Below are 170,167 nucleotides of genomic sequence, written 5' to 3' on the forward strand. Positions count from 1 at the left end.
CCTTAATTCCGCAACATAATTGATAATTATTTTTATAAGTTCCTGAGCAACATTTTGTTGCCCAGGTTTTTGCCATGTCAGCGTTTTCACTTACCTTAGTGTTGCGAATCCAAAGACAAAGAAAACCGTAACAAGCATGGCAAATGTAGCAATAAAATCCGAAAGACTCACTCCTTTTGGAGGCATATTTCCAATCATGGAGCAATTTACCTCCCTTCTCTCCTCTACAATTGACTCAACACTTGGGTTGAGATGCAAACTCTATGGTTATCAATACAGCGAAATCATCCGCTCCCTCCTATGCGTTTACTTCTGCGGCGGTTCTTGCGTTGAGGATGTCACCGCCCACTTAATGAGTCATCTTTCCCTTCACCCCACACTCCGCACCTGTAGCGCCGACACCATCCTCAGGGCAATAAACGAACTGGCCCGGGAAAACATCTCATACACATCTGATGCCGGAAAGTCCTATGACTTCAATACGGCAGACACACTCAACACATTGCTCCTGAATTGCCTGTTGGCCACAGGGCAGTTGAAAGAGGGCGGGGAGTATGACGTTGACTTTGACCACCAGTTCATTGAGACGGAGAAGTACGATGCAAAGCCCACGTACAAGAAATTTCTTGGTTACAGGCCCGGTGTGGCCGTTATCGGCGACATGATTGTCGGCATAGAGAACAGCGACGGCAACACCAATGTACGCTTTCACCAGGGTGACACGCTAAAGAGGATTTTGGGGAGACTTGAAGAAAAGAAAATGGCAGTCAACCGCTTCAGGGCCGACTGCGGCTCATGCTCTGAAGACATTGTGGATGAGGTCAGGAAGCATTGCAGGACATTCTACATACGTGCCAACCGCTGCTGCTCGCTCTATGATGACATCTTCGCGCTCAGGGGGTGGAAGAGGGAAGAAATAAACGGCATTGTGTTTGAGTTGAACTCCATTCTCGTTGAGAAGTGGAAAGGCAAACCGTATCGCCTGATAATCCAGAGACAGAGACGCATGGGCAGTGGACTTGACCTGTGGGAGGGGGAATATACATACCGCTGCATCCTGACCAACGATTACGAATCATCCATGAGCGACATCGTGGAGTTCTATAACATGCGTGGAGGCAAGGAACGCATCTTTGATGACATGAACAATGGGTTTGGATGGGGCAGACTGCCTAAATCCTTCATGGCGGAAAATACCGTGTTCCTGCTCCTGACGGCACTGATACGCAATTTTTACAAGGCCATCATGCAAAGGATTGAAGTGAAGAAGTTCGGGCTCAAGGAAACCAGCCGTATCAAGACGTTTGTCTTCAAATTCATTTCAGTACCTGCCAAGTGGATTAAGACCGCAAGGCAATGTGTGCTGAACATCTACACCGACAACCATGCATATGCAGAAGCCTTCAAAACTTCTTCCGGATGATTTACGTCACTTGATGGCCACTGATTGCGTATTGCCTCAAGTCGCTTTATGGGGTAAGGGGATAGTATGCGCATTGAAACGGACGCGAGGACTTAATGGCTGTCTTACGAATCAAAAGTCCATTTCTCTTGTAGGTAGCACTTCGGGAATGGAGTTGCGGATTTAAGGTTAGTTATATCTAATTGCAAATTAGGGCATAATGGCTTAATCCAATTATCATATAGTTTCTTATGCCATCCTTTTTCTCTTCGTTTCTCTTTTTGAAGTAAATCATCCCAATCAAAAGGTGTAAATTTATCGCATTGCCCATAAAGTTCAATTTCCCAAGATTTACGTAAGTTCGATTTCTCATTTCTAATATTATTGTATAAAAGCTGTATATCTAGATTATCCCAAATATCTATGGTTTTGTTATCTGGATCTTTCATAACTTGCAAGTTTACGATGGAGTTTTTCTTTTTCTCCAGAAAATGTCTGACTTGATTTTCCCATTTTTCAAACCAAAGTTCTTTCCATTCAGCATCATTTTGTGATTGGGAATTTTTAATATCTTCTTTTATTATTTTCTGAAAGAAGCATAAGAGAAGACACTTTTGGTTAAGTGGCATTTTGGGGTTGGGAAAGATAGGCTTCATAGTTTAATCTCTTATTACTACAAGCCTCCGAGTAGTAATTTTTATATTCAAAAGAAAGCGTGAGGCTTGTCTATGTTCATCAAAACTGAGGTATCGCCAAACACCCTACCATAAAATGAACGAAGAAACAATACTCCTCACGCTGAATGATATGTAAGGAGTATAGCATAAAACTACACGCATACATATACAAACAGAAATGAGCGTCAATATTGCCTTCTATCCCTTATGGTAAAAATTTGGCGAATTTTCAGTTTTGGGATGAAGCAAAAAACGCTTTCCATATAAATCCAACCATTTCTCCGATTGGACTTTGCAAATATACGTTTTTGTTTTAATATTGACGCTCTTATTATGAGTATTATTTCTTCAAATATAAGGAAAACAATGTTTTCGGGACGGTAAAATTAGGAAAATATCATTGAACGGCGGGCTTTGAAATGAAATCAAATGTAATATTCCGTTCTTTTTTACATCATAATCATCTATGGGTTAACCGAAGGCTGGTTTTATAAGAACTATACCAAGGTTATTAATCCACTCAAGCGGCGTGAGCCTACAACTAACGAAAGAATACAATGAAACTTTTCTTATGCAACTTTTTTTGTCAGAATCGGTATTATTACTTAAAAAGAATAGATTGCATAAGGAAAAATATTGTTGCGTTCCGTTTACTCACATACCCTCCTAATGAACAAATAGAAATATTGCAGAAAAAGAAAAATAAGAGAAGCCAAGCATTACCTTAGCCTCTCTTTTTCTTTATTTGTCTATTCCACTACCGTAAACTCGTGAAAAGAGTACCAAACATCATCATCTTCTTGTTCGTCCATATATTCTTCCAATGCAGTTTCAATTACATTCTTATCCGGCTCTACCATCTTGCCTACTATCTCAGAAACACATTGAGCCGCTTCTTCGATAGTTGTAAAATACTCCGAATCATCATTGCCCGAATCCAAGTAGTAACGTTCCGGGAAATATTCGCCACCTGCATCATTCGTGGAATATACACAACATCCCGATTCTTCCTCTTGAAAATATACTTTAATGGATGGGAATTTTTCTTCGATAATATTTCGTACTCCTTCCTGCTCACACCAAGCTGTGGATTGACAGATAGTGAGAATATTATTATTCAGTTCATAATAAGTGATTTCGCCACGACATCTATACTTTTCCCAGTTACTTCCTAGTTTTGTGACTAAATTTCCCAGCCACCACTTGCCAAAGCCATTTTTCTCAATGCTGGTCTTACGTCTATCAATATACTTCAAGATCTTATACAACGACTTTACTTCCTTCAAGTCACCGACACATTTATAAGTACAATCGCACCAGTTAGGCATAATCCTCTACCTCCCTTCCGTTTTCGTATCTGCAAATATTCAATTCCTCAGTTGTCATCCATTGGCAGTTACTGAGCCTGAATCCGTACTTTTCTTCGATAGTTGAAAGGAAAGATTCAAAGTCCTCATATTCCTCCGATTCTCTTAATTCTTCATCCGTCAGCTTTATGATATTCAAACAGCCCACACAAAAGTCTAAAATTAAAACATATCTTGGTTCCATAATTTCAATCTTATTTTAAGTTATACCTTTTGATTAATTTATATACAGTCGATTTTGAGAAGTTACATCCCTGAGAAGTAACGAAACCTTCCCTGTTCAAAGTGTCCGCCATGCTTTTCAGGGTGTATTCTTCCTTGATTAATGTCCGAAGCATCGCAACGGCTCTTTTGTTATTAGGGTTGTTGTCAGCTTTCTCCTTACAACTTCTGATACTGTTCCGGATGGCTTGTTTATGCTTATCCATCAAGTGCTCAGGATTACCCAATTTAAAACCTCTTGCTTTCTTGGCTTGTAATGCAGATTTGGTTCTTACCGCTATCAGTTCCGCTTCGTATTGGGATATTGCGGATAAGATATGAAGTACCATTTTATTTGCTTGTGGGAAATCACAGAAAACAATCTCCACATCACTCTCTAAAAGGTTTGACAGGAAGGAAACATTTCTCGCCAGCCTGTCCAGCTTGGCTACGATAAGTGTCGCGCCTTCTTTTCTGCAAAGGCTCAACGCTTCTTTCAGTTTGGGTCTCTCTTTTTTACGGCCGGATTCTATTTCTATATATTCAGCAACTGGAACTTTGTCTTGAAGGTGTTTATGTATTATCTCCCTCTGTGCCTCAAGTCCCAGTCCTGAATATCCTTGTTTTTGTGTACTTACCCGTAGATAAGCCACATATTGGGTTTCATTCTTCATTGTTATTCGTTTTTTAACAATAGTTCCACTGCTTAGATGGACGTCTAATCTTTGGAACCATGTCGGTTGGGCATAAAAAAGGGGGAATACATGAGTTTCTATAATCTGAATTCTCACATATTCCCCGATAACATAAATTATCGTCTGCCTTATACGGCTACCTTATATATAACTCCGTATTTGGAGCAGATAAAATCATAGGAGGCTAAACCATAACTGACGGTATCATTTATTACAGCCACTATCTTATCAAGCGGCACACAATCATAGGTGATTTCTGTTTCCTCATTTTCTGGTTTAACTGTTATCTGATAAAGGTTCAGTTCTGCTAAGTAACGAACCTCAATCCAACACTCGGTTTTGAAAAGGTAAAACTCAGTACCTTTATCTGTCACCTTTATGTCATTAAAGTCCAATCCCCAACCAAAGGGGAGAAAGGATTTTTGCAAAGCATCATGCCAGATTACTTTTGCTATTTTCTCGTTTTCGTTCATAAGTCAAAGTCCTAAGATGTAGTTCATAACTTTGGCATTGTAGTCCTCAACCAAATAGTTCTCCACATTTTGGTCAATCACTTCAGCCAGATTATCTAAATACACATCATCAATTCGTTTCACCTCATTCCCTTCTTCATCATAGAGAGAAACTTGAAATAGATCCACTCCTTCAATATATGTAACTCTGACATTCCCTATATGAAGGAAACCCTGTATATGGAACTCTAAAGCATCGTCACTACAAACAAAGCTGTCCGTATCGACTCCCCAGCTCATAGAAAGGGAAGGGTTAGCGGCAATGATACTCCAAATGTATCTCGCCATTTCTGTTGTTATCTTCATTTTTTTGCTGTTTTATTATCAATCCATCTTTTTGCTGCATCCAAAGACTGAAAATGTTTGGTTTCTACTTCGTCATCGTCATTGAGTGCAAAGGCTTGAAAATCTGCTGTAGAAAACTGAATAATCAAGTTTTCATTATAAACCAGTTCTTCAGCCATAGTATTCTTTCATATAACAGGTTTCACACAAAGAACCATAGTCGTTTACATCACTACGGCTCATAGGTTTACCACAATAATCGCAATGTCTTACCACTTCTTCGTGCATATATCTTGCGACTTCCATTAACGGTGTTCCGGAATAGGAAACCGTTATCTTACTTTTCTTAGTTATCTTCTTCTTTGCCATTGTCATTCAGTTTATCGTTATACTTGTTTTTTATGTAGGCGGTCAGAATAGCTTTGATAACCTTAGCTCTGTCTGCCCGGTCGTAATTGGCTGGAACATCATGCTCATAACTATTTCTAAAAGACTCGTGTAGCTTTCCCAGACATTGATTTTCAGATCTGTTATCCAAGAAATACTTTAGCTTATAATCCGTATAGGTGTCTGTATCGTCTCCTTGGATGTAAACTGAGAGATATATTTCATCCTTTTCGCTATTCCAGATTGAAGTTACATTGCTGTTCCAGTTGTTGCCGGTATCAGAAAGGAATAGCGTTTTGAACTTATTTCTCGCTTTTCCTGAATCTCCTTTTCCAGCCTCCTTGATTATTCTGAGGATGGTAGTGTAGGAGATTGAGAGTAATTCGCTTTCACTGAGAGAGTTTATAATCTCCAGTTTCTTCTTGGGAGCGTATCTTTTGAATAGCTCCACGTTGATATTTGTTGCCATATTGCTTATTGCTTTTGTTCGTTAATGACTGTGAATTTCTGACGCAACCCTTCAATTACGTCTGCAAACTCTGTAAACTCTTCGTAATTCATTTTGGCTCCGTAAGATTTGATTTCGATAGAGCCACCATTAGCTGTGTTAAGTGTAAGAGTAATATCATTTTCTCCCTTAACTATTTGACTGATTGCTATTTCGTATTTCATCGTTTTAAGTTTTATATAAAAAGAAAGCGGGGAGAACTTCATTATTTCAGAAATCCTCCCCGCTGTTGAAAGTGGGTCTGTCGCTTTTATACCGCTATCATAAGACTTCCTGCGACATTGGAAGTCTTTTCGTAAAGAGAGTAATCAATCTCAGGGTGTTCAGCTTTCAGTTTGCTGGTATTGAGAGAGATTCGTGTACTTGGCATTTTTCTGGTAAGACGCATCGTTTCGGTAGTCCAGGTCTTTACTCCTGAACTTTCCATATCGGAGAGAATCTTGGCTTTGATTTCTGCCAGTCTTTCCTCCGCATCATTCTTGGTTTGGATGAGGGATCTGATTTCATCTTCCATAAACTTATACTCTTCTGGAATGCTAAAAGGGTTATTGAAATTTTCTTCTTTAAGATCTGCTTCTAACAATTCCTTGCAGATTTCGGAAGGTATTCTGTTTACGAAGATAACTTCATTGATATGGTCAACAGTTCCATCCTTCTTAATCTTGTTACGAAGATGGATGATGAAAAGCTTGTCAATCTTAGCCTTCTTGTTCTGTAATTCAAAGAAGTAAGCATAAAGACTGAGTTGCCATCTTGCTTTTTCGAGTTTCTCTGAGGTCATTACGCCATAGGTCTTAATATCGCCTATACTGAAAGTGTCATCAGAAACTCTATATACCTTATCAATCATGGAAGCCCAGTTCTTGTTGTCTGAAACAATATATTCAGAGGCTTCATGAACCAGTCCGTGTTCTTTACAGATTTCAATATAATCCGCTACTTCCACGGTTCCATCATTGTTCCAGTTCTTGTCGAAATCTTCAATGGAAGCGTGTACGTTTGTTCCGTAGGTAGCTGCTGCATTGAGAACAGCTTCGTCCACGTTATCATACTCGTCAGGAAATAATTGTCTTTGAATCATTCCTGTTATACCGCTCAGCTGTTTGTCACCAAGCCAGTATTCGTGAGGTTCTTCTAAAAAGATTACCTCACTGTTTTTCAGTTCAATTCTTTTTGTTGCCATAATCATGCTACTTGGTTAAGTTGTAACTTACGCTCCGTAAAGAGAGCCTTGATTTCACTGTTAGAATCCACTTCGTTCTTATGTTGCTGATACAATCCCATAAGTGCCTGCTGATTAATACAAGCGTTTAGGGCTGCTTTTATCCCAGCGTACTTCTCCAATGGTTGCTGTGTCGTTTTGGTTTTACGGGTTGTTGTTTTCTTTGATGCTGTTTCTGCATTTTGGCCGGCATCCGAACTTTCATTCTCCGGCACATCTTCTCCGGCATAGATATACAATCCCAGCCCGAACATGGCGAGGTTCTTTACAAGGCATCGCATCAGGGTCTTGTTGATGTCGAACATAGTGGCAGCTTCTACTTTCTTTTCGACATACTGCTTCTTGAACTTGTCATATACATTATAAGTATAGGGTTCAAACTTCATGGCTTTATTGGCACCATTCATTACAGGTAGCCACATTTCATGGGCGATTCCATCTACGGTTACTTCTGTATATACGACAATCCCCACAAACGGATCCGCAAAATAAGGAAGTCCTGTTGATGGATGTTTGACAATCTTATACGTTGCACTAGGGTAGCATCGCTTAAACTCTGCCCAAGCGTTTGCCCAGCTTAAATAAGTCAGGTCGTTGTACTTCTCAACTTTGTCGCTGAGGTCTAATGAATAAAGCGCATCAAACATGACGGCTCTTCTTTCGTCATCCGTAGCATTTGCCGGGATGACAGGTTTTTGGAATTTACACATAATGATAAAAAATTAGTGGTTGATAATCCGATAAAATAAAAAAAGGGAGATACACAGAATCTTGGTTTGATGAATAAACTTTGATAATGTGTACCTCCCCTTTTAAAAAGTAGGGTTAGTTGTCAGTTGAGAAACCATGAATAGCCTTCGGTATCGTTACCTTCTATGGCTCTTTGGATTCCCAAAGCAAAATCGGTGCAGTTTTGGTTGCGTTCAAGCCAACGGTCAATGTAAGCTGATTTGGCCGCTTCGTTGGCGAGTTGTAACAGGTTCCAACAGGTTATGTTCTCGTTTTCCTTCTTCCCGAAATTAGGATTGGAAACATATCCTTTCACCATCGCATTTACGGCTTGGTCACCCATTTCCAGCGATGGCAGGTTTCGTTGTTCGTTTACAGGTAGAAACTGATATAATCTTAATCTGCCTATGATTTTACAGAACAATTCTTCGGAGATTGCTGTTGATTGCAAATTCTCCAGAAGATTGAGTGTTTCTTCTTTATGAGGATTGAAACCGCTGAACAGTTCCAGAGCCTTCTGCGTGATGTCCGCTTCAGTCATACATTCTATCGTTCCTGAAAATCCATCGCACGTCAGGCAGAGATTTGAACACACTTTTACTTTCCAACCAACAAAGATTTTAAACTTCATTGCGGTCTGCCCTCTGTATAGCTTGTCTTCACTGTAACTTCTGACACCTCCGACAGTCAGATTAACATTCTGTCCGTTGATGGTCTGAACCAGTCCTTTTATATGTGTCACCCATGCAAGACGCTGATAGAATATGGTTTTCTCATCTTCTCTTAGTTCGCTTGCTTTCTTGTGCTGAGCTGATGGAACCCTCCCGATAATGGGGTGTGATACCCTGCATTCAACAGGTGTCATTTCTCCGAATATCTGTCCTGCCGCTTCTGTTACAGCACCGATGAAATTCTGGTGCGATATGGTCAGGCTGTTGTCGCAGAACGTTGGAATTACGTTCTTCTCTGTAAGTTCTTCCAATGTGATACCGGAAGTGTTGCTCTCGATGAAGTTAGGATGAAACTTCTGATTTTCTTCTGATACTGTTGCTGTATCTTCAATACCTGTAATCACTGCTGCCTGTTCTTTGATAGAATCGGCTGCTTGTCTTTTTGTTGTTCTCATTTTACTGTTATTTTTTAGTTGGTTGATAAAATCTGATAAAAACAAAAAGCCAAGAGGTCATTTCTTTGCTTTTACAAATATTCCTCTTAGCTTCTTTATGCCTTTAAGTATCGAAGTTGCTACCTCCAATACCGTTATTATTATGTCCTGTGTCTTGTCATAATCCATTCACGGACATTTTATCAGTTTTCAGTAACTGCATTATCTACAGCCACTTTACTTGCAGCGGATTTTTTCTTGGATCTGCTGCCATACTTCTCAACAAGTTCAATTACTACCGAACCTGCAACAATAATCTCAGCTACATACGCTGCGATTTTAATTCCTTTCATTAAATTTCCCATTTCTCTTAAATTTTAGTTTGTTAATAATATTGTTTTCTATTCTCTTATATACATTTTTCATATATAAGGCTTTGAGGGGAAATCAAGGAAATGGGGAGAAAAAATAAACCAATCTTTCGACTGGTTGTGATAGTTGAACCGTTGTAAATAGCTCCTCGCATTTACTTGGCCTATCATGCGGCATACATTCTTTCGTGGGGAACTATGTCTTGTCCATATACTAAAATTGCTACGCATCATCGAATCTCCATCTTATCCATCGTCTGAAAATAAGTGTGACCCGGTAAATTATTTTTTATATATGCTTGAAGCTACGCACCTTATCTTAATGGTGCATGAATAATGCTTCAAGTTATTTTCTCATATATAAGAGTTTGAGGTGATTTAAAGAGGAAATAAAAGCAATAATCCCTATTACTCAATAAAATTAGAGCATAGGGATTATTATGTTATAAAGGGATATACTTTAGTAATCAGAATCTCCTGTAAACGTATCCATAAGTTTATCCATCTGCTCGCCTATGCACTTGTCTATTAGCTTTGCATAGTGGGCAGTCATTCGTGTATTGGTATGTCCTAACATCTTAGAAACAACTTCCAGCGATATGTTATTGGCTAAAGTAATTGTACTTGCAAAGGTGTGCCTACTTGTGTGGAAGCAAATTCGTTTATTAATTCCACAAAGTATAGCTATATCCTTTAGATATTTGTTGATGTCCGCAGGGTCTTGAATAGGGAGTAATTTCTCTCCACCTTTGTACTTATCCAATATCAGTTTGGCGATGGGGAGTAGGGGAATGCGTGATAGAACCCCTGTCTTAACCCTACGTTTCTTAATCCATATTCTGCCAGTGTTATCTTTCTCAAAGTGTTCTGGTGTCAAGGTCTTAATGTCAATGTAGCTAAGCCCTGTGAAGCACCCAAAGAGGAACATATCTTTAGCTCTCTCCAATCGTGGCAGGGGAGTATCAAAGTTGATTATCTTCCTCAATTCTTCTTCGTCCAAGAAATCAACTTCCACAGGTTCACGTTCTACTTTATAAGTAGTGAATGGGTTGAAACTAATGTAAGCATTGGCTACGGATAGGTTGATAATTTTCTTCAATAGTTTTAAATGCTTGGTGCATGAGTTTTGTGCCATACCTTTATCAATTTTTAAGAACGAATGAAACGACTGAATGAAATTAATGTTCAGTTCACGTAAATATAAATCGTCACGTTTGTATTTCTGTTGAACAAACTCCCTTAATAATCTGATGGTATAGACAGATACCCAAAGAGTGGCTTTAGAAACTCCATTGCCAACAAGTTTTTCTTGTTCTTTGTTGTGTTCTTCAAAGACTTCAAATAGGCTTTTCTCTTTTAGAGATTCTACTTTATCAAAATAAGCGTCACGTAATAGTTCCGCTGTGATTACAAAACCTCTATCTAACAATTCTGCTTCTTTTTGATAGAGTTTGGCTCTGATAGCCTTTAGATAGTTGTTTAGACTTTGGGCTTCTTTATCCTTGCCTTTTACTTGTTGTTTGGTTTTATCCCAATTACAGGATTTTACTTTTTTACCTGTAGAAAAAGCACATCTTTCTCCATTAACTGTGAGTACTACCTCTATTGAAGCTGTACCATCTTTCCTAACTCTGCTATCTCTTATGAAGAATAAGATAGCAAATGAACTTCTTACCATAGTTTAATCATTTAAAATTAGACATTGGGAAGTCCTTTAAAATGTGATATATCTTTCTGTATATTAGATAGATGAATTGATTTTTGTGTGCAGTTTTGAAAAAACATCAAATTGCACACAGATTGCACACAAAATAGCCTCAATTTAGCTCCAAATTAAGGATAATCAGCCACGTTTACCCTTAGAGATTCAAGCTCCATTTAAGCTATAATTTGCTTCAATTCCATCATTCAATCACAGCCAATTATAAGAAAAACAGCAAGAGGAAATGAGTGTCAGAATAGGGGATAAGCATTACAGTATAACTAAAACAAAAATCCCCATAACCATTACAGTTACAGGGATTTATATGTTAGCAATGTATTATATTACTTGCTCAAAGCTTGAGCCACGTCAACCGCACAAGCCACTGTACATCCTACCATCGGGTTGTTACCGATACCCAGGAAGCCCATCATTTCCACGTGAGCGGGAACGGATGAAGAACCGGCGAACTGAGCGTCAGAGTGCATACGACCCATTGTGTCTGTCATACCGTAAGAAGCAGGACCGGCAGCCATGTTGTCCGGGTGAAGAGTACGACCTGTACCACCACCTGATGCAACTGAGAAATAAGGCTTACCTGCAAGAACACGTTCTTTCTTGTAAGTACCTGCAACCGGATGTTGGAAACGAGTCGGGTTAGTAGAGTTACCGGTGATAGATACGTCTACACCTTCTTTCCACATGATAGCTACACCTTCGCGAACATCATCGGCTCCGTAGCATTTTACTTTTGCACGAGGACCGTCAGAATAAGCGATTTCACGAACTACTTTCAGTTCACCTGTGAAATAATCGAATTCAGTCTGAACGTATGTAAATCCGTTGATACGAGAGATGATTTGTGCAGCGTCTTTGCCCAAACCGTTCAAGATACAACGCAGAGGTTCTTTACGTACTTTGTCTGCTTTTGCAGCGATTTTGATAGCACCTTCGGCAGCAGCGAATGATTCGTGACCTGCCAGGAATGCGAAACATTTAGTTTCTTCGCGCAGCAACATAGCAGCCAGGTTACCGTGACCGATACCTACTTTACGGTCGTCGGCTACAGAACCCGGAATACAGAATGCCTGCAGACCGATACCGATAGCTTCGGCAGCTTCGGCAGCGTTTTTGCAACCTTTCTTCAATGCAATGGCAGAACCTACTACGTAAGCCCACTTAGCATTTTCGAAACAGATAGGCTGAGTTTCTTCACAAGTTTTATAAGGATCAAGTCCGGCAGCTTCGCAGATTGCGTTAGCTTCTTCGATGTCTTTGATGCCGTTTTCGTTCAAAGCAGCAATGATCTGTTTGATACGACGGTCTTGGCTTTCGAATTTTACTTCTCTAATCATATTCTTTCCTCCTTATAATTATTCGTGACGTGGATCAATTTTCTTAACAGCTCCCTGCTCTTCAGTTACACGTCCGTAAGTACCTGTAACTTTCTTCAACGCTTCGTTAGCATCAGTACCCTTCTTGATTTCGTCCATGAACTTACCCATGTGAACGAATTCGTAACCGCAGATTTCATCGTTCTTATCCAAGAATACGTTCTTGATGTAACCTTCAGCCATTTCAAGGTAACGGGGACCTTTAGCCAAAGTACCATACAAAGTACCTACCTGGCTGCGAAGACCTTTACCCAAGTCTTCCAGACCGGCACCGATAATCAGACCACCTTCCGAGAAAGCCGACTGAGTACGTCCGTAAACGATTTGAAGGAAAAGTTCGCGCATTGCTGTGTTGATAGCGTCACAAACCAAGTCGGTGTTCAATGCTTCCAATACAGTCTTGCCCGGAAGGATTTCGGCAGCCATGGCAGCCGAGTGAGTCATACCTGAGCAACCGATAGTTTCTACCAATGCTTCCTGGATGATACCTTCTTTTACGTTAAGGGTTAGTTTACAAGCACCCTGCTGAGGAGCACACCAGCCAATACCGTGTGTCAAACCAGAGATGTCTTTGATTTCTTTTGATTTTACCCACTTTCCTTCTTCAGGAATAGGAGCCGGTCCGTGATTAGGACCTTTCTTCACAACACACATGTGTTCTACTTCGTGTGAATAAGTCATATTCTTTACGTTTTTTGGTAATAAAATAAATATTCGTAACCACGTGAAAAAGGTTAGTTACCTTTTTCGCCTACAAAGTTAGTCCTTTTATTCTTTTCTGCAACCTGTTGCGTGCCACTTTTTGATATTAAATTAAATAAATTTATTGTGAGACAATATTTTGCAAACTAGAGTTGCCAAAATCTTTTTTCTTTCCACCGAATCACTTATCTTTGTACCTATATATATTATATAAAGATGGAAACGAGTAAAATAGAAATTAAGGACGAAGTGCTTCGACAGGGTGCTGAGGAAGGTATGGACGAATTTATTAAAGTTTTTACCGATAAGTATTTGGAAGTGACGGGCGGTGTGATTAATGCTGAAACAATGCCCTTGCTCAATGGTTACCAACATTCTTTGCTAGGCTATCATTTTTTTCGTGAAGAGATTAATGAAGGGGGCTTTATTCAGTTGATTCAAAATGGCTATGGGCCGTATCTTTTTGATAATCCTTTTGCTAAATCAATGCGTCTTTTTGGGGCGAAGGAATTCTCAAAGTTGATTTATACTGCCAAGAAAATTTATGATGAAAACCGTGCAGACTTGGAAAAAGACTGCGATGATGAAGAATTTATGGCTATGTATGAGCAATACGAGGTATTTGATGAACTGGAAGAGCAGTTTATGGATATGGAGGAACTTGTCACAGCACAGATTGCCGAGTATGTGGATAATAATATAGAACAGTTTGCTGAAATAGTGGAGTGAGTTTGTTTATGTATTAATAAAGGTTAATATGGAAGAATGTTGTGCAGTATTTGGGTTTGGAGCTCATTTAATCATTAAAACAACAAAAAAGAGTTGAAGTTTCCCTTTACGACTCGAATCTTTTAATTAATTTTGCAAACCCTAATAATAAAGAGAAGAAAATGAAAAAAATGAAGTTGGCAGTGTTCTTTGCTGCATTGGTATCTGTATTATCCTTTAGTTCTTGTTTGGACACTAACAGTGAAAGTGCTTATGACGGTATAGTGCTTGTAACTGTTACAGGTGATGAGTTTCTTGGCTATAAATTATACGCAGATGGAGGTGGAATCTTGGTTCCTACAGCTGCTAATATGAAACAGTTTGGTGATTGGAGTAAGGTGAAGCGTGCTCAAGTGGCATTTAAACATTTGGATGAAGTGTTGCCTGAGCCGTCAGAAAATACACAGTATAAGGTTGAAATTGTTTCTGCTGCTCCATTACATGGAGGTGCCAATATGATTAATACTACGAGAGATGTAGAAGCAGCTGATACTTTGTATAAGAATCAAGATCCTGTTATCGATTTTTATGGGGGAGTTATTATTTACAAGGGATATATAACATTTAGTCCTCAACTTAATTATAACTCATCTTCACCTTTTTATTTTAATATGAGTTATAGAGAAGAAGATATTGTTGATAATGAAAAACTGACGTTGACATTCCATTATGACAATGGGGAAAGCGATTCTTATAATTCTACTCGTGCATTATGCAGTTTTCCTTTCTCGTCAGAACTTTATAGCCATTTCTCTGAAACAGATTCTATAGATGTAGTTCTTAGAGCTATGCAGGATAGAGGTGGTGAAAATTATGTAAAAAAAGAAGTAAGAATGGCTACTAAAGATTTTAGAGCTCCTTACGGATACTGATAAATCATTATATTGCAAGTAGAAAAGTCCTCTTTTCCCTTTGGGAAAAGGGGATTTTTTATACCTTTGCAACTCATTGAAGTATAACAAAGGTAAATAGATTAAGCATTGAACTACAAAGATTTATTTAATAGAGTGGTGTTGCTGATTTCCTCTCCGGCTAAGGCTTGGGCAGAAATCAATACAGAAGAGGATAGGCGGAAAGTGCTTGGCACATTTGTTTATCCCATGATAGGATTGTGCGGCTTGTCCGTTTTTATAGGTACTTTTATTGGAAATACAGCAGGTGTATCTGCTTTTCAGATAGCAATGACCCGTTGTTGCGCCATTTTTGTTTCTCTCTTTGGAGGATATTTCTTGGCTGCTTATGCTGTAAATCAATTGGGAAAGAAATTGCTGAACCGAGGCGAACAGTATGAACTAAACCAACAGTTTGTGGGTTATGCCATGGTGGTGACATTTGTGCTTGATATTATCAGCGGTTTGTTTTCAATCTCCATTTTGCATTGGATACTCCAGTTCTATACCGTGTTTGTGGTATATGAAGGGGCACGCACACTGATGAAAGTGGAAGAAGCCAAACTGACCCGATACACATTGATTGCTTCGGTGATTGTAATTGTTTGTCCGGCGCTTATTGCGGCGGTATTTAATGAGTTATCTGTTATTTTGAATTGATGAAACCGACTCCTGTAAATATAAAAAATAAACGTGCGTCGTTCGATTATGAATTTATCGATACGTACACAGCAGGTATTGTGCTTACCGGAACTGAGATAAAATCCATCCGTATGGGTAAAGCCAGCCTGGTAGATACCTATTGCTACTTTGTGCATGGTGAGTTGTGGGTAAAGAATATGCATATTGCAGAATATTTCTATGGTTCGTATAATAACCATACAGCCCGCCGTGAACGTAAGCTGTTGTTAAGCAAGAAAGAGTTGCGTAAATTGGAAGAGGCAGGAAAGAATCCCGGCTTTACTATTGTTCCTGTCCGTTTGTTCCTGAATGAAAAAGGACTGGCAAAATTAGTTATCGCTTTGGCAAAAGGTAAAAAACAATATGATAAGCGCGAATCTTTGAGAGAAAAGGATGACAGGCGTGAAATGGATAGAATGTTTAAGAGATAGTATATATTGTGAATGGCTACATTGAAGCAAATTATTGACGAACGAATTCTCATCCTCGACGGAGCGATGGGGACAATGATACAAAAATACAACTTATCGGAACAGGATTTTAGAGGGGAACGGTTTGCACAAGTTGCCGGTCAGATGAAAGGCAACAATGACTTGCTGTGCCTTACCCGTCCTGATGTGATAAAAGATATTCATCGCAAGTATCTGGAAGCAGGTGCAGATATCATCGAGACAAACACGTTTAATGCTCAGCGGGTGTCGATGGCAGATTATCATATGCAGGATATGTGCCGTGAGATAAATTTGTCGGCTGCCGGAATCGCTCGTGAAATGGCGGACGAATATTCCCGAAAGACTCCCCATAAACCGCGCTTTGTGGCCGGGTCTGTCGGTCCCACCAATAAAACTTGCTCAATGAGTCCCGATGTGAATAATCCTGCAATGCGTGCACTTACTTATGATGAGTTGGTCGGTGCCTACAGGGAGCAAATGGAAGCATTGCTGGAAGGGGGAGTGGATGCTCTCCTGATAGAGACTATATTTGATACACTGAATGCCAAGGCTGCTGTTTTTGCGGCTGAGTCGGCAATGCAGGCGGTGGGACGAGAAGTGCCTTTGATGCTCTCGGTGACGGTATCGGATATTGCCGGCCGCACGCTTTCCGGTCAGACTCTGGATGCCTTTCTTGCGTCTGTTCAGCATGCTCCTGTTTTTTCTATCGGCTTGAATTGCTCTTTCGGAGCCAAACAGTTGAAACCTTTTTTGGAAGGGCTGGCTGCGCGTGCTCCTTATTATATCAGTGCGTATCCCAATGCAGGACTCCCGAATAGCTTGGGGCAGTATGACCAGACTCCCGGAGATATGGCTTCGGAAGTGAAGGAATACATAGACGAGGGTTTGGTGAATATTATCGGCGGATGTTGTGGCACGACTGAAGAATATATTGCCGAATATGTTCCATTGGTGCAGAAGGCACGCCCTCACATTCCGGCAGGTAAGCCTGAGCGGATGTGGCTTTCGGGATTGGAGCTGCTTGAACAGACACCCGAAATTAATTTTATCAATGTGGGCGAACGTTGCAATGTGGCGGGTTCGCGTAAGTTTCTTCGTTTGATAAACGAAAAGAAATACGAAGAGGCATTGAGCATTGCACGTAAGCAGGTAGAAGACGGTGCATTGATTATTGATGTTAATATGGATGATGGGCTGCTGGATGCCAAGGAAGAAATGACTGTTTTTCTGAATCTGGTGATGTCCGAACCCGATATTGCACGTGTTCCTGTGATGATTGATTCTTCTAAGTGGGAGGTGATAGAAGCCGGGCTGAAGTGTTTGCAAGGTAAATCTATCGTAAATTCCATATCGCTGAAAGAGGGAGAGGAGAAATTTATCGAGCATGCCTGTCTGATTAAAAAACTGGGAGCTGCAACGGTCGTGATGGCTTTTGACGAGAAAGGACAGGCCGACACCTTCGAACGGAAGATTGAAGTTTGTTCGCGTGCCTATCGTATCTTGACAGAGCAGGTCGGCTTTAATCCGCATGACATTATTTTCGACCCTAATGTGCTGGCTGTGGCTACGGGAATTGAGGAACACAATAATTATGCTGTTGATTTTATCAAAGCAACCGGTTGGATAAAGCAGAATCTTCCCGGAGCACATGTCAGTGGCGGGGTAAGTAACTTGTCATTCTCTTTCCGTGGTAATAATTATATCCGTGAAGCAATGCATGCCGTATTTCTTTATCATGCCATTCGGCAGGGCATGGATATGGGTATTGTGAATCCGGCCACTTCGGTGCTTTATACCGATATTCCTGCCGATGTGCTGGAACGGATAGAGGATGTGGTGTTGAATCGTCGTCCCGATGCTGCCGAAAGGCTGATTGAAACAGCGGAAGCTTTAAAGAATACCGAAACCGGCGGCAAACCGGCGGAACAGGAGTTATGGCGTGAGGAAACGGTGGAGATGCGTCTGCAATATGCGTTGATAAAAGGCATCGGTGATTATTTGGAAGAAGATTTGGCGGAGGCGTTGCCGCTATACGGAAAAGCGGTGGATATCATTGAAGGGCCGTTGATGGATGGAATGAACAAAGTGGGTGAGCTTTTTGGGGCCGGAAAAATGTTTCTGCCTCAAGTGGTGAAGACTGCCCGCACCATGAAAAAAGCTGTGAGTATTTTGCAACCGCTTATTGAAGCCGATAAGCAGGAAGGAGTGCGCAGTGCCGGAAAGGTGTTGATGGCAACTGTGAAAGGTGATGTGCACGATATCGGGAAAAATATCGTATCGGTGGTGATGGCTTGTAATAATTATGAAATTATAGACTTGGGGGTGATGGTTCCTGCCGAAACGATTGTGCAAAAAGCCATAGAAGAGAAAGTGGATATCATCGGCTTGAGTGGATTGATTACTCCGTCTCTTGAGGAGATGGCACATGTGGCTGTCGAATTGCAACGTGCAGGACTGGATATTCCGATTATGGTTGGTGGTGCTACGACTTCCAAACTTCATACTGCTCTGAAGATTGCTCCTGTTTATGGAGGGCCGGTTATTCACATGAAAGATGCTTCACAGAATGCATTGGTGGCAGCCCGTTTGCTGAATGCTGAGTCTCGCCAAGAATTTGTGGAGGGAATAAACAGAGAGTATGAAGAACTTCGCAGCAAGAATAGTGCAAAACAGGTGAAGACTGTTTCTTTGGAAGAGGCACAAAAGAATAAGTTAAACCTTTGGTAAGAAGATTTATCTTTCAAAGTATTTAGGGAATAATTGAAAAACTTCAAGGTCTTTTTTTAGAAGAACTTGAAGTTTTTTTAAAAGACGGAAGAGTTTTTTGAAAAGAACAAGGTCTTTTGGGAGGGTTGCTGTCACGAAAAACTTCCGCCTTTTAATTTATTTGATGTTTCACCGCAAATCGTTGAACATGAGTGGAATAATGCCCTGTTATGCGTGAAACGTGCTTTTTATTAAAGTCCTTTTATAGTTGATTTAGAAATTCTTCTGCTTTGATGAGCGTCTCCGGCTTTCCGATATCTATCAATTGTAGGTTGTCGACGGGATAGCCCTGAATCCTGATGTTTTTGCAAACTTGCAGGTAAAAATCGATAATAGAATATTTCCCCGGTTTCATGCCTTTGTTCAGCAATAGCGGGTTGATTGCTTGTATACCGCTATAGGCGTATTCCCGGTACTTTCCTTCTTCGTATTTTAATCCGGCAGGTTTCACTTCGCCTGTGGTTTTATTTATCCAGCCGCACAAAAGATTGTTGCCATCAAATAGCAAGTAGCGGGAGGTGATTCGTCTGCTTACCAGCATGGTGGCGTATACATCAGGGGTTTGTTGGTGGAAGCGGATTAAATCTTGTAAATTGCAGTTGGATAAAATATCTACATTATGCAGCAGGATACCGTTTTTATCTTCATGGCAGGGGGATATGAAATACTTGCCGGCTTTTTCCAGTCCTCCTCCGGTGTCCAGTAATTCTTCTGTCTCGTCAGAAATATGGATGTCGACACCGAAATTATGATTAGCCTGCAGAAAATCTAGAATCTGATCGGCAAAATGGTGTACGTTAATCACTATTTCATTAAAGCCCGAAGCTTTCAGTTTTAATATGACATGTTCCAGCATGGGCTTTCCGGCTACTTCTATCAGCGCTTTGGGTTTGGTATCTGTCAGGGGTTTGAGCCGGCTTCCCAAGCCGGCTGCAAAAATCATAGCTTTCATAAAGTCGATTCGAATATTTGTTCTATGTTTTGTTCGCGGTGAATCAAGACAACCTTTACACCGAATTTCCGGTTTAAATGCTCAGCTGTATGTTGGGCCGAATAGACCGACCGGTGTTGTCCGCCGGTACAGCCGAAGCATACAGACAGGTTGCTGAACCCTCGCTCCATATATCGTTTGACCGACGCGTCCACCAGTGCGTATGCATGTTCCAGAAAAGGAAAGATTTCTCCGTCTTCTTCCAAAAAGCGGATAACAGGTTCATCCAGTCCGGTAAAGGGTTTGTAGCGTTCGTATTTACCGGGATTATTTACGGCACGGCAATCGAATACATAACCGCCTCCGTTACCTGTAGGGTCGTCGGGTATGCCTTTTTTATATGCAAAACTCATCACTTTAACCGTCAGTTGGCGTTTTTTCAGCTCGTCCTTGAATTGTTTCAATTCAGTCAGCTCGCGCAAGACGGAGCATAAGTAAGGATATTCGGGATACTCATCGCGCAATAACTGCCGCAGGTTTTCTATGGCATAAGGTACGCTTTGTATGAAATGAGGCTTTTTCTCAAAATATCCGCGAAACCCGTAGGCTCCCAATACTTGCAAGGTGCGGAAAAGTACAAAATGATGCAGTTGGCTGAAAAAATATTCTCTGTCTACCGGTTTGTATTTGCAAAGCGCGTCAATGTATTCTTCCAAGAGTTCTTTTTTTAAAGTGTCAGGGTATTGGGCTTTGGCCTGCCATAAGAAAGAGGCGACATCATAGAAGAACGGGCCTTTGCGTCCACCCTGAAAATCGATGAACCATGGTTTGTCATCTTTAATCATTACATTCCGGCTTTGGAAATCGCGATACATGAAAGTGGCTGAAGAGCTGCGGAGCAGTACATCGCTCATCTTCTGGAAATCGTCTTCCAGTTTGTCTTCTTGAAATTCAAGTCCGGTAGCTTTCAGAAAACAGTATTTAAAGTAGTTCAAATCCCAAAGAATAGAACGTTGGTTGAATTCCGGTTGCGGGTAACAATGGGAAAAATCAAATCCGTCGGCCCCTGCAAATTGGATGGCCGGCAGTAGGCGGATAGTTTTGCGGAGAAGTTCCTTCTCCTCTTCCGAGAATACACTGGTGGTGCGCCCTTTTTCGATGGCATTGAATAATAATGTGTCACCTAAGTCTTCTTGTAGATAGCATGTCTTATCTGCGGAAACACAATAGACTTCGGGAACAGGAAGACCTTTTTTGCGAAAATGTGCGGCCATATAGAGAAAAGCGTTGTTCTCTTCGATGGAAGTACCATAAACGCCGATTAAATTCTGTGTTCCGGTGAGTCTGAAATAACGTCTGTTGGAACCGGAAGAAGGCAATTCGGTAATTGTCTCGGCAGCTACACCTGTGTATGTTTGATATAAATGCTGTAAATCTTCTATAATCATGACTTTAGTATTTGTAAGCAAAGATACCAATTAATATTGGGAATAAAAAAACGGGGAGCGACTTCATTTATTCGCTCCCCGTTTTTTATTTGATTTCGATTTCCTCTTTCATGTCTATTTCTTCTCCATGCATATCGGTAAACTTATATTGCAGGAATGCCAGACTTTGATCGGGGATAATCTTTATTCCGAATCCGTATTTCATTTGCCATTTACGCTTTAGCGACACAAGGCCTTGATTAACGTAAGCAGCAATATACGGGTGGATGTACAGTGTAAATCTCTTAATCTTCAGTTTATTGACCAGGTAATCAATTTTACTCTCCAATGTATCTGTAAAAAGAATGGATGGTTTGATGCTACCTTTCCCGAAGCAGGTGGGACAGGTTTCATCTGTAGTGACATCCATGGCCGGACGCACGCGTTGGCGGGTAATCTGCATCAGTCCGAACTTGCTGAGAGGGAGAATATTGTGTTTGGCTCTGTCTTTCTGCATATTTTGGCACATGCGTTCATACAGCTTTTGTCTGTTCTCAGCCAGGTTCATGTCTATAAAGTCAACGACAATAATACCACCCATATCACGCAACCTCAACTGGCGCGCCAATTCATCGGCAGCTCCCAGATTGACATCCAGTGCGTTAGCCTCTTGTCCGTTACCGGATTTGGAACGGTTACCGCTATTGACATCCACCACATGAAGCGCTTCAGTGTGTTCAATAATCAGGTAAGCTCCACTCTTATACGAAATCGTTTTACCGAATGAGGACTTGATTTGTTTGGTTATTCCAAAATTGTCGAAGATAGGAAGCTGTCCTTTGTACAATTTCACGATTTCTGCCCGTTCAGGGGCAATGAGAGATACATAATCCTTGATTTCGTGGAACACTGTTTCGTCATTTACGTAAATGTTCTCGTATGAAGGGTTAAATAAATCGCGCAACATGGCTACCGTGCGGCTGGTCTCTTCATAAACCAGTGCAGGAAGTTTGGCTGCTTTTTGTACTTTTGTAATGGTCTCTTCCCAATGTTTCAGCAAGACTTTAAGCTCGGCATCAAGTTCGGCCACCCTTTTTCCCTCTGCCACAGTGCGAACTATCACCCCGAAGTTTTTCGGTTTGATACTTTGCAACAGTTGCTTGAGGCGGGCGCGTTCTTCGCTCGATTTAATTTTTTGAGATACGGAAACCTTGTCATTGAAGGGGATAAGAACCAAATAACGCCCGGCGAAAGATAATTCGCAGGTCAGTCTGGGGCCCTTGGTTGAAATAGGTTCCTTTACGATTTGCACAATTACTTCCTGACCTTGTTGGAGGGTGGTTGAAACAGTTCCCTCTTTATCAATGTCAGGCAGCATAGTAGCTTTTGAAATTGGATAAAGTTTTTTGCGGTCGCTTAAAACTTGCTTCAGATACTTCTGATAAGAATGAAATTGAGGTCCTAAGTCTAAATAGTGAAGAAAAGCGTCTTTTTCGAAACCGACATCCACGAAGCAGGCATTGAGTCCGGGCATTAGTTTTCTTACCCGTCCCAAATACATATTTCCCACATTGAAAGAAGCACTTCTTCCTTCTTTTTGGAATTCCACCAACGCCTTATCTTCCAGGAGCGCAATGGAAATTTCTTTGGGTTGTACGTCTACTACTAGTTCGCTTGTCACTTTTGTATTCTTAAATTATTCACTTTTCTCATTAAACAAAGAACAAACCTGAAAGACATTTTGTTGCTTTGCAAGGTTTGTTCTTTATTTGTCGTCAGACAGACTACAAATTATTTTTTGCTTTTATGTCTGTTCTTTCTTAGTCTTTTTTTACGCTTGTGCGTTGACATTTTATGTCTTTTTTTCTTCTTTCCGCTTGGCATAGCTTCAAATTTTATGGGTTAATACTCTAGTTGTTTATTTTTTTACTGATAATGTAAATGTCTTTGCTGGCTTAAAAGCCGGAATATTATGTTCCGGAATGATAATCGTAGTGTTCTTTGAAATATTACGAGCTGTTTTCTGAGCTCTCTTCTTCACAATAAAACTTCCAAAACCACGCAAGTATACATTTTCCTCTCTTGACAAAGATTCCTTAACTGTATCCATGAAAGCTTCGAGTGTATTCAACACTGCTTGTTTATCAGCACCGGTTTTCTTCGTAATTTCGTTTACGATATCTGCTTTAGTCATTTCGCTAATAATTATTGTTATACTTATATCTTAATTTTTTGGACTGCAAATATATAGCTTTTCTAGCTCTTTAAGAAATATATTCAGAATAAATTTCCTAAAAAAAATGTCAGCTTTGGTTTTCTTGCCTTATTTTTGCAGAATTAACGCACATTTTGTGCTGATTTGTAACGTTAGACATGGATAATTTTGGAGAAATACTAATAAAATGGTATCAAGATAACAAGCGTGATTTGCCTTGGCGCAGGACGAAGAATCCTTATTTAATATGGATTTCGGAAATTATATTGCAACAGACGCGCGTCGCTCAAGGTTATGATTACTATCAACGTTTTGTAAAACGTTTCCCTGACGTGTTTTCATTAGCGGCTGCCGATGAAGACGAGGTCATGAAATATTGGCAAGGATTGGGCTATTATTCTCGTGCCCGTAATTTACATGCTGCTGCGCGTAGTATGGCCGGTGCCGGAGGTTTTCCTAAAACATATAAAGAGGTGCTGGCTTTGAAAGGAGTGGGAGAGTATACTGCGGCTGCCATTTGTTCTTTTGCTTATGGAATGCCTTATGCTGTGGTGGATGGGAATGTTTATCGGGTGCTTTCGCGCTGGTTGGGGATTGAAACGCCCATAGACTCTGCAGAAGGGAAGAGGATTTTTGCGGAAGTGGCGGCGGAGTTATTGGATAAAGCGCAACCGGGGATTTATAATCAGGCGATAATGGATTTTGGCGCGTTGCAGTGCACTCCTGCTTCGCCCAACTGTATGTTCTGCCCTTTTGTTGATACTTGTGTCGCCCGGCAAAAGGGGGTGGTGGATACGCTGCCTGTGAAACAGCATAAGACAAAGGTGGCAAATCGTTACTTTAATTATATCTATGTACGCATGGGCGCGCATACATTAATCAATAAACGGACAGGGAATGATATCTGGAAGAATCTGTATGAGCTTCCTTTGATAGAAACGGAGAATGAAGTGCCCGAAGAAAAGTTCTATGCTTTATCCCGGTGGCGGGAAATGTTGGCTGAAGGCGAGACTCCCTTGGTCCGGCTGGTACAAAAAGGAGTGAAACATGTCTTATCCCATCGGGTGATTTATGCAAATTTTTATGAGGTTATTCTGCCCGAAGATTCTGCCTCTTTTGCACAGTATCAGAGAATTAGGATAGAAGATTTGCATAAATTTGCTGTTTCTCGCTTGGTAAATCAGTTTTTTTCGCTAATTTTGAAGCCTGATAATTAAAATGGAAGAAGAGAATGTCATTAAATAAAGTGCAATTGATAGGGAACGTAGGTAAAGACCCTGATGTGAGATATTTGGATAATGGTGTTGCTGTAGCTACTTTTTCTTTGGCTACCACAGACCGTGCATATACCTTGGCAAATGGGACTCAGGTTCCTGAACGTACCGAATGGCATAATATTGTTTTGTGGAGAGGATTGGCGCAAACGGCTGAAAAGTATGTTCGCAAAGGAGATAAGCTTTATATCGAAGGTAAAATCCGCAGCCGTTTTTACGATGATCAGAATGGTATCAAACGTACTATCGTTGAAATCTTTGCTGATAACATGGAAATGCTGACTCCCCGTACTGCTTCTCAGCAGCAAGGAGGATATATGCCGCAAGCTACTTCACAGCCGGCATCGCAACAGCCTGCCGCCAATAGCAGCGTGACAGATGATTTACCGTTTTAATTTTAAAGAACCGGATGTTTAACTAAAACCAGATTCCTTGGACCCTGACTCGTATTTATGCCGCTTGGCGGATTTGTTTGACGGTGTGACCGTGACTACTCCTACTATAGGAGCAATTATAGCTATTGTATTAGCTGTTATATTATTGTATGCATCAGGCTTTGTGTCTGCTTCGGAAATTGCTTTCTTCTCTCTGTCTCCCGGTGACTTGAGTGAAATAGAGGAAGGGCAGACTTCTTCCGACAGGCGTATCAGTGCTCTGCTGGACGATTCTGAACACTTGTTAGCCACTATTCTGATTTCTAATAATTTTGTGAATGTGACGATAATCATGCTGTGCAATTATTTCTTTGCCAGCACCATCCATTGGGGAAATTCTGTCATACTTGAATTTCTGGTTATAACGGTCATTCTTACTTTCTTATTACTTCTGTTTGGAGAAATAATGCCCAAAATTTATTCGGCACAGCATACTTTGAAGTTTTGCCGTAAGGCTGCTCCTGTCATTTCTTTCTTGAAAACATTATTTTCTCCTTTGTCTGCCCTGTTGGTTCGCTCTTCATTCTTAATTAATAAATGTGTGGCGAAGAAGAACTATAATATTTCAGTCGACGAATTGTCGCAGGCGTTGGAGTTGACCGATAAGAATGAAATATCGGAGGAGAGCAACATTCTGGAGGGAATTATCCGTTTTGGTGGAGAGACTGCCAAGGAGGTGATGACACCGCGTCTTGATATGGTGGATTTGGAAATCAATACTCCTTATGCCGAGGTGCTGAAGTGTATTGTAGATAATGCATATTCACGTATTCCTGTATATGCCGAGTCACGTGATAATATCAAAGGTATTCTTTATATCAAGGACTTGTTGCCTCATCTTAACAAGATGGATAATTTCCGTTGGCAAACACTGATCCGTCCTGCTTATTTTGTTCCTGAAACAAAAATGATTGATGATTTGCTGCGTGACTTTCAGGCAAATAAAATTCATATTGCCATTGTTGTTGACGAGTTTGGAGGAACATCGGGCATTGTAACCATGGAAGATATCATTGAGGAAATTGTAGGAGAAATCAATGATGAATATGATGATGAAGAACGCACGTATGTGAAACTGAATGACCGCACTTATATTTTTGAGGCTAAAACTCTTCTGTCTGATTTCTATAAGATAATGAAGATAGACTCGAATATATTTGAGAGAGTGGAAGGAGATGCCGATACCTTAGCCGGTCTTTTACTTGAGATAAAGGGAGAGTTCCCGGTGTTGCATGAACATTTGGATTATGAAAACTATCATTTTGAAGTGTTGGAAATGAACACCCGTCGAATCTTGAAAGTAAAAGTGATTGTTGACGAACCCCAAGTGGCGGAAGAAACGAAGTAATCATTATGCCGTTATATCGGAAAATTCAAGAAAACGGACTGCTGGTCGGGGTTTGGAAAACAGAGGAAACGGTGGAGCAGTTATTGGCTTTGCTTGGCAATATTTCTATGTACGAGAAAGACTTGGAGCATTTTACCTCTGATATGCGGAAATATGAATGGCTGGCTGTACGTGTATTACTGAAAACATTGTGCGGAGAAGAAAAGAAGGTGGTTTATCTTCCTTCCGGGAAGCCATATCTGGCAGATGGAAGTGCACATATCAGCATATCTCATACGAATGGTTATGTGGCTGTTGCCCTGCATCCGACCGAAGAAGTAGGAATCGATATTGAGAGATATGGGGTAAGGGTTCGTAGGGTTGTTTCTCGTTTTGTGCGGCCGGACGAAGAAAAAACGATGAATCAAGGTGATGAAGTATATGTATTGCTTCTTCACTGGTCTGCCAAAGAAACATTGTTCAAGGTGATGGGGGTGGAAGGTGTAGACTTTATCCGGCATTTGCATATTTTTCCTTTTGTCATGGAAGAGGAGGGGTGTTTGGAAGCGCAGGAATATCGGACAGAGGAACAGTGGCATTATCGGGTGCGTTATCTGACTCATCCCGATTTCGTGCTTACTTGGACTATAAAAAAAATGCCAACGTGATTCCCATCAGGCTGGCACTCAAATAAACTTGGCAGAGTTTATTCTTATAAAAAATCTCTTTTACCTGATCATCTCTTTTGGGATAGCGAAACGGAGAAGATAGCGGATGCTAATCATCCTTTATGTTCAATGTTCCAAGCTCTTTCCTCGAAAGCTTCAGGATGTGAAAGTGTATAGGCAGGTCTTCTGACTTGTTTCCGCTATAAGCACCTTCCCGGAAATGCTTTCCAGTGGTTAATGGAGTTTGCTTATGCGTTTTGTGAAACATACAGCAGCGGGACTGTTCAGGATTCTCACCTGATTCCCTTTTAATCATTTATCTTTGACTAAAGATAAACAAACCAATACATTGCAAATATACTGCTTATCTTTAGAAAAACAATTAATTCTTTTGGTTTTTGTAAAGGGAGGAATAGAAATTTTGCCTTATCTTTGTGACATAATTTAGAGTAACTATGATTATAGCAGTAGACTTTGACGGAACAATCGTGGAACATAAGTATCCCGCAATAGGTAAAGAAATTCCTTTTGCCATAGAAACATTGAAAAAATTGCAGCAAGAACGTCATTTCCTTATATTATGGAGCGTTCGTGAAGGTCGTTTATTGGAAGAAGCGGTGGAGTTTTGCCGTCAGCGGGGACTGGAATTTTATGCAGTCAATAGCAATTATGCCGAAGAGAAAGATAAAAGCCGGTATTATTCGCGTAAACTGAAGGCGGATTTATTTATTGATGACCGTAATTTGGGCGGGTTGCCTGATTGGGGGGTGATTTATGAAATGGTGCACAATCGCTTAAGTTATGAGCAGGTATATCAAAATCTGCATAATGAAAAACGCCCTGCTCCTAAAGGTTTTTGGGCAAGGCTTTTCAAATAATAGGAAAGGCGTCCTTTTATTCTTTACACAACGTAAAGATAAATTCCAACCCCCCACCGGGATTATTCTTGGCAAAGATAGTCCCGCCATGCAGAATGACTGCGTTTTTTACAATGGCAAGTCCGAGTCCTGTGCCGCCTAATTTGCGTGAGCGTCCTTTATCAACTCGGTAGAAGCGTTCGAACAGGCGGCTTAAATGCTCGGGAGCTACTCCTATACCGGTGTCCGAGAAACTGAAATAGTAGAAACGTTCGTCTTCACGGAAGCAACGGACTGTAATTGATATTCCTGTACCGGCATAAGCGATGGCATTGTCTGTCAGGTTTCTGAAAATGGAATAGAGCAAGGAAGCATTGCCGGATACAGTCAGTCCATGGGGTAGAAAATTGGATGCTGTTATCTGTTTTTCTTCCAATTCCAAGGCAACTTCATTCAGTATGTTTTGCATCATAACTGTCAGGTTGACTTGTTCAGTCTCTATCATATTGGGGGCTTCCTCCATGCGTGTCAAGACAGAAATATCACGTAACAAATGTGCCAGGCGATTACTTTGAGCATAACTGCGTTCGAGGAACGTATTTATTTTTTCTCGTGGCAGTCCCGGGTTATTGACTATTGTCTCAAGATATCCTTGTATGCTGCTGACCGGGGTCTTTAATTCATGGGCAATATTCTGAGTTAATTGTTTTTTTAACCGTGCCTGTTCTTCTTCCTGAGTGACATCGTTGATAGAAATTTCAAAGCTGTCGTCTTGAAAAATAATACAGTCTACCGAGAAAATACGACCGTTTTTGTCTATAACAATCGACATTCGTTTCTCTTCTTTGCTGATTGTGCGCTCTTTATTTTTGGCAATGAAATCAGTAATCGGCTGAAGTTCCGGAATAGAGAAGATTTCCTCTGTCGAACTCAGGTTTTTGTCCGAAATGAGGTTGGCGTACTGGGTAAAGAGATTATTAACCAGTATTTCTTGTTTCTTATGGGTAAAAACTCCTAATCCTTCACGGGATATTTGCAGGTGGGTTATCAGTTTCTCTCTTTCGATATATAAATCTTCTTTTGCCTGATGCAGTCGTCTGTATATCTGAATGATATGTTGGGAAATCTCACCCAATTCGTTTTTCGGAAATGCTCCTTGCAAGTCGGTGTCTATCGGTTCGTTACGATCAGCTTTCAAAGCAAATTGTTGCAACTGTGTGATTGACATCCCCAATTTATGTGTAAAACGGTAAAAGATAAAAATCAGCACGAGACTTACTATAAGCGTAAACCATACAAAATGGGAATCTGCTTTTAAATGACGCACCAAGCTGACACTATAGGGCAATGCGGAACGGATTATATAATTAGTGTTCGGATAATATTGGGCTGAATAGAAAAACTCTCCTCCTAAACTTTCGGATTGGCGATTAATGGAATAGCCGCTTCCTTGGCTGATAGCTTCCTTTATTTCTTCCCGGTTGAGATGGTTGCTGAAGTACAGCGGATTCTGTTCGATATTATCATACAACACTTTCCCTTCTTTATCAATAAGGGTGACGCGCAATTCATCCAACGTATGTTCGTGTACATATTTATCTAAAAGTCTCAAATTCAATGTGTCTTTTCCACGGAGAAAGTCATTCAGACGGTCATTATAATTCTGTAATTGAGTGTTGAGCAGTTCTATTTTGTATTCCTTTTCCCTGCGATATTGAAATGCCATAAAGCAAATGGCAAAGACAAGAAACAATACAATGACAGAAAGAAAAAGCTTCTTGCTGAACGATAATACATGGCTGGATAGTTCAAGTGTCATGATAAAGCAGACTTTATTTATTGATATTCAAAGCAATATCCGTATCCCAGACGTGTTACGATACATTTTCCATATTCTCCGACTTTTTTGCGTAGCCGGGTGATATTCACATCAATGGTGCGGTCGAGTACGTATACTTCTTCTTGCCAGACTTTTGCTAAAATATCTTCGCGGGAAAACACACGTCCCTGATTTTGCAATAGGAGCAGCAGAATCTCAAATTCTTTTTTGGTAAGAGAGACTTCAATACCGTCAATACTTACTTTCTTTTTGGTCATATCAAGTATCAATCCTTTATAAACCAGTTGTTGCGGAGCTTCTTTTTCGTTACCCGATGCTGTGCGACGCAACACCGCCTTGACACGTACCATTACTTCGCGCAGGGAAAAAGGTTTTGAAATGTAGTCATCAGCTCCCAAATTGAAGCCGGTCACGGTATCGTTTTCTGTATCTTTGGCAGTAATGAAAATGATAGGAATAGTGGCGGTGGCTTTATTTTTTTTGAGCATACTTGCCATCTTGAAACCTGAGATCTCACCCATCATGACATCCAATAAAAGGAGATCGTATTTAGTGAGATCCGTTTTTAAGGCTTCTTCGGCAGAGTTGGCAGTATCTACCAAATATCCTTCGTTTTCCAAGTTGAATTTAAGAATCTCACAGAGATCCTCTTCGTCATCAACTACTAAAATGCGGTAATCATTCATGTCGTTCCTCTTTTTATTTACTACAAAACTAATCTTTTCTTGTTTCGCATTGCAAAGATGGAGCGTTTTTATTACTATTTAATGAAACAAATATTACAAATGTGTTACATTGTAGGTATGGTAAACTCACCGGCAACCGGAATACTCATTTGATGCCGTATCTCACTTTCATTTTTGCCATGACCCAAAAGAAACATTAGTTTTGTAAGAACGGACTCTACTGTACTGTCATATCCACTGATAACTCCGGCATCGAGCAAATGAAGTCCGGTTTCATATCTTCCCATCTCTACACTTCCTGTAGAACATTGGGAAATATTGATAATGACGATACCACGGTCGGTAGCTTCTTTCAGTAAGTCGATGAACCAAGGTTTTTGTGGAGCATTACCCGAACCGTATGTTTTAAGCACCACTGCCCGCAATCCGGGGGTATGAAGTATGTTTCGTATCATATTTTCCTGAATACCGGGAAAGAGTGTCAGGATGACGACATTGGTGTCGTACAGATAGTGGGGCTTTAGAGCCACATTGGGATTTGCTTTATGAATACGGTCATATTCATACTTGATATGAATACCGGCTGTAGCAAGTGATGGATAATTATATGAACGGAAAGCATTAAAGTTTTCTGCATTAATTTTTGTCGTTCTGTTGCCGCGAAGCAAGTGGTTTTCAAAGAAGATACACACTTCGGGAACGATGGCTGTACCATCGGGGTGTTTGGCAGCGGCAATTTCAATGGAAGTGATAAGATTTTCTTTGCCGTCGGTACGCAACATGCCAATGGGAAGCTGGCTACCTGTCAAGATGACCGGCTTACTTAAATTTTCCAACATGAAACTAAGGGCAGAAGCGGTATATGCCATGGTGTCTGTTCCGTGAAGAATGACAAAACCGTCAAAATTATCATAATTGTAAGCGATGATTTTTACCAGTTTTGCCCATAAAGAAGGTTCCATGTCGGAAGAATCGATGGGAGGATTAAACTGATAGGAAGAAATGCGGTAATTGAAACGTTTTAACTCCGGAACATTCTCTTGAAGTTGATCAAAATTGAAGGCTTCTAAAGCACCTGTTTCGGGATTCTCAATCATACCGATTGTACCACCTGTATATATTAGCAAAACGGAAGGATATTCACTCTTTATCATAAGTATATCTGATTGGATTATGGCACAAAGATACGGAATATGTGGAAATATGGCAAAATTAAGATGGAGAAATAACAAAATGTTTTTGCTGTTTCTCCATGCATTTGTTTAAATAGTGCTTCTCCTACTCGTTGTTTAATGCTTTGAGCAACTTGTCGGTTGCTGCTTCAGCATCTCCTTTTTCATCACCAAGTAGCGTAACGAACTTGCTTCCGATTATTGCTCCTGCTGCATTGGCAGAGGCTGTTTCGAATGTCTGTTTATTTGATATTCCGAAACCTATCATTCGAGGGTTACGCAACTTCATAGCTGCAATGCGTTGGAAATATGCCTGCTTCTGTGTACCGAAATCTTTCTGTACACCGGTAATGGCTGCCGAAGATACCATATAGATAAATCCATCTGTATGTTCGTCAATCAGCCGGATGCGTTCTTCACTTGTTTCAGGTGTAATCAGCATAATCACTTTTATATCATATTTTTCTGCAATGGGGCGATACTCATTCATGTAATCTTTGAAAGGAAGGTCGGGAATGATAACTCCGTCGATACCAACCTCTTTGCAGGTACGGCAGAAGTTTTCGAAGCCGAATTGCATGATAGGGTTTAAATATCCCATTAAAATAAGAGGAATCTGTACTTTGTGGCGAATATCCTTCAGTTGCGTAAAAAGGAGTTGTAGTGTCATGCCGTTTTTCAATGCCTGTGTTGCTGCATGTTGGATAACGGGGCCGTCTGCCATCGGGTCACTGAAAGGAATACCTATTTCAATCATATCGATTCCTTTACTTGCCAGTGTGTTGATAACGTTTGCAGTACCGTCTGAGGTAGGATAGCCGGCACAAAAATAAATGGATAAAATATCTTTTTGTTTTGTGCTGAATAAATTATTAATTCTGTTCATTCTATGTTAGATTTGATTTGTTTGATAAATGTGTTTAATAGCGTTGTATCCTTTTTGCCCGGAGAGATTTCGAATCCGCTATTGAGATCGATGCCTGCCCATGCAGGATGGTGGAATTCTTTCAGAGAATGCAGACTGTCGGGCTTTAGTCCGCCGCTTAGCAGAAAAGGAGTGGAACCATGATACGCCGTAAGCACTTGCCAATCGAATGTTTTTCCCGAACCGCCATAACCGGTACAGGCTGTGTCGAACAGGAAGTAGTCGCAGACATTTTCATAGCAGGCAGTAGATTTCAAATCACTCATTGAGGCAATAGGGAATACTTTGATAACCCCCAGTCCGGCACGTTTCAGGTTGAGACATTGTTCGGAAGTTTCTGTTCCGTGCAGTTGGATATAATGAAGGTCGAATTCTTCCGCTTTTTGTAGGATGGCGGGTGTTACTTCATTGACAAATACGCCTACACGCTTGCATCGCTCCGGCAGGTAAGCCGGACGGAGAGAGACATGACGGCAGGAATGGGGGAAAAAGATAAATCCCATCCAGTCCGGACCGATCTGTTCTACGGCGCGAATGTTGTCGGGATCGCGCATGCCACATACTTTTACAATCATTTTGTCAATATGATTTTTATAACTTACTGATAAACTCTTTCAAAGCATTTCCCGGTTGAGGTGTCTTCATGAAATTCTCTCCAATCAAGAAACCCCGAAAGCCGGCTGCACGTAATTGTCGGACAGTCTGTGGGCTGGAAATGCCACTTTCGGAAACAAGTAACATTTCTTTAGGTAACTTCTCTGCCAGTCGGAAGGAGTTTTCCACGTCTGTATGGAAAGTTCCCAGATTGCGGTTGTTCACTCCCACCATATCAATGTTGTCTTCTATGTATTCCAATTCTTGTTCACTATGAATTTCGAGAAGTACTTCCAATTTCAGTTCGTGCGCTTTGGCCGCTAACATACTGCATTGCTCTTTTCTGAGTGCTGCAGCAATCAGAAGAACTGCATCTGCCCCTACGATGCAGGCTTGGTAAAGTTGATATTCGTCAATGATGAAGTCTTTACGTAGAATGGGAAGGCTCACTTGGGGACGTGCGGCACGGATGTCTTTTAGGTTGCCGCCAAAAAAATTCTCGTCTGTCAGGATGGAGAGAACGGAAGCTCCTGCCATTTCATAGGCAGGAGGAATGATATCAGCCTGTGCGTTTTCTTTTATCCATCCTTTGGATGGTGAACGGCGTTTAAACTCGGCAATGATGCCGGAAGGTGATGCCGAAAGGCTGGCGCGCATGCTCCTTCTCGGCATAGGCTCATTGCAGTTGTTTATCAGCAACTCTTGGCTGATAGCGGCTTTTTGTTGTTCGATTTCTAACCGTTTGTGGGCGATGATTTCATCTAATATATCTGTCATAGCTTTACTTTTATACCGGGTTGTCAACTGTTTAATTCGATAAAACGTTTTAATGTTTTCAGAGCCTTGCCGCTTTCCAATGATTCACGGGCTATGGCGACACATTCTTCTATTGGTTTGGCCGGTTCCATAGCTTGGATGGCAAAAGAGGCATTAATCAACACACAGTCGGTCTGTGCTTTGGTTGCACGGTTCTGCAATACGTTGTCGAAGATGCAGGCAGCCTCCTGAGGGGTTGTTCCGCCATAGAGCTCTTCTTGGCGGGCGAGAGAAAAGCCGAGTTCTGATGGCTTGTAAATAGTTTCGTAACGGTTGGTCATTACTTTAAACTCATCCGTAAGGGAGATTTCATCGTATCCGTCCAGATTATTGACTACGGCAAAACCGATGCCAAGCTTTTGGAATACATTGGTGTAAAGGCGCATTTGAGGAAGATCTGCCACACCCAATAATTGGTAGGAAGGTAGGCAAGGGTTGACCAATGGTCCGAGAAGATTGAAGATAGTCCGCACTTGTAGGGCTTTGCGTACCGGACCGACGCTTTTCATGGCGGGATTGAACAGCTGGGCGTGCATATAAACCATGCCACACTCTTCCATACTGCGAGTAAGTATCGATGGGTCATTGGTAAATTTCACTCCGTGTTGCTCCATTACGTTGCTTGCTCCGCTTATTGAGGTTGCACCGTAATTTCCATGTTTTGCCACATGATATCCGGCACCGGCAACAATAAGGCAAGCACAAGTAGATATATTGAATGTATTCTTTCCGTCTCCCCCCGTACCTACAATGTCAATAGGTTTGTAGGCAGAAAAGTCTATGGGTACTCGTGTTGTAAGCAGTGCTTCACGAAAACCGATAAGTTCTTCTACTTTGACGCCACGCATCTGGAATACTGTGAGCAGAGCAGCTATTTGTGAGTCATTATACCTGCCTTTGGTGATATTGAGTAACAAGTTTTTTGCTTCTTCACGATTCAGTTCTTCATGGTTGAAGAGGCGTGATAATATAGCTTTCATATCGTTTGAATTGTTGTTTTATGCGTTTAGGAAATTAGCAATTATTGTTTTTCCATTCGGTGTCAGCACAGATTCGGGATGGAATTGGATTCCATGTACATCATATTTTTTATGTTTGAGTGCCATGATATATCCTTCCCGGCTCATAGCTGTTACTTCCAAACAGTCGGGGAATTCGTCTGTATCTACCACCCACGAGTGATATCTTCCGACGGGTATTTCCTGTGGCAACCCTCTAAATATATAATCGTCTTTTTCTATGGTTATCGGTGTTTGTACTCCGTGAAAAACTTCACTCAGGTTGATCAGTTTGGCTCCGAATACCTCTCCGATGGCCTGCTCTCCCAGACATACACCGAGAATAGGTTTTTTCCCTGTATAAGTCCGGATAACATCCGGCAGTAGTCCGGCTTCAGAGGGGATTCCCGGTCCCGGTGAAAGAATTATTTTATCGAATACTTTTAATTCTTCCAGTTTAAAGGAATCATTGCGCATGACGGTGACTTCTGCACCGAGTTCTTTTACCAAATGACTCAGGTTGTAAGTGAATGAGTCGTAGTTGTCTATAATTACTATTTTCATAATAGAGTGTTTTTTTACATTTGTTCTGCCAGGAGAATTGCTTTTTTAAGTGCTCCCAGCTTATTGTTTACTTCTTGTAGTTCGTATTCTTCATTACTTTTTGCTACAATACCACCTCCGGCTTGAAACCAAAGTTCGTTGTTGCGACTGACGAAGGTGCGGATGGTGATTGCCTGGTTGAGTGTGCCGTTTAGTCCGATGAAACCGATACAGCCACCGTAGGCTCCACGGCTGTGAGGTTCGTATTGGCTGATGAGTTGCATTGCCTTTACTTTAGGAGCCCCGCTCAGGGTACCGGCCGGGAAAGTGTCGATGAATGTTTTGATAGAGTTAGCATTTGGGTTTAATTCACCACTGACTCGGCTTACTAAATGGATGACGTGACTATAATATTGAGGTTCTTTATAGAATTCTACTTGCACATCTTTACAGTTACGGCTCAGGTCGTTGCGTGCCAGATCTACCAGCATCACGTGTTCGGCATTTTCTTTCGGGTCAGCAAGTAAGGCAGTTGTGAGTTCGTCATCTGTTTGTTTATTTCCGCTGCGGCGGGTTGTTCCTGCAATGGGATCGATGGTAGCACGCCCCCCTTCTATTTTGCAATGTGTTTCGGGGGATGAACCGAAGATACGAAATCCGCCAAAGTCGAAGTAAAATAAATAAGGTGAAGGATTGATGCTCCGCAGCGCACGATAGAGTTTGAAGTCATCACCTTCATAACGTTGGATGAATCGGCGTGAGAGAACGATTTGGAATACATCCCCGCGCATACAGTGGATTATACCTTTTCGGATATTGGCTTTATGCTCCTCATCGGTCAGCGTGCTCGTTGTTTCGCCTACAGCATGAAAATCATAGGTAGTGTAGTTGCGGTTATGGATAGCTTTTTCTACATAGTCGAGATGGCTTTCTTCATTATCCTGAAGCATTTCGAGCAGAAGCATTTCATTGCGGAAGTCATTGAAGACAATCAGATACTTATATAAGATATAGAGCATTTCGGGAGCGTCATTTTTGGGGTCGCAACTGTCTTTTACATTAATGTGCTCAAAGTAACGTACTGCATTGAAAGTGGTGTATCCATACAGACCGCAATAATGATTATATTCTCCGCGTACTTTAAAATGGTTCAGGAAATCGGTTATGGCATGATCTACTTTGTAATCGGCAGTAATGGTATGCTCTTCTGTGCTGCCGTCAGGGTAAGTGGCTGTGGCGACTCCGTGGTTAATGCCGATGCTGGCAACAGGGTTTAGTCCGATAAAGGAACGGTTGTTTTCACTTCCGTGGTAATCAGAGCTCTCCATCAGTGCACTTTGAGGGAAGATGTCCCGTACTTTCAGATAAGTACTTACCGGAGTATGAAGGTCTCCCAACATAGTTTTGTGCTTAGTTGTATAGATAAATGTTTTCATAATTTCGTTTCTTCTGGTTTGTTATTCAAATAAGTTTCTGTATCCTTATCTCCTCGTCCTGAGACAGTAAGTACCACTATATCTTCGGGACGGAACTGCATTTTATTGAGTGCACCCAATGCATGAGCCGATTCCAATGCCGGAATAATACCTTCCAAACGGGTTAGCTCGAATGCAGCGCGTATAGCTTCATCATCATTGATGGACAGAACAATGGCCCGCTTTTGTCGGGCAAGATTGGCATGCATGGGGCCAATACCCGGATAATCCAGTCCGGCAGAGATAGAATAAGGTTCCTCTATCTGTCCGTCCTCGTTTTGGATGACCAATGTTTTTGCTCCGTGGATGATTCCCATCTTTCCCAGTTGGATAGTGGCTGCCGACATTCCTGTTTCTATACCTTTTCCACCGGCTTCGGCCAATACGATTTGTACACGTTCGTCATCGATATAGTGGAAAATAGTACCGGCAGCATTACTTCCCCCACCCACACAAGCCATTAGATAATCGGGATACTCACGTCCTTCATGCTCTTTCAGTTGTTTTCTGATTTCTTCACTGATGACAGATTGCAGTCTTGCCACCATGTCGGGATAAGGATGAGGCCCTACCGTAGAGCCGATTACATAATACGTATCGGCTGGATGACAGCACCAGTCTCGAATCGCTTCATTGGTGGCGTCTTTCAGTGTCATGTTTCCCGATGTGACAGGGCGGACTTCAGCCCCTAGCATCTTCATTTTCTCTACATTGACATGTTGGCGTTCTACATCAGTTTTACCCATATAAATAATGCATTGCATATTCATCAGTGCACAAACGGTTGCGGTTGCCACTCCATGCTGACCGGCTCCGGTCTCGGCAATGATACGACTTTTTCCCATACGTTTGGCAAGCAATACTTGCCCGATGGCATTGTTTATTTTGTGTGCTCCTGTATGATTCAGGTCTTCGCGTTTCAGATAGATTTTACAGCCGTACTTTGCGCTTAACCGACGGGCAAGATAGAGTGGAGAAGGACGTCCTACATAGTCATGCAACAAGTCATTAAATTCTTGTTTGAAGTCTTCGCTATCCAATACATTTAAATAAGCGTTTTTTAGTTCATCTACACAGCGATGAAGAATTTCTGGGATATATGCTCCTCCGAACTCGCCGTAATAACCTTCATTGTTTACTTGATAAGTTTTCATTGTGATTGAGTATCTATTTTTTGTATATTGCATAAACGAAAAAAGGCCTGTCGTAAGTACGACAGACCTTTTCTGAATATCCTTTTAGAATGTTAAGTATATACACATGGACTGGTTCTCTTACGACTTATTCAGTTGCAAGAGACGCCACCAACATGTATTTACTAATATTCTTTTCATCTTTTTCTGTTTCTATTTCGGTGCAAATGTAATCGTTTTGATTTTATCTCCAAAGAAAAACTTACTTTTTTTTCTATTTATTGGTAACTTCGTTCAATTTGCCTTTCACAGCTTCGGCCTGTTGACTCATCTTTTCCACCACTTCTCCGCTTACTTTCTCTGCTTTATGCTTAGCGCGATGTGCAAAGTCATACGCATCTTCTTCCAAGTCCTGAATGGTGTCATAAATGTCTCTTCTCAGTTTGCGTCCTCTGTTGCTGTGGGCGAAACAACTCAATGCACTGCCGACCAACGCACCTAGTGCCAGTCCTGCGAAAAATTTTCCATTATTCATAATCTTATTCATTTAATTGGGTTTTATCTATGAACATTTCGGCTGTGTGGATGGTTCTTAATGCATCAGTTAATAAATCATTAAAAAGGAAATAAGATGAAACGTAAACTTTGGATAAGAATAGGAGCGGTGGTATTGGCTGCATTATTGTTGTGGTGGCTCTTTTGGGCTATATTGATTGACGAAGACGAGAATGATCAGGGCTTACCGGAAACAGAACAAATAGAGGCAGTGGATTAATTCCCTGCCTTTTCTTATTCTTTTTCAGAAATATTCTGTATATTCGCTTATTGATTATTGAAAAAGTGTAATAGTATAAATAATATGTAACAATGAAAACAATGAATTATTCTATAATCCGATGCATCTGTGCATTAGTATTGGGCGTATTATTGGTAGCATGGCCCGAAGCTGCTATCCTGTATTTGGTGATTACTATCGGAGCTTTGTTTTTGGTACCAGGTCTGTTCTCTGTCTTTGGTTATCTTACTCGTGGAAAGCAGAATGGAATGTCTTTTCCTATAGCCGGATTGGGTAGTCTGCTGTTTGGTCTTTGGCTGATGATTATGCCGGCATTTTTTGTCGGTATTCTGATGTATGTGTTGGGAGCTGTTCTTGTGTTGGCAGGTATCAGTCAGATTGTAAACCTGTCTGCTGCCCGTAGTTGGACGGTTGTGCCGGGAGGTTTCTTTGTCGTTCCCGTGCTGGTGCTTATTGCTGGTGTTGTTGTTTTGTTCAATCCGTTTACGGCTGCTACTGTGCCTTTTATTATATTGGGGGTCAGCAGTATCGTTTATGGACTTTCGGATTTGGTGAACATTATTCGTTTCCGCCAAAAGAAAGATATTCAGACTCCTATTATAGAGGATGTGACTCCTATTGAAGAGATTAAAGATTAATATACTTATGAAAAAACGACTGAACTATTTATTGCTGGTATTGTGTTTATTGGTAGCCTCTGCATGTAAAAACGGAGTTTCTACCACAGCCTCCGGCAAAGATGAAGGCGCCGGAGGTTGTGAGGGCGAAAAGGCAAAAGCTATTTTGTGGGTAGACTATAAAAAAGGGCGTTCTATCCCTGCCGGAGTTGCTATCAGGACAGTGAAAGTGCGTGCCAATGTGTTTGCCGATGGTAGTGTGAAGGTTCTTTCTTTCTGTAAGAAACAATCTTTCAGAGTGGAAGACTATTTATTGAAGAGATTGAAAGTTTACCGAATTCGGGATTGGGCATTTGAGGGGAATTATATACAGACCGGCGAGCAATATTTACAGTTGCGGTATATTCCTGCCTGGATAAAGTAAAAGTGTTGCCATATTAGTATCTGTCTGCTGATGAAAGCAATGTACTCACTTTATGAAGGCTGCATTTTACCGAACTGAAATTAAGGTATCATACTGTGGGAGGTGCCGACAGGTATAGTTATTATGTATTGACCGGTCTTCGTTTCTCTTTCTTTTAGGGGGTAGCATTTCCCCCCCCTTCCTCGGACATGTCTTTTTTGTGAATACAATTAGGCAGACAAATTCATTCTACATTTTCCCTATACTGTTTGGGTGACATTCCTGTATATCTTTTAAAGTATTTCCCGAAGAATGAAATATCGGGGAAGTTCAGTGAATACGCTATTTCCTGAATAGTGAGGTCGGTGGACTTCAGTTTTGCTTCCGCATCGGTTATCACTAGTTTGGCGATAATGTCAGTAACCGTTTTCCCGGTTATCTTGTTTACGGTGGTGCTGAGGTGTTGTGGTGATATATGGAGCAAATCGGCATAAAAGGCTACACTTCGCTCTTGCGTATAATGTTTGATAATATATTGAACCAGACGTTTTACAATCTCTTCTCCGCGATTGAAAGCGCGGGTGGTCACATTGGTATTTTGATGAATATTGCCTACGCCATGCAGTATGGTGAGCAGCATGGAGCTGAGCAAGTCCTTATTGGGCTTTGCTTCTATGTGTTTCATTTTTATCAATAACATAAAGTAGTCTTGGAACAATTCGGATGTTTCGGGACGCAGAGGGGTGACAGGTGTATCAATCAGGGCCGAAAGATAATTCTTGGTGGAATTGAAAAAGTTTATTCCATTCAGCAATTCTTTGTTGAATCCGGCTAAGTATAAACGGCAGTCGGGACTTTGCCGGTGAACATGGACGAATGTTTCGGGCAGTATGGTAACAATGTCGTTTTTTTGTATCTTGTGTTCAGACAGGTGGATAGTTATGTCACACTCACCACGCAGGCAAAGAATAAATAGACAACCATTCATGCGCTGAGGGTAGTGGTAGATATGTCCGAAAGTACCGGTTATGTCAATTTCAGCTGTGAAATCTTTGTTCAGTTTAAAGATGTTAATGTCGTCAGTGTACTTCATAAAAATAAAGAAGACTTTGGTTATACACCACAAATATAGGACAGTTTAAGCAGATTACAAAGAAAATGCTTAAAAATAGACTAATATATCTTACTGTTAGCACTTGTGCACATTTAATAAATGTGAGAACTTTGCATTCGAAAACTAATGTGAAGATTAACAGTATGAAATGTAGAAAATTGTCTATTGTGGCAGTGAGTGTGGTATTGTTCTGTTCATGCGGACAGCAACCTGCTCAGGAACGAGGCCCCCGTCCGGTGAAATTGGCGGAAGTTGCGTCGTTAAATAAAATTGAAAAATCCTATTCAGGCGTAGTGTCGCCCGATCAATTCAGTGATCTTGCGTTTAAAATGTCCGGTCCGTTGGTGGCAATGAATGTACTCGAAGGACAGAGAGTGAAAAAAGGGGAGGTGGTAGCTGAAATTGACCCGACAGATTATAAGTTGGATTATGACGCAAAGAGAGCTTCCTTCCAGAAAGCGTCATCGCAAATGCAACGTGCAGAGAAGCTATTGATGAAAAATGCCATATCTATGCAGGAGTTTGAAACGACTCAGGCATCTTATACCAATGCTAAATCTGCTTTTGAAAATGCACAAAACACATTGAATGATACAAAGTTGCGTGCACCGTTTGATGGATTTATCCAAAAGAAATATGTGGAAAATTATCAGCGTGTACAACCGGGACAAGGTGTGGTATGTCTGATTAACCCGGCAAAGTTGCAAGTGGAATTTACCATTCCCGAAACAAATATTGCCTATGTGACTTCTCACGGAAGTATTTTTGTAGAATTTGATGCTTATAAAGGCAAGTTATTTCAGGCAAAGGTAAAAGAGTATGTGGAAGCATCGCAAGACGGTGCCGGAGTTCCTGTATTCCTTTATATTGATGACCCCGAATTTGACTTGAAGAAATATAAGGTATCGGTGGGCTTTTCTTGCCGTGTGGTAGTTAATATTGAAAATGAAACGGTAAAAGGAGGAATTACCGTTCCGTTATCTGCTGTAGTATTTGATAACAATCTGAATAATAAGGTTGTATTCATTTATAATCCTTCTACCCAAAAAGTAGAGAAGCGTAAGATTTATGACGAAGGAACCATTGTGGGACGTAATGATTTAATTGTGACCGGAGAGGTGAAGGCCGGTGAACAAGTAGTAGCTGCGGGAGCTTCTTATCTAGTGGACGGTCAGCAAGTCAAAATATTAACCGAATAAAAGAGGAGAGTACAAATCATGAATATTCCAAAATATTCTTTAGAGAACCAGAAGGTTGTCTACTTTTTTTTGGCTATTTTGTTGATAGGTGGAGTTATCTCCTTTTTTAAATTGCCAAAGAAAGAAGACGCTCCTTTCGTGATAAAGACGGCGGTTCTTGTTACCCAATATCCGGGTGCGAATCCGCATGAAGTGGAGAAATTGATAACCGAACCGATTGAACGTGAGATTCAGTCAATGACTGATGTATATCAGATTAAATCGGAATCTTATTTTGGGCTGTCTAAGATTTCTATTGAGTTACAGCCTACTATCGACCCTGATTATATGCCGGTAAAATGGGATGAACTGCGTCGTAAGGTGGCAAATATCCAGCCGAAGCTGCCTAGCGGTGCATCTACTATCACGGTGAACGATGATTTTGGTGATGTATATGGTATTTATTATGCATTGACAGCCGATGAAGGTTTTTCATACAAAGACTTGCGTGACTGGGCACAGCATATACGTACGCAGCTTACTCCGATTGAGGGTGTGCAGAAAGTGATGCTTTATGGTGAGCAGACAGAAGTAATCAATGTGAAGATATCTACTTCCAAACTATCATCTTTGGGTATTGACCCGACTTCTATCATGGGGATTTTGCAAAAACAGAATGTACAAGTCAATACGGGAGATATCGCTACCGATATTTATCAGTTACGCTTGCGCACAGAAGGTACTTATACTAGTCTTGAAGATATCGAGAACCAGCTGATTGTTAGCAAAGATGGACGTGAAGTACGTTTAGGGGATATTGCAACAGTGGAACGCGGTTATTATGATCCACCTTCAACATTGATGCGTGTCAATGGCAAACGTGCTATCGGCATTGGTGTAGCCAGTGGTGCAAAGGATAATGTGGTTGCTGTTGGTGAAGCCGTGGATAAGAGCTTGGCAGAGATAGAACAATTGTTGCCTATCGGTATAGAATTGTCTTCTCTCTATCCCGAAGACAAGATTGCGGATGAAGCTAATAATGGATTTATTCTCAATCTGATAGAGTCATTGGTCATCGTGATTTTGATTATCTTTGTAGTGATGGGATCGCGTGCCGGTATGCTGATTGGTAGTTCGCTATTGTTTTCTGTAGGAGGTACCTTGCTTATCATGTTAATGTGGGGAGTGGGTTTGAACCGTACTTCTTTGGCTGCATTTATCATTGCCATGGGTATGTTGGTGGATAATGCCATTGTGGTGACAGACAATGCCCAAATCGGAATCAAGCGCGGAAAATCCCGTTATCTTTCTTTGATAGAAGGTGCTATCAAGCCTCAATGGGCATTGCTGGGAGCGACCTTTATTGCTATTTGTTCATTCTTGCCGTTGTATTTGGCTCCTGCATCGGTTGCTGAAATTGTAAAACCGTTGTTTATCGTGTTGGCCGTGTCATTGGGATTAAGTTGGATCTTGGCTTTATGCCAGACTACAACTTTCGGTAACTTTATTTTGCAAGAGGCTACTCCCGGTAGTGAAGGTAAGGATCCATACGATACCAAAATTTATCATAAGTTTGAGAAGCTCTTGACTTTATTGATTAAGCGCCGTTTTATAACACTGACTACTGTTGTTGTTACTTTGGTGCTTTCTCTGGTCATTATGGCAGTTATGCCTCAGAGTTTCTTTCCGAAGATGAATAAACCTTATTTCCGTGCCGATTTGGTATTCCCGGAAGGTTTCAGTATTCATGCGGTAGACGAAGACGTGATGAAGGTGGAAGAGTATTTGGAGAAGAATGAAAAAGTAAAATCTTATTCTGTGACTTTAGGTGGTACTCCCTTGCGTTACTATCTGGCAAGTTCTTCTTTCGGTCCGAAGTCTAACTATGCCAATGTGATGGTGGAAACAAAAGACCCTGAAGATGCTGCCGAAGTAGAACAACAGTTCTATGAACACATGACTCAGAATTTTCCGAATATCATTACCCGTTCGGCATTGTTTGCGTTGTCACCGGTGCCCGAAGCTGCCATTGAAATCGGATTTATCGGTGAAAATCCGGATACGCTGACCGCCTTGGTGGAGCGTGCGAAGAAGATTGCGCATGAATGTGATATGGTGACGGATATACGTTCTAACTGGGGTGATAAAGTGCCGGTATGGAAACCGATGTTCTCACAACAGAAAGGTTTGCGCCTTGGTATTACCCGTCAACAGGTTGCCAATTCGTTCCGTACTGCTACCAATGGCTTGCCGTTGGGCGAGTATCGTGAGGGGGATATTTCACTTCCTATCTTATTGAAGGATGAAGATGCAGAAAATATGAACCTGAATGATGTGAAGAGTGTTCCGGTATTCAGCACTAAAGGAAATTCAGTTAAGGTGGAGCAGGTGATTGATAATTTTTCTTTGGGTTATGATTATAACGTAGTGCGTCGTTTCAACCGTGAACGTTGCATGATGATGCAGTGTGAACCGAAGCGTGGTGCCAATACGATGGCTGCCTTTAAGCAGGTGTTGACCGCCGTACAGGAACAGATGCAACTGCCCGAAGGTTATAAGATGAAATACTTTGGTGAACAGGAGACACAAGATGTAAGTAATGCTGCTTTGGCAAAGAATATTCCGTTGACATTCTTGTTGATTTATGTCGTTTTATTATTCCTTTTCCCGAGCAATTACCGCAAACCGGTATTGATTATGCTGATGTTGCCATTGGTGTTCATCGGTGTGGTATGGGGATTGTTGTTGTTCGGTAAATCTCTTGATTTCTTTGCCATTTTGGGCTTGTTGGGCTTGATTGGTATGAATATCAAGAATGCGATTGTACTGGTAGACGAAATCGGACTTCAACTGAAAGATGGCAAAGGGGCAGTACCTGCCGTGGTTGAGGCTACCAAAACACGTATTGTTCCCGTAACTATGGCGTCGGGAACCACTATTTTGGGTATGCTTCCTTTGTTGGGTGATGCGATGTTTGCAGGTATGGCAGCTACCATTATGGGTGGTTTGTTCGTATCAACCATTCTTACCATCTTCGTGCTTCCGGTGACTTATTGTATATTCTTTAAAATCAGAGCAGACAGATAATGAAAACGAATCTTATATATATACTTGGAATGATGTGCTTGTCCGGCACGGTTTCAGCTCAGACTACCGTAAATTATACGGAGTTCGAACAGAAAGTGTTGGATTATAGTCAGACTTTGAAGCAGAGTGTGTCACAACGTACAGCCATGCAGAAAGCAATGAAAGCTGCGAAAACTGCTTTCTTCCCCGCAGTGGATGCCACGGGTAGTTATCAATATCGTATAAATAAATATGATATGGATTTTGGCGGAATGGCTGTTCCTATGGAGCATGATTCTTACAGTGCCGAAGTGGGAGTTGTCCAACCTATTTATGCAGGAGGAAGTATTTATCATACTTATAAGGCATCACAAATTCAGTCTCAGATAGCTGACAAGTCGGTAGATTTGACCACAGATAATCTTATTTATGCTGCAGAAGCCAGTTATTGGGGTACTGCGGCTCAGAAAGAGATGTATAAAACGATGTGTCAGTATGTGGAAATTATCAGTCAGTTGACCAAAGTGTTACAAGATAAGTATGATGACGGTTATATCAGTAAAACAGATTTGATACAAATGCAGACTCGCCTGAAAGAGGCAGAGTTACAACGTTCCAGCAGTTATCAGTCTTATCAGATAGCTTTGCAGAACATGAATGTGTTGATGGGATTGGAACCGGATAAAGAAGTAGGTTTGGTTGATTCTATTTTCGTTGAGTTACCATTACCAGCTTATGTCGGTGCTGATGCTGCACTGAATGTTCGTCCTGATTATGCTATTTCTCAGTTGGATGTGGATTATCAAAAAAGACAGGTTAAACTGGCTGCTGCAAAATATAATCCATCCTTGTCTATCGGCTTTAAGGAGACTTGGGGGACACAAATGTTGAACATTTCGGGCGAAACAATGTTTAATAGTAATGTGTATGCTTCTGTCAAGCTGCCGTTGTTCCACTGGGGAGCGCGATTTAAGTCGACGGCTGCACAAAAAGCGATTTTACTTGGTAAGCAGTATGCTTTGCAAGATAAACAAGACCAAATCACGAAAGAGGTAGCCAAAGCATGGACTAGTCTGACAGAAAATACTCGTCAGATAGATATTGCTAAGGAAAACTGCAAGTTAGCAGAAGAGAATTTGGATTTGAATACATTTAGTTATACGGAAGGTAGGCTGACTATTTTGGATGTACTTTCTGCACAGTTGACTTGGGTACAGGCATATACAAATCTTATCCAATCATATTATGAGCAGAAAATAGCATTGGCAGATTATAGGAAAGCAACCGGTATAAGGTATTTAGGACAGAAATAAGTAATTTCAGACCAAAATCTTATAATTTAAAATGCCACTTTAAAGCAGGTTTGGATTATCTTTGCATCCAAATCTGCTTTTTTCTTATATATGAATACATTATGAAGAGATTGTTACTTTTAACATGGATATTCGTATGTATGGCGGGCATATCTTTTGCAACTCCCAGACACAGTGAGTTGTTTGAGTTTCCAACAGATACGATACAACACAAAGACAGCACTGTACGGAAAAGAAGCTTTTTCAATAAGTTTCTTGACTACTTTAATGATGCGAACAAGAATAAGAAGCACAAGAAGTTTGACTTCAGTATCATCGGTGGACCTCATTATAGTACAGATACCAAGTTGGGACTTGGATTGGTAGCTGCCGGGCTTTACCGTTCGGATAAGAATGATACTATTCTTCCTCCCTCCAATGTTTCCCTGTTTGGCGATGTATCTACGGTAGGTTTTTATTTGCTGGGAATTCGTGGTACCCATATTTTTCCACAAGATAAATACCGTTTGGATTATACCTTATACTTTTATTCTTTCCCTTCCAAATTTTGGGGAATGGGATATGATATGGGAAATGTAGATGCCAACGAAACGGATATGGACCGTTGGCAGGCACAGATAAAAGCTAGTTTTTTATTTAAACTGACAGACAATTTGTATTTGGGACCGATGGTAGCTTATGATTATGTGCATGGAAAGAACTTGGAACGTCCCGAATTGTTGGAAGGAATGGATTTGACTACAACTAATTATGGTGCCGGATTCTCCTTGGTGTATGATTCACGTGATGTATTGACTAATCCTCATAAAGGATATTATCTGAATATATCGCAATGTTTTCGTCCCAAGTTTATGGGAAATGATTACGCTTTCAGCACCACCGACTTGCGTACCAGCTATTATCATCCTGTTTGGAAAGGAGGTTTGCTTGCCGGAGAGTTTAGGGGGATGTTTAATTTTGGCAACCCGTCTTGGTCAATGATGGCTTTGTTGGGCAATTCTTACTCGATGCGTGGTTATTACGAGGGCCGCTATCGTGATAAACATAAAATGGAAGGGCAGATAGAATTACGCCAACATATTTGGAAACGTAATGGTATAGTGGCTTGGATTGGTGCAGGAACGGTGTTTAATAAGTTCAGTGCGTTGCGTGTCAATCGCGTTTTGCCTAATTATGGTATCGGATACCGTTGGGAATTTAAAAAGAATGTGAATGTTCGCCTCGATTATGGGTTTGGAAAGAACGGACAATCGGGGTTCTTATTTAATATAAATGAAGCGTTTTAAAGAGATCTATCAATGGTGTTGTGAGCCGAGACAATTATTTTTTCTGTTTATAATTGTATTAGCTATTCCTAATGTGGCATTGTTCTTCACAGAGCAAATGCCTTTATTGGTACGTATATGTAATATTATTTTGCCGGTATCGGTATATTGGATGGTGATGACGCTGAGCCGGAAACCCGGAAAGATAATATGGATATTGTTTCCCTTTGTTTTCTTTGCTGCTTTTCAATTGGTTTTGCTTTATCTTTTCGGACAGTCCATTATAGCAGTCGATATGTTTTTGAATTTGCTGACAACCAATTCCGGTGAGGCTATGGAGCTTCTGGATAACTTGTTGCCTGCTGTGATTGGCGTATTTGTGGTATATTTGCCCACTTTGGCTTTGGGTATTGTTTCGATAACAGGGAATAAGAAACTGGATCAATACTTTATATATCGCCAGCGGAGATATGCCCGGATGACAATGGGAGTAGGAGTCATCCTGACCGCATTGTGCTATGCAGACCATGAGGATTATGCATTGAAACTCGATATGTATCCGGTCAACGTATGCTATAATCTGACTTTGGCAATAGAGCGTGCCGGTGAAACAGCCGGTTATCAAGAGAGTTCAAAGGACTTTACTTTTGGTGCACAAGCCACACACGATAAAGATGAGGCAGAGATATATGTGTTGGTAGTGGGAGAAACTGCAAGGGCTTGTAACTTTGGGCTGTATGGGTATGAACGGAATACCACTCCGCTGTTGGATAAAACAGAAGGCTTGGTCGCATTTACAGATGTACTTACCCAATCAAATACAACGCATAAAAGTGTGCCAATGCTCCTTTCGGGAGCTTCTGCTGAAAATTACAATCGTATTTATCGGGAAAAGGGTATCATTACTGCTTTTAAAGAAGCAGGGTTTCATACAGCTTTTTTTTCCAATCAGCGGCCTAATCATTCTTTTATTGATTTCTTCGGAATGGAGGCGGATGAATGGAAATTTATAAAAGAAGATGCACCTGAGGAAACGAATATATCAGATGATGAATTATTGAAGTTAGTGGATAAACAACTAAATGACGGACATCGGAAATTGTTTATCGTGCTGCACATGTATGGTTCCCATTTTAATTATAAAGAACGTTATCCTTCGGATATGGCAGTGTTCAGGCCGGATAGCCTGACCGATGCGAAATATGAGAACCGTGAATATTTATTGAATGCGTACGATAACACAATCTGTTATACAGACGGCTTCTTGGCGTCACTGATTGAAATGTTGCAACGCACGAATGCTTCATCGGCTATGCTTTATACTTCCGATCATGGAGAGGATATTTTTGATGATGACCGGAAACTGTTTTTGCATGCGTCTCCGGTACCTTCATACTATCAGTTGCATGTTCCGTTCCTGATTTGGATGTCTGAGGCGTATCGTAAAGGATATCCTGTTCAATATGAGGCTGTGTGTATGAATCGTGAAAAGCCGGTGGCAGGGAATGCATCTGTTTTTCATTCAATGTTGTCGTTGGGTGGCATACAAACCGATTATAAAGAAGATAGTTTGTCTGTCGCCAGTAAGCGGTATGTCACTCGCCCCCGTTATTACTTAAATGACCATAATCTTCCTAAACTTTTAGATAAAATAGGATTGAAGGAGAAAGATATTAAACAACTTGAACAAAGAAAAATGATGTATCCATGATAGATGGAGGTGTGTCAAAATCATAAAGTTATCCTTCTATTGTTATTGACGCAAAACGATAAATCTTTTCATTTTGACACATCCTCATACAAAGTCTGCTTTCGTGCTTTTAAATTTTATCAAGTGCCTGTTCCAAATCGGCCAGCAGGTCATCAATATGTTCTGTTCCGATGGATAACCGTACTGTTCCCGGATAAATCTCCTGTTCTTTAAGTTCTTGCTCATTTAGCTGTGAATGAGTTGTGCTTGCCGGATGGATAACAAGTGATTTTACATCGGCCACATTAGCCAGTAAAGAGAATATTTCGAGGCTGTCTATAAACTTATGGGCCTCTGTTTGCCCTCCTTGCACTTCAATTGTAAAGATAGAGCTGCCTCCATGAGGGAAGTAGCGGTTGTATAAAGCATGGTCGGGATGTTCAGGCAGTGACGGATGATTTACTTTTTTTACTTTAGGATGTCTATTTAGGAATTCCACCACTTTCAGTGCATTTTCTACATGACGCTCTACACGTAGAGAAAGAGTTTCCAGGCCTTGCAGTAGGATAAAGGCATTGAATGGGCTGATGGCTGCTCCTGTATCTCGTAATAAAATGGCACGGATACGAGTGGCATAAGCCGCTGCTCCTGCCGCATCGATAAAACGGATTCCATGATAACTGGCATCGGGTTCGGTCAGTTGTGGAAATTTTCCTGAAGTTACCCAGTCAAATTTACCGGAATCTACAATGACTCCTCCTAAAGAAGTACCGTGTCCGCCAATAAACTTAGTTGCCGAATGTACCACAATGTCTGCTCCATGTTCTATGGGTCGGATGAGGTAAGGAGTTCCGAAAGTATTGTCTACAATCAAAGGAATCTGATGACGGTGTGCAATATCTGCTACAGCTTCTATATCGATAATATTAGAATGGGGATTGCCCAAACTCTCGATGAACAGTGCTTTCGTGTTTTCCTGAATTGCATTTTCAAAATTGGATAAGTCATTCGGGTCGACAAAGGTGGTGGTTATACCATAGTCGGGTAGGGTATGCGCCAGCAAATTATAACTTCCTCCATAAATTGTTTTGGCGGCAACGATATGGTCACCGGCACGAGTGATGTTCTGAAATGCGTAGGTAATAGCAGCTGCACCCGAAGCTACCGCAAGTCCGGCTACTCCTCCTTCTAACGCTGCTACACGTTGTTCAAAGACTCCTTGAGTGGAATTGGTCAGACGTCCATAGATATTCCCCGGATCCTGTAAGCCGAATCGTGCTGCTGCATGAGCTGAGTTGTGAAATACATAAGAAGTGGTTTGGTAGATGGGGACTGCACGCGCATCTGTTGCTACATCGGGCTGTTCTTGTCCTACATGGAGTTGTAATGTTTCAAAATGTAATCTCTTAGTTGCCATAGTTGTATTCTTTTTAGTTAAACTGATGATTGATTTATTGGCTGCAAAGTTATAATTGATGGTAATATCGAACAATATATTGTGGAAAAATGGAAAATATATCTATATTTGTTGTGATATATAGAATAAAATTATTGTTTTACTGTTGGATGTCATACTTTAAAAGAATATTGCACTATGGATACATTGGATAAAACAGATTTGCAGATACTTCGTACATTGCAAGAAAACGCACGACTTACCACTAAAGAACTGGCTGCACGCGTCAGTCTGTCTTCTACTCCGGTATTTGAACGACTCAAGCGTCTTGAAAGTGGGGGATACATTAAAAAGTATATAGCAGTGCTTGATGCAGAAAAACTGAATCAAGGTTTTGTGGTATTTTGTAGTGTGAAACTCAGGAGGCTTAATCGGGATATTGCAGCTGAGTTTACCCGTATGATACAAGGTATTCCTGAAGTGACGGAATGCTATAATATTTCGGGAAGTTATGATTATCTGCTCAAGATACATGCCCCCAATATGAAATATTATCAGGAGTTTATATTAAATGTCTTGGGAACCATAGATAGTCTGGGTTCGCTGGAGAGTACATTTGTGATGGATGAAGTGAAGCATGAGTATGGAATACATATATAAAAAAGAAAAACACGTTCGTATGTGTGGGGTTACACGTTAGTATGTATAAGTTAATACGTTAGTACGTGTGAGGCTATACATACGTATGTATAAGGTCACACGTACTAACGTGTAGAAAGTTGCTTTTATTTCTTTTCACCTACGGTCTTCAACATTTCCTGTACGGCTGCTTCCAACTGTTGGTCTTCTCCTGTGAGTGCCTTTTCGGGAGCATTATACACTTCAATGTGAGGTGTAAGCAATTGGTTTTCGGCATATTGTCCGCGCATATCCATACAGCCTACCTGCGGAATACCGAATACAATAGTTGGATCAATCTGTGTTTCCCACCATACGGCAGTCATGGTTCCCGGAACGGGCGCACCAATCAGTTTACCGATTTTCAGTTCTTTATATACCCATGGGAAACCGTGTGCATTGCTGTAATTATCCTCGCAAATCAATACACAGGAAGGTTTGAGCCATTTATTGAATGGATCACTACCGATATATTGTCCGCGTGGAACAAAGCGCTGATATTCTTTACCACTCAATAAGGTAGCCAAATCATCGTGTAGCCAACCGCCTCCGTTGTGGCGTGTGTCTACAATTACGGCTTCTTTATTGCGGCAACGTCCGAGCAATTCGCTGTATACTTCACGGAAACTTTGGCTGTCCATACCTCTGACGTGTACGTAGCCTATACGACCGTTCGACAGCTTATCCACATTCTTACGGCAGCGTTCTACCCAGCGTTTGTAAAGCAGATTGCTCTGTTCGCCACTACTGATGGCTTTGATGGTCACGTCAAATCGTTTTCCATTGGCAGGATTATACATGGCAAGCAATACCTTTCGACCGGCTTTACCTTCCAGTAGCGGGAAATAATCCCGGCCTTTTAAAATCGGTTTGCCATCTATCTTTTCAATGATACATCCCGGAGTAACGTCAGTTTTCTTGATGGCAAAGGGCCCTTTGGCCAATATCTCTTTTATCTTCAAGCCGTCTCCATTGTAAGTCTCGTCATAGAATACGCCTAAAGCGGCTGTGGAAAGAGAGGCCCCTGAACCATAATAACGGGCACCGGTATGAGAACCGTTCAGCTCGCCTAACAATTCACTTAACATCTCTTGGAAATCATAGTTGTTATTGATGTAAGGCAAGAAGCGTGAATAGGCTTCACGATAACCCTTCCAATCTACCCCGTGCAGGTCTTTTACATAGAATTTATCTTCTACTTGTTGCCATACGTGGTTGAAGATATATTCGCGTTCGCCGTATGGTTGATAATCGAAGAAAGCTTCAAATTCAACTGTTTTAGGCTCTCCGGTACTTACGCTGACTTTTTTGATGCCTCCGCCTGTGCATAGGAATACATTTTCACCTTTTTTGTCGGGATACATGGCACCGCCACCGACAGATTTCATCACAATCTTCGTCTTATTCTCTTTTAAGTCATGTTCCCATAAATCATATCCGCCTTCAAAAGCAGCTTGATAATATAGTTTATCTCCTTTCGGTGTGAGAACAGCATCTCCCAAATGAGAAGAGTTGACAGTCAGGCGGACAATTCGGTCTCGACAGTTTTCGAGGTCGAAAACCAAAGGTTTGACTTCTTCTTTCTTTTCATCTTTCTTTGTGTCTTTTTTATCGTCTTTCTTCTTGCCGGTCTTCTCGTCTTTTTTCTCTTTATCATCCTCTTTTTTCTTGCTTTCGTCGATAAGGGCAAGCTCTTCTTTATTCATACGGAAACGTTCGTATGCGTCAAGGTCGAAGAACATGATGTAAACATCCGCTTCAGCTCCCCAACTGCCGTGGCTGCGGTATCCGGCACGGTCGCTATACCACATCATTGCTTTTCCGTCGAGCACCCATTTGGCATTCGTGTCTGTATAGCCGCTTTCGGTCAGGTTATGGATTTCTCCGTTGCCTGATGCGTTAACCAAAGCCACATCTTGGTTGTTCCATCCACCTATGCCAATATAGTTGGTGAGAATCCATTTGCTATCCGGACTCCATTGATACCATTGATCACCATCACTGTATGAATATTCAAACTTACCGTCCATTACAGTGCGGACATCTTTACTTTTCAAGTTAAGCACACGAATCGTGGTACGGTCTTCCAAAAACGCTATTTCTTTACCATCAGGACTGAATTGGGGCTGGAAAGAAGCAATGGCTGAACCGGTCAGTTTCTCCTCTTTAATATCTGTAGAATAAGTGAATTGTTTCTCTTCTTTTTTGTTCAGGCTTGCCTGATAAATTTGCCACAAACCGTTTCTTTCCGAAGCATACACGATACTTCTTCCATCGGGAGCGAAGTTGATGTCGCGTTCTTGTTCCGGAGTATTGGTGATTTGTTTTGTTGTCTTATATTCCACTGAAGTGACGTAAACATCGCCGCGCAGAATGAATGCTACTTCTTTAGCATCGGGAGACAGAGCTATTTCTGTTGCACCGTTTCGTCTGATTTGGCGAATCAGGTCTTTGTCATTTTTGTCCGTTAAGATGGATATTTGTACTTTCCGAGGTTCGGTTCCTTCTTTCATTGTATAGATTTCTCCATCATATCCGTAGCAGAGTGTGCCGTTGTCGGCAGCAGTAAGGAAACGGACCGGGTGCTTGGTATGGTGGGTGAGCTGAGTGGAACTTGTTCCATCCAGTGCACGTTTGAATACATTGAATGAACCTTTTTCTTCACTCAGATAATAGAATGACTTTCCGTCCGAAGCCCATACAGGAGTACGGTCTTCACCATTAAAAGAGGTTAGCTTGCGATAGCTGCGTTTTCCGTCCAATGAACACAGCCAGATGTCGCGTGTGATAGAAGAAGTGTGATGCTTGCGCCAGGGATCTTCGTAACCTTTCTTATCATGGTAGAGTAAAGCATTGCCGGTTTTGTTGATGCTGATATCTTCCATAGGCATGGAGGAGAACATGACCGGACGGTCGCCTGTAGTGCTAACTTCATATACCTGTTGGAATTGTCCTGATGGAAATTGGGCATCTTCGGCTGACGGCATTACATTTGCCAGAAACAGGATATGGTCTGCATCCTTGAATGCTACGGGTGTTTCGTTGCCGGAGTGAGTGGTTAATCTTTTTGGGATGCCTCCCTCTCTGTCTACCACGAATATATCCATACTGCCCATGCGGTCGGAAGCAAATGCGATTTGTTTTCCATCGGGGCTCCATACCGGATGAGTGTCGTGTGCTGCATTGGTTGTAATCTGTGCAGCTTTGCCTCCGTTGACCGGTACTGTGTAAATGTCTCCTTTGTAAGTAAATGCGATGGAAGTTCCATCAGGTGAAATGGCACAATAACGCATCCACAACGGATTGTCTTGTGCATGTGCAGATAATGCCAGCATAAAAGCTGCCACTCCCAGTAGTTGTCTTTTCATTTGATTTGTTTAATAGGTATGTTAATTTATAGATTTTCTATTTCTTCTTTTTGGTGAAGTAACTTCTTACTTTCCGCATTATTTTGATGCCGGTCATTACTCCGTCATAAACGGCTATTCCGGTATTTACATGTTGCATAATCCCTTCTATACCACCCTTATTTTCTTCAGGTACAAATAATTCGCGCAAAGTTTCGGTTATTTGTGTCTTCGCTTTGAGCACTTCCTCCCGTTTTTCGGCTTTTCGCCGGGCTATCTCTTCCAGGGTGATAATCGGTGTATGTTTAGAATCGTTGTTGTTCATAATCAGTCATCGTTTAAAAGCAGATTGGCGAGAAAGTTAACCATAGGTTGCATAATCAAACGTTTACGGAAGAATATGATTAATATAATCAGTAGGATGATACATCCGGTGATGATGCCGTAACTAACCATCAATCCGCCTACATGAGGAGCCAATACATAAGCTAATGTAAAAGAAAGGTAGAAGAGGGCAATGATACCTAGAATAACCAATACCAATACCAGAATCAGAGAGGATACCAATATGGTCAGCTTTTCTACTAAATGCAGTTTTACATAATCTTTTTGCAGCTCTGCATATTTTTTCAGTTCTACAAAGAGTTGTTGCAGGTTGTCTATATTCTTATCGTTTGCAAACATTCGCTGTTGTTTTTTACATTAAATATTGCCATTTATGTGTGTATGATGGCTGTGTGTCAATCGGTAAAGAGGTAAAATGAAGAATCCATAGACATATAATATATGTATATAGATTCTTCAATTTTGTTTAGAATGACAAGGCAAGTTGTATGATACCTTATTATTCTTTTACTTCTGCAGCAATTTCATCTACCAAGTCTTCCATTTCGGTACGGCTCAGTTTGATACCTCTTTTACGCAAAGCGTCAACAATTTTATTACGAGTATCTTCTCCTCTTTCGGGAGCAAATAAAACTCCGGCTGCTGCACCTACAACGGCTCCGCCCAGAAATGCAGCTAAAATACTTAAACTTTTCATAGTCTTATTAATTTTTGAACATTACAAAACTAACAAATAAAATTGAAAGTTGTTGCTATTTGGGGATGTTTCTTAGTAAGAAATTGACGATTATAGGCTGATTAACTTAATTTAACTGCGTATTAGATGTGAATGCTGTTGATATATTGCTACTTTTGCAACAATTATTATAGGATTAAACTAGAGTATTAATTTATAAAGATGGAATAATCATGAAAAAATTAGTTGTGTTGGGTATGGGATTGTGCGTAGCTTTGGCATTCTCCTCTTGTAAATCAAGCGAAAGCGCTTACAAAAAAGCATACGAAAAGGCAAAACAACAGGAATTGGCTGAGGCTCCTGCTGCAGCCGAAGAGGTAGAGGCTGCTCCTGTAGTAGCTGCTCCTGTTGCAACTGCACCTGCTCCTGCTCCGGTAGCCGGCCCGGTTCGTGAAGAAAAAGTGGAGCTGGTTTCAGGTGATGGTTTGAAGGCTTATAGTGTTGTTTGTGGAAGCTTTGGCGTAAAAGCAAATGCTGAAGGTCTGAAACAATATCTGGACGGGCAGGGTTATAGTGCTAAAGTGGTTTACAACCCCGAAAGAAACATGTATCGTGTAATTGCAGTTTCTTTTGATGACCGCGCACAAGCTACACAAGCTAAAGAAGAATTTAAAGCGAAATATCCTAACCGTGACGACTTCCAGAAGGCATGGTTACTTTATAGAGTATATTAATAATTTCTTTTTGGTAAATTAAGAAGAAAATATAGTCTATTCTTCTTTATTAAAAGTGGTAACTGCGAAGTTGCCGCTTTTTTTTATAACTTTGTTAATTCTAAAACAACAATAAAAACTAGTTGGATATGAAGTATTACAGTAGAATGTCATTGCTTGCTTTGCTGGCTGTCATACCGTTTAATGGTTTCTCTCAAGAAAGAGAAGTTCCTATTAAATATGGTGATATGGAACAATGGGTGACACGTAAGATTCATGAGTCATCGATTATAGGTGGAAATACCAGACTTCTTTATGAGATAGCTCCGACTCAGGAGGTTGATGGCAATGTGGCTTATGAAAATATGGGAGGGTCTCCTTGGGGGACATCCAATGTGATGGCGAAGGTGATGGGAATTGTCAAAACTAATAACACGGTATATAAGGAAAAACGTTATCATGGCTATTGTGCCCGCTTGGAGACGCATATTGAAAGAATGAAAGTGCTGGGCATGGTCAATATAACCGTATTGGCTGCCGGAGCCATTTATTTGGGTGATATGAAAGAGCCTATTACGAGTACGAAAGAAGGGGTGAAAAACATGAATTGGGGCATACCGTTTACAGAAAAGCCCAAAGCGCTTCGTTATGATTATAAAGTTAAAATGTCCGGTGAGAAAAATCGTATCCGTTTGACGGGCTTTAGCAAAAAAGAAGTAGTGAAAGGTCAGGACTGTGCTATTACTGTATTTTATCTTCAAAAGCGTACAGAGGATGCTCAAGGGAATATCACAGCAAAACGAGTGGGGACGATGGTTGTGAAGTATGACAAGGATTCTGAAGGATGGGAAAATGATGCTACTTATGAGATTCTATATGGTGATATAACCCAAGACCCTCGATATAATCCTGAGTTTATGGGATTGAGATCGGTTGGTTATGCCCGTAACAGTAAAGGGGAGAGTGTCCTTGTTAAAGAAACGGGATGGGCTTCACCTGATGAAAAACCTACACACATGCTATTGCAGTTCTCTTCAAGTCACGGTGGAGCATATGTAGGTTCTCCCGGAAATACTTTTTGGGTAGATAATGTGAAGCTGGTCTATTGATAAGGCTTTTTCTATAATTTATCTTTATATATCAGACAGGTATGGAATAAATTTGTATTTTTGTGCTCAATATGAGTAGAATATTAGCAATAGATTATGGTAAAAAGCGTACGGGAGTGGCGGTTACAGACATTTTGCAGATTATTGCGAATGGCCTGACTACTGTTCCCACCCATCAGTTAATGGACTTTATTCTGAAGTATGTGGAGAGTGAACCGGTAGAAAGAATTATTGTAGGGCATCCCAAGCAAATGAATAATCAGGAATCTGAGAATATGCGTAACATTGTTCCGTTCATTAATCAGTTAAAGAAAAAACTTCCCAATATACCTGTCGAACTGGTTGATGAACGGTTCACTTCTGTTTTGGCGCATCAGGCCATGCTGGATGGCGGACTCAAGAAAAAAGATAGACAGAATAAAGCCTTGGTTGATGAAATCAGTGCTACCATTATTTTACAATCCTATTTGGAATCAAAGAAATATATAAAATAAAAGAGAAATGATATTACCAATTTATGTTTATGGACAACCGGTATTGCGCAAAGAAGCGGAAGATATTACACCGGATTATCCTAATTTGAAAGAGTTAATTGAAAATATGTTTGAGACAATGGGACGTGCAGACGGAGTGGGGCTTGCAGCTCCTCAAGTGGGACTTCCCATTCGTGTGGTTACGATAGACCTTGATGTAATGTCGGATGAATATCCTGAACTGAAAGGTTTTCGTCATGCATACATCAACCCGCATATCATAGAAGTGGGTGAAGAGGAAGTTTCGATGGAGGAAGGATGTTTGAGTCTTCCCGGTATCCATGAAGCAGTAAAGCGTCCGGACCGTATTCATGTCACTTATCTGGATGAAGATTTGAAAGAACATGATGAGTGGGTGGAAGGTTATCCGGCACGTGTGATGCAACATGAATTCGACCATTTGGATGGTAAGATGTTTATCGACCACCTTTCTACGCTGCGTAAGCAGATGATAAAAGGCAAGTTGGGCGCTATGCTGAAAGGCAAGGCACGTTGCTCTTATAAGGTGAAAACTTTGAAATAAGATGATAAAACGGATTCTGTACCTATATATATTAATAATGTGTCCCGGTCTGGCTTTTGCCCAGATTAATACGGACCGTGTAATGGCAATTGGACGCAATGCTCTCTATTTTGAGGATTATGTCCTTTCCATTCAGTATTTTAATCAGGTAGTCAATGCGAAACCTTACTTGGCCGATCCTTACTTTTATCGGGGGCTGGCTAAGATAAACCTTGATGACTTTCAAGGTGCGGAAAGCGATTGCTCGGAAGCTATAGAACGGAATCCGTTTGTAGTCAGCGCTTATCAGGTGCGGGGATTGGCACGTATCCGTCAGGATAACTATGCCGGTGCCATTGAAGATTATATGAAAGCACTGGAGTTTGATCCCGAAAATATAGGTGCATGGCACAATATGGCTTTGTGTAAGATAAAGCAGGGAGATTACTCGGGCGCAAAGAATGACTTGGATCGATTAATCACCATCTCTCCGCGTTACACAAAGGCATATTTGATGCGTGGGGAAGTTGATTTGAAACAAAAAGATACGATTGCTGCCGAGAAGGATTTCGGGCATGCCATCGAGATAGACCGTTATGATCCGGATACATGGGCGAGCCGTGCGATTCTCAGACTTCAGCAACAGAAATATAAAGATGCCGAAGCCGATTTTGACCATGCTATTCATCTTTCGACACGTAATGCAGGTGTATATATCAATCGTGCTTTGGCGCGTTATCATCAGAAAAACCTGAGGGGCGCAATGAGTGATTACGATATTGCTCTTGAAATAGATCCGAATAACTTTATCGGTCATTATAACCGAGGCTTGCTACGTGCCCAGGTAGGTGATGACAATCGTGCCATCGAGGACTTTGATTTTGTTATCAATATGGAACCTGACAATATGATGGCTATCTTCAATCGCGGTTTGCTTCGTGACCAGACGGGGGATTATAAAGGGGCGATTAAGGATTATTCTACGGTGATAAATGAATATCCTAACTTTGTGATTGGTTATCAGTATAGAGCTCAGGCGCGCAAGAAGGTGGGAGATATAAAAGGAGCTGATGCCGATGAGTTTAAAGTTCTCAAAGCTCAGTTGGATAAACAAAACGGTGTAAGTCAGAATAATCAGACAGCGGATAATTCGGAGAGCGGAAACCGTACACGCAAGAAGTCTGATAAAAATATGAACAATTATCGAAAGATTGTAGTTGCCGATAACGAAGAAGGTGAAGAAAAGTATAAAAGTGAATATCGCGGACGTGTACAGGATAAGAACGTGACCATTGTTCCGCAACCTATGTTCGTGCTTACTTATTATGAAAAACATAATGATGTGAAGCGTCAGGTTAACTATCATAAATATATAGAAGAGCTGAACTCAAACAAGGTATTGCCTGAACGTTTGCTTATCACGAATGAGGAAGCACCATTGACGGAAGAACAAGTGAAAAAACATTTTGCATCCATCGATGAGCAGTCGGCTGCTATTGTAGCCAGTCCGAATGATGTGACGAAGCGCTTTGCACGTTCTTTGGACTTCTATCTTGTGCAAGACTTTGACAATGCCATCGAGGATTTGAATCAGGCTGTTATGTGCGAAAGCAAATTCTTCCCGGCTTACTTCAACCGTGCTTTGATTCGTTTCAAACAGCTGGAGTATCAAAAGGTGGCGAAAGAATACAATGACAAAAATGCGGAAGAACAGAAGACCAAGACCGGTGATTATGAAATGGTGAAACGCGATTTGGATAAAGTGATAGAGTTGGCTCCCGATTTTGTCTACGCTTACTATAACAGAGGCAATGTGCTTTCGTCACTGAAAGATTACCGTGCTGCCATTGTCGATTATGACAAGGCGATAGAACTGGATTCCAAATTTGCCGAAGCATATTATAATCGCGGATTAACCCATATCTATTTGGGTAATAACCGTCAAGGAATTCAAGATTTGAGTAAAGCCGGTGAGTTAGGCTTATTCTCTGCGTACAATATTATTAAACGTTTCACAGAGAGAAAAGAATAACATTTTTTTGCAAAAAAGAGAGGAAGTCAAAAAGAATTCGTTATTTTTGCATCCTCAAGGAAGAATTAAACGTAATAATTATGATAAAGATAACATTCCCCGACGGCTCTGTTCGTGAATACAACGAAGGAGTAACAGGTCTGCAGATTGCAGAAAGTATCAGTTCACGCCTGGCGCAAGATGTTTTGGCTTGCGGTGTGAATGGCGAGACTATTGACTTGTCACGTCCTATCAATGAAGATGCAAACTTTGTTCTTTATAAATGGGAAGATGAACAAGGTAAACATGCTTTTTGGCATACAAGTGCTCACTTGCTGGCAGAAGCATTGCAAGAACTTTATCCGGGTATTCAGTTTGGTATCGGTCCGGCTATCGAAAATGGTTTCTATTATGATGTAGATTCGGGAGAAGCTACCATTAAGGACTCGGATTTGCCCGTTATCGAAGCAAAGATGGCTGAACTGGCAGCAAAGAAAGAGACTTTGGTGCGTGAAAGTATTGCCAAAGAAGACGCTTTGAAGAAATTTGGAGAAAGAGGTGAGACATATAAATGTGAATTGATTTCCGAATTGGAAGATGGTCACATTACTACTTATACACAAGGTGCGTTTACTGACCTTTGCCGTGGTCCTCACTTGGTGTCTACTGCACCTATCAAAGCTATTAAGTTGCTTTCGGTAGCCGGTGCTTATTGGAGAGGGCAGGAAGACCGCAAACAAATGACGCGTATTTATGGTATTACTTTCCCAAAGAAAAAGATGCTGGACGAATATCTGGCAATGTTGGAAGAAGCCAAAAAACGCGACCATCGCAAGATAGGTAAAGAAATGGATTTGTTCATGTTTACGGATATGGTAGGTAAGGGACTTCCCATGTGGTTGCCGAAAGGTACTGCACTGCGCATCCGTTTGCAGGATTTCTTGCGCCGTATCCAGGCTCGTTACGACTATCAGGAAGTAATGTGCCCGCCTATCGGAAACAAGAATCTGTATATCACTTCCGGTCACTATGCCAAGTATGGTAAAGATTCATTCCAGCCTATCCATACACCGGAAGAAGGAGAAGAATACTTCTTGAAACCGATGAACTGTCCTCATCACTGTATGATATACAAGAACTCCCCGCGTTCTTATAAGGACTTGCCTTTGCGTATTGCAGAATTCGGAACCGTATGCCGTTACGAACAGAGCGGCGAGTTGCACGGGTTGACTCGTGTGCGCAGCTTTACACAAGATGATGCTCACTTGTTCTGCCGCCCCGACCAGGTGAAGGAGGAATTCCTCCGCGTGATGGACATCATCAATATTGTGTTCAAGTCCATGAACTTTGAAAACGTAGAAGCTCAGATTTCTTTGCGTGACAAAGTGAACCGTGAAAAATATATCGGTAGTGACGAGAATTGGGAAAAGGCTGAACAGGCTATTATTGAAGCTTGTGAGGAAAAGGGATTGACTGCAAAGATAGAATATGGTGAAGCCGCATTCTATGGACCTAAGCTGGACTTCATGGTAAAAGATGCTATCGGTCGCCGTTGGCAGTTGGGTACCATTCAGGTAGACTATAACTTGCCGGAACGTTTCCAATTGGAATATATGGGCTCTGATAACCAAAAGCATCGTCCGGTAATGATTCACCGCGCACCTTTCGGTTCAATGGAACGCTTTGTAGCAGTGTTGATTGAGCATACAGCCGGAAAATTCCCCTTGTGGCTGACTCCCGAACAAGTCGTTATCCTGCCTATAGCGGATAAGTTCAATGACTATGCCGAGCAGGTGAAAGCCGAGTTGAGAAAATACGATATCCGCGCTATTGTGGACGGTCGTAACGAAAAGATTGGCCGTAAAATTCGTGACAATGAAATGAAGCGCATTCCTTACCTGCTGATTGTAGGTGAAAAAGAAGCGGCTAACGGTGAAGTTTCGGTTCGCAGACAGGGCGAAGGCGATAAAGGAACCATGAAAATTGAAGAATTCGGAAAAAATATTGCCGAAGAAGTTTCTAATATGATAAATAAATGGTAACTTTGCAGCCGTTTGCAAAAGAATACATGATTAAACTTTTGTATGGACTTTTGCGTTAAGATAAAGAAATAACTAATTTAAATAAGAAGAAACAAACAGGAACTAATAGTTTTTTAATGAAGAATGACAGTTTAAAAGGGCAACACAGAATCAATGAACAGATTCGTGCCAAAGAAGTCCGCATAGTGGGCGATGATGTAGAACCGGCAGTATATCCGATAGCTCAGGCATTAAAGATGGCTGAAGAGCATGAAGCCGATTTAGTTGAAATTTCACCCAATGCTGTTCCTCCGGTTTGTAGAATTATTGATTATTCTAAATTTCTTTATCAATTAAAGAAACGTCAAAAGGAACAAAAGGCTAAACAAGTAAAAGTAAACGTAAAAGAAATCCGTTTCGGACCTCAGACAGATGACCATGATTATAACTTTAAGTTGAAACATGCCATCGGTTTTCTGCAGGATGGAGATAAAGTTAAAGCTTACGTATTCTTCAAAGGTCGTTCCATTCTTTTTAAGGAACAGGGAGAAGTGTTATTACTTCGTTTTGCCAATGACCTGGAAGAATATGCCAAGGTAGAGCAGATGCCATTGTTGGAAGGTAAGAGAATGACAATTTCTTTGGCTCCGAAGAAAGCAGGCTCTCCTAAAAAAAGCTGATGCTCCAAAGAAAGCGGAAGGAACACAAGAATAAAAAGAGTGCGTAACGCGCCGGTATAGTGCGTTACCACCTTATTTGAATAATAATTATTTAAAATTAAAACAAGATGCCAAAGATCAAGACTAACTCCGGTTCTAAAAAAAGATTCGCTCTTACCGGAACAGGTAAAATCAAGAGAAAGCACGCTTTTCACAGTCACATTCTGACTAAGAAAACTAAAAAGCAAAAAAGAAACCTTGTACATTCAGGCTTAGTAGCTAATGCTAACTTGGATCAGGTGAAAGAACTTCTTTGCATGAAGTAATCTAAAGAAAAAAGCGTAATCGTATTATTTTAAGTATTAACCGAATGTCTTTAGCTTTAAGTTCGCTGTGTGAAACAGGGGCGCTAACATTCAAAAAGAATTAAAACTATGCCAAGATCAGTAAATCATGTTGCTTCAAAAGCAAGAAGAAAGAAAATTTTAGGTCTTACCAAAGGTTATTTTGGTGCAAGAAAGAATGTATGGACAGTAGCAAAAAACACTTGGGAAAAGGGTTTGACCTACGCATACCGTGACCGTAAGAACAAGAAACGCAATTTCCGTGCTTTGTGGATTCAGCGTATCAATGCTGCTGCTCGTCTGGAAGGAATGTCTTATTCTAAATTGATGGGTGCATTGCATAAAGCAGGTATTGAAATCAACCGCAAAGTGTTGGCTGATTTAGCTATGAATCATCCGGAAGCATTTAAGGCTGTTGTTGCTAAAGCAAAAGCTGCTTAAATATAACTGTCGGTAAGATTGTTATTACAAGACATATTATAATTAAAGAGTCATCTCATAAGAGGTGGCTCTTTTTTTATTTTTATATGTGACAGGGAGAATCAGTTCCCGACTATGGTAAATAGAGATGAATAGCCAATCAATCGGAATGACAGATAGTTACTATATTCCTTATGAATTTTAACAAAGAAAATTCTTCTTACTCTTGGTTATATCATAAAAAGGCTGTATATTTGTCATACAGAAAGAGATGAAAAGCGAGCCGCATTAGTTGGATTGGGAAACTCATCAAACTAATCTGAAAACCGAGACAACGCTTCATCTTCCAATGGCGGGCCACGCCTTCGGGTAGCATTTATGCCGGTGGATTACAAAGGGAGAGAGCACTCAAAACCTGTCATTCGGAGTTTCATCGCATCACTGGTGCGGCTTCATTATAAGGCGATGCTAATTCAAAAGATTAGCATCGCTTCTTTTTTATAAAATAAATGGTCTGAAAGATTAATGTAAACGCTTATGATATTTTATTTTTCCGGTACGGGAAATTCGGCTTGGGTTGCCCGGCAAATTGCAAAAGCTCAGCAAGAAGAGTTGTTGGCCATTGCTGAAGAAATAAATAAAAATAAAGAGTATGCCTTAAAAGACGGTGAGAAAGTCGGCTTTGTTTTCCCTGTGTATGCATGGGGTCCTCCCGGAATAGTGCTTCGTTTTATCCGTCAATTAAAGATGAAGAATCCGGAGTATCTTTTTTTTGTTTGCACCTGTGGAGATGATACGGGGCGTACTGCCCAGGTTTTTTCATCTGCTATTCGGAGAAAAGGATGGCACTGCGTGGCAGGCTACTCTGTTACGATGCCCAATACTTATGTTTCCTTACCGGGATTTGATGTTGATGCCGAGGATGTGGAGGAACAGAAAGTACAGAATGCAATGGCACGTCTTGACTTTATCAATGGCGAACTGGCCGGTAGGATACACATGAAACATTTCAATTGCCACGAAGGAGCGTTGCCGTTTACCAAGACATATCTACTTAGACCGCTTTTCAATACCTTTTTAATGTCTCCCAAACCTTTTTATGCAACGGATGCCTGCATTGCTTGTAAAAAATGCGAGAAAGTTTGTCCGGTACATAATATAGAAGTAACCGATAAGCCCCAATGGGGCAATAACTGCACCCAATGTTTGGGATGCTATCATATTTGTCCTTTGCACGCGGTGCAATATGGTAAGGCAACACGTGCTAAAGGGCAATATAAAAGATTCTTAAAGAAGTAGGGCGGTTTTTATTTTATCCTTCTTTTATTAAGCTCCTGTTGGTATCGACGGGCATTTGCCATGTGCTGTGACAGGGTAGCAGCAAAGTTATGAGTACCCGAAAAGTCCTCTTTGGCACACATATAAATGAAATTGTGGTGCGTATAATTCAATACACTTTCCAATCCCTGAATAGACGGTATGCGTATCGGTCCGGGAGGGAGGCCGGCGTATTTGTAAGTATTATAAGGAGAATCGACAGCCAGATGCTTGTTGAGGATACGTTTTAATCCGAACTCCTGCAACCCGAACTTCACGGTGGGGTCTGCTTGCAGCAACATACCCTTGTTCAAGCGATTAATGTAAAGTCCGGCAACCATCGGCTTTTCCGCGTTGTTGGCCGTTTCTTCTTCCACTATGGAGGCAAGTGTTGCCACTTCTTCGGGCGAGAGACCGATGTTTGCTGCTTTGCCCCGTCTTTCCTTGTTCCAAAAGGCGGCATGCTCTTTCTGCATACGTTTCATAAAAGCGTCAGCACTCATGTTCCAATACACTTCGTATGTATTGGGAATGAAAAGGGCAGGGAGGGTCTCTTTGGTATATCCCATTTGAGTATAATAACTGCTGTCGGCAAGTAATCGGGCTATTTCCACAGAATCAATCATGAGCTGGCGGGCGACAGTGCGTGCCAGTCTGTCCAAGGTGCGTACGCTGGGGATGGTGAGATTGACCGGAGTCTGATATCCCATCGAAAGGCGGCGATAAAGATAGCGCATATTGTCTTCAGGACGGATGGCATACCGTCCTGTGCGTATGTTTTCTCCGTAATTTCCTCTTTCTGCCTGGAATTTGAAGCCATACATGGTTTTAGGATGTCCTGTCGACTCTATTTTGCTATAAATGGAATCCAAATTATCATCTCTGTCAATATAGATATAAGCAGTTTTTGATAAGTTGAACTGTCGGGAGAAGAAATAATAGTAAACCGTTCCGGCACTTCCTGCTCCGGCAAGCATAATTATCAATATAACTATTACTAAAATATTACGTTTCTTTTTATCCATTGCTGTCAATTTGTTTTCGGTGCAAAGATAGGTAAATATACGTGAGTTCTGTGTAAGAGTTTATAGAAAAAAGTCCGGTCGTCAGATGATACTCTGTCATCTTTACCTTTGAAAAGCAATTGGCTTCCATACATAAAGCCGGTCGACTCTTGATGTATTTATGAATTTCTGCCACTGATTTATTAATCGGTGCCGGAAATTCATAAATCAGTGGCACGGTTTATCAGGTCAATGCCGATGATTAATGAAGACAACGGACGGCTGTGAAGAATGTATCAGCCTGTCGGATGAAATATCTATTGATTCGTTTGGGTTATTAAGCTGAAATCTTGTGTATGATTGTGGAAACTCCCTAAAAAACAGGAGGTACGGATGCAAAAAAAAGGCTTTTACCATATACCTTAAAGAAATTTGTATTATCTTTGCAACATCCAGCTGGCCCAGTGGGGTTTGGTGGGATCTTGATATTAAGAAAAAGGCGTTTACCAAACGTTATCGTCTACGTTCAAACTTCGCAACTTTGAAACCTTCAAGATGATACGGCAACGGGGAACGTCCACTAAAGGTGTAGTGTCTAAACATTGTGCTCTGCGCGGTGTTCTGTATATCCATCTTGGCGTGGGCTAGCTGCGTTGCTTATCCTTGAAGGTGGGCAATGCGAAGGCCTGAACGTGGGATAAGCAGAAGTACAGACTCCCACGCTTTTTTTATGTATTGCTGAATCCGGGGAGTCTATAAGCTCTCAACACATTTATAAGACAGTCTACAAAAGGGTGGACTTTAAACCCCGGAAAAAATGAAACACAATGGCTTAATTTCTGCAATTGCATGCTGTGCCTGCACTTTGGCGATGTTTATGACTTCTTGTACGAAAAAGGTATATGTACCTGCCCAAAACACAACTGTTTCTGCACCTACTACCCCCAGATTGCCCAATGGTGAAGTAGAACTTACCACATTTTGTATTGATGATGCCTATGATAAACCGGGCGAATATATGGCAGGTCTTGGCATTGCTGAAGATCGTCCCGACCGCGCAAGAGCCATCACCGACGCCAACCGCGTAGCCATTGCCGACATTGCATCTCGCTATGTGGGCATGATAAAGAATGCGATAGAAGATTACAGTAAGGATACCAATGTTCCGAGTAGCAAGAAAATGTATGAAAGTTCATTGGAAGGCGGTGCTAAAGCCATAGGTACAAAAGTGATAGACAAATATGCTAATGCCGTATGCCGCAAGTTTACGCAAAGTGCTACCGGTGGGTATGTGGGCTATGTAGCAGTACATGTATTGTTGGAAGATGCCAAGAAAGGGCTTGCCGAAGAGTTGGAAGTCCGCAAGGTAGACTACGATAAGAAAAAATTCTTCGAGAAGATGGATAAGGAATTGGCAGCCAGTGCAGCCAAGCAGAAGGAAGAAGTGGATGCAATGAAATAGTATCAGGATAATGAAACGCTATCTGCTCTTTTTGTTGCTGCTGAGCAAGACCCTTTTCGGCTATGCCCAGCAGCTTCCCGACTGGGTACTGTCGCCTCCCGCACGCACACATACTTATTATTACAGAGTGTCTCAAGGGACAGGGCTGACGGAGGAAGAGGCCGGGAGGAAAGCTTTTGTCATGGCCATCATGGAGAGTGCTTTTGCCATAGGAATTCCTGTAGATGTGAAGAAACTGGAAAAACTGCAAGGTGACAGTCTCTTGATGGAGACCTCTCGTTACGTGAAAATCCCCATAAACAAGGTATGCCAATGCACCGAATCGCTTGTTACCAGGCGCGGCTATCGAGTTTATGTATTGTGTCAGGTAGCCAATGACGTACATACGCTTCCGGCTTTCAAATCATTTAACTGTATAACTAATAAAGAAGAATGAAAAAACTTGCATTCCTCACGGCACTCATGCTGATTGGCATGAATGCCTTTTCCCAAGCCGTAACAGAACTTCGCCCCTTCTGGGTAAAACAAGTGCCTCAAATACCCGTAGGAGCCAATTACTTTGTGAACTGGGGCGTAGGCGAAGGCCGTACAGAGACAGAAGCCACCAACATGGCTTGGGCAGATGCTCTGCAGAAGTCTTTGCATGAACTGGGCGTAGTAGGCATTACGGCACAAGATATCAATGCCGTGGCAATGAACGGAATCAATGCCGTAGTAAAATTCAACCGTATGAAGAGACGTATCGTAACTTCTACAGAACCTATTGTCTTGTCCGCCAACCGGGTGAAGATATACATTCTAATACAAGTGCAGCGTAACGTGAACGGTCCGGATGACTTCTATTCGCTGAACACCGCAAACTTCAAAGATACATCGTTCAACAAGAAGATGAAGGGCTACAATGCCCAGCTCACCGGACGTTATCCCTTCTCGGCCCGCGTCTTTGTGCCCGGCATGGCACAGCTGCACAAAGGCAGTATGGGGAAGGGGCTTTTTTTTATCATAAGCGAAGCCGCCTGTGTAGGCGGAATCGTAGCAACGGAGTGTATGCGTGCTTCCTACGACTCCAAGATAAAATCCACGCACGATGCCGGGAAAATCCGCAGCTATGCCGACAAACGTGACAATTGTGCTAACGTGCGAAATGGATTCATTGCCGGTGCCGCCGTGCTCTACGTATGGAACGTGATAGACGGTATTGCCGCCAAAGGCAAGAAGAAAGGAATTGCCTTAGGAGATGCCCAATTGCGCATGGCTCCCTATGCATCGCCCCAAAGCGGAGGCATTGCTCTGGCACTCCGTTTCTAAATCAAGTTAATGTATAAAACAATAGCTATGAAAAAAAGATTCTATCTGCTGGCAATGCTGCTCACCGTGTGGAACGACCTCTGCGGGCAGAATGACTTTGAACGATATGCCCTTGAACAAGAAGCTGCATTCAAAGCCTATTCGGACAAGGAGGAAGCCGATTTCAAAACCTATTCCGATTCTGTCAACCGAGAGTTTGGTCGCTACTTGGCGGAGGCATGGCCGGACTGTCCCCTGATAAAGCCCGAACAACCCATCAGGCATCCTGTTCCGCCCGAGACTTTCGACCCCTCCAAGCGGCGTCCTACCCCAATGAAGCAGCCGGTAAGAGGGGAAACCGGACTTCCGCCAATTCCTAGACCAGTTCCTCTGCCTTTGCCGGATGTGGGTAAGAATCCTCCTCTGCCGCAAAATCCTTTCAAAGGCGGTAAAGGAATGGAAGTGGAGGCTTCTTTCTTCGGGACTATCATCCCATTGCCTAAGATTACAACACGCTTTCCCCGCCTGACCGGTGCAGACGAACCGCACGTTTCCTCTTACTGGAATGCGCTCTCCGTCATGCCCTACGAGGTGTGGACCACCCATATCGGAAAACTGAAATCCCTATTGAGACTGAACGGTTGGGGGCTGTACTTGCTTATCGAAGATGTTTTCAAGGCTTACTGCCCGCAAGACAGTGAAAACGAGCGGGTGATATTTTCTGTGTTTACACTCAATCAGCTGGGGTGCAAGGCCAAGATAGGACGGATAGGGCAGGAGTTGCTCCCTTTAATGGCCTTCAATTGTGAGGCGTACAATGCACTTTACTTCACATTCCCCACGGAGCAAGGTATTCGCTACTCGGTCATTGACCGGAAGCACCGCTCTCTTTCATCAGTGAAATGCTATACGCTGAATCATGCCATTGCCCGAAGGACAGTAGATGTTTCCTTGCCGGAATCTCCGCGTCTGACTGCCGATGTACGCACCAAGACGCTGAATGACCACCGGAACGATTACTGCCTGGCATATAATAAGAACTTAGTGGACTTTTACGCCACGTTGCCTTGTGTCAGCTTTGCGGTCTACGGACAAGCTGCCCCGGATCCTGAGTTCTTGGAAAGCGTGGAGCGGCAATTGGCTCCTGCCATCCAGAGTATGACACAGGAAGCAGCCGTCAATCATCTGTTGCACTTTGTGCAATATGCGTTTCAATACAAAACGGATGAAGAACAGTTCGGCTATGAAAAATGGTTCTTTGCCGAAGAGATCATTGCTTCTTCTCATTCCGATTGTGAAGACCGCTCCATCTTGTTTGCACAGCTGGTACGTCATCTGCTGAAAATGCCGGTAGTCTTTGTCTATTATCCGGGCAGGCATCTGGCAACGGCCGTCCGTTTTAGCAATCCGGATACGAAGGGTGACTATATTACCGTGGACGGTGCGAAGTATCTGCTTTGCGACCCCACGTACATCGGTGCTGATTTGGGAATGGGAATGCCACAGCTGGTGGGGATGCCGATAGAGATTGTCAAACTAAAATAATGAATAACTATTATTTTCAAAACATTCAATTATGAAAAAGATGACTCAGTACATAGTGGGATGTATTTTTTTTATCAATAGGATTATTGATGAACTGTACCAGCTCAGAAGAAGATTTATACGGCAGTTTCTCGGGCATTGTTACGGATGCAGATACCAAACAACCTTTGAATAGTGTTTCTTCCGATAATGTCGGTACGGAAAATCCAACAGGCAGTAATGGAAGATGGGAGAAAACAGATTGTGGTTATTATACACGTCATTCTACTAATTGCCCTATTATTACGATGGATAACAAAGATCTTGTTGACGCTCTCAACGAATGGGTAAACGACAATGCCCCTACCCTCTACCGCAAATGGATATATAAGAAAAACAGCGAGGGTAAAGTATACCCGGCAATGGAATAACAATATCAATTAAAACAGAAATAATGATGAACAAACTAATTGCAAAGACAGTAGTAATGCTCCTTTTGTTGGCCATAGGAGCATGTACCAGTAGTGAAGAAGACACTACCGGTTCCATCTACGGAAAAGTGACTGACAACAAAAACGGCGAAGTGCTGCAAGGAGTAACCATCCTTAATTCCGCAACATAATTGATAATTATTTTTATAAGTTCCTGAGCAACATTTTGTTGCCCAGGTTTTTGCCATGTCAGCGTTTTCACTTACCTTAGTGTTGCGAATCCAAAGACAAAGAAAACCGTAACAAGCATGGCAAATGTAGCAATAAAATCCGAAAGACTCACTCCTTTTGGAGGCATATTTCCAATCATGGAGCAATTTACCTCCCTTCTCTCCTCTACAATTGACTCAACACTTGGGTTGAGATGCAAACTCTATGGTTATCAATACAGCGAAATCATCCGCTCCCTCCTATGCGTTTACTTCTGCGGCGGTTCTTGCGTTGAGGATGTCACCGCCCACTTAATGAGTCATCTTTCCCTTCACCCCACACTCCGCACCTGTAGCGCCGACACCATCCTCAGGGCAATAAACGAACTGGCCCGGGAAAACATCTCATACACATCTGATGCCGGAAAGTCCTATGACTTCAATACGGCAGACACACTCAACACATTGCTCCTGAATTGCCTGTTGGCCACAGGGCAGTTGAAAGAGGGCGGGGAGTATGACGTTGACTTTGACCACCAGTTCATTGAGACGGAGAAGTACGATGCAAAGCCCACGTACAAGAAATTTCTTGGTTACAGGCCCGGTGTGGCCGTTATCGGCGACATGATTGTCGGCATAGAGAACAGCGACGGCAACACCAATGTACGCTTTCACCAGGGTGACACGCTAAAGAGGATTTTGGGGAGACTTGAAGAAAAGAAAATGGCAGTCAACCGCTTCAGGGCCGACTGCGGCTCATGCTCTGAAGACATTGTGGATGAGGTCAGGAAGCATTGCAGGACATTCTACATACGTGCCAACCGCTGCTGCTCGCTCTATGATGACATCTTCGCGCTCAGGGGGTGGAAGAGGGAAGAAATAAACGGCATTGTGTTTGAGTTGAACTCCATTCTCGTTGAGAAGTGGAAAGGCAAACCGTATCGCCTGATAATCCAGAGACAGAGACGCATGGGCAGTGGACTTGACCTGTGGGAGGGGGAATATACATACCGCTGCATCCTGACCAACGATTACGAATCATCCATGAGCGACATCGTGGAGTTCTATAACATGCGTGGAGGCAAGGAACGCATCTTTGATGACATGAACAATGGGTTTGGATGGGGCAGACTGCCTAAATCCTTCATGGCGGAAAATACCGTGTTCCTGCTCCTGACGGCACTGATACGCAATTTTTACAAGGCCATCATGCAAAGGATTGAAGTGAAGAAGTTCGGGCTCAAGGAAACCAGCCGTATCAAGACGTTTGTCTTCAAATTCATTTCAGTACCTGCCAAGTGGATTAAGACCGCAAGGCAATGTGTGCTGAACATCTACACCGACAACCATGCATATGCAGAAGCCTTCAAAACTTCTTCCGGATGATTTACGTCACTTGATGGCCACTGATTGCGTATTGCCTCAAGTCGCTTTATGGGGTAAGGGGATAGTATGCGCATTGAAACGGACGCGAGGACTTAATGGCTGTCTTACGAATCAAAAGTCCATTTCTCTTGTAGGTAGCACTTCGGGAATGGAGTTGCGGATTTAAGGACCATCACGTTGACGCCCGGCGGACTGGCACGCACTACGGGCAGTGACGGCACATACGAATTCCTTGGACTCGAAGCACAGCAGTATCAGGTGCAGGCACAGAAAGCGGGATACACAACGAATACCAAATCGGTAAATGTGTTGGCGGGGCAGGCTACCTCTGGAGACATACACCTTACACCTGAAAAGAAGGATGCGGAAATTACGATAACCCCCTCTTCTCTGAACTTTGGAACTACCCAGGAAGAAATGTCGGTCACCGTCACTAACAACGGAAATACGGAAACGGAGTGGACACTGGAATTAGGTAGCAACAGCTGGCTGTCTGCCAATCCGAAAGCCGGACGAATCGGCAGCAACAAGACACAGAGCATCGTTTTCTCTGTCAATCGTGACAAGTTGGGGGAAACAAAATCCGTGGTGGTGAATCTCTCCGCTTTCGGCAATTCGTTCCCCATCTCTGTCTCTTGCTCGCCTAAAGGCGAAAAAAAAACCGAAATGAGCGTGTCTCCCACAACGCTGGACTTCGGAGATACTGCACAGGAGCAGACATTAGAGATAAAGAATACAGGCGAGGTTAACCTTGACTGGAAGATTAAAGGTATCACTTCAGACTGCATCACCGTCTCCGAAAGTGAAGGTACAGTAGCCCCTGCCGGCAAAAAGGTGGTGCAGGTGAAGCTGGATAGAAGTAAGATGACCGGTGACTTGAACACCTCTTTCATCGTTTCGGACGGAACGAAAGAAGAGCCTGTCACCCTGAAGGCAGTCAAGGCAAAGGCTACACTCTCCATCTCTCCGAAAAAACTGGATTTTGGCGAAGAGCTGGCTGAACTGGTACTGAACATCGGCAATACGGGCAACGCGGAACTGAGTTGGAGCATCACGAATGTGTCTGATGAATGCCTTTCCGTTTCCACAACTTCCGGCAAAGTGCCGGCACAAGGTTCATCGGAAGTAACGGTGAAACTGAACCGCTCTATTATGCCACAAACACTGAATGCCACTATTACGGTTTCTGACGGTGTACAAGAAGAAAAAGTGGCGGTAACTGCCGTGAAAGGTAGCATTACAGACGGTATAGTCATTCCCGAAGGTATGTACGTTTATTACAAGTTCGACGATGACTTTAACGATGCTACAGAGAATGCCATTCACGGCTTCGGTTCCAACTCCCCGACCTTTGTCGAAGGCGTTGCGGCAGGTTCTAAAGCAGTGAAGTTTAACCGCACCAACAATAGTTCGTTCGTAGTAGCTAAGCCTATTATCGACTCCCGCGACATGACCATCAGTTTTTGGGGTAAAGATTTCGGCGATGGCAACATCTTCTATATGGTGTCTTCTCATCAAAACGGACCGATGTTTACACTTAGTATGAAGGAAGGTGCCTTGAAATTTATTGTTACACTTTATAATAATGGTTATCAATATGCAAAATCTGGTACATTTATGCATCCCACGCTTACAGATGGGAAATGGCATCACGTGGCACTGACTTCGGACTTCAATAAAACAACGTATGCCACTATTACAACTAACCTTTATGTGGACGGTCAGCTTGTAGATGTCGTAACAGAAGACGCTAATCCTTTCAGTGAAGCCGAATCGTCAGGTAACAGCTATGGTTCAGGAACCAAGTTCATAATGGGAGGCAGTATAAAACTGTCTAATAGCAATACCTTGAATGGAACCAACATGGCAGTGGACAATTTCCGCGTTTATGACACTCGCCGTCTTTCGGCAGCTGAAATAAAAAGCATTTATGATGCCAAACAATAACTGATATTATTTGATATCCTAAAAATAAGTATGAATGCCGGCTGAAAGAACAAATAGCTTTTTGCCGGCATATTTTATTACCACTCAAAGGTTGCATTGTCTTTATACTAAGATGGGGAGGTGGCAATGCCTCCCCGGGTGGAACAGACGTATTTATTTAAGGAAGCTTTTTTGCCGGTTCCGCTTCAATCCTGTTTTCTACCTCATCCGGCAATGCAGGAAAAAAGTCAATGCCTGTTCTTTTCTCCACGCTGTCTACCGTGACAATGTACTTTTTCAATGGCTTATGTCCCGCTTTGTTGGGGAACAGAAAGCCGATGGCTTGCGGGGTCTTTGAGTCGTTGATGAGGATTACTTTGTAGAAAGCATCGGGAACGGCGACTTTATTGTTTCCTATTCTTTTGGGTTTGCCGTGGTCATATACAGGTCCGCAAGCGATGTAGACCGCTCCATACTTTTTAGCCCATTGGCGCGATTTCTCTTCCAGGTCGTTCCAGTCTCCGCGGTTCAGGTTGGGGTTTTGCGGACAGATATTGCTCATGTAGAAAGATTCCGCCATCGCTTGCTTGCTCCATTTCATGTCGGCGGCCGGTGCCATGTGCCCGCGGTCGTAGCCGGATTTGGTATAATCGTTGCTATATGCTTTCGCTCCGCGCACATCGGGGTCGGGCAAAAATTTGTTTGTTCTTTCTTCTTTCCCTTTTGTTTCCTTCCCGGTGAGTTCCCAGGCTACCCATTGCGGTGTCTTATAGTCGGCATTGTATGACAGCGTATATCCTTTTCTCTTGATAAGCTGGCCTCCGGTGCGCGATTGCATGACCGGAATTTCCAAAGCATCGGCCGGGGCGGAGGACGGAAGGGCAGAGGTTTGCTCCGTAGGAATGATATCGGGCAGACCTTTTAAGAACTTTTCGTCCAACAGCCGGTATTTGTAGGCCATCAGTCCTATCAGTACTGCGATAATGAGCAGAGGCAATGTCTTGTTGGAAGATTGTTTTTTCTTTTTTGTTCTCATAAGTTTTGATTATAGCACTGCAAAGATAGGAATTTAAAAGAAAAAGTCTGTAAACTTTAAGCCTGAAAGGGCAAAATGCGTTATCTTTGTTCAGAAAGTTACAGATTATACTAACTATCCTGCTAACCGATATTAATTAAAACTAGTATGTATATGAAAAATTATCGATTATCACTGCCGTTTCTTGGTCTGCTCCTGGCATTGTCTCCATTGCGTGCGCAGGAGGCAGCTGTTCAGCAAGAAACATCCGAACAGAAAGACAAACGTATGGAATGGTTTTCACAGGCAAAGCTGGGTATTTTCATTCATTGGGGAATCTATGCCGTCAAAGGAGTTTCCGAAAGCTGGTCGTTCTTTAATAATTACCTGCCATACGATGAGTATATGAATCAGGCGGGCGGATTCACTGCTTCCCAATACGACCCGAAGGCATGGGTGGATTTGATAAAGGAGAGTGGAGCGAAGTACACGGTTATCACGACCAAGCATCATGACGGTGTGGCTTTGTGGGATACCAAAGTGGGAGACTTGAGCACCGTAAAGAGCACTCCTGCCGGACGTGACCTGATAGCACCGTTTGTGAAAGAGGTGCGTAAGCAGGGCTTGCATCTCGGCTTTTATTATTCCTTGCTGGATTGGTCGCATCCCGATTATCCTAACAAGACGCGCACCGAGGTACGTTATAAGGACGACCCTGCACGTTGGGCAAAGTTCAATAAATTCAATTTCGGTCAGTTGGCTGAGCTGAACAAGACATGGAAGCCCGACCTTTATTGGTTTGACGGCGACTGGGAGCAGAGTGCCGAAGCTTGGAATTCAAAAGGTATTGTGGATTTGCTTCGTTCGGACAATAAGAATGTGATTATCAACTCCCGCATTCAGGGATACGGTGATTATGCCACTCCCGAACAAGGTGTGCCGGTGGTTCGTCCGGAAGACAAATATTGGGAACTTTGTATGACCATGAACGACTCATGGGGATATCAGCATACCGACAGCAACTATAAATCACCTTACATCTTGCTTCGTACGTTTGTCGATTGCCTGAGCAACGGAGGCAATCTCTTGCTGGATATCGGTCCGAAAGAAGACGGGACCATTCCCGAAGAGCAGGTGGCTGTACTGAAAGAATTCGGCCGCTGGACAAAGAAGCATAAAGAAGCGGTTTATGATACCCGTGCGGGTATTCCGGCCGAACATTTCCAAGGCTACACGACGCTGAACAAAGCAGGAGATATTCTTTATCTGTATCTGCCTTACAAACCGAACGGAGTGGTGGAAGTGAAAGGCTTGGTCAATAAAGTGAACCGTGTGTGGGTGGTGGGCAACGGAGCCATGCTCAGTTATAAAGTGCATAATAAAAACTACTGGAGTGATGTGCCCGGCAATCTGTATATCAATGTGCCCGAACAAGTGCTGGACAGCCAAATCACGGTATTGGCAGTTCTTTTGGACGGTCCTGTCAAACTGTACAGAGGCGTGGGGCGTGTGATTGAAAGTAATTAATCTGAAGCCTTGGAACAATAATGAAAAGAATGAAATACTTTTATCCGCTCCTGCTGTTGCTGTCTTGTCTCCCTGCCGGAGCCCAGAGCCTGTATGAGAAATATGAACGTTTCCTGACAACTCCCCGCACGTATGTTTGCTATCGTGCGGATGGCAAACTGAAGATGGACGGTAAGTTGAACGAAAGCTCTTGGCAGAAGGCGGAAGCTACCGCTCCTTTTGTCGACATCAGCGGAGAGGGATTCCCCGCTCCCAAATATGAGACAACGGCCAAAATGCTTTGGGATGACGATTATCTGTATATTGGTGCCGTTCTTGAAGAAGAAGATATAAAGGCGCGTCTGACCCGGCGCGATACCATTATTTACTATGATAATGACTTCGAGGTGTTTATTGACCCGGATAGTGACGGACATAATTACTTTGAAATCGAGACCAATGCCCGTGGCGTGATATTCGACTTGATGTTGGACAAACCTTATCGCTCCGGTGGTAACTTCATGGTGCAGTGGGACTGTCCGGGGATGCAGATGGCTGTTCATTGCGAGGGAACATTGAATAAGCCAAAGGATAAGGACAAATATTGGAGTGTGGAAATGGCCATTCCTCATCAGGCATTGACCATGAATTTCAATAATCCCCTGAAGGCGGGAAATACGTGGCGTATCAATTTCTCGCGCGTGCAGTGGCTGAAGCCGAACGGACCTGAAGAAAACTGGGTGTGGAGTGCTACCGGCAAAATAGACATGCACATGCCCGACCGTTGGGGGTATCTTTACTTTTCCGATTCTCGGGTGGGAACGGACAAGACGGAGTTTGTCTATCCTTACAACCAACCCATGTATAAGTTGCTGTGGGCCATGTTCTATGCCCAACAGGAATATTACGGAAAGGAGCATAACTATCTGCGCACCAAAGACAGTTTCTTTCTTACGGAAAAGGAGCTGAAAGACCTTCCTGCCGGTGCGGAAATCACAGTGGAGGCTACCCGGAACACATATCGCATCGCTATATCGAATCCGGCAGAGGGAGTGCGTTATGTCATTAATAATGAAGGACGTTTCCATATAGAGAAAATAGCTCCGCGCGAAGTGAAGAACTGGGTATGGACAGGCTTTCCTAAAGGTCGTTCGGCGGCAGACTGGCAGCAGTGGTTCAAACTGTTGAAAGAATGTGGTATTTCGGGTGTGCTTTTTGAAGGTTATGATGAAAACATTTACCGCATGTGCAAGGAAGCCGGCTTGGAAGCCCACTATTGGAAGTGGACGATGAACCGTGCGGAACTGCTGGACAAGCATCCTGACTGGTATGCTGTCAACCGCAAGGGAGAGTCGAGTCACGATAAGCCTGCTTATGTGGATTATTATCGTTTCCTTTGCCCCAATCATTCGGGAGTGGCTCCCTATTTGGCAGAAGATTACGTGAAAGAGGCTCATAAACCCTATGTGGACGGAGTTCATTTGGATTACGTCCGTATGCCGGATGTCGTGCTGCCGGTCAGCTTGTGGAAAAACTATGGCATCGAACAGAAAGAAGAATTGCCCGAATACGACTACTGCTATTGTGATACTTGTCGGGCGCTGTTCAAGGCGAAAACAGGGCAAGATCCTTTGGAACTGAAATATCCGATGGAGAATCAGAGCTGGATAAACTTCCGTTTGGATGCGGTCACTCATGTGGTAGAAGCCATAACGAAAGCTGTAAAAGCCGACCATAAGTTTATTTCGGCAGCCGTATTCCCGGGACCGTCCATGGCACGGAAGATGGTTCGTCAGGATTGGGGCAACTGGTCGTTGGATGCTTATTTCCCGATGATTTATAATAAGTTCTATTACGAAGGAGCAGAATGGATCGGTCGTTCGGTGCAGGAAAGCGTGCAAACCGTCAATGGTCGGGCAAAGGTATATGCAGGGTTAATGTTTGGCGACATCAAAGATGATTTTGAGAAAGCATTGGATGAAGCCTATGGTAATGGAGCTTCGGGCGTTTCTTTTTTTGCCGGTCCCGATGAAGAATACCTTCGCCGTTTTAAGGCTTATTTGGATAAAAGAGGCTTTATAGTGAAGTAAATTCTGCATTATTTTTAATGGAGTGCTTTGGTGAATCTCCGATACAATTTTCTGATAAAGGGAAATAGTATCGGAGATTTTATTTGTTTATTCCAATTAAATCCCGACCTTTGTTACATATAATATAGAAAGGAAAATATGGAAGGAATGGAAGACCCTGAGTACTACTCAAGTGATTTTTTTGTCAGAACGCTGGGTAGTGAGGATATAGACGTAAAGCACTTCATGTATCTGGTGGGGCGGGTCAGTATTTATTGTGATGGCACAGATAATATTACCGGTGAGTCGTGTATACCTCAAAGATTAAATGATGAGTTTATAGCATTGGCACATAAACTGCATTATAGGGCGGTGATAAAATACAAAGAAGAGATTAATTAAGGAAGAGAAGGGTAAAAGCAGGACAAAAGGCTATACCATGAGTCGCGTCGAAGAAGAGCTTGTTGGTTCTCTGACTTGCTTTCTTATCAAGCATTCCGGAGAGAAACAGCTATGTCTTGCAATAATGGACAAGGAAACAGTTTTCAATCTAAAGGGTATGTTAAGCAAATATATTTGTAGAAATATAGTTTTATTTATTCATTCAGCGTTTTAGGAAAGAAAAAGCACTGATTAAATTATTGATAATCAGTGCTTTTTTGATGAGCCGAAACCGGGACTCGAACCCGGGACCTATTCATTACGAATGAATTGCTCTACCAACTGAGCCATTTCGGCAACTGTTTTTTCTGCAAGCGCGGGGTGCTTTTCTGAAAAAGCGTTGCAAATATATATCTTTCTTTTGAAACGAAGAAACTAAAAGCGGATAATTTTTCAGTTATCCGCTTTTGTTATGTCAATTGATGTCGGATTTATTGGTAGACTTCTTCATGTATTTAAGAATGTAAGTATTCATATTTATTAATAAAATGAGTAAAATATTTCTTTTCGATTTTTATTCTTGCTTTTTTATTGCTTTCGTCAGTTATTTATGGTTTTTTATTGCATTTATGTTAATTGATATTTGTATCTTTGCAGCCGAATCAGAACATATATTTTAGTAGATTATGTGTGGAACAGTAGGCTGCATTGAGAAACGAAATGCTTACTCTGCCTTCATAAAAAGCCCGAAACGGTGGGAACATCGGGGCTATGGCAGTGCAGGCATTGCATTGATTGACATAGGAAGAAGGTTAAGTATTACACAAAACTACGCATTCCGCTCAAAAACACTTCAACAACAGGGATTTATCTTCAGCCGTAGTCCCAATTCCGTCTTTTTGATTCTATTATTTGAATATTTCCGTATTTCCCATTACTTAGACTTATTTTTGTTTTTTATCGTATCCGGACAGCAGAAAACATTCGCTTGTCCGAAACCGTTGATAAAATCAAGATGTACCGGTAAGCGGGAAAAGTGCGGAGGACAATGGTAAACAATGGAGATATCTTTGGAAAAGAGTAACGAGAGTTTTTTTAGTATAAAATAATGAGGTTAAAGGAGAGAGAATGGAACCGTTAAAGCATGAATGTGGCGTGGCAATGATACGATTGCTTAAACCGTTGGAGTATTACCGGGAGAAGTATGGAACTTGGATGTATGGCTTGAACAAGCTATATCTGCTGATGGAGAAGCAGCATAACCGGGGACAGGAGGGTGCGGGACTGGCGTGCGTGAAGTTGGAAGCCAACCCCGGTGAAGAATATATGTTTCGCGAAAGGGCCTTGGGGTCGGGAGCGATAACAGAGATATTTGGCAATGTGCAGGGCAATTTCAAGGATTTGACTCCCGAACAATTGAATGACGCCGAATATGCCAAGAAATACTTGCCTTTTGCGGGGGAAGTGTATATGGGGCATCTGCGTTATTCCACCACCGGGAAGAGTGGTATATCGTATGTGCATCCTTTCCTGCGCCGCAATAACTGGCGTGCCAAGAATCTGGCGTTGTGTGGTAATTTCAATATGACCAATGTGGATGAAATCTTTGCACGCATCACTGCTGACGGGCAGCATCCGCGCAAGTATGCCGACACTTATATCATGCTCGAACAAGTGGGACACCGCCTCGACCGTGAAGTGGAGCGCCTCTATGTGCAGTGCGAGGCCGAAGGATTGAAAGGCGTGGACATTACTCATGCCATTGAGGAGCGTATTGATTTGGCCAATGTGCTTAAGACATCGAGCAAGGAGTGGGACGGAGGCTACGTCATCTGCGGAATGACAGGAAGCGGAGAATCCTTTGCTGTACGCGACCCATGGGGTATTCGTCCTGCATTTTGGTACATGGATGACGAAATCATGGTGTTGGCTTCAGAGCGTCCGGTCATTCAGACAGCACTCAATGTGCCTGTCGAAAGCATCAACGAGTTGCAGCCGGGGCAGGCTATCCTGCTGAATAAAGCCGGAAAGATGCGTCTGGCGCAAATCAACCGGGCAAAGGAAAAGAAGGCATGCTCTTTTGAGCGTATCTATTTCAGCCGGGGCAGTGACATGGATATTTATAAGGAAAGGAAATTGCTGGGTGAGAAGTTGGTGAACCCTATCCTGAAAGCGATAGATTATGAGGTGGAGCACACCGTGTTCTCCTTCATTCCGAACACGGCGGAGGTGGCGTTTTATGGTATGCTCGAAGGATTCGATAATTATCTTAATGAGCTGAAGGTAAGAAAGATAGAGGAATTGGGGCATAATCCTGGTCACGAGGAATTGGAGAAAATCCTTTCTTGGCGCATCCGCAGCGAGAAGGTGGCGATAAAGGATATCAAGTTGCGTACATTCATTGCCGAAGGTAACAGCCGTAATGACTTGGCAGCTCATGTGTACGACATTACATACGGAAGCCTGGTACCTCATGTGGACAATCTGGTGATTATAGACGACAGCATTGTGCGCGGAACAACGCTGAAACAGAGTATCATCAGTATTCTTGATCGTCTGAATCCCAAGAAGATTGTGATTGTATCTTCCTCTCCGCAGGTGCGTTATCCCGATTACTATGGTATCGATATGGCGAGCATGGATCAGTTTATCGCATTCAAGGCTGCCATCGAACTCTTGAAGGAGCGCGATATGAAAGATGTCATCGCGCGTGCTTACCATAAGTCGAAGAATCAGACGGGGTTGCCCAAAGAGCAGATGGTGAATTATGTGAAAGAAATTTACGCACCATTCACTAATGAGGAGATTGCTGCCAAGATGGTGGAATTGCTCACTCCGAAGGGAACACGGGCAAAGGTGGAGATTGTTTATCAGACATTGGATGGATTGCACGAAGCCTGTCCGTCGCACACCGGAGACTGGTACTTCAGTGGAGATTATCCCACACCGGGCGGTGTAAAGCTGGTAAATCAGGCATTTATAGACTATATAGAAAAGATATATCAATTCTAAGAGAACAAAATTCAAGATAGATTAAATGAGAAATGTAACATTGATTCTTGACGACGGGAGCCGTTTCTCGGGCAAGTCGTTCGGTTATGAGAAACCGGTAGCGGGTGAAGTGGTGTTTAATACCGCTATGACCGGTTATCCAGAGAGTTTGACAGATCCTTCATACGCGGGACAGTTGATGACCTTGACTTATCCGTTGGTGGGTAATTATGGTGTTCCTCCTTTCACTGTCGGGCCTAACGGACTTGCTGTTTTAATGGAAAGTGAACGCATACATGCCGAAGCCATTATTGTAAGTGACTACAGTGAGGAGTACAGCCATTGGAATGCAAAAGAAAGTCTTGCCGACTGGTTGAAGCGCGAGCAAGTGCCCGGCATTACCGGCATTGATACCCGCGAACTGACAAAGGTGCTTCGCGAACATGGGGTGATGATGGGGAAAATTGTGTTTGATGACGATCCCGATAATCAGCCCGAAGCCCGTTACGAAGGCATTAATTATGTGGATAAGGTTTCGTGCAAAGAAGTGATTCGTTACAATGAGGGAGCGGACAAAAAGAAAGTGGTTTTGGTGGATTGCGGCGTGAAAACCAATATTATCCGATGCCTGCTGAAGCGTGGCGTGGAGGTGATTCGCGTGCCTTGGAATTATGATTTCACAGGAATGGAATACGATGGATTGTTTATTTCGAACGGACCGGGCGATCCGGATACGTGTGATGAGGCTGTACAGAATATTCGTAAGGCGATGGCTCTGAGCGACAAGCCCATCTTCGGTATCTGTATGGGGAATCAGTTGCTTTCCAAAGCGGGAGGTGCCACCATCTATAAACTGAAGTATGGACACCGCAGCCATAACCAACCGGTACGCATGGTAGGAACGGAGCGTTGCTTCATCACCAGTCAGAATCATGGTTATGCAGTCGATAATAATACGTTGGGAAATGACTGGGAACCGCTGTTTATCAATATGAATGATGGTTCGAATGAAGGTATCAGACATAAATTCAAGCCTTGGTTTTCGGCACAGTTCCATCCCGAAGCTGCGTCAGGACCTACAGATACCGAATTTCTGTTTGATGAATTCGTGAAGCTATTATAAAACCGGTTGCCCTCATCGGGCACCCGATAAAAAAGAACATATATGAAAGACGAAATAAAGAAAGTATTATTATTAGGTTCCGGCGCCTTGAAGATTGGTGAAGCCGGAGAATTCGATTATTCAGGTTCGCAGGCTCTGAAAGCGTTGAAGGAGGAAGGTATCGAAACCATTCTGATAAATCCCAATATCGCGACGGTGCAGACCAGCGAGGGGGTGGCCGACCGGATTTATTTCCTTCCTGTCACTCCTTACTTTGTAGAAAAGGTGATTGAAAAGGAACGTCCCGACGGTGTGCTCCTTTCTTTTGGTGGGCAGACCGCCTTGAATTGCGGTGTGGCTCTTTATAAAGCCGGTGTCTTTGAAAAATATAACACGTGCGTGTTGGGTACTCCGGTGCAAGCCATCATGGATACCGAAGACCGAGAACTCTTTGTAAAGAAGTTGGATGAGATAGATGTCAAGACCATCAAAAGTGAGGCAGTGGAAACGATTGAAGATGCCCGCCGTGCCGCCAAGGAACTGGGCTATCCGGTGATTATCCGCGCTGCATATGCCTTGGGAGGCTTGGGCTCAGGTTTCTGCGATAATGAAGAAGAACTGAATGTTCTGGCCGAAAAAGCCTTCTCTTTCTCGCCGCAAGTGCTGGTGGAAAAGAGTCTGAAAGGCTGGAAGGAAGTGGAATATGAAGTGGTCCGTGACCGTTATGATAACTGCATCACCGTTTGTAATATGGAGAACTTTGACCCGTTGGGCATTCATACCGGAGAGTCCATCGTCATTGCTCCTTCGCAGACTCTTACCAATGCGGAGTATCATAAACTTCGCGAGCTGGCTATCCGCATCATCCGTCACATCGGTATCGTGGGAGAATGCAATGTGCAATATGCGTTCGACCCCGAATCGGAGGACTACCGTGTCATAGAGGTTAATGCCCGTCTTTCGCGCTCGTCTGCATTGGCTTCCAAGGCCACAGGCTATCCGCTTGCTTTTGTTGCCGCCAAACTTGGTTTGGGTTACGGTCTGTTTGATTTGAAGAATTCCGTGACAAAGACCACCAGCGCATTCTTCGAACCGGCCTTGGACTATGTGGTATGTAAAATACCACGCTGGGATTTGGGCAAGTTCCACGGTGTAGACCGTGAATTAGGCTCGTCCATGAAATCGGTGGGAGAAGTAATGGCAATCGGACGTACCTTTGAAGAAGCTATTCAGAAAGGATTGCGCATGATCGGTCAGGGTATGCACGGCTTTGTAGAGAATAAAGAACTGGTAATAGCCGATGTGGACAAGGCTTTGCGCGAGCCGACCGACAAGCGCATCTTCGTCATCAGCAAAGCCATGCGTGCGGGTTATACCGTAGACCAAATCCATGAGCTGACCAAGATAGATAAATGGTTTCTGCAAAAATTGCAGAACATAATGAATACCTCCAAGGAATTGCATGAATGGGGAAACAACCATAAGCAGATGGCCGATATGCCTGTTGATTTGCTTCGTAAAGCAAAGGTGCAGGGCTTCACTGATTTCCAGATTGCTCGTGCCATCGGGTTTGATGGCGACATGGAAGAGGGCAGCCTGTATGTCCGAACTCACCGCAAGCAGGCGGGTATCCTTCCGGTGGTGAAGCAAATTGACACGCTGGCTGCCGAATATCCGGCACAGACCAATTACCTGTATCTTACTTATAGCGGTGTTGCCAATGACGTGAAATATCAGGGTGACCATAAATCAATTGTCGTACTCGGCTCGGGAGCCTATCGCATCGGTTCATCGGTGGAGTTCGACTGGTGTGGCGTACAGGCATTACAGACTATCCGTAAGGAAGGCTACCGCAGCGTGATGATTAATTACAATCCCGAAACGGTATCTACCGACTATGATATGTGTGACCGCCTCTACTTTGATGAGCTGACTTTCGAGCGTGTGATGGATATTCTCGAACTGGAAAATCCGCATGGAGTCATCGTTTCCACCGGTGGTCAGATACCGAATAATCTTGCTCTCCGCCTGGACGGACAAGGAGTTAACATCCTCGGAACAAGTGCCAAGAGCATTGACAATGCCGAAGACCGTGATAAATTCTCGGCCATGCTTGACCGTATCGGAGTAGACCAGCCCGAATGGAGTGCATTGACTTCCATGGAAGACATTAATGCCTTTATTGACAAAGTGGGCTTCCCGGTATTGGTTCGCCCTTCATATGTGCTGAGTGGAGCTGCCATGAATGTATGTTCTAATCAGGAAGAGTTGGAACGTTTCCTGAAACTGGCTGCCAATGTATCGAAAAAGCATCCGGTAGTGGTGAGCCAGTTCATCGAGCACGCCAAGGAAGTGGAAATGGATGCCGTGGCACAAAATGGCGAAATTGTGGCATACGCTATCAGTGAGCATATTGAATATGCCGGAGTGCACTCGGGCGATGCCACCATTCAGTTCCCTCCGCAGAAACTATATGTGGAGACCGTTCGCCGCATCAAGCGCATCTCCCGTCAGATAGCCAAAGAATTGAATATATCGGGACCATTCAATATTCAATATTTGGCAAAGGATAACGATATCAAGGTAATCGAATGTAATCTCCGCGCTTCGCGAAGCTTCCCCTTTGTGAGCAAAGTGCTGAAGATAAACTTTATCGAGCTGGCAACGAAAGTCATGCTCGGCCTTCCGGTAGAGAAGCCTAACAAAAATCTTTTTGAATTGGATTATGTCGGAATTAAAGCGAGTCAGTTCTCATTCAACCGTTTACAAAAAGCCGACCCGGTGCTGGGTGTGGATATGGCCTCTACCGGTGAGGTGGGCTGTATCGGTTCTGATACCTCGTGTGCTGTCCTGAAAGCCATGCTTTCCGTTGGATATCGCATTCCCGAAAAGGGCGTGTTACTGTCCACCGGTAATGCCAAGCAGAAAGCCGATACCTTGAATGCTGCCCGTATGTTGCAGAAGAAAGGGTATAAACTTTATGCCACCGGTGGCTCTTCCAAGTTCCTGACCGAGAACGGTGTGGAGAATACCCGCGTGTACTGGCCCAGCGAAGAAGGACAGCCTCAAGCACTGGATATGCTTCATAAGAAGGAGATAGATATGGTGGTCAACATTCCCAAGAACCTGACTGCCGGCGAACTGGACAACGGCTATAAAATCCGTCGTGCTGCCATCGACTTGAATATTCCCTTGATAACCAATGCTCGTTTGGCAAGTGCGTTTATCAATGCATTCTGCACCATGACCATAGACGACATTGCCATCAAGAGTTGGGAAGAATACAAGTAATCAGTTTTTCGTCCATTATTTATCCATCGTAGCGTCAGGTAATTATACCTACCGCTGCGGTGGATATTTAGTAAGATTGAATTTAACGGTAAATATTCCGATGATTCTTTCTTTTGTTCATGGAAAGTGTTTATATTTGACCCATAAGTAATTATAAACTTATTTGGTATGTTGGGGCAAGAGAAAACAAGGGAATTATTGGAGCAGGAGCTTGAGAGGTTACGAAACGAAAATCATCGGCTCAAAGAGGAACTGACCTCTTTGAAAGAAAAAGAAACGAATCAGAGTTTTAAGGAGAAGTATGCAGTGAGGATTCTGGAGTCTTTGCCGGATATGCTCACAGTGTTTAATCATGAAGGGACAGGTATAGGGGTGGTGTCCAGTGAAGAAACCAATCATGTGGGAGTTCCCAATAGTGCTTTTGCCGGTATGCATATGCGCGACATGATACCCGAGGAGGCATATCACAATGTTTATAATAATCTTCAGAAAGTGATTGCGACGGGCAAAGGTTCTACAGCCCATCACGAACTGGATGTTAATGGTACACATCATTATTACGAAAACCGTATCTTTCCTTTGGATGAAGAGTATGTGTTAATCATGTGTCGTGACATCAGCGAGCGGGTGGTTACACAAAAGAATCTGGAAGTGTTTAAGCGCGTGCTTGATAAGGTGAGTGACAGCATTCTAGCTGCTTCTACCGATGGCACTTTGGTGTATGCCAATAAGCAATTCATTGAAGAATATGGTGTGAAAGGCGAACTGGGTGTACAGAAAGTCTATGATTTGCCGGTTTCTCTTCATACAAAAGAGATATTTGAAAAACGAGTGCAGGAAATACGTGATAACGGGGGCAACATGGGATATCATGCCCGGTATACCCGGGTGGGGGAAGTAAAAGAACGTGTGCATCAGGTGTCCACTTTCATAATGGAAGATGGGCAGGAAGAGATTGTATGGTTCTTCACTCAGGACATTACGGATGTAATTAAGAATAGGGATGAATTGCGCGAACTGAATTATCTGCTGGATGCCATCTTGAATAATATTCCGGTATATATGTTTGTAAAAGACCCGGAAGATGATTTCAGATATTTGTATTGGAACAAGGCACTCGCCAATCATTCCAAAATTCCGGCATCGCGTGCTTTGGGACGTACCGATTTCGAGATATTTCCGGAAAGGTCGGATGCGGAGAAATTTCATCAGGATGACTTGGAACTGATGCGTACCGGAGAGCGGCTGGAGATGCAGGAAACCTATGTGACCGCTGCCGGTGAGACGCGCATTGTTCAGACTCTGAAGACGCATATTCCGCTTGTAGGGCGTGTGCCTCTTATTATAGGCATTTCGTGGGATATTACTAATGTGCAGAATATAGAACAGGAGTTGATTCAGGCACGTATCAAGGCAGAGCAGTCCGACCGTCTGAAGAGTGCTTTTCTGGCTAATATGAGTCATGAAATACGCACTCCCCTGAATGCCATTGTAGGTTTCTCAAGATTGATGACTACTACCGACAATCGGGAGGACGAGAAGCTTTATTCCGAAATCATCAATCAGAATTCAGACGTATTGTTGCAGCTGATTAATGACATTCTTGATTTGTCTAAAATAGAGGCAGGGACATTTGAATACATCAAGCAGCCTATGGATTTAGGTGAGATGTGCCGTAATGTTTATGAAATCCATAAAGGTCGTGTGCAGGAAGGGGTGACACTGACTTTGGATAATGAGAATGACAGCTTGATGATTAACGAGGATAAGAATCGCATATTGCAACTCATTACCAATTTGATAACCAATGCGATTAAGTTTACTTATGAAAGTGAGATTCATTTTGGTTTCAAGTTGAAGAAGGATTATATAGATTTCTATGTGAAGGATACCGGCATAGGTATCTCTGAAGAAAAATTATCTCATATCTTCGGTCGTTTCGTCAAGTTGAATTCTTTTGTTCAAGGAACCGGACTGGGACTTGCTATTTGTCAGATGATTGTAGAAAAGATGGGGGGCGCTATCACGGTGGAATCTGAACTTCATGAAGGTTCTACGTTCCGCTTTACTATTCCGTATGATATGTATAACAAGCAGGAGAAGTTTAAAAAAAATGCGGAAAGAGAACAGCACTTGAAAGTGGCCATTAAGTCATTGCAATTGCGCACCCTGTTAGTGGCGGAAGATGTGGATAGTAATTTTTTACTCATGAACACTGTTCTTGGCAAGAAGTATAAGCTGATACGTGCCCGGGATGGTCGTGAGGCTGTCGATATGTATAAGGAGAATCATCCCGATTTGATATTTATGGATATAAAGATGCCCTATATGGATGGCTTGGAAGCTACTCGTCTGATTCGCGGTTATTCGAAGGATATTCCTATTATTGCGTTGACAGCTTTTGCCTTCGAGTCGGACAGGGAAAGGGCAATAGAGGCGGGATGCAACGATTATTTAACTAAGCCCGTATCGCAGGAAGCTATAGAGAAGATATTGGATAAGTATTCATTGTAAGCCTTTTCGAAAGAGGAACTAGAACCCTCCACAAAATAAAAAAGCTATATCACACTCTGTTTTGAGTATTGATATAGCTTTTTTTAATTACTGCTGGGGGCAGTGAAGTCTCTTAGAACTTACAAACGTTCAGTTTCTTGTCTACCAATAATCCGTCAATCATCTTCAGATTGAAGTTTACTCTTTGTTTAGCTTTTAATTTCAAGATAAACAAGTCATTGGTTCCTTCGAGTGAAGGTTTGTTGCCGATATTGACGAAAGTTGGATACAATGCTTTTGTGCCATTGGTGTGAAGGCGGTCATAAGTAAAGTTTTCCATCTCTTTCATGCTAACCGGTTGTACACCGACAAATTCAAACTTCTGCTGGTCATAAGGCAAAGCGAAGCTCAGTGCATTGACAGATTTAAGGTCTATACCTTTCACTATCACTTCAATGACTTCATCCTTGTTATAACTACGTTTGGCAGTGCTCATTTCGATTCTTCCGCTTACTTTTTCAGTTTCATTGCTTTCGTCTACACCATCTTCCAACTGAGTGGCTACTACCGAGATATCATAAGCGTCAATCAAATCATTCTTGTTGATATCACCATTGCTGATGTAACCTTCAAAGTCGCCGTCGCCTTTACGCAAACCGGTGTAGTTGGTATAAGAAGTCAAGTCGTTGTTGTCAATCTTACCGTCATTGTTGATGTCGCCTGGCAAGTAACTTTCAGTTCCGGGAACTTTGAATACATACAGTTCACGACCGGAGCCATAATTGCCAACACCTTCTGTTACAGAAAGTTTGATGTAACGTGCAGTCGGACGTTCTGTGAATGTAAATACTTTCACCTCATCCTTGCGGTTCCATTCAAATGCACCGGCTTCAGTCCAGTGTTCTTTGTCCATACTATATGAAACGGTTCCTTTCAACAATGTTCCGTTGCCTCCGTCCTTACGGCTCAGATAGTGGAATTTATCCAATTGGTTGACACTTCTCAAGTCAATAATCATGTCGAACGGCAAAGCATTGGCTCTGTACTTGGTGTGCCACATATCACCCATTTCGGCAAAGTCGAAGAGACGATCAATTTCAAATCCTTCTTGTGATTTGGCTGTCACTTCACCCTTAATGCCTCGGATAGCAAATTCCAATGGGTTAGATTTTGTCTTGGCTGTAAAGCTTGCCCAGTCTGATTGACCGTCTTTGTTTACGGCACGAATCTTGAAGTCATAAGTTGTTTCGGCTTCCAATCCTTCAAATAGCAGTTCTGTATCTTTGATGGTGCTGTAAAGAATACCATTCAATTCTATTTCATAATAGTCTGCATTGGCTACCGGAGTCCATGTTGGTTTCAGCGTATAAGCTTCCGTATTTTCGGCGGTTACTTCGGCTTTCGGAGCTGTCAACGAGCCCGAAGTGACGCGGTAAGTATCGGCCGGTGCGTAACGGAATCCGCTGACTGTTACGTTAATCTGATTAGTGGTAACATCCATTGGAGCCAGCTTGATGAGAAGTTGAGGATTCTTAACGATGGTTACCTTTTCAAACTCACTTCCCGGAGTAGCAAATTTATTCAGGTTGGGAGCAGCATCGTAGAAGTATACGTTCTGTCCGTTTTGGAATTGTTCCAGAGATGCAACTTCGGTCAGCTTAATCTTGCTTTTTCCTGCTTTGGCAGAGATAGCTTTGGGCTTTTCGGTTACATTGATTCTGAACTCAGTGGCTTTTTCTTTCACGAAACCGTCAAAGTTACCCTGAGTGCGGTGTACGGTGATGAGCACTTCGTTTTTGGGAGTAACGTTCGATTCAATGAAAGTGGTTACACCCTTACCGTCTTTATATGCTTCGGTGATACCGTCATCGTCATATTCCACGGTCATGGTGTGTTTATTGGGGTACATTTCATAAATGCGCAGACCCTTGTTGATTTCACTCACGTTATTGTTCGGGTTAGTCATCGGGATGATGGCTCCGTTCTTGACAAATACGGGGAGTTTCCACAGAGGAGCAGCGAAGTTATTGATAACGCGTCCGCCTTCATATTTCTCGCCGGTGAAGTAATCGATCCATTCGCCTTCGGGCAGATAGATACCGTTGCGGATATCATTGCCTTCGGCATCTGCTTTGGTATTTTGATAGATAGGTGCCACCAGGAAGTCGGTTCCATACATATATTGGTATTTGGTGGCGCTGCCCATCGTATAGTCGTTCGGGAATTCGAGGAACATGGCTCTGATGATAGGCATTCCGTCTACAGCTTCTTTGGCAAAGCTGTAAGCATATGGCATCAGCTCTGATTTCAGCTTCAGATACATACGGTTGATAGAGGTTGCCGGTTCACCCAAGGCATGAGGATACTTTTCGTTGCTGCCCCAGCCGTCCATATTGAGCTCCATCGGTGTCCATGTCTTCCACTGAAAATCGCGGATATTCACGGCCGGGTTCTTTCCGCCGAAGATACCGTCCATATCGGAAGTGATATTAGGTTGTCCCGAAAGGCCCGAACCGATATAAGTCGGGATATGGAAGCGGATGTATTCCCATTCGCCGCCGGTCTGGTCGCCCGACCATACACCTGCATAGCGTTGAGTTCCTGCCCATCCGTCCAATGAGATGATAAACGGACGTGCGTTGTTGCCATAATAAGGCATGATTTTACCCACATCGGCCACGCCGTTCAAGCCGAATGAATAGCCTGCGCCTACCCATGCAACATCTGTTTTCAGAACACGCACACCGGCGTCTCTTACTTCTTTCACGATATCACGCTGAAGCAATGCACTGATTCCTTCTTTGGGATGGAGGTCGGATTGTGTCCAAAGCCCGATTTCCACTCCGTTCTTGCGGGCATAGTCACCCAGTTCTTTCAGGTTTTGGATATTGCCGTCCAATGTTTCGGTTTGTCCATATCCGGCTCCGTAACCGTCATTAGGGAGCAACCAGCCCAAAGGCATATCATGGTTCTTATAACGGTCTATCACAGCCCGTGCCGAGAATTGGTAATTGTTTTTTTCACCGTTCAAAGATTCCTTGATACCGCCATTGTCCTTTTGGCTTTCCTTATAACGTTTTCCATCTTCAAACAAGATTCCCTTTTCGTCTTCTTTCCAATAGTCGCGGTTGTATGCATTCAGGTGTCCCTGATAGAAGCCGAACTTGGGTAATAATACCGGATTACCGGTGAGTTGGTAGAAGTCGTTCAATAAAGCAACGGCACCGTCACTCACCATGTAAAAGACATCCAGATAATCTGTTTCGTGAGATAGTTTTACTTTTCCTTTTTCTTCTGCACCAAAGTCGTATTTACCTTTCTTGAAGGTATGCCACATCACGCCGTATCCGTTGGTAGACCAATAGAAAGGAGTAGGAGAAGCTACGCCTCCATCTGTCCAGCTATTTTGGTTTTCGATAGCAATTGCTTTCCCTTTGTGTGAGAATCTTCCGTTTTGCACACCACCTCCGTAGAAATATTCTTTCGGATTTTCTTTCAGGGTGATGGTTACTTTATCTTTCTCAAACGAAACGGGAGCAAGTTCTTCCACTACTACCTTGCCGGTTTTAAGGTTGGTGATTTTCAGTAACGAAGTGGCTTTGTCAATCTGTATGCTGATATGCCCGGTTGTGATACTGATTGTGCTTCCATTGTCGTCAATGTCCAACTTTGACAATGACATTCTGGGATTGTCTACCAATATCTGTGCTTCGGGTTTGGCTTCCGGATTTCGGATGATTCCACCGGCATTATCTTGAAAGACTCTGAAGATATTATCACCGTAAAAATCCAGTGTCATGCGTTGGTTGTTGGCAAACAAAACTTCGACAGCTGTCGGATTGAGTCTTTTGATGCCCACAATTTGAGGACTCGGAAGAGCAGTTTCACTTGCGACATACGTTCGTTGGGCAGCCTGCACGGGTGCACCTGCCAGAACAAGTGGAAATGCCAAGGCAAGTAGTGCCGCTTTTTTCCCTTTGTGGTGTTGGTTAGTGGTATTTTTCATAATAAACTATGATTAAATTAGAATATTGTTTTAATTTATTCGGTAAAGATAAAGCGTAATATTGATAAACAGGCAGGTTTTTAAGAAAAAATTAAGTATATCTTTTAAACTTTTGTATTCGGGAGGGCGAAAAGGCTGCCTTTAAGGTAGGCGTGTCTGTAGATAAGGATGGAGTACGTTTTTTTATGTTTGGTTATTTTTATATATAAACAAGAAGGTGTGTTAAAATTCCTCTATGATAACAACGTAACAGTTGCTTTGGAATTTTGACACACCTCTTTATTACTTTCCGAATGGCATTGCAGCTGTGTTTCGGGAGGTTTTTGGTTTTATCGTTTATTTAACTTCGATTACCTTTGTTGCTTTTTCCTTTTCTTCAGGAGTCCGTTTCGGTAATTCGATAGTCAGGACACCGTCATTCACTTTGGCGTCTATTTTATCCTTATCTACATCATCCGGCAGAATCAGGGTTTGTTGGAACTTAGAGTAAGAGAATTCGCGGCGCAGATAACGGCTTTCTTCCTTGCCTCCTTTGTCGCCTTCTGTAGATTCTGTTTTCTTTTCCATAGAGATGACCAAATCATTGTCCTCATTGATATGGATTTGGAAATCTTCTTTTTTCATTCCCGGAGCGGCAACTTCTACTTTATACTCTTTTTCTGTTTCGATAACATTAATGGCCGGTGCTGTCGGGTTGGCTTTTACCATCCAGTCATTGTTCAAGAAATCGTTAAAAATACTTGGCAACCAAGTTTGGTTGGCTCTTCTTACTGGCATCATAATCTTAATCTCCTTTTGGTTTATGGTTAAACATTTTAGTTACTTTTGAACTCCGGCTTCTTTCGATTCCGTCGTTCACTACTCATAATGCAAACACCATACCTTTAGTTCGATTTCCCGTGTGCTATATTCCGCTCTTTTAAACCTATAAAACCTTTCTTAAAGGTCAGGGGTAAGACTTTAAGAGAGGATAGAACTATTTAAACGTTGACACCGACAGGCTGCTGCCAAAATGTAATTTTCAAGGACATATTGGCAGCTATTGGGCTTCTGTAAGTTTGAATCTCATACGGAAAATACCTTCTTTATAATCGTAACTGATGATTTTGAATATACCTATTTGCGAAGTGTTTTCCACATGCAGACCGATGCAGAGGCATTCATCATAGTCGCCCACGTGCACCACTCTCACGGTTTCGGAGGCATGGTCGGGCAGACGTTTTAGGTCAAACCGTCCCACGGCTTCCTCTTGTGTAATGAATTCCGTGGTGATTGGCAGATTTTTTTTTAAAGTCTCATTCACAATTTTTTCTATGCGGTTTATCTCCTCTTTGGTGGGGCAGGTAGGTAATGCGAAATCTAATTTGCTTTTCTTGCGTTCGATATGTGCCGACACTGCACGCTCGCAGCCAAAGAGGTTTACCATTGTTCTGTTTACGATATGCTCCGTGGTATGCATGGGGGCGATGGATGCATCCTGAAATTTGGGAGCTGCTTGGTTTATTTCCATAATAAATTTATTTTATTGTGTTTGGATATTCAAAGATAATGTGCTTTTGCCGGATATTTCTGTCTATTGTTTTTGTTTAATCCTTCCATTGCTTTATTTCTTTCTTTAAGATGCTGTATACATTGAGGTTGACAAACTTCTTTGTATACATCAGTTCCCCGTCGCGTTCAGTTCCTTCCAGGTGGAAGCCGAGTCTTTGCGGGATGGCATTGCTGGGAGTGTTTCCTTCGGCGCAACGGATTTGGATGCGGTTCATGCCTCGTTCTTCGACGGCAATCCGGCAGAGATGGCGCACACATTTGGTCATGATTCCCCGGTGCTGGTATTTGGGCAGAAGCCAGTAACCAATTTCTGTACGCAAGTTTGCTGCATCGGAATAATGAAAACCTATCAGTCCGCACACTTCTTGTTTCTCTTCAATGATATAAATGAAGTCCCGACGGGCACGCGGAACTCGGAGCACGGAGCTCAGAAATGCTTTTTCTTCTTCCGCAGTCAGAAATGTGACGAACGGGAGCCATTCCTGCAAGTACTCGCGGTGCAAATGAATGGCATTGTATATTTTTTGTGAATCACTTATGCGTACTTCCCGAATCGTTATGTTATCGGTAATATTGGTTTTCATGGTGAATCTGAATTTAGTTCGCCAAAGATAAATCATTTTTTTGTGAAAAGGAATAAACAAAGTGTTTTCTTTGGAGGAAGATATGAGTGACACGGATTTCACGCAGTGGGGAAGAGGAAATCGTGAAACCCGTGTCTGAAAGGGAAAGACCGGCTGTTTTGAGTCTTTTCTTAATTTCTATAAGGTGGGTGTCTGAAATAGGAATACGAAAGACTTGCTGTCTTTCAAATCCTTGACGGCATTTCCGGCATATATTTCTCCGTGTGTCAAAGACAGTTTTTTTATCTTCGCTTTCGGACTGAAATCTATTTCTTTCAAGTCGAGCCAAAACAGATTGGGAGTCAATACATTGTCAAAATAGTACACCTTGTTCTTTTGGTCGCAAACCGAACGCCAACGTGTAGATGAGATGTGAGGCTTACCGGGAGTGGTGATGCCGAAGGGAACAGATACATTTCTCATCACACTCAGTACACTTGGGACGGCAATGCGTGCGTCGGGAGTCTGCGGGATGGCATGAATATAGAATGATGCACGCACAAAACGGTCACTTGAACGGTTTGTACCAGGTAGCATTTGCAAGCCTCCTATCTCTTTCCAATAGTCGTTGATGGCCAGTTGTGATGAATATTTGGGCGAGTTTGTCATAACCTGATATTCTTTTCCTTCGTGTATTTCCAACTTTCCGTCCAGATACTCCAGCACAGCCGTATTCCCTGTATTGTCGGTGATAGCCAGGTGTAAAGTGGAGGCTGAGCCGTTGGGCATTTGAGGTGCGTCAATTCGGAATATCTCTTTTTTGAGTTCATCTACCGCCTCCCGCACAGTGGCGAAATTGTCGAGCACATATTGTGTCCAGATACTGATTCCCATTACCGGACGTTTGTCTCCGAGACGCTTGTACACTGATTCGGGAAGAAATAAAAGGCTGGCTACTAATCCCTTTTCATTCATTCCGTCACATGTGCCGATGTCATATCCTGTAGCGATGACACTGCCGTATTTCGAAGTCCATGTCACCGTCTCTCCCTTGTTATATCCTGCTCTTTGGATACCTCTCGGAAAGACGTACAGATTACTCATGATATCCTCTTTCCAGTCCATGGTACGTCCGGTGACAATCAGATTGTCGGGTCCGATGTATACAGCCCGGGTGCACGCTTCTATCCGCTGTATGTGAATGGATAGCATAATGGTTAATGCGATTAGCGCAATGTTTTTTGTTCTCATTTTTTTATATTAAAAGATTATTGTTTATTCATAAAACAGATATCGGGTGTGGCTTGTTTAGGCGGAGGCAGTAAAATAAGTAAATCATCGGATAATATAAAACCACCTGTAAAAACATGGGAGTGAGTATTGTGGCACTGTTCAGTAGCTTCTTTGGGAGCAGTCATTATTCTTGGGGATTTAACATATCAATCAAATACCTGTCCCCTGATGTTGTCTCCTCCGGTTTTCAACCCCTGCATGCGTTTTTGAGTTTCCTAAGCCGTTTCATTAGCCGGACCAAGCGTTTTCGTCCTTTCGATTATGCCTGTCTGTCCGTCGGATTACTACAGTCTCCGGCAGCGGACTGTATGGTTCGTTGCAGTGGACCGTACAGTCCACTGTAGCAGACTGTACAGTCCATTGCCGCAGACTGTAATAATCTTCCGTTTAAAAGACCTTGACCGGCCATAGGAAACGGTTTATTCTTCCCTTAGTTTGTGATATGATGTGATATTTAAATCCCCAAGAATAAATAAGTGACCCGAATTTTTTCAAAATATTATGCTAATACACTTTTTGACTTGCTCCCTTCTTTGTGTAAGAAAGTATATTTTTCATGTACATTCGCATACTGACCGTACAAAATAAAAAAAGGAGCAACGCCTTGCTCCAACCTTTGTTAACCTTAAATCTAATACTATGAAAAACACATTGCAAAGGTACGGACTTTTGGGATAATAGCAAATAATTGAAGCTAAAAAACATGTTGCATAACATTGTTTAAGATTTGCTTTTCTTAAAAAGGCATCTTTTAATACTTCTTTTACTTATCTTTGCACCCATTAAACAGTAATCGATATGGCATTTGAAGCAACAAAGAGAGAGTGGGGCGAACTTTACGCCTTTTTCCGCTTGCTGGCGGATGGTTATGTATATGCGGGAACTCCTGAAGTGAAGAAGAATGAGGCGCAACGATTGCCCGTTGCCATGATTCAGCGGGAGGAACACGACGGAACCCGCCGATATATTATTGAAAGTGAGGAAAATATACATATCTGTGGAGAAAAAATTGATAAGCTGGTGGCACGTGAGGACTTTTCTGCTGTGGCGGAACTGATTTTATCGGCTGTGAAAGCGAGTCGTGAAAATGATGTTATGTCACCCGATGGGGTGGAGGAGTTTTTGGATGAGGTGGCTATCTTTGATTTGGAAGCAAAAACGGATGACCGTACCGATTTTTATGTTGCTTTTTACAGTGCGGATGCGCCTTTGACGGGTTTCTGTGTCCGTTCTCGTCTCAGCTCCATGTTTCCTTTACTAGACGGTGGACGAACTGCTAACCTGAAGTTTGAGCAGACCGGCATCAAGTTTGCCACTCCCACAGTCAATAAAATCAATGCATTTGGCGAGGAAGACGATGTGGCGGGACGTATGTTGATGATAGAACGTCTGGGAGGTGTCTTGAAGTATAGCGATGTGGCCGACAAAGTGTTCCGTAGCAATTTGAGTATGATAGACCTGCATTTTCCCCGCATGTTGGGCGAAATGCTGCGCATCATGCATCTGGACGGCATCACCAGAGTGAGCGAGCTGACGGAGGTGATGAAGCAAGTCAATCCGTTGAAGATTAAAGAGGAATTGATTACCAAGCATCATTATTACGAATATAAGATGAAGCAATTCCTGCTGGCACTTGCCTTGGGAATGCGTCCGGCAAAGCTCTTTACCGGAGTTGATTCGGCTGTATCCGGCTTCTTACTGGTGGACGGCAGTGGTGAAATATTGTGTTATCAAAAGGCAGACCGTCAGACCTTTGCCGATTTTCTGTTCAATAACTCTCGTTTTGAAAAAGGTTCTACCGAAAAAGATAAATATGGTTATTTGGAGCGCGAAAATGGAGTCTATTATTTTAAGCTGAACGCAAAAATCGGTTTGGTGAAACGATAAGATAATGCAGCAGAGAGAGTGTGCCGGCATGAGACGCTCTATTCTATCTGCATTCGGGCGAAAGATATTTCTTGCGACTGTAGGGGTAATGATAATATTGTTATTTTGTCAGTAGGGGCAGGGCTTGCTAGTCCGAAGACACAAAGCAAACTGTTTTCGGGCGAGCGGACCTTGCCCCTACGAACTAAACGACAGCATTATCCACGTTTTGACACACCCCTTTCGATAGATTGGTTTAGTTTTGGCATTCCTCTGCTATTCATTGTCTGTTTCGTGTTTACAGCTTGAACTTCAGAATCTTTCCATTCATGGCATCCAATAAAACAGGCGTCGTCTTGTCGGGTGACAATACCAATTTCTCTGTATTTCCTGTCAGCAATTCCACTGCATTATATTCTAAGTTATAAGGTATTCCCAAGAAATCAAAAGCATGTTGCGGAATGTTGACTGCTGCCCGCACCGGAATGCTGTCAAAGTTGACCATTATCAGCAGCAACTCATCATCCAGCTTACGCATGAAAGCATACTGCTTATGTTCGTTGAATACCCATCCTGCCAGGTTAGCGTATGTTAAATCAAAGAATACTCCTTCGCGTATCGCCTTCTCCGTGTTGCATAAATTTAATAGTCTGGAATAGAAAGTACGTAGTTTCTTCTCTTCTTCGGTCAGCAGCTTATCATCGAATTTGCCGTTATTGCGCCAACGGCGGATACTGTCCACGCTCCAATAATCGAAGATGGTCGTACGTCCATCTCGTCCGCTGAATCCTTCCGTATCCATTCCTTGTTCGCCTATTTCCTGTCCGAAATAAATCATGACCGGATTGTCATTCATACAAGCAGAAACAATCATGGCAGGGATAGCGCGAGCACCGTTTCCGGCAAAGAAATCGGAAGCAATGCGTTGTTCATCGTGGTTCTCAAGGAAGTTGAGCATACGGTGTTCTATTCCACTCAGGCTTTGCCAGCGACTGGGAATGGAGGTAGCCGATTCCCAACCCGAAGTGATGGCTCTCAGCGTATCATACAAGCCTACCTTATCATATAAATAGTCGAATTTTCCATTGAAAAGATAGTTGCGGTATTCTGCCGGATTATAAACCTCGGCAATGAATATCAGGTTGGGGTATTGCGCTTTGACCTGTGGAATGACCCATCCCCAAAATTCGACAGGGACCATTTCTGCCATATCGCACCGGAATCCGTCGATGCCTTTTGATGCCCAAAATAACAATATGTCGAGCATTTTGTTCCAAGTGTCGGGAATGGGGTCGAAATGTGTGCTTCGTCCGTTCATGTAATCCACGCCATAGTTCAACTTCACTGTCTCATACCAGTCATTGATGCCGGGCCATGCGTCAAAACGGTCATTGCCGGTGGCTTTGGCAGGAAATTCTATGTAGGGTTCGGCGGCACCGCGGTGAAGATCGATATTGCCTTCCAGTTTTGTGCCGGGAATGTAATAAAAGTTATTATTCGGGCTGAATGCTAGGTTTACATCATCTTGTTCGCCCAAATCAGCCACTCCTGCCGGTTTGGTGTCTGAACCATATTGGCGGGCAACGTGGTTGGGAACAAAATCAATGATTACTTTTAGTTCTGCCTTGTGTGAACGTTTTACCAAGTTCTCAAATTCTTTCATCCGGTCGGGGATGCTGGTTGCCAAATCGGGGTCTACATCATAATAATCCTTGATGGCGTATGGTGAGCCGGCTTTTCCTTTGACTACGGCAGGGTGGTCCGGGCGTATGCCGTAGCGACTGTAATTGGTTTGGGTGGCGTGTTCGATGATACCTGTATACCAAATGTGTGTGGCACCCAGACGCTTGATTTCTCCCAAAGCCTTGGCCGTAAAGTCAGCCATTTTTCCGCAGCCGTTCTCGTCCAAAGAGCCATTGGTTTTGCAACGAGGGTTTCCGTTTCCGAACAAACGGGTAAACACCTGGTAGATGATAATTTTTTCTTGTGTTTTCATTATATTATTTTTTATTTATTTCCAAATAGTTCCTTTCTCTCGTAACAAATGGTCTAGAATTTCATTCGCCGTATTGTATCCTTGTTCAAAAATTTCTTCGGCTTTTTCCAGCTCTCGGTTGCTGTATCCTTCCAGTCCGTAGGGTTCAATCAACAAATCACTCAGAGGCTTTTGTGACAGAGTGTTCGCTTGAAAAATAAAATGATAGGCCCTTAAAGCAATTGTTACCACGTTCTTTTTATATTCGTCTGCCACCAATGGACTGACGTTGAATGCAATCACTTTTTCACACATTTCGCGGATGGGAGTTACCGGGAGGTTCATTAATATTCCTCCATCTACGTAATAAGTATTATTGATTTTCTGTGGTGCAAACAGTACCGGCATGCAACATGAGGCAGCTACCCGTTCAGCAATTTTCCCCTTGCGGAAAGAAACTGTTTTTCCGTGGTCCAAATCGGTGGCCGAGATAATAGTGGGGATGGGAAGTTCTTCTATCAGTTTGGTTCGCAGGTTGCTTTCCAGGAAATCAATGAAACTGTCAAGCTTCAGCAATCCTTGTTTGTTAATGGAAAAGGTTGTGAGTTCGGTAAATGAATGGTGTTCAAAGAGTTCAATGATGTGATAGGGTTCTCTGCCATCAGCATAGAATACGGCAGCCAGTGCACCGGCACTTACTCCGGAAAGTATGTTCGGTGTTATGCCGTGTTCGTGTAGTGCCTGCATGATTCCTAAGTGGGCAAATCCTTTGATGAATCCTCCGCTCAGGGCATACCCTATGTTGTATTTGAATGTATTCATTAATTTATCTCGTTTGTTACATGGGCAAACATAATCATTTTTAACGAGATATGGAAAAAAGATGGGATAAAAATACACCGTCGTTCCTCCCCGAAGATGTCTCCATTGCTTGGAAAAATTCTCTTGAGCTTTTGAGGAAGAATGACGGTGTATATTTATTTATGCTATTCCGTGAGCGTTTGCGTCTTTGTCTATTTTCTTAATCAAGCCTTGCAATACAGCACCCGGTCCGCATTCTGTAAACTCGTCGGCTCCATCGGCAATCATGTTCTTCACTGTCTGAGTCCAGCGAACAGAAGCGGTCAGCTGAGCTACCAGGTTAGCCTTGATTTCAGCAGGATCGGTGTGAGGTAAAGCGTCTACGTTCTGATAAACAGGACATTTTGGTGTATGAATTTCAGTTGCGTTGATGGCGGCTTCTAGTTCTATTTTGGCCGGATTCATCAGCGGAGAGTGGAAAGCACCACCCACTTTCAGAGGCAGAGCGCGTTTTGCACCGGCAGCTTTCAGTTGTTCGCAAGCTTTATTGATGCCTTCGATGGAACCGGAGATAACGATTTGTCCCGGGCAGTTGTAATTGGCGGCAACCACCACTTCGCCTTCTTTAGAGATGGCTTCGCATATTTCTTCTACTTTTTCATCAGGTAATGCGATGATGGCAGCCATTGTCGAAGGTTGTGCTTCGCAGGCTTTCTGCATAGCCATGGCGCGTGCATATACCAGCTTCAATCCGTCCTCGAACGACAAGGCTCCGGCGGCAACCAAGGCAGAGAACTCACCCAGTGAGTGTCCGGCTGTCATTTCAGGTTTGAAATCATCACCCATGCAGAGGGCTGAAATAACCGAGTGAAGGAACACGGCAGGCTGAGTGACCTTGGTTTGGCGAAGGTCTTCGTCTGTACCTTCAAACATGATGTCTGTGATGCGGTATCCTAAAATGTCATTCGCTTTTTCAAATAATTCTTTGGCCAAAGCCGAGTTTTCGTACAGGTCTTTACCCATACCTACAAACTGTGCTCCCTGTCCGGGGAATACAAATGCTTTCATATTTTTCCTTTTTTGGTTTAAAAACGTTGCAAAGGTAATTATTTCTTTGGAAACTAGGTGCTATTCTTCCTTAATATTCATAGGGACAGGATGATAAAAGTGGTTTAAAGGGCCGTGTCCTTCACCGATGCGGATATCTTTCCCTGCCTCTATGCCATGGGTGACGTAGCGTTTGGCACATTCCACTGCTTGCGGCATCACATAACCCAAAGCTAGGAATGTGGCGATGGCAGAAGAGAGGGTACAACCGGTTCCGTGGGTGTTCGGACTCTCTATTTTGGTGGAGGTGAACAGGTGAGGAGTACTTTCTCCGGCTATCTGCAGCACATCGCACATTAGTCCGCCTTCCAGGTGACCGCCTTTCAGGAGGACGGCTTTGCAACCGAATTTCAATAGTTCGAGGGCAGCCGATTTCATCTCTTCTACATTATTAATAGGATGGCCTGTCAACACTTCTGCTTCCCTCAGATTGGGTGTGATGAGGGAGGTGAGGGGCATTAAGTCATCGGTAAGGGCTGCAATGGCGTCATCTTCTATCAGCTTGTGCCCACTGGTAGATACCATGACGGGATCGAAAATCACATACGCGGGTCGGTACTTGTGCAGGCAGGCAGAGATAACCTTTACAATCTCAATGTCATTTATCATTCCTATTTTTATGGCATCGGGACGTATGTCGTCCATGACGGCTTCTATCTGTCCGCGTACAAAAACAGGGGGTACAGGGTGGATGGCACGTACGCCGGTGGTATTTTGAACTGTGATAGCGGTGATGGCGGTGGCTGCATAAGCGCCCAATGCCGAGATGGTTTTCAGATCGGCCTGGATGCCGGCGCCTCCGCTGCAATCGGAGCCGGCTATGCTCATAATGGTTGGATATTTTTTCATTTATTGGTCGGATTAACTATCATGTCTGCAAATATAAGTAATAATATTGTATTTAAAGTTTGCAGGAATGGAACTAATCGCTTATTTTTGCTTTACGAAAGAAAATATAATATAAATGATAGAAGGATGAAGAAAGCCCTGGTAAGTGGCGGTGCGGGCTTTATAGGTTCGCATCTTTGTACGCGTCTGATAAACGAGGGTAACCGGGTTATCTGTCTTGATAACTTTTTTACCGGAAGCAAAGATAATATAAAGCATCTGATAGGACATCCGTGTTTTGAGTTGGTGGAACATGATGTGGTGAATCCGTATTGTGCGGATGTGGATGAGATATATAATTTAGCATGCCCTGCTTCCCCCATTCATTATCAATATGATGCGATAAAAACAGCAAAGACTGCTGTTTTCGGAACTTTTAATATGTTAGGACTGGCAAAGAAAAACAATGCACGTATGCTTCAGGCATCGACAAGCGAAGTGTATGGTGATCCGATTTCTCATCCGCAGCAGGAGTCTGACTGGGGTAATGTGAATCCTATCGGTTACCGTTCTTGTTATGATGAAGGGAAAAGGTGTGCCGAAACATTGTGTATGGATTATTATCGCCAGCACCGGGTGAAGATAAAAATAGTGCGAATATTCAATACATATGGTCCCCATATGTTGCCCGATGATGGGCGTGTTATTTCTAACTTCGTAGTGCAAGCCTTGCAGAATAAAGATATCACGATTTATGGTGACGGAAAGCAGACCCGCAGCTTTCAATATGTGGATGATTTGATTGAGGCAATGGTGCGTATGATGGCCACGGGGGATGACTTTACGGGACCGGTGAATATTGGAAATCCGCGTGAGTTTTCTATGTTGGAACTGGCACAATTGGTGTTGAAACTGACGGCCTCAAAGTCAAAAATAGTTTATCAACCTCTTCCTTATGACGATCCGCGTCAGCGTCGGCCTGATATTACGTTGGCAAAGGAAAAATTGGACTGGAAACCAACTGTACGGTTGGAGGAAGGGTTGATAGAAGTAATTAATTATTTTAAACAAATTCTCTCTAAATAGTGGCGAATATGACAGCAGATGTTAATGTAGTGATAGATCATTCGGAATACACCATCTTGGTAGTGGATGATGTGGTTTCTAATGTGTTGCTATTAAAGGTATTGCTTACAAACGAGAAGTTTAAGGTCGTTACTGCAAATAATGGTAAGGACGCGTTGGTGCAGGCAGCCGAAAAGCAGCCGGATCTGATTCTGTTAGATGTTATGATGCCGGAAATGAATGGCTTTGAGGTGTCAGAGAAACTGAAAGCGAATCCTGTGACTCAGAATATACCTATTATTTTTCTGACTGCTTTGAACACGACTTCCGATATCGTGAAAGGGTTCAAGGTGGGGGCGAACGATTTTATTTCAAAGCCTTTCAATAAGGAAGAATTGGTGATTCGTGTTACTCACCAGATTTCGCTGGTGGCGGCTAAAAGAATTATTCTGCGTCAAACGGAAGAATTGCGCAAAACAATCATGGGGCGAGACAAGCTTTATTCTGTGATTGCTCATGATCTGCGTTCTCCTATGGGTTCCATTAAAATGGTACTCAATATGTTGATACTGAGTTTGCCTCCTTCTCAGATTGGAGAAGAAATGTATCAGATGTTGAGCATGGCCAACCAAAGTACCGAGGATGTGTTTGCTTTGTTGGATAACCTTTTGAAGTGGACAAAAAGTCAGATTGGTAAATTGAATGTGGTGTATCAGGATTTCAATATTGTTGAGAATATTGCGTCAGTCATTGAGATTTTTAATCTGGTGGCAGGCATAAAGAATATCAAATTGCGTTATCTGGGAGATGATAAGATAGAGGTTCATGCTGATATCGATATGATGAAGACCATTATGCGTAATTTATTGAGCAATGCGATTAAGTTTAGTTATAATGATTCTGAAATCGTGGTCGGTGCCCGGATAGTAGACGACAGTGTGGTGGTCAGTGTCAGGGATAGCGGAAAGGGGATGAGTGAAGAGGACCAGCGGAAGTTGTTGAATACGGAGACTCACTTTAGTAAATATGGCACGAATAATGAGGAGGGTTCCGGTTTGGGACTGTTGTTGTGCCTTGATTTTGCCGTTAAGAATGGAGGGCGTCTTTGGTTTGAATCGGAAGAGGGGAAAGGTTCTACCTTTTATTTTTCGGTTCCGTTGAAGGTAAGCATTCTATTTTCCGCCTTGACGCACATTATTCACAAACCTACCTTTGCGCCATAACCAAATAACAACAATGATTATGGCGAAAGAAAAAGTAAACTATCAGGAGGTATATGACCTCTACCAGTTATGCAGCGAGACCAAGGATCTTCGCGAGTTCTGTGCGGATTATGGAGTAAACTACGACAAGTTCATGAACTGGCAACGTCATCAGCTTTGGAGCGAGAAGTTAGGCAAGACAGTTCAGGTTGATCAGCCCAAGGTTGCTAAAGTCCAGATAACCGGTAAACCTTGCAACAGTCCAACTGTTAAGATGGAAGTGAAACAACCGGAAGGCGAACCTCCTATTAAGTGGGTGAAACTGCAATTGACATCTGGAGCGACATTGTTTCTGAGAAACACCAGCGTTCTTGATCTGAGTCTGTTGCTTAATAAAATGATAGGATGATATGCTTGGACTGAGTGCTAACCTGAACTATTACCTGTTCAACGGTAATGTGGATTTACGGAAAGGCATCTTCCGTTTGTGTGAAAGTATAAGGCAAGAGATGTCACTTGACCCTAGTGATGCGTCCAATGTATATATGTTCATGTCCCGTAACCGGAAGGTCGTCAAGATACTTCATTACGAACGCGGTTTTTATGTGCTTTACGAGAAACGTCCTGTCATTGGAAAGTTCAAGAAACCTGTGTTTGACGAGGTGTCAAAATGCTACCGGATACAGTGGTCTGACATGGCTTACCTGACGGAAAGTATCGTAGTCGACAGAATGTATGTAACTCCTAAAGAATGAATAATAAGGCGTTGATTTACAATGGAATAATACAAAAATAATCGATAAAAAGTTTGCGTAACTGCCTGATTTTTCGTACCTTTATATCATGATTGATGAAAGAGCATACGAGTTACTTTGCTGCCAGCTGGGTCTGGCGAATGAGGAAAAAGCAGGGCTTCGCAAACAGAATAAAGAACTGATTGCGAGGCTTGAGTCTATTGAAAAATCCAACAAGGAGAACTCAAAAACTCTGATTGATACAATCAATGACCTCAAAGAATCCCTCGAAAAGCAATCAACCACGGTTGAACATTACAGGAAAGAAATGGAACTTATGAGGAAGCAGCTTGAAGCAAAAGACGAGGTGAACATGATGCTTGCAAACGAGATATCCAATCTCAGACTTCAGCTTGAAGACAGCAGGAAACACCGTTTCGGCCGTACATCTGAGCAAAGAAGGCTGCTGAACAACCGTAACATTGACAAGTCTGCAATGGAGAAGTCCGAATATGACGGTTCTGACAAGAAAGGTGATGATGATAATAAGGCCAATGGTAACGAAGCTGGTGGCAATACCTCTTCCGATAACGCAACAGCACAGAACAGCAAGCCTTCAAGAAGAAAGGAAACCGCACCACGTGCGGAAAAGACCAGGCTGAAGGTGGACAAGGTAGTGGTACATGAAATAGAAGACTATTACCAACTCCCGGATGGTGCAAGGCTTATGAACCGCAACGGAATGGCTGATGTGTGGGAATACAGGTTTATAGAACATGTGCGTGCCCATAACGTGGAACATGTGTACAAGGTGGCAAGGGTAAAGCTTGCAGACGGCACTTTCACTAACACGATGGAGCATCCCTTGAAAAACCTTGGAGGAATCTTCTCTCCTGAACTGCTTGCCCGTCTGCTTTGTCTGAAATATGACTTCAGCATGCCTGAGAACAGACAGATAAGACTGCTTGCAAGAGAAGGCATCCATATAAGCAATACCACGCTGAACAGCTATATCCACAACGGAATCTCCAGGCTTAGGGAGTTTATGGAAGATGTCTTCAAGAAGTTTGTACAACAGGCAAAATACCTTATGGTTGATGAGACTACCGAACTCGTTGGAGTTGAAACACCGGAAGGTAAGGCTTACAGGAGAAAGTACTTATGGGCTTTCTTTGCAAAGCATGTCAAGTTGGTTTATTATCATTACAATAACGGCAGCAGAGCATCTGATGTGGCAAAGACCTTCCTTGATCATTTTATGGGATCTATATCTACAGACGGATATACGGTTTACAGAATGTATGACGGAGAAGGCTCAAAGGTGCTTCATATAGGATGCTGGACGCACTGCAGGAGGTTGTGGGTTGATGCTTTGCCATCAGACAGGACGGCGATGGACATAATAGATTCTATCGGTGATTTATTCAGGAATGAAGACCTGTTCCGCACAATGAAACTCAGCAGTGAGAAGATAAAGGAAAAAAGACTTAAACTTACGGGACCTGTTCTTGAACGTATACATCATAAGGTGGTCATGATGATGCAGGATGCGAAGATCATGGCTAACGAACTGATAAGAAAGGCTGCGAACTACACGATAAACCAGTGGAAATCCTTGAGAAATATCCTCAAGGACGGTTCAGCGGAAATATCCAACAATCTCTGTGAGCAAAGAATGAAACCTGTAAAGCTGCTGCTCAAGAACTGTATGAATATAGGAAGTGAGGCAGCCGCAGAAAACTCGGCATTCATCTTCTCCCTGATAGAAAGCTGTAAGTTGAACGATATAGATCCTCAGGATTACCTGAAGCACTTGTTTGAATGTATTCTTCATGGTAAGGACTGCGACAAGAAGGCTCTTCTGCCATGTTTTTATAAATCGGAATGTTAAAACTAAACTATTTTCTTACGGACATTTTTATTTTATCGGCTGAAAAACAGCCGATAAAATTGTCGTAGCGGAAAATAGAATGGTTACCCGTTGAAGGCATGACAGTGGTCGTAAGATAGAAGCCGAGTATCTTATAGATAAAAAACTTTAAAAAAGAGCATCCCTTTATTTTAGCTTTGATTTATCACAATATAGGGTTAAAATAGAGGGGTGCATTATGAGTTATAAGAAGGTTGTTTTTTACTAGAGTCCTACTTCCAAATAAACGGGGTTATGGTCACTCATATCGTATGACATTGTACCATATTTGAGGGCCAATAAAGAAGGGGAGTGGAACAGGTAATCGATTCTGAGCAGATTGTGCAGCCCGCGATAAGTAGCTCCATATCCTTCTCCGGCAGAAAGAAAACCATCTTGCAGATTCCCTTTCAGTGTTTCGTAAGTAAATGTTCCCGGAGTATCATTGAAATCACCGCATAAGATAACTGGAGTCTCGGTGGCATTTACCAATGAGGCGATATCTTTGGCTTGCTTTGCGCGTTGAATGATATTGGCTTCCATATTATCTGTGAACTGTGTATAAATTTGATTTTCTTTTTCTTCATCTCCTACTTCTCTGGCTTGTGCGGCTTTCGAACGCATTCGGTCAAGGTTAGTGGTCTGCATATGCACGTTGATTACCCTGATAGTCATTCCTTTAACATCTATATCTGTCCAAATAGCTCCGTTGTTAGTGTTTGGAAACTCAATAATCTGAGACTGTTTGATGGGGTAGCGGCTATAAATAGCTTGCGCGCGTCCTTCCGGGAGATATGAGTAAGGAAAGTTTTTGGAATAAGTATTATATAAGTCTTTGGTGGTGAAATCTCCGTTGCCCCTGTACTCTTGAAAGCATAGTACGTCTACTCCTTCTTTGTTCAGGATGTCAGCAAATTCTTTAGCCGAGAAACCGGTGATTTCTCCTCCGAATGAATGTACATTATAAGTCACGATTTTCAGTTGGGTATCATTGGCATATTTGGTCGAATTGTAAACTTGATACATGGAAGTAATATATCCGTAATTTATCAATAAACCAAGTAGCGGAATCCATACCCAATACCTGAATCTGATAAGCCAATAAAAAAATAACAAGATATTGATAATGACTAAGATAGGCTTTCCAAATGCAATATAGGCTGCAAACATATTGCTTTCTGGGTCTATTCTTCCTGCAAAATAAGCGAAAACGGATAATCCTAATATCAGAAGAGTGAATATGATGGATAAAAGGTATGCAAATTTGTATACGGCTAGTCTTCCCATAATTTATGTGTTTTTTAAATATTTGTTAATTGTATCTTTTAATAAATCAGGAGATATGGGTTTGGTCAAAAACTCATTGCATCCACTTTCTATTGCGGCTGCTTTATCTTTTTCGTAAGCGTAGGCGCTAACAGCAATAACAGGTATCTTGGGGGATACTTCTCTGATGATGCGTGTGGCGTCCAGACCGTCGAGGTTAGGCATTTTTATGTCCATGAGAATAAGGTTGGGGCTATATTTTTCATACAATTGGATGGCCTCCATACCGTCAAGGGCATGTACTAGCTTATAGGTCTTACCAATCATGGCTTCTATTAAGTCATAATTACTTTGGTTGTCTTCAGCTACTAGTATGACAATCTCTTTATGTGTAGATTCTTTGTTGTTTGTGTAGCGTGTGAAAGTATGACTTTCTCTTTTTACTTCGCCGTTGACAGATATATAGGGGATGGTGAATGTAAATGTCGTCCCTTTCCCCGGTTTGGAGTTTACCCAAATTTTTCCTCCTAGTTTCTCGGCAATTATTTTGCTGATGGAAAGTCCCAGTCCTGTACCGGCAACATTGTCATTGGCCATCATAAAGCGGTCGAATATCTTGGGAAGCTTTTCGGCCGGAATACCGGTGCCGGTGTCGGTCACATGAAAAATAATCTGGTTGTCCACTTTTTTATATCCAAAACTGATATGTCCTTTTTGAGTAAATTTAGTGGCATTGCCTATTAAGTTGGAGAATATCTGGAAGAGCCGGTTTCTATCGGTAGATATGTAAAGAGAACGGTCTGACTGTTCGAAAATCAAATCTACTCCGCTTTGACAACGGAAGCGATAAGTGTTTTTAACATCATCGCATAATTTATAGAGATTGACAGGCGCATAGTTGAACTCCATCATTCCGGATTCTATCTTTGATAAGTCCAGAATTTCGTTAATCAGCTCTTGCAAGCGCATATTGTTCTTCTCTACAATATCATAATATTGTAATCTTTCTTCGGAGTTGTCTGTCTCGGCAATAATACGTGAAAATCCTAAAATGGCATTCAGCGGGGTACGTATTTCATGACTCATATTGGCAAGAAACGCTGATTTTAGTTGATTGGAACGCTCAGCTTTCCATACTATTTCCGATGTATTCTGTATATATCCTTCCAGCAAAATACGGTTGGTATATACTTCCCGATTATAGATTTTCAGTCGCATGTCTACAATCTTGCCATTTATCAGCAATTTATATGAAATGGTATCTTGACTTTCTTTTCCATGCAAATAATTCTCTATCCAATTTTCAACTCTTGTCTTATCTTCGGGATGGATATAGGTGATATATTCATCAAAAGTAATTGTTTTTTCTTCTTCATTATCACAAAACACCTGGGTATAGCCTGAGTAAGTGAAAATTCGGGTGAGTGAGTCAAAAGTCCACAGGCCGATATGGGCTGCTTTTTCTACTTCACGTAAGTCATTTATTTTCTTTTCCAGTTTCAGCCTTACTACACTGCGCCCCGTAATGTCTCGATATTGAAATATCAGATGGTCTTCATTAAATTTCGAAATAATGCATTTGTAATATTTCACTTCTTCTCCCAAAATGAGCTTATAGTTTTCTGCCGAGGACAACACCTTTCCATCAATGACTTTTTTAAATTCCTTGTGCATTTTCCGAGCTGTCTCCAAAGGGAAATATGAAAAAATATTTTTGCCTACCACTTCTTCCTCTTTGATATAGAAGTCCGGTCGGTTAGGCTTAAAGTCAAGACAGGTCCCGTCTTTGTATACAAAGAACATTGTATCGCCGGTAATCTCTAGGATTCTTTCGGCATACTGTTTTTCGTGTAATATTTTGTTAGAAGCCTTCATATCAATCTTACGGTACTCAACTTAATATTAAGTCGTAATGTTTTTATTAATCTCAGCAAATATACAAAAAAAATATTGCTTATATCATTTTATATCGTAATTTTGCATGGAGAAACAAGCAAAATAGTGAGATGAAAAAAATATTAGTTGCAGAAGATACGGAAAGTAATTTCCTTTTACTGTCTATTATCTTGCGGAAGGATTATGAAATACTCCGTGCTTTTAACGGTGCAGAGGCTGTTGAAATATGTCGTGCAGAGCATCCGGACCTGATACTTATGGATATAAAGATGCCCGTAATGGATGGTTTGGAAGCTACTAAAGTGATTCGTACATTCAATGAAGAGATTGTTATTATAGCCCTTACTGCTAATGCATACGACAGTGACCGTGAAAAGGCATATCTTGCCGGATGTAATAACTATATGGCAAAGCCTGTTATGGCAGCCAAACTTCGCGAAATGATACATTCATATTTGGGGTAATCATACGGCTCTGCGTACCTTTTCCCAAGTACCGTCATTTTTGTTTTTTCTTATGAAATAGAAAAAGCCTTTAATGACATTTATATTCATGAACAGAAAGTAATAAGGAATATAGAGCAATTTGTTTTTTACTGATTTTGTGGATAAATAATATCCATAGCTCCCTCCTGCATAAAATAATAATTGCAGCACCAAGAGTATGATATAGAAGCGGGAATGCTCATTGTAAATGATCAATAATACATTCAGAGGTACGAGCAAAAACAAGGCAATTGGTGTGATGGACCATCTTAGTACGCGATGAGATACATATTGAAAGCTGAGTATTCCATAACGGAATGGATTGAGTAGCTTTCGTAACCGATAAATGGCTTGAATTCCTCCTGCTGCAATGCGTACTTTTCTTTTTTCTTCCTCTTTCATGTTTGCCGAACCGTTTTCCATGGCGTATGCTTTGTTACAATATGCAATAATATATTTTTTCATGGCGATTTTTAAGGAAAGGATAAAGTCATCCAATAGCGTATCATTGGGCATTTGTTCGTATAAGGAAGTGCGAATGGCGAATAATTCTCCTGCTGCGCCTACGGCAGAATGGAGTTGTGAGTCTAATTTTTTCAGAAAAGATTCATATTTCCAGTACATTCCTTCACCTCCCACTGCTGCTTCATCCTTGGTGTGCATATTGATGCGCTTTTCTCCCGCCACACATCCCACCTTCGGGTTATTGAAGTAACGTACCATTTCGCGGATCGATTGGGAGTTAATAGAAGTATTGGCATCCGTAAAAATCACAATCGGAGTAGTGACAAATTTTATTCCGCGGTTCATGGCTGCAGTTTTTCCTTTCCGTTCGGCAGAATAGTACACAGTTGCATCGGGATATGCTTTCAGTTTTTTATTGGTGGCATCACAACTTCCGTCCGTTACCCATACTATTTGGAACTTCTCTTTGGGATAATCCAGTTCGCGGCAATTTTGCATTTTCTTCTCTACCACCTGTTCTTCATTGTAGGCTGTGATGAAGAGAGTTACTTCGGGAAGTTCTTCCATCGTATGATAACTCTTTTCTTTTATAAAAATCCGTTTTATTCTGACTAATATCCAAAGTATGATTCCGTATCCTATATAAGTATAGAAAACGATGGACAGAAGAATAAAGAATATGATTTCAAGTGTATTCATTGTTGTATTATTTCATTATATAATTCTAATGTTTTAAGCGCAGTTTTTTTCCAAGAAAACTGCTGTACCCTTCTCAAACCATATTGTGACAGTGAATGACGGTATTCGGGGTCTTCTTCCAGCCGTACCATAGCCTGAGCTATTTCTTCTGGATTGTAAGGATTTACCAAGATAGCATCCTTTCCGGCAATTTCGGGCATAGCAGAGGTTTGTGAGGTGATAACAGGTGTACCACATGCCATAGCTTCCAAGATAGGGATACCGAAACTTTCGCGTAACGAAGTATAAATGAATGCAGTAGCCCCGCTATACAAGGCAGGCAAATCCTTGTTAGGGATATAACCCGGGTAATAAAGCATGGATTTGATATCCGTCAGACCGTATGTACGTAAGTAATTATTGATAACTTCTTCTTTTAAATCAGCGATGAGAAGCGGTAGGGGTTGAGACGAAGTGTTCAGATAGTGCCGATAGGCTTGTAGTATTCTTGCTGTATTCTTTTTGGGGTCGGTATTGCCGAGAAAGAAAAAATAATGTTTCGTTCCGATGTATTTTTGTGTCACGGCTTGATATTCCGTGATGGGCCTGAAATGCGAAGAATAGCCATTATACACAGTGGTTATCTTTTTCGGTTCCAAATGTAGGAATTTGCAGATATGCTCCCTCTCAAAATTAGATACGGTAATGATCTTTCTACATTTATTCAAGATTCGGGGAACTACGAACCTTCTGTAACATCGTCCTAATTTCTGATATACAGATTGGTTCTTACCTTGCTTCGGCTCAAGAAAAATAATATCATGCAGGGTTAGTATCAGTGGGGTATGACACCACAAGGGAGCTGTATTGCCGGTGCAATGCAACAAGTCAGGCTGTATCTTTTTCAGGGTTGACGGCAGTCCGATTTGCTCCCATAAAGGGTAAGATGGGTAATCTATCTGTACGATATGCATATTGTCCGACTCCTGCAGACACCTGTCTTCTCCCGGACTCACCAAGATGAAATATTCATTTTGGCGGTCGATTTTCTGTATTTCTCTTATGGTTTCAAGGGCTACATAGTCCATGCCGTGCTTTTCTTTCCTAAATATTCTTTGAGCTTCTATTGCTATTTTCATGTATTGATTATTTTATCAAGTTTGAATCCTCGTCTTCATATTTTTCTTTGTAATGAAACAAAGAGGTAAAATTGTTAATTCCTTTGACCGTCCTCTTCCAAAAGCTGTTGAAAAGTGAACCATCGGCAGAGATAGTGCCATAGCCTGTGACAGCACGTGCTTTACGGCTTCTGACAAATTTTATTTTTCCGTATTTTTTCAGTCCCAATGCCAGCGAACCATCCTCGCCACGAATGATGTCGGTTCTGAAACCTACTTTGTGTGCCGTGTCTGTTTGAAAAGCAAAGACCATTCCTCGTACATTGAGTTCAGGTCTTCGTAGATGCTGTATGTTGAAATAAACATCACGCAGTTTTTCATAGAAAAAAAGTCCTGTTTGTGAATAATGTTTGTCGGGAAGGAAACTCCAAAGGGCATACGCTGCCATGACTCCTTTTTGTTGCAATGCTTTTGTCATTGTTGTGATATAGAGAGGAGGATACATCGTGTCCGAATCAATGCAAACACAATATTTTCCTTTGGCATGATTCAGTCCGCATTGTCGGGCAAATCCGGGTCCTTTCTGTTCTTCATTATAATAAGTCACACCTAGTTTTTTCAATATACTTTCCGTATTATCTGTAGAATGGTTGTTGACGACTATGATTTCTATGGGAAAGTGACAGTTGTTTTCGCATATCGACCATAGGCAAGAGAAAATTCTGTTTCCTTCATTATGAGCGATAGCCACCACTGAAACCAAAGGATTGGGATGTTTCAACTCTCTGATTCTTTTTTTGACTCTGTTGGTGAGTGGGGGAGGCAACTCACTGTATGGCTTTTCATATGCGGATAAATAATCGGTATACCATTTCATGACTCTCTATATTCTTAATAATTCTTCAAACAGCTTTATCCATTGAGACATAATCTGCTCTGTTTCAAATCTTTTTATATTGATATGCGCTTTGCGTCCCATTTCTTTTCTTCTGTGTTCATTTTCAATTAAATAGCATATTTTATCCGCCAATTGCTCCACATTCCCGTTTTCTACTAAGATACCATCTTCTCCATCTCGAATAATATAGCGAGGTCCACACGGACAGTTAAAAGAAACTACAGGAATTCCGCAGGACATTGCTTCTGCGATACTCATTCCGAAGCCTTCAAAACGTGAACTTAGTATACAAATAGAACTCTCAGTATATTTTTTCAAAATATCGGTAGTCGCTTCGTTTATTTGAAAACTGTCGGTAATATTTAATTGTAATATTAATTTGTATAAGGACGTTTTATCTCCTCCTCCGTATAATTGCAAATGCCAGTCGTTATGTTTCCGGCAGACGATTTTCCAAGCTTGTGCTAATAAGTCAAATCCTTTTTCATGCGAGAACCGACCAACTGCAATGATATTTTTCTGTGTACATTGTGAAAAGGTTTCCGGGTAAAATGGTAAAGGATTAGGAATGACACTGATTTTTTTTACTTCTTTCCAATCTTCTTTATCTTCTTGAGTAAGAACAATGAATTGATCGAGCTTTTGTAATTTATGAATTAATTGTTTACTCCAAAAAGTAGAGAGCATTTTTTTGAAGAAGTTGTTGGTCTCTGTTTTAAAGTTGCGATAATTCTTTTTATTGATATGCAGTTCGCCCACTTTCTTGCTGCCATCCTTTATAGAAGTGATGAAATTTATTTCCCTTCGCATCAAAGAGACGGTAATATCGGGCTTAATGCTGAACAAGACATTTCTCAGTTTACATTTATATATGCGTTGTTTTTGGAGGTATACTATTATTTTTTTGTACAAAGGCAAATCCCATAGCTCTTCAAACTCAATGCCCAGTTGGATGAGCCGTATTTGAGAAGACAACGGATAATAAGGTGATTTATCTTGACCATCTGTCAAAATGATGTAGACTGTATATCCCGCCACATCTGCCAGATAATTAGCCTTTGTTGTTAAGACTCTTTCTATTCCTCCGGGAATATAAAGAGACGGCGTACAATAAACGATAACCGGTTTTCTATCCATACTGCCCCTTCTTGTATGTTGTTTGACAAATGTAAGTTTTTTATCTTTGATATTAAAATTTTTATAACTCTTTTATCACCTTTTCCATTTGATTTTTCCAAGATAGATGGTAGATGGAGTTTCTTATTTGTTTCGGTGGAATATCGAGAGTTGAGCAGAACCGGATAATCTTTGTGATATCGATGGCACTTTCATCGGCAGGTGCTTTGAGAATGTAAGGCATACGGTCAAAATCTTCATCCGTTTCCGAATAGATGAACGGTATGCCGCGAGCTGCATACTCCCTGTTTTTGAGTGTCTTTATTTTATCGATGTGGCTGCGGTGGCGTGCCAGACTACCGATGGCAAAGTCTGCCAGGTCGAATAGTTCATCCAACTCTTTTCCCATTTTCTGTCCGTGAAAAATGACTTGTTTCTCGATGTGATAGTGGGTAATGAGTTCATGAAAACCCGGAGCATGTTGCGAATGATACATTTCTGATTTCCATACTCCGCCTACAATATGGAAATAAATTTCTTTGTCGTGATATTGTCGGTAATACTCTCCTAGTCCGTGTATCAGTCGGTCGTAGCCGTGCCAGTAGTGGACTTCCGCAACTCCTATTAAATGGAGAGTAGGGGACGAATTATTGTTTATTGTCTTTCGGAGTGGAACAGTATCGAAATCCACCCCGTTGGATATCCTGACAGTGCGTTGGCCGAATATCGTTTTTTCGTCTGAAAATGTGACAATACCGTTGACTCGCTTTGCTAACGTCTTGCGGAAGAGTCTGTCTATTTGTAATCCGCATCGGGTGAAGAACGGAAAGCCTTTATACTCTGAATCGTATGGATAGGTGGGGATTTCCATTGCAATCTTTATTCCGGCTTTCTGCAACCGGTAGAACAGGCGGACCGTAAACGGATTGGCATTGTGAAACGAACGCACATAAATCATGTTGACCTCCTGAGCAACGGCATAGCGGTAGATGCCATCGTATGAAATCCTTTTCCTGACGGCTGCCCATTTTCCCGTGCCATAATCTTCTATAATCTCTTCATCCATCATGCGCACCCGGTGTCGGTTTTTATTCATGTCATATGTGCAGACGTTCACTCTATGTCCCAGCTCGCGCAATGCCTTTATCTGGCATAGAATCTTTTTGCTGATGCCGCTGCTCTCGGAGAAACCGTGATATAATAAAAAAATAATTCTCATGATGTGAGGGTTAGGCAATTGTTAAAAAGGATATTCCATTTATCCATGATATTCTTTTGCGAATACTGTAATACATATTTTCGCGCATTGGTTCCTATTTTTTTTCTGTTCTTTTCATTCTCAATCAGATAATTTATTTTATCCACCATTTCCTTTTTATCTCCTTCTTCGACAAGAATACCGTTTCTCATATTCGTAATCATACTCCGTGGTCCGAAAGGGCAATCGTATGTTACGCAGGGCACTCCGCAGGCCATAGCTTCGAGCAGTGCCATTGGGAATCCTTCGTATCTGGATGTCAATACCAATAGGGAACAGTTGAGATATTCATACATAATATCGGGACTGCTTCCTTTGAGGTGTATATAAGTTCCTGCATTTGCAGCTAGAATTTTTTGCTGCAGTTCGTCTTGAAGCATTCCTTGTCCGTAAATGTCCAATACCCAATCGGGGTGTGTATTATGCACCGACAACCAGATATCAATCAGCCTGTCTATTCCTTTTTCCCATTCCAATCTGCCCACACAAATGGCTCTGGAGGCTGACAATGTGCTTGGAACGGCGGGATAGAATGGCAATGAATTAGGAATGATAACGGCGGGTCTGACGGTTGCCCATTCTTCTTTCTCGTGTTCATTGAGTACGACGAAAGCGTCTAGTTGTTTTACAGCAGTATCTATCTTTTTTTTAAGTCGTTTTCCTATCATACGATGTACGAATCCGCCTTCCAGCAAGTCTTGTGTTTTGCGTAAGTTCATTCGGGTGGTATGGGCTTCTCCCACTTTTCTACTTCCGTCATTCAGTTGAGTCAGGAAGTCAATATCACGTCCCAATGTACTGATAACAATGTCTGCTTTGATGTGTTCCAGTAATCTGCCGAGTTTCTTTCTGTAAACAAACATGAGCATGAAATAGTAAAGACTTCTGAGCAGCAAGCCGTGACGGTATTGTCTGTCGAAGTTGATGTCCAGATCAATATGCTTAACCTTGGGTGACAGCGGAAAGATGACTGCCCTTCCTGTCTGCGAATCAGTGATTACATACACTTCATGCCCCATTACGTCAGCCAGATAATTTGCCTTTTGAATGACGATTCTGTCAGCACCACCTACGGTGGTCAAGGACGTATATAGATATACAATTTTCATTTCTCCTTCAGTTCGTTGAAAAGTTTTTCCCACATCGGCATGATAACTTCCGGTGCGTAGCGTTCAATGTTTTTTCGTGCTCGGTGGCCAAATGATTTGCGTTCCTCTTCATGCTCTATGAAGTGGCACAGAGCTTCGGCAAATTCCTTTATATTACCATTTTCCACCAAGAAACCATCCTCTCCGTTTCGGATTGTTTCTGCCGGTCCGTTAGGGCAGTCAAAGGCGACACACGGCAGTCCGCAGCCCATTGCTTCCAGCAGCACCAACACGAAACCTTCATAATTGGAACTTAGGGCGAAGATGGAACTGTTGAGGTATTCTTGTGCTATATTCTTCGTAAAAGGATGAATGGTAACCGACTTTTCCAAACCGTTGTTACGGATTTGTTTGCTCAATGCCTCCCGGCGGATACCTTCGCCGAAGATATCCAATTTCCAGTCGGGATGCCGCCTGTTGACGATAGTCCACGCATCAATCAGTCTGTCAAATCCTTTCTGATAGGTGAGTCGTCCGATCGCTATTACGCGGTGTACCTCGCATGAACTGCTTTGGGGAACGATGAATTTTGTGAAATTGGGAATAACGCGCACATGCGGTGCTTTGCTCCATGCTTTAGCATCCGCTTGCGTAAGCGTTACCACCACAGCATCGCTGCATTTTTCTATCTGTCGGAAACGTCTGCGTGTGTTCCATTCATTTCTCAAGTCTTTAAAGAACCCCATCTTGAAATCATCTGTAAGGTGGATAAAGTCTCTCGCCCCATGTGACTCGATGACCTTTTTGGCGCGACATTTCAGCCGGCATATCTCAGTCACCATGTAGGTTGTAGTACAAATGATAATATCTGGATCTATTTTTTTTATTGTATCTTTTAGACGCTTTTTGCTTAGTTGTTGCAGCCTGAACTTCATCCATATGCGTTGGGGCAGCGGATAGCCGTAGCACACATGATAACGTATATCAAGGTCGATATGCTGCACATTGGGTGATAGAGGGAAACTGATTGGATGTTCTCCCTGTGACGAAGTAATCAGATATACCTCGTGGTGTAAGTGGTCTGCCAGATAATTCATCTTGTCGACAAATATTCGTTCTATCCCGCCCACAACGGCTATTGTGTCATATACATATATAATTTTCATGTCATTTTTTTGAATAGGTTATTCCATTTTGCCATGATGTTCTCCGGCGAATAACGCTTCATGTCGATTTTGGCATTTTGCCCCATCCACTCTCTGTTTTCATTACATTGGATCATTTTTATCAAACTCCGGGTAAAACATTTTAAATCATTTTTCTCCACCAACATACCGTCTTTTTCGTTATAGATGATATCAGCGGGTCCATGCGGACAGTTGTATGCCACACTGGGTAATCCGCACGCCATTGCTTCGATGAGCACCAGCCCGAAACCTTCATAATTGGAACTGAGCACGAAGAAGGAACTCTTGAGATATTCTTCCGCTATGTTGTCCGTAAAGGGGCGGATAGTCACCGTGTTTTCCAGTCCATAAGCTTTTATTTGTGCTTTCAGCTCGTCCTTCAGTATTCCTTCGCCAAAGATGTCCAGCTTCCAGGCGGGATATATCTTATAGACCTCCGCCCAGGCTTTAATCAGTTGGTCAAATCCTTTTTGATAAGTGAGCCGCCCCACGGCTATGGCACGGGGCACATTATAGTTGGGACAGTCTTCCAAAGAAACGAACGATGTGAAATTGGGGATGATACGTATCGGCTGCTTGCATCCTTTTGCCCACGACCGTGCATCGCTTACGGTCAGCGTTACCAACACGTCACAATATTTCCGCACAGCACAGAACTTGGTGCGTGCGGCATACCGGTCAAACAAATCGCGGACGCAGCCCCGACTGAAATTGTCCGATATTGCCATATATTCTCTAGCACAATGCGATTCCATTATTTTCTTTGCCTTTCCTTTCAACAGGCCGATTACTTCAGGCTTCCAGGCCGTGGTGCAGATGATAAAATCAGGATGAATATTGTCTATCATCATTTGGGCGCGTTCTTTGAGCAGATTATCCAATTTTTTTGCTTCCCACAGACGTTTGGGATATCGGTATTGGTATTGCGAATGAAATCGGACTCCCAAATCGAAATGCCTGACCCGGGGGGACAAGGGGAAACTGACAGGTGTATTTCCCTGTGAGGCTGTGAGTAGATATACTTCATACTGTAACCGGTCTGCCAAATAATTCATCTTGTCGACAAATATCCGTTCCAGTCCGCCTTTATGGGCGATGCTTTCGTGTATATATACTATTTTCATCGTGCTGCGAGTTGGTTAAATAAATCAATCCATTTTGTCATCACCTTGTCGGGCAGAAAACGTTTGGCATTTTCTCTTGCCGCGTTGCCTAACTTTTCTCTCAAAGATGGGTTCGAAATCAGTTTGTTGACAGACCATGCCATTGTCCATAACTCATGGGCATCTGTCGACAATTTGTCAAAATCGGGTAGTAACACCCCATCCTTGTTGTGATGTATTATCTCGCCCGGGCCATATGGACAATCGAACGCGATACAGGGGAGTCCGCAGGCCATCGCTTCGATGAGTACCAGTCCGAAACCTTCATATAATGAAGATAGCAGAAACATGGAGCTGTCGAGGAATTCTTGCTCAAGGTCGGTACTGAAAGGGTGGATTCTCACTACTCCTTCCAGTCCTAACGCTTTAATTGTATGTAATAAAACTTTCTTTTCTTCACCCTCTCCGTAAATATCCAGTTGCCATTCGGGATGTATGCGGTACACCTTCATCCATGCGGCAATCATCCGGTGGAATGCTTTTTCTTTGGTGAGCCGGCCGGCACTTATGGCGCGCTGTGCCGTGCGGGGACTGGTGGCGGGTGGAATCTCGGGTATGGAATTGGGTATGACAAATTTTCGTTTACAGTCTGCATTCCATTCCTTACTGTCTCCTTCGGTGAGCGATACGATGGCATCGCTCTTTTCTTCGATGGTGAGGAAGCTCTTCTTAAGTAAATAATCGTATAAAAGCTGAATGGGTTTGCTACGTTTGATTCCATCATTGATGCCGGTATGCGACTTGACGCAATGCGATTCGATTATCTTTTTGGCGCGGCATTCCAGCCGACACACCACATCTGCTTTATAGTAAGTGGTAGCAATGATGATGTCCGGGTCTATTTGTGCTATTTGTTTCTTTATTTTCCTTTCGAAGTCGCAATCCAGCCGCCACTTCATCCACCATCGCAATGGAGCTTTATACTGATATTGCAGGTGAAAGCGGGCATTGAGGTCGATATGTTTGACTCGTGCGGATATAGGAAAAGAGAAGGGGTGATTTCCCTGTGCTGCAGTGATGAGATAAATGTCGTACGCGCATACGTCGGCAAAATAATTCATTTTGTCTGCTAAAATCTTTTCTACGCCTCCGATTCGCGCGATGGCGTCATAGACATACACTATTTTCATCCTTCATATTATTTCCCACAAAAATAAGCTTTTCCTGATAGAATCCCAAATAAAAACGCAACGGAAATGACTGGAAAGTATAAAGTTAAAAAGAAATTATTTAAAATAAGCAGGATACGCTTTTCTGTTTTTTTGCTTCTGTATTAAAAGTATCTTTGTTTCTTGTCATTTTCTGCTATTCTATAAGTTTAGTTTACAATAGCTTTCACACATTGCGGCTATTGAAACCCTTTATTAATCGGTATTTCGGTGTGAAGGGAAAAATAGAGAGCTGCTTTCACATAAAATCCTCAAAAGACTAAGGCCTTTTAGAAAAAGACTTTGATGTTTTATTCAAAGACCTTGTTGTTTTGCTTAAAGACCTTATTCTTTTTTTGAAACTCTTCCTTCTTTTCTAAGATAAGTAGATGTTTCTGAAAGTATGTCTCTTTACTTATAATGTTTTTTGTAATGCTGCACTCCGAATGTTTTATCGGTGTAATATGGCCGCACTTAAGGCAGATGTGTCCTTTTATGGACTGGATATTTATATTTCATCTTTTTATTTTGGTCGTTTTGTTTATTTTTTAGATGGTTATCTCTCTTTATTTGTTCTGTCGTTTTCCCTTATTTGGTGTTCTTTGCAGTTGTAGGTGTATTATTGTTGGGGATTCCGATAAAAAGATATGTGATTGACAGAATTGAACTTTTTAAGAAAAGAATTGCATCCATATATGACTGTCGATCAAGGAGTCTATATGATAAGTTTTGACAGGCTGTTTCTTAAGAAGGAGGTTGCGTATTTCGAAATGTAATTCAGTATGCCGGCGGCCAATAAGATTGCAGCAATAGAACCGAAGTATCCAAAGGGAAAAGTATATCGGGTGAAGTAGCCCATAATCACGAATTGTACGATGTAAATATCTAATGTAAGACTTGCAATATAGTTTACAATCGCTGCCGTTTTTTTTGTTCCAATATTGGAGAGTCTTTCAAAAAGTCGGAACATATAAATGCTAAAGAGTGTCAGCAGTATGGGAATGCAGAGTTGTACATCATAGATGGGACTGGCTGAGTGAAGTATATATATTTTTAAGCTGTAGTAGACGGTGACAATCAATAGGACAGCCGACAGCGGTCGGGCGATGGAAGAAGGGCTTTCTGTATTTGTCCGCCGTTGGGCGGCGATGGCTCCAAACAGCATAATGATGTAATAAAAATACCAATGTAAAAAGTGGTTGTGTTCGGTGTTTTCGATAATCCATTCATGATGGGGCACATAGAAATAGGTGACGAGTAACGGAAAGATAAAGGCGGCACAGACTTTCCACAACTGCCTTTCAAAAAACTTGATGGAATAGAAGAAGAAAACATAGAATACAAAGATGGCTTGCAGAAACCAAAAGGTAGGAATAATAATGTCCGGCAGACGGAAAGACTGTATCCCTCCGAGGAAACACACTGTCATGAATATCCATAAACTGGGGTAGATTCTTGTAAACCGCCTAATTGCCCACGGAGCAAATCCGGTGTCACGGTTGCTCAGATACAGTGCAAATCCCGAGCAAAAAAAGAATAAAGAGTTGCCCAATGCCCCTCCGGTAGATAGGAATTGCAGATGAGGAGGATATAAAGGCCCGATATGCGAATTGGTAATTAATATTACTGCCAGAAAACGCATCAGCGAAAGGGGCTGTCTAAAGTGTTCTGTCTTCATTGTTTTCTGTGTAAGGGATGTCGGTGTAAAAGTAGGAATATTTTTTAAACATCATGCTTAAATAGTCGAATTTCTAAAAAAAAGACTATCTTTGTATATGTGCTACACACGGCAATAATAAAAAATGATGATGGAAAAACATAATGTAAGAATCTTGGTCTGTACCCATAAGGAAGGCCCTGTAAGAGATGACGATATTTATATGCCTGTTCAGGTAGGTAAATCGGCTTCCACTATTGATTTGGGCTGTCAGGGAGATGATGTGGGGGACAATATAAGCGGTAAGAATAAAACTTATTGTGAATTGACCGGTTTGTATTGGGCTTGGAAGAATCTGAAAGATGTCGATTATATAGGGTTGTGTCATTACCGGCGTTATTTTGATCTCTCGCCGAAGAAATATATTTTCAAACATATCGAATCGGATAGTATTACGTGGGAATGTTTTGTAAAAACTCCTTCTACTCTTGATTTTGCTGATGTCTTTACTCAATATGATGTGATATTGCCTACTGCCCGTGTGTTTGACAGGTCTGTTGTCGATGAGCATATTTTCAACTCCGGTTTCATTGATTATATGATATTGGAGCAGGTTATTTTGAAGCTGTATCCTGCTTACAGAAACAGTGTGCTGGACGTGTTTTATAAGAAAAACTATATTCCCCAGCGGAATATGTTCATCATGAAAAAGGAATTGTTTCATTGTTATGCCGAATGGTTGTTTTCCATATTGTACGAGGTGGAGAAACACCTTCGTTTGTCTCCTTATCACTACGCGCAGCGTGTTTTTGGATTTATGGGGGAAATATTATTGCCCTTGTTCTGCTATCACAACCATCTCCGCATTTATCAGCGGCGGATATTGGGGATAGGATGCGGGTATAATCCGAATAAATTAAAAAGAACGGTGTGTGGCTTTTTTGACAGGGCAAGGTTTAAAATGAATACTTGCCGGATAACGGAACTTTATTCTGAGAGATATCCCGAGATTCTTTGTTCGGAGGGAATTGTCATTTAATGAAGCTGATGAGTGATGAAGAAGATTCTTTTTTATTGTGATACGGTTTTCGGCGTTGGCGGAGTGCAGCGTGTCCTGGCGGAAGTGGCGAAACGGCTTTCGGAGGAGTATGAGGTTACGATATTGACCACGGATGACATTAGGCAGACCCGCCGGTATGATTACCATCGGTCTTCTGTCAGGTTTGTGTCTCTCATCTATGCTCCGGTCAGTATCTGGCGGCGTTTGCGACAGAAGTGCTGTAGTTTTGTGTGTAAATATTTACTTCCGAAGAATGAATGGACTTGTTCTCTGTATGCACGGAGTTTCTTCTTATTGCCTTATCAGGACGAACTGATAGAGAAAATAAATGGTGGAAACTATGATGTGGCGATTGGGGTGCATGCCTATTGTTGTCTTCATTTGGCTATTGTCCGGTCTAAGTTGAATGTACCGAGAACGGTGGGCTGGATGCACAATTCTTATGAAGCGTTTTTTGAAAAGAAGCATCCGTATCTTCCCCGGTTGAAGGCGTTTTTCTGCAATCGGATGGTTGATATTGAACGGATTATTGTCCTGAGCCGGAGGGATCAACAGAGATATAAGACGGAGTTGGGACTGGAAACGAGAGTGATATACAATCCGCTGACAATGGAAGTGAAGAGAACTGCCCGGCCTGATAATAAGTCTTTTTTGTCGGTGGGGCGGTTCTCTAAGAATCATAAAGGTTTTGATTTGTTGATAGAGGCGTTTGCCTTGTTTGCCAAGCGGAATATGCAATGGCATCTCGTTATTGTGGGCGAGGGGCCCGAAGACTCTTTGTATCGTTCTTTGATAGCGAAAAATGGGCTGGAAGACAGGATAAGGATAGAACCGTTTACCAACGATGTAAATTCTTATTATGTTCAAGCCGGGGTTTATGTTTTGGCATCGAGGTGGGAAGGGATGCCGTTGGTATTGATGGAGGCAATGGCACACGGTCTACCGGTTATTGCTTCAAATCTGCCCATTGTGGAGGAACTGTTGGGTGAGAGCCGTGCCGCAGTACTTTTTGAAAATGGAAATATAGCGGAACTGGCTGAACGGATGGTTGGTATGGCAACAAGTACGGATTTGGCCGAAAGGGGTAGGATTGCCATGGAGTATGCTCGCGAGTTTAGTATAAATAACATAATAAAAGAGTGGAAAGAGATAATAGAAAGATGATGGAAGAGGAGAAATGGACATTGGTGATTGTGCCGAAAACAGGATTTTTCAAGTTGGACTTGGGAGAGTTGTGGCGGTATCGTGATTTATTGGTGATGTATATCCGGCGTGATATTGTGACTTTTTATAAACAAACAATATTAGGTCCGTTGTGGTTTATATTGCAACCGTTGTTTACTGTTCTGATGTTTATGTTTGTGTTTGGAGGCATTGCCGGTATTTCTACAGACGGGCTTCCCCGGCCATTGTTTTATATGGCGGGGTTGCTGTGTTGGAATTATTTTGCCGAGTGTATGAATCGTTGTTCGGATACGTTCAATGCCAATCAGAATGTTTTCGGAAAAGTGTATTTCCCGCGGTTGATTGTTCCGTTGTCTATTGTGGTGTCCAGTTTGGTGAAAATGGGTATCCAGTTTATACTGTTTCTTTTTATTTATCTGTACTGTGTGCTTGATGGTGGTGCGACGGATGTAAATAGTTATTCGATAAATGAGTACGCTTGTCTGTTCCCTTTATTGGTGCTGATGCTGGCAGGGTTGGGACTTGGTTTCGGTCTGCTGATTTCTTCGCTTACCACCAAATACCGTGATTTGAGGTTCTTGGTTACTTTCGGGGTGCAGTTGTGGATGTATGCCACTCCGGTCATTTATCCTCTGTCGGTGATGCAGCAAAGTCATGAAAAATATATGTGGTTGATAATAGCTAATCCGTTGACTTCCATTATCGAAACGTTTAAATACGGATTTTTGGGTGAAGGAATTTTTAGCTGGTGGTATTTGGGATATAGTTTCCTTTTCACGGTCCTGATTGTAGTGTGGGGAATGATCACTTTCAATAAAGTGCAGCGTAGTTTTATGGATGTAATTTGACAATATGTAGTATGGGTAATATAGCAATTGAATTTGATAATGTGAGTAAACAATACGCCTTGGGCTCTATCGGTACGGGCACATTGAGCCGTGACCTGAATCGCTGGTGGGCACGGATACGTGGAAAGGAAGACCCTTATCTGCGTATCGGCGAGGTGAACGATCGTTCTCAGAAAGCGATGGGAAATTTTGTGTGGGCTTTGAAAGATATTAATTTTAAGGTAGAGCGAGGAGAGGTGTTGGGTATCATTGGCAAGAATGGGGCGGGCAAGTCTACTTTGTTGAAAATATTGTCTCGTGTCACTTCTCCCACAACGGGATGTATCAGGGCGAAGGGGCGTATCGCTTCTTTACTGGAAGTGGGAACAGGTTTTCATCCTGATTTGACCGGACGCGAGAATATTTATATGAATGGTGCTATTATGGGCATGACGAAACACGAAATCACTCGCAAGCTGGATGAGATTGTCGATTTTGCCGGTGTGGAGAAATATATTGATACACCGGTCAAGCGTTACTCTTCGGGGATGACAGTGAGACTGGGGTTTGCTGTGGCTGCTCATCTGGAACCGGAGATTTTGGTGGTGGATGAGGTTTTGGCGGTGGGTGATGCGGAGTTTCAACGGAAAGCGGTCGGCAAGATGCAGGATGTGGCGAAAGGAGAGGGAAGAACGGTGTTGTTTGTGAGTCATAATATGGGAAGTATGCAGCAGTTGTGTCGCAAAGGTGTTTTGCTGGAGAATGGCAGCGTTGCATTTTCAGGCATTATGGGTGAGGTGATAAATGCTTATCAAAGAGGTATTGTTACGCAGCGGGAATTTACAAGTATGGATGGCGATCCCAACGTGCTTCAGCTGTTGTATGCTTCGATTGATTCAAATCACGACGGTATGTTTTATACTGATTCTGAAATAAGAGTGTACATGAAAGTGAAGGTGGCCAAGCAGATATCTTCGTTGGTAATTGGCTTTAATTTATACAGTTCTTGGGGGTATCCTTTGGCACGGACGGATTATAATGATTCGCAGAATTTGACGACGCTTTCTCCCGGTATTTATGAACTTAAGTTTGTCATTCTTCCTTATACATTGTCCGATGGAGGGTATCATATCGTTTTTGATATTGCTGAACGGAATGTAAAACGCTATACCACCGAGAAGTCTAATTTGTACTTTACCGTTCTTCCTGGCAGTTCTTTTTTCGGAAATCGTTTTTGCGAACATCTTAATATCAAGAGTTCGCTGTTCAGAGAGGATTGGTTGGACTTTTTGCGAAAAGTGGAAGAATAGTGGTATGGGAAATAAATATGTCATTGTGCTCACTGCTTGTATTAATCCGGGGAAGATGATTCATACTTCTCTTACGGATGTGGATATACGGAGGAGGCAGTATGAGGATGCACTGGAGTTTTATCTTTTACAGACGGATTATCCGATTGTTTTTGTTGAGAATTCGGGGACTGATATCAGTGGGGATTTTCGGAAGTTTGTAGATTGTGGGCGTTTGGAATTTGTTACATTTCAGGGAAATGAGGAGTTTGACAGGAAGAAAGGAAAAGGATATGGGGAGGCGCTCATCCTGGAGTATGCATTAGAGCATTCCTTGTTTGTGCACCAATGTGACTTTTTGGTGAAGATAACAGGACGATTAAAATTATTGAATGTAAATAGCATGATAGGTTTTCATCGGTATATCCTTCCTCACTGTGATATTCAGAGTGAGATGGATAGGAGGGAGAGGTATTCGGACAGCAGAATGCTTATTACCGATAAAGGTTTCTTGCAACATTCGTTTTTGGCGCGTAAGGAGAGGATAGATGACAGCAAGGGATGTAACTTTGAGCATATTCTTTTTACGAGCATTGATGAACAAAAAGATTTTGTCTTTTATCCTTTCTTAATACGTCCTTTGTGGCGTGGAATATCAGGTACCAATGGTAGGGAGTATTGGGAAGGAAATTATACAAGTTTGAAGTTGGCTTATTTCAAAAGAATGTTGAACTGTATGACGGAATACAATATGTGCCATCCCCACAATAAGCCATCGATGGGAGTACGCTTGGTGTTGGGCATGGCTGGAATGGCGGTTGGCACTGTGCTTCGTTTTTTTGATTGGATAAAGCGATGAATAAATTTACCATTATAACGATAAATTATAATAATAAAGTTGGTCTGCAGAAGACGATTAAGAGTGTGTTTGACCAGTCTTTTGGAGATTACGAATACATTATTATTGACGGTGGCTCTACGGATGGCAGTGAAGAGGTGATTGAACAATGTGCTGCCCGACTGAGTTATTGGGTGTCCGAGTCCGATAAGGGTATCTATCATGCGATGAACAAAGGGATTGCGCAGGCTCATGGCGAATATTTGGTGTTTATGAACTCGGGAGACTGTTTTCATGATTCTTCTGTTTTGGAATGGGTAGCGGCGCAGAAACTTGATGTGGATATCGCCATTGGAACGGTGGAGTGTGTAGGAACCGGCGGGCTTAAAGTGCCTCCCTGTAATGATTTGTCTATGATGGATTTATTTAGAAATCATCCTCCTCATCAGGCGGCTTTCATCAGGAGGGCACTGTTTGAAAAGGGAGGGTTTGATGAGTCTTTAGTGCTGGTTGCAGATTGGTCTTTTTTTGTGGACAGGTTGATTTTTCAGCACACTTCTTATCGCAGATTGGATAAAATTATTTCAGATTACGATATGTCTGGATTAAGTACTATGCAGACTGATTTGCTGAGGGAGGAGAGGTATCGTGTGTTGAAGGCGTTTTTCCCTGAAAGGGTGTTGAAGGATTATGAAAAATATAAATATGCAGACTCTCCTTTGTTGGAATTGATTCCGGAATTGAACAGGACGGCCGGATTTCATAGGATGGTTTACAGGCTGGTGAAATTCTTGCTGCGCTGCTATCACTGGATTGGCTGACTATGGAATTTTTTAAGAACCAGTATGTGGGCAAAAGATAATGTGTACCTTATTTTCTCACATACGGAGAGACAGGTATACTGGTTTCTTTTGATAGTGCGAATCCGGTTTTGTATTTCATGCATGGGCATTTGAGTAGCATATTTTTTGAAGAATGAAATCGAACTGTGGATGTAATCTTGAGACAAGGTTCTCCTGACAGACTCGGGAAAAGAGGCGGAGAGGGTGGTCATGATATCAAAAGCATCCATAAATGTACACATATGGGCACGATATGACTTTCCGAATGTGTGCATGGCACTTGCATTTCTAATGATATAGTGATAATAAGGAATGGTGGTGCAAGCTATTGATGTGCAGTGTATCATGTATTGGAAGATGAATAGTCGGTCTTCATTATAGTATATGTTTTCGTTGAATGCTAATTGATGTTTGTCAATAATCTTTTTATCGTACAACTTATCCCATAAATTGCCTTTGTATCTGTAGTAAGAGTCATGAAACAAAGAAGATATGGCATCCTGATTATTCAGAACGTAGGTTTGTTCCTCTTTTATTTGGTAAATGATATTTTCGTTCTCGTCCTCGATCAAGTAACCACATGTAGACATATTTGCATGATATCGGAGGATGAGACGATAGAGTTCCGATAACATTTCGGGCTCCATCCGGTCGTCACTGTCCATGAAATGGATGTACTTTCCTTGGCTTAGTTCTATTCCTTTATTCCGTGCATGGCTTACTCCGTGATTGGGGATGTGTGTCACATGTATTCTTTTGTCTTTACAAGCATAGCTGTCGCATATTTTTCCACTCTCGTCTGTACTTCCATCGTCAATCAGAATTATTTCGATGTCCGACAATGTTTGTGCCAAAACGCTTTCTATGCATTTGGGCAGAAGTCGTTCGGTGTTATATATTGGGATGATGACGGATATGAGTGGCATACTTTATACTTTTGTAAGTTTATATATCAAGTCGTTTTTTAAGCGGCGCAGGGTGTAACGGAGGTTGCCGGGATTTCGAAATGCTTCATCCAGAGGCATGATGACAGGAATGTACTTCACCTTCAACCGGTTTCGGATGCAATATATGTTGATGAGCCGTTCGGATAAATAGCCGAACAGCCGGGCTTGGTCGGGGTAACCGGAGAGCTTTACACGTTTTTCCAGTTCGAATAAAACCTTGAATAGCCATTCGGAGTATCCGTCGAAATGTTCCCATCGGGTTATGAACATATTATAACCGGAATAGGCATTTCTGTGATACATCAGTGTATCGAAAGCGGTGGAGTATTCGGGACTGACATCATGAATCACTTCCTTTAATATATGGAGGTCGTTGACAATGTGGAAAACGGCATACTGCGTGCCCACATTGTAAGGATAATGACGTTTGGAAGGAAGTATGATGTCATAATCATTCAATAACTTCTCTAAATCGGGAAAGCAATATTTCTTTTTCAGAAACGAATCACGATTAATGAAACTTCTGTCGGGTGAAAAGGAAGCAAACGATCGGTAGAAATCAAAGAAACGTCTGTAATGGTTCAGTCCGATGATGTCGCATCTTATGTTTTTCCAAGCCCAGTAATGTGCTGTCAACTCACAAAAATGGGGATTCTTGTCAGAAATGTTGTCACCGGTATTGTCTTGCGCATGGTAGAACCGGGTGTTGGTGAGGGCGGCTCCTACCTGGATGGGGTAGAAGTATTTATGTGGCGGGAGGGCTGCTTCCCGGTGTGCACAGACTAATATTTTGATTTCTTTTTCCATAATTGCTCAGTTGACTTTTTCCCACATTTGTGTTTGTGGATTAAACCGCTTGATGATACGTGCCGGATTGCCCACCGTGACGCAGTAATCAGGGATGTCTTTAGTTACCACACAGCCGGCACCGATAAAGCAGTGTTTCCCAATGTTTACACCGGGCAGTATAATCACGTTGGCTCCGATAATGGTATGTTCTCCTATATGGATAGGAGAGGTGGTGATGCCTTGTTCGATGATGTTTTTGGTGATGTCGCGATAGTTATGGTTCAAGCCGATGAGGACCACATTTTGAGAAATATTGACTCCGTTGTCTATTTGGATAGGGCCGATAACCGTATTGCTCAGTCCGATTCGGCAATAATCGCCGATGATGATATCTCCTACGGCATTGTTCAGGCAGGAGTAATCTTCAATGACAGAATATTTACCTAACCGGAATTGGTGGAAGGGGGGAAGGTCTTTTCGGACACTGCGATAGATTACCGCCCCTTTTCCTTTTTTAATATAGATAGGTTGCAGTATCCGTATCCACCAATAGGGGCGCGTTTTCACCGGATGCATGATGAATCGATGAATCCGTTTCTTTAACTTGGGATTTTTATGTAGATAATTCTTTAGATTCATAACTGTCCATGTTGCGTATGAATAAATTTATTTGCCATTCCTTTTAAATGAAATAAATTAAGTGTCATAATGATTGTAAAATAAGGTAGTTGTTTTATTATTTTGCCTGCATATTTATGTCTCATGTCGGGGGGGATGGCAATGTATAGTGATAGAGTCAGCAATATAAATAAAATCCACCATTTGACGGACGAAAACGGGGAAATGATACTACAAATGAGTGAGATGGTACTCAGTACTGCTATAAGGATACTGCGCGGAAGGATAAATGTCTGAATTGTTTTTAATAGATAATCCCGATTCCCATGTAGGAGGGCTGAAGGCAGGTTACTTCCCATTTTGAGAGCAAGGAACAGTTGAGTAGCCATCCAGCGGCGGCGTTGGTGGCGCATGCTGTCTGCTTTTTGTACCTTTTCATCCAAGGTCTCTATGCTATCGGCATATTCTATGTGGATGCCTTGGCTGAGTAACAGTTCTTCTAATTCTTTATCCTCACCGGCACTGTGTGTATGTATGATATTTTGCTTAAACCATTGGAAATCAAAGACCATTCCCGAGCCGATGAGTGCTGAGGAGAATCCTAATTGGATGTGTCCTTTTCTGAATATGGTGTTGTTCATTTCTTCTATGACTGCATCCAGTATGGCTGTATCAGAGTTCAGGTTTTTGGCTTTTCGATGTGTTTGTATGGCTTTTGCGCCTTGGGATACCGCTTTGTTCAGTTCGTATAAATAATCGGTTGGAATGAGGTTGTCAGCATCCAATATGATGACATAATCATATCGGAGGTAGGATATATGTTCTGTTGCTAGGCGTAAAGCTTTGGCTTTGGAACTTTCTTGTTCCTGTATCTTCAATAAAGTGATGCGTGACTCCAGATAGAGCAGATGGTTGGTTGCATCGTCCATTCCGTCAGAGACGACAATGACGTCATATAGCTGTTCAGGGTATGTTTGCTGTAATACGGAATGGATGCAGTCAAGGATTACATTATCTTCCTTATAAGCGGGTATGAGTATGGCAAAGCGTTTGAAATCATGGCTTTGGGGATATTGTTGTGACTTGAAGAAACAAGACGCAACAGAGAAGATAACTATATATCCTACGCAGACGGCAAAATAGATATATAGTACAAATTCAATGATATGTATCGCTCCCGACAGCATATTGATTTACTTTTTCTTTTTCCCGAAAAGGAAGTTGACAATCATTCCTGCAGCCATGACCGGAATGGCTTTCATCGCTTTGTTGAACTTATCGTCTACTAGGTAGTTAGGGATTGCCAAAGCCATTGTGAACAACAAGCAGAAGAGTAATAGCCACCATTTAACACAGGCTACCCAGTCAAAAAATACCATTATTGTGCCAAAGAGCAGGATGATTCCCAACAAAATAGTGCGCGGGAAAATGAACCATTGCAGGATGCGGTCGGCATAATCGAAATTTCCGCTGAAAATGGCATGGGGCAGGTTGCCTATGTTGGTAAACAGGGAATAATATTGTGCTTTTATCCAACTGTTGCGTTGGGCATAGAACCGTTTCTTTCCACCATCTTTGAGGGCGTATACGCGGGTTTGGTTCAGGTATTCCACATAGATTCGCTCTCTTAGCAGTAATGATTCAATGGTCTTTTCATCATCTTCATCGCTCAACTTTCTGATGTTTTCTTTAAGCCAGTTGAAGTCAATGGCTGTTCCGGAGCCATTGAGTGAGGCGGATAACCCGAAGGTGACATGACCGGCCCGCAGAATGGAATTATTGATTTCATCTGCTACTGCGTCCAAAACAATGATGTTGTTGGGTCTGTCTTAGTGTATTCGGTGACTTTGTATGGCATTAGAACCGCTTGCATAAGTATTGTTTATTTCGTTCAGGAAATTTTTCTCTACCACATTGTCGGCATTCATCAGTAGGGCAATGTCGTATTGGCTGTCTGCGAGTTGTGACATAGCTGCTTTAATGGATTTGGTCTTGGAGCTTTTCTTAAAGTTGGCTTTTAATAATATGATGGGTAGTTGGGCCAACTGTCGGTTGGTTTCCGATTTCAAATGGTCGGAAATGACGATGATGTCAAAACAGTCGATGGGATAGTCTTGCTGCAGAAAAGACCGGATGGCATAAAAGACGTATTCATCATCCTTGTAGGCAGGGATGAGAATGGCGAAACGATGTTTTATTCTCGATTCGGAATATTTGTCTGTGCGTTTGACTGTTGCTGCTATGGCATATATCAGCAGATAGACAACAGTGAAAGCGCATAATGCGAATAATACTAAATCTAAATATCCAATAAATATCATAGCTGTTTGTCTTTGTTTCTAAGTTTGAAAAATGCTTTTGTGCCTTCCCGATGTGCTTTGGCTGCTTTTTTTTGCCCTTTGCTCCATGCTGTGATGATGTTTTTAGGACATACAATGACCAGTTGGTAGAGTAAAGCAAGATACAGTCTCCAACCGGGAAGGTTGCGATATGCATATAATAATCTGTTTCTACTTAAATAATAACATTGCAAGGGGCTCCCTTTTCCGCTGGAACTGCCGTCTTTATGCCATATTTCAAAAGCCGGATCGTACCAAAGTTCATATCCTTCCGCAGTCATGCGGGTGCACCACTCCAGTTCTTCGTAATACAAGAAATACTCTTCCGGTATAAGTCCTATCTGGTCTATAACCTGCTTTTTGAGGAGCATGGCAGCACCATGCAGGTAAGATGTCTTCCTTGCCGGATAACAGCTTTTGTCTCGGCTTCCTCTACCTATAGTACGGTTTCGGAGTGTAATGGAGGACAGAGGAGTATATCCTGCAAATTGGATGGTGTGCGGCTCCGTGTAATTAAGTATTAACGGGGAAATACCGGCAATACCTTTTGAGGAGAGCAGGCGTTTGATTAACAGGTATACAGTATCTTTTACAATAAGGGTGTCATTGTTCAATAAGAAAAGATAGTTTCCTTTGGCACTTTTTATACCCAGATTATTGCCGCCTGCAAAACCTAGATTCTGTTCGCTTCGTATGACATGGACGGAAGGATATTTCTGTTGCAGCAAGAGCCCTTCATTGGCGGTTGAGCCATTGTCTACGACAATGATTTCATAGGGGACAGACGTGACGGTGTTCACCCATGAATCAATGAATTCGCAAGTGTCATGATAACCGTTGTAATTGACAGTTATAACTGATATGTCAGGTTGTGCGCTGTTCATGTTCTTTGGTATATAATCTGTCTAAATGAGGGCCCAGAAAGATAAACGTAAAACAAGAATATATCAGGATTCCGTTAGGAAACTGAAAATAAACCATGTTGGCATACGAGGCGACAAGCATGCCTGCACATCCGCATAACATACCTGTCAGCGGTCCTCTTATTTCGGGGTTGCTGATTCGAAACAGTATGATATACGCACCCAATATGAATAATACGGCGTGCATGCCCAGAAAAACACTCAAACCCACTACGCCCATCTGTATCCATACGTCTACAAGGCTTGAGTCGGCAGGACAGATGGAGACAAAATAGTATTTGTTTTGAGGGGAAATGACTCCGTTTTGTACGCCCATTCCTATTCCGAAGGGCATCTCTGACATATAGGCTTTGAGTGCTTTCTGATTTTCGAAACGTACGAGCAGTGATTGGTCATTCGAGTCGAAGACAGTGCGCATACGACGTATCAACCGGTTGTCTTCTCCAATCTTTGTGTATTTCAACATTCCCACTCCGCCTACAAGCAAAAGGAATGATAGCATACCGATTTTCCAGTTCTTTGATAAGAAGAGAAAAACACCCAATCCTGCTATCGGTATGGCAATGGCGGCTCGTGTTCCGGCAATGAGCAGACCATAGAATCCTGCCATGCTGACTACAAAATAGAATAGCTTGAGGTATCGGTTTTTGGAGTATAGTGCCGACAAGAAAAAGGTGGTGCATGATAGTCCCATAGTAGATCCGAATATGGCTGCATCTGTAAAAAACGAGAAATAACGGATGCCCGAATGTATGAAGTGAGTGCGTGCACCGTATGCCCACAGCCATGCCAGTTCGGTGCTGTCAAATCCTTTGTTCTTTTGCCAATAACCTTTTGCAGCAGCCAACAAGGTGAATATTCCCCACAGAATCAGAAAATAATGCAGAAAAGAATAGCGGTTGCAATGTATGGATAGAATGAAACATGTGAGCAACGGATAGATGGCCCAAGGTCTTAATATTCTGAGCCACGCTTCGGGATATAACTCTCCCGTGATGCCGTTTCCTGCATTGATGATACAGTATAACAGCCATCCTAACAAGACGAATGTGTAAGCATTCATTGCGTTCTTTCTGTTGTCGTCATCCGTATATACTTGTTTGAGTATGATGAGCGTCAACATAATGCCGAATAATAGGTCGAAGATATTGGTGATGGGAATCGGAATCGGATAATATCGGTTGATTCCCATTATAATATAGTTGATAATAAAGGTGATGCATAGAAGAATAGTCGGCCTTTTGATGCAGATAAAAATAAAAGTAAGCAGGAAGGGAATCAGACCGATTGCGGTTGCTACTGTCGCTTTCATAGTAGTGGCAGTCCAGATACAAAGCAATAATCCGACAGTCACGACAATTGCATTGATTCCTTTTTCAAAGATGTTATATTCCTTAACTATCATTTATTTCTTGTTATATTCAACAGCAGTCAACCCCAATTGAAAGAGTCTGTATTCCATATTTTTAAATCTCGTATACGGAGGAAGTTGTCCGGTGAATTCCTCAACCGTATTTCTGCCGGCTTGTGTCAAGTAGAAGAACAAGGGTATTTGCTCATTTTTAGCCTGCAATAAACGCTTGTACATCAGTTGGTCAATGTCTTTCCATGTTCTGTTTGCACGTACAATCATCAGGTTGACAGAAGCCTCATTTAATAGTGTGGGAGGAATCGGATTACTCTTTAGTACCGGATATTCTATTAAAAGAATTTCATCTTTTCCAAGGTCAGGACACAAGTCTTTTATGTTGTTAGCCTGAACGTACAGGCTGTCTTCACTTAAGAAATCTTCGTCATACGTGATGCGTCTCACGTCCAGTCCGATGCTTGTCCAATATTGTTCCAGAGCTAATGCTATATGCGTCTTGCCATCTTTCTCTTCCGTGCTCAGTAGGTTGATGATTCGTTGTTTGCTGACACTTAGATGGGGTAGCAGACTAGTACTTAACTGCTTGATGGCCATTTCGTCTATTGCCTTATTATACCTTCTGTATCGTAGGGCGCTGTCTTTGGGATAAGCCCCGATAACAGTACTTCCGGTGATGCGTTGTGTGCGTATCTTGTCCCTGAGGGTACGGTCTAAGATTTCGATAATCAGGAAATAACCAATGATAAACAATAAGGTACCCAATATGGACGAAAGTATAATCATCCGTGCATTGGTGGGAGAAGAAGTAAGAGGGAACAATGGCGGATTCATGATTTTGAGTGAGGCCGAAGTCATCTCTAGATTCTTTTGGCGTAAGATAGCGGCATTCAATGCCCCCATTGTTGACATATAATTACTTTCCACGAAGCCGATGTGCCGTTCTTTACGTCCGAGTGTAGCACCGATAGGAGAGAAGTACAGGAAATCCCGGTCTATCTTTTCTCTCATGATATCGCGGGTATCCATCTGTGCTTTTGTCTTTTCCATCAATACGACCTGCTCCAGCCATTGACTTATCAAGGTTTCGTATGGTACATTGTTGGTTGAAGCTGATTCGGCACTCAATTGCATTGCAATGTCATTAATACTTTTCTCTGCATCATTAAGCACCCCCTTCTCATTTTCCAGTACTTGTTGATTTTTTTGGTCGGGAGTAATCTCCATAGTAGAGATTTTTGTATTTAATTGTGATATTTGCTGAAGTTTGTTTAAGAATAGGTTATTAGTACGGATTGCTTTGGCAATATCTCCCAGTTTATATTCATAAAAATCAATTAACGCTTTACTGGTGGAGTAAGTGATGAGCAAGTCATTATCCATCATCTGATAACTGGCATCCATTCCCGCCACCTGTTTGGTTTGTTCGCCGTAGTTGATGATACGGTGTTCAATGTTGTATTCTATTAAAGAGTCCTCGGCAGAGGTCAGCATTTTACCTAGTCGAGCCAGCTCTTCCTGAAAAAACTTAATAACATTATCGGTCTCTCCATATCGCAGTTCATGATATTGTTTGACAAACTCCTCATTCAATATATCAAGTGTATTGTAAGCAATTCCGGGATCATTGGAACTGTATGCTATTTCTATCATATCACTGTTACCCAATCTGGCCACTTTGATATTCTGAGAAAGAAGCGGTATGCTAAAGTAAGGATGCGTATAGTTAAGTAATCTGTAAATAAAATTATTAACAGACGGCCTTTCAAAAGCAACCAGCTTATTGTAAGTTTTTTCCTCATTCTGCTTGTCGATGAGCGCTCTCATCTCTCTGGGAACGCTACCCACTAACTGTTGATAGTGTTCTGCCGAGATGTAGCTTGTATTCTTCTCGGCATCCCCATATACAAGGCAACGGGCAAGCAACTTGAGAGAGACAATCTTCAAGGTACGTTCGGTTGTGATGATGTTCATCAGATTGCTCAGATGTACTCCTGCATTGCGGGAGTCGGTAACATCTACATTGTATCCTGAAATAATCCCTGTAAAAATAGTTGTTTTTACATCGTATGTCTTTTCAAGGTCTCGGGTCATAAACCATGCTATAACACCGGCAATACACGGAAAGATAACCATCCACCAGCGAATGCGATAGAAAAATCTTACTATATATTTGAATAATTCCATATTATTTCAGTTCAGTATTTTCATTTTTGTCAATTCCTTCGGTGACACTTAACTCTTCCTGAATGGTAAGAATTGGTGTATGAGAAATAATTTCGAGCATTAACAATTGGTCATTGATAGTCGAGCGCAGAGATGCAAACCCCTGATTGGCTCCAAATTCTTTTTCTTTCGTTTGGGCTACCGCATCTATTGTCGTGCGTCTGTTTCTGTATTCCTGTTCGGCAATGGCAGATGCACCTTTATATAAAGCAAGGTGTTCTGCCGAACGTTGTAAGGTTTCGATATTCGATAAAATCTGGACATACAGATGGGCTATTTGTATTTTTAATTCCTCATATGCCTGTTGTTTTCTCAATTCTGCGATATCTACCTGAATGCGTTGTCGTTTTATTTTGCCAGGTAGGTCGAATAACGTTTCGAGCGGTAGTGTGACAGAACCTCCCACACTCCACGAAGTCTGTTCTGTTCCCGTATAACGATAAATTAAAGGAGTGGTAGGGTCGGTAGACGAGCCGATATTATCGGCAATGCCGTGCGAAACATTTCCGAAAGCATTAAAAAGACTCATCCAGCTTCTTTTTTCTTTAGCTAACAATTTTTTTTGTAATTGTTTCTCTTTTTCCAGAATTTCGATGCTTGGAGTGCTGCGTGCATTTTCGTATAACACACTCAGTGGAGGTAATTTGATTTTGGCTATATCTATATTTATACTTGAATTTACTTCATCCTGTGTTGTGACAGATTGCTGTGTTCCGTGTGTTTCCTGAGATTTGGCATAGCCTGCAAACAGAAATATGAGAATGATAATAGCATATAGTTGTTTCATAAAATGTCTTTTCCCCTTTAAATCATTTTTTATTATTGTTTATACATCTCCCTTTTGAATGAAAGCGGTAAATGTTTTTAGTAGAATTTTCATATCCATTCCGAACGAGAACTCTTTACTGTATTTCAAGTCCAGTTCTTTTCGTTCTTTGGCAGACAACCTCCCAGGGTCTCCCCGTTTCTCCACTTGCCACAAGCCTGTCAGTCCTGCAGGAGCCATGAACCTGTCTATGCTGTCGTCGTTCGTCAAGCGCTCGGCTTCATAGAGAGGAAGAGGCCGGTTGCCTACCACAGACATATCTCCCTTCAATATATTGATAAGTTGTGGTAGTTCGTCCAAGCTGTATTTACGTAGGAAGCGTCCTACTCTTGTGACACGAGGGTCTTTTTCTATTTTTACAAACGGTTGGTCCTGTTCACTATTGCGTTTGGATGCGAACACTTCTTCAGGGATGATAAAGTCATCAGAAACCAGTATAACGCCGTCATCTCCAATTAGAAAACCATCCAGGTCATCATCAGAGAATCCTTTGGGCTCGGTAGCGGTGCCATCTTCAGATTTATATTGGTTTAAGTCTGTCAGTTCCTTCAGATGCTTATCCGCGTTATTATACATGGAGCGAAACTTCAGAAAGTCAAAGATGTTGTAATTCGTTCCTACTCTTTTTGCTTTATAAATAACAGGACCTTTGCTTTCCAATCTAATTGCCAATGATATAATAAGGAAGACCGGTGACAGAACGATGAGCGCTATACCGGCAAAAGTGATGTCAAAAAAGCGTTTCCACCGAGGCAGTATGAAACGCTTTACCACTTTTTTCTTTCTGTTGCTGATGTAGAGCAACTCTTGTCTTTTATTTATTAAGTCAATCTTCTGAATCAGCTCTTCTTTTGAAATATTGGGACTGATTGTATCGTTGATTCCGCTTTTCAGATACGCAGCGCTTTCTTCTTTTTTTAAGCCGCCGGTGACCAGCACTACATAACCCTGATAGAATTTTTTCCTGAAAAGAGTGATGTTTTCCACATCCTCCTTCAAGTTACCCTGTTCATAGAGGATGATAATATTCTCTCTCGTTTTAAGGTTGATACAAATGGTAATGGCATCTTTATGGTCTTTGGCATAAATTAATTGCACATCTTCCAACTTTCCGAATTGAGTCAAAAAAGACTTGCTTTTTCCTATATAAAGCAGATTAGTTGTCATAACCTATTCGATTATCTTTTTTACTCTGATCTTAAGTTCCATCGGGTTAAAGGGCTTTACGATATAGTCTTCCGCACCTATTTCGAGTAGTCTTATTCGTTCGGTGGTGCTGTCTTCGCTGCTCAGCATAATGACGGGAATGTGCTTGAACAGTTCGTTAGCCTTAATCCATTCCAGAAAATCGTCTCCTCTCATTTCCGGCATGCGTATGTCTGAAATTATTAAGTCCGGCAGATTCCCTTCTTGTAGCCATTTCATTCCTTGAACTCCGTCCTGCAACCAAATGCAGTCATATTCAGCCATTAAATAAATAGACAGTACTTTTGCTATTGTTTCTTTGTCGTCCAGAATCAATATTCTCTTTTTCATATCATTCTTTATTATGTTTGGCAAAAATAAGGAAAAATATTGGTATTAAGCAATATAAATCGATTAATTTTGGGAACATAAGTCGTTTTTTTGTTGATATTATCGTCAGTGAGGATATTATCGGGGAAATAAATTATCCTTTTTAGGACAAAAGCAAGATTTTTATCCAAAGGAGAGGGGGATGAATAATTGGATTATCCGGAGAAACAAAAAAGATGTTTCTATTGTTTTCAAAAGTAGTCACCCTTGTTTATGAAAACTGTCTTGGCTGTTTTGTTGCTCTCTCTTGAGTTTTTTGATATGATAACTGAAGATAACGATTTTATAATGAAGTATGATACATACTTTTTTATTAGCAATATTTTAATGCTTATATCAAAAAGATTGCTTACTTTTGCGGAGTTTATACTAAACTAGTCGAAAAAATAAATTAAAAGAACTATTGAAGGATTTATGATGAGAAAAATAGTAACATTTGTATTGCTATTAATTTGCCTGTCTGTCACTTCTGTTGCGCAGATGGGGGGTGGTATGACCGATAAGCAAGTGGTGGAATATGTGCAGAATGGTTTGTTGCAAGGTAAAAGCCAGCAGCAGATTAGTACGGAGCTTGCTCGTAGGGGAGTGACCAAGGAACAGGCGGAACGTGTCAAATTACTGTACGAACAGCAAAAGAAGAATGGAAAAAACTCATCGTCTTCTACTTTAGACAACACGAAAGGGCGCAGTCGTACCAAGAACGGGGTTAAGGAAAAGGAAGACGGAAAGGACGGCAGTGATTACATCGATAAAAATTTTAATTTTGATGATTCTTCGGAGAAAAAAGAAGTTCCTGTTTATAAATATGTAACGACAGAACCGTTGGAACCCAAGGAGATGGGTACCTATACCATTGATAGAGATGGAAATATTGTATATGACAATAACACGATCCTTTATTTGCAGGAAGAAGAAGAGAAGAAAGAGAAAAAGGTCTTCGGACGTGATATTTTCAATACCAAGAATTTGACATTTGAGCCTAGTGTGAATCTGGCTACTCCGGTGGATTATCATTTGGGGCCCGGAGACGAAGTGATTATAGATATTTGGGGAACTAATCAAGCTACCATACGCGATAATATTTCTCCTGATGGATACATTAATATAGAAGATATTGGTTTGGTGTATCTGAACGGCATGACGGTGAGCGAGGCAACGGATTATTTACGCAAGGAGCTGAACCGGATTTATGCCGGCATAGACAGTGAAAAACCTGTTTCACAGATAAAGGTGACACTGGGAGACAGTCGCACCATTCAGGTAAATGTGATGGGAGAGGTACTGACTCCGGGTACTTATGCGCTTTCTTCTTTTTCTTCTGTTTTCCATGCTCTTTACCGTGCAGGCGGAGTAAATGATATTGGTAGTTTGCGTGCCATTCAGTTAGTTCGTGGCGGTAAGCCTATTGCTACAATCGATGTGTACGATTTTATTATGCGTGGCAAAGCCACTGATGACATTCGTCTGCAGGAGGGGGATGTTGTCATTGTGCCTCCTTATCAAGCCTTGGTGACGATTGAAGGAAATGTAAAACGCCCCATGAAATACGAAATGAAGGATGGCGAAAATGTAAAGACCCTGCTTAAGTATGCCGGTGGCTTTTCGGGAGATGCATACACCCGTGCCTTGCGTATGATTCGTCAGAATGGCAGAGAATATCAAGTATATACGATTGATGATATCGATTATTCAGTCTTCCCGGTGAAAGATGGTGACAAGGTAACGGCTGAGGCTATCTTGAATCGTTTTGAAAATAAGCTGGAGATTAAGGGTGCGGTCTACCGTCCGGGAATCTATCAGTTTGGAGGCTCATTGAATACGGTTCGCCAGTTGGTGGAAAAAGCAGACGGTTTGATGGGAGATGCGTTTACTGCCCGTGCCGTGTTACATCGTGAGCGTGATAATTTGACACGTGAGGTGATTTCTGTCGACATAAAGAAGGTGCTCGATGGCACTATCCCCGATATTCCTTTACAGAAGAATGATGTTCTATATATTCCCAGTATCCACGATTTGCAGGATATGGGTGTAATTACAGTGTTTGGTGAAGTAGCCCGTCCCGGGGAGTTGCCGTACGCCGACAACACGACGCTGGAAGATATCATTATTCAGGCAGGTGGCTTGAAAGAGTCGGCTTCTACCGTTCGTGTGGATGTCTCACGCCGTATCAAGGACAATAAGAGTACGGATGTTTCTTCTACTATTGGTAAAATGTATTCTTTCTCTTTGAAGGATGGATTTGTAATTGATGGTGAGCCCGGTTTTGTGTTGCAGCCTTATGATCAGGTGTATGTCAGAAGAAGTCCGGGTTATCAGGAACAGGCCAATGTAGACATTACGGGTGAGGTGCTTTATGACGGTACTTATGCACTGACCAATAAAAGTGAACGTCTTTCTGATTTGGTAAAAAAGGCCGGTGGTGTAACTCCTTTTGCTTATGTGAAAGGTGCCAAGCTGATTCGTCAGGCGAATGATGAGGAGCTGAAGCGTATGGAAGATGTGTTTAAGATGATGCGCCGTGAAATGGGACAAGCCAATATGGACTCATTGAAGTTGGATTTGGACAGTGTTTATTCGGTGGGTATTGATTTGGAATTGGCAATGAAGAATCCGGGTTCCAGTGCGGATGTGGTGCTTCGTGCCGGTGATAAGTTGGTTGTTCCTGAGTTGAGTAATACTGTAAAGATAAACGGTGCGGTGATGTTGCCTAATACCGTAGCCTATAAAGATAATAAATCAGTGAAATACTATATTAGTCAGGCCGGTGGATTTGCAAACAATGCCCGTAAGAGCAGAGCATTTATCATTTATATGAACGGTCAGGTTGCCAAAGTCAAAGGTTCGGGGCGAAATATGATTGAGCCGGGGTGCGAGATTATTGTACCGATAAAAGATAAGAACGGAAGAATGAATTTCCAAACAATTTTGGGAATAGCTTCATCTATAGGTTCATTAGGATTAACAGCGGCGTCTATTGCTAATATATTGAAATAAGGATTGAAAGGTTAAAATAAAAAGAGATTACCCAAAAAATCGGTTAGGAATATTCAGAAATATCCCTAACTAAAGATACAAAAAAGCCAACTAATTCGCAAGACTTTAAGTATGAGTTAGTTGGCTAATTTTATAGGATTTACTGAATATCCCTCGGTTATTTTATCATTATGAGTAGTGTGAAGAATCTGAATATATTCATTGATAGTTTACGGATTCTTTGTTGTGCTCAGAATGATAGAGTAAAAAATAACGTAATATACTTTTGGGTAGTCTCTTACTGTTTATATAAGATTAATTGTACTTAAAGACAGTTTTGTGTTCTTTTAGAGTAGGGTGCATTTTATCTTTTTCTGATAAAATGATTTTATCTTTCGGAATACGCCAGTCAATATTCAAATCAGGATCATTCCATGCAATACCTCCTTCGCTTTGCGGAGCATAAAAGTTATCGCATTTATATTGGAATAAGACCTCATCACTAAGTACGGCAAAGCCATGAGCAAATCCTCTTGGTATAAATAACTGCCGATGGTTTTCTCCGGTTAATTCCACTGCCACATGTTGTCCGAATGTTGGAGAACCTTTGCGGATATCCACTGCCACATCCAGTACAGAACCTTTTATGACACGTACTATTTTACTTTGCGTAAAAGGAGGTTTCTGAAAATGTAATCCTCGCACGACACCATATCCGGAAAAACTCTCATTGTCTTGCACGAAAGTGGTTTTACACACCTTCTCTTCAAACTCGCGAGAAGAAAAACTTTCAAAAAAGTAACCTCTTGCATCCTTAAAAATGCGGGGCTCTAAAATAAGAACCCCGTCTATTGCTGTTTTTATAACTTCCATTATTTATCTAATTCTCTAATTACTTTAAGTAAGTATTGTCCATATTGGTTCTTAAGCATCGGTTGAGCCAGTTCGCGCATCTTTTCTGTCGAAATCCAGCCTTTTCTTAATGCTATACCTTCCAGGCAAGCCACTTTTAAGCCCTGGCGCTTTTCAATGACTTCTATGTAAGTACTTGCTTCTGCCAAAGAATCGTGGGTGCCTGTGTCCAACCATGCAAATCCACGTCCCAGTGTTTGTACTTTTAACTCTTTCTCCTGCAAAAAGCATTGATTTACGGTTGTGATTTCCAACTCTCCGCGTGCCGATGGCTTGATGTTTTTGGCAATTGTTACGACCTTATTGGGGTAGAAATACAGCCCTACCACGGCATAATTGGATTTGGGTTGAGCCGGTTTTTCCTCAATGGACAGGCAGTTTCCTTCTTTATCAAACTCTGCTACTCCATATCTTTCAGGGTCACTTACCCAATATCCGAATACTGTTGCTTTGTTATCACATTCGGCTGAGTGTACAGCTTCTCTCAGTAAAGCAGAAAGTCCGTTTCCATGGAATATGTTATCTCCCAAAACAAGGCATACTGAATCATCCCCGATAAATTTTTCACCGATGATAAAAGCTTGTGCCAAACCGTCGGGAGATGGTTGTTCTGCATATTCGAAACGAACTCCAAAATCACTTCCGTCACCTAATAACCGTTGAAAGCTAGGTAAGTCATACGGGGTTGAGATGATTAATATCTCCCTGATGCCTGCCAACATTAACACAGATATGGGATAATATATCATCGGTTTGTCAAATACAGGGAGCAGTTGTTTGGAAACTCCTTTCGTTATGGGGTAAAGGCGTGTGCCTGAACCGCCGGCCAATACAATTCCTTTCATTATGGTAAATTTTATAATTGTCCGTAGACAGAAATTTGTTGATTTCATGCAAATATAGAGTATATAAATTAATATACAATGTCTTTTTCTGAAAATAATGGTTATCTTTGCATTTATACAATGTAAAATGAAAGTGTATGAATATTAAGAATAATCACCTCGTTATTATGGCAGGAGGCGTAGGCAGCCGATTTTGGCCGATGAGCACCCCCGATTATCCTAAACAATTTATAGATGTATTAGGTTGTGGACGTACATTAATTCAATTAACGGCAGAGCGTTTTAAAGGTATTTGTCCGCCTGAAAATGTTTGGGTGGTTACTTCAGAGAAGTATGCAGAAACGGTAAAGGAACAATTGCCTGAAATAGCAGATGACCATATTTTGCGTGAGCCCTGCCGTCGCAATACGGCTCCCTGCATTGCTTATGTGAGCTGGAAAATAAAGGCGCGTAATCCCAAAGCCAACATGGTGGTGACACCCAGTGACCATATTGTGATGGATGTAACCGAATTTCAACGGGTGATAGACGCTGCTATGAAGTTCACTGCCGATTCGGATGCAATTCTGACTTTGGGTATGAAACCCACCCGTCCCGAAACAGGATATGGATATATAGAGGCAGATTTAACTATACCTTCCACTTCCAACAAAGAAGTGTATCGAGTGTATTCGTTTAAAGAAAAGCCCGATTTGGAGACAGCTGAGAGATATATCAAGAAAAATAATTTCTTTTGGAATGCCGGTATTTTTGTATGGAATGTGAGTACGGTTGTAAACGCATTGCGGGTGTATCAACCGGCCATTTCGAAAATTTTCGAAAGATTACTTCCTTACTATTATACGGAACAGGAACAGGAAATGATTAATCAAAATTTTCCGCTGTGTGAAAACATTTCTGTCGATTATGCCATTATGGAAAAGGCGGATGAGATATTTGTTTTCCCTTCCGACTTTGGATGGAGTGATTTAGGCACATGGGGCTCCTTACACGGAAATTTGCCTAAAGATGCTCATAATAATACACAGATAGGGCAAAATATAAAATTATATGAGACACGGAATTGTGTTATCCATACCACGCAGGAGAAAAAGGTGGTGGTGCAAGGGCTTGACGGATATATCGTAGCGGAAAAAGACGACACACTTCTTATTTGCAGACTGAGTGAGGAACAGCGTATTAAGGAATTTTCAGCTGAATGACTAAATTATTCTTTTTAGAGAAAAGAAACTAAATAAATTTTTATAAGCATGAAAAAGGTAGCATTGATTTCAGGTATTACAGGGCAGGACGGCTCATTCCTGGCAGAGTTTTTGATTGACAAAGGCTATGAGGTACACGGTATTTTGCGCCGTTCTTCTTCGTTTAACACAGGGCGTATTGAGCATCTTTATCTTGATGAGTGGGTGCGAGATATGAAGAAGAGCCGTCTGATAAATTTACATTGGGGAGATATGACAGACAGCAGTTCTTTAATTCGAATCATTCAGGCTGTCCGACCGGATGAGATATATAATCTGGCAGCGCAAAGCCATGTAAAAGTAAGCTTTGATGTTCCCGAATATACTGCTGAAGCTGATGCGATAGGCACATTGCGTATGCTGGAAGCAGTTCGTATCTTGGGGCTGGAAAAAAAGACCAAGATTTATCAGGCTTCTACTTCCGAATTGTTCGGACTGGTGCAGGAGGTGCCTCAAAAAGAGACAACTCCGTTTTATCCGCGTTCTCCATACGGAGTTGCCAAACAGTATGGTTTTTGGATTACAAAGAACTATCGTGAAAGCTACGGAATGTTTGCCGTGAACGGCATCTTGTTTAACCATGAAAGCGAACGTCGCGGAGAGAATTTCGTGACACGTAAAATAACGTTGGCAGCCTCTCGTATTGCTCAAGGCTTTCAGGATAAATTGTATTTGGGAAATCTCGATTCCTTGCGCGACTGGGGATATGCCAAAGATTATGTGGAATGTATGTGGCTGATTCTTCAACATGAGACACCGGAAGATTTTGTGATAGCAACCGGAGAGTACCATACGGTGCGTGAATTCTGTACATTGGCATTTAAGGAAGTCGGTATAGAACTGCGTTGGGAAGGAAAAGGGGTGGAAGAAAAAGGAATCGATGTGAACACAGGCAGAGAATTGGTGGCTGTTGATCCCAAGTATTTCCGTCCGGCCGAAGTAGAGCAGTTGTTGGGCGACCCCACCAAAGCGAAAACAATGCTGGGGTGGAATCCACGTAAAACTTCTTTTCCGGAGCTGGTGAAGATTATGGTGCAGCATGATATGAAATTTGTGAAAAAATTGTATTTGAAGGAGCAAATCGGGAAATAATGGAGAAAACGGCCAAGATATATGTGGCAGGCCATCATGGATTGGTGGGTTCCGCTATATGGAATAATTTACAGAAGAAAGGATATACTAACTTAGTAGGTTGTTCTCATAAAGAATTGGATTTGCTTGATGGAGTTGCTGTAAAAACCTTTTTTGACAGAGAACAGCCCGAATATGTTATTTTGGCAGCAGCTCATGTGGGAGGCATTATGGCGAACAGCCTATATCGGGCTGATTTTATCTATCAGAATCTGCAGATTCAGCAGAATGTGATAGGAGAGAGTTTTCGTCACGGAGTGAAGAAATTGCTCTTCTTGGGTAGTACCTGTATTTATCCCCGCGATGCAGAACAACCCATGAAAGAAAATGCGTTGCTGACTTCTCCGTTGGAATATACTAATGAGCCATACGCCATAGCCAAGATAGCCGGATTGAAAATGTGTGAAAGTTTTAATCTTCAATATGGAACAAATTATATCGCAGTGATGCCTACCAATTTGTATGGACCGAATGACAACTTCCATCTTGAAAACAGCCATGTTCTGCCTGCTATGATTCGTAAAATTCATTTGGCTAAATGTTTGAATGAGTCTGATTGGGGAGCCATACGTAAAGACCTGAGTCTTCGACCGGTAGAGGGCGTAGATGGAACTGCAAGCGAGGGTGAAATACTGTCTGTTTTACATAAATACGGTATCACCGGACCATCGGTCGTGTTGTGGGGAACCGGTAAACCGCTTCGCGAATTTTTGTGGAGTGAGGAAATGGCGGATGCCAGTGTCTACATAATGGAACATGTCAATTTTGAAGATACTTATCAGAAAGGCACAAAGGATGTTCGGAACTGCCATATCAATGTTGGCACAGGCAAAGAAATCACCATTGCTGCCCTGGCCGATTTGATAGTGAAGGAAACGAAGTATCAGGGCAAGGTGATTTTTGATTCGACCAAGCCGGATGGTACCATGAGAAAACTGACTGATGTGAGTAAACTGCACGCATTGGGGTGGCACCATCGGATTGATATTGAGGAAGGGGTGCATAAGATGTATCAATGGTATTTATCTTAAAAAAAATAGTAGAAGGCCGATTAACTTGAAATGAGTTAGCCGGTCTTCTTTTTGATATAATCCGGAGGGGTAGCAGTGATAATAGGATACAGCCGAAACAATTTACATTTAATTCTGTTAAACATAAGTATCTATCTAACATAGATAATGTTAATTCATTTGCAAAATATTTTTTTTGAATATGATTGCTGATATGCGGAAAAAATAGGATAAATAATTAAAAAAAACTGTTTTATTACGCAGTATTACGCTATATTTGCATTGTCTTAGTATCATGGATGTGTCTATTATTAAATTTATGATAATAGATATGTACTAAAATGCTAATTATGAGTTTTATGAATTCAGAAAAAGAAGCGCTTGATTTACCTGCTATTGTGACAGGTAACGGCGAAGCCTACCCAAAGCAGTGGTTGGCTGTGTACGTTCGCCTTTATCACGAGAAGAAAACAAGTGCTCGCCTAAACACTATGGGAATTGAAAATTTTCTTCCGATACAAGAAGAAATACATCAATGGAGTGACCGCCGGAAAAAAATATCCAGGGTATTGATTCCTATGATTGTATTTGTTCATGTAGATGCTTTGGAACGGAAGAAAGTGCTTGAATTATATTCGGTGAATCGGTATATGGTGAATCGTGGCGAAAGTGTGCCGTTGGTCATACCCGATGAACAAATGGAGCGATTTCGGTTTATGCTCGATTATTCGGACAGTACTATTTCGCTCAACGATCCTTCTTTGATACCCGGTGAAAAAGTGCAGGTAATAAAAGGACCTTTATCGGGACTACAAGGAGAGTTGGTTACTGTAGACGGGAAGACCAAGGTTGCCGTTCGCATTGCAGCGTTGGGATTTGCTTGTGTAGAGATGCCCATAGGATATATAGAAAGACTTAATAACTAGACACAAAAACTAAAAGAATGGACGTAATTTCGCAAAGATGGGGTAATGGTAGGTATTATCATATCTGTTGCTTGAATTATGATTTATCTCGTAGTGAGAATACTTATTCTTTGGTTTTATAATTTGAATTATGATGGATCATTTGGTAATAATCTTAATAGGCTTCGTGCTGGCTATCAGTTTGGCACGTATTATTATTCCCAATATTATCATCATTTCGAGAAGGAAAGGATTGTTTGATCTTCCTGATGGAAGAAAGGTTCATAGACGTCCCATTTCGCGCTTGGGCGGAGTTTGCTTTTTCCCCACCATACTTTTTGCTGTTACATTTTTGGTAGCATTATGCAAGAAGGCGGGATGGTTTTTCTGGATGGATGGTACCACTCAATTTCCGGAACTTTTATTGTTGTGTAGCGGTTTGACCCTGCTTTTCATTGTCGGTATTGCCGATGATTTAGTAGGAGTACGCTGGCGTCAGAAGTTTCTGGTACAGATTTTTGCGGCAGCTATGTTCCCATTGGCAGGTTTATATGTGAATGATTTTTATGGGATGTTTGGTATTTATTCCATTTCTGTATACATCGGAGTACCCTTGTCTATTTTGCTAGTTGTATTTATTACAAACGCCATCAATTTAATTGATGGTATAGACGGTTTGGCTTCCGGGCTTAGCATTGTCGCCCTGTTTGTATATGGTAATTTATTTATATATAATGGACTTTGGCTATACAGCCTTTTAGCCTTTACTACTATCGGTGTGTTACTTCCTTTCTTTTATTACAATGTATTTGGTCAGGCAGAGCGTGGCAAAAAGATATTCATGGGAGATACCGGCAGTTTGACTTTAGGTTTTATTCTCAGTTTTCTGACAATTAAATATACAATGAACCAATATGTAATGATGAATTTCAATTATAATGGTGCCATATTGGTTGCATTCAGCGTATTACTGGTTCCATGTCTGGATGTAATTCGCGTTGTCATCCGCAGAGTGCGTAATGGTAAAAGTCCTTTTTTGCCGGACAAAACGCATATTCATCATAAATTTCTTGCCATGGGATTTACTGTCAGAAAAGCGATGATAACTATTTTGTTCATTTCTTTTTTGTTTAGTTTAAGTAATATCCTCTTAGTTAGCTATATTGATAATACACTGTTATTTATTGTGGATGTAGCAGCCTGGACAGGGATGCATATGTATATGGATAAAGTGATTGAGAGAAAGAAAGCTATTAATAATGTAACAACTGATTAATTATATGATGGATGCACATATTATAAATCTTCCAAAGTTCTTGGATAGAAGAGGTAATTTGTCTTTTATAGAAGAAAATAACCATATTCCTTTTAAAATAGAACGTGCTTATTGGATTTACGATGTACCTGGGGGAGAAGCCAGAGGAGGACATGCATATAAAGAAAATCAGGAGTTTATTGTAGCTCTATCCGGTAGTTTTGATGTGATGCTGGATGATGGGGTAGAGCAAAAGATTTTCTCATTGAATCGGTCGTACTATGGATTATATGTTCCCAAGGGCTTGTGGCGGTGTATGGATAATTTTTCAACGAATTCTTTGGCTCTTGTATTATCATCCACTCCATATACTCTTTCTGATTATATATATGATTATGAACAATTTAAGAGCATGAAGAAATGAAGCAAAGTAGTGTCTATGATTGTACGATGATTGAGTTGGATAAACATCATCATGAGAAAGGGAATATAACAGTGGTTGAAAATGGAAAAACAGTTCCTTTTGAAGTAAAACGTACATATTATCTTTATGATGTGCCGGGGGGTGAAAGTCGTGGAGGACATGCTCATAAAGAACTTAGCCAACTCATTATTGCTGCCAGTGGAAGTTTTACAGTAACATTGGATGATGGTAATGTTAAACGAACTTTTTTATTGAATCGTCCATATCAAGGCTTGTATATTGTTCCGGGAATCTGGAGAACATTAGATGATTTTTCGTCAGGGTCGGTATGTTTGGTTTTAGCTTCACATAAATATGATGAGAACGATTATATTAGAGATTATGATAAATTTATAAGATACAAAAAAGATTAATGGCAAGAATCCATCCTCTATCAGATGTAATGTCTCAGAATATTGGTAATGAGACAAATATATGGCAATTTTGTGTTGTGTTTCCTCAAGCCAGAATTGGGGATAACTGTAATATTTGTGCTAATGTGTTGATTGAGAATGATGTTATAATTGGAAATAATGTAACAGTCAAGTCAGGTGTGCAAATATGGGATGGTGTTGAGATTGAAGATAATGTCTTCATTGGTCCTAATGTAACTTTTACCAATGATTTAGTTCCACGGTCAAAAGTTTATCCTCAATCATTTGCTCGGACAATAATCAAAAAAGGTGCTTCTATCGGTGCCAATAGTACAATTATAGCGGGGCATTCTATAGGGGAATATGCTTTTATAGGAGCAGGAAGTGTGATAACAAAAGATATACCTCCTTACACAGTGTGGTTTGGAAATCCGGCAAAACACCAAGGATATGTAACCAAAGAGGGTGTTTTACTGGATATTAATTATAAAGATAAAGAAGGAAATACACATATACTAGATTTATTATGATAAAATTCTTAGATTTACAAAAGATAACAGCTAAATATGCTGATGAAATACATGAAGCAGTGAATCGTGTTGTAGACTCTGGATGGTATTTACAAGGTTCAGAGAATGAGCGGTTTGAAGCAAACTATTCTGCATATATAGGTACTAAATATACAATAGGGTGTGCAAATGGATTGGATGCATTAATTTGGATATTTCGGGCTTATATAGAAATGGGTATAATGAAACCGGGTGATGAAGTAATTGTACCGGCTAATACTTATATAGCATCGATTTTAGCAATTTCGGAAAATGGACTGAAACCAGTATTAGTAGAGCCGGATATTACCACTTATCAGATAGATGAAAATAAAATAGAAGCAGTTATAACAGAACGCACTAAGGCTATTTTAATAGTGCATTTATATGGACAATGTGCGTATACTGAAAAAATAGGAGATCTTTGTAAGAGATATAATTTGAAGCTAATTGAAGATAATGCACAAGCTCATGGATGTAAGTACAATGGTCGAAAGACTGGTTCACTTGGAGATGCGGCAGGTCATAGCTTTTATCCGGGAAAGAATTTAGGAGCTTTTGGAGATGCGGGTGCAGTTACAACCAATGATGAAGAATTAGCGACAATTATTCGTGCTGTTGCCAATTATGGTTCTACTCGTAAATATGTATTTAAATATATTGGTCGTAATAGTCGTTTGGATGAAATTCAAGCTGCTGTTTTAGATGTGAAGTTGAAACATTTGGATGAGGATGTAATATTGCGTAAAGCAGTTGCTAAATATTATATTGAGAATATAAAGAATTCATTAATAACAGTTCCGGTAGTGAAGGATTGGGATGCTCATGTGTTTCATATATTTACGATACGATGTAAATCCAGAGATGAATTGCAGCAATACTTAGTAGATAATGGAATTCAAACAATTATTCATTATCCCATTCCTCCGCACAAACAAGAGTGCTATAAAGAATGGAATGATCTTTCATTTCCTATCACTGAACAGATACATGATGAAGAGTTAAGCTTACCAATGAGCCCTGTAATGACTATGGAAGAGGTAAAAGAGGTTGTTGATACCATTAATGTTTATAAAATGAAATAAATATGGTAAAGGAAAAATTTAAGTCTTTGATCAGATTACTATTTCATTTAAGTTATAAACTATGCATTAAAATAGGGATTGCTTCACCGACAATTGTAGTTCGGATGGATGGAGGAATTTGTTCTCAGATGCATCAGTATTTAATTGGTCAAATTTTTAAAGAAAGAGGAACTAATGTTGAATACGAATTAGATTTTTTTAAATATAATGGAAAAGATATTAATGGCGTTCATGTTAGAAATTTTGATTTATTAAAAGCTTTTCCATATCTAAATTTTAAATCTGCTTCTTCTTTTAAATCTCATTTTTATTCTTTAGTTTATAATTATGTGGGTAATTATCCTTATGAACTAAGTACAAATTGGGTTGATTTATTGCCACCACGGATATTGTCTGGTTATTATGCTGATCCTTCTTATTTGTATTATCCTTTGTTCCAAAAAGTATTTCATATTTGTTCAAAGGATATATTAGACTTTGAGAATCAGCATATATGTACAATGATTGAAAATCATAATTCTATTGCTGTTCATGTTAGAAGAGGAGATTTAGCTGAATATAACATAGCCTATGGATATCCTGTCACAATTAATTACTTTGTAGAGGCTATAAAATATATCAAGGAAAAAACTATAGATCCTGTCTTTTATTTTTTTTCGGATGATAGAAATTATGTAGAGCAAGAACTTTTACCTATTATCCCTGTTAAAATAGAGTATAAGGTTGTTCAAAATGGTTCAGAAAAAGGATATATAGACTTATTTCTTATAAGTATGTGTAAACATCAAATAACAAGTAAAGGCTCATTAGGTAAGTACGGTGCATTGTTGGGGATGAATAAAGAAAAAATGGTTTTAGTTTCGAAAGATGATACACAAACTTTTATGTTTGATAATGCTCCATGCCTCAAGATAATAATTTAATGTCTACAAATTCAAATTCATATAAATCGATAATGAAAGGTACTGCTATTTTTGGCGGTACTCAATTTTTTGCAATTTTAGTTAATCTTATAAGAGGAAAACTTGTTGCATTATTTCTTGGGCCAGAGGGTATGGGAATATCTTCATTAATGATGTCTTCTATGAATACAATTCAGCAATTTAGTTCTTTAGGACTAAATTTATCAATTGTAAAAGAAATATCAAAGGCAAAAGAAACAGGTAAAGAAGAAAAATTGCTACTTGTTATATCAATAGCTCGTGCTCTACTTAGAATAACAGCAATAATAGGGGCGCTCTTTACCATTTTATTTAGCCGTTTCTTGAGTAATATAACTTTCGGCAATGTAGATTACTATTGGTATTTTATTTTATTATCTATTGCGGTGTTTTTTACTACAATGTCTAATGGAGAATTATCTATTCTTCAAGGATATAGGGCTATTAAGAAACTAGCGTATGCTTCTATTATAGGGTCTTTTACAGGGCTTTTTGTGGGAGTCCCTTTATATTATTGGTTTGGATATGATGCAATAGTTCCAGCTATGATTGTTCTTTCTCTTGTAAATTTTCTTTTTTACAGATATACAAGTTATAAGCTTACCATTAAAAGTATAATATTTAAATGGAAAGAACATTCTCCGTTAATTAAAAAAATGTTATTATTGGGTATTACTTTAATGATTGCATCTCTATTAGGAACTTTAGCAAATTATATACTTAATACCTATATAGGAAGGTATGGCTCTTTAAATGATGTTGGTATGTATCAAGCTGCTAATTCCATTACTAATCAATATATTGGAATTGTTTTTACGGCAATGGGATTAGATTATTTCCCTCGTTTGGCTGCTATATCTCAGGATAATGTTAAAGTGAAAGAAATGGTAAACCAACAAATAGAAGTGGTACTTTTTTTAATGGCTCCTTTGTGTTGCTTTCTGATTTTATTAGCCCCATTGGTTATAGAAGTACTGTTAACGAAGGAATTTATGGGCATTATTTCTTTGATTAGATGGATGGGGATTGGTTTGTTTTTTAAAGCATTTGCTTTTCCACTAGGATATATATCTTTTGCAAAAGGGGATAGAAAAACTTTTTTTTGGCTTGAAGGAGTTATGGGAAATTTAATGTCGTTGGTATTAGGTATGATAAGCTATTTTATTTGGGGACTTATGGGGATGGGTATATCATTGTGTATTACTTATATTCTTTGGGGAGGGCTCTATAATATTATAACTAAACGATTGTATGAGTTTGAACTTAGTACTAATACATATAAAATACTTGCTGTGCTTATAATATTCATTTCACTAACTTTCTTATTTAGCTTTTTGAATGATACTTTTTTTTCTTATGTGTTTATGGGTTTGTCAACTTTTATGTGTAGTTTGTTTTGCTTATTTCATTTGAATAAAAGATTGAAGTTTATAAGATTAAAAAATAAGTAAATTATTTGTCATGAGTGATTATTATCCATTAGTATCAATAGTTGTTATTACATATAATTCTTCTAAATATATTTTAGAAACATTAGAGAGTATCAAACAGCAGACTTATAAAAATCTTGAATTGATAATAACAGATGATTGTTCTAAAGATAATACTGTTGTTCTTTGTCAAGATTGGCTTGATGTAAACAAACATGGCTTTATAAGAACTAAGCTTATTATTACTCCTCATAATACAGGAGTGTCCGCTAATTGTAATAGAGGATATCAAGAGGCACAGGGAGAATGGATTAAGTGCATTGCGGCAGATGATTGTTTGTATGAGAATTGTATAGAGAATTATATGTATTTTATAGCTAAGCATCCTTATATTAGAATTTGTCAGTCTAGAGTTCAGGCTTATATAAACCATTTTGATGAGGAATGTAGAGTTGAGAATACTTATAGTTTACCTTTAATAATGAGAGATAATGTGAATATTACAGCATATGATCAGTATAAATGTTTGTGTATAAACAATTTAGTCATAGCTCCATCTGTGTTGATGAGTAAAAAAATGTGGGAGCAACTTGATGGATTTGATGAGAATATTTCTATGTGTGAAGATTGGCCTATGTGGTTGAAAGTAACTTTGCATGGGGAAAAGATTTATTATATGGATATATATACTGTAAAATATAGAATTCATTCAGGGTCTATATTTGGAGGAACAACTAGTGATTTACTATTCAAACGTTTTTTTAAAGTTGACTCTTTAGTATATTCTTTATATATAAAGCCTTTTGCCCCTTTTTATATTAGATTTATTAATAGATATAATTATCAGATACGATATGTTTTGGATAAATTAGGCATGAATAAGCGAAAGTTATTATTTCGTTTTATATTTTATATTTTGAATTTACCTTATCGCGTTGTTTTTGATTTATTAAAAAAATATTGATCTAATAATTTTTTTAGATAATGAATACTTTTCCATTAATATCAGTTATTATTCCTTGCTACAATCAGGGGAATTATCTTGCAGAGACATTAGATAGTGTAAGTGCACAAACTTATCCATATTGGGAATGTATTATAGTGAATGATGGTTCTGACGATAATACAGAGCAAGTAGCGCAAGAATATATAAAGAAAGACAGTCGTTTTATCTATCTTTCACAAGAAAACAAAGGCTTGAGCGCTGCAAGAAATTATGGGATTGTTAATAGTAATGGGCAATATATTCTTCCTCTAGACTCAGATGATTTAATAGCTCCAACGTATTTGGAGAGGGCTATAAATGCTTTTGCAAATGATTCTACTGTGAAGATTGTGTATTGTAGGGCTAAACTGTTTGGTAAGCAGACAGGAGAATGGTTATTGCCTAAATATTCTTTAGAGAAAATGTTGGGTGTGAATTGTATTTTTTGTTCAGCTTTATATCATCGTGATAGTTTTAATATGGTTGGTGGATATAATACAAATATGAAATATGGATTTGAAGATTGGGATTTTTGGTTAGGAATTTTAGAAAGGTATCCAACATGTAGTGTTTGTCAAATAGATGAAATTCTATTTTATTATAGAATAAGGAAAAGATCTATGGCTAGACAATTAGATGATACTAAGTATAAATTTTTAAGGAAACAGCTTTGGCTAAATCACTCTCTTTTATATAAAAGATATTTCTATTCGCCTCTTGATAGTTTTGAATATTTACAATTGTTAAATTCTAGAGAATATAAATTGGGAAAATTATTACTCGCTCCAATAAGGTTTGTTTTAAGTAAAATGAAATAACTAAATATATATGTTGAGAATATTAGTAGTGTTATATAATAAGAAGGCATTTGACTCAGAAACAATTTTATCTATAAAAAACTATATTAGTGAAATAGCAATTGAAGTTCAACTGCTATTATGGAATAATTCATCAATAAAGATTACTAATGTAGAGTTGGATTTCTTAAGCTCATTTGTCTCTCATAAAATTTATGGAAATGATGGATGTAATACTTCATTATCTGAAATATATACTAGAATATACCAGGATTGTGATGATGATGATATATTGCTTATTTTTGATCATGATACAATAATACCTGAAGGCTATTTTTCGGAATTATTAATTGCAATCTCAGAAAATCCTGATATTAATTTATTTCTTCCTATAGTTAAGCATCATAATTTGATAATTAGCCCATCAAAAAATTATGGCGTTAAGGGAATTTATTGGAAAAGACCTAATTTAGGGATTCTTCCAGCTAAGCATATTACTGCGATCAATAGCGGTATGGCTATTAGATGTCAATACTTGAAACATAAATTCGTAGGATACAATTTAGAGTTAAAGTTTTATGAAACGGATAATGATTTTATGTATAAATATTGTAGAGAGAATAGAGAATTATTTGTTTTATCAAGTCAAATGAATCATTCATTAGGCTTTTATGATGATTCGGTTAATAGCAAACTAAATCGTTTTAAAGCGATGAAATTTGGACGTCTTACTCATATGAAAACTCGCGGAATGCTACTGTATTTATTGGCACAATTACAGTATTTTTATTTTGCAATAAAATGTACAGTTAAATACCATGATTTACGCTTTTTATGGTGCTAAATTAATAATTCCTCTATGAAAATAAGATTATATCATAATATTCTTTTCTTGATAGGCTTTATCTATTATTTATTGTTGCCTCTATGGATTGTAGTGCAAGGAGCGTTTGGTGATTATCCTGGTATGAAATCTGTATATCAATATTTTAGTTTTGATTATGTTTTGAGTTATTGTATTATTGTTACAATATTTTTTATCTCTTTTTATTTAGGTAGTTTTTTGCCTCTTAAATTTATAAAGAAGGAGAGGAGTAAACCATCTATTGATTTAATAATAAGTAGTAGAGACTTATTCATTATTTCATTACCCTTTTTTTTCTTAGGACAATATACAATAATGGCTAATGCTGGTAATTTATTTCAAGGATATTTAGTGGAATATGACGATGGGTTTATGGGGACTATTTCTACTATCAATATGGTTTTTCTTTTTCTATATATTTATAGTAAAGGTAAATTAAATGTAAAAAATTATTTTATTGACCTTTACTTAGTTTCTTCATTGGTAGAATTTTCTATTATATTACTTGGTATGGGATCAAGAATGTATATATTAATTCCATGTGTAACTTGTACTTTGTATTTTTTGGATAAAGGTGTCATTTCTATTAAAAAAGTTTTGGTTGGTGGGCTTATTGCTGTATTGTTTTTTTTATTTATTGGCATTTGGAGATTAGGAGATAGTGGATTTTCTATAGATTCTTTTTTATATATCGGTATTGCAGAGCCTGTTTTTACTTGGATAAGTGTGGAATCTATGTTTTCTTCAAATGAATTACCGCTTATTGCTATGCCCTATAATTTCTTTTCTTCTTTTTTGAATTTTGTTCCTACTCTATTATTTCCTAATAAAGCGGAATTTATTCAGCCAATAACTCTTAATTATGATAATCCATTTGGTGCTACTAGTTTATTAGTTTCGTTGATAGCTAATTTTGGTATTTTAGGTAGTTGTTTTGTCTTATTTTTGCTTGGCTTTTTTTTAACTAGTTTGCGATTGAATGGACGAACTTTATTTACTAAAACATATTATTATTGTATTTGCGGTATAATACCTTTTCAATTATTTCGAGATAGTATTCCAATTGTTAATAAAATGTTATTCTATAATTTTTTATTATTTCCATTTTTACTGTTTAGCATTGAAAAACTATTGTGTAAAAAATCAATAGAAGTTAGTTATGATGAAAATAATTCTTGATAATATTGTTTTTTCTCTTCAAAAATCAGGTGGTATTTCAGTCGTTTGGTATGAGCTACTTTCTCGCTTATTTAGAGATCATTTTTTAATATCGTGTATTCATTATGATAATCAGAATATATTTTCTACAAAATTATCATATATTGAAGATAAAATGATTAATAAAGGAATTTTGAGAAATCCTTTTGTGAGATATTTAAATCTACGTTTGCCGAATGAAAAAGAACAGTTTATATTTCATTCTTCATATTATCGTACCTCATCTAATCCTTTAGCAATAAATATAACTACAGTACATGACTTTACTTATGAATACTATAATTATGGGTTATCAAAGTGGGTACATTCCTTACAAAAAAGAAGAGCGATAAAACGAGCTGACTATGTAATTTGTATATCAGAAGCAACAAAAAAGGACTTATTACATTTTATACCTGAATTTGATGAAAAAAAGATAAAGGTAATCTATAATGGAGTTTCTGATGATTACTATAAAATTTCGACTTTATCTTTAAAAAAGAATGAATTACCTTTTCCTATTAGAAGTTATGCTTTATTTGTAGGAGCTAGAGACGGATATAAAAACTTCTCATTAGCGGTTAAAGCTATTGCGTCTTCTCAATTGAATTTAGTTATTGTAGGTGCTCCTCTTTCTAATGAAGAAAAGTCTTTTTTGAAAGAACATTTTGAAGATATGACTAGGGTGTTTTGTACAGGAAGAATTGATAATGTACAGCTAAATGTTTTTTATAATTGTGCATATGTATTATTATACCCATCTAAATATGAAGGTTTTGGAATACCTGTTTTAGAAGCTCAAAAAGCAGGTTGTCCTGTCATTGCATATAATGCTTCGTCTATTCCTGAAATTATAGGAGATGACTCCTTATTGATACACGAATTGTCCGTGGATGAGATACATAGGTGCTTAAAAATCTTAGAAGACGATATTATGCGTCTTCAAATAATTAATAAAGGAATTATTAACGCTCAGCGTTTTTCATGGGAGCGAATGTATGATCAGGTCGTAGAGCTGTATCATAAAGCATGGAATGAAAAAGTATAGTATATGAAGATATCGCTTATTACTGTAACATATAATAGTGCTGAAACACTGACTGATACTATTATTTCTGTTTTGGCTCAAACATATAAAAATATAGAATATATTATTGTTGATGGTGCTTCCAATGATAATACAATTGATATTGTGAAGATGTATGAATCTCAATTTGGAGATCGGATTAAATATATTTCGGAAAAAGATAAAGGTCTTTATGATGCAATGAATAAGGGTATTGATATGGCTAGTGGTGATGTGATTGGTATATTGAACTCCGATGATTTCTTTACGAGTGATTCTGTTTTGCAGATTGTTGCTCAATCATTTTTGTCTGACAAGACATTAGATGCAGTATATGGTGACGTCCATTTTGTTTCTCCAAATAATCTTCATAAATGTATCAGGTATTACTCATCTAAAATATTTAGACCTTATCTAATGCGTTTAGGTTTTATGCCAGCACATCCTTCCTTTTATTTAAGAAAAAAATATTTTGATCAATACGGTAAATATAGAACGGATTATCGTATTGCTGCAGATTTTGAGTTCCTTTTACGGATTATTTTCGTAGGTAAAATAAAAACATTATATTTACCAATTGATATGGTAACTATGCGTATTGGAGGGGCAAGTACTTCTGGTATTAGCTCGAATATATTAATAATGAAAGAACATTTAAAAGCATGTAAAGAAAATAGTATTTACACAAATAGATTGATTTTATCATTAAGATATTTTTATAAGATTATAGAAGTAATAAAGAGTAAAATACGATATTGATTAGTAATGTCAAATTCTTTTTTTGTATAATTAAACAGATTCCCTATTATGGAAAGAAGTGAGCAAGAAATAATAAAGATAGATTTCACAGCTATAGTAAAGCGGTTATTGTTAAAGCGTAAAGTGCTCTATAAAATCATTGGTATAGGATCTATATTAGGATTGGTTGTAGCATTTAGTATTCCTAAAACATATCAAGTTAAGGTTACTCTTTCACCGGAATCAGGGAAAGCAGGAGGAAATAATATGGCGGCGGGAATGGCATCTATGTTAGGATTAGGTGGATTGAGTGCTGGAATTGAACAAGATGCTTTAAATGTAACCTTATTTCCCGAAATTATAAAATCAAGTCCTTTTTTATTAGAGATATTTAATGTCCGTGTAAAAACACTTGATGATGTTCGTTCAGAGTCTCTTATTGACTATATTGATACACAAAAAAGTCCATGGTGGAATTATATTATGAGAATTCCGAGTTTAGCTATAAGTGGAGTGAAATCTTTATTATTTGAAACAGAATCTCAAGACTCTGTTCAATCATCTATTAATCCATTTCATCTTACTCCAAAACAAGAAGGAAAATTAAATTTTTTGAGGGGAGCATTAAAAGCTGAGATTGATAAAAAGTCAGAAATGACTACTATAATTGTAACTTTTCAAGATCCCTTGGTGGCTGCAATAGTAGCTGATACTGCAGTTGCCAAATTGCAGGAATATATAACAAATTACAGGATAAAAAAAGCAAAAGAGGATTGTGAGTATTTGGAAAAACTTTGTAATGAAAGGAAGCAAGAATATTATGATGCACAAATGAGGTATGCTAAATTTATGGATGCTAATCGGGGAATGAGTCTAGAGTCTGTAAAAATAGAAAGTGAACGTTTGCAAAATGCTACTTCAATTACTAACCAAGTGTACAGTCAGGTGGAAACTCAATTACAAGTAGCTAGAGCTAAGGTGCAGGAAGCTAAGCCTGTATTTGCTGTTGTTGAGCCGGCAACAGTTCCATTACATGCTTCCAGTCCTAATAAACCTTTGATTTTTATTGCATTTATATTTCTAGGATTTATGGTAGGTGTATTATGGATTTTATGGGGTGAGGACTTATGGCATAATATTCATAAGGGTTAAGAGAAGATAGTCTTTCTTACTAGAACAAATCTCTTTTCCCCATTTTAAGACTACCAATTTAATATGAATTATAATTCAATAATAAAGAAATATTATAGGTGTATTCGTATGTATTTTAATAAAATACTGGATATAAGATGTATATCATTAAAATGTTTACTGTAAAATTTTATATTTTATCACTATGGCTTATATGAGAAATATTATTACTCTTCTTCGTCCACATCAATGGCTCAAAAATTTATTTATATTTTTACCTTCATTAGTGTCCCGTTAAAATGGGACGAGTTAAACAATTAATCAAAAAGCCCCGGAATCAGGGGATCATTTAGATCTTTGACATCATTGAAATTAGTCTTGTCGAACAGGTCACGCAAGTGGGTTTTGTCAGTCAATGATATGCTGAGAATTTGCAAAACTTCATAGGTTGAACGTTTCAACTTCATATCATGTTGGACAATAGCCACAAGACAGTACGTGATAATAGCCACACTGATTTGTATGCGAACAGCGTTCTCTGTTGTGCCCCAGAATTTCTTTATCTTGAGATGCTGCTTGAGCCATTTGAAGAACAGCTCGATTAACCATCTTTTCTTATAAAGATTGGCGACATCCAGTGCAGAAAGTTGTTTTGCATTCGTCAAGAAAGTGAACTCACGGTCATCCTCTTCGTCGTAATATCGGACGAGTCTGAATGACTCAGGATATTTTTTCTCGGAGAGATATCCGGTCAGTTTCACTTCCGCATCTGTCATTATGTTCTTTGGCATTCTTCGCTTCCATTTGACTGTCTTATACTTTAAGTTTGTCTTGGCTCTGACAACAAAGAAAGAGTCTGTAAGATGTATCCTATAGAGTTCTTTAAAGGAGTCATAAGCCCTGTCGAATATATAATAAGCATTTGGTTCATAATGGATTGAAGACATTGCTGTGGAATCATGCTCTGAAGCAGTGGTTACGGTATAGAAAGCAGGAACTTGTGCTTCAATGTCGTATAAGACATGAGCTTTCACCCCTCCTTTCTTGCTTCGGAACTTTGCCCATGGGAATGTTGCAAGACACAACGGAATCGTTGTTGAATCAAACGCATATTTCTTTCCGGAAATGTCAAGGATGTTGGTCGTCCGCTTCTCGCAGGCTTCCTTCATCATATAGAATGCAAAGTCTTCGAAGATTCTGTAATCACGGTTCTGGTTGGCTGTCGCAAGAGTTGTTTTGGCTATCGGTTCACGACCTAAACCAAGATGATATTGCTTGGCCCTATGCGCCTCGAAAGCAACGATTAAGTCTCGCAGGCTTTCACGGTTACTCAGTTGTCCAAACATCATCGCGAGCATCTGATTCCAGCAAGTGAAATGTTTCACATATCTGTTGCCATCATACTTGCGAACATAGTTGTTGAACTGAGTCCTGTTCAGAAAAGCGGTTAATTGAGAGAATACGTATTTGTCTTGGAACATAGCAGCCATTTGTATTAGACTGCAAAGTTGCAAAATCAAGTCCGTTTCATTTTAAAAAACCGCGTAATTGACTATATTTCAATAATTTCAAAGAACTAATTATCCACTTTTACGGGACAGTAGTGTTTTACCTTTATTCTTTAGTCGGCATTTAGTTGACTGGGAGTATATTTATCCTTGCATAATATCTTTTGTTGCTTATTGCTTTGCAGCAAGTAGTGTTTATTGTTTTAATGATATTTGGGATGTTGCTTCGGATCGTCTACACCCTAAAAAATGTAAACGTCCTATTGCTAGTGGAAAGATATCAAGAAAGGAGGGGTATTGGATAACCTTAATTTGTATTATGATATCGTTACTTTTAGCTATATTGGGCACTATTGATAATCATCATTACCTTTTGAAAATTTTATGTTTTTATATAATAGTAAATATTGCTTATTGTATTAAATTGAAGCAGATAGCTATAGTAGATGTTTTTATTATAGCAATTGGATTTGTCTTGCGTATTTTTGCAGGTGGTTTAGTCGCAAATATTTATATTTCTCAATGGATTGTATTAATGACGTTTTTATTAGCTCTGTTTTTAGCATTTGCAAAGCGGCGTGATGATGTTGTTATCTATGAAGATACGGGTATGAAAGTTCGTCGAAATGTAAATCGTTATAACTTACAATTTATGAATCAGGCACTTGCTATTATAGCTTCTGTTACAATGGTATGTTATATTATGTACACAGTGTCGGATGAAGTTATAGAGCGTATGCATACATCTTATTTATATGTTACTTCTATTTTTGTTTTAGCTGGTATAATGCGTTATTTGCAATTGACTATAGTAGATGTAAAAAGTGGGAGTCCAACCAAAATATTAATGAAAGACTTATTTATACAAATATGTATCCTTAGTTGGATACTGTGCTTTTGGGTAATTATTTATTTCTAGGTTATGGATAAAAGAGAAATTGTTGTTTTTGATTTTGATGGTACTTTAACTACAAAAGATACGTTACTTGAATTTATAAAATTCTCACATGGGAAATTTTCTTTTTATATGGGACTTTTACTTAATTCTCCTATTTTGATAGCTTATAAATTGAAAATTTATCCAAATTGGAAGGCTAAGCAAGCTCTTTTTACTTATTTTTTTCATGGAATAAGCTATAGTGAATTTCAAATGTTGTGTGTTGATTTTGCATCAAAAATAGAATATATTAAAAATCCTATACAAATTGAAAAGTTAAATGCTTATTTACGCAATGGGGCTAAAGTATATGTAATTAGTGCAAGTATAGAAGAGTGGATAAAACCTTGGTGCCAAAAATATGGCGTACAGAATGTATTAGGAACAAAAATAGAAATAGATTTATCTGGAAAATTAACAGGTAATTTTTCTTCTAAGAATTGCTACGGACAGGAAAAAGTAAATCGTCTATTGGAAAAAGAACCAGATCGAACTAATTATATTTTATATGCTTATGGTGATAGTGCGGGAGATAAAGAGATAATAGAATTTGCAGATTATGGTTATTATATAAAGTAACTTAGTATAGTTCATTTTTTTTGTGGAAAAGTGAACTCGTATTTTAAATATGTAAGCATTCTATTTTCCGCCTTGACGCACATTATTCACAAACCTACCTTTGCGCCATAACCAAATAACAACAATGATTATGGCGAAAGAAAAAGTAAACTATCAGGAGGTATATGACCTCTACCAGTTATGCAGCGAGACCAAGGATCTTCGCGAGTTCTGTGCGGATTATGGAGTAAACTACGACAAGTTCATGAACTGGCAACGTCATCAGCTTTGGAGCGAGAAGTTAGGCAAGACAGTTCAGGTTGATCAGCCCAAGGTTGCTAAAGTCCAGATAACCGGTAAACCTTGCAACAGTCCAACTGTTAAGATGGAAGTGAAACAACCGGAAGGCGAACCTCCTATTAAGTGGGTGAAACTGCAATTGACATCTGGAGCGACATTGTTTCTGAGAAACACCAGCGTTCTTGATCTGAGTCTGTTGCTTAATAAAATGATAGGATGATATGCTTGGACTGAGTGCTAACCTGAACTATTACCTGTTCAACGGTAATGTGGATTTACGGAAAGGCATCTTCCGTTTGTGTGAAAGTATAAGGCAAGAGATGTCACTTGACCCTAGTGATGCGTCCAATGTATATATGTTCATGTCCCGTAACCGGAAGGTCGTCAAGATACTTCATTACGAACGCGGTTTTTATGTGCTTTACGAGAAACGTCCTGTCATTGGAAAGTTCAAGAAACCTGTGTTTGACGAGGTGTCAAAATGCTACCGGATACAGTGGTCTGACATGGCTTACCTGACGGAAAGTATCGTAGTCGACAGAATGTATGTAACTCCTAAAGAATGAATAATAAGGCGTTGATTTACAATGGAATAATACAAAAATAATCGATAAAAAGTTTGCGTAACTGCCTGATTTTTCGTACCTTTATATCATGATTGATGAAAGAGCATACGAGTTACTTTGCTGCCAGCTGGGTCTGGCGAATGAGGAAAAAGCAGGGCTTCGCAAACAGAATAAAGAACTGATTGCGAGGCTTGAGTCTATTGAAAAATCCAACAAGGAGAACTCAAAAACTCTGATTGATACAATCAATGACCTCAAAGAATCCCTCGAAAAGCAATCAACCACGGTTGAACATTACAGGAAAGAAATGGAACTTATGAGGAAGCAGCTTGAAGCAAAAGACGAGGTGAACATGATGCTTGCAAACGAGATATCCAATCTCAGACTTCAGCTTGAAGACAGCAGGAAACACCGTTTCGGCCGTACATCTGAGCAAAGAAGGCTGCTGAACAACCGTAACATTGACAAGTCTGCAATGGAGAAGTCCGAATATGACGGTTCTGACAAGAAAGGTGATGATGATAATAAGGCCAATGGTAACGAAGCTGGTGGCAATACCTCTTCCGATAACGCAACAGCACAGAACAGCAAGCCTTCAAGAAGAAAGGAAACCGCACCACGTGCGGAAAAGACCAGGCTGAAGGTGGACAAGGTAGTGGTACATGAAATAGAAGACTATTACCAACTCCCGGATGGTGCAAGGCTTATGAACCGCAACGGAATGGCTGATGTGTGGGAATACAGGTTTATAGAACATGTGCGTGCCCATAACGTGGAACATGTGTACAAGGTGGCAAGGGTAAAGCTTGCAGACGGCACTTTCACTAACACGATGGAGCATCCCTTGAAAAACCTTGGAGGAATCTTCTCTCCTGAACTGCTTGCCCGTCTGCTTTGTCTGAAATATGACTTCAGCATGCCTGAGAACAGACAGATAAGACTGCTTGCAAGAGAAGGCATCCATATAAGCAATACCACGCTGAACAGCTATATCCACAACGGAATCTCCAGGCTTAGGGAGTTTATGGAAGATGTCTTCAAGAAGTTTGTACAACAGGCAAAATACCTTATGGTTGATGAGACTACCGAACTCGTTGGAGTTGAAACACCGGAAGGTAAGGCTTACAGGAGAAAGTACTTATGGGCTTTCTTTGCAAAGCATGTCAAGTTGGTTTATTATCATTACAATAACGGCAGCAGAGCATCTGATGTGGCAAAGACCTTCCTTGATCATTTTATGGGATCTATATCTACAGACGGATATACGGTTTACAGAATGTATGACGGAGAAGGCTCAAAGGTGCTTCATATAGGATGCTGGACGCACTGCAGGAGGTTGTGGGTTGATGCTTTGCCATCAGACAGGACGGCGATGGACATAATAGATTCTATCGGTGATTTATTCAGGAATGAAGACCTGTTCCGCACAATGAAACTCAGCAGTGAGAAGATAAAGGAAAAAAGACTTAAACTTACGGGACCTGTTCTTGAACGTATACATCATAAGGTGGTCATGATGATGCAGGATGCGAAGATCATGGCTAACGAACTGATAAGAAAGGCTGCGAACTACACGATAAACCAGTGGAAATCCTTGAGAAATATCCTCAAGGACGGTTCAGCGGAAATATCCAACAATCTCTGTGAGCAAAGAATGAAACCTGTAAAGCTGCTGCTCAAGAACTGTATGAATATAGGAAGTGAGGCAGCCGCAGAAAACTCGGCATTCATCTTCTCCCTGATAGAAAGCTGTAAGTTGAACGATATAGATCCTCAGGATTACCTGAAGCACTTGTTTGAATGTATTCTTCATGGTAAGGACTGCGACAAGAAGGCTCTTCTGCCATGTTTTTATAAATCGGAATGTTAAAACTAAACTATTTTCTTACGGACATTTTTATTTTATCGGCTGAAAAACAGCCGATAAAATTGTCGTAGCGGAAAATAGAATGGTTACTTTAAATATAGTACAGCTAGTAATTATGGTATATATTATTGCTTTGATTAGTATAATGTTAGGTGCATTTGCTCAATATCTATTAAAAGTGGGCGTACAACAAGTTATATGGTATAAAGATGAGGGTTTTTATACTTTGATGAGTGGACTTATTAATATGCGTTTGCTAAGTGGCATATTGTGCTATGGATTAAGTTTATTATTTTGGCTTTATGTTTTATCAAAGATTGAATTAAGTAGAGCTTATCCTTTAGTAAGTTTAGGCTATGTGTTTACTCTTTTATTAGGGCATTTTTTATTAAATGAGTCTGTTACATGTAATAAAATTATTGGTGTATTTTTTATTATGGTTGGAGTATATTTTATCTCCAGAATGTGATTCCTTGGTTTAAATTGTAAAATAGTTGAAATGTATTTGAATAATTTTTTATCGCAAAATCAGAATAATCGATGGGGATTTTTCTGTATATTATTATATGGGCTTTTGGTTGGATTTCAAGGATTTGACTTGTGTGACGAAGGGTGGACAATGACGGCTTATCAACAAATTTTTATATGTCCACAAAGTGTAGAATATAATTTCTTATATTATGTTACTCTTTTGGTTGGAGGTTTGTGGGAAAAACTTTTTGGTTGGGGAGGATATTTGTCTTTTCGTCTTCCTTAATTCCGCAACATAATTGATAATTATTTTTATAAGTTCCTGAGCAACATTTTGTTGCCCAGGTTTTTGCCATGTCAGCGTTTTCACTTAC

161 protein-coding genes, 1 tRNA gene and 1 riboswitch are annotated in these 170,167 nt (G+C 41.0%); of the genes, 85 read left to right on the forward strand and 77 right to left on the reverse strand.

All coding sequences use genetic code 11. The annotated features are described in order from the left end of the window. Positions 1–136 precede the first annotated feature (136 nt). Complete coding sequence (locus tag HMPREF1534_RS15850) at positions 137–1,423, forward strand: IS1380 family transposase (RefSeq protein WP_005936349.1); 1,287 nt, start codon at positions 137–139, stop codon at positions 1,421–1,423. A gap of 104 nt (positions 1,424–1,527) precedes the next feature. Here HMPREF1534_RS15850 and HMPREF1534_RS15845 read toward each other — a convergent pair whose 3' ends face one another. The 17 genes from HMPREF1534_RS15845 to HMPREF1534_RS15780 all read right to left on the reverse strand — a co-directional run bounded on the left by HMPREF1534_RS15845 (position 1,528) and on the right by HMPREF1534_RS15780 (position 13,238). Further along, the gene (locus tag HMPREF1534_RS15845) at positions 1,528–2,058 is read right to left on the reverse strand and encodes a hypothetical protein (RefSeq protein WP_005936911.1); all 531 of its coding nucleotides are present in this window, start codon (positions 2,056–2,058) and stop codon (positions 1,528–1,530) included. Between the two features lie 770 nt (positions 2,059–2,828). After that, positions 2,829–3,407, reverse strand: a complete 579-nt coding sequence (locus tag HMPREF1534_RS15840) for a hypothetical protein (protein WP_005936913.1) — start codon at positions 3,405–3,407, stop codon at positions 2,829–2,831. Then, positions 3,400–3,630, reverse strand: a complete 231-nt coding sequence (locus HMPREF1534_RS15835) for a hypothetical protein (RefSeq protein WP_005936916.1) — start codon at positions 3,628–3,630, stop codon at positions 3,400–3,402. The genes HMPREF1534_RS15840 and HMPREF1534_RS15835 overlap by 8 nt, the downstream gene beginning before the upstream one ends. Positions 3,631–3,640: 10 nt before the next feature. Next, positions 3,641–4,321, reverse strand: coding sequence for a recombinase family protein (locus HMPREF1534_RS15830; protein WP_005936919.1), 681 nt, complete (start codon positions 4,319–4,321; stop codon positions 3,641–3,643). Positions 4,322–4,470: 149 nt separating this feature from the next. Continuing rightward, entirely contained in the window at positions 4,471–4,815 is a 345-nt protein-coding gene (locus tag HMPREF1534_RS15825; protein ID WP_005936925.1) for a hypothetical protein, read from the reverse strand. A gap of 3 nt (positions 4,816–4,818) precedes the next feature. Continuing rightward, a complete protein-coding gene (locus HMPREF1534_RS15820) occupies positions 4,819–5,160 on the reverse strand; it encodes a hypothetical protein (protein WP_005936941.1) in 342 nt (113 codons plus the stop codon). After that, positions 5,157–5,318, reverse strand: a complete 162-nt coding sequence (locus HMPREF1534_RS20625) for a hypothetical protein (protein ID WP_005936943.1) — start codon at positions 5,316–5,318, stop codon at positions 5,157–5,159. The genes HMPREF1534_RS15820 and HMPREF1534_RS20625 overlap by 4 nt, the downstream gene beginning before the upstream one ends. Next, positions 5,311–5,508 (reverse strand): hypothetical protein, encoded by a 198-nt coding sequence (locus HMPREF1534_RS20240; protein WP_039968445.1) that lies wholly within the window; start codon positions 5,506–5,508, stop codon positions 5,311–5,313. Before HMPREF1534_RS20240 ends, HMPREF1534_RS20625 begins: the two co-directional genes overlap by 8 nt. Continuing rightward, positions 5,486–5,995, reverse strand: a complete 510-nt coding sequence (locus HMPREF1534_RS15815; RefSeq protein WP_005936947.1) for a hypothetical protein — start codon at positions 5,993–5,995, stop codon at positions 5,486–5,488. The genes HMPREF1534_RS20240 and HMPREF1534_RS15815 overlap by 23 nt, the downstream gene beginning before the upstream one ends. 5 nt (positions 5,996–6,000) lie before the next feature. Next, positions 6,001–6,198 carry a hypothetical protein gene (locus HMPREF1534_RS15810; RefSeq protein ID WP_005936949.1) on the reverse strand — a complete coding sequence of 66 codons (198 nt, stop codon included), beginning with the start codon at positions 6,196–6,198 and terminating at the stop codon, positions 6,001–6,003. 86 nt (positions 6,199–6,284) lie between these two features. Continuing rightward, positions 6,285–7,217, reverse strand: coding sequence for a hypothetical protein (locus tag HMPREF1534_RS15805; protein WP_005936951.1), 933 nt, complete (start codon positions 7,215–7,217; stop codon positions 6,285–6,287). A gap of 2 nt (positions 7,218–7,219) precedes the next feature. Continuing rightward, the gene (locus tag HMPREF1534_RS15800; protein ID WP_005936953.1) at positions 7,220–7,966 is read right to left on the reverse strand and encodes a Sak single strand annealing protein; all 747 of its coding nucleotides are present in this window, start codon (positions 7,964–7,966) and stop codon (positions 7,220–7,222) included. Between the two features lie 122 nt (positions 7,967–8,088). Beyond that, on the reverse strand, positions 8,089–9,111 hold the full coding sequence (locus tag HMPREF1534_RS15795) for a DUF3871 family protein (protein ID WP_005936955.1): 1,023 nt from the start codon (positions 9,109–9,111) through the stop codon (positions 8,089–8,091). A 182-nt stretch (positions 9,112–9,293) separates the two neighbouring features. Further along, entirely contained in the window at positions 9,294–9,443 is a 150-nt protein-coding gene (locus HMPREF1534_RS20630) for a hypothetical protein (RefSeq protein WP_169334857.1), read from the reverse strand. A 478-nt stretch (positions 9,444–9,921) separates the two neighbouring features. Continuing rightward, positions 9,922–11,139 carry a site-specific integrase gene (locus HMPREF1534_RS15790; RefSeq protein WP_005936963.1) on the reverse strand — a complete coding sequence of 406 codons (1,218 nt, stop codon included), beginning with the start codon at positions 11,137–11,139 and terminating at the stop codon, positions 9,922–9,924. 368 nt (positions 11,140–11,507) lie between these two features. Next, positions 11,508–12,518, reverse strand: coding sequence for a GGGtGRT protein (locus HMPREF1534_RS15785; protein WP_005936965.1), 1,011 nt, complete (start codon positions 12,516–12,518; stop codon positions 11,508–11,510). An 18-nt stretch (positions 12,519–12,536) separates the two neighbouring features. Beyond that, on the reverse strand, positions 12,537–13,238 hold the full coding sequence (locus tag HMPREF1534_RS15780; protein ID WP_005847450.1) for an iron-sulfur cluster assembly scaffold protein: 702 nt from the start codon (positions 13,236–13,238) through the stop codon (positions 12,537–12,539). Positions 13,239–13,475: 237 nt separating this feature from the next. Between HMPREF1534_RS15780 and HMPREF1534_RS15775 the strand changes: the two genes are divergently transcribed. From HMPREF1534_RS15775 to metH, 5 genes are all read left to right on the forward strand, one after another. After that, positions 13,476–13,988, forward strand: a complete 513-nt coding sequence (locus HMPREF1534_RS15775; protein WP_005936967.1) for a DMP19 family protein — start codon at positions 13,476–13,478, stop codon at positions 13,986–13,988. A gap of 161 nt (positions 13,989–14,149) precedes the next feature. Beyond that, positions 14,150–14,899 carry a hypothetical protein gene (locus tag HMPREF1534_RS15770; RefSeq protein WP_005936969.1) on the forward strand — a complete coding sequence of 250 codons (750 nt, stop codon included), beginning with the start codon at positions 14,150–14,152 and terminating at the stop codon, positions 14,897–14,899. A 108-nt stretch (positions 14,900–15,007) separates the two neighbouring features. After that, positions 15,008–15,577 carry a Yip1 family protein gene (locus HMPREF1534_RS15765; RefSeq protein ID WP_005936972.1) on the forward strand — a complete coding sequence of 190 codons (570 nt, stop codon included), beginning with the start codon at positions 15,008–15,010 and terminating at the stop codon, positions 15,575–15,577. Then, positions 15,577–16,029, forward strand: a complete 453-nt coding sequence (smpB, locus tag HMPREF1534_RS15760) for an SsrA-binding protein (protein WP_005936975.1) — start codon at positions 15,577–15,579, stop codon at positions 16,027–16,029. The genes HMPREF1534_RS15765 and smpB overlap by 1 nt, the downstream gene beginning before the upstream one ends. 12 nt (positions 16,030–16,041) lie before the next feature. Next, a complete protein-coding gene (gene metH, locus HMPREF1534_RS15755) occupies positions 16,042–18,777 on the forward strand; it encodes a methionine synthase (RefSeq protein ID WP_005936978.1) in 2,736 nt (911 codons plus the stop codon). 241 nt (positions 18,778–19,018) lie between these two features. Here the strand turns inward: metH and HMPREF1534_RS15750 are convergent, their stop codons facing one another. From HMPREF1534_RS15750 to HMPREF1534_RS15735, 4 genes are all read right to left on the reverse strand, one after another. Next, entirely contained in the window at positions 19,019–19,768 is a 750-nt protein-coding gene (locus tag HMPREF1534_RS15750) for a nucleotidyltransferase family protein (RefSeq protein ID WP_005936981.1), read from the reverse strand. Then, positions 19,765–21,195 (reverse strand): RapZ C-terminal domain-containing protein, encoded by a 1,431-nt coding sequence (locus HMPREF1534_RS15745; protein WP_005936984.1) that lies wholly within the window; start codon positions 21,193–21,195, stop codon positions 19,765–19,767. Before HMPREF1534_RS15745 ends, HMPREF1534_RS15750 begins: the two co-directional genes overlap by 4 nt. An 85-nt stretch (positions 21,196–21,280) precedes the next feature. Beyond that, positions 21,281–22,855, reverse strand: a complete 1,575-nt coding sequence (locus HMPREF1534_RS15740; protein ID WP_005936987.1) for an Rne/Rng family ribonuclease — start codon at positions 22,853–22,855, stop codon at positions 21,281–21,283. 237 nt (positions 22,856–23,092) lie between these two features. Next, on the reverse strand, positions 23,093–23,368 hold the full coding sequence (locus HMPREF1534_RS15735; RefSeq protein ID WP_005936990.1) for an HU family DNA-binding protein: 276 nt from the start codon (positions 23,366–23,368) through the stop codon (positions 23,093–23,095). Between the two features lie 179 nt (positions 23,369–23,547). Between HMPREF1534_RS15735 and mutY the strand changes: the two genes are divergently transcribed. From mutY to HMPREF1534_RS15710, 5 genes are all read left to right on the forward strand, one after another. Beyond that, positions 23,548–24,606 carry an A/G-specific adenine glycosylase gene (gene mutY, locus HMPREF1534_RS15730; RefSeq protein WP_005936993.1) on the forward strand — a complete coding sequence of 353 codons (1,059 nt, stop codon included), beginning with the start codon at positions 23,548–23,550 and terminating at the stop codon, positions 24,604–24,606. 14 nt (positions 24,607–24,620) lie between these two features. Beyond that, the gene (locus tag HMPREF1534_RS15725) at positions 24,621–25,058 is read left to right on the forward strand and encodes a single-stranded DNA-binding protein (protein WP_005936996.1); all 438 of its coding nucleotides are present in this window, start codon (positions 24,621–24,623) and stop codon (positions 25,056–25,058) included. 37 nt (positions 25,059–25,095) lie between these two features. Then, positions 25,096–26,445, forward strand: a complete 1,350-nt coding sequence (gldE, locus tag HMPREF1534_RS15720; protein ID WP_005936999.1) for a gliding motility-associated protein GldE — start codon at positions 25,096–25,098, stop codon at positions 26,443–26,445. Positions 26,446–26,450: 5 nt separating this feature from the next. Then, positions 26,451–27,092, forward strand: coding sequence for a 4'-phosphopantetheinyl transferase family protein (locus tag HMPREF1534_RS15715; protein ID WP_005937002.1), 642 nt, complete (start codon positions 26,451–26,453; stop codon positions 27,090–27,092). Positions 27,093–27,251: 159 nt separating this feature from the next. Continuing rightward, a riboswitch (cobalamin riboswitch) is annotated at positions 27,252–27,453 on the reverse strand. Between the two features lie 94 nt (positions 27,454–27,547). Further along, a complete protein-coding gene (locus HMPREF1534_RS15710; protein ID WP_005937004.1) occupies positions 27,548–27,970 on the forward strand; it encodes a BT0820 family HAD-type phosphatase in 423 nt (140 codons plus the stop codon). Between the two features lie 16 nt (positions 27,971–27,986). Here the strand turns inward: HMPREF1534_RS15710 and HMPREF1534_RS15705 are convergent, their stop codons facing one another. From HMPREF1534_RS15705 to HMPREF1534_RS15655, 11 genes are all read right to left on the reverse strand, one after another. Further along, the gene (locus tag HMPREF1534_RS15705) at positions 27,987–29,768 is read right to left on the reverse strand and encodes a sensor histidine kinase (protein ID WP_005937006.1); all 1,782 of its coding nucleotides are present in this window, start codon (positions 29,766–29,768) and stop codon (positions 27,987–27,989) included. A 17-nt stretch (positions 29,769–29,785) separates the two neighbouring features. Next, complete coding sequence (locus HMPREF1534_RS15700) at positions 29,786–30,475, reverse strand: response regulator transcription factor (RefSeq protein ID WP_005937008.1); 690 nt, start codon at positions 30,473–30,475, stop codon at positions 29,786–29,788. Positions 30,476–30,579: 104 nt separating this feature from the next. Continuing rightward, a complete protein-coding gene (locus HMPREF1534_RS15695; protein ID WP_005937011.1) occupies positions 30,580–31,629 on the reverse strand; it encodes an asparaginase in 1,050 nt (349 codons plus the stop codon). A gap of 124 nt (positions 31,630–31,753) precedes the next feature. Beyond that, entirely contained in the window at positions 31,754–32,533 is a 780-nt protein-coding gene (gene trpA / locus HMPREF1534_RS15690) for a tryptophan synthase subunit alpha (protein WP_005937014.1), read from the reverse strand. Beyond that, positions 32,530–33,147, reverse strand: coding sequence for a phosphoribosylanthranilate isomerase (locus HMPREF1534_RS15685; RefSeq protein WP_005937018.1), 618 nt, complete (start codon positions 33,145–33,147; stop codon positions 32,530–32,532). Before HMPREF1534_RS15685 ends, trpA begins: the two co-directional genes overlap by 4 nt. A 16-nt stretch (positions 33,148–33,163) precedes the next feature. Further along, positions 33,164–33,943, reverse strand: coding sequence for an indole-3-glycerol phosphate synthase TrpC (gene trpC / locus HMPREF1534_RS15680; RefSeq protein ID WP_005937021.1), 780 nt, complete (start codon positions 33,941–33,943; stop codon positions 33,164–33,166). 23 nt (positions 33,944–33,966) lie between these two features. Further along, positions 33,967–34,962, reverse strand: coding sequence for an anthranilate phosphoribosyltransferase (trpD, locus tag HMPREF1534_RS15675; protein ID WP_005937025.1), 996 nt, complete (start codon positions 34,960–34,962; stop codon positions 33,967–33,969). A gap of 18 nt (positions 34,963–34,980) precedes the next feature. Further along, complete coding sequence (locus tag HMPREF1534_RS15670) at positions 34,981–35,544, reverse strand: anthranilate synthase component II (RefSeq protein WP_005937027.1); 564 nt, start codon at positions 35,542–35,544, stop codon at positions 34,981–34,983. Between the two features lie 14 nt (positions 35,545–35,558). Continuing rightward, positions 35,559–36,959 carry an anthranilate synthase component I family protein gene (locus tag HMPREF1534_RS15665; protein ID WP_005937029.1) on the reverse strand — a complete coding sequence of 467 codons (1,401 nt, stop codon included), beginning with the start codon at positions 36,957–36,959 and terminating at the stop codon, positions 35,559–35,561. Continuing rightward, positions 36,956–38,152 (reverse strand): tryptophan synthase subunit beta, encoded by a 1,197-nt coding sequence (gene trpB / locus HMPREF1534_RS15660; RefSeq protein WP_005937031.1) that lies wholly within the window; start codon positions 38,150–38,152, stop codon positions 36,956–36,958. The genes HMPREF1534_RS15665 and trpB overlap by 4 nt, the downstream gene beginning before the upstream one ends. Before the next feature lie 253 nt (positions 38,153–38,405). Next, positions 38,406–38,666 (reverse strand): YtxH domain-containing protein, encoded by a 261-nt coding sequence (locus tag HMPREF1534_RS15655; protein WP_005937034.1) that lies wholly within the window; start codon positions 38,664–38,666, stop codon positions 38,406–38,408. A 96-nt stretch (positions 38,667–38,762) separates the two neighbouring features. On the opposite strand from HMPREF1534_RS15655, the gene HMPREF1534_RS20635 reads away from it, so the two are divergent. From HMPREF1534_RS20635 to HMPREF1534_RS15645, 3 genes are all read left to right on the forward strand, one after another. Continuing rightward, positions 38,763–38,906, forward strand: coding sequence for a hypothetical protein (locus HMPREF1534_RS20635; protein WP_005937035.1), 144 nt, complete (start codon positions 38,763–38,765; stop codon positions 38,904–38,906). 92 nt (positions 38,907–38,998) lie between these two features. Beyond that, positions 38,999–39,565 (forward strand): HdeD family acid-resistance protein, encoded by a 567-nt coding sequence (locus HMPREF1534_RS15650; protein WP_005937037.1) that lies wholly within the window; start codon positions 38,999–39,001, stop codon positions 39,563–39,565. Between the two features lie 7 nt (positions 39,566–39,572). Continuing rightward, the gene (locus HMPREF1534_RS15645; protein WP_005937039.1) at positions 39,573–39,968 is read left to right on the forward strand and encodes a DUF4891 domain-containing protein; all 396 of its coding nucleotides are present in this window, start codon (positions 39,573–39,575) and stop codon (positions 39,966–39,968) included. A gap of 223 nt (positions 39,969–40,191) precedes the next feature. On the opposite strand, the gene HMPREF1534_RS15640 is transcribed toward HMPREF1534_RS15645, so the two are convergent. Next, positions 40,192–41,040 (reverse strand): helix-turn-helix domain-containing protein, encoded by an 849-nt coding sequence (locus HMPREF1534_RS15640; RefSeq protein ID WP_018452255.1) that lies wholly within the window; start codon positions 41,038–41,040, stop codon positions 40,192–40,194. A gap of 164 nt (positions 41,041–41,204) precedes the next feature. Between HMPREF1534_RS15640 and HMPREF1534_RS15635 the strand changes: the two genes are divergently transcribed. The 5 genes from HMPREF1534_RS15635 to HMPREF1534_RS15615 all read left to right on the forward strand — a co-directional run bounded on the left by HMPREF1534_RS15635 (position 41,205) and on the right by HMPREF1534_RS15615 (position 49,594). Then, entirely contained in the window at positions 41,205–42,260 is a 1,056-nt protein-coding gene (locus HMPREF1534_RS15635; RefSeq protein ID WP_018452254.1) for an efflux RND transporter periplasmic adaptor subunit, read from the forward strand. A gap of 18 nt (positions 42,261–42,278) precedes the next feature. Then, positions 42,279–45,326 carry an efflux RND transporter permease subunit gene (locus tag HMPREF1534_RS15630; protein ID WP_005937046.1) on the forward strand — a complete coding sequence of 1,016 codons (3,048 nt, stop codon included), beginning with the start codon at positions 42,279–42,281 and terminating at the stop codon, positions 45,324–45,326. Continuing rightward, entirely contained in the window at positions 45,326–46,618 is a 1,293-nt protein-coding gene (locus HMPREF1534_RS15625) for a TolC family protein (protein ID WP_005937049.1), read from the forward strand. Before HMPREF1534_RS15630 ends, HMPREF1534_RS15625 begins: the two co-directional genes overlap by 1 nt. 101 nt (positions 46,619–46,719) lie before the next feature. Beyond that, positions 46,720–47,904, forward strand: coding sequence for a BamA/TamA family outer membrane protein (locus HMPREF1534_RS15620; protein ID WP_025066840.1), 1,185 nt, complete (start codon positions 46,720–46,722; stop codon positions 47,902–47,904). Beyond that, positions 47,891–49,594, forward strand: coding sequence for a phosphoethanolamine transferase (locus HMPREF1534_RS15615; RefSeq protein WP_005937056.1), 1,704 nt, complete (start codon positions 47,891–47,893; stop codon positions 49,592–49,594). Before HMPREF1534_RS15620 ends, HMPREF1534_RS15615 begins: the two co-directional genes overlap by 14 nt. 109 nt (positions 49,595–49,703) lie before the next feature. Here the strand turns inward: HMPREF1534_RS15615 and HMPREF1534_RS15610 are convergent, their stop codons facing one another. Then, positions 49,704–50,990, reverse strand: a complete 1,287-nt coding sequence (locus tag HMPREF1534_RS15610) for an O-acetylhomoserine aminocarboxypropyltransferase/cysteine synthase family protein (RefSeq protein ID WP_005937060.1) — start codon at positions 50,988–50,990, stop codon at positions 49,704–49,706. A 177-nt stretch (positions 50,991–51,167) separates the two neighbouring features. Here HMPREF1534_RS15610 and HMPREF1534_RS15605 point away from each other — a divergent pair, with 177 nt between their 5' ends. Further along, positions 51,168–51,629, forward strand: a complete 462-nt coding sequence (locus HMPREF1534_RS15605) for an Lrp/AsnC family transcriptional regulator (RefSeq protein ID WP_005937064.1) — start codon at positions 51,168–51,170, stop codon at positions 51,627–51,629. A gap of 125 nt (positions 51,630–51,754) precedes the next feature. Here the strand turns inward: HMPREF1534_RS15605 and HMPREF1534_RS15600 are convergent, their stop codons facing one another. The 4 genes from HMPREF1534_RS15600 to HMPREF1534_RS15585 all read right to left on the reverse strand — a co-directional run bounded on the left by HMPREF1534_RS15600 (position 51,755) and on the right by HMPREF1534_RS15585 (position 56,036). After that, positions 51,755–55,015, reverse strand: coding sequence for a S41 family peptidase (locus tag HMPREF1534_RS15600; protein WP_005937066.1), 3,261 nt, complete (start codon positions 55,013–55,015; stop codon positions 51,755–51,757). 37 nt (positions 55,016–55,052) lie between these two features. Further along, complete coding sequence (locus HMPREF1534_RS15595; protein ID WP_005937069.1) at positions 55,053–55,319, reverse strand: hypothetical protein; 267 nt, start codon at positions 55,317–55,319, stop codon at positions 55,053–55,055. A gap of 2 nt (positions 55,320–55,321) precedes the next feature. Continuing rightward, positions 55,322–55,678: a phage holin family protein gene (locus HMPREF1534_RS15590; protein WP_005937070.1), complete on the reverse strand. Its 357-nt coding sequence runs from the start codon at positions 55,676–55,678 to the stop codon at positions 55,322–55,324. 160 nt (positions 55,679–55,838) lie between these two features. Beyond that, the gene (locus HMPREF1534_RS15585) at positions 55,839–56,036 is read right to left on the reverse strand and encodes a YtxH domain-containing protein (protein ID WP_005937072.1); all 198 of its coding nucleotides are present in this window, start codon (positions 56,034–56,036) and stop codon (positions 55,839–55,841) included. A 212-nt stretch (positions 56,037–56,248) separates the two neighbouring features. Here HMPREF1534_RS15585 and HMPREF1534_RS15580 point away from each other — a divergent pair, with 212 nt between their 5' ends. The 10 genes from HMPREF1534_RS15580 to HMPREF1534_RS15535 all read left to right on the forward strand — a co-directional run bounded on the left by HMPREF1534_RS15580 (position 56,249) and on the right by HMPREF1534_RS15535 (position 65,626). Beyond that, a complete protein-coding gene (locus tag HMPREF1534_RS15580; protein ID WP_005937074.1) occupies positions 56,249–56,749 on the forward strand; it encodes an SPOR domain-containing protein in 501 nt (166 codons plus the stop codon). Between the two features lie 128 nt (positions 56,750–56,877). Beyond that, entirely contained in the window at positions 56,878–57,837 is a 960-nt protein-coding gene (locus HMPREF1534_RS15575) for a PCMD domain-containing protein (protein WP_005937076.1), read from the forward strand. A 71-nt stretch (positions 57,838–57,908) separates the two neighbouring features. Next, positions 57,909–58,331, forward strand: a complete 423-nt coding sequence (gene ruvX / locus HMPREF1534_RS15570; RefSeq protein WP_018452252.1) for a Holliday junction resolvase RuvX — start codon at positions 57,909–57,911, stop codon at positions 58,329–58,331. A 7-nt stretch (positions 58,332–58,338) separates the two neighbouring features. Further along, positions 58,339–58,893: a peptide deformylase gene (gene def, locus HMPREF1534_RS15565; protein ID WP_005937081.1), complete on the forward strand. Its 555-nt coding sequence runs from the start codon at positions 58,339–58,341 to the stop codon at positions 58,891–58,893. A gap of 1 nt (position 58,894) precedes the next feature. Continuing rightward, the gene (locus HMPREF1534_RS15560; protein WP_005937084.1) at positions 58,895–60,904 is read left to right on the forward strand and encodes a tetratricopeptide repeat protein; all 2,010 of its coding nucleotides are present in this window, start codon (positions 58,895–58,897) and stop codon (positions 60,902–60,904) included. 80 nt (positions 60,905–60,984) lie between these two features. Further along, a complete protein-coding gene (gene thrS, locus HMPREF1534_RS15555) occupies positions 60,985–62,925 on the forward strand; it encodes a threonine--tRNA ligase (protein ID WP_005937086.1) in 1,941 nt (646 codons plus the stop codon). A gap of 116 nt (positions 62,926–63,041) precedes the next feature. Next, positions 63,042–63,584, forward strand: coding sequence for a translation initiation factor IF-3 (gene infC / locus HMPREF1534_RS15550; RefSeq protein ID WP_005937088.1), 543 nt, complete (start codon positions 63,042–63,044; stop codon positions 63,582–63,584). 107 nt (positions 63,585–63,691) lie between these two features. After that, the gene (rpmI, locus tag HMPREF1534_RS15545) at positions 63,692–63,889 is read left to right on the forward strand and encodes a 50S ribosomal protein L35 (protein ID WP_005937090.1); all 198 of its coding nucleotides are present in this window, start codon (positions 63,692–63,694) and stop codon (positions 63,887–63,889) included. 108 nt (positions 63,890–63,997) lie between these two features. Continuing rightward, complete coding sequence (gene rplT / locus HMPREF1534_RS15540) at positions 63,998–64,348, forward strand: 50S ribosomal protein L20 (protein WP_005937092.1); 351 nt, start codon at positions 63,998–64,000, stop codon at positions 64,346–64,348. A 516-nt stretch (positions 64,349–64,864) separates the two neighbouring features. Next, positions 64,865–65,626 carry an EFR1 family ferrodoxin gene (locus tag HMPREF1534_RS15535; protein WP_005937094.1) on the forward strand — a complete coding sequence of 254 codons (762 nt, stop codon included), beginning with the start codon at positions 64,865–64,867 and terminating at the stop codon, positions 65,624–65,626. A gap of 8 nt (positions 65,627–65,634) precedes the next feature. On the opposite strand, the gene mltG is transcribed toward HMPREF1534_RS15535, so the two are convergent. After that, positions 65,635–66,669, reverse strand: a complete 1,035-nt coding sequence (gene mltG, locus HMPREF1534_RS15530) for an endolytic transglycosylase MltG (RefSeq protein ID WP_005937097.1) — start codon at positions 66,667–66,669, stop codon at positions 65,635–65,637. 796 nt (positions 66,670–67,465) lie between these two features. Here mltG and HMPREF1534_RS15525 point away from each other — a divergent pair. The 8 genes from HMPREF1534_RS15525 (at position 67,466) to HMPREF1534_RS15495 (ending at position 74,894) form a co-directional block, all read left to right on the forward strand. Then, complete coding sequence (locus HMPREF1534_RS15525) at positions 67,466–68,110, forward strand: hypothetical protein (protein WP_005937100.1); 645 nt, start codon at positions 67,466–67,468, stop codon at positions 68,108–68,110. A 10-nt stretch (positions 68,111–68,120) separates the two neighbouring features. Continuing rightward, the gene (locus HMPREF1534_RS15520; RefSeq protein WP_005937103.1) at positions 68,121–68,546 is read left to right on the forward strand and encodes a hypothetical protein; all 426 of its coding nucleotides are present in this window, start codon (positions 68,121–68,123) and stop codon (positions 68,544–68,546) included. Beyond that, the gene (locus tag HMPREF1534_RS15515; protein ID WP_005937106.1) at positions 68,543–69,418 is read left to right on the forward strand and encodes a hypothetical protein; all 876 of its coding nucleotides are present in this window, start codon (positions 68,543–68,545) and stop codon (positions 69,416–69,418) included. The genes HMPREF1534_RS15520 and HMPREF1534_RS15515 overlap by 4 nt, the downstream gene beginning before the upstream one ends. 27 nt (positions 69,419–69,445) lie before the next feature. After that, positions 69,446–70,942, forward strand: a complete 1,497-nt coding sequence (locus HMPREF1534_RS15510) for a hypothetical protein (RefSeq protein WP_005937108.1) — start codon at positions 69,446–69,448, stop codon at positions 70,940–70,942. Between the two features lie 89 nt (positions 70,943–71,031). Continuing rightward, positions 71,032–71,352 (forward strand): hypothetical protein, encoded by a 321-nt coding sequence (locus HMPREF1534_RS15505; RefSeq protein WP_005937110.1) that lies wholly within the window; start codon positions 71,032–71,034, stop codon positions 71,350–71,352. A 23-nt stretch (positions 71,353–71,375) separates the two neighbouring features. Beyond that, the gene (locus tag HMPREF1534_RS20245) at positions 71,376–71,543 is read left to right on the forward strand and encodes a hypothetical protein (RefSeq protein ID WP_154653388.1); all 168 of its coding nucleotides are present in this window, start codon (positions 71,376–71,378) and stop codon (positions 71,541–71,543) included. Positions 71,544–71,660: 117 nt separating this feature from the next. Next, positions 71,661–72,947 (forward strand): IS1380 family transposase, encoded by a 1,287-nt coding sequence (locus HMPREF1534_RS15500; protein WP_005936349.1) that lies wholly within the window; start codon positions 71,661–71,663, stop codon positions 72,945–72,947. Positions 72,948–73,124: 177 nt separating this feature from the next. Next, entirely contained in the window at positions 73,125–74,894 is a 1,770-nt protein-coding gene (locus HMPREF1534_RS15495) for a BACON domain-containing protein (protein WP_005937112.1), read from the forward strand. A 157-nt stretch (positions 74,895–75,051) separates the two neighbouring features. Here the strand turns inward: HMPREF1534_RS15495 and HMPREF1534_RS15490 are convergent, their stop codons facing one another. Then, positions 75,052–75,909, reverse strand: coding sequence for a DNA/RNA non-specific endonuclease (locus HMPREF1534_RS15490; RefSeq protein WP_005937114.1), 858 nt, complete (start codon positions 75,907–75,909; stop codon positions 75,052–75,054). A gap of 153 nt (positions 75,910–76,062) precedes the next feature. On the opposite strand from HMPREF1534_RS15490, the gene HMPREF1534_RS15485 reads away from it, so the two are divergent. The 3 genes from HMPREF1534_RS15485 to HMPREF1534_RS15475 all read left to right on the forward strand — a co-directional run bounded on the left by HMPREF1534_RS15485 (position 76,063) and on the right by HMPREF1534_RS15475 (position 79,865). Continuing rightward, positions 76,063–77,415 (forward strand): alpha-L-fucosidase, encoded by a 1,353-nt coding sequence (locus HMPREF1534_RS15485; RefSeq protein ID WP_005937116.1) that lies wholly within the window; start codon positions 76,063–76,065, stop codon positions 77,413–77,415. Between the two features lie 29 nt (positions 77,416–77,444). Beyond that, complete coding sequence (locus tag HMPREF1534_RS15480; protein ID WP_005937118.1) at positions 77,445–79,484, forward strand: sugar-binding protein; 2,040 nt, start codon at positions 77,445–77,447, stop codon at positions 79,482–79,484. Between the two features lie 138 nt (positions 79,485–79,622). Beyond that, positions 79,623–79,865, forward strand: coding sequence for a hypothetical protein (locus tag HMPREF1534_RS15475; RefSeq protein WP_005937121.1), 243 nt, complete (start codon positions 79,623–79,625; stop codon positions 79,863–79,865). Between the two features lie 263 nt (positions 79,866–80,128). Here the strand turns inward: HMPREF1534_RS15475 and HMPREF1534_RS15470 are convergent. Further along, a tRNA-Thr gene (locus tag HMPREF1534_RS15470) sits at positions 80,129–80,201 on the reverse strand. Between the two features lie 329 nt (positions 80,202–80,530). Here HMPREF1534_RS15470 and HMPREF1534_RS0118810 point away from each other — a divergent pair. The 5 genes from HMPREF1534_RS0118810 to HMPREF1534_RS15450 all read left to right on the forward strand — a co-directional run bounded on the left by HMPREF1534_RS0118810 (position 80,531) and on the right by HMPREF1534_RS15450 (position 89,742). After that, positions 80,531–80,899 (forward strand): hypothetical protein, encoded by a 369-nt coding sequence (locus HMPREF1534_RS0118810; RefSeq protein ID WP_018452493.1) that lies wholly within the window; start codon positions 80,531–80,533, stop codon positions 80,897–80,899. A gap of 73 nt (positions 80,900–80,972) precedes the next feature. After that, entirely contained in the window at positions 80,973–82,856 is a 1,884-nt protein-coding gene (locus HMPREF1534_RS15465) for an amidophosphoribosyltransferase (protein ID WP_005937124.1), read from the forward strand. A 25-nt stretch (positions 82,857–82,881) separates the two neighbouring features. After that, positions 82,882–83,958 carry a glutamine-hydrolyzing carbamoyl-phosphate synthase small subunit gene (gene carA, locus HMPREF1534_RS15460; protein ID WP_005937127.1) on the forward strand — a complete coding sequence of 359 codons (1,077 nt, stop codon included), beginning with the start codon at positions 82,882–82,884 and terminating at the stop codon, positions 83,956–83,958. A gap of 42 nt (positions 83,959–84,000) precedes the next feature. Next, entirely contained in the window at positions 84,001–87,228 is a 3,228-nt protein-coding gene (gene carB / locus HMPREF1534_RS15455) for a carbamoyl-phosphate synthase (glutamine-hydrolyzing) large subunit (RefSeq protein WP_005937129.1), read from the forward strand. A gap of 168 nt (positions 87,229–87,396) precedes the next feature. Further along, entirely contained in the window at positions 87,397–89,742 is a 2,346-nt protein-coding gene (locus HMPREF1534_RS15450; protein WP_005937130.1) for a hybrid sensor histidine kinase/response regulator, read from the forward strand. Positions 89,743–89,854: 112 nt separating this feature from the next. On the opposite strand, the gene HMPREF1534_RS15445 is transcribed toward HMPREF1534_RS15450, so the two are convergent. The 5 genes from HMPREF1534_RS15445 to HMPREF1534_RS15425 all read right to left on the reverse strand — a co-directional run bounded on the left by HMPREF1534_RS15445 (position 89,855) and on the right by HMPREF1534_RS15425 (position 97,092). Then, complete coding sequence (locus HMPREF1534_RS15445; RefSeq protein ID WP_005937131.1) at positions 89,855–93,727, reverse strand: TIM-barrel domain-containing protein; 3,873 nt, start codon at positions 93,725–93,727, stop codon at positions 89,855–89,857. Positions 93,728–94,063: 336 nt separating this feature from the next. After that, positions 94,064–94,507 (reverse strand): Hsp20/alpha crystallin family protein, encoded by a 444-nt coding sequence (locus tag HMPREF1534_RS15440; RefSeq protein WP_032932365.1) that lies wholly within the window; start codon positions 94,505–94,507, stop codon positions 94,064–94,066. 259 nt (positions 94,508–94,766) lie between these two features. Beyond that, positions 94,767–95,237 (reverse strand): alanyl-tRNA editing protein, encoded by a 471-nt coding sequence (locus tag HMPREF1534_RS15435; RefSeq protein WP_005937135.1) that lies wholly within the window; start codon positions 95,235–95,237, stop codon positions 94,767–94,769. 76 nt (positions 95,238–95,313) lie between these two features. Then, on the reverse strand, positions 95,314–95,862 hold the full coding sequence (locus HMPREF1534_RS15430) for a GNAT family N-acetyltransferase (RefSeq protein WP_005937136.1): 549 nt from the start codon (positions 95,860–95,862) through the stop codon (positions 95,314–95,316). Positions 95,863–96,039: 177 nt separating this feature from the next. Beyond that, on the reverse strand, positions 96,040–97,092 hold the full coding sequence (locus tag HMPREF1534_RS15425; protein ID WP_005937138.1) for a linear amide C-N hydrolase: 1,053 nt from the start codon (positions 97,090–97,092) through the stop codon (positions 96,040–96,042). Between the two features lie 116 nt (positions 97,093–97,208). Between HMPREF1534_RS15425 and HMPREF1534_RS20250 the strand changes: the two genes are divergently transcribed. Both HMPREF1534_RS20250 and HMPREF1534_RS15420 read left to right on the forward strand, forming a co-directional pair. Then, positions 97,209–97,478, forward strand: coding sequence for a hypothetical protein (locus tag HMPREF1534_RS20250; protein WP_154653393.1), 270 nt, complete (start codon positions 97,209–97,211; stop codon positions 97,476–97,478). 454 nt (positions 97,479–97,932) lie between these two features. After that, positions 97,933–99,021 (forward strand): HpaII family restriction endonuclease, encoded by a 1,089-nt coding sequence (locus HMPREF1534_RS15420; RefSeq protein ID WP_005937141.1) that lies wholly within the window; start codon positions 97,933–97,935, stop codon positions 99,019–99,021. 277 nt (positions 99,022–99,298) lie between these two features. Here HMPREF1534_RS15420 and HMPREF1534_RS15415 read toward each other — a convergent pair whose 3' ends face one another. The 4 genes from HMPREF1534_RS15415 to thiD form a co-directional block, all read right to left on the reverse strand. Further along, positions 99,299–100,996, reverse strand: coding sequence for an alpha-amylase family protein (locus HMPREF1534_RS15415; RefSeq protein WP_005937143.1), 1,698 nt, complete (start codon positions 100,994–100,996; stop codon positions 99,299–99,301). 15 nt (positions 100,997–101,011) lie between these two features. Further along, positions 101,012–101,797, reverse strand: coding sequence for a patatin-like phospholipase family protein (locus HMPREF1534_RS15410; protein WP_005937145.1), 786 nt, complete (start codon positions 101,795–101,797; stop codon positions 101,012–101,014). 159 nt (positions 101,798–101,956) lie between these two features. After that, on the reverse strand, positions 101,957–102,844 hold the full coding sequence (gene fabD, locus HMPREF1534_RS15405) for an ACP S-malonyltransferase (protein WP_005937149.1): 888 nt from the start codon (positions 102,842–102,844) through the stop codon (positions 101,957–101,959). A gap of 60 nt (positions 102,845–102,904) precedes the next feature. Next, positions 102,905–103,732, reverse strand: a complete 828-nt coding sequence (thiD, locus tag HMPREF1534_RS15400; protein ID WP_018452497.1) for a bifunctional hydroxymethylpyrimidine kinase/phosphomethylpyrimidine kinase — start codon at positions 103,730–103,732, stop codon at positions 102,905–102,907. Positions 103,733–103,858: 126 nt separating this feature from the next. Between thiD and HMPREF1534_RS15395 the strand changes: the two genes are divergently transcribed. From HMPREF1534_RS15395 to tnpC (HMPREF1534_RS15375), 5 genes are all read left to right on the forward strand, one after another. Beyond that, complete coding sequence (locus HMPREF1534_RS15395) at positions 103,859–104,797, forward strand: UDP-glucuronic acid decarboxylase family protein (protein WP_005937155.1); 939 nt, start codon at positions 103,859–103,861, stop codon at positions 104,795–104,797. Between the two features lie 8 nt (positions 104,798–104,805). Further along, a complete protein-coding gene (locus tag HMPREF1534_RS15390) occupies positions 104,806–105,999 on the forward strand; it encodes an ATP-binding response regulator (RefSeq protein ID WP_005937158.1) in 1,194 nt (397 codons plus the stop codon). A 19-nt stretch (positions 106,000–106,018) separates the two neighbouring features. Beyond that, positions 106,019–106,387, forward strand: coding sequence for a hypothetical protein (locus HMPREF1534_RS15385; protein ID WP_005936264.1), 369 nt, complete (start codon positions 106,019–106,021; stop codon positions 106,385–106,387). A gap of 1 nt (position 106,388) precedes the next feature. Then, positions 106,389–106,733, forward strand: coding sequence for an IS66 family insertion sequence element accessory protein TnpB (gene tnpB, locus HMPREF1534_RS15380; RefSeq protein WP_005936267.1), 345 nt, complete (start codon positions 106,389–106,391; stop codon positions 106,731–106,733). Positions 106,734–106,821: 88 nt separating this feature from the next. Continuing rightward, positions 106,822–108,603, forward strand: coding sequence for an IS66 family transposase (tnpC, locus tag HMPREF1534_RS15375; protein WP_005936270.1), 1,782 nt, complete (start codon positions 106,822–106,824; stop codon positions 108,601–108,603). A gap of 243 nt (positions 108,604–108,846) precedes the next feature. Here tnpC (HMPREF1534_RS15375) and HMPREF1534_RS15370 read toward each other — a convergent pair whose 3' ends face one another. Continuing rightward, on the reverse strand, positions 108,847–109,908 hold the full coding sequence (locus tag HMPREF1534_RS15370; protein WP_005937161.1) for an endonuclease/exonuclease/phosphatase family protein: 1,062 nt from the start codon (positions 109,906–109,908) through the stop codon (positions 108,847–108,849). Positions 109,909–109,911: 3 nt separating this feature from the next. Continuing rightward, on the reverse strand, positions 109,912–111,762 hold the full coding sequence (locus tag HMPREF1534_RS15365) for a PAS domain-containing hybrid sensor histidine kinase/response regulator (RefSeq protein WP_005937164.1): 1,851 nt from the start codon (positions 111,760–111,762) through the stop codon (positions 109,912–109,914). Positions 111,763–111,893: 131 nt separating this feature from the next. On the opposite strand from HMPREF1534_RS15365, the gene HMPREF1534_RS15360 reads away from it, so the two are divergent. Then, positions 111,894–112,247: a response regulator gene (locus HMPREF1534_RS15360; RefSeq protein WP_005937167.1), complete on the forward strand. Its 354-nt coding sequence runs from the start codon at positions 111,894–111,896 to the stop codon at positions 112,245–112,247. Here the strand turns inward: HMPREF1534_RS15360 and HMPREF1534_RS15355 are convergent, their stop codons facing one another. The 10 genes from HMPREF1534_RS15355 to HMPREF1534_RS15310 all read right to left on the reverse strand — a co-directional run bounded on the left by HMPREF1534_RS15355 (position 112,248) and on the right by HMPREF1534_RS15310 (position 124,065). Then, positions 112,248–113,432: a glycosyltransferase family 2 protein gene (locus HMPREF1534_RS15355; RefSeq protein ID WP_005937169.1), complete on the reverse strand. Its 1,185-nt coding sequence runs from the start codon at positions 113,430–113,432 to the stop codon at positions 112,248–112,250. Further along, positions 113,429–114,550, reverse strand: coding sequence for a glycosyltransferase family 4 protein (locus HMPREF1534_RS15350; protein ID WP_005937171.1), 1,122 nt, complete (start codon positions 114,548–114,550; stop codon positions 113,429–113,431). Before HMPREF1534_RS15350 ends, HMPREF1534_RS15355 begins: the two co-directional genes overlap by 4 nt. A gap of 7 nt (positions 114,551–114,557) precedes the next feature. After that, complete coding sequence (locus HMPREF1534_RS15345) at positions 114,558–115,406, reverse strand: glycosyltransferase family 2 protein (RefSeq protein WP_005937173.1); 849 nt, start codon at positions 115,404–115,406, stop codon at positions 114,558–114,560. Positions 115,407–115,412: 6 nt separating this feature from the next. Next, entirely contained in the window at positions 115,413–116,564 is a 1,152-nt protein-coding gene (locus tag HMPREF1534_RS15340) for a glycosyltransferase family 4 protein (RefSeq protein WP_005937175.1), read from the reverse strand. 61 nt (positions 116,565–116,625) lie between these two features. Beyond that, positions 116,626–117,762: a glycosyltransferase family protein gene (locus HMPREF1534_RS15335; RefSeq protein WP_005937179.1), complete on the reverse strand. Its 1,137-nt coding sequence runs from the start codon at positions 117,760–117,762 to the stop codon at positions 116,626–116,628. After that, positions 117,759–118,910, reverse strand: coding sequence for a glycosyltransferase family 4 protein (locus HMPREF1534_RS15330; RefSeq protein ID WP_005937182.1), 1,152 nt, complete (start codon positions 118,908–118,910; stop codon positions 117,759–117,761). The genes HMPREF1534_RS15335 and HMPREF1534_RS15330 overlap by 4 nt, the downstream gene beginning before the upstream one ends. Continuing rightward, positions 118,907–120,055 carry a glycosyltransferase family 4 protein gene (locus tag HMPREF1534_RS15325; protein ID WP_005937185.1) on the reverse strand — a complete coding sequence of 383 codons (1,149 nt, stop codon included), beginning with the start codon at positions 120,053–120,055 and terminating at the stop codon, positions 118,907–118,909. Before HMPREF1534_RS15325 ends, HMPREF1534_RS15330 begins: the two co-directional genes overlap by 4 nt. Then, a complete protein-coding gene (locus tag HMPREF1534_RS15320; RefSeq protein ID WP_005937187.1) occupies positions 120,052–121,200 on the reverse strand; it encodes a glycosyltransferase family 4 protein in 1,149 nt (382 codons plus the stop codon). The genes HMPREF1534_RS15325 and HMPREF1534_RS15320 overlap by 4 nt, the downstream gene beginning before the upstream one ends. Beyond that, complete coding sequence (locus HMPREF1534_RS15315; protein ID WP_005937190.1) at positions 121,197–122,369, reverse strand: glycosyltransferase family 4 protein; 1,173 nt, start codon at positions 122,367–122,369, stop codon at positions 121,197–121,199. Before HMPREF1534_RS15315 ends, HMPREF1534_RS15320 begins: the two co-directional genes overlap by 4 nt. A gap of 733 nt (positions 122,370–123,102) precedes the next feature. Continuing rightward, complete coding sequence (locus HMPREF1534_RS15310; protein WP_005937196.1) at positions 123,103–124,065, reverse strand: acyltransferase family protein; 963 nt, start codon at positions 124,063–124,065, stop codon at positions 123,103–123,105. A gap of 124 nt (positions 124,066–124,189) precedes the next feature. On the opposite strand from HMPREF1534_RS15310, the gene HMPREF1534_RS15305 reads away from it, so the two are divergent. The 6 genes from HMPREF1534_RS15305 to HMPREF1534_RS15280 are packed head-to-tail and all read left to right on the forward strand — an operon-like array spanning position 124,190 to position 130,064. Further along, a complete protein-coding gene (locus tag HMPREF1534_RS15305) occupies positions 124,190–125,083 on the forward strand; it encodes a DUF4422 domain-containing protein (RefSeq protein ID WP_018452287.1) in 894 nt (297 codons plus the stop codon). Positions 125,084–125,098: 15 nt separating this feature from the next. Beyond that, entirely contained in the window at positions 125,099–126,268 is a 1,170-nt protein-coding gene (locus HMPREF1534_RS15300; protein WP_005937204.1) for a glycosyltransferase, read from the forward strand. Further along, positions 126,268–127,137, forward strand: coding sequence for an ABC transporter permease (locus HMPREF1534_RS15295; RefSeq protein WP_032932077.1), 870 nt, complete (start codon positions 126,268–126,270; stop codon positions 127,135–127,137). The genes HMPREF1534_RS15300 and HMPREF1534_RS15295 overlap by 1 nt, the downstream gene beginning before the upstream one ends. 11 nt (positions 127,138–127,148) lie before the next feature. Then, positions 127,149–128,426, forward strand: coding sequence for an ABC transporter ATP-binding protein (locus tag HMPREF1534_RS15290; protein WP_005937211.1), 1,278 nt, complete (start codon positions 127,149–127,151; stop codon positions 128,424–128,426). Positions 128,427–128,430: 4 nt separating this feature from the next. Next, on the forward strand, positions 128,431–129,264 hold the full coding sequence (locus tag HMPREF1534_RS15285) for a hypothetical protein (RefSeq protein WP_005937213.1): 834 nt from the start codon (positions 128,431–128,433) through the stop codon (positions 129,262–129,264). After that, entirely contained in the window at positions 129,261–130,064 is an 804-nt protein-coding gene (locus HMPREF1534_RS15280) for a glycosyltransferase family 2 protein (RefSeq protein ID WP_005937216.1), read from the forward strand. The genes HMPREF1534_RS15285 and HMPREF1534_RS15280 overlap by 4 nt, the downstream gene beginning before the upstream one ends. Here the strand turns inward: HMPREF1534_RS15280 and HMPREF1534_RS15275 are convergent. Genes HMPREF1534_RS15275 through HMPREF1534_RS15220 form a run of 12 tightly spaced genes read right to left on the reverse strand, consistent with a single transcriptional unit; the run spans position 130,049 to position 141,655 of the window. After that, positions 130,049–131,011, reverse strand: a complete 963-nt coding sequence (locus HMPREF1534_RS15275) for a glycosyltransferase family 2 protein (protein ID WP_005937218.1) — start codon at positions 131,009–131,011, stop codon at positions 130,049–130,051. The genes HMPREF1534_RS15280 and HMPREF1534_RS15275 overlap by 16 nt on opposite strands. A gap of 3 nt (positions 131,012–131,014) precedes the next feature. Further along, positions 131,015–131,839 (reverse strand): DUF4422 domain-containing protein, encoded by an 825-nt coding sequence (locus HMPREF1534_RS15270; protein WP_005937221.1) that lies wholly within the window; start codon positions 131,837–131,839, stop codon positions 131,015–131,017. A gap of 6 nt (positions 131,840–131,845) precedes the next feature. Continuing rightward, positions 131,846–132,460, reverse strand: coding sequence for an acyltransferase (locus HMPREF1534_RS15265; RefSeq protein ID WP_005937223.1), 615 nt, complete (start codon positions 132,458–132,460; stop codon positions 131,846–131,848). Beyond that, positions 132,457–133,626, reverse strand: coding sequence for a glycosyltransferase family 2 protein (locus tag HMPREF1534_RS15260; protein ID WP_005937226.1), 1,170 nt, complete (start codon positions 133,624–133,626; stop codon positions 132,457–132,459). Before HMPREF1534_RS15260 ends, HMPREF1534_RS15265 begins: the two co-directional genes overlap by 4 nt. 6 nt (positions 133,627–133,632) lie before the next feature. Then, positions 133,633–134,244 (reverse strand): glycosyltransferase family 2 protein, encoded by a 612-nt coding sequence (locus tag HMPREF1534_RS20855; RefSeq protein ID WP_005937229.1) that lies wholly within the window; start codon positions 134,242–134,244, stop codon positions 133,633–133,635. Between the two features lie 24 nt (positions 134,245–134,268). Continuing rightward, complete coding sequence (locus tag HMPREF1534_RS20860) at positions 134,269–134,760, reverse strand: glycosyltransferase family 2 protein (RefSeq protein WP_005937232.1); 492 nt, start codon at positions 134,758–134,760, stop codon at positions 134,269–134,271. Then, entirely contained in the window at positions 134,757–135,662 is a 906-nt protein-coding gene (locus HMPREF1534_RS15245) for a glycosyltransferase family 2 protein (RefSeq protein WP_005937236.1), read from the reverse strand. The genes HMPREF1534_RS20860 and HMPREF1534_RS15245 overlap by 4 nt, the downstream gene beginning before the upstream one ends. Then, complete coding sequence (locus HMPREF1534_RS15240; RefSeq protein ID WP_005937239.1) at positions 135,643–137,106, reverse strand: O-antigen ligase family protein; 1,464 nt, start codon at positions 137,104–137,106, stop codon at positions 135,643–135,645. The genes HMPREF1534_RS15245 and HMPREF1534_RS15240 overlap by 20 nt, the downstream gene beginning before the upstream one ends. After that, positions 137,107–139,254: a GumC family protein gene (locus tag HMPREF1534_RS15235; protein WP_005937242.1), complete on the reverse strand. Its 2,148-nt coding sequence runs from the start codon at positions 139,252–139,254 to the stop codon at positions 137,107–137,109. 1 nt (position 139,255) lies between these two features. Continuing rightward, the gene (locus tag HMPREF1534_RS15230; RefSeq protein WP_005937244.1) at positions 139,256–140,080 is read right to left on the reverse strand and encodes a TolC family protein; all 825 of its coding nucleotides are present in this window, start codon (positions 140,078–140,080) and stop codon (positions 139,256–139,258) included. Between the two features lie 39 nt (positions 140,081–140,119). Beyond that, on the reverse strand, positions 140,120–141,286 hold the full coding sequence (locus HMPREF1534_RS15225; protein ID WP_005937247.1) for a sugar transferase: 1,167 nt from the start codon (positions 141,284–141,286) through the stop codon (positions 140,120–140,122). Between the two features lie 3 nt (positions 141,287–141,289). Further along, positions 141,290–141,655: a response regulator transcription factor gene (locus HMPREF1534_RS15220; RefSeq protein WP_005937250.1), complete on the reverse strand. Its 366-nt coding sequence runs from the start codon at positions 141,653–141,655 to the stop codon at positions 141,290–141,292. Positions 141,656–142,108: 453 nt separating this feature from the next. Between HMPREF1534_RS15220 and HMPREF1534_RS15215 the strand changes: the two genes are divergently transcribed. Beyond that, positions 142,109–144,688 carry an SLBB domain-containing protein gene (locus tag HMPREF1534_RS15215; RefSeq protein WP_005937253.1) on the forward strand — a complete coding sequence of 860 codons (2,580 nt, stop codon included), beginning with the start codon at positions 142,109–142,111 and terminating at the stop codon, positions 144,686–144,688. Positions 144,689–144,982: 294 nt separating this feature from the next. Here the strand turns inward: HMPREF1534_RS15215 and rfbC are convergent, their stop codons facing one another. Further along, positions 144,983–145,540: a dTDP-4-dehydrorhamnose 3,5-epimerase gene (rfbC, locus tag HMPREF1534_RS15210; protein WP_005937256.1), complete on the reverse strand. Its 558-nt coding sequence runs from the start codon at positions 145,538–145,540 to the stop codon at positions 144,983–144,985. Beyond that, positions 145,540–146,424: a glucose-1-phosphate thymidylyltransferase RfbA gene (gene rfbA, locus HMPREF1534_RS15205; protein WP_005937259.1), complete on the reverse strand. Its 885-nt coding sequence runs from the start codon at positions 146,422–146,424 to the stop codon at positions 145,540–145,542. Before rfbA ends, rfbC begins: the two co-directional genes overlap by 1 nt. Positions 146,425–146,561: 137 nt before the next feature. Between rfbA and HMPREF1534_RS15200 the strand changes: the two genes are divergently transcribed. From HMPREF1534_RS15200 to HMPREF1534_RS15115, 18 genes are all read left to right on the forward strand, one after another. Then, positions 146,562–147,626, forward strand: a complete 1,065-nt coding sequence (locus HMPREF1534_RS15200) for a mannose-1-phosphate guanylyltransferase (RefSeq protein ID WP_005937262.1) — start codon at positions 146,562–146,564, stop codon at positions 147,624–147,626. A 48-nt stretch (positions 147,627–147,674) separates the two neighbouring features. Next, entirely contained in the window at positions 147,675–148,757 is a 1,083-nt protein-coding gene (gene gmd / locus HMPREF1534_RS15195; RefSeq protein ID WP_005937265.1) for a GDP-mannose 4,6-dehydratase, read from the forward strand. Next, a complete protein-coding gene (locus tag HMPREF1534_RS15190; protein WP_005937267.1) occupies positions 148,757–149,827 on the forward strand; it encodes a GDP-L-fucose synthase family protein in 1,071 nt (356 codons plus the stop codon). Before gmd ends, HMPREF1534_RS15190 begins: the two co-directional genes overlap by 1 nt. A gap of 338 nt (positions 149,828–150,165) precedes the next feature. Next, a complete protein-coding gene (locus tag HMPREF1534_RS15185; RefSeq protein WP_005937271.1) occupies positions 150,166–150,732 on the forward strand; it encodes a UpxY family transcription antiterminator in 567 nt (188 codons plus the stop codon). Positions 150,733–150,862: 130 nt separating this feature from the next. Beyond that, positions 150,863–151,987: an MraY family glycosyltransferase gene (locus HMPREF1534_RS15180; protein WP_018452280.1), complete on the forward strand. Its 1,125-nt coding sequence runs from the start codon at positions 150,863–150,865 to the stop codon at positions 151,985–151,987. 4 nt (positions 151,988–151,991) lie between these two features. Continuing rightward, positions 151,992–152,390 carry a sugar 3,4-ketoisomerase gene (locus HMPREF1534_RS15175; protein ID WP_005937275.1) on the forward strand — a complete coding sequence of 133 codons (399 nt, stop codon included), beginning with the start codon at positions 151,992–151,994 and terminating at the stop codon, positions 152,388–152,390. Beyond that, a complete protein-coding gene (locus tag HMPREF1534_RS15170) occupies positions 152,387–152,803 on the forward strand; it encodes a sugar 3,4-ketoisomerase (protein WP_005937277.1) in 417 nt (138 codons plus the stop codon). The genes HMPREF1534_RS15175 and HMPREF1534_RS15170 overlap by 4 nt, the downstream gene beginning before the upstream one ends. Then, positions 152,803–153,333, forward strand: a complete 531-nt coding sequence (locus tag HMPREF1534_RS15165; RefSeq protein ID WP_005937280.1) for an acyltransferase — start codon at positions 152,803–152,805, stop codon at positions 153,331–153,333. Before HMPREF1534_RS15170 ends, HMPREF1534_RS15165 begins: the two co-directional genes overlap by 1 nt. Then, positions 153,330–154,436, forward strand: a complete 1,107-nt coding sequence (locus tag HMPREF1534_RS15160; protein WP_005937283.1) for a DegT/DnrJ/EryC1/StrS family aminotransferase — start codon at positions 153,330–153,332, stop codon at positions 154,434–154,436. The genes HMPREF1534_RS15165 and HMPREF1534_RS15160 overlap by 4 nt, the downstream gene beginning before the upstream one ends. A gap of 2 nt (positions 154,437–154,438) precedes the next feature. After that, entirely contained in the window at positions 154,439–155,359 is a 921-nt protein-coding gene (locus HMPREF1534_RS15155) for an alpha-1,2-fucosyltransferase (RefSeq protein ID WP_005937286.1), read from the forward strand. 32 nt (positions 155,360–155,391) lie between these two features. Continuing rightward, positions 155,392–156,828: an O-antigen translocase gene (locus tag HMPREF1534_RS15150; protein ID WP_005937289.1), complete on the forward strand. Its 1,437-nt coding sequence runs from the start codon at positions 155,392–155,394 to the stop codon at positions 156,826–156,828. A 10-nt stretch (positions 156,829–156,838) separates the two neighbouring features. Beyond that, on the forward strand, positions 156,839–157,771 hold the full coding sequence (locus tag HMPREF1534_RS15145; RefSeq protein ID WP_005937292.1) for a glycosyltransferase family 2 protein: 933 nt from the start codon (positions 156,839–156,841) through the stop codon (positions 157,769–157,771). 20 nt (positions 157,772–157,791) lie between these two features. Next, entirely contained in the window at positions 157,792–158,610 is an 819-nt protein-coding gene (locus HMPREF1534_RS15140) for a glycosyltransferase family A protein (RefSeq protein ID WP_005937295.1), read from the forward strand. 10 nt (positions 158,611–158,620) lie between these two features. Next, on the forward strand, positions 158,621–159,433 hold the full coding sequence (locus tag HMPREF1534_RS15135; RefSeq protein ID WP_005937297.1) for a hypothetical protein: 813 nt from the start codon (positions 158,621–158,623) through the stop codon (positions 159,431–159,433). 15 nt (positions 159,434–159,448) lie between these two features. Beyond that, on the forward strand, positions 159,449–160,633 hold the full coding sequence (locus HMPREF1534_RS15130; RefSeq protein ID WP_005937300.1) for a hypothetical protein: 1,185 nt from the start codon (positions 159,449–159,451) through the stop codon (positions 160,631–160,633). Then, positions 160,617–161,699: a glycosyltransferase family 4 protein gene (locus HMPREF1534_RS15125; RefSeq protein ID WP_005937302.1), complete on the forward strand. Its 1,083-nt coding sequence runs from the start codon at positions 160,617–160,619 to the stop codon at positions 161,697–161,699. The genes HMPREF1534_RS15130 and HMPREF1534_RS15125 overlap by 17 nt, the downstream gene beginning before the upstream one ends. 3 nt (positions 161,700–161,702) lie before the next feature. After that, a complete protein-coding gene (locus HMPREF1534_RS15120; protein ID WP_005937303.1) occupies positions 161,703–162,476 on the forward strand; it encodes a glycosyltransferase family 2 protein in 774 nt (257 codons plus the stop codon). A 48-nt stretch (positions 162,477–162,524) separates the two neighbouring features. Further along, positions 162,525–163,607 (forward strand): GumC domain-containing protein, encoded by a 1,083-nt coding sequence (locus HMPREF1534_RS15115; RefSeq protein ID WP_005937312.1) that lies wholly within the window; start codon positions 162,525–162,527, stop codon positions 163,605–163,607. A gap of 296 nt (positions 163,608–163,903) precedes the next feature. Here the strand turns inward: HMPREF1534_RS15115 and HMPREF1534_RS15110 are convergent, their stop codons facing one another. Next, positions 163,904–165,067, reverse strand: coding sequence for an IS4 family transposase (locus tag HMPREF1534_RS15110; protein WP_005937314.1), 1,164 nt, complete (start codon positions 165,065–165,067; stop codon positions 163,904–163,906). Positions 165,068–165,251: 184 nt separating this feature from the next. Here HMPREF1534_RS15110 and HMPREF1534_RS15105 point away from each other — a divergent pair, with 184 nt between their 5' ends. From HMPREF1534_RS15105 to HMPREF1534_RS15080, 6 genes are all read left to right on the forward strand, one after another. After that, entirely contained in the window at positions 165,252–166,013 is a 762-nt protein-coding gene (locus tag HMPREF1534_RS15105; RefSeq protein WP_081619658.1) for a UbiA prenyltransferase family protein, read from the forward strand. 3 nt (positions 166,014–166,016) lie between these two features. Beyond that, the gene (locus HMPREF1534_RS15100; protein ID WP_005937318.1) at positions 166,017–166,610 is read left to right on the forward strand and encodes an HAD-IB family hydrolase; all 594 of its coding nucleotides are present in this window, start codon (positions 166,017–166,019) and stop codon (positions 166,608–166,610) included. A 130-nt stretch (positions 166,611–166,740) separates the two neighbouring features. After that, positions 166,741–167,109, forward strand: a complete 369-nt coding sequence (locus HMPREF1534_RS15095; protein WP_005936264.1) for a hypothetical protein — start codon at positions 166,741–166,743, stop codon at positions 167,107–167,109. Position 167,110: 1 nt separating this feature from the next. Beyond that, entirely contained in the window at positions 167,111–167,455 is a 345-nt protein-coding gene (tnpB, locus tag HMPREF1534_RS15090; protein ID WP_005936267.1) for an IS66 family insertion sequence element accessory protein TnpB, read from the forward strand. 88 nt (positions 167,456–167,543) lie between these two features. Further along, a complete protein-coding gene (tnpC, locus tag HMPREF1534_RS15085) occupies positions 167,544–169,325 on the forward strand; it encodes an IS66 family transposase (RefSeq protein WP_005936270.1) in 1,782 nt (593 codons plus the stop codon). Positions 169,326–169,404: 79 nt separating this feature from the next. Next, on the forward strand, positions 169,405–169,791 hold the full coding sequence (locus tag HMPREF1534_RS15080) for an EamA family transporter (protein ID WP_005937321.1): 387 nt from the start codon (positions 169,405–169,407) through the stop codon (positions 169,789–169,791). Positions 169,792–170,167 lie beyond the last annotated feature (376 nt).

The organism is Phocaeicola massiliensis B84634 = Timone 84634 = DSM 17679 = JCM 13223 (assembly GCF_000382445.1).
In the GTDB taxonomy this organism is placed as follows: Bacteria; Bacteroidota; Bacteroidia; order Bacteroidales; family Bacteroidaceae; genus Phocaeicola; species Phocaeicola massiliensis.

What these genes read in the sequence shown, in the direction of transcription:
- HMPREF1534_RS15850 (WP_005936349.1), top strand. Translation starts at nt 137, where the DNA reads ATGGCAAATGTAGCAATAAAATCCGAAAGACTCACTCCTTTTGGAGGC.
- HMPREF1534_RS15845 (WP_005936911.1), bottom strand. Translation starts at nt 2,058, where the DNA reads ATGAAGCCTATCTTTCCCAACCCCAAAATGCCACTTAACCAAAAGTGT.
- HMPREF1534_RS15840 (WP_005936913.1), bottom strand. Translation starts at nt 3,407, where the DNA reads ATGCCTAACTGGTGCGATTGTACTTATAAATGTGTCGGTGACTTGAAG.
- HMPREF1534_RS15835 (WP_005936916.1), bottom strand. Translation starts at nt 3,630, where the DNA reads ATGGAACCAAGATATGTTTTAATTTTAGACTTTTGTGTGGGCTGTTTG.
- HMPREF1534_RS15830 (WP_005936919.1), bottom strand. Translation starts at nt 4,321, where the DNA reads ATGAAGAATGAAACCCAATATGTGGCTTATCTACGGGTAAGTACACAA.
- HMPREF1534_RS15825 (WP_005936925.1), bottom strand. Translation starts at nt 4,815, where the DNA reads ATGAACGAAAACGAGAAAATAGCAAAAGTAATCTGGCATGATGCTTTG.
- HMPREF1534_RS15820 (WP_005936941.1), bottom strand. Translation starts at nt 5,160, where the DNA reads ATGAAGATAACAACAGAAATGGCGAGATACATTTGGAGTATCATTGCC.
- HMPREF1534_RS20625 (WP_005936943.1), bottom strand. Translation starts at nt 5,318, where the DNA reads ATGGCTGAAGAACTGGTTTATAATGAAAACTTGATTATTCAGTTTTCT.
- HMPREF1534_RS20240 (WP_039968445.1), bottom strand. Translation starts at nt 5,508, where the DNA reads ATGGCAAAGAAGAAGATAACTAAGAAAAGTAAGATAACGGTTTCCTAT.
- HMPREF1534_RS15815 (WP_005936947.1), bottom strand. Translation starts at nt 5,995, where the DNA reads ATGGCAACAAATATCAACGTGGAGCTATTCAAAAGATACGCTCCCAAG.
- HMPREF1534_RS15810 (WP_005936949.1), bottom strand. Translation starts at nt 6,198, where the DNA reads ATGAAATACGAAATAGCAATCAGTCAAATAGTTAAGGGAGAAAATGAT.
- HMPREF1534_RS15805 (WP_005936951.1), bottom strand. Translation starts at nt 7,217, where the DNA reads ATGGCAACAAAAAGAATTGAACTGAAAAACAGTGAGGTAATCTTTTTA.
- HMPREF1534_RS15800 (WP_005936953.1), bottom strand. Translation starts at nt 7,966, where the DNA reads ATGTGTAAATTCCAAAAACCTGTCATCCCGGCAAATGCTACGGATGAC.
- HMPREF1534_RS15795 (WP_005936955.1), bottom strand. Translation starts at nt 9,111, where the DNA reads ATGAGAACAACAAAAAGACAAGCAGCCGATTCTATCAAAGAACAGGCA.
- HMPREF1534_RS20630 (WP_169334857.1), bottom strand. Translation starts at nt 9,443, where the DNA reads ATGAAAGGAATTAAAATCGCAGCGTATGTAGCTGAGATTATTGTTGCA.
- HMPREF1534_RS15790 (WP_005936963.1), bottom strand. Translation starts at nt 11,139, where the DNA reads ATGGTAAGAAGTTCATTTGCTATCTTATTCTTCATAAGAGATAGCAGA.
- HMPREF1534_RS15785 (WP_005936965.1), bottom strand. Translation starts at nt 12,518, where the DNA reads ATGATTAGAGAAGTAAAATTCGAAAGCCAAGACCGTCGTATCAAACAG.
- HMPREF1534_RS15780 (WP_005847450.1), bottom strand. Translation starts at nt 13,238, where the DNA reads ATGACTTATTCACACGAAGTAGAACACATGTGTGTTGTGAAGAAAGGT.
- HMPREF1534_RS15775 (WP_005936967.1), top strand. Translation starts at nt 13,476, where the DNA reads ATGGAAACGAGTAAAATAGAAATTAAGGACGAAGTGCTTCGACAGGGT.
- HMPREF1534_RS15770 (WP_005936969.1), top strand. Translation starts at nt 14,150, where the DNA reads ATGAAAAAAATGAAGTTGGCAGTGTTCTTTGCTGCATTGGTATCTGTA.
- smpB (WP_005936975.1), top strand. Translation starts at nt 15,577, where the DNA reads ATGAAACCGACTCCTGTAAATATAAAAAATAAACGTGCGTCGTTCGAT.
- metH (WP_005936978.1), top strand. Translation starts at nt 16,042, where the DNA reads ATGGCTACATTGAAGCAAATTATTGACGAACGAATTCTCATCCTCGAC.
- HMPREF1534_RS15750 (WP_005936981.1), bottom strand. Translation starts at nt 19,768, where the DNA reads ATGAAAGCTATGATTTTTGCAGCCGGCTTGGGAAGCCGGCTCAAACCC.
- HMPREF1534_RS15745 (WP_005936984.1), bottom strand. Translation starts at nt 21,195, where the DNA reads ATGATTATAGAAGATTTACAGCATTTATATCAAACATACACAGGTGTA.
- HMPREF1534_RS15735 (WP_005936990.1), bottom strand. Translation starts at nt 23,368, where the DNA reads ATGACTAAAGCAGATATCGTAAACGAAATTACGAAGAAAACCGGTGCT.
- mutY (WP_005936993.1), top strand. Translation starts at nt 23,548, where the DNA reads ATGGATAATTTTGGAGAAATACTAATAAAATGGTATCAAGATAACAAG.
- HMPREF1534_RS15725 (WP_005936996.1), top strand. Translation starts at nt 24,621, where the DNA reads ATGTCATTAAATAAAGTGCAATTGATAGGGAACGTAGGTAAAGACCCT.
- HMPREF1534_RS15715 (WP_005937002.1), top strand. Translation starts at nt 26,451, where the DNA reads ATGCCGTTATATCGGAAAATTCAAGAAAACGGACTGCTGGTCGGGGTT.
- HMPREF1534_RS15710 (WP_005937004.1), top strand. Translation starts at nt 27,548, where the DNA reads ATGATTATAGCAGTAGACTTTGACGGAACAATCGTGGAACATAAGTAT.
- HMPREF1534_RS15705 (WP_005937006.1), bottom strand. Translation starts at nt 29,768, where the DNA reads ATGACACTTGAACTATCCAGCCATGTATTATCGTTCAGCAAGAAGCTT.
- HMPREF1534_RS15700 (WP_005937008.1), bottom strand. Translation starts at nt 30,475, where the DNA reads ATGAATGATTACCGCATTTTAGTAGTTGATGACGAAGAGGATCTCTGT.
- HMPREF1534_RS15695 (WP_005937011.1), bottom strand. Translation starts at nt 31,629, where the DNA reads ATGATAAAGAGTGAATATCCTTCCGTTTTGCTAATATATACAGGTGGT.
- trpA (WP_005937014.1), bottom strand. Translation starts at nt 32,533, where the DNA reads ATGAACAGAATTAATAATTTATTCAGCACAAAACAAAAAGATATTTTA.
- HMPREF1534_RS15685 (WP_005937018.1), bottom strand. Translation starts at nt 33,147, where the DNA reads ATGATTGTAAAAGTATGTGGCATGCGCGATCCCGACAACATTCGCGCC.
- trpC (WP_005937021.1), bottom strand. Translation starts at nt 33,943, where the DNA reads ATGACAGATATATTAGATGAAATCATCGCCCACAAACGGTTAGAAATC.
- trpD (WP_005937025.1), bottom strand. Translation starts at nt 34,962, where the DNA reads ATGAAAGCTATATTATCACGCCTCTTCAACCATGAAGAACTGAATCGT.
- HMPREF1534_RS15670 (WP_005937027.1), bottom strand. Translation starts at nt 35,544, where the DNA reads ATGAAAATAGTAATTATAGACAACTACGACTCATTCACTTACAACCTG.
- HMPREF1534_RS15665 (WP_005937029.1), bottom strand. Translation starts at nt 36,959, where the DNA reads ATGAAAACATTTATCTATACAACTAAGCACAAAACTATGTTGGGAGAC.
- trpB (WP_005937031.1), bottom strand. Translation starts at nt 38,152, where the DNA reads ATGAAAACTTATCAAGTAAACAATGAAGGTTATTACGGCGAGTTCGGA.
- HMPREF1534_RS15655 (WP_005937034.1), bottom strand. Translation starts at nt 38,666, where the DNA reads ATGAATAATGGAAAATTTTTCGCAGGACTGGCACTAGGTGCGTTGGTC.
- HMPREF1534_RS20635 (WP_005937035.1), top strand. Translation starts at nt 38,763, where the DNA reads ATGAAACGTAAACTTTGGATAAGAATAGGAGCGGTGGTATTGGCTGCA.
- HMPREF1534_RS15650 (WP_005937037.1), top strand. Translation starts at nt 38,999, where the DNA reads ATGAAAACAATGAATTATTCTATAATCCGATGCATCTGTGCATTAGTA.
- HMPREF1534_RS15645 (WP_005937039.1), top strand. Translation starts at nt 39,573, where the DNA reads ATGAAAAAACGACTGAACTATTTATTGCTGGTATTGTGTTTATTGGTA.
- HMPREF1534_RS15640 (WP_018452255.1), bottom strand. Translation starts at nt 41,040, where the DNA reads ATGAAGTACACTGACGACATTAACATCTTTAAACTGAACAAAGATTTC.
- HMPREF1534_RS15635 (WP_018452254.1), top strand. Translation starts at nt 41,205, where the DNA reads ATGAAATGTAGAAAATTGTCTATTGTGGCAGTGAGTGTGGTATTGTTC.
- HMPREF1534_RS15630 (WP_005937046.1), top strand. Translation starts at nt 42,279, where the DNA reads ATGAATATTCCAAAATATTCTTTAGAGAACCAGAAGGTTGTCTACTTT.
- HMPREF1534_RS15625 (WP_005937049.1), top strand. Translation starts at nt 45,326, where the DNA reads ATGAAAACGAATCTTATATATATACTTGGAATGATGTGCTTGTCCGGC.
- HMPREF1534_RS15620 (WP_025066840.1), top strand. Translation starts at nt 46,720, where the DNA reads ATGAAGAGATTGTTACTTTTAACATGGATATTCGTATGTATGGCGGGC.
- HMPREF1534_RS15615 (WP_005937056.1), top strand. Translation starts at nt 47,891, where the DNA reads ATGAAGCGTTTTAAAGAGATCTATCAATGGTGTTGTGAGCCGAGACAA.
- HMPREF1534_RS15610 (WP_005937060.1), bottom strand. Translation starts at nt 50,990, where the DNA reads ATGGCAACTAAGAGATTACATTTTGAAACATTACAACTCCATGTAGGA.
- HMPREF1534_RS15605 (WP_005937064.1), top strand. Translation starts at nt 51,168, where the DNA reads ATGGATACATTGGATAAAACAGATTTGCAGATACTTCGTACATTGCAA.
- HMPREF1534_RS15600 (WP_005937066.1), bottom strand. Translation starts at nt 55,015, where the DNA reads ATGAAAAGACAACTACTGGGAGTGGCAGCTTTTATGCTGGCATTATCT.
- HMPREF1534_RS15595 (WP_005937069.1), bottom strand. Translation starts at nt 55,319, where the DNA reads ATGAACAACAACGATTCTAAACATACACCGATTATCACCCTGGAAGAG.
- HMPREF1534_RS15590 (WP_005937070.1), bottom strand. Translation starts at nt 55,678, where the DNA reads ATGTTTGCAAACGATAAGAATATAGACAACCTGCAACAACTCTTTGTA.
- HMPREF1534_RS15585 (WP_005937072.1), bottom strand. Translation starts at nt 56,036, where the DNA reads ATGAAAAGTTTAAGTATTTTAGCTGCATTTCTGGGCGGAGCCGTTGTA.
- HMPREF1534_RS15580 (WP_005937074.1), top strand. Translation starts at nt 56,249, where the DNA reads ATGAAAAAATTAGTTGTGTTGGGTATGGGATTGTGCGTAGCTTTGGCA.
- HMPREF1534_RS15575 (WP_005937076.1), top strand. Translation starts at nt 56,878, where the DNA reads ATGAAGTATTACAGTAGAATGTCATTGCTTGCTTTGCTGGCTGTCATA.
- ruvX (WP_018452252.1), top strand. Translation starts at nt 57,909, where the DNA reads ATGAGTAGAATATTAGCAATAGATTATGGTAAAAAGCGTACGGGAGTG.
- def (WP_005937081.1), top strand. Translation starts at nt 58,339, where the DNA reads ATGATATTACCAATTTATGTTTATGGACAACCGGTATTGCGCAAAGAA.
- HMPREF1534_RS15560 (WP_005937084.1), top strand. Translation starts at nt 58,895, where the DNA reads ATGATAAAACGGATTCTGTACCTATATATATTAATAATGTGTCCCGGT.
- thrS (WP_005937086.1), top strand. Translation starts at nt 60,985, where the DNA reads ATGATAAAGATAACATTCCCCGACGGCTCTGTTCGTGAATACAACGAA.
- infC (WP_005937088.1), top strand. Translation starts at nt 63,042, where the DNA reads ATGAAGAATGACAGTTTAAAAGGGCAACACAGAATCAATGAACAGATT.
- rpmI (WP_005937090.1), top strand. Translation starts at nt 63,692, where the DNA reads ATGCCAAAGATCAAGACTAACTCCGGTTCTAAAAAAAGATTCGCTCTT.
- rplT (WP_005937092.1), top strand. Translation starts at nt 63,998, where the DNA reads ATGCCAAGATCAGTAAATCATGTTGCTTCAAAAGCAAGAAGAAAGAAA.
- HMPREF1534_RS15535 (WP_005937094.1), top strand. Translation starts at nt 64,865, where the DNA reads ATGATATTTTATTTTTCCGGTACGGGAAATTCGGCTTGGGTTGCCCGG.
- mltG (WP_005937097.1), bottom strand. Translation starts at nt 66,669, where the DNA reads ATGGATAAAAAGAAACGTAATATTTTAGTAATAGTTATATTGATAATT.
- HMPREF1534_RS15525 (WP_005937100.1), top strand. Translation starts at nt 67,466, where the DNA reads ATGAAACACAATGGCTTAATTTCTGCAATTGCATGCTGTGCCTGCACT.
- HMPREF1534_RS15520 (WP_005937103.1), top strand. Translation starts at nt 68,121, where the DNA reads ATGAAACGCTATCTGCTCTTTTTGTTGCTGCTGAGCAAGACCCTTTTC.
- HMPREF1534_RS15515 (WP_005937106.1), top strand. Translation starts at nt 68,543, where the DNA reads ATGAAAAAACTTGCATTCCTCACGGCACTCATGCTGATTGGCATGAAT.
- HMPREF1534_RS15510 (WP_005937108.1), top strand. Translation starts at nt 69,446, where the DNA reads ATGAAAAAAAGATTCTATCTGCTGGCAATGCTGCTCACCGTGTGGAAC.
- HMPREF1534_RS15505 (WP_005937110.1), top strand. Translation starts at nt 71,032, where the DNA reads ATGAACTGTACCAGCTCAGAAGAAGATTTATACGGCAGTTTCTCGGGC.
- HMPREF1534_RS20245 (WP_154653388.1), top strand. Translation starts at nt 71,376, where the DNA reads ATGATGAACAAACTAATTGCAAAGACAGTAGTAATGCTCCTTTTGTTG.
- HMPREF1534_RS15500 (WP_005936349.1), top strand. Translation starts at nt 71,661, where the DNA reads ATGGCAAATGTAGCAATAAAATCCGAAAGACTCACTCCTTTTGGAGGC.
- HMPREF1534_RS15490 (WP_005937114.1), bottom strand. Translation starts at nt 75,909, where the DNA reads ATGAGAACAAAAAAGAAAAAACAATCTTCCAACAAGACATTGCCTCTG.
- HMPREF1534_RS15485 (WP_005937116.1), top strand. Translation starts at nt 76,063, where the DNA reads ATGAAAAATTATCGATTATCACTGCCGTTTCTTGGTCTGCTCCTGGCA.
- HMPREF1534_RS15480 (WP_005937118.1), top strand. Translation starts at nt 77,445, where the DNA reads ATGAAATACTTTTATCCGCTCCTGCTGTTGCTGTCTTGTCTCCCTGCC.
- HMPREF1534_RS15475 (WP_005937121.1), top strand. Translation starts at nt 79,623, where the DNA reads ATGGAAGGAATGGAAGACCCTGAGTACTACTCAAGTGATTTTTTTGTC.
- HMPREF1534_RS0118810 (WP_018452493.1), top strand. Translation starts at nt 80,531, where the DNA reads ATGTGTGGAACAGTAGGCTGCATTGAGAAACGAAATGCTTACTCTGCC.
- HMPREF1534_RS15465 (WP_005937124.1), top strand. Translation starts at nt 80,973, where the DNA reads ATGGAACCGTTAAAGCATGAATGTGGCGTGGCAATGATACGATTGCTT.
- carA (WP_005937127.1), top strand. Translation starts at nt 82,882, where the DNA reads ATGAGAAATGTAACATTGATTCTTGACGACGGGAGCCGTTTCTCGGGC.
- carB (WP_005937129.1), top strand. Translation starts at nt 84,001, where the DNA reads ATGAAAGACGAAATAAAGAAAGTATTATTATTAGGTTCCGGCGCCTTG.
- HMPREF1534_RS15450 (WP_005937130.1), top strand. Translation starts at nt 87,397, where the DNA reads ATGTTGGGGCAAGAGAAAACAAGGGAATTATTGGAGCAGGAGCTTGAG.
- HMPREF1534_RS15445 (WP_005937131.1), bottom strand. Translation starts at nt 93,727, where the DNA reads ATGAAAAATACCACTAACCAACACCACAAAGGGAAAAAAGCGGCACTA.
- HMPREF1534_RS15440 (WP_032932365.1), bottom strand. Translation starts at nt 94,507, where the DNA reads ATGATGCCAGTAAGAAGAGCCAACCAAACTTGGTTGCCAAGTATTTTT.
- HMPREF1534_RS15435 (WP_005937135.1), bottom strand. Translation starts at nt 95,237, where the DNA reads ATGGAAATAAACCAAGCAGCTCCCAAATTTCAGGATGCATCCATCGCC.
- HMPREF1534_RS15430 (WP_005937136.1), bottom strand. Translation starts at nt 95,862, where the DNA reads ATGAAAACCAATATTACCGATAACATAACGATTCGGGAAGTACGCATA.
- HMPREF1534_RS15425 (WP_005937138.1), bottom strand. Translation starts at nt 97,092, where the DNA reads ATGAGAACAAAAAACATTGCGCTAATCGCATTAACCATTATGCTATCC.
- HMPREF1534_RS20250 (WP_154653393.1), top strand. Translation starts at nt 97,209, where the DNA reads ATGGGAGTGAGTATTGTGGCACTGTTCAGTAGCTTCTTTGGGAGCAGT.
- HMPREF1534_RS15420 (WP_005937141.1), top strand. Translation starts at nt 97,933, where the DNA reads ATGGCATTTGAAGCAACAAAGAGAGAGTGGGGCGAACTTTACGCCTTT.
- HMPREF1534_RS15415 (WP_005937143.1), bottom strand. Translation starts at nt 100,996, where the DNA reads ATGAAAACACAAGAAAAAATTATCATCTACCAGGTGTTTACCCGTTTG.
- HMPREF1534_RS15410 (WP_005937145.1), bottom strand. Translation starts at nt 101,797, where the DNA reads ATGAATACATTCAAATACAACATAGGGTATGCCCTGAGCGGAGGATTC.
- fabD (WP_005937149.1), bottom strand. Translation starts at nt 102,844, where the DNA reads ATGAAAGCATTTGTATTCCCCGGACAGGGAGCACAGTTTGTAGGTATG.
- thiD (WP_018452497.1), bottom strand. Translation starts at nt 103,732, where the DNA reads ATGAAAAAATATCCAACCATTATGAGCATAGCCGGCTCCGATTGCAGC.
- HMPREF1534_RS15395 (WP_005937155.1), top strand. Translation starts at nt 103,859, where the DNA reads ATGAAGAAAGCCCTGGTAAGTGGCGGTGCGGGCTTTATAGGTTCGCAT.
- HMPREF1534_RS15390 (WP_005937158.1), top strand. Translation starts at nt 104,806, where the DNA reads ATGACAGCAGATGTTAATGTAGTGATAGATCATTCGGAATACACCATC.
- HMPREF1534_RS15385 (WP_005936264.1), top strand. Translation starts at nt 106,019, where the DNA reads ATGGCGAAAGAAAAAGTAAACTATCAGGAGGTATATGACCTCTACCAG.
- tnpB (WP_005936267.1), top strand. Translation starts at nt 106,389, where the DNA reads ATGCTTGGACTGAGTGCTAACCTGAACTATTACCTGTTCAACGGTAAT.
- tnpC (WP_005936270.1), top strand. Translation starts at nt 106,822, where the DNA reads ATGATTGATGAAAGAGCATACGAGTTACTTTGCTGCCAGCTGGGTCTG.
- HMPREF1534_RS15370 (WP_005937161.1), bottom strand. Translation starts at nt 109,908, where the DNA reads ATGGGAAGACTAGCCGTATACAAATTTGCATACCTTTTATCCATCATA.
- HMPREF1534_RS15365 (WP_005937164.1), bottom strand. Translation starts at nt 111,762, where the DNA reads ATGAAGGCTTCTAACAAAATATTACACGAAAAACAGTATGCCGAAAGA.
- HMPREF1534_RS15360 (WP_005937167.1), top strand. Translation starts at nt 111,894, where the DNA reads ATGAAAAAAATATTAGTTGCAGAAGATACGGAAAGTAATTTCCTTTTA.
- HMPREF1534_RS15355 (WP_005937169.1), bottom strand. Translation starts at nt 113,432, where the DNA reads ATGAATACACTTGAAATCATATTCTTTATTCTTCTGTCCATCGTTTTC.
- HMPREF1534_RS15350 (WP_005937171.1), bottom strand. Translation starts at nt 114,550, where the DNA reads ATGAAAATAGCAATAGAAGCTCAAAGAATATTTAGGAAAGAAAAGCAC.
- HMPREF1534_RS15345 (WP_005937173.1), bottom strand. Translation starts at nt 115,406, where the DNA reads ATGAAATGGTATACCGATTATTTATCCGCATATGAAAAGCCATACAGT.
- HMPREF1534_RS15340 (WP_005937175.1), bottom strand. Translation starts at nt 116,564, where the DNA reads ATGGATAGAAAACCGGTTATCGTTTATTGTACGCCGTCTCTTTATATT.
- HMPREF1534_RS15335 (WP_005937179.1), bottom strand. Translation starts at nt 117,762, where the DNA reads ATGAGAATTATTTTTTTATTATATCACGGTTTCTCCGAGAGCAGCGGC.
- HMPREF1534_RS15330 (WP_005937182.1), bottom strand. Translation starts at nt 118,910, where the DNA reads ATGAAAATTGTATATCTATATACGTCCTTGACCACCGTAGGTGGTGCT.
- HMPREF1534_RS15325 (WP_005937185.1), bottom strand. Translation starts at nt 120,055, where the DNA reads ATGAAAATTATATATGTATATGACACAATAGCCGTTGTGGGCGGGATA.
- HMPREF1534_RS15320 (WP_005937187.1), bottom strand. Translation starts at nt 121,200, where the DNA reads ATGAAAATAGTATATATACACGAAAGCATCGCCCATAAAGGCGGACTG.
- HMPREF1534_RS15315 (WP_005937190.1), bottom strand. Translation starts at nt 122,369, where the DNA reads ATGAAAATAGTGTATGTCTATGACGCCATCGCGCGAATCGGAGGCGTA.
- HMPREF1534_RS15310 (WP_005937196.1), bottom strand. Translation starts at nt 124,065, where the DNA reads ATGAAGACAGAACACTTTAGACAGCCCCTTTCGCTGATGCGTTTTCTG.
- HMPREF1534_RS15305 (WP_018452287.1), top strand. Translation starts at nt 124,190, where the DNA reads ATGATGATGGAAAAACATAATGTAAGAATCTTGGTCTGTACCCATAAG.
- HMPREF1534_RS15300 (WP_005937204.1), top strand. Translation starts at nt 125,099, where the DNA reads ATGAAGAAGATTCTTTTTTATTGTGATACGGTTTTCGGCGTTGGCGGA.
- HMPREF1534_RS15295 (WP_032932077.1), top strand. Translation starts at nt 126,268, where the DNA reads ATGGAAGAGGAGAAATGGACATTGGTGATTGTGCCGAAAACAGGATTT.
- HMPREF1534_RS15290 (WP_005937211.1), top strand. Translation starts at nt 127,149, where the DNA reads ATGGGTAATATAGCAATTGAATTTGATAATGTGAGTAAACAATACGCC.
- HMPREF1534_RS15285 (WP_005937213.1), top strand. Translation starts at nt 128,431, where the DNA reads ATGGGAAATAAATATGTCATTGTGCTCACTGCTTGTATTAATCCGGGG.
- HMPREF1534_RS15280 (WP_005937216.1), top strand. Translation starts at nt 129,261, where the DNA reads ATGAATAAATTTACCATTATAACGATAAATTATAATAATAAAGTTGGT.
- HMPREF1534_RS15275 (WP_005937218.1), bottom strand. Translation starts at nt 131,011, where the DNA reads ATGCCACTCATATCCGTCATCATCCCAATATATAACACCGAACGACTT.
- HMPREF1534_RS15270 (WP_005937221.1), bottom strand. Translation starts at nt 131,839, where the DNA reads ATGGAAAAAGAAATCAAAATATTAGTCTGTGCACACCGGGAAGCAGCC.
- HMPREF1534_RS15265 (WP_005937223.1), bottom strand. Translation starts at nt 132,460, where the DNA reads ATGAATCTAAAGAATTATCTACATAAAAATCCCAAGTTAAAGAAACGG.
- HMPREF1534_RS15260 (WP_005937226.1), bottom strand. Translation starts at nt 133,626, where the DNA reads ATGCTGTCGGGAGCGATACATATCATTGAATTTGTACTATATATCTAT.
- HMPREF1534_RS20860 (WP_005937232.1), bottom strand. Translation starts at nt 134,760, where the DNA reads ATGATATTTATTGGATATTTAGATTTAGTATTATTCGCATTATGCGCT.
- HMPREF1534_RS15245 (WP_005937236.1), bottom strand. Translation starts at nt 135,662, where the DNA reads ATGAACAGCGCACAACCTGACATATCAGTTATAACTGTCAATTACAAC.
- HMPREF1534_RS15240 (WP_005937239.1), bottom strand. Translation starts at nt 137,106, where the DNA reads ATGATAGTTAAGGAATATAACATCTTTGAAAAAGGAATCAATGCAATT.
- HMPREF1534_RS15235 (WP_005937242.1), bottom strand. Translation starts at nt 139,254, where the DNA reads ATGGAATTATTCAAATATATAGTAAGATTTTTCTATCGCATTCGCTGG.
- HMPREF1534_RS15230 (WP_005937244.1), bottom strand. Translation starts at nt 140,080, where the DNA reads ATGAAACAACTATATGCTATTATCATTCTCATATTTCTGTTTGCAGGC.
- HMPREF1534_RS15225 (WP_005937247.1), bottom strand. Translation starts at nt 141,286, where the DNA reads ATGACAACTAATCTGCTTTATATAGGAAAAAGCAAGTCTTTTTTGACT.
- HMPREF1534_RS15220 (WP_005937250.1), bottom strand. Translation starts at nt 141,655, where the DNA reads ATGAAAAAGAGAATATTGATTCTGGACGACAAAGAAACAATAGCAAAA.
- HMPREF1534_RS15215 (WP_005937253.1), top strand. Translation starts at nt 142,109, where the DNA reads ATGATGAGAAAAATAGTAACATTTGTATTGCTATTAATTTGCCTGTCT.
- rfbC (WP_005937256.1), bottom strand. Translation starts at nt 145,540, where the DNA reads ATGGAAGTTATAAAAACAGCAATAGACGGGGTTCTTATTTTAGAGCCC.
- rfbA (WP_005937259.1), bottom strand. Translation starts at nt 146,424, where the DNA reads ATGAAAGGAATTGTATTGGCCGGCGGTTCAGGCACACGCCTTTACCCC.
- HMPREF1534_RS15200 (WP_005937262.1), top strand. Translation starts at nt 146,562, where the DNA reads ATGAATATTAAGAATAATCACCTCGTTATTATGGCAGGAGGCGTAGGC.
- gmd (WP_005937265.1), top strand. Translation starts at nt 147,675, where the DNA reads ATGAAAAAGGTAGCATTGATTTCAGGTATTACAGGGCAGGACGGCTCA.
- HMPREF1534_RS15190 (WP_005937267.1), top strand. Translation starts at nt 148,757, where the DNA reads ATGGAGAAAACGGCCAAGATATATGTGGCAGGCCATCATGGATTGGTG.
- HMPREF1534_RS15185 (WP_005937271.1), top strand. Translation starts at nt 150,166, where the DNA reads ATGAATTCAGAAAAAGAAGCGCTTGATTTACCTGCTATTGTGACAGGT.
- HMPREF1534_RS15180 (WP_018452280.1), top strand. Translation starts at nt 150,863, where the DNA reads ATGATGGATCATTTGGTAATAATCTTAATAGGCTTCGTGCTGGCTATC.
- HMPREF1534_RS15175 (WP_005937275.1), top strand. Translation starts at nt 151,992, where the DNA reads ATGATGGATGCACATATTATAAATCTTCCAAAGTTCTTGGATAGAAGA.
- HMPREF1534_RS15170 (WP_005937277.1), top strand. Translation starts at nt 152,387, where the DNA reads ATGAAGCAAAGTAGTGTCTATGATTGTACGATGATTGAGTTGGATAAA.
- HMPREF1534_RS15165 (WP_005937280.1), top strand. Translation starts at nt 152,803, where the DNA reads ATGGCAAGAATCCATCCTCTATCAGATGTAATGTCTCAGAATATTGGT.
- HMPREF1534_RS15160 (WP_005937283.1), top strand. Translation starts at nt 153,330, where the DNA reads ATGATAAAATTCTTAGATTTACAAAAGATAACAGCTAAATATGCTGAT.
- HMPREF1534_RS15155 (WP_005937286.1), top strand. Translation starts at nt 154,439, where the DNA reads ATGGTAAAGGAAAAATTTAAGTCTTTGATCAGATTACTATTTCATTTA.
- HMPREF1534_RS15150 (WP_005937289.1), top strand. Translation starts at nt 155,392, where the DNA reads ATGAAAGGTACTGCTATTTTTGGCGGTACTCAATTTTTTGCAATTTTA.
- HMPREF1534_RS15145 (WP_005937292.1), top strand. Translation starts at nt 156,839, where the DNA reads ATGAGTGATTATTATCCATTAGTATCAATAGTTGTTATTACATATAAT.
- HMPREF1534_RS15140 (WP_005937295.1), top strand. Translation starts at nt 157,792, where the DNA reads ATGAATACTTTTCCATTAATATCAGTTATTATTCCTTGCTACAATCAG.
- HMPREF1534_RS15135 (WP_005937297.1), top strand. Translation starts at nt 158,621, where the DNA reads ATGTTGAGAATATTAGTAGTGTTATATAATAAGAAGGCATTTGACTCA.
- HMPREF1534_RS15130 (WP_005937300.1), top strand. Translation starts at nt 159,449, where the DNA reads ATGAAAATAAGATTATATCATAATATTCTTTTCTTGATAGGCTTTATC.
- HMPREF1534_RS15125 (WP_005937302.1), top strand. Translation starts at nt 160,617, where the DNA reads ATGAAAATAATTCTTGATAATATTGTTTTTTCTCTTCAAAAATCAGGT.
- HMPREF1534_RS15120 (WP_005937303.1), top strand. Translation starts at nt 161,703, where the DNA reads ATGAAGATATCGCTTATTACTGTAACATATAATAGTGCTGAAACACTG.
- HMPREF1534_RS15115 (WP_005937312.1), top strand. Translation starts at nt 162,525, where the DNA reads ATGGAAAGAAGTGAGCAAGAAATAATAAAGATAGATTTCACAGCTATA.
- HMPREF1534_RS15110 (WP_005937314.1), bottom strand. Translation starts at nt 165,067, where the DNA reads ATGTTCCAAGACAAATACGTATTCTCTCAATTAACCGCTTTTCTGAAC.
- HMPREF1534_RS15100 (WP_005937318.1), top strand. Translation starts at nt 166,017, where the DNA reads ATGGATAAAAGAGAAATTGTTGTTTTTGATTTTGATGGTACTTTAACT.
- HMPREF1534_RS15095 (WP_005936264.1), top strand. Translation starts at nt 166,741, where the DNA reads ATGGCGAAAGAAAAAGTAAACTATCAGGAGGTATATGACCTCTACCAG.
- tnpB (WP_005936267.1), top strand. Translation starts at nt 167,111, where the DNA reads ATGCTTGGACTGAGTGCTAACCTGAACTATTACCTGTTCAACGGTAAT.
- tnpC (WP_005936270.1), top strand. Translation starts at nt 167,544, where the DNA reads ATGATTGATGAAAGAGCATACGAGTTACTTTGCTGCCAGCTGGGTCTG.
- HMPREF1534_RS15080 (WP_005937321.1), top strand. Translation starts at nt 169,405, where the DNA reads ATGGTTACTTTAAATATAGTACAGCTAGTAATTATGGTATATATTATT.